General features: G+C 64.9%; 205 protein-coding genes and 1 tRNA gene (2 of these 206 only partly in view). 86 read left to right on the top strand and 120 right to left on the bottom strand.

Going from position 1 to position 227,179, the window contains the following annotated elements; genetic code table 11:
• A protein-coding gene (locus tag QPK31_RS06885) for an ABC transporter ATP-binding protein (protein WP_290422197.1) crosses the window boundary here: on the top strand, nt 1-477 show its 3' end. Its footprint begins 1,290 nt before the window's first position; 477 of the gene's 1,767 nt are visible here — the last part of the coding sequence; its start codon lies beyond the left edge, outside the window; it ends in the stop codon at nt 475-477.
• Between the two features lie 221 nt (nt 478-698).
• Here QPK31_RS06885 and QPK31_RS06880 read toward each other — a convergent pair whose 3' ends face one another.
• A complete protein-coding gene (locus QPK31_RS06880; RefSeq protein WP_290422196.1) occupies nt 699-2,657 on the bottom strand; it encodes an AAA family ATPase in 1,959 nt (652 codons plus the stop codon).
• Between the two features lie 574 nt (nt 2,658-3,231).
• Here QPK31_RS06880 and QPK31_RS06875 point away from each other — a divergent pair.
• Nucleotides 3,232-3,501: a PEP-CTERM sorting domain-containing protein gene (locus tag QPK31_RS06875; RefSeq protein ID WP_290422195.1), complete on the top strand. Its 270-nt coding sequence runs from the start codon at nt 3,232-3,234 to the stop codon at nt 3,499-3,501.
• Between the two features lie 16 nt (nt 3,502-3,517).
• Here the strand turns inward: QPK31_RS06875 and QPK31_RS06870 are convergent, their stop codons facing one another.
• From QPK31_RS06870 to QPK31_RS06860, 3 genes are all read right to left on the bottom strand, one after another.
• Nucleotides 3,518-4,087, bottom strand: coding sequence for a DUF1697 domain-containing protein (locus tag QPK31_RS06870; protein ID WP_290422194.1), 570 nt, complete (start codon nt 4,085-4,087; stop codon nt 3,518-3,520).
• A gap of 53 nt (nt 4,088-4,140) precedes the next feature.
• Nucleotides 4,141-4,749, bottom strand: a complete 609-nt coding sequence (gene gstA / locus QPK31_RS06865) for a glutathione transferase GstA (protein WP_290422193.1) — start codon at nt 4,747-4,749, stop codon at nt 4,141-4,143.
• A 331-nt stretch (nt 4,750-5,080) separates the two neighbouring features.
• Nucleotides 5,081-5,476 carry a hypothetical protein gene (locus QPK31_RS06860; protein WP_290422192.1) on the bottom strand — a complete coding sequence of 132 codons (396 nt, stop codon included), beginning with the start codon at nt 5,474-5,476 and terminating at the stop codon, nt 5,081-5,083.
• A 626-nt stretch (nt 5,477-6,102) separates the two neighbouring features.
• On the opposite strand from QPK31_RS06860, the gene miaB reads away from it, so the two are divergent.
• Genes miaB through ybeY form a run of 3 tightly spaced genes read left to right on the top strand, consistent with a single transcriptional unit; the run spans nt 6,103 to nt 8,985 of the window.
• Entirely contained in the window at nt 6,103-7,464 is a 1,362-nt protein-coding gene (miaB, locus tag QPK31_RS06855; RefSeq protein WP_290422191.1) for a tRNA (N6-isopentenyl adenosine(37)-C2)-methylthiotransferase MiaB, read from the top strand.
• Nucleotides 7,461-8,534: a PhoH family protein gene (locus QPK31_RS06850; protein WP_290422190.1), complete on the top strand. Its 1,074-nt coding sequence runs from the start codon at nt 7,461-7,463 to the stop codon at nt 8,532-8,534. The genes miaB and QPK31_RS06850 overlap by 4 nt, the downstream gene beginning before the upstream one ends.
• Nucleotides 8,515-8,985: an rRNA maturation RNase YbeY gene (gene ybeY / locus QPK31_RS06845; RefSeq protein WP_290422189.1), complete on the top strand. Its 471-nt coding sequence runs from the start codon at nt 8,515-8,517 to the stop codon at nt 8,983-8,985. The genes QPK31_RS06850 and ybeY overlap by 20 nt, the downstream gene beginning before the upstream one ends.
• A gap of 255 nt (nt 8,986-9,240) precedes the next feature.
• Here the strand turns inward: ybeY and QPK31_RS06840 are convergent, their stop codons facing one another.
• On the bottom strand, nt 9,241-11,484 hold the full coding sequence (locus tag QPK31_RS06840) for a xanthine dehydrogenase family protein molybdopterin-binding subunit (protein WP_290422188.1): 2,244 nt from the start codon (nt 11,482-11,484) through the stop codon (nt 9,241-9,243).
• A 9-nt stretch (nt 11,485-11,493) separates the two neighbouring features.
• Nucleotides 11,494-11,946, bottom strand: a complete 453-nt coding sequence (locus tag QPK31_RS06835) for a (2Fe-2S)-binding protein (protein WP_290422187.1) — start codon at nt 11,944-11,946, stop codon at nt 11,494-11,496.
• Nucleotides 11,947-12,097: 151 nt separating this feature from the next.
• Between QPK31_RS06835 and QPK31_RS06830 the strand changes: the two genes are divergently transcribed.
• The 7 genes from QPK31_RS06830 to QPK31_RS06800 all read left to right on the top strand — a co-directional run bounded on the left by QPK31_RS06830 (nt 12,098) and on the right by QPK31_RS06800 (nt 19,995).
• A complete protein-coding gene (locus QPK31_RS06830) occupies nt 12,098-12,982 on the top strand; it encodes an HlyC/CorC family transporter (protein WP_290422186.1) in 885 nt (294 codons plus the stop codon).
• Nucleotides 12,982-14,556 (top strand): apolipoprotein N-acyltransferase, encoded by a 1,575-nt coding sequence (lnt, locus tag QPK31_RS06825; RefSeq protein ID WP_290422185.1) that lies wholly within the window; start codon nt 12,982-12,984, stop codon nt 14,554-14,556. Before QPK31_RS06830 ends, lnt begins: the two co-directional genes overlap by 1 nt.
• Nucleotides 14,557-14,659: 103 nt before the next feature.
• Nucleotides 14,660-15,574 (top strand): glycine--tRNA ligase subunit alpha, encoded by a 915-nt coding sequence (gene glyQ / locus QPK31_RS06820; protein ID WP_290422184.1) that lies wholly within the window; start codon nt 14,660-14,662, stop codon nt 15,572-15,574.
• A 25-nt stretch (nt 15,575-15,599) separates the two neighbouring features.
• Nucleotides 15,600-17,696: a glycine--tRNA ligase subunit beta gene (gene glyS / locus QPK31_RS06815; RefSeq protein ID WP_290422183.1), complete on the top strand. Its 2,097-nt coding sequence runs from the start codon at nt 15,600-15,602 to the stop codon at nt 17,694-17,696.
• Between the two features lie 12 nt (nt 17,697-17,708).
• Nucleotides 17,709-18,266 (top strand): D-glycero-beta-D-manno-heptose 1,7-bisphosphate 7-phosphatase, encoded by a 558-nt coding sequence (gmhB, locus tag QPK31_RS06810; RefSeq protein ID WP_290422182.1) that lies wholly within the window; start codon nt 17,709-17,711, stop codon nt 18,264-18,266.
• Nucleotides 18,267-18,334: 68 nt separating this feature from the next.
• Entirely contained in the window at nt 18,335-19,027 is a 693-nt protein-coding gene (locus QPK31_RS06805; RefSeq protein ID WP_290422285.1) for a 1-acyl-sn-glycerol-3-phosphate acyltransferase, read from the top strand.
• A 44-nt stretch (nt 19,028-19,071) separates the two neighbouring features.
• Entirely contained in the window at nt 19,072-19,995 is a 924-nt protein-coding gene (locus QPK31_RS06800) for a M48 family metallopeptidase (protein ID WP_290422181.1), read from the top strand.
• 180 nt (nt 19,996-20,175) lie between these two features.
• On the opposite strand, the gene QPK31_RS06795 is transcribed toward QPK31_RS06800, so the two are convergent.
• The 7 genes from QPK31_RS06795 to rfbC all read right to left on the bottom strand — a co-directional run bounded on the left by QPK31_RS06795 (nt 20,176) and on the right by rfbC (nt 26,938).
• Nucleotides 20,176-20,679, bottom strand: coding sequence for a YcxB family protein (locus QPK31_RS06795; RefSeq protein ID WP_290422180.1), 504 nt, complete (start codon nt 20,677-20,679; stop codon nt 20,176-20,178).
• 100 nt (nt 20,680-20,779) lie between these two features.
• Nucleotides 20,780-22,048, bottom strand: coding sequence for a lipid IV(A) 3-deoxy-D-manno-octulosonic acid transferase (gene waaA, locus QPK31_RS06790; protein ID WP_290422179.1), 1,269 nt, complete (start codon nt 22,046-22,048; stop codon nt 20,780-20,782).
• Nucleotides 22,045-23,025 carry a lipopolysaccharide heptosyltransferase I gene (gene waaC / locus QPK31_RS06785; protein ID WP_290422178.1) on the bottom strand — a complete coding sequence of 327 codons (981 nt, stop codon included), beginning with the start codon at nt 23,023-23,025 and terminating at the stop codon, nt 22,045-22,047. The genes waaA and waaC overlap by 4 nt, the downstream gene beginning before the upstream one ends.
• 11 nt (nt 23,026-23,036) lie before the next feature.
• A complete protein-coding gene (locus QPK31_RS06780; RefSeq protein ID WP_290422177.1) occupies nt 23,037-24,422 on the bottom strand; it encodes a phosphomannomutase/phosphoglucomutase in 1,386 nt (461 codons plus the stop codon).
• Between the two features lie 198 nt (nt 24,423-24,620).
• Nucleotides 24,621-24,932 carry an H-NS family nucleoid-associated regulatory protein gene (locus tag QPK31_RS06775; protein ID WP_229437292.1) on the bottom strand — a complete coding sequence of 104 codons (312 nt, stop codon included), beginning with the start codon at nt 24,930-24,932 and terminating at the stop codon, nt 24,621-24,623.
• A gap of 76 nt (nt 24,933-25,008) precedes the next feature.
• Nucleotides 25,009-26,106 (bottom strand): glycosyltransferase family 4 protein, encoded by a 1,098-nt coding sequence (locus QPK31_RS06770; protein ID WP_290422176.1) that lies wholly within the window; start codon nt 26,104-26,106, stop codon nt 25,009-25,011.
• Between the two features lie 280 nt (nt 26,107-26,386).
• Nucleotides 26,387-26,938, bottom strand: a complete 552-nt coding sequence (rfbC, locus tag QPK31_RS06765) for a dTDP-4-dehydrorhamnose 3,5-epimerase (RefSeq protein WP_290422175.1) — start codon at nt 26,936-26,938, stop codon at nt 26,387-26,389.
• A 185-nt stretch (nt 26,939-27,123) separates the two neighbouring features.
• Here rfbC and QPK31_RS06760 point away from each other — a divergent pair, with 185 nt between their 5' ends.
• Nucleotides 27,124-27,966, top strand: coding sequence for a symmetrical bis(5'-nucleosyl)-tetraphosphatase (locus tag QPK31_RS06760; protein WP_290422174.1), 843 nt, complete (start codon nt 27,124-27,126; stop codon nt 27,964-27,966).
• A 100-nt stretch (nt 27,967-28,066) separates the two neighbouring features.
• On the opposite strand, the gene QPK31_RS06755 is transcribed toward QPK31_RS06760, so the two are convergent.
• Genes QPK31_RS06755 through QPK31_RS06730 form a run of 6 tightly spaced genes read right to left on the bottom strand, consistent with a single transcriptional unit; the run spans nt 28,067 to nt 32,681 of the window.
• Nucleotides 28,067-28,810, bottom strand: a complete 744-nt coding sequence (locus QPK31_RS06755; RefSeq protein WP_374045789.1) for a lysophospholipid acyltransferase family protein — start codon at nt 28,808-28,810, stop codon at nt 28,067-28,069.
• A 55-nt stretch (nt 28,811-28,865) separates the two neighbouring features.
• On the bottom strand, nt 28,866-30,146 hold the full coding sequence (locus tag QPK31_RS06750) for a dihydroorotase (protein ID WP_290422172.1): 1,281 nt from the start codon (nt 30,144-30,146) through the stop codon (nt 28,866-28,868).
• A gap of 11 nt (nt 30,147-30,157) precedes the next feature.
• Nucleotides 30,158-31,135: an aspartate carbamoyltransferase catalytic subunit gene (locus QPK31_RS06745; RefSeq protein WP_290422171.1), complete on the bottom strand. Its 978-nt coding sequence runs from the start codon at nt 31,133-31,135 to the stop codon at nt 30,158-30,160.
• Nucleotides 31,119-31,646, bottom strand: a complete 528-nt coding sequence (gene pyrR, locus QPK31_RS06740; protein WP_290422170.1) for a bifunctional pyr operon transcriptional regulator/uracil phosphoribosyltransferase PyrR — start codon at nt 31,644-31,646, stop codon at nt 31,119-31,121. Before pyrR ends, QPK31_RS06745 begins: the two co-directional genes overlap by 17 nt.
• On the bottom strand, nt 31,633-32,025 hold the full coding sequence (gene ruvX / locus QPK31_RS06735; protein ID WP_290422169.1) for a Holliday junction resolvase RuvX: 393 nt from the start codon (nt 32,023-32,025) through the stop codon (nt 31,633-31,635). The genes pyrR and ruvX overlap by 14 nt, the downstream gene beginning before the upstream one ends.
• 2 nt (nt 32,026-32,027) lie before the next feature.
• Nucleotides 32,028-32,681, bottom strand: coding sequence for a YqgE/AlgH family protein (locus QPK31_RS06730; RefSeq protein WP_374045785.1), 654 nt, complete (start codon nt 32,679-32,681; stop codon nt 32,028-32,030).
• A 210-nt stretch (nt 32,682-32,891) separates the two neighbouring features.
• On the opposite strand from QPK31_RS06730, the gene QPK31_RS06725 reads away from it, so the two are divergent.
• Nucleotides 32,892-34,355: a deoxyribodipyrimidine photo-lyase gene (locus QPK31_RS06725; RefSeq protein ID WP_290422168.1), complete on the top strand. Its 1,464-nt coding sequence runs from the start codon at nt 32,892-32,894 to the stop codon at nt 34,353-34,355.
• Between the two features lie 126 nt (nt 34,356-34,481).
• On the opposite strand, the gene QPK31_RS06720 is transcribed toward QPK31_RS06725, so the two are convergent.
• From QPK31_RS06720 to QPK31_RS06695, 6 genes are all read right to left on the bottom strand, one after another.
• Nucleotides 34,482-40,157 carry a hybrid sensor histidine kinase/response regulator gene (locus tag QPK31_RS06720; protein WP_290422167.1) on the bottom strand — a complete coding sequence of 1,892 codons (5,676 nt, stop codon included), beginning with the start codon at nt 40,155-40,157 and terminating at the stop codon, nt 34,482-34,484.
• A 25-nt stretch (nt 40,158-40,182) separates the two neighbouring features.
• On the bottom strand, nt 40,183-42,495 hold the full coding sequence (locus QPK31_RS06715; RefSeq protein WP_374045784.1) for a methyl-accepting chemotaxis protein: 2,313 nt from the start codon (nt 42,493-42,495) through the stop codon (nt 40,183-40,185).
• A 57-nt stretch (nt 42,496-42,552) separates the two neighbouring features.
• Nucleotides 42,553-43,125 carry a chemotaxis protein CheW gene (locus tag QPK31_RS06710; protein ID WP_290422165.1) on the bottom strand — a complete coding sequence of 191 codons (573 nt, stop codon included), beginning with the start codon at nt 43,123-43,125 and terminating at the stop codon, nt 42,553-42,555.
• On the bottom strand, nt 43,125-43,493 hold the full coding sequence (locus tag QPK31_RS06705; RefSeq protein ID WP_290422164.1) for a response regulator: 369 nt from the start codon (nt 43,491-43,493) through the stop codon (nt 43,125-43,127). The genes QPK31_RS06710 and QPK31_RS06705 overlap by 1 nt, the downstream gene beginning before the upstream one ends.
• A gap of 22 nt (nt 43,494-43,515) precedes the next feature.
• Nucleotides 43,516-43,911, bottom strand: coding sequence for a PleD family two-component system response regulator (locus tag QPK31_RS06700; protein ID WP_290422163.1), 396 nt, complete (start codon nt 43,909-43,911; stop codon nt 43,516-43,518).
• A 324-nt stretch (nt 43,912-44,235) separates the two neighbouring features.
• Complete coding sequence (locus QPK31_RS06695; protein ID WP_091876441.1) at nt 44,236-44,388, bottom strand: rubredoxin; 153 nt, start codon at nt 44,386-44,388, stop codon at nt 44,236-44,238.
• A gap of 95 nt (nt 44,389-44,483) precedes the next feature.
• On the opposite strand from QPK31_RS06695, the gene QPK31_RS06690 reads away from it, so the two are divergent.
• Together QPK31_RS06690 and hemL are read left to right on the top strand one after the other, a co-directional pair.
• Complete coding sequence (locus QPK31_RS06690) at nt 44,484-45,308, top strand: hydroxymethylpyrimidine/phosphomethylpyrimidine kinase (protein WP_374045783.1); 825 nt, start codon at nt 44,484-44,486, stop codon at nt 45,306-45,308.
• An 18-nt stretch (nt 45,309-45,326) separates the two neighbouring features.
• Nucleotides 45,327-46,628, top strand: coding sequence for a glutamate-1-semialdehyde 2,1-aminomutase (gene hemL, locus QPK31_RS06685; protein ID WP_290422161.1), 1,302 nt, complete (start codon nt 45,327-45,329; stop codon nt 46,626-46,628).
• Between the two features lie 274 nt (nt 46,629-46,902).
• Here the strand turns inward: hemL and QPK31_RS06680 are convergent, their stop codons facing one another.
• Together QPK31_RS06680 and QPK31_RS06675 are read right to left on the bottom strand one after the other, a co-directional pair.
• Nucleotides 46,903-48,186, bottom strand: a complete 1,284-nt coding sequence (locus tag QPK31_RS06680; protein WP_290422160.1) for a PepSY domain-containing protein — start codon at nt 48,184-48,186, stop codon at nt 46,903-46,905.
• Nucleotides 48,187-48,215: 29 nt separating this feature from the next.
• A complete protein-coding gene (locus tag QPK31_RS06675; protein WP_290422159.1) occupies nt 48,216-50,429 on the bottom strand; it encodes a TonB-dependent siderophore receptor in 2,214 nt (737 codons plus the stop codon).
• 331 nt (nt 50,430-50,760) lie between these two features.
• Here QPK31_RS06675 and QPK31_RS06670 point away from each other — a divergent pair, with 331 nt between their 5' ends.
• Both QPK31_RS06670 and QPK31_RS06665 read left to right on the top strand, forming a co-directional pair.
• Nucleotides 50,761-51,531 (top strand): hypothetical protein, encoded by a 771-nt coding sequence (locus QPK31_RS06670; RefSeq protein ID WP_290422158.1) that lies wholly within the window; start codon nt 50,761-50,763, stop codon nt 51,529-51,531.
• Nucleotides 51,500-51,994, top strand: coding sequence for a hypothetical protein (locus QPK31_RS06665; RefSeq protein ID WP_290422157.1), 495 nt, complete (start codon nt 51,500-51,502; stop codon nt 51,992-51,994). Before QPK31_RS06670 ends, QPK31_RS06665 begins: the two co-directional genes overlap by 32 nt.
• Nucleotides 51,995-52,040: 46 nt before the next feature.
• Here QPK31_RS06665 and QPK31_RS06660 read toward each other — a convergent pair whose 3' ends face one another.
• Nucleotides 52,041-54,467 carry a TonB-dependent receptor domain-containing protein gene (locus QPK31_RS06660; RefSeq protein WP_290422156.1) on the bottom strand — a complete coding sequence of 809 codons (2,427 nt, stop codon included), beginning with the start codon at nt 54,465-54,467 and terminating at the stop codon, nt 52,041-52,043.
• Between the two features lie 474 nt (nt 54,468-54,941).
• Between QPK31_RS06660 and QPK31_RS06655 the strand changes: the two genes are divergently transcribed.
• A complete protein-coding gene (locus QPK31_RS06655; RefSeq protein WP_290422155.1) occupies nt 54,942-55,613 on the top strand; it encodes a trans-aconitate 2-methyltransferase in 672 nt (223 codons plus the stop codon).
• A 7-nt stretch (nt 55,614-55,620) separates the two neighbouring features.
• On the opposite strand, the gene QPK31_RS06650 is transcribed toward QPK31_RS06655, so the two are convergent.
• The 11 genes from QPK31_RS06650 to mpl form a co-directional block, all read right to left on the bottom strand.
• Nucleotides 55,621-56,913: a sorbosone dehydrogenase family protein gene (locus QPK31_RS06650; protein WP_290422154.1), complete on the bottom strand. Its 1,293-nt coding sequence runs from the start codon at nt 56,911-56,913 to the stop codon at nt 55,621-55,623.
• On the bottom strand, nt 56,910-57,335 hold the full coding sequence (locus QPK31_RS06645) for a DUF2231 domain-containing protein (protein ID WP_290422153.1): 426 nt from the start codon (nt 57,333-57,335) through the stop codon (nt 56,910-56,912). Before QPK31_RS06645 ends, QPK31_RS06650 begins: the two co-directional genes overlap by 4 nt.
• A gap of 127 nt (nt 57,336-57,462) precedes the next feature.
• Complete coding sequence (gene corA, locus QPK31_RS06640; RefSeq protein WP_290422152.1) at nt 57,463-58,437, bottom strand: magnesium/cobalt transporter CorA; 975 nt, start codon at nt 58,435-58,437, stop codon at nt 57,463-57,465.
• Nucleotides 58,438-58,559: 122 nt separating this feature from the next.
• Nucleotides 58,560-59,267, bottom strand: coding sequence for a monofunctional biosynthetic peptidoglycan transglycosylase (mtgA, locus tag QPK31_RS06635; protein ID WP_290422151.1), 708 nt, complete (start codon nt 59,265-59,267; stop codon nt 58,560-58,562).
• A 20-nt stretch (nt 59,268-59,287) separates the two neighbouring features.
• The gene (gene aroE / locus QPK31_RS06630; protein WP_290422150.1) at nt 59,288-60,112 is read right to left on the bottom strand and encodes a shikimate dehydrogenase; all 825 of its coding nucleotides are present in this window, start codon (nt 60,110-60,112) and stop codon (nt 59,288-59,290) included.
• Complete coding sequence (locus tag QPK31_RS06625) at nt 60,109-60,960, bottom strand: TonB family protein (RefSeq protein WP_290422283.1); 852 nt, start codon at nt 60,958-60,960, stop codon at nt 60,109-60,111. Before QPK31_RS06625 ends, aroE begins: the two co-directional genes overlap by 4 nt.
• A 378-nt stretch (nt 60,961-61,338) precedes the next feature.
• A complete protein-coding gene (locus tag QPK31_RS06620) occupies nt 61,339-61,608 on the bottom strand; it encodes a hypothetical protein (RefSeq protein WP_290422149.1) in 270 nt (89 codons plus the stop codon).
• A gap of 25 nt (nt 61,609-61,633) precedes the next feature.
• A complete protein-coding gene (locus QPK31_RS06615; RefSeq protein WP_290422148.1) occupies nt 61,634-63,685 on the bottom strand; it encodes a ribonuclease catalytic domain-containing protein in 2,052 nt (683 codons plus the stop codon).
• Nucleotides 63,682-64,266 (bottom strand): chorismate lyase, encoded by a 585-nt coding sequence (locus QPK31_RS06610; protein WP_290422147.1) that lies wholly within the window; start codon nt 64,264-64,266, stop codon nt 63,682-63,684. Before QPK31_RS06610 ends, QPK31_RS06615 begins: the two co-directional genes overlap by 4 nt.
• Entirely contained in the window at nt 64,266-64,862 is a 597-nt protein-coding gene (locus QPK31_RS06605) for a YqiA/YcfP family alpha/beta fold hydrolase (protein ID WP_290422146.1), read from the bottom strand. The genes QPK31_RS06610 and QPK31_RS06605 overlap by 1 nt, the downstream gene beginning before the upstream one ends.
• Nucleotides 64,859-66,229: a UDP-N-acetylmuramate:L-alanyl-gamma-D-glutamyl-meso-diaminopimelate ligase gene (gene mpl, locus QPK31_RS06600; protein ID WP_290422145.1), complete on the bottom strand. Its 1,371-nt coding sequence runs from the start codon at nt 66,227-66,229 to the stop codon at nt 64,859-64,861. The genes QPK31_RS06605 and mpl overlap by 4 nt, the downstream gene beginning before the upstream one ends.
• Before the next feature lie 76 nt (nt 66,230-66,305).
• Between mpl and QPK31_RS06595 the strand changes: the two genes are divergently transcribed.
• The 8 genes from QPK31_RS06595 to QPK31_RS06560 all read left to right on the top strand — a co-directional run bounded on the left by QPK31_RS06595 (nt 66,306) and on the right by QPK31_RS06560 (nt 73,562).
• Nucleotides 66,306-66,938 carry a hypothetical protein gene (locus QPK31_RS06595; protein WP_290422282.1) on the top strand — a complete coding sequence of 211 codons (633 nt, stop codon included), beginning with the start codon at nt 66,306-66,308 and terminating at the stop codon, nt 66,936-66,938.
• Nucleotides 66,935-67,495: a TlpA disulfide reductase family protein gene (locus tag QPK31_RS06590; RefSeq protein WP_290422144.1), complete on the top strand. Its 561-nt coding sequence runs from the start codon at nt 66,935-66,937 to the stop codon at nt 67,493-67,495. The genes QPK31_RS06595 and QPK31_RS06590 overlap by 4 nt, the downstream gene beginning before the upstream one ends.
• Before the next feature lie 154 nt (nt 67,496-67,649).
• Entirely contained in the window at nt 67,650-68,081 is a 432-nt protein-coding gene (gene aroQ, locus QPK31_RS06585; protein WP_290422143.1) for a type II 3-dehydroquinate dehydratase, read from the top strand.
• Nucleotides 68,082-68,178: 97 nt separating this feature from the next.
• Nucleotides 68,179-68,646 carry an acetyl-CoA carboxylase biotin carboxyl carrier protein gene (gene accB, locus QPK31_RS06580; RefSeq protein WP_290422142.1) on the top strand — a complete coding sequence of 156 codons (468 nt, stop codon included), beginning with the start codon at nt 68,179-68,181 and terminating at the stop codon, nt 68,644-68,646.
• A 90-nt stretch (nt 68,647-68,736) separates the two neighbouring features.
• Nucleotides 68,737-70,125, top strand: a complete 1,389-nt coding sequence (gene accC / locus QPK31_RS06575) for an acetyl-CoA carboxylase biotin carboxylase subunit (protein ID WP_290422141.1) — start codon at nt 68,737-68,739, stop codon at nt 70,123-70,125.
• The gene (prmA, locus tag QPK31_RS06570; protein WP_290422140.1) at nt 70,122-71,075 is read left to right on the top strand and encodes a 50S ribosomal protein L11 methyltransferase; all 954 of its coding nucleotides are present in this window, start codon (nt 70,122-70,124) and stop codon (nt 71,073-71,075) included. Before accC ends, prmA begins: the two co-directional genes overlap by 4 nt.
• A gap of 12 nt (nt 71,076-71,087) precedes the next feature.
• Nucleotides 71,088-72,614 (top strand): zinc-ribbon and DUF3426 domain-containing protein, encoded by a 1,527-nt coding sequence (locus tag QPK31_RS06565; RefSeq protein ID WP_290422139.1) that lies wholly within the window; start codon nt 71,088-71,090, stop codon nt 72,612-72,614.
• A 6-nt stretch (nt 72,615-72,620) separates the two neighbouring features.
• Nucleotides 72,621-73,562 carry a carbohydrate kinase family protein gene (locus tag QPK31_RS06560; protein WP_290422138.1) on the top strand — a complete coding sequence of 314 codons (942 nt, stop codon included), beginning with the start codon at nt 72,621-72,623 and terminating at the stop codon, nt 73,560-73,562.
• Between the two features lie 241 nt (nt 73,563-73,803).
• On the opposite strand, the gene QPK31_RS06555 is transcribed toward QPK31_RS06560, so the two are convergent.
• Both QPK31_RS06555 and QPK31_RS06550 read right to left on the bottom strand, forming a co-directional pair.
• Complete coding sequence (locus tag QPK31_RS06555) at nt 73,804-74,340, bottom strand: YggT family protein (protein ID WP_290422137.1); 537 nt, start codon at nt 74,338-74,340, stop codon at nt 73,804-73,806.
• 83 nt (nt 74,341-74,423) lie between these two features.
• The gene (locus QPK31_RS06550; protein WP_290422136.1) at nt 74,424-75,023 is read right to left on the bottom strand and encodes a histone; all 600 of its coding nucleotides are present in this window, start codon (nt 75,021-75,023) and stop codon (nt 74,424-74,426) included.
• Between QPK31_RS06550 and QPK31_RS06545 the strand changes: the two genes are divergently transcribed.
• Complete coding sequence (locus tag QPK31_RS06545) at nt 75,004-76,194, top strand: hypothetical protein (protein ID WP_290422135.1); 1,191 nt, start codon at nt 75,004-75,006, stop codon at nt 76,192-76,194. The genes QPK31_RS06550 and QPK31_RS06545 overlap by 20 nt on opposite strands.
• Nucleotides 76,195-76,702: 508 nt before the next feature.
• On the opposite strand, the gene QPK31_RS06540 is transcribed toward QPK31_RS06545, so the two are convergent.
• From QPK31_RS06540 to QPK31_RS06495, 10 genes are all read right to left on the bottom strand, one after another.
• On the bottom strand, nt 76,703-77,806 hold the full coding sequence (locus tag QPK31_RS06540; RefSeq protein WP_290422134.1) for a ribonucleotide-diphosphate reductase subunit beta: 1,104 nt from the start codon (nt 77,804-77,806) through the stop codon (nt 76,703-76,705).
• Nucleotides 77,807-77,899: 93 nt separating this feature from the next.
• Nucleotides 77,900-80,818: a ribonucleoside-diphosphate reductase subunit alpha gene (locus QPK31_RS06535; RefSeq protein ID WP_290422133.1), complete on the bottom strand. Its 2,919-nt coding sequence runs from the start codon at nt 80,816-80,818 to the stop codon at nt 77,900-77,902.
• Between the two features lie 736 nt (nt 80,819-81,554).
• Complete coding sequence (locus QPK31_RS06530) at nt 81,555-81,719, bottom strand: hypothetical protein (RefSeq protein ID WP_290422132.1); 165 nt, start codon at nt 81,717-81,719, stop codon at nt 81,555-81,557.
• Between the two features lies 1 nt (nt 81,720).
• Nucleotides 81,721-83,178 carry a sigma-54 dependent transcriptional regulator gene (locus QPK31_RS06525; protein ID WP_290422131.1) on the bottom strand — a complete coding sequence of 486 codons (1,458 nt, stop codon included), beginning with the start codon at nt 83,176-83,178 and terminating at the stop codon, nt 81,721-81,723.
• Nucleotides 83,179-83,188: 10 nt separating this feature from the next.
• Nucleotides 83,189-84,913: a PAS domain-containing sensor histidine kinase gene (locus tag QPK31_RS06520; RefSeq protein ID WP_290422130.1), complete on the bottom strand. Its 1,725-nt coding sequence runs from the start codon at nt 84,911-84,913 to the stop codon at nt 83,189-83,191.
• Nucleotides 84,914-84,917: 4 nt separating this feature from the next.
• On the bottom strand, nt 84,918-85,193 hold the full coding sequence (locus tag QPK31_RS06515; protein ID WP_290422129.1) for a PP0621 family protein: 276 nt from the start codon (nt 85,191-85,193) through the stop codon (nt 84,918-84,920).
• The gene (locus QPK31_RS06510) at nt 85,190-85,999 is read right to left on the bottom strand and encodes an inner membrane protein YpjD (RefSeq protein WP_290422128.1); all 810 of its coding nucleotides are present in this window, start codon (nt 85,997-85,999) and stop codon (nt 85,190-85,192) included. Before QPK31_RS06510 ends, QPK31_RS06515 begins: the two co-directional genes overlap by 4 nt.
• 320 nt (nt 86,000-86,319) lie before the next feature.
• Complete coding sequence (locus tag QPK31_RS06505) at nt 86,320-87,114, bottom strand: ABC transporter ATP-binding protein (RefSeq protein WP_290422127.1); 795 nt, start codon at nt 87,112-87,114, stop codon at nt 86,320-86,322.
• On the bottom strand, nt 87,115-87,942 hold the full coding sequence (locus QPK31_RS06500) for an ABC transporter permease (RefSeq protein ID WP_290422126.1): 828 nt from the start codon (nt 87,940-87,942) through the stop codon (nt 87,115-87,117).
• Nucleotides 87,943-87,981: 39 nt separating this feature from the next.
• Complete coding sequence (locus QPK31_RS06495; RefSeq protein WP_290422125.1) at nt 87,982-88,953, bottom strand: ABC transporter substrate-binding protein; 972 nt, start codon at nt 88,951-88,953, stop codon at nt 87,982-87,984.
• 265 nt (nt 88,954-89,218) lie between these two features.
• Between QPK31_RS06495 and ffh the strand changes: the two genes are divergently transcribed.
• Both ffh and QPK31_RS06485 read left to right on the top strand, forming a co-directional pair.
• Nucleotides 89,219-90,586, top strand: a complete 1,368-nt coding sequence (gene ffh, locus QPK31_RS06490; RefSeq protein WP_290422124.1) for a signal recognition particle protein — start codon at nt 89,219-89,221, stop codon at nt 90,584-90,586.
• A 241-nt stretch (nt 90,587-90,827) separates the two neighbouring features.
• Nucleotides 90,828-91,223, top strand: coding sequence for an SWIB/MDM2 domain-containing protein (locus QPK31_RS06485; protein WP_290422123.1), 396 nt, complete (start codon nt 90,828-90,830; stop codon nt 91,221-91,223).
• A 383-nt stretch (nt 91,224-91,606) separates the two neighbouring features.
• Here QPK31_RS06485 and QPK31_RS06480 read toward each other — a convergent pair whose 3' ends face one another.
• The 4 genes from QPK31_RS06480 to QPK31_RS06465 form a co-directional block, all read right to left on the bottom strand.
• Complete coding sequence (locus QPK31_RS06480) at nt 91,607-93,004, bottom strand: alkaline phosphatase (RefSeq protein ID WP_290422122.1); 1,398 nt, start codon at nt 93,002-93,004, stop codon at nt 91,607-91,609.
• Between the two features lie 5 nt (nt 93,005-93,009).
• Nucleotides 93,010-94,467, bottom strand: coding sequence for an alkaline phosphatase (locus QPK31_RS06475; RefSeq protein WP_290422121.1), 1,458 nt, complete (start codon nt 94,465-94,467; stop codon nt 93,010-93,012).
• A 356-nt stretch (nt 94,468-94,823) separates the two neighbouring features.
• Nucleotides 94,824-95,462 carry a lytic transglycosylase domain-containing protein gene (locus QPK31_RS06470; RefSeq protein ID WP_290422281.1) on the bottom strand — a complete coding sequence of 213 codons (639 nt, stop codon included), beginning with the start codon at nt 95,460-95,462 and terminating at the stop codon, nt 94,824-94,826.
• A gap of 5 nt (nt 95,463-95,467) precedes the next feature.
• Nucleotides 95,468-97,198 (bottom strand): proline--tRNA ligase, encoded by a 1,731-nt coding sequence (locus tag QPK31_RS06465; protein ID WP_290422120.1) that lies wholly within the window; start codon nt 97,196-97,198, stop codon nt 95,468-95,470.
• Between the two features lie 204 nt (nt 97,199-97,402).
• Between QPK31_RS06465 and QPK31_RS06460 the strand changes: the two genes are divergently transcribed.
• The 3 genes from QPK31_RS06460 (at nt 97,403) to QPK31_RS06450 (ending at nt 100,200) form a co-directional block, all read left to right on the top strand.
• On the top strand, nt 97,403-98,044 hold the full coding sequence (locus QPK31_RS06460) for an RNA pyrophosphohydrolase (protein WP_290422119.1): 642 nt from the start codon (nt 97,403-97,405) through the stop codon (nt 98,042-98,044).
• Nucleotides 98,045-98,179: 135 nt separating this feature from the next.
• On the top strand, nt 98,180-99,694 hold the full coding sequence (locus QPK31_RS06455; protein WP_290422118.1) for an aspartyl protease family protein: 1,515 nt from the start codon (nt 98,180-98,182) through the stop codon (nt 99,692-99,694).
• A 77-nt stretch (nt 99,695-99,771) separates the two neighbouring features.
• Nucleotides 99,772-100,200 carry a DUF1841 family protein gene (locus tag QPK31_RS06450; RefSeq protein ID WP_290422117.1) on the top strand — a complete coding sequence of 143 codons (429 nt, stop codon included), beginning with the start codon at nt 99,772-99,774 and terminating at the stop codon, nt 100,198-100,200.
• Nucleotides 100,201-100,268: 68 nt separating this feature from the next.
• Here the strand turns inward: QPK31_RS06450 and QPK31_RS06445 are convergent, their stop codons facing one another.
• The 3 genes from QPK31_RS06445 to QPK31_RS06435 all read right to left on the bottom strand — a co-directional run bounded on the left by QPK31_RS06445 (nt 100,269) and on the right by QPK31_RS06435 (nt 102,856).
• Nucleotides 100,269-101,774, bottom strand: a complete 1,506-nt coding sequence (locus QPK31_RS06445) for a SulP family inorganic anion transporter (RefSeq protein ID WP_290422116.1) — start codon at nt 101,772-101,774, stop codon at nt 100,269-100,271.
• Between the two features lie 393 nt (nt 101,775-102,167).
• Nucleotides 102,168-102,509, bottom strand: coding sequence for a cytochrome c (locus QPK31_RS06440; RefSeq protein WP_290422115.1), 342 nt, complete (start codon nt 102,507-102,509; stop codon nt 102,168-102,170).
• A gap of 11 nt (nt 102,510-102,520) precedes the next feature.
• On the bottom strand, nt 102,521-102,856 hold the full coding sequence (locus QPK31_RS06435) for a cytochrome c (RefSeq protein WP_290422114.1): 336 nt from the start codon (nt 102,854-102,856) through the stop codon (nt 102,521-102,523).
• Between the two features lie 219 nt (nt 102,857-103,075).
• On the opposite strand from QPK31_RS06435, the gene QPK31_RS06430 reads away from it, so the two are divergent.
• From QPK31_RS06430 to QPK31_RS06420, 3 genes are read left to right on the top strand one after another with little or no spacing between them, the layout of a single operon-like run.
• Nucleotides 103,076-103,930: a MoxR family ATPase gene (locus QPK31_RS06430; protein ID WP_290422113.1), complete on the top strand. Its 855-nt coding sequence runs from the start codon at nt 103,076-103,078 to the stop codon at nt 103,928-103,930.
• Complete coding sequence (locus QPK31_RS06425) at nt 103,927-104,523, top strand: GNAT family N-acetyltransferase (RefSeq protein ID WP_290422112.1); 597 nt, start codon at nt 103,927-103,929, stop codon at nt 104,521-104,523. The genes QPK31_RS06430 and QPK31_RS06425 overlap by 4 nt, the downstream gene beginning before the upstream one ends.
• The gene (locus tag QPK31_RS06420) at nt 104,517-105,689 is read left to right on the top strand and encodes a VWA domain-containing protein (protein ID WP_290422111.1); all 1,173 of its coding nucleotides are present in this window, start codon (nt 104,517-104,519) and stop codon (nt 105,687-105,689) included. Before QPK31_RS06425 ends, QPK31_RS06420 begins: the two co-directional genes overlap by 7 nt.
• Nucleotides 105,690-105,907: 218 nt before the next feature.
• On the opposite strand, the gene QPK31_RS06415 is transcribed toward QPK31_RS06420, so the two are convergent.
• Nucleotides 105,908-106,498 (bottom strand): CPBP family intramembrane glutamic endopeptidase, encoded by a 591-nt coding sequence (locus QPK31_RS06415; RefSeq protein WP_290422110.1) that lies wholly within the window; start codon nt 106,496-106,498, stop codon nt 105,908-105,910.
• A 282-nt stretch (nt 106,499-106,780) separates the two neighbouring features.
• Here QPK31_RS06415 and QPK31_RS06410 point away from each other — a divergent pair, with 282 nt between their 5' ends.
• Entirely contained in the window at nt 106,781-107,983 is a 1,203-nt protein-coding gene (locus tag QPK31_RS06410) for a cation:proton antiporter (protein ID WP_290422109.1), read from the top strand.
• Nucleotides 107,973-109,109 carry a YbdK family carboxylate-amine ligase gene (locus QPK31_RS06405; RefSeq protein ID WP_290422108.1) on the top strand — a complete coding sequence of 379 codons (1,137 nt, stop codon included), beginning with the start codon at nt 107,973-107,975 and terminating at the stop codon, nt 109,107-109,109. The genes QPK31_RS06410 and QPK31_RS06405 overlap by 11 nt, the downstream gene beginning before the upstream one ends.
• A gap of 179 nt (nt 109,110-109,288) precedes the next feature.
• On the opposite strand, the gene QPK31_RS06400 is transcribed toward QPK31_RS06405, so the two are convergent.
• The 3 genes from QPK31_RS06400 to QPK31_RS06390 form a co-directional block, all read right to left on the bottom strand.
• Nucleotides 109,289-109,624, bottom strand: coding sequence for a hypothetical protein (locus tag QPK31_RS06400; protein WP_290422107.1), 336 nt, complete (start codon nt 109,622-109,624; stop codon nt 109,289-109,291).
• A 262-nt stretch (nt 109,625-109,886) separates the two neighbouring features.
• The gene (locus tag QPK31_RS06395; RefSeq protein ID WP_290422106.1) at nt 109,887-110,873 is read right to left on the bottom strand and encodes a gamma-glutamyl-gamma-aminobutyrate hydrolase family protein; all 987 of its coding nucleotides are present in this window, start codon (nt 110,871-110,873) and stop codon (nt 109,887-109,889) included.
• A gap of 71 nt (nt 110,874-110,944) precedes the next feature.
• On the bottom strand, nt 110,945-111,763 hold the full coding sequence (locus QPK31_RS06390) for a two-component system response regulator (RefSeq protein ID WP_290422105.1): 819 nt from the start codon (nt 111,761-111,763) through the stop codon (nt 110,945-110,947).
• Nucleotides 111,764-112,078: 315 nt separating this feature from the next.
• Here QPK31_RS06390 and QPK31_RS06385 point away from each other — a divergent pair, with 315 nt between their 5' ends.
• Genes QPK31_RS06385 through parC form a run of 4 tightly spaced genes read left to right on the top strand, consistent with a single transcriptional unit; the run spans nt 112,079 to nt 119,992 of the window.
• Nucleotides 112,079-114,076, top strand: coding sequence for a DNA topoisomerase IV subunit B (locus tag QPK31_RS06385; RefSeq protein WP_290422104.1), 1,998 nt, complete (start codon nt 112,079-112,081; stop codon nt 114,074-114,076).
• Nucleotides 114,077-114,078: 2 nt separating this feature from the next.
• Entirely contained in the window at nt 114,079-115,788 is a 1,710-nt protein-coding gene (locus QPK31_RS06380) for a molecular chaperone HscC (protein ID WP_290422103.1), read from the top strand.
• Nucleotides 115,785-117,659, top strand: coding sequence for a hypothetical protein (locus QPK31_RS06375; protein WP_290422102.1), 1,875 nt, complete (start codon nt 115,785-115,787; stop codon nt 117,657-117,659). Before QPK31_RS06380 ends, QPK31_RS06375 begins: the two co-directional genes overlap by 4 nt.
• Before the next feature lie 5 nt (nt 117,660-117,664).
• The gene (gene parC, locus QPK31_RS06370; RefSeq protein WP_290422101.1) at nt 117,665-119,992 is read left to right on the top strand and encodes a DNA topoisomerase IV subunit A; all 2,328 of its coding nucleotides are present in this window, start codon (nt 117,665-117,667) and stop codon (nt 119,990-119,992) included.
• 294 nt (nt 119,993-120,286) lie between these two features.
• On the opposite strand, the gene QPK31_RS06365 is transcribed toward parC, so the two are convergent.
• From QPK31_RS06365 to QPK31_RS06325, 9 genes are all read right to left on the bottom strand, one after another.
• Nucleotides 120,287-120,775, bottom strand: a complete 489-nt coding sequence (locus QPK31_RS06365; protein WP_290422100.1) for a hypothetical protein — start codon at nt 120,773-120,775, stop codon at nt 120,287-120,289.
• A 143-nt stretch (nt 120,776-120,918) separates the two neighbouring features.
• Nucleotides 120,919-122,334, bottom strand: a complete 1,416-nt coding sequence (locus QPK31_RS06360) for a M64 family metallopeptidase (protein WP_290422099.1) — start codon at nt 122,332-122,334, stop codon at nt 120,919-120,921.
• 85 nt (nt 122,335-122,419) lie between these two features.
• Nucleotides 122,420-122,680, bottom strand: coding sequence for a PAAR domain-containing protein (locus tag QPK31_RS06355; protein WP_290422098.1), 261 nt, complete (start codon nt 122,678-122,680; stop codon nt 122,420-122,422).
• A gap of 12 nt (nt 122,681-122,692) precedes the next feature.
• Entirely contained in the window at nt 122,693-124,474 is a 1,782-nt protein-coding gene (locus tag QPK31_RS06350) for a DUF2875 family protein (protein WP_290422097.1), read from the bottom strand.
• Nucleotides 124,471-126,783 carry a DUF3274 domain-containing protein gene (locus QPK31_RS06345; protein ID WP_290422096.1) on the bottom strand — a complete coding sequence of 771 codons (2,313 nt, stop codon included), beginning with the start codon at nt 126,781-126,783 and terminating at the stop codon, nt 124,471-124,473. The genes QPK31_RS06350 and QPK31_RS06345 overlap by 4 nt, the downstream gene beginning before the upstream one ends.
• Nucleotides 126,784-126,794: 11 nt before the next feature.
• On the bottom strand, nt 126,795-129,536 hold the full coding sequence (locus QPK31_RS06340; RefSeq protein ID WP_290422095.1) for a type VI secretion system Vgr family protein: 2,742 nt from the start codon (nt 129,534-129,536) through the stop codon (nt 126,795-126,797).
• A 214-nt stretch (nt 129,537-129,750) separates the two neighbouring features.
• Entirely contained in the window at nt 129,751-130,962 is a 1,212-nt protein-coding gene (locus QPK31_RS06335; protein ID WP_290422094.1) for a cyanophycinase, read from the bottom strand.
• Nucleotides 130,963-131,031: 69 nt separating this feature from the next.
• The gene (locus QPK31_RS06330) at nt 131,032-131,469 is read right to left on the bottom strand and encodes a GNAT family N-acetyltransferase (protein WP_290422093.1); all 438 of its coding nucleotides are present in this window, start codon (nt 131,467-131,469) and stop codon (nt 131,032-131,034) included.
• Between the two features lie 73 nt (nt 131,470-131,542).
• Nucleotides 131,543-132,136, bottom strand: coding sequence for a hypothetical protein (locus tag QPK31_RS06325; protein WP_290422092.1), 594 nt, complete (start codon nt 132,134-132,136; stop codon nt 131,543-131,545).
• 131 nt (nt 132,137-132,267) lie between these two features.
• Here QPK31_RS06325 and argH point away from each other — a divergent pair, with 131 nt between their 5' ends.
• The 4 genes from argH to QPK31_RS06305 all read left to right on the top strand — a co-directional run bounded on the left by argH (nt 132,268) and on the right by QPK31_RS06305 (nt 135,843).
• The gene (gene argH / locus QPK31_RS06320; RefSeq protein ID WP_290422091.1) at nt 132,268-133,665 is read left to right on the top strand and encodes an argininosuccinate lyase; all 1,398 of its coding nucleotides are present in this window, start codon (nt 132,268-132,270) and stop codon (nt 133,663-133,665) included.
• Nucleotides 133,666-134,055: 390 nt separating this feature from the next.
• Entirely contained in the window at nt 134,056-134,859 is an 804-nt protein-coding gene (locus tag QPK31_RS06315; RefSeq protein ID WP_290422090.1) for a lipid II flippase Amj family protein, read from the top strand.
• Between the two features lie 74 nt (nt 134,860-134,933).
• Nucleotides 134,934-135,161 (top strand): hypothetical protein, encoded by a 228-nt coding sequence (locus tag QPK31_RS06310; RefSeq protein ID WP_229437377.1) that lies wholly within the window; start codon nt 134,934-134,936, stop codon nt 135,159-135,161.
• A 10-nt stretch (nt 135,162-135,171) separates the two neighbouring features.
• Nucleotides 135,172-135,843, top strand: coding sequence for an HAD-IA family hydrolase (locus QPK31_RS06305; RefSeq protein WP_290422089.1), 672 nt, complete (start codon nt 135,172-135,174; stop codon nt 135,841-135,843).
• Here QPK31_RS06305 and QPK31_RS06300 read toward each other — a convergent pair whose 3' ends face one another.
• From QPK31_RS06300 to QPK31_RS06280, 5 genes are all read right to left on the bottom strand, one after another.
• Nucleotides 135,844-136,398: a TMEM175 family protein gene (locus QPK31_RS06300; RefSeq protein ID WP_290422280.1), complete on the bottom strand. Its 555-nt coding sequence runs from the start codon at nt 136,396-136,398 to the stop codon at nt 135,844-135,846.
• A 32-nt stretch (nt 136,399-136,430) separates the two neighbouring features.
• Entirely contained in the window at nt 136,431-137,123 is a 693-nt protein-coding gene (locus tag QPK31_RS06295; RefSeq protein WP_290422088.1) for a YoaK family protein, read from the bottom strand.
• Between the two features lie 2 nt (nt 137,124-137,125).
• On the bottom strand, nt 137,126-139,009 hold the full coding sequence (locus QPK31_RS06290) for an amidohydrolase (RefSeq protein ID WP_290422087.1): 1,884 nt from the start codon (nt 139,007-139,009) through the stop codon (nt 137,126-137,128).
• Between the two features lie 80 nt (nt 139,010-139,089).
• Nucleotides 139,090-139,779 (bottom strand): hydrolase, encoded by a 690-nt coding sequence (locus QPK31_RS06285; RefSeq protein WP_290422086.1) that lies wholly within the window; start codon nt 139,777-139,779, stop codon nt 139,090-139,092.
• Nucleotides 139,780-139,837: 58 nt separating this feature from the next.
• Nucleotides 139,838-140,101 (bottom strand): XapX domain-containing protein, encoded by a 264-nt coding sequence (locus QPK31_RS06280; protein WP_290422085.1) that lies wholly within the window; start codon nt 140,099-140,101, stop codon nt 139,838-139,840.
• A gap of 202 nt (nt 140,102-140,303) precedes the next feature.
• Here QPK31_RS06280 and QPK31_RS06275 point away from each other — a divergent pair, with 202 nt between their 5' ends.
• The 3 genes from QPK31_RS06275 (at nt 140,304) to QPK31_RS06265 (ending at nt 142,922) form a co-directional block, all read left to right on the top strand.
• A complete protein-coding gene (locus QPK31_RS06275; protein ID WP_290422084.1) occupies nt 140,304-141,065 on the top strand; it encodes an alpha/beta fold hydrolase in 762 nt (253 codons plus the stop codon).
• Between the two features lie 172 nt (nt 141,066-141,237).
• Nucleotides 141,238-142,191: a hypothetical protein gene (locus tag QPK31_RS06270; protein WP_290422083.1), complete on the top strand. Its 954-nt coding sequence runs from the start codon at nt 141,238-141,240 to the stop codon at nt 142,189-142,191.
• A gap of 29 nt (nt 142,192-142,220) precedes the next feature.
• A complete protein-coding gene (locus QPK31_RS06265; protein WP_290422082.1) occupies nt 142,221-142,922 on the top strand; it encodes an EAL domain-containing protein in 702 nt (233 codons plus the stop codon).
• A 6-nt stretch (nt 142,923-142,928) separates the two neighbouring features.
• On the opposite strand, the gene QPK31_RS06260 is transcribed toward QPK31_RS06265, so the two are convergent.
• The 13 genes from QPK31_RS06260 to paaA all read right to left on the bottom strand — a co-directional run bounded on the left by QPK31_RS06260 (nt 142,929) and on the right by paaA (nt 155,464).
• On the bottom strand, nt 142,929-143,474 hold the full coding sequence (locus QPK31_RS06260) for a cupin domain-containing protein (protein ID WP_290422081.1): 546 nt from the start codon (nt 143,472-143,474) through the stop codon (nt 142,929-142,931).
• A 53-nt stretch (nt 143,475-143,527) separates the two neighbouring features.
• Nucleotides 143,528-145,579 (bottom strand): phenylacetic acid degradation bifunctional protein PaaZ, encoded by a 2,052-nt coding sequence (paaZ, locus tag QPK31_RS06255; protein WP_290422080.1) that lies wholly within the window; start codon nt 145,577-145,579, stop codon nt 143,528-143,530.
• A 92-nt stretch (nt 145,580-145,671) separates the two neighbouring features.
• Nucleotides 145,672-146,271, bottom strand: coding sequence for a phenylacetic acid degradation protein PaaY (locus tag QPK31_RS06250; protein WP_290422079.1), 600 nt, complete (start codon nt 146,269-146,271; stop codon nt 145,672-145,674).
• A 5-nt stretch (nt 146,272-146,276) separates the two neighbouring features.
• The gene (pcaF, locus tag QPK31_RS06245; protein ID WP_290422078.1) at nt 146,277-147,482 is read right to left on the bottom strand and encodes a 3-oxoadipyl-CoA thiolase; all 1,206 of its coding nucleotides are present in this window, start codon (nt 147,480-147,482) and stop codon (nt 146,277-146,279) included.
• A 19-nt stretch (nt 147,483-147,501) separates the two neighbouring features.
• The gene (paaK, locus tag QPK31_RS06240) at nt 147,502-148,818 is read right to left on the bottom strand and encodes a phenylacetate--CoA ligase PaaK (protein WP_290422077.1); all 1,317 of its coding nucleotides are present in this window, start codon (nt 148,816-148,818) and stop codon (nt 147,502-147,504) included.
• Between the two features lie 33 nt (nt 148,819-148,851).
• A complete protein-coding gene (paaI, locus tag QPK31_RS06235; protein ID WP_290422076.1) occupies nt 148,852-149,298 on the bottom strand; it encodes a hydroxyphenylacetyl-CoA thioesterase PaaI in 447 nt (148 codons plus the stop codon).
• The gene (paaH, locus tag QPK31_RS06230) at nt 149,291-150,853 is read right to left on the bottom strand and encodes a 3-hydroxyacyl-CoA dehydrogenase PaaH (RefSeq protein WP_290422075.1); all 1,563 of its coding nucleotides are present in this window, start codon (nt 150,851-150,853) and stop codon (nt 149,291-149,293) included. Before paaH ends, paaI begins: the two co-directional genes overlap by 8 nt.
• Nucleotides 150,853-151,644, bottom strand: coding sequence for a 2-(1,2-epoxy-1,2-dihydrophenyl)acetyl-CoA isomerase PaaG (gene paaG / locus QPK31_RS06225; protein WP_290422074.1), 792 nt, complete (start codon nt 151,642-151,644; stop codon nt 150,853-150,855). Before paaG ends, paaH begins: the two co-directional genes overlap by 1 nt.
• A gap of 23 nt (nt 151,645-151,667) precedes the next feature.
• Nucleotides 151,668-152,744, bottom strand: a complete 1,077-nt coding sequence (gene paaE / locus QPK31_RS06220) for a 1,2-phenylacetyl-CoA epoxidase subunit PaaE (protein ID WP_290422073.1) — start codon at nt 152,742-152,744, stop codon at nt 151,668-151,670.
• A 4-nt stretch (nt 152,745-152,748) separates the two neighbouring features.
• A complete protein-coding gene (paaD, locus tag QPK31_RS06215) occupies nt 152,749-153,267 on the bottom strand; it encodes a 1,2-phenylacetyl-CoA epoxidase subunit PaaD (RefSeq protein ID WP_290422072.1) in 519 nt (172 codons plus the stop codon).
• Entirely contained in the window at nt 153,268-154,020 is a 753-nt protein-coding gene (paaC, locus tag QPK31_RS06210; RefSeq protein ID WP_290422071.1) for a 1,2-phenylacetyl-CoA epoxidase subunit PaaC, read from the bottom strand.
• A gap of 8 nt (nt 154,021-154,028) precedes the next feature.
• Nucleotides 154,029-154,313, bottom strand: a complete 285-nt coding sequence (gene paaB / locus QPK31_RS06205) for a 1,2-phenylacetyl-CoA epoxidase subunit PaaB (protein WP_020651929.1) — start codon at nt 154,311-154,313, stop codon at nt 154,029-154,031.
• Between the two features lie 161 nt (nt 154,314-154,474).
• Nucleotides 154,475-155,464 (bottom strand): 1,2-phenylacetyl-CoA epoxidase subunit PaaA, encoded by a 990-nt coding sequence (paaA, locus tag QPK31_RS06200; protein WP_290422070.1) that lies wholly within the window; start codon nt 155,462-155,464, stop codon nt 154,475-154,477.
• A 54-nt stretch (nt 155,465-155,518) separates the two neighbouring features.
• Here paaA and paaX point away from each other — a divergent pair, with 54 nt between their 5' ends.
• The 5 genes from paaX to QPK31_RS06175 all read left to right on the top strand — a co-directional run bounded on the left by paaX (nt 155,519) and on the right by QPK31_RS06175 (nt 161,619).
• The gene (paaX, locus tag QPK31_RS06195; RefSeq protein ID WP_308633692.1) at nt 155,519-156,499 is read left to right on the top strand and encodes a phenylacetic acid degradation operon negative regulatory protein PaaX; all 981 of its coding nucleotides are present in this window, start codon (nt 155,519-155,521) and stop codon (nt 156,497-156,499) included.
• Nucleotides 156,500-156,805: 306 nt separating this feature from the next.
• Nucleotides 156,806-157,939: a M14-type cytosolic carboxypeptidase gene (locus QPK31_RS06190; RefSeq protein ID WP_290422069.1), complete on the top strand. Its 1,134-nt coding sequence runs from the start codon at nt 156,806-156,808 to the stop codon at nt 157,937-157,939.
• A 52-nt stretch (nt 157,940-157,991) separates the two neighbouring features.
• A complete protein-coding gene (locus QPK31_RS06185) occupies nt 157,992-158,225 on the top strand; it encodes a hypothetical protein (RefSeq protein WP_290422068.1) in 234 nt (77 codons plus the stop codon).
• A 180-nt stretch (nt 158,226-158,405) separates the two neighbouring features.
• The gene (locus tag QPK31_RS06180; RefSeq protein ID WP_290422067.1) at nt 158,406-159,926 is read left to right on the top strand and encodes an ATPase domain-containing protein; all 1,521 of its coding nucleotides are present in this window, start codon (nt 158,406-158,408) and stop codon (nt 159,924-159,926) included.
• Entirely contained in the window at nt 159,907-161,619 is a 1,713-nt protein-coding gene (locus tag QPK31_RS06175) for a response regulator (RefSeq protein ID WP_290422066.1), read from the top strand. Before QPK31_RS06180 ends, QPK31_RS06175 begins: the two co-directional genes overlap by 20 nt.
• 282 nt (nt 161,620-161,901) lie before the next feature.
• Here the strand turns inward: QPK31_RS06175 and QPK31_RS06170 are convergent, their stop codons facing one another.
• Nucleotides 161,902-162,141: a hypothetical protein gene (locus QPK31_RS06170; RefSeq protein WP_290422065.1), complete on the bottom strand. Its 240-nt coding sequence runs from the start codon at nt 162,139-162,141 to the stop codon at nt 161,902-161,904.
• A 10-nt stretch (nt 162,142-162,151) separates the two neighbouring features.
• Nucleotides 162,152-163,504: a metalloprotease PmbA gene (gene pmbA / locus QPK31_RS06165; protein WP_290422064.1), complete on the bottom strand. Its 1,353-nt coding sequence runs from the start codon at nt 163,502-163,504 to the stop codon at nt 162,152-162,154.
• A gap of 93 nt (nt 163,505-163,597) precedes the next feature.
• Here pmbA and yjgA point away from each other — a divergent pair, with 93 nt between their 5' ends.
• The 4 genes from yjgA to QPK31_RS06145 are packed head-to-tail and all read left to right on the top strand — an operon-like array spanning nt 163,598 to nt 165,753.
• Entirely contained in the window at nt 163,598-164,200 is a 603-nt protein-coding gene (gene yjgA / locus QPK31_RS06160) for a ribosome biogenesis factor YjgA (RefSeq protein WP_290422063.1), read from the top strand.
• Nucleotides 164,175-164,807: a molybdopterin adenylyltransferase gene (gene mog / locus QPK31_RS06155; protein WP_290422062.1), complete on the top strand. Its 633-nt coding sequence runs from the start codon at nt 164,175-164,177 to the stop codon at nt 164,805-164,807. The genes yjgA and mog overlap by 26 nt, the downstream gene beginning before the upstream one ends.
• A 28-nt stretch (nt 164,808-164,835) precedes the next feature.
• A complete protein-coding gene (locus QPK31_RS06150; protein WP_229437405.1) occupies nt 164,836-165,504 on the top strand; it encodes an alpha/beta hydrolase in 669 nt (222 codons plus the stop codon).
• 51 nt (nt 165,505-165,555) lie between these two features.
• Complete coding sequence (locus tag QPK31_RS06145; RefSeq protein ID WP_290422061.1) at nt 165,556-165,753, top strand: hypothetical protein; 198 nt, start codon at nt 165,556-165,558, stop codon at nt 165,751-165,753.
• Nucleotides 165,754-165,843: 90 nt separating this feature from the next.
• Here QPK31_RS06145 and QPK31_RS06140 read toward each other — a convergent pair whose 3' ends face one another.
• On the bottom strand, nt 165,844-166,398 hold the full coding sequence (locus QPK31_RS06140) for a carboxymuconolactone decarboxylase family protein (RefSeq protein ID WP_290422060.1): 555 nt from the start codon (nt 166,396-166,398) through the stop codon (nt 165,844-165,846).
• 120 nt (nt 166,399-166,518) lie between these two features.
• On the opposite strand from QPK31_RS06140, the gene QPK31_RS06135 reads away from it, so the two are divergent.
• Complete coding sequence (locus QPK31_RS06135) at nt 166,519-167,844, top strand: aspartate aminotransferase family protein (protein WP_290422059.1); 1,326 nt, start codon at nt 166,519-166,521, stop codon at nt 167,842-167,844.
• 194 nt (nt 167,845-168,038) lie between these two features.
• Here the strand turns inward: QPK31_RS06135 and QPK31_RS06130 are convergent, their stop codons facing one another.
• The 3 genes from QPK31_RS06130 to QPK31_RS06120 all read right to left on the bottom strand — a co-directional run bounded on the left by QPK31_RS06130 (nt 168,039) and on the right by QPK31_RS06120 (nt 169,897).
• Complete coding sequence (locus tag QPK31_RS06130) at nt 168,039-168,887, bottom strand: fumarylacetoacetate hydrolase family protein (RefSeq protein WP_290422058.1); 849 nt, start codon at nt 168,885-168,887, stop codon at nt 168,039-168,041.
• Between the two features lie 66 nt (nt 168,888-168,953).
• A complete protein-coding gene (locus QPK31_RS06125; protein WP_290422057.1) occupies nt 168,954-169,319 on the bottom strand; it encodes a cytochrome c family protein in 366 nt (121 codons plus the stop codon).
• Nucleotides 169,316-169,897, bottom strand: a complete 582-nt coding sequence (locus tag QPK31_RS06120) for a cytochrome c (protein WP_290422056.1) — start codon at nt 169,895-169,897, stop codon at nt 169,316-169,318. The genes QPK31_RS06125 and QPK31_RS06120 overlap by 4 nt, the downstream gene beginning before the upstream one ends.
• A 154-nt stretch (nt 169,898-170,051) precedes the next feature.
• Between QPK31_RS06120 and QPK31_RS06115 the strand changes: the two genes are divergently transcribed.
• Genes QPK31_RS06115 through QPK31_RS06100 form a run of 4 tightly spaced genes read left to right on the top strand, consistent with a single transcriptional unit; the run spans nt 170,052 to nt 174,215 of the window.
• Nucleotides 170,052-170,396, top strand: a complete 345-nt coding sequence (locus QPK31_RS06115) for a c-type cytochrome (protein WP_308633691.1) — start codon at nt 170,052-170,054, stop codon at nt 170,394-170,396.
• Nucleotides 170,397-170,404: 8 nt separating this feature from the next.
• Nucleotides 170,405-171,373, top strand: coding sequence for a cytochrome c oxidase subunit II (coxB, locus tag QPK31_RS06110; protein ID WP_290422054.1), 969 nt, complete (start codon nt 170,405-170,407; stop codon nt 171,371-171,373).
• Nucleotides 171,370-173,880 (top strand): cytochrome c oxidase subunit I, encoded by a 2,511-nt coding sequence (gene ctaD, locus QPK31_RS06105; protein ID WP_290422053.1) that lies wholly within the window; start codon nt 171,370-171,372, stop codon nt 173,878-173,880. Before coxB ends, ctaD begins: the two co-directional genes overlap by 4 nt.
• Nucleotides 173,881-173,882: 2 nt before the next feature.
• Nucleotides 173,883-174,215: a hypothetical protein gene (locus QPK31_RS06100; protein ID WP_290422052.1), complete on the top strand. Its 333-nt coding sequence runs from the start codon at nt 173,883-173,885 to the stop codon at nt 174,213-174,215.
• 241 nt (nt 174,216-174,456) lie between these two features.
• On the opposite strand, the gene QPK31_RS06095 is transcribed toward QPK31_RS06100, so the two are convergent.
• The 3 genes from QPK31_RS06095 to QPK31_RS06085 all read right to left on the bottom strand — a co-directional run bounded on the left by QPK31_RS06095 (nt 174,457) and on the right by QPK31_RS06085 (nt 178,569).
• Nucleotides 174,457-175,776, bottom strand: coding sequence for a sorbosone dehydrogenase family protein (locus tag QPK31_RS06095; RefSeq protein WP_290422051.1), 1,320 nt, complete (start codon nt 175,774-175,776; stop codon nt 174,457-174,459).
• 76 nt (nt 175,777-175,852) lie between these two features.
• Nucleotides 175,853-177,130 carry a nitrate/nitrite transporter gene (locus tag QPK31_RS06090; RefSeq protein WP_290422050.1) on the bottom strand — a complete coding sequence of 426 codons (1,278 nt, stop codon included), beginning with the start codon at nt 177,128-177,130 and terminating at the stop codon, nt 175,853-175,855.
• A gap of 11 nt (nt 177,131-177,141) precedes the next feature.
• Complete coding sequence (locus QPK31_RS06085) at nt 177,142-178,569, bottom strand: lysine 2,3-aminomutase (RefSeq protein ID WP_290422049.1); 1,428 nt, start codon at nt 178,567-178,569, stop codon at nt 177,142-177,144.
• 297 nt (nt 178,570-178,866) lie between these two features.
• Here QPK31_RS06085 and QPK31_RS06080 point away from each other — a divergent pair, with 297 nt between their 5' ends.
• Together QPK31_RS06080 and QPK31_RS06075 are read left to right on the top strand one after the other, a co-directional pair.
• A complete protein-coding gene (locus QPK31_RS06080; RefSeq protein WP_290422048.1) occupies nt 178,867-179,322 on the top strand; it encodes a cache domain-containing protein in 456 nt (151 codons plus the stop codon).
• Nucleotides 179,323-179,379: 57 nt separating this feature from the next.
• Nucleotides 179,380-181,125 carry a methyl-accepting chemotaxis protein gene (locus QPK31_RS06075; RefSeq protein WP_290422047.1) on the top strand — a complete coding sequence of 582 codons (1,746 nt, stop codon included), beginning with the start codon at nt 179,380-179,382 and terminating at the stop codon, nt 181,123-181,125.
• Here the strand turns inward: QPK31_RS06075 and QPK31_RS06070 are convergent.
• Nucleotides 181,106-181,699, bottom strand: a complete 594-nt coding sequence (locus QPK31_RS06070) for a DNA-3-methyladenine glycosylase (protein WP_290422046.1) — start codon at nt 181,697-181,699, stop codon at nt 181,106-181,108. The two genes, QPK31_RS06075 and QPK31_RS06070, sit on opposite strands and share 20 nt — an antisense overlap.
• A gap of 131 nt (nt 181,700-181,830) precedes the next feature.
• On the opposite strand from QPK31_RS06070, the gene QPK31_RS06065 reads away from it, so the two are divergent.
• Both QPK31_RS06065 and QPK31_RS06060 read left to right on the top strand, forming a co-directional pair.
• Nucleotides 181,831-182,724 carry an HDOD domain-containing protein gene (locus QPK31_RS06065; RefSeq protein ID WP_374045782.1) on the top strand — a complete coding sequence of 298 codons (894 nt, stop codon included), beginning with the start codon at nt 181,831-181,833 and terminating at the stop codon, nt 182,722-182,724.
• Nucleotides 182,725-182,950: 226 nt separating this feature from the next.
• Entirely contained in the window at nt 182,951-184,138 is a 1,188-nt protein-coding gene (locus QPK31_RS06060) for a tetratricopeptide repeat protein (RefSeq protein ID WP_290422045.1), read from the top strand.
• Nucleotides 184,139-184,142: 4 nt separating this feature from the next.
• Here the strand turns inward: QPK31_RS06060 and infA are convergent, their stop codons facing one another.
• On the bottom strand, nt 184,143-184,412 hold the full coding sequence (gene infA, locus QPK31_RS06055) for a translation initiation factor IF-1 (protein ID WP_290422044.1): 270 nt from the start codon (nt 184,410-184,412) through the stop codon (nt 184,143-184,145).
• A 527-nt stretch (nt 184,413-184,939) separates the two neighbouring features.
• Between infA and QPK31_RS06050 the strand changes: the two genes are divergently transcribed.
• Entirely contained in the window at nt 184,940-185,266 is a 327-nt protein-coding gene (locus QPK31_RS06050) for a helix-turn-helix transcriptional regulator (protein WP_290422043.1), read from the top strand.
• An 18-nt stretch (nt 185,267-185,284) separates the two neighbouring features.
• On the top strand, nt 185,285-186,505 hold the full coding sequence (locus QPK31_RS06045) for an acyl-CoA desaturase (protein ID WP_290422042.1): 1,221 nt from the start codon (nt 185,285-185,287) through the stop codon (nt 186,503-186,505).
• A gap of 59 nt (nt 186,506-186,564) precedes the next feature.
• On the opposite strand, the gene QPK31_RS06040 is transcribed toward QPK31_RS06045, so the two are convergent.
• From QPK31_RS06040 to QPK31_RS06015, 6 genes are all read right to left on the bottom strand, one after another.
• A complete protein-coding gene (locus QPK31_RS06040; protein WP_313176659.1) occupies nt 186,565-187,113 on the bottom strand; it encodes a DNA-deoxyinosine glycosylase in 549 nt (182 codons plus the stop codon).
• 119 nt (nt 187,114-187,232) lie between these two features.
• Complete coding sequence (locus tag QPK31_RS06035; RefSeq protein WP_290422040.1) at nt 187,233-188,711, bottom strand: efflux transporter outer membrane subunit; 1,479 nt, start codon at nt 188,709-188,711, stop codon at nt 187,233-187,235.
• Nucleotides 188,708-191,893, bottom strand: coding sequence for an efflux RND transporter permease subunit (locus QPK31_RS06030; RefSeq protein WP_290422039.1), 3,186 nt, complete (start codon nt 191,891-191,893; stop codon nt 188,708-188,710). Before QPK31_RS06030 ends, QPK31_RS06035 begins: the two co-directional genes overlap by 4 nt.
• A 4-nt stretch (nt 191,894-191,897) precedes the next feature.
• Complete coding sequence (locus QPK31_RS06025; protein WP_290422038.1) at nt 191,898-193,082, bottom strand: efflux RND transporter periplasmic adaptor subunit; 1,185 nt, start codon at nt 193,080-193,082, stop codon at nt 191,898-191,900.
• Between the two features lie 180 nt (nt 193,083-193,262).
• Entirely contained in the window at nt 193,263-194,123 is an 861-nt protein-coding gene (locus tag QPK31_RS06020; protein ID WP_290422037.1) for an alpha/beta hydrolase, read from the bottom strand.
• Nucleotides 194,120-194,344, bottom strand: a complete 225-nt coding sequence (locus QPK31_RS06015) for a hypothetical protein (protein ID WP_290422036.1) — start codon at nt 194,342-194,344, stop codon at nt 194,120-194,122. The genes QPK31_RS06020 and QPK31_RS06015 overlap by 4 nt, the downstream gene beginning before the upstream one ends.
• Before the next feature lie 151 nt (nt 194,345-194,495).
• Here QPK31_RS06015 and QPK31_RS06010 point away from each other — a divergent pair, with 151 nt between their 5' ends.
• The 6 genes from QPK31_RS06010 to QPK31_RS05985 all read left to right on the top strand — a co-directional run bounded on the left by QPK31_RS06010 (nt 194,496) and on the right by QPK31_RS05985 (nt 198,652).
• Nucleotides 194,496-195,443, top strand: a complete 948-nt coding sequence (locus QPK31_RS06010) for a LysR family transcriptional regulator (RefSeq protein ID WP_290422035.1) — start codon at nt 194,496-194,498, stop codon at nt 195,441-195,443.
• 72 nt (nt 195,444-195,515) lie between these two features.
• Nucleotides 195,516-195,959: a DUF962 domain-containing protein gene (locus QPK31_RS06005; RefSeq protein WP_290422034.1), complete on the top strand. Its 444-nt coding sequence runs from the start codon at nt 195,516-195,518 to the stop codon at nt 195,957-195,959.
• Between the two features lie 77 nt (nt 195,960-196,036).
• Nucleotides 196,037-196,492: a glycine zipper 2TM domain-containing protein gene (locus QPK31_RS06000; protein WP_290422033.1), complete on the top strand. Its 456-nt coding sequence runs from the start codon at nt 196,037-196,039 to the stop codon at nt 196,490-196,492.
• Between the two features lie 250 nt (nt 196,493-196,742).
• Nucleotides 196,743-197,681: a DMT family transporter gene (locus QPK31_RS05995; protein ID WP_290422032.1), complete on the top strand. Its 939-nt coding sequence runs from the start codon at nt 196,743-196,745 to the stop codon at nt 197,679-197,681.
• Entirely contained in the window at nt 197,678-198,175 is a 498-nt protein-coding gene (locus QPK31_RS05990) for a GNAT family N-acetyltransferase (protein WP_290422031.1), read from the top strand. Before QPK31_RS05995 ends, QPK31_RS05990 begins: the two co-directional genes overlap by 4 nt.
• A gap of 297 nt (nt 198,176-198,472) precedes the next feature.
• Nucleotides 198,473-198,652 (top strand): hypothetical protein, encoded by a 180-nt coding sequence (locus tag QPK31_RS05985; RefSeq protein WP_290422030.1) that lies wholly within the window; start codon nt 198,473-198,475, stop codon nt 198,650-198,652.
• A gap of 231 nt (nt 198,653-198,883) precedes the next feature.
• On the opposite strand, the gene hutI is transcribed toward QPK31_RS05985, so the two are convergent.
• From hutI to QPK31_RS05950, 7 genes are all read right to left on the bottom strand, one after another.
• Nucleotides 198,884-200,128: an imidazolonepropionase gene (gene hutI / locus QPK31_RS05980; RefSeq protein ID WP_290422029.1), complete on the bottom strand. Its 1,245-nt coding sequence runs from the start codon at nt 200,126-200,128 to the stop codon at nt 198,884-198,886.
• Nucleotides 200,121-200,717 (bottom strand): HutD family protein, encoded by a 597-nt coding sequence (locus QPK31_RS05975; RefSeq protein ID WP_229437444.1) that lies wholly within the window; start codon nt 200,715-200,717, stop codon nt 200,121-200,123. Before QPK31_RS05975 ends, hutI begins: the two co-directional genes overlap by 8 nt.
• Nucleotides 200,714-202,081, bottom strand: a complete 1,368-nt coding sequence (locus QPK31_RS05970) for a formimidoylglutamate deiminase (protein WP_290422028.1) — start codon at nt 202,079-202,081, stop codon at nt 200,714-200,716. The genes QPK31_RS05975 and QPK31_RS05970 overlap by 4 nt, the downstream gene beginning before the upstream one ends.
• Complete coding sequence (hutG, locus tag QPK31_RS05965) at nt 202,078-202,878, bottom strand: N-formylglutamate deformylase (RefSeq protein ID WP_290422027.1); 801 nt, start codon at nt 202,876-202,878, stop codon at nt 202,078-202,080. Before hutG ends, QPK31_RS05970 begins: the two co-directional genes overlap by 4 nt.
• A 22-nt stretch (nt 202,879-202,900) precedes the next feature.
• Nucleotides 202,901-204,460, bottom strand: coding sequence for a histidine ammonia-lyase (gene hutH / locus QPK31_RS05960; protein ID WP_290422026.1), 1,560 nt, complete (start codon nt 204,458-204,460; stop codon nt 202,901-202,903).
• Nucleotides 204,461-204,472: 12 nt separating this feature from the next.
• Nucleotides 204,473-206,185: a urocanate hydratase gene (hutU, locus tag QPK31_RS05955; RefSeq protein ID WP_290422025.1), complete on the bottom strand. Its 1,713-nt coding sequence runs from the start codon at nt 206,183-206,185 to the stop codon at nt 204,473-204,475.
• A gap of 345 nt (nt 206,186-206,530) precedes the next feature.
• Nucleotides 206,531-208,195, bottom strand: a complete 1,665-nt coding sequence (locus QPK31_RS05950) for an amidohydrolase (RefSeq protein ID WP_290422024.1) — start codon at nt 208,193-208,195, stop codon at nt 206,531-206,533.
• 139 nt (nt 208,196-208,334) lie between these two features.
• Between QPK31_RS05950 and bla the strand changes: the two genes are divergently transcribed.
• Nucleotides 208,335-209,195 carry a subclass B3 metallo-beta-lactamase gene (gene bla / locus QPK31_RS05945; protein WP_290422023.1) on the top strand — a complete coding sequence of 287 codons (861 nt, stop codon included), beginning with the start codon at nt 208,335-208,337 and terminating at the stop codon, nt 209,193-209,195.
• Nucleotides 209,196-209,205: 10 nt separating this feature from the next.
• On the opposite strand, the gene ada is transcribed toward bla, so the two are convergent.
• Complete coding sequence (gene ada, locus QPK31_RS05940; RefSeq protein WP_290422022.1) at nt 209,206-210,279, bottom strand: bifunctional DNA-binding transcriptional regulator/O6-methylguanine-DNA methyltransferase Ada; 1,074 nt, start codon at nt 210,277-210,279, stop codon at nt 209,206-209,208.
• A gap of 134 nt (nt 210,280-210,413) precedes the next feature.
• Between ada and hutC the strand changes: the two genes are divergently transcribed.
• The 6 genes from hutC to QPK31_RS05910 all read left to right on the top strand — a co-directional run bounded on the left by hutC (nt 210,414) and on the right by QPK31_RS05910 (nt 216,218).
• Nucleotides 210,414-211,133 (top strand): histidine utilization repressor, encoded by a 720-nt coding sequence (gene hutC, locus QPK31_RS05935; RefSeq protein WP_290422021.1) that lies wholly within the window; start codon nt 210,414-210,416, stop codon nt 211,131-211,133.
• A gap of 117 nt (nt 211,134-211,250) precedes the next feature.
• Nucleotides 211,251-211,649 (top strand): response regulator, encoded by a 399-nt coding sequence (locus QPK31_RS05930; protein ID WP_290422020.1) that lies wholly within the window; start codon nt 211,251-211,253, stop codon nt 211,647-211,649.
• Nucleotides 211,650-211,854: 205 nt separating this feature from the next.
• Nucleotides 211,855-212,181, top strand: coding sequence for a thioredoxin TrxA (trxA, locus tag QPK31_RS05925; protein WP_290422019.1), 327 nt, complete (start codon nt 211,855-211,857; stop codon nt 212,179-212,181).
• A gap of 159 nt (nt 212,182-212,340) precedes the next feature.
• Nucleotides 212,341-213,603: a transcription termination factor Rho gene (gene rho / locus QPK31_RS05920; RefSeq protein ID WP_229437455.1), complete on the top strand. Its 1,263-nt coding sequence runs from the start codon at nt 212,341-212,343 to the stop codon at nt 213,601-213,603.
• 409 nt (nt 213,604-214,012) lie between these two features.
• Entirely contained in the window at nt 214,013-214,282 is a 270-nt protein-coding gene (locus QPK31_RS05915; protein WP_290422018.1) for a type B 50S ribosomal protein L31, read from the top strand.
• A 142-nt stretch (nt 214,283-214,424) separates the two neighbouring features.
• Nucleotides 214,425-216,218 (top strand): glycosyltransferase family 39 protein, encoded by a 1,794-nt coding sequence (locus QPK31_RS05910; protein WP_290422017.1) that lies wholly within the window; start codon nt 214,425-214,427, stop codon nt 216,216-216,218.
• Nucleotides 216,219-216,272: 54 nt separating this feature from the next.
• Here QPK31_RS05910 and QPK31_RS05905 read toward each other — a convergent pair whose 3' ends face one another.
• On the bottom strand, nt 216,273-216,857 hold the full coding sequence (locus QPK31_RS05905) for an FxDxF family PEP-CTERM protein (RefSeq protein ID WP_290422016.1): 585 nt from the start codon (nt 216,855-216,857) through the stop codon (nt 216,273-216,275).
• 200 nt (nt 216,858-217,057) lie between these two features.
• Here QPK31_RS05905 and QPK31_RS05900 point away from each other — a divergent pair, with 200 nt between their 5' ends.
• On the top strand, nt 217,058-217,519 hold the full coding sequence (locus tag QPK31_RS05900; RefSeq protein ID WP_290422015.1) for a hypothetical protein: 462 nt from the start codon (nt 217,058-217,060) through the stop codon (nt 217,517-217,519).
• Between the two features lie 78 nt (nt 217,520-217,597).
• Nucleotides 217,598-217,682 (top strand) — tRNA-Leu (locus QPK31_RS05895).
• A 122-nt stretch (nt 217,683-217,804) separates the two neighbouring features.
• Here the strand turns inward: QPK31_RS05895 and QPK31_RS05890 are convergent.
• Nucleotides 217,805-218,587 carry an ABC transporter substrate-binding protein gene (locus QPK31_RS05890; RefSeq protein ID WP_290422014.1) on the bottom strand — a complete coding sequence of 261 codons (783 nt, stop codon included), beginning with the start codon at nt 218,585-218,587 and terminating at the stop codon, nt 217,805-217,807.
• A 252-nt stretch (nt 218,588-218,839) separates the two neighbouring features.
• Between QPK31_RS05890 and QPK31_RS05885 the strand changes: the two genes are divergently transcribed.
• Nucleotides 218,840-222,202 (top strand): MHYT domain-containing protein, encoded by a 3,363-nt coding sequence (locus QPK31_RS05885; RefSeq protein ID WP_290422013.1) that lies wholly within the window; start codon nt 218,840-218,842, stop codon nt 222,200-222,202.
• Nucleotides 222,199-223,215, top strand: a complete 1,017-nt coding sequence (locus QPK31_RS05880) for a two-component system response regulator (RefSeq protein ID WP_290422012.1) — start codon at nt 222,199-222,201, stop codon at nt 223,213-223,215. Before QPK31_RS05885 ends, QPK31_RS05880 begins: the two co-directional genes overlap by 4 nt.
• 162 nt (nt 223,216-223,377) lie before the next feature.
• On the opposite strand, the gene QPK31_RS05875 is transcribed toward QPK31_RS05880, so the two are convergent.
• The 4 genes from QPK31_RS05875 to QPK31_RS05860 all read right to left on the bottom strand — a co-directional run.
• The gene (locus QPK31_RS05875; RefSeq protein WP_290422011.1) at nt 223,378-224,544 is read right to left on the bottom strand and encodes a glycosyltransferase family 4 protein; all 1,167 of its coding nucleotides are present in this window, start codon (nt 224,542-224,544) and stop codon (nt 223,378-223,380) included.
• Between the two features lie 105 nt (nt 224,545-224,649).
• A complete protein-coding gene (locus QPK31_RS05870; protein ID WP_290422010.1) occupies nt 224,650-225,588 on the bottom strand; it encodes a GDP-mannose 4,6-dehydratase in 939 nt (312 codons plus the stop codon).
• A 1-nt stretch (nt 225,589) separates the two neighbouring features.
• The gene (gmd, locus tag QPK31_RS05865; protein ID WP_290422009.1) at nt 225,590-226,636 is read right to left on the bottom strand and encodes a GDP-mannose 4,6-dehydratase; all 1,047 of its coding nucleotides are present in this window, start codon (nt 226,634-226,636) and stop codon (nt 225,590-225,592) included.
• A 299-nt stretch (nt 226,637-226,935) separates the two neighbouring features.
• Nucleotides 226,936-227,179, bottom strand: the final stretch of a protein-coding gene (locus QPK31_RS05860) for an NADP-dependent malic enzyme (protein WP_290422008.1). 2,069 nt of this gene lie beyond the right edge of the window; 244 of the gene's 2,313 nt are visible here — the last part of the coding sequence; its start codon lies beyond the right edge, outside the window; the stop codon is at nt 226,936-226,938.

Here is a 227,179-nt window from a genome sequence, read left to right as displayed (position 1 = left end):
CGCTTCGCCGTGCCGGAACGCGAGGTGACGCAGGAAGAAGTCGAGGCCTGCGCCCGGCGCGCCCAGGCCCACGATTTCATCCTGGCGTTTCCCGATGGGTACGAGACGGTGGTTGGCGAACGCGGGGTGCAACTCTCGGGCGGGCAGAAGCAGCGCATCGCGATCGCCCGCGCCATGCTGCGCGACCCGGCCATCCTGATCCTCGACGAAGCCACCAGCGCCCTGGATGCGGCCAGCGAAACCCTGGTGCAAGCCGGGCTGGACAACCTGATGCGCGGGCGCACCACCATCGTCATCGCGCATCGCCTGTCGACCATCGTGCATGCCGACCGCATCGTGGTGCTGGCCGGCGGCCGGATCTGCCAGCAGGGCAGCCATGCCGAGCTGCTGCGGCAGGCGGACGGGGCGTATGCGGAGCTGATGCGGCATCAGCTGGCGCAGTATGGGCGGCTGGATGCGCCGCTGGAGGCGGCCTAGCGCCGCGATGTTGCAACGTGCTGGGCGGGTTTTACGGACCGGCGCGGGCATCGCGAGCGACACGTCACCGTACGTGTCCGCCGGAAGCGTGCGTAACCGCGTGGGCACGTCATTGATGCCGCCAGCATCAATGACCCCACCCTACGAAACCCAGTTGCGGCGGCAAACAAAAAGCCCGCTGGCGCTTTGCGCACAGCGGGCTTTTTTTCAGGTCGCCGGCTTTATGCGGCAACCATCTCGCCGGTTTCGGCGCACAGCTTCAGGTTGGCGTGCTTCGGTGCGAACTGCAGCAATTCCTTGCGCTCTTCCAGCAGCGCGAACACGGCGTCCTTCGACAGCACGTACTGGTCGAGCAGCGTGTCCTTGATCGACTCGATCATGGCGCGGTAGTCGCGCATCGCGCCCAGGGTGTAGCTGTACAGCTCATCGGCCTTTTCTTCCATCTGGCGCAGGGTGTGCTCGCCGCTGGCGTCGTTCTGCAGCTGGCTGTAGTCGATCTTCGAGCGCGAGTACATCGACAGTCGGTTGACCATCAGGTTCAGCATCTTGGTCACTTTCTCGATGTCGTTCTGGGCGCCGACCGAGATGCCGCGGGCGCCGTAGAACAGCTCTTCCGCCGCCATGCCGCCGTACAGGCCGATCACGTCGCGCTCGAGTTCTTCCAGGGTGCGCAGCGACATGTCGTCGCCCGACTGCAGCACGTAACCCAGGGCGCCGATCTTCGACACGGCTTCGGTCGAGATCTTCAGCAGGTGCGACTTTTCCTTCACTTCGGCCAGCGACAGGCCGGCGCGCAGGTGCGGGTCGATCTGCATGAAGAAGTGGCCCAGTTCGTGCAGGGCGATGCGCTCGCGCTGCTTGTGCTTCTCGGCAGTGGTGGCGCGATCGGTCAGGCCGATGGTGGCGCGCTCGTAGGCACGGAACAGCAAATCGGTGTTGATGATCGTCTTTTCCTGGATCGACAGCATCGATGCACGCTCGACCACGGTTTCCAGCAGCGCCGGGCTCAGGTTCTGGGTGATTTCCGCCACTTGGTCGAGGTCGAGGTCGTCGTAGTCGACCAGGCCTTCCTTCTTACGTGCCAGGAAGCTCTTCAGCAGTTCGCGCCGTTCCATCTTGTTCGGCAGGCGGAAGTTGATCTTCACCGAGAAGCGGCGCAGCATCGCTTCGTCCATCTCGGTCGAGGCATCGTCGAAGTTCGAGGCGATGATCCAGATCACGTTCTGGCCTTTGTCGCTCTTCACGCCGTCCAGCAGGCCGAGCAGGGTATTCGCGGTGTCGTCTTCCCATTTCTTTTCGCTGCGGCCGCGCGGCATGAACAGGCTCTGGCCTTCGTCGAGGAAGATGATGCACTTGCCCTTGGCGCAAGCCTTGCGGTACAGGGCGTTCAGGGCTTTCGAGCCGCCGCCGACGTAGCCCGATTCCAGCGCCGAACCCGAAGCCGAGATCAGCGGCATGCCGAGGCGCTTGGCCAGGTAGCCGACCAGCTTGGTCTTGCCGGTACCGGCAGGACCGGTCAGCATCACGTTGAACGGCTTGTCGATGTTGTGCGAGGCATACTCGTCGCGGTTGCGGATCATGTCTTCCAGGTGCAGCACTTCCTGCTTGATGTCGTCCATGCCGATCAGGTCATCCATGCTGCCCTTCAGCTTGTCCGGGGTGATCATGGTCGAGCTGGCGCCCATGCCCGGAATGCCGAATTTCAGGCAATACACGATCAGGAGCAGCAGCACGATCTCGAAAGCGTGGCGCTTCAGGAAGTCGACGGCGTGGGCGCCGGCCGAACCTTCTTCGTCCAGCACGGCCTTGTGCGTAGCCAGGTAGTCGTCCTTGGCGATCGAATAAGGGATGGCGTTCTTCAGCAGGACTTCGCGCTCCAGGCTCAGGTGCGAGGTGCTCGGCACCTTGACCACGTGCAGTTCCGGCGAACCCTTGAACTTGAATACGTAGCGCGGCGACTCCGACAGCGGCTTGGCCACCATCAGGTAATCGAGCTTGTCCTTCTGCGTGGCCAGGCGGGTGATTTCGGAAATGTCCTGCGAGTGGACGACCGGGCTAGGGTCTTGCGGCTTGTCCGCCGACCAGATCGCCACGCCGGCAATCGCACCCAGCACGACGGCGGTGGCGATACGGACGTAGACGTTCTTGAAAGCGATCTGGAGTCGGGCAAAGTTGGGCATGTTCGGTACTCTACGAATGTATGGTGCGCGTGATGCAACAGTGCGTGGTGCGGGGGCGGCCTTCCGGGGTGCGCTTGTCGGAATGGCGGCGGCCGATTCAGGGGCCGCATGGAGTCGAACAGATAAGCATTCGACATCTTTTTGATGCCGGTAGGCAACAGGGATAGGGAGACTATACCCGTAAAGAAAAGCGAGATGTATACGGGAAGCTTAAATTTTTTTGATCGCACGCATAGCTGGAAAGGCTGACAAGCGAAATCGTTATGAGCCTGTCAAAAGTATCGATAAAGCGTCTATCCATAGCGGCAAGAGCTTGACACGACGCTAACGGTTCATGCGCAAAGTCTTGATGTCTTGATACTGCCCGATTCCGGGCGTGTCGCATTTCTTTAACATGGCAAGGAGCCGCTTCCTGCGGCGGCGGCCTTGTTCGCCGCCATGCGCGCGCGAATCGAACACAAAATGACCAGCGTTTTTTGTTATGCTTTTCGCGTAGCCGGTGGCGTATGCGAGATCGCCTCCGTTTCGTGTGAGGCGTTTGTACCCAGCACTATCTGCAAGGAAGGGAACAATCGTGAACAGATTCTTATTTGCCCTGGCGCTGGGTCTGGTGGTCGGTGGCGCGGCCCAGGCTGCCGTCGTCGATCTGTCGCCGCCGCAGGCCGGCGCTGCACCGCTTCCGCGCGTGTCCCACCTGGCCCCCACACCCCGTCTCGATGTCCTTGCCCCACCGGCGCAGATGTCGGAGCTGCCGGAACCGGAAGTGTTTGCGATGATGCTGGTCGGCCTGGTGCTGCTCGGCTACCGGGCACGCCGGCGCGACAGCAGCGAAAAGTTCAAATAGTGCGCAGCGCGCAGTCTCAGGTTTTCTTGCCCGGCGCGGGCGCCGCTTCTGCACACAGCGCGTATAGCTTGCACAGGGTGTTCCAGTTGCGCGAGGTCGTGGTATCACCCAGCTGCTTGCCGAGCGCTGCAGCCGCAGGACTGTCGAGCACGCCGTCCGGACACCAGACATAGGCGGCGCGCTGGCCGACGGCCAATGCGCCCTCGCCCCAGTCGCGTTCGCACAGCGGCAGGATCGCCTCGCGCGCAGCCGCGTCCGGCAGCAGGAAGACCAGCAGGCGCGCATGGTCGGTAGACAGCGACAACAAGGTATTTTCCGCCAGCACGGCAGCCAGGTCGTCCCCGGCCAGCACCATCACGCGCGCGGCCACGCCGAGTTTCAGCACCATGGCTTCCTCGATGGCGCTGGCAGTGAGCAGCGGGTCGATGTCGCCGGCGCCGAACACGATGTTCCCGCTGTTCAGCAGGCTGCGCACATCGGTATGGCCGAGGTCGGCCACCAGGGTGCGCAGGTCGGCCATGGCGACGCGCTTGGCGCGTCCGACGTTAATGCCGCGTAACAGGGCGATGTAGCGTTTGCTCGTCATGCGGCCATGGTACCGCCCCGTAGGCTGGGCGGCATCATTTTTCTTTCAACAACTTATTTCAGCAGACCTTCGTCGCGCAGCGCCTGCTGCACGGCCGGGCGGGCGCCGATGCGCGCGCGGAAGGCTTGCAGCTGCGGCCAGTCGGCCAGGCTGAACTTGACGACGTCGGCCCAGCCCAGCACAGTGAACAGGTAGGCGTCGGCCACGCTGAACTGGTCGCCGGCCAGGAAGTCACGGCTGTCGAGGTGGCGCGCGATGTGCGAGAAACGCAGCGCCAGCATCTTGCGGGCGTTGGCGCGCATGTCGTCGCTGGCATCCGGCTTGAACAGCGGGCTGTAGTTCTTGTGCAGTTCGGTGGAAATGTAGTTCAGCCAGCCCAGGGCTTCGTAGCGCTCGACCTTGCCGACAGCCGGCAGCAGGTTGGCCTGCGGCGCCAGGTCGGCCAGGTACTGGACGATGGCCGGCCCTTCGGTCAGCACCGCGCCGTTGTCGAGTTCGAGCGCCGGCACGTATCCGTTCGGATTGATGCTGCGGAAGTCCGCGCCGCTGGCCGTGAGTTTCTTGCCGAGGTCGACGCGCTCGGCGCTGAAGGCCAGGCCGGCTTCGAGCAGGACGATGTGCGGGGACAGCGAGCAGGCGCCGGGGCTGAAATACAGTTTCATGAATGGTCCTTTGTCTGGGTGGTCGAGCACGGCGGGTCGGCCGGCAGCCATGGCAAACGGCACACACCGTGCCAGGGCAGCGCGAGAATACCGCAATCGGCACCGGCCTGCTTGGGGCCGCTCAATCCGCTGGGCAGGTGCGGCGGACGCGCAAAAAAACACCGGCCTGCCCTGGTGGGCGCCGGAAAAGAAATCAGGAAACGATGGGAAGAAACACGCGTCCCGGACAGGACGTGGGAGAAAGCCGGCAGCGTGCGCGGCGCCTTAGCGCGCCGGGCAGCTGCCGCGCATCACCGATGGCACGGCAAATAAATCTGCCATGCCGCCGGTATTAGTGCGCATAATTACCGGTCGACGACGAAGTTTCGTTGCCTTGCGATTGCTGCTGCTGTTGCTGCTGTTGCTGCTGGGCTGCCGCGGCGGCCTGTGCTGCCTTCTCTTCTGGTTTCGGGCGGCCTTGTGCGTCCGACAGGCGGTATTTGGTGCGGCGGTCGCCCATCAGGTCGCGCAGGTCGCGGATGCTCATGCCGGTGACTTCGTGCATGCGGATCAGCAGCGAGGCGCCGACCGGCAGACGGTGGTGGCGGATCTTGCTGATGACCGGCGGGGCCACTTCCAGCATGCGCGACAGCGCAGCGTCGTTTTTCAGTTGCATCTTGCCCAGCAGGATATCGAGCAGATGGTTGGGGTTGTAGCTTTCCTGTGAAGACAAAGCATGATGTGCCATGATTTTTACCTCGTGAGTGTGGTTTAAAATAGTTCTTTACGAACTTTGTTAAGACTGTGCTGCTATCAACATAAGTTCCCAAACACGCTCTTGCGCCAACATTCAAAACAAGTCTGAAGAACAAGTCTGAAGCTTCGCTTAAGAAACATGCCCTTGCGCATGCGCTCTGCTTAACACTCCCCCTTACGCACTTGTCTTTCAAACAAATTATCAGACTCGCACAGTATTTGAACATCCGTCCTGAGCACATGAGTCATTGTTGGAAATCAAGCTATCGTGTGGAAAGCTTGTCACATAGGCATTTCAACACATGGGGATAATTTGTGGCGCACGCAAGAGATTTCTTCCGTTAATTTGTGTGAAAGAATTTAAGCCGAACGTATTGATTTACAACAGGAAATATCTTGAGCAAAGCCTGACTCTGCCTTGCACGCCGCCTTTTGATTCCTTAGCGCAATTTAACAATCTGAATAGATTGGCAATGCGGCTGAGCAAAGCAATAAGTAATTCTTGGTGGCATTAACTCTATCCTCCCACACGCCGGCTTTCGGCTCTAAACAGGGATTTACGGTAAACTCGCTTGACGCTTTGTCAAAGCGCGAGCATTTCTTTTAACGAAGCATTCCATGCAGAAAAAAGTATTTATCAAGACCTTCGGTTGCCAGATGAACGAGTACGACTCGGACAAAATGGCCGACGTGCTCGGCGCGTCCGATGGTCTGGTGCGCACCGACAAACCGGACGACGCCGACGTCATCCTGTTCAATACCTGCTCGGTGCGCGAAAAAGCGCAGGAAAAAGTATTCTCCGACCTGGGCCGCCTGCGCGAACTGAAGCGCCAGCGCCCCGACCTGATCATCGGTGTCGGCGGTTGCGTGGCTTCCCAGGAAGGGCAAGCCATCGTCAAGCGCGCGCCCCATGTCGACATGGTGTTCGGCCCGCAAACCCTGCACCGCCTGCCGCAGATGATCCGCGAGCGCCGCAGCACGGGCACGGCCCAGGTCGACATCAGCTTCCCGGAAATCGAAAAGTTCGACCACCTGCCCCCGGCCAAGGTCGAAGGCCCGGTCGCCTATGTGTCGATCATGGAAGGCTGCAGCAAATATTGCAGCTATTGCGTCGTACCTTACACGCGCGGCGAAGAAGTCTCGCGCCGCTTCGAGGACGTGCTGACCGAAGTGGCCGGCCTGGCGGCCCAGGGCGTGAAAGAAATCATGCTGCTCGGCCAGAACGTGAATGCCTACCGCGGCGCCATGGAGGGTGGCGACACCGCAGACTTTGCCCTGCTGCTCGAATACATTGCCGACATTCCCGGCATCGAGCGCCTGCGCTTCGTCACCAGCCATCCGAAGGAATTCACCCAGCGCCTGATCGACGCTTTTGCCAAGATCCCGCAGCTGGTGAACCATTTGTATCTGCCGGTGCAGCACGGTTCCGACCGCATCCTGCAAGCCATGAAGCGCGGCTATACCGGCCTGGAATACAAATCGATCATCCGCCGCATCCGCGCGGTGCGTCCGGACATCACGATCTCATCCGACTTCATCGTCGGCTTCCCCGGCGAAACCGATGCCGATTTCGAGGCCATGATGAAGCTGGTGCAGGACGTCGGCTTCGACAACAGCTTCAGCTTCATCTTCAGCAAACGTCCCGGCACCCCGGCCGCCAACCTGGAAGACGATACCCCGCACGAGGTCAAGCTGGCGCGCCTGCAGCGCCTGCAAGCCCAGATCGACGCGAATACCCGCAAGCTCAGCGCGGCCATGGTCGGCAGCGTCCAGCGCATCCTGGTCGAAGGGCCATCGAAGCGCGACCCGAGCGAACTGCAAGGCCGCGCCGAAAACAACCGCGTCATTTATTTCGCCCCGGGTGCATCGGGCGACGCCCTGATCGGCCAACTGGTCGACGTCCGCGTCACCGAGACCCTGGATTATTCCCTGCGCGGCGAACTCGTCGCCAATCTCGATACGATTGCCAAAGCCAGTTGAAAACCACTCCTACCCAGCCTTCGTACTTCATTCCCGAGCCGCTCGATAACACGCGGCTTGCCCACCTGTGCGGTCCGCTCGACGAAAACCTGCGCCAGATCGGCGCGGCGCTCGACGTGACCATCTTCCGCCGCGGCGAGAAATTCATCGTCACCGGCGCGAATGCCGAGCGCGCGGTCGAACTCCTCGAACGCTTCTATGCGGTGGCCAACAAGGTCGTGCCGATCGAGGAAGTGCAGCTGGCTCTGGTGGAACAGCGCGCCGGCCTGCGTCCGACGATCGAGGGCGCCAAGCCCGCCGAGGCCCCTGCCGCAGCCGAAGCCGCGCCGGATGAAGAAAATGCAGAACTGGTCAGCCCGACCCTGAAGACGCGCCGCAGCGATTTGCGCGGCCGCACGCCGCACCAGATCCAGTACCTGCGCGCCGTGCTCGAGCACGACATCAGCTTCGGCATCGGCCCGGCCGGCACCGGCAAGACTTATCTTGCCGTCGCCTGCGCGGTCGATGCGCTGGAACGCGATGCGGTGAAACGCATCATCCTGACGCGTCCGGCCGTCGAAGCCGGCGAACGCCTCGGCTTTTTGCCGGGCGACATGAGCCAGAAGGTCGATCCTTACCTGCGCCCGCTGTACGACGCCTTGTATGACCTGCTCGGCTTCGACCGCACGCAGAAGCTGTTCGAAAAGCAGGTGATCGAGATCGCGCCGCTGGCCTACATGCGCGGCCGCACCCTGAACCACGCCTTCGTGATCCTGGACGAAGCCCAGAACACGACGGTGGAGCAGATGAAGATGTTCCTCACGCGTATCGGCTTCGGCAGCAAGGCCGTGGTGACCGGCGACGTGACCCAGGTCGACCTGCACAAGACCCAGCGCTCGGGCCTGGTCGACGCCATGCACGTGCTGCGCGACGTGCGCGGCATCGCCTTCTCCCAATTCTCCAGCGCCGACGTGGTGCGCCACCCGCTGGTGGGCCGCATCGTCGATGCTTACGACAAAGCCAGCGAAGTCCAGGAACTGGGCGCGCTTCCAAAGACCACGACTGCCCGCAATGCAAGAAAAAAACCATAATCTCGAACTCGACGTCCAGTACCCGGACGCACGCCTGGAAACCACGATCACCCCGGAGATGGTGGAACGCTGGGTGCGCGCCGCCCTGCTCGGGCCGGCCGAACTGGCGATCCGCTTCGTCGACGCCGCCGAAGGACAAACCCTGAACCGCGACTACCGCGGCAAGGACTACGCCACCAACGTGCTGACCTTTGCCTACAACGAAGGCGAGGAACTGGCCGAGGACGATCCGGTGCAGGCCGACATCGTGCTGTGCACCGACGTGCTGCAGCGCGAATCGGACGAGCAGAAGAAAACGCTGGAAGAGCACGCGGCGCACCTGGTGGTGCACGGCGTGCTGCATGCCCAGGGCTACGACCATGAGCATGACGAAGAAGCGGAAGAGATGGAACAGTTCGAGCGCGATGTGATGGAAGCGCTGGGTTATCCGGATCCGTACGCAGAGAAATAAGCGCCAAAATCGGCGTTGGTTCGTAGGGTGGACACCCGTGTCCACGCGGTACCCCAGCCGCCTGTCGAAATGCAAGCGCGGAAGCGCCACAAGTGTTGCGCTTCGCGATTCGTAGGGTGGGTTCCCGAACCCACCGAGATTCATCAGTCGCGATCCATCGTGATGTCCATCACAAGGCAAGCGATGAGACCGCGTGGACACAGGTGTCCACCCTACAACGGCAGTGCACGACATGCATGCACCGCCGTTCCCACATTACGCCTTTAACTGCTCCCCCACCGGCAACTTCCGAATCCGCTTCCCGGTCGCCGCAAACACCGCATTCGTCAACGCCGGCGCAATCCCCGCCGTCCCCGGCTCGCCGATCCCGCCCGGCTCATCCCGGCTATTCACGATGTGCACCTCGACGGTCGGCGCCTCATGGATGCGCATCATGCGGTAATCGCCAAAATTGGTCTGCTGCACCCGCCCTTTGTCCAGCGTGATCTCGTTCCACAGCGCCGCCGAGGCCCCGAACACGATCCCGCCCTCCATCTGCGCAATGATCCCGTCCGGATTGATCGCCTGCCCGCAATCGACCGCGCACACGACCCGGTGCACGCGCACGTCGCCGTCCGGCCCGACCGACACTTCCGCCACCTGCGCCATGTAGCTGCCGAAGGCAAACTGGGTCGATACACCGCGCCCCACCTTGCGCCCGGCAATCGGCTTCAAGGGCTTGCCCCAGCCCGCCTTCTCGGCCGCCAGGTTCAGCACACCCAGCGTACGCGGCGATTTTTCCAGCAAGGCGCGGCGGAAGGCCACCGGATCCTGCTTCGCCGCCTGCGCCAATTCATCGATGAAACTCTCGACCACGAACACATTGTGCGTCGGTCCCACGCCGCGCCAGAAGGCCGTCGGCACGCCCGGCGGTTCATGCCGCACATATTCCACACGCATCGCCGGAATCGCATACTGCAAATCGGCCGCGCCCTCGACCGCATCCGGGTCGACGCCGTTCTTCACCGCCAGCGGGGCGAAGCGCGCCATGATCGAGGAACCGGTCACACGGTGGAACCAGGCCGCCGGCCGGCCCTTGTTGTCCAGGCGCGCCGCCAGGCGGTCCACGTAATACGGACGGTACATGTCGTGCTGGATATCCTCCTCGCGGGTCCAGATGAACTTCACCGGCCCCTTGGCCAGCTTGGCGAACGACACCGCCTGGATCACGTAATCGACTTCCAGCCGGCGCCCGAAGCCGCCGCCAATATAGTAGTTATGCACCTTCACCTTCTCGACCGGCAGCCCGGACACCTTGGCCGCCGCGCCTTGGGCCAGGGCTGGCACCTGGGTACCGACCCAGAGGTCGCAGCCGTCGGCGCGCAAGTCGACCGTGCAATTGATTGGCTCCATGGTCGCGTGCGCCAGGAAAGGCAGCTCATACACCGCTTCGATCTTGCGTCCGCCGCCTTCGTCGTTCAGCACCTTCAGCGCATTGCCTTCGTCGCGCGCCACCGCGCCTTCGCCCTGCGACACCTTCAGCATGTCGGCGACGATGCCGCGCGAGGCCACGCCGGCGTTGGCGCCATCCTCGAAGCGCGGCGCGGCAGCCGCCAGGCCCTGTTTCGCAGCCCAGAAGTGGTCCGCCACCACGGCCACCGCCCCTTCCAGGCGCAATACCTGGCGCACGCCCTTCACGGCCAGCGCCTTTTGCTCGTCCACCGCCACCAGCTTGCCGCCGGTGACCGGCGAGGCGGCGACGGCGGCAATGCCCATGTTCGGCAGGCGCGCATCGATGCCGAACTGGGCCGTGCCATTCACCTTGGCCGGCGAATCCAGGCGCCGCATCGCCTTGCCGATCAGGACGAATTGCTCGGGGTCCTTCAGCTTGACGTTCTTCGGCAGCTCCATCGTCGAGGCCGCATCAACCAGTTCGCCGAAGTGGGCCGAGCGGCCCGAGGCCTGGTGGCGCACCGTGCCGGCCACTACCTGCAAGTCGGCCGTGTCGACATCCCATTGCTTGGCCGCCGCCTGCACCAGCACGCCGCGCACCATGGCGCCGGCTTCGCGCAGCGGCCGCCAGGCGCCGCGCACCGAGGTCGAGCCGCCGGTCACCTGGCCACCGAGCAGCGGATCGGCATACAGTTCGTTGTTGGCCGGCGCCTGCTCGAGCTTCACTTTCGAGAGGTCGGCGCCGAGTTCCTCGGCCAGCAGCATCGGCATCGAAGTAAAGGTGCCCTGCCCCATTTCCACCTTGTGGATGACGAGGGTCACGATGCCGTCGCGGTCGATGCGGATAAAGGCGTCGCGCGCCAGTCCGGCCGGGGTGTCGGAGTGCTCCGTGGACGCTTGGCCGACGGCCTTTTCCGGTGGCGCTTCCTTGCGGTTGTCGTCCTTGCTGCAGCCGAACAGCGAGAAGCCGAACAGCAGGCCGCCGCCGGCGGTGGCGCCGAGCTGCATGAAACGGCGGCGCGAGCTGGGAATAGCAACCGCGCGTTGTTCTTTTTTGACTTGGCTCATGTGCGCTCCTTATTTGGCGGCCGCGATCTTGATCGCGTGGCGGATGCGTCCATAGGTGCCGCAGCGGCAGATATTCCCGCTCATGGCATTGTCGATGTCGCTGTCGCTCGGCTTCGGCGTGGCTTTCAGCAAGGCGGTAGCCGACATGATCTGGCCCGACTGACAGTAGCCGCACTGCACCACGTCGATCTGGCGCCAGGCGTCCTGCACCTTGGCGCCCACCGGGTCGTTGCCGACCGCCTCGATGGTGACGATCTGCTTGCCGGCCGCGGCGGACACGGGCGTGATGCAGGAGCGGATCGCCTGGCCGTCGAGGTGGACGGTGCAGGCGCCGCACAGGGCGACGCCGCAGCCGAACTTGGTGCCGGTCAGGCCGGCGACGTCGCGCAGCGCCCACAGCAGGGGCATGTCGTCGGGCACGTCGAGGGTGGTGGTGTTGCCGTTGATGGTGAGGGCGGGCATGGGCGCTCCAATATATTTTGAGCAATAACTATATTCCATGTCCGTCCACCTTGCTGGACATCCTCATGGAAGCGCACGCCTGCGCAAAAATCAGGCAAGGCCGCTTTTGGTGTATGCTTATGCCCATCGCAACAACGGCTTCACGCCAACTATGCCCGAGTATCCCAGTGACGTCCGATCGGACGCCAAACCCCACCGGTCGCTCTTCGAACGACTGACCGCACTCATCTCCCCTGAGCCAGAAAATCGCACCGAGCTGCTCGAAGTGCTGCACGAAGCACACGAGCGCAACCTGATCGACGCCGACGCCCTGTCGATGATCGAAGGCGTGTTCCAGGTCTCGGACCTGTCGGCGCGCGACATCATGGTGCCGCGTTCCCAAATGGACGTGATCGACATCACCGACCCGATCGAGGAATGGCTGCCGATCGTGCTGGAAACCCAGCACTCGCGCTTCCCCGCCATCGAAGGCGAGCGCGACAAGGTGGTTGGCATCCTGCTGGCCAAGGATTTGCTGCGCTACTACACCGAGAAGACCTTCGACGTGCGCGCCATGCTGCGCCCGGCGATCTTCATCCCGGAATCGAAACGCCTGAATGTGCTGCTGCGCGACTTCCGCGCGAACCACAACCACATGGCCATCGTCGTCGACGAATACAGCGGCGTGGCCGGCCTGATCACCATCGAGGACGTGCTGGAACAGATCGTCGGCGACATCGAGGACGAATACGACTTCGACGAGGAAGAAGACAATGTCCTGTCGATCAAGGAGGGCCAGCAAGGCCCGCGCTGGCGCGTCAAGGCGCTGACCGAGATCGCGCAGTTCAACGAAGAAATCGGCGCCGATTTGCCGGAAGACGAAGCCGACACCATCGGCGGTTTTGTCGCCAGCCATCTCGGCCGCATGCCGCACAAGGGTGAGGAATTCACCCTGGGCAACCTGCAATTCGAAGTGCTGCGCGCCGACGCCCGCCAGATCCACGTGCTGCTGGTCGAAAAACTGCCGCCGTCCCTGCACAACAGCGACGACGACTGATGCTGCTGCGTCGCCGTACCACACCAGCCGCACCGGCCGATTCCGCTGCACGCGGGTCGCGCCCATCCGCCGTCTCGCTGGTCATTGCCGCCCTCGCCGGCGGCGCTTCCCTGCTTTCCTTCGAACCCTTCGGCTGGTGGCCGATCCAGTTCGTCCTGCTGGGCTGGCTGTTCTACCAGGTCGGCCTGGGCAGCTCGGTCAAGCGCGCCACCCTGCTCGGCTGGGCCTTCGGCTTCGGCTGGTCGGTCGGCGCCATGTTCTGGCTGTACACCTTCATGACGCGCTTTGCCCATTTGCCGGGCATCCTCGGCGTGATCGGCGTGGTCCTGCTCGGCCTCTACATGGGCCTGTTCGGCGCGTTTGCCACGGGCGTATCCGCCTGGCTGCGCCAGCGCTGGTCGCTGCCGATCGCCGCCTTCGTGCTGCTGGTGCTGCCGGTGGCCTGGGGCGTGTCGGAATGGATGCGCGGCTGGGTATTCACCGGCTTTCCCTGGTCGGTGTCCGGCTATGCCCACGATACGTCGCCGCTGGCAGGCTACGCGCCGCTGATTGGCGTCTACGGCATCGGCGTGCTGGTGGCCCTGGGTGCCGGCTGCCTGGTGATGCTGACCCAGCGCGCCCGCGTGCCGGCGATTGCCCTGCTCGCCGTGCTGCTGGGCGCCGGCGCCGGTTTGCGCACGGTCGAGTGGACCGAGGCAAGGGGCAAGCCGATCACGGTGCGCCTGTTGCAAGGGAATATCCCGCAAGACCAGAAGTTCGACTACGCCTTCCTCACCAGCATCCTGCAGCGCTACCACGGCATGATCACGGCCGCGCCGGCCGACCTGATCGCTACGCCGGAAACCGCCGTGCCCGTGTTCCGCCACCAGCTCGATCCGAGCTACCTGACGAGCCTGCAAAGCTTTGCCAGCGCCAACGGCAGCACCCTGGCGGTCGGCATGCCGCTGCTCGATGGTCCGCAGCAGTACGCCAACAGCGTGGTCACCATCGCGCCCCAGCCCCAGGCCTATCGCTACGACAAGGCCCATCTCGTACCCTTCGGCGAATTCATTCCGCCGGGCTTCCGCTGGTTCACCGACATGCTGAATTTGCCGCTGAACGACGCCACCCGCGGCAAGGCGCTGCAGGCGCCGTTCGCGGTGAAGGACCAGCTGGTGCTGCCGAACATTTGTTATGAAGACGTGTTCGGCGAAGAAATCGCGTATCAGCTGCGCGCGGCGCCGCGTCCGGCCACGATGTTGCTGAACATGTCGAACCTGTCCTGGTACGGCCAGTCGACGGCCATCCCCCAGCACCTGCAGATCTCGCGCATGCGAACGCTGGAGACCGGCCGCCCGATGCTGCGCGCGACCAACGACGGCGCCACCGCCGTCATCGACCACCGCGGCCGGGTGACCCATGTGCTGCCCTTCTATACCGAAGGCACGCTGGCCGCCACCGTGCAGGGCACGACCGGCATGACGCCGTTCATCCGCTTCGGCAACCTCGGCTTCCTGGTGCTGGGCGCGTTCGCCCTGCTTGGGGCCTGGTTCGCCGGCCGCCGCTACCGACAGAAAAAGGCCAATCCCGTATAGATGAGTTGAATCCGGCCCCAGAAGGCCGCTAAAACCCGCTAGAATTGGTCATTTGGCAAACTTACCGTGACCGCGGCTTCCACGCCTGCGGCGCCCCCTCGAGATGCTCACATTCCAACAAATCATCCTGACCTTGCAAACCTACTGGGACAAGCAAGGCTGCGCCCTGCTCCAGCCGTATGACATGGAAGTCGGCGCCGGCACCTTCCACACCGGCACCTTCCTGCGTGCGATCGGCCCCGAGCCATGGCGCGCCGCCTACGTGCAGCCCTCGCGCCGCCCGAAAGACGGCCGCTACGGCGAAAACCCGAACCGCCTGCAGCACTACTACCAGTACCAGGTGGTCCTGAAGCCGGCGCCGGAAAACATCCTCGATCTCTACCTCGGCTCGCTCGAAGCCCTGGGCCTGGACCTGAAAAAGAACGACGTGCGCTTCGTCGAGGACGACTGGGAAAGCCCGACCCTGGGCGCCTGGGGCTTGGGCTGGGAAGTCTGGCTGAACGGCATGGAAGTCACCCAGTTCACCTACTTCCAGCAAGTCGGCGGCCTCGATTGCAAGCCGGTGCTGGGCGAGATCACCTACGGCATCGAGCGCCTGGCGATGTACCTGCAGGGCGTGGAAAACGTCTACGACCTGGTCTGGACCGAGTGGGAAGAGAATGGCGTCAAGAAATCGCTGTCGTACGGCGACGTCTTCCACCAGAACGAAGTCGAGCAGTCGACCTATAACTTCGAGCACGCGAACACCGAGCTGCTGTTCCAGGCCTTCGCGAATCACGAATCCGAAGCCAAGCGCCTGATCGAACTGGAACTGACCCTGCCGGCCTACGAGCAGATCATGAAGGCCTCGCACAGCTTCAACATGCTGGACGCGCGCGGCGCCATCTCGGTGACCGAACGCGCCGCCTACATCGGCCGCGTGCGCACCCTGTCGCGCCTGGTGGCCCAGGCCTACTACGATTCGCGCGAGAAGCTCGGCTTCCCGATGGCTCCCGGTGCAGCCAAGGCTGCTGCCTGATCGTCGACCAGATAAGAACATGAATATGAACCAGACTCTCCTCGTCGAAATCCAGACCGAAGAACTGCCGCCGAAGGCCCTCGTCAAACTCGGCGCCGCCTTTGCCAATGGCATCGCGAACGGCCTGAAGGCGCGCGACTTCCTCGAAGCCGACAGCACCGTTACCGCCCACGCCACCCCGCGCCGCCTGGCCGTCAGCATCACCAATGTGCGTGACACCTCGCCCGACAAATCGATCCGCGAAAAGGTGCTGCCGGTATCCGTCGCCCTGGACAAGGAAGGCAATCCAAGCGCGCCGCTGGCCAAGAAGCTGGCCGCCCTCGGCTTCCCCGACCTGCAAATCAGCGACCTCGAACGCGCCCAGGACGGCAAGGCCGAATCCTTCTTCTACACCTACACCGCAGCCGGCAGCGCCCTGGCTGGCGCCCTGCAGGACGTGCTGCAGGAAACCGTCGCCAAGCTGCCGATCCCGAAGGTCATGAGCTACCAGCGCCCGGATGGCGCCACCGTGCAGTTCGTGCGCCCTGTGCACCTGCTGCTGGCCCTGCATGGCGATCAAGTCCTGCCCCTGAACCTGCTCGGCCTCGAAGCCGGCCGCGTGACCATGGGCCACCGCTTCCTGTCGCACGGCGGCCAGATCACGGTGCCGCACGCCGACCAGTATGCAGCCGTGCTGGAAAGCGAAGGCAAGGTCCTGTCAAGTGCCGAAGCGCGCAAGGAAAGCATCCGCACCCAGCTGCTGGAAAAGGCCGGCGCCGACCAGGTCCTGATGCCGGAATCGCTGCTGGACGAAGTGGCGGCCCTGGTCGAATGGCCGGTCGTTTATGAGTGCAGGTTCGAGGACGAATTCCTGGCCGTGCCGCAGGAATGCCTGATCCTGACCATGCAGACCAACCAGAAATACTTCGCCCTGACCGATGCGAATGGCAAGCTGCGCTCGCGCTTCCTGATCGTGTCGAACATCGCGACCGATGACCCGTCGGCCATCGTCGGCGGCAACGAACGCGTGGTGCGCCCGCGCCTGTCGGACGCCAAGTTCTTCTTCGAGCAGGACAAGAAAAAGACCCTGGAATCGCGCCTGCCGCTGCTGGCCAACGTGGTCTACCACAACAAGCTGGGCACCCAGGCCGAGCGTACGCAGCGCGTCACGCGCCTGGCCGGCGCGATTGCCAAGCGCCTCGGCTACGACGTGCAGCTGGCCGAACGCGGCGCCCAGTTGGCAAAAGCCGACCTGCTGACCGACATGGTCGGCGAGTTCCCCGAGCTGCAAGGCATCATGGGCACCTACTACGCGCGCCACGACGGGGAGCACGAGGAAGTCGCCCTGGCTGCCTCCGAACACTACCAGCCGCGCTTTGCCGGCGATGCCCTGCCGACCACCAACACGGGCCTGGCAGTGGCCCTGGCCGACAAGCTGGAAACCCTGGTCGGCATCTGGGCCATCGGCCTGCAGCCGACCGGCGAAAAGGACCCGTTCGCATTGCGCCGCCACGCCCTGGGCGTGATGCGCATGCTGGTGGAAAAACGCCTGCCGCTGTCGCTGTCGGAATTGCTGGCTGACGCTGCCGCCGTATTCGAAGGCCAGGCTGCATTCAAGGACCCGACCGCGGAGGTGAAAGCCTTCATGCTCGACCGCCTGCGCGGCATGCTGCGCGAGCGCGGCTTCACGCCGAACGAAGTCGAGGCCGTGCTGGCCCAGAACCCGGACCGCGTCGACGACGTGGTGCAGCGCCTGGAAGCGGTGCAGGCCTTTGCCGCCCTGCCGGAGTCCGCCTCGCTGGCCGCCGCCAACAAGCGCATCACCAACATCCTCAAGAAGAACGAGGAAGCGATGCCGCAGGACGCCGCCATCAAGCGCGAGCTGCTGGTGGAACCGGCCGAAAGCGCGCTGGCAGCCAAGATGGGGAGCCTGGAATCGAGCGTGGACAGCGCCTTTGCCGCAAGCGATTTTGCGGGCGCCCTGAAGACCCTGGCCCAGATGCGCGACGAGGTCGACGCCTTCTTCAACGACGTGATGGTGATGGCCGAGGACCTGGCGCTGCGCAACAACCGCCTGGCCCTGCTGGCCGAGCTGCACGGCATGATGAACCGCGTGGCCGACATCTCGAAGCTGGCCGCTTAAGACAATCGCACCATGAAGCTGATCATCCTCGACCGCGACGGGGTCATCAACCACGATTCGCCGGACTTCATCAAGAGTCCGGCCGAATGGGTGCCGATTCCCGGCTCGCTCGAGGCGATCGCGCGCCTGAACCAGGCCGGCTACCGCGTCATCATCGCCTCGAACCAGTCCGGTATCGCGCGCGAATTGTTCGACATGCCGACCCTGAACGCGATCCACCAGAAGATGCACAACGCCGCCCAGCTGGTCGGCGCCGACATCGACGCGGTGTTCTTCTGCCCGCACGCGGCCATCGACAACTGCGACTGCAGGAAGCCGAAGGCCGGCATGTTCGAGGAGATCAGCAAGCGCTTCAAGGTCAGCCTGAAAGGCGTGCCGACCGTCGGCGACTCGCTGCGCGACCTGCAGGCCGGCTTCATCAGCGGCTGCGTTCCCTATCTCGTTTTGACCGGCAAGGGCGAAAAGACCCACCAGACCGGCGGCCTGCCACCCGGCACCCAGGTCTTCCCCGACCTGGCCGCGATGGTCACTGCCTTCCTGAAATCAGCGTCCACCACCAGTTCTACCTGACTCCGAAAGAGAGCACGTTCTTGCGTACCGTCGTCCCGTTCCTGCGTTCCCTGCTGTTTACCATCGTGATGGTGCTCGCCACCGTGATCTGGGCCTGCGTCTGCTTCCTGGCCGCGCCGCTGCCCTACAACAAGCGCTTCTGGGTCACCTCGCGCTGGAACGTCTTCATCATCTGGTGCGCGAAAGTCATTTGCGGCATCCGCTACGAATTCAAGGGCTACGAAAACCTGCCTGACGCGCCGGCCGTGGTCCTCTCGAAGCACCAGTCGGCCTGGGAAACCATCGCCCTGCTGCCGAACCTCACGCGCCCGCTGGTCTTCGTCTTCAAGAAGGAGATCCTGTACATCCCCTTCTTCGGCTGGGCCATGGCCTTGCTGCGCATGATCCCGATCGACCGCAAAGAAGGCAAGAACGCCTTCGCCCACGTGGTCCGCCACGGCAAGCGCCGCCTGGCCGACGGCCAGTGGATCATCATGTTCCCCGAAGGGACGCGCATCCCTGTTGGAAAAAAGGGAAAGTACAAGAGCGGCGGCACCCGCCTGGCCATCGAAACCGGTGCCGTTGTCGTGCCGATCGCGCATAATTCAGGTGAGTGCTGGCCGAAGAATTCGTTCATCAAGCGTCCCGGTTTGGTGACCGTCTCGATCGGCAAGCCGATATCGCCGCTGAACCACACTCCCGACAGCCTGATGCAAGAGGTCGAAAATTGGATAGAATCAGAAATGCGCGTCATTTCGCCCCACGTCTACACCGGTGGCTGAACGAAGTCGGGAACCTGATCACCGCCTCTTCTTCGCAGCAAAGCATGAACACACCCAAGCCGGACGGGTCCCAGCTGGACCTGTTCGCACGCGACCCGCGCCTCGACCCATGGCGGGCGCCGGCGCCGCCTGCAGCCAGGCCGGCGCCGCCTCCGCCTCCCCAGCCCCTGTTCAAGGCGCCGCCCGCGCCACCCCGCATCACGCTTCCCTCCCCGCCGCGCACGCCCGACGATCCGCCACTGAAGCGCATCGTGCTCGGCCAGTACGCGGTCGACTATGAACTGAAACGCTCGTCGCGCCGCTCGATCGGCTTCATGATCGACGACGACGGCCTGCACGTGACCGCGCCGCGGCGCGCCACGCAACCATCGATCGAGGAAGCGATCCGCGCCAAGCAGCGCTGGATCCTGACCAAGCTGCACGAACGCGGCGAACGGCGTGCACGCCACGCCCAGCGCGAACCTTTGCGCTGGGAAGACGGTGCGCGTTTGCCTTACCTGGGCGGCGAGATCGTGCTGCGCCTGGAACCGGCGGCGCGCAGCCACTGCGTGTTCGATGCTGAAACGCGCGAGCTGCGCATTGGCGTCACGGCGGGGCTGACGGAGTGGCAGCTGAAGGAGCGTGTGAAACTGTGGTTCCATGCGGAGGCCAAGCGCCTGTTCACCGAAAGGCTGGATTTCTATGCGCCGCAGCTGGATGTGCACTACCGCTCGATGACCTTGTCGTCGGCCGGTACGCGCTGGGGCTCGTGCACGGTGGCGGGGAATATCCGCCTCAGCTGGCGCCTGATCCACTATCCGCTGGCGCTGATCGACTACGTGGTGGTGCACGAACTGGCGCACCTGCGCGAGATGAACCACAGTCCGGCGTTCTGGGCGGTGGTGGGGTCGGCCTATGCGGATTACGACGGCGCGCGGCTGGAGCTGCGGCGGCGCTCGCACGAGATGCCGGTGTTGTTTGCGGAGTGATGCGGGGGCGTCCGCGCCGCGTTTCGAATAATCGGATGGTGTACCGCGTGGGGTCATTGAAGCCGGGGGCTTCAATGACGAGTCCACCTTACCAAACCGATTTTCGTAGGGTGGACACCTGTGTCCACGCTGTAAGGTACTCATGCGGACCACAACGCCGTTGATGCCTCCGGCCTACGCCTACCTCAACGCATTCTCCCGCCGCGCATCCGCCAGCAACTGCATCCCGCGCTGCTGCGTCTCGTTCAGGCAGCGGAACGGAATCGGCAGCGTCCCGCGTTTCAGGACCATCATGAACCCGCGCGAATAGGTGCGCACGGCCGTCACGTCGGCCCAGTCGATCAGGGTCACGCCACCGCTGGTACGCACGATGCCGTGGCGGTCGATGGTGAATTCATAGGTGCGCTTGCCGCGCCCGAGCAGTACGAAATGCATGGCGGCGCTGGCGGTGCTCTTGATGCGCAGGAAGAGGCTGGCTGGCCAGCGGATACGGCGGCGGCGGATCAGGAAGCCGCCGTGCTGCCACATGAAGCCGATGTACTCGCGCAGCGTGTAGCGGACGAAGAAATGCAGGTCGCATAAGGCCGCCGCAGCGGGGTTGGATGGCGCCGACGCGTTGGCAACAGCACCGGTGGCCGCGCTGTAGAAACCTTCGTCGCTCCCATCGGCAGCTTGATGGGCCATGATCGCCATCGGTTGTCCATTGCGTGCCGGTCCCGGGTGATTTGACGACAACATGCGCATCCCCTTTTCTACCGAACTCAAAAAGCAATGGTATCAAAAGCTAGGGAATAATCCGTTGCAAGAGTTCAACAGTGCGCAGGGTCGCGCCGCGGTGGCGGCCGGCCCAGGCCGCCGCCTGGGCGCCCATCGCCGCACGTGCAGCGTCATCCGCCAGCAGCCGCGCCGCCTGCGCCACCAGCGCATCGGCGTCGCCCACGCGCACGGCCCCGCCCGCTGCAACCGCCTCGATCGTCGCATCCAGGAAGTTGAAGGTGTGCTCGCCCACCAGCACCGGCTTGCCCACCGCGCAGGCTTCGATCAGGTTCTGTCCGCCCAGGGGCAGCAGGCTGCCGCCGATAAAGGCGCAATCGCAGGCGGCGTAATAGGCGAACATCTCGCCCATCGAATCGCCAAGCAGCACGTCGGCATCGACCGCGCCGTCATCCATACGCGAGCGCCGTTGCAGCGACAGGCCGCGCGCCGCCACCAGCTGCGCCACCTCGTCGAAGCGCTGCGGATGGCGCGGCACGATCGCCAGCAGCGCATTCGCCGGCTTGCTTGCCAGGCGCCCCCAGGCATCGAGGATCAAGGCTTCTTCGCCATCGCGCGTGCTGGCGCACAGGAATACGAGCCGTTCGCCAATGCGTGCGCGCAGCCAGGCGCCCTTTTCCAGGGCCGCCTCGGGCGGCACCACGTCGAACTTGATGCTGCCGGTGACGGCCACCTGCGGCGCGCCGAGCGAGCGGATGCGGTTCGCATCGTCCTCGGTCTGCGCGGCGACGGTGGTGATCGCGCGCGCCGCATCCACCATGATGCCGCCGAAGCGCTGGCCGCGGCGCAGCGAGCGTTTCGACAGGCGCGCATTCACCAGCGCCACCGGAACGTGTTCAGCCGCGCAGCCGGCGATCAGGTTCGGCCAGACCTCGGTCTCCATCAGGATGCACACTTGCGGCCGGAAGTGGCGCAGGAAGCGCCGCACCAGCAGGCCGGTGTCGTAGGGCAGGAAGGATTGCACGACGCGCTCGCCATGCTTGCCGAATAGCGCGGCGCCGGTGGCGCGGCCGGTCGGCGTCATGTGGGTCAGCAGGATGCGGCAATCGGGCCAGCGCGCCAGCAGCGCCTCGACCAGGGGTTCGGCGGCGCGCGTTTCGCCGACCGAGACGGCGTGCACCATGAAGGTCCGGCGCGGCGCCAGTACCGGCCCGTAGAAGCCCAGGCGCTCGCCGACGTGCCGGCGGTAGCCCGGCTCCTTGCGCCCGCGCCACCACAGGCGTCCCAGCACCAGCGGCAGCGCCAGCCACCAGAGCAGCGAATACAGGGAACGGTTCATATCGTTTGCAGCAGCGCGCGGGCGGCCGCGATCACCTCATCGGCGGACGGCGGCGCGCCCATCTCGCCTAGGTTGACGATGCGCGGCGACCAGTTACCCTCGGTCTTCCACTTCGGCGAATCGGCATAGATCTCCACCGTCGGCCGGTAGAAAGCGGCGGCGATGTGGGTCAGGCCGGTATCGACGCCAACTGCCAGCGCGGCCTGCTGGGCCAGGGTGACGGCATCCATCATCGACAGTTTCGGCAACACGCGTGCATGCGGGATGCCGGCGGCCAGCGCCTCGGCTTCCCCCTTTTCCTTCTCCGAACCCCAGGGCAGCAGCACCGGCATCGGCGCCAATGCATGGCCCAGCGCGATCCAGTTCTGCGGCGCCCACTTCTTGGCGTCGCGTGCGGTCCCGTGGAAGAACACGGCATAGCTTTCGGCCGGCAGCCAGTCCGGCCGGTTTGAAACTTGCGGCGCCGGCAAGCCGAAATCGGGCGGCGTGTCGACCGCATAGCCGAGCGCGGCGCCCGCCACCAGGCGCCCGCGCGCCACCGCGTGCGTACGCGGGTCGAGCGGGATGCTCTCGGTGTGGAAGAAGCGCGAGATGCCTTCGTAGCCCGAGCCTTCGCTGCCGTTGGCCAGGCCGACCTTGCGCCCGCCCGGCTTGACGCGTGCGGCGCCCATGATCACACCGGTCTTCAGCAGGCCCTGGGTATCGAACACGACGTCGTATTCTTCTTCGCGCAGGGTGCGCCAGAAGGCCTTCATCTCGGCGCGGGTCTTGGGTTTGCCGAGGCCCTTGCGCCAGCGCCGCAGCGCGAACGGGATGATCTTCCGGACGTGCGGATTCAGGCGCACCAGGCTGACATAGCCCTCTTCGACCACCCAGTCGATCGTCGCGTGCGGATGGTGGCGCAGGATATCGGCCACCATCGGCAGGTTATGCAGGGCGTCGCCCAGCGACGACACCCGCACCAGCAGGATCTTCATTCAGGCTCGCTTCAGAACGGCAGTTTGGCATCCGGCTTCGCGGCCAGGATCACGCTGCGGAATTCGTCCTGGATGCGCGCCAGGGCTTCCGGGCTTTCGCCTTCGAAGCGCAGCACCACCACCGGCGTGGTGTTCGAGGAACGCGCCAGGCCGAAGCCGTCGGCATACTCGACGCGCAGGCCGTCGATGTCGTTGATCTTTTCCGACGTCGGGAAGGTCGCGTCGCTGCGCAGCTTGTCGATCAGCGCGAAGTTCTCGCCCTCTTCCAGGTGCAGGTGCAGCTCCGGCGTGCTGATCGCGGTCGGCAGCGCATTCAGCACGCTCGACGGGTCGGCGTGGCGCGTCAGCAGTTCCAGCATGCGCGCGCCCGAGTACAGGCCGTCGTCGAAGCCATACCAGCGGTCCTTGAAGAAGATGTGGCCGCTCATTTCGCCGCCCAGCGGGGAACCGGTTTCCTTCAGCTTGGCCTTCACCAGCGAGTGGCCGGTCTTGTACATCAGGGCGCGGCCGCCGTGCTGCTCGATCCACGGGCCAAGATGGCGCGTGCACTTCACGTCGTACAGGATTTCGGCGCCCGGATTGCGCTCCAGGACATCGGCCGCGAACAGCATCATCTGGCGGTCCGGATAAATGATGTGGCCATCCTTGGTGACGATGCCCAGGCGGTCGCCGTCGCCGTCGAAGGCGAGGCCGATCTCGGCATCGGTGGTCTGCAGGGCGCGGATCAGGTCCTGCAGGTTTTCCGGGTGCGCCGGGTCCGGGTGGTGATTCGGGAAGTGGCCGTCGACTTCGCAGAACAGCTCGATGACGTCGCAGCCCATGCCGCGGTACAGGTCCCCGGCGAAGGCGCCGGCCACGCCGTTGCCGCAGTCGACCGCGATCTTGATCGGACGCGCCACTTTCACGTCGCCGACGATGCGCTCGAGGTAGGCGGCGCGGATGTCGTGGGTGCTGTAGCCGCCCTGCTGCTCCGCGTCCTTGCCGTCGTGGGCCACGATGCTGTCGTACAGCCCGGTGATGGCATCGCCGTAGATCGCTTCGCCGGCCAGCACCATCTTGAAACCGTTGTAGTCGGGCGGGTTGTGGCTGCCGGTGACCATGATGCCCGAACGCGTGCCTTCGAGGACGTTGGTGGCGAAGTAGACCATCGGCGTGGCGACCATGCCCAGGTCGACGACGTCGACGCCGGCGGCCTGCAGGCCTTCGGCCAGGGCCGCGGCCAGGGCAGGGCCGGACAGGCGGCCGTCGCGGCCGATCACGACCTTGCGCTCGCCCTTGGCCAGTGCCGCCTTGCCGAAGGCCTGGCCGATGGAACGCGCCACGCCGGCGTCGAGCGTGCTGTCGATCACGCCGCGGATGTCGTATGCCTTGAAAATCGTCTTCGAGAGAGCAACCATGTTCTACCTTGAGAAAGCAGTGTCAGCGGGCGCACGCGATTCGCAGGCGCGAATGGGCGCAGCATTGCCACATGTTAGAGGGATGACAAAACAGGGAGTATTGTAGCGGCAAGCGCGGCCAAGGGGAAAACCCCAGGCCGCGTGGGTGGTGCATCACCGGCGAGCGCCGGTGAATGAGGAAACCTCAGAGACTGGCAATCAGACGCGCAGTTTGTCGAGCGACTTGCCGCCTTCAACCCATTCCTTGACCCATTTCGGTTGGCGGCCGCGGCCGGTCCATTGCTGCGACTGGTTATCCGGGTGGCGGTAACGCACGGCGACCGAACCGGTTTTCGCACCGCGGGCATTGGTGGCGATCAGATCTTTCAGCGGTACGCCCACGCTTTGGGCAATTGCCAGGATTTGTTCGCGCGCCTTCTGCACTTCCTGCACTTCGCGCTTTTTCATTTCCTGTTTGATTTGCTCCTGCAGATTGCGCAAATCACCTACCGACATATTTGACAGATCCATCATCGTTCCTCGAGAGTTGAGTTAATCCAATTCCGGTGAATTCTCACCAAATGTCGCAATATACTACATTGGCAATTTATTGCCAGTCCTTCTTGCGCCAAATCAGCCACCGCGGGGACCTGAATCGAACAATACGCGCATACAGCCACAGGTAACTGATAACGAACAATAAACAGAAAACTATCAATACGCTTGTATTCTGCCAGAATAATGTCGCCGGGATGACTGCCATGAGCGAAAAAAGCCACAAATAGGGCGAGGTCCGCGCATTGCGCTTGAGCAGTGCGCGCGCTTCTTTTCTGCCCACCGTCCACCGCACTACCCGCCTGAAAATCAGGCTGTGCAGATGTATTCCATCCGGCACCGCCGGCGATTTTCCCCGTACAAACATTCGTCGATAAGCGGAAAAGACGGTTTCGAAAGCCGGATAAATCAGCAGCAAAGCCGCATACCAGGTCGATACCTCGGGATTGCGCATCACCAGCAGCAAAGCCAGTTCACCCAGCATGAATCCGATGAAGTAGGCGCCGCCATCGCCGAGGAATATCAGCCCTACCGGATAATTCCAGACCAGGAAGCCGGCGGTGGCGCCGGCCACCGTCAATGCCGCGATCAGCACGAAGACATCGCCCACCTGCAGGGCGACATAGGCCAGCGACAGCAGCATGCAGATGGTGACCATGCTGGCCAGGCCATTAAAGCCGTCGATGATATTCACGGCATTCGCAATACCGGCCACGGCCAGTACCGTAAGCGGCAGCACGACCCAGGCCGAGAGCATGAACACGCCGAATGGCAGGTCGAGACGGTCGATCTTGGCGTCGAGGAGCAGATAGCCGAGCAAGGCGCCGGCCATGGTCAGCAGGAGGCGGCGCGAGGCGCGCACGGTGCCGGTGTAATCCTCGACGATCCCGCCGATAAACGCGACAAAGGCGCTGAACAACAGCGCCGCCATCCACTGCAGCAGGATTGGTTCGCGCCAGATCGAAATGACGGCGCTGACCAGCACCGCGAAATAAATCGGCAAGCCGCCGATACGCGCCACCAGGTGGGTATGGGCGCGTTGCACACCCTGGAAATCGCTGTCGAGTGCAGGCTCGTGCAATTTCGCCTGCTTAATTACAAGCAGGGTCAGCAGGGTCGAACAAACGAAGCTTACCAGGAATGAGAACATGGTTATCCTGCGGTTCCGACTCGGCAGGCAGCGGCCTGCAACGCGCGAAAAGACCCAGCCGACCAGCAATACAAAACACGATGTGATGCATTGAGGCTCTTGTAAAGACTGTCATTCAATTGTAACCGGAGAAGCGTTCTCAACTCCAAACACATCAGTTTATCGCGCGGCATGTGCGCACGATTGAGCAAAATCGGATAGGGCGGGATTGATGCCGGAATTGGCAACAGAAATGACGTATAGAAACAGCCGGCGTCACCAGGCATTTTGCCAGGCGCGCTCAGGGAAAATCGCAGGGTTCGGCGTCTTGCAGCAAATGGCCGGCGCGGTCCTTTTCCGATATGACCGGTGCACCGGTAAGGGGCCAGTCGATTCCCAGGGCCGGATCATTCCACAGCAGGATACGCTCGTGTGCCGGCGACCAGTAGGACGTGATCTTGTAGGCGCATTCGGCGCCCTCGCCCAGGGCCAGGAAACCGTGGGCAAAGCCCGGCGGTATCCATAATTGGCGGCGGTTGCTGTCGCTCAGCACCACGGACAGCGATTTTCCGAAAGTCGGCGACGCACGCCGCATGTCGACCACCACATCGAATACCGTGCCTTTTACCGCGCGCACCAGCTTGCCCTGCGGCTGGCCAACTTGGTAATGCAGGCCGCGCACGGTATTCGCCACCGATACCGACTGGTTATCCTGGACAAAATCCGGACACAAGCCGGTGGCCTGCCCGAATGCGCGCGCGTTATAGGATTCGAAGAAAGCGCCGCGCGCGTCCGCGTGCACGGTCGGCTCGATCAGCAGCACTTCGGGAAAGATCGTCGGCAGCACTTTCATCGGGAATACACGCTCGTCAGGTTGGTGTTCAGGTTATCGCCACAGGCCGCCATTCTGCTGGCCCGCGGACGCCGCCGCAAGCCGCGCCGAACCGGCATGCGCGAAAATCATTTAGTATGCCAGCACGGCGGGCGCCTGCGGCAGCGCGTCCATGCCGGCATCATCGACCAGAAAAAGAACAGACAATGAAAACTTATGTCATAGGCGACCTGCAGGGTTGCGCCCACGAGGCCCAGGCCCTGCTCGACAAGATCGCCGACGATGCCGCCGGCGAGGCGCGCATCCTGTTTGTCGGCGACCTGATCAACCGCGGCCCGGAATCGCTGATGGCGCTGCGGCGCATGAAGGCGCTGTCCGAGGCCAGCGAAGGCCGGGTCGAGGCCCTGCTCGGCAACCACGACCTGCACCTGCTGGCGGTGGCCGTCGGCGCCCAGAAGGCCAGCAAGTCCGACACCCTGGACGAGATCCTGGCCGCCCCCGACCGCGATGACCTGATCGCCTGGCTGCGCCAACGCCCGCTGGCGATGTTCGTCGACGCCCACCTGATGGTGCATGCCGGCGTGGCGCCGCAATGGGACGCGGCCCAGACCATGGCCCTGGCCGGCGAGGTCGAGGCGATGCTGCGCAGCGAGCGCTGGATCGATTTCCTGGCCCAGATGTACGGCAACCAGCCGGACTGCTGGGACGACGACCTGGAAGGCATCCCGCGCCTGCGCTGCATCGTCAACGCCCTCACCCGCATGCGTCTCTGCCTGCCGGATGGGACCATGGATTTCGCGCACAAGGAAAGCGAGAGCGGGCCGGAAGGCTCGGGGCTGGTGCCGTGGTTCGATCTGCCGGGACGGCGCACGAACGAGGTGACGGTGGTGTTCGGCCACTGGTCGGCGCTGGGGCTGGTGCTCAGGCCGAACCTGGTTGGCCTGGACAGCGGCTGCGTGTGGGGCGGAAAGCTGACCGCGGTGTGCCTGGATGACCGGACCTTGTTGCAGGTGGATTGTCCGGAGTATCGGCCGCATGGCAAGGCGTAGGGTGGGCGCCCCTGTGCCCACGCGTGAACTATGAACATTGTTGGCCTGCTTTTCGCGCCAACACCATGCAAACGTCACGCGTGGGCACGGGGCGCCCACCCTACGGCGTCACGTGTGAGCCAAGCGCCGACGCCACCGCATCATGCGCCGCCTGCGCCAGCTCGCGCCGGTGCGCCCCCACCGCATCGATCGGCGCCAGCGGCTGCAGGCGCGCCCGGATAGTCCCACCGCGCAAAATCGTGAGGATGCTGTCGACAAAGGTGATCTCGCCCACATAATCCACGTTCGGATGCCAGGCCCCCGCCTCGTCGAGGTAGCTCAGCGCACAAGGCTGCACCGCCACGCCCGCATCGATCGCCGCCTCGAACAAATTCGCGTGGAAAGGCAATACCTGCCCCTGGTGCGCCACCGTCCCCTCCGGGAAGAACGCCACCCGTTCGCCCAGCGCCAGCACGCTGACGATGCCCTTGAAGATGTGGCGCAGCTCGCGCCGGTTGCCGCGTGCGATGAACACCGTGCCGGCGGCGGCCACCAGCCAGCCCAGCACCGGCCAGGCGCGGATCTCGGCCTTGGCGACGAAACGGCAGGGGTACAGCGAATTGATGACAAAGATGTCGAGCCAGGAGATGTGGTTCGACACGAACAGCGCATGCTCCAGCACCGGGCTCCCCGGCGCCTGCTCGACGCGCACGCCGCAGATCCCCAGCAGCCGGCGCGACCAGCGCCGCGTGATGCCGTCGCGCAGGCCGCGCCGCGCCCAGGGGAAGACGAAGGCGCAGGCGGCCAGCCCCACCAGCAGGTGCAGGAACACGCGCACAAGGCGCCAGGCTAGCCGCAGACGGATCATGGATGACGAAAGAGAGACGCGGCGCCGGGAGGCGGCACCGCGTGCGTAGCGCTCAGCGCTGATACGCGATGCGCCCGCCGACCACCGTGGCCTGCACCTGCCCGGTCACCTCGAAGCCGAGGAAAGGCGTGTGCTTGCCCTGGCTGGCGAGCGCCGCGCCGTCGACCGTCCAGCGCTTGGCGGGATCGAACACGACCACGTCCGCCGCCGCACCCGGCGCCAGGTGGCCCGCGGCCAGGCCGGCGGTACGCGCCGCCTGCGAGGTGATCTTGGCCAGGGCGCGCAGCAGTGCTTCTTCGCCATGCAGCTCCTCGGCCCATTTCAGGGTCAGCGACAGCAGCAGTTCCAGGCCGGTGGCGCCGGGCGAGGCCTCGGCGAACGGCAGCAGCTTCTCGTCGTCGTCGACCGGGGTGTGGTCCGAGCAGATCGCGTCGACCGTGCCGTCGACCAGGGCGGCGCGGATGGCGTCGCGGTCGCGCTGGGTGCGCAGCGGCGGCGTCAGGCGCGCGTTGGAGTCGAAGAAGCCGATGTCGGCGTCGGTCATGTGCAGGTGGTGCACGCCGACGTCGCAGGTGACCGGCAGGCCTTCGGCCTTGGCGGCGCGCACCAGCTCGATGCCGGCGGCCGACGAGATGCGGCACAGGTGGACCCGTGCGCCGGTCGAGCGCACCAGCTCGAAGATGGTGTGCAGGGCGATGGTCTCGGCCATCACCGGCACGCCGGACAGGCCCAGGCGCGACGCCAGCGGGCCGCTGTGGGCCACGCCGCCGCGGCCGATGTGGGCATCCTGAGGACGCAGCCAGACCGTGTAGCCGAAGGTTTTCGCATACTGCAGCGCGCGCAGCAGCACGTTGGTATCGAGGATCGGCACCTCGGCCTGGGCGAAGCCGATGCAGCCGGCTTCGGTCAGTTCCGCCATTTCGGTCAGCGCCTGGCCCTTCAGGCCCACCGTCAGCGCGCCGAGCGGGTGCACGTTGGCCTGGTCCAGGTTGCGCGCACGGTGCTTGAGCATCTCCACCAGGCCCGGCTCGTCGAGCACCGGGTCGGTGTCGGGCGGGCAGACCAGCGAGGTCACGCCGCCCTGGATCGCCGCCTGCATTTCGGACTCCAGCGTGGCCTTGTATTCGTAGCCGGGCTCGCGCAGGCGCGCCGACAGATCGACCAGGCCGGGCGCGACCACCATGCCGCTGGCGTCGATGCTGGCATCGGCCGTGAAGCCGTCCGGGGCCTCGCCCACCGCCGCCACCTTGCCGTCGACGATGAACAGGTCGGCGATGCGGTCGACGCCGTTTGCCGGGTCGATCAGGCGCCCGTTCTGGATATGAAGTTTCATGCGTGCGAAGTTCAAGCCCTGCCTCCCGCCAAAATACTCATCACTGCCATGCGCACCGCGATGCCGAAGGTCACCTGCGGCAGGATCACGGCCTGCTTGCCGTCGGCCACCGCCGAATCGATTTCCACGCCGCGGTTCATCGGACCCGGATGCATCACGATGGCGTCGGGTTTCGCCAGCGCCAGGCGCTCCGGCGTCAGGCCGTAGCTCTTGAAGTATTCCTGGGCCGAGGGCAGCAGCGCGCCCGACATGCGTTCGTTCTGCAGGCGCAGCGTGATGATCACGTCGACGTCCTTCAGGCCTTCCTCGATGTTGTTAAACACGCGCACACCCATGTGTTCCAGGCCGCCCGGCAGCAGGGTTTGCGGGCCGATGGCGCGCACTTCCGGCACGCCGAGCGTGGTCAGCGCGTGGATGTCCGAACGCGCCACGCGGCTGTGCAGGATGTCGCCGACGATCGCCACGCGCAGCTTGGTGAAGTCCTGCTTGTAGTGGCGGATCGTGTACATGTCGAGCAGGCCCTGGGTCGGGTGCGCATGGCGTCCGTCGCCGGCGTTCACGACGTGGATGTCCTTCTGGCCGGTGCGGTTCAGGTGCTCGGCGATCAGGTAGGGCGCGCCCGATTGCGCGTGGCGCACCACGAACATATCGGCGTGCATGGCCGCCAGGTTGTCGATGGTATCGAGCAGCGATTCGCCCTTGCTGGTCGATGAAGCCTGGATGTTCAGGTTGATGACGTCGGCCGACAGGCGCTTGGAGGCGATCTCGAAGGTGGTGCGGGTACGGGTGCTGTTTTCAAAAAACAGGTTGAACACGCTTTTCCCGCGCATCAGCGGCACCTTTTTGACTTCGCGGTCGGAGATGCCGACGAAGCTCTGGGCGGTGTCGAGGATGTGGTGGATGATGGCCTTCGGCAGACCCTCGATGGTCAGCAGGTGTTGCAGCTCGCCGTTCTTGTTGAGTTGCGGATGATTATGCAGTTTCGGCATTGTCGTCTTCGATGGTCAGCGAGAGTTGGCCGGCCGCGTCGCGCGCCAGCGACAGCGATTGGCCCTGTTCGAGGGTGGTGCGTACGCCGACGAAGTCGGGCGCCACCGGCAGTTCGCGTCCGCCGCGGTCGGCCAGGGCCGCCAGCCGGATGCATTGCGGACGGCCGTAGTCGAACAGCACGTTGATCGCGGCGCGCGTGGTGCGGCCGGTGAACAGCACGTCGTCGACCAGCACGATGGTGGCGCCGTCGACGTTGAAGCCGATGTGGGTCGGCTTCACGTCCGGGTGCAGGCCCTTTTTCGCGTAATCGTCGCGGTAGAACGAGACGTCGATGAAGCCCAGGCGGTTCTTCAGATCGAGGTCGCCGGCCAGACGCTCGGCCAGCCAGGCGCCGCCCGAATGGATGCCGACGATGGCGGCATCCGGCACGCCGGCAAGACCCGTGCGTACCTGTTCGAGCAAGGTGCGGTACAGCGCCTCGGCATCGAAGTCGTGTTTAGTTGTTGGCATGATCGTCAAAGTACTGTTGCAAAATGATGGCGGCCGCTTTCGCGTCGATGCGTTCGCCACGTTTGGCGGGAATGACGACGGAAGAGTAGCGTTCGTCGACCAGCTCGACGGGCAGGTTGAAGCGGCCATTGAGCTGGTTGGCGAAGCGGCGCGCGCGCAGGGTCATGTCGTGCTCGGCGCCGTCGGGATGGCGTGGCTCGCCGACGACCAGGCGCGCCGGGCGCCATTCGTCGATCAGGGCGCCGATCAGCTTGAAGCGGGTGGCGTTGTCGACGGCATCGACAATGGAAAGCGGCTGGGCTTGCCCGGTCAGGGTGTTGCCCATCGCAATGCCGATGCGTTTGACGCCGAAGTCGAATCCGAAAACGATATCAGGCATTGTCACGCATGGCCGGCCTCGGTGGCGAGCATCATCGGGTCGATGCCCAGCAGTTTGATGGCGGCGTTGTAGCGCTCCTCGATCGGCAGGTCGAACAGCACGTGGGCGTCGGCGCCCACCGTGAGCCAGCCGTTACGCGACAGTTCTTCTTCCAGCTGCCCCGGGCTCCAGCCGGCATAGCCGATCGAGACCAGCATGCGCTCAGGGCCGGTGCCGCCGGCAACCGCTTCGAGCACGTCGATCGAGGTGGTGAAGGCGACTTCCTCGGTCACGTTCAGCGAGGACGAATAGCGTCCGCCCGGACTGTGCAGCACGAAGCCGCGGTCGTCCTGGACCGGGCCGCCGAACATGATCGGCTCGTCCACCACGCCCGAACGCAGGCCGTCGGCCACCTTCAGGTCGATGCGGTCGAACAGCACGTCCATGGTCATGTCGGTCGGCTTGTTGATGACCACGCCGAGCACGCCTTTTTCGTTGTGCTCGCAGATATACACCACCGCGCCGCCGAAGATCGGGTCTTCCATGGATGGCATGGCGATGAGGAAATGATTGGCTAAATTTAACCCCGATGCGGCCGGACCGATGTTTCCCAGGGTTTCGCTCCCCTGCGACAGGCCGGCCATGGGCAGAGTGGTGACGACTTTACTCTTCTTCATATGCTGACTCTCTCTTGGCTCACGCGCTGATTGTCCACTAGTATCCAGACTACAACATTAGGTTTTTCATTAGTTTACACTGAAACGCCGGGCAGCCACCCGGCAGCGTGGTTTGCACGCAGCGGCGGCAGGAGCGTGCGCGGCGTAATGCGAGGATACAAGCCAGTAAAATAGCGCGTCGCCCCCTAGGCCGCGTTGACTGAACACACAATGATTCCAATAAGCAAGTCCCTCGTCTGGTTCCGCCGCGACCTGCGCGCTTTCGACCATGCCGCACTGCACCATGCCCTGCGCGCCTCCGGCGCCGTGTATTGCGTATTCGTCTTCGATACCGAGATCCTGGCCAGCCTGCCGCGCGACGATCGCCGCGTGCGCTTCATCCACGCCAGCCTGGTCGAGCTGGGCGCCGAACTGCGCCGCCTTGGCGGTGGACTGATCGTGCGTCATGGCCCGGCGCGTGAGATCGTTCCCGCACTGGCGGCCGAACTCGGGGCGCAAGCGGTGTATGCGAATGCCGACTACGAACCGGGCGCCATCGAACGCGATGCCGCCGTCGCCGAGGCGCTGACCGCGGACGGGCGCCAACTGCTGGGTTTCAAGGACCAGGTGGTGTTCGAGAAGAGCGAGGTGCTGACCCAGGCAGGCAAGGTGTATGGCGTGTTCACGCCTTATAAAAATGCCTGGCTCAAGCGGCTGGCGGCCGAGCCGGAAGCGGTGGCGCCATGGCTGATCGAACCGCACGCGGCGTCCTTCGCGCCAGCGCCTCCGGGTTCGTCGATGCCGAGCCTGGCCGATCTCGGCTTCGACGATGGCCCCTTGCCCGCGCCGGCCGGCATGGCGGGCGCCACCGAACTGTTCGAGGGCTTCCTGCCGCGCCTGGCCGACTACGGCACGGCGCGCGACTTCCCGGCGCAGAGCGGCACCTCGCAGCTGTCGATCCACCTGCGCTTCGGCACCACCTCGGTACGCCACCTGGTGCGCACGCTGCAGCAGATGATGGCCATGGGCGCCGGCGGCACGGGCGCGCCGGTGTGGCTGTCGGAACTGGTCTGGCGCGACTTCTACGCGATGATCCTGTCGCACCATCCGCACCTGGCCGAGCGTTCGTTTAAGCCGGCGTTCGATGCGGTCGAATGGGAAGCGGGGCCGCAGGCCGATGCCTTGTTCGCGGCCTGGTGCGAGGGGCGTACCGGCTACCCGCTGGTCGATGCGGCGATGGCGCAGCTGAACGAAACAGGCTTCATGCACAACCGGCTGCGCATGGTGACGGCCAGCTTCCTGGTCAAGGACCTGGGGATCGACTGGCGCTGGGGCGAACGCTACTTTGCGCTGAAGCTCAACGATTACGACATGGCGTCGAACGTCGGCGGCTGGCAGTGGGCTGCCTCCACCGGCTGCGATGCGCAGCCCTGGTTCAGGATCTTCAATCCGGTGCGGCAGTCGGAGAAGTTCGATGCGCGCGGGGAGTTCATCCGGCGTTATCTGCCGCAGCTGGGCAAGCTCGATGCGCGCGATGTGCATGCGCCGTGGCTGGTGCCTGCCGACGAACTGGCGGCATGTGGCGTGGTGCTCGGGAAGGGTTATCCGGAGCGGGTCGTCAAGCACGATGAGGCGCGGGAGAAGACCCTCGCAAGATTCGCAGTGGTCAAGGCTGGCGCTTCGCCTGACGATTGAGCAGCCGTTGTAACGCGTGGGCACGGGGCGCCCACCCTACAAAAGCATCGGCCAGAGGTGGTGGCATACGTAGGGTGGGCGCCCCGTGCCCACGCGGTGACAACACATGCATGTCGAACCGCCGCATCAATCCGCCGGCGGCATCTCCCCACCCAACAAGCCCGCGATCGCCCCCAGCAGCACCGGCTCCTGGAACGGCTTCCCGAAATAGGCATTCACCCCCAGCCCCATCGCGTAGTTGCGGTGCTTGTCCGCCGTGCGCGAGGTGATCATGATGACCGGGATCGCCTGGGTCGACGCGTCGCTGCGCACGTGGCGCACCAGGTCGAAGCCATCCATGCGCGGCATCTCGATATCGACCAGCATCAGGTCGGGCCGCACTTCCGGCAGCTGTTCGAGCGCGTCGACGCCGTCCTTGGCCAGCGCGACACGGTAGCCTTCGCGCTCCAGGAAGCGCTGGGTCACGCGGCGCACGGTCAGCGAATCGTCGACCACCATCACGGTCGGCTTGTGCACCGCCGGCACCGGGTGCAGCGGCACGTCGATCATCGGCGCCGCCGTGCCGGCATTCCTGCCCAGCGCCAGCGGGTTCAGGATCAGGACGATGTCGCCCGAGCCCAGCACCGTGGCGCCGGCGATGCCCGGCACGCGCGCCAGTTGCGGGCCGAGGTTCTTGATGACCACCTCGCGGTTGCCCAGCACCTCGTCGACCTGCAGCGCGATGCGCTCGCCGCCGCTGTGCAGCAGCATCACCGGACGCGAACGCAGGCCCGGCTCGAAGGTCTCGGCCTCGCCCAGCAGCGCTGGCAGGTAGTGGAAAGGCAGCACCTGGCCCTGCACTTCCAGCACGCCGGCGGCGGCAGCCGCGGCCAGGTCGGGTTCGCGCACCGGCTGCACCTGCTCGACCAGGGTCGAGGGCAGCGCATAGGTCTTGCCGGCGCTGGCCACCAGCACCACCTGGGTGACGGCCAGGGTCAGCGGCAGGTGGATGGTGAAGCGCGTGCCCTCCCCCGCACTTGATGCGATCACCACGCGCCCGCCGAGCGCCTGGGCTTCCGAACGCACCACGTCCATGCCGACGCCGCGCCCGGCCAGTTCGGTCAGGGTGTCGGCGGTCGAGAAGCCCGGCGCGAAGATCAGTTCGGCCGCGTCCTTGTCGCCGATCTCGGCCTCCGGCTCGACCAGGCCCACCGCGCGCGCCTTGGCGCGGATGCGTTCCAGGTCGAGGCCGGCGCCGTCGTCGGAGAACTGCAGCACGACTTCGTTGCCCTGCTGGCTGACCTGCACCAGCACTTCGCCGGTCTCGTTCTTGCCGGCCTGCGTGCGCGCGGCGCGCGGCTCGATGCCGTGCACGATGGCGTTGCGCAGCAGGTGCTCGAAAGGCGCGGCCATCTGTTCCAGCACGCTGCGGTCGATTTCCACGCCGCCGCCGCGGATGTCCAGGTTGACGCGCTTGTCGGTTTCCTTGGCGGTCTGGCGCGCCACGCGGAACAGGCGCTCCGACAGGCTGGCAAACGGCACCATGCGCACCCGCATCAGGTCGCGCTGCAAATCGCGCGTCATGCGCGACTGCGCCGCCAGTTCCTCGTTGGCGCCGTCGACGCTGCGCGCCAGCGATTCCTGGAAGGAGGCGACGTCGTTCACGCTCTCGGCCATCATGCGCGTGAGTTCCTGCAGGCGCGTGAAACGGTCGAACTCGAGCGGGTCGAATTCGCGCTCGCCGGCGATCGACATGCGCGAGGCGATCTGCGATTCGGCCTGCATCTCGACTTCGCGCAGCTGGCGCCGCAGGCGGCCCAGGTTGTCGGAGAAGTCGTTCAGCGCGGTCTTCAGCACGCCCATCTGGTTTTCCAGGCGCGAACGCGTGATCGAGACTTCGCCGGCCTGGGTCACCAGGCGGTCGAGGATATCGGCGCGCACGCGCACCAGCGGGGTCCGCGCTTCGGTCTGGACCTCGGCGACAGGTGCGGCCGGCAGCCGGGCCGGCGCGGGCACGCCGGCCTGGGTCTGCTCCACGTCGTTGTCGACGTCGGCGCCCGCGGCTTCCGGCGCCGCCGCCGGCTTGACCAGCTGCTCGAACAGCACCAGCGCCTGGTCATAGCTGGCCATCAGTTCGTCAAAGGCGCTTGGGGCCGTGGTCCCGGCGTGGACCATGTTCTCGACCTGGGTTTCCAGTTCGTGGGTGTGCTGGCCGATGCGCATCGCGCCGGCCATGCGCGCGCTGCCCTTCACCGTGTGCAGGGTGCGCAGCAGGCCTTGCGCCGGCGCGGTGTCCTGCGGGTCCTGCTGCCACTGGCGCAGGCCGTTGCCGATCTGCGGCAGCAAATCGGCCGCTTCTTCCAGGAACACCGGCAGCAGGTCGGAGTCGAGTTCGTCGTGCAGGGCCGGTTCGGCCGCCAGCGCCGGGGCGGCGAGCGATTCGTCCAGCGTTACCGGCAGCGCGACGGCTTCGAGTTCGGGCACGGCCAGGCTCTCGGCCAGGCTCGCTTCTTCCCCGGCTGCGGCAGGCGCCAGGTCTTGCGCTTCCTCTTCTTCCGGCGCGGCGAGGTCGAGGCTGATCGGCAGTTCGATCGGTTCCGGTTCGGCCAGCTCGATGCTGTCGGCGAAATCGGCTTCGGCCGCGGCCAGCGTTTCGGTATCGGTGACGGTCTCGGGAGCCGGTTCGGCCATCTCTTCGGCCGGCGCGGCCGGCTGCAGGACCGGGGCATCGAACAGGTCGTCGATGTCGAGGCCGAACAGCGCGTCGATGTCGTCGTCGGCACTTACCTGCGCAGCTGGCGCCGGGGCCGGTTCGGTCGGCTCTTGCACCGGCGGCGGGTCGGCCATCAGGCTGTCGTAGGTCTGCGCGAACAGGGTGTCCAGGCGCGCCGCCAGGTCCTGCGGCACGTCGCCGTACAGGTCTTCGGCCTGCTGCGCGCTGATTTGTTCACTGAGCTGTTCGCGCAGGGCGTCCAGCTGCGCCAGCAGTTCCGGCTGCGACGGCGCCAGCTCGCCTTGCGCGAACGCCTGCAGCATCTGGCGCACGCGCGCCAGCACCGCGTCCAGCACGTCGTGCTGCTGCGGCGCCAGCTGCGGCGCCGGCTCGCCCAGGTGTTCGAGCGTGGTTTCCAGGGCCTGGGCCAGGTCGCGCAGCGCCTCGAAACCGACCGTGGCCGAGGTGCCAGCCAGGGTGTGCACCGCCTTCAGGGCGTCCGGCGTGACGTCGCGCCCCGGTTCGTGGCGCCACTCGCCGAAGTCGCGCTCCAGCGTGCGCAGCAGCTCGTCGGTTTCGGCGACGTAGATGTTGTACAGGGCCAGCGGGATTTCCAGCGCGCCGACGCGGCGCACGCTGTCGTCCTGCGCCGGCGCCGGACGGGTGGCGGTCGGCAGGGCGAAGACATTCGTGGGGGCCGGCGCGGCCTCGGTTTCGGCGGGTTCGGCGGCTTCGGGGGCGCGCGGCTCGGTTGCGGCTTCCACCGGCTCCGGCTCGCCCGCTTGCGGCGCTTCCCCGGCGGCCAGGTCCTGCGGCGCTTCCTGCCCGGTGCCGGGTGCCGGCGCCTGTTCCGGCACGAAGGCGCCACCGGCCTGCACGCGTTCGGCGGCGGCGATCAGCGTCGCGCCATTGCGTGCCGACTGTCCGGCCTGGGCCAGTTCCGCCACCCAGGGCAGCAGTTGCGCGTGCGCGTGCGCGGCCAGCGCCAGCAGGTCGGGCGTGGCGGCGCGGCTGTCGGCCAGCCAGACATTCATCACCCGTTCGAGCGCGGCCGCGGCGGCGGCGAAGTCGTCCAGGCCGACCATGCGCGCGCTGCCCTTGAGTGTATGGAAGGCGCGGCGCACGATGGTCAGCGCGTCCTGGGCCGCCGGATTGGCGTGCAGCTGGGGCAGCGTGGCGGCGACCACGTCCAGCACCTCGCCGGCTTCGGTCACGAAAATCTCGAGCAGCTCGGCGTCGATGGCGTCCGGCTGCGCAGCCGCTTGCGGCGGCGCCGGCGCAGGGTCGGCGGCAAACTCGGCTGCAGGTTCGGCCGCAAACGCGGGCGCAGCGGCAGACTCCGCATCCTGGGCGCCGGCCTGTCCCGCAAGCTGTCCGGCCGCATGCTCCTGGGCCTGCTCGATGCTCAGTTCGCGCAGCAGCCCGGCTTCCTCGTCGAAGGCGAAGCGGACCTTGGCGCTCTCGCTGTTCTGGGCCAGCATGTCGGTAAAGAAGCCGAGCGCGCCGATATTCCGGGCGATGTTGTGCAGCGGCGCGGCCTGGGCGGCAACGTCGCCGTCGCCCTGCCCCAGCGCGCGCACCGCGTCGCGCACGTGCACGGCGGCGCGCGCGGCTTCGTCCTGGTCGAGGATGCGCAGCGCGCCTTCGATTTGATGGAGCAAGGGCGCGGCCGCGTCGAGCGCGCCGCGTTTGAGCTGCGGCTGGTCGTAGTATTCGTCGAGCAGCTTCTCGACCTGGCGCAGGCCGCCCTTGATCTCGCCGGCCAGCACGGCCACGGTCTGGCCCTGCTGGATGCGGCCGGCCAGCTCGTTCTGCCATTGCGGCGCGTCCGGCGGCGTTTCACCGGCGGCCAGGGCCAGCAGGCGCTGGCCCACCACTTCGGCGTGCTGGTCGAAGTCCTCGGGCAGCTGGCGCACCTGGTCCAGGCCGTGTTCGACGAACAGCATGGCCGCCGCCATCTCCAGCCCGAACTGGTCGCTGCGGCCGGAGGCGATCGAGTCGCTGGCGGCCTGGCCGAGCTCGCGCAGCAGCTGGGCCAGCGCCGGCGCGCCGAGTTTGTCGCTGGCGCCGGCCAGGGTGGCCAGGGCCGCGTTGAAGTCCGCTTCGCGGGTATCGTCGGCGTGCACCGCCAGCTGGTCCCAGTCGGACTTCGAGCGGGCCAATGCTTCCTTGGCTTCCTTCAGCGCGGCCGGGTCGACCTTGCCGTAGCGGCGCTCGGCATAGTTGGCCGGCACCGCGCCTTCGAGGCGGAAGGCGCGGCGCAATTCGGCTGCCTCGCCTTCGGCCTGCGCTGCGGCGGCGACGAAGAACAGCGCATCGCGCAGCATCGCGTCCGGCAGGCCGGCCTGGCCTTGCGACAGGCGGCGCAACTGCAGGTTGACCTGGCCGAACAGCTGTTTCACATACAAATCGGCGGGCAAGGCGCCCGCGGCGACCAGGTCGGCAAAGCCGTGCAGCGCGGTCCAGAAGGTGCGCGCACGGGCGTCGCCGCTTTGCGCCAGCGGCGCGATCGCGTCGGCCAGGGCCTGGGCATGCTGGCGCTGGGCCTGGGGATCGGTGCTCTTCAGGTAAGGCAGCAGCGACTTTTCGAAACGTGCGCGGCAGCCGGCGTAGTCGGGCGCGCCGGCATCGGGCGGCGCCGGCAGGTCGAGCGTGAGCGCCGTATCCACCACCAGCAAGTCGGACGGGTGGATGCGCTCGGCGCCGAGCAGTTCCTGCAGCGCGCGGTAATACGGGAACAGGCGCGCCGGCTGCGGCGCCGCGCCCGCGACCAGCTCTTCCAGGTATTCGCCGATCGCGCCATAGGCGTCGCGCACGGCTTTCGCGTTGTCAGGCGTGCAGGCCAGCGAGCGGTCCTTGAAGCCGTCGAGCGCGCGCTCGGCGGCGGCGGTGACCAACCCCACCCCTTCCACGTCCACCATCTGCAGCGCGCCGTGGGCCTGGTGCAGATGGGTCTTCGCATGCAGCAGCAGGGTCGGCTGGGCTTCGAACGAACGCGCGGCGGCGTCGTTCAGCGCGCTGCCCGAGCGCTCCAGCGCATCGCGGATTTCGCCGATCACCCACGACAACGGTCCGGTATCGAAGGTGTTCGCTGGCAGGGATGAAGTCATGGTCGTTGGCTGCTTGTTGTCTGCATTATTGGGCGACGCGGAAGCGCGACACCGAGTTTTTCAGTTCCTGCGCCAGCGCGGCCAGTTGGCGAATCGATTGCGCGGTCTGGCGCGTGCCGGCCTGGGTGTGCTCGGTCACCGACAGGATGTGCTGCATATTGTGCGCCACGCCGTTCGCGGACGTCGCCTGCAAGCCGGTGGCGAACGAGATACCCTGGATCAGTTCGGCCAGGCGGTTCGAGACGCGCGAGATATCGGCCAGCGCGGCGCCGGCCGCATCCGACAGGCGCGCGCCTTCGACCACGCCCTGGGTCGATTTTTCCATTGCCGCGGCGGCGTCGTGGGTATCGGTCTGAATCGTCCGCACCAGGGCGCCGATCTGCTTGGCCGCTTCGCCCGAGCGTTCGGCCAGGCGCTGCACCTCTTCCGCCACCACCGAGAAGCCGCGCCCCGCTTCGCCGGCCGACGCCGCCTGGATCGCCGCGTTCAGCGCCAGCACGTTGGTCTGCTCGGTAATGTCGGAAATCAGTTCGGTGATCTCGCCGATCTCCTGCGAGGATTCGCCCAGGCGCTTGATGCGCTTCGAGGTCTCCTGGATCTGCTCGCGGATCTCGTGCATGCCGAGGATGGCATTCTGCACCGCGGCCGAACCCTGCTCCGCCGCCGCCACCGACTGGCGCGCCACGTCGGCCGATTCGTTGGCCGACTTCGACACGTCGGTAATCTCGTTGGCCATGCGCAGGACGGTGGACGAAGCGTCCTCGATCTCGCGCGACTGCGCTTCGGTCGCGCCCAGCAGTTCGGTGGAGATGTCCTGGGCGTCGTTCGAGGCCTGGGTCACCTGCTCGGCGGTGCCGGTCACGCGCTGCACCAGGCCGCGCAATTCCTCGACCGTGAAATTGACCGAGTCGGCGATCGCGCCGGTGATGTCTTCCGAGACGGTGGCGTGCACGGTCAGGTCGCCGTTCGCCACGTCCTGCAGTTCGTTCATCAGGCGCAGGATCGCGGCCTGGTTCTGGTCGTTGGTGGCCTTGGCTTCTTCTTCCTTGGCCTGGGCCAGCTGGCGGCTGGCCTCGGCTTCGCGGCGGCGGCTCTCGGCGCCGCGGGTGCGGTTGCGCGAGTCCTGCAGCATGACGCGGCTGATCGAGAAGGCCGTCACCAGGGTGAAGACCGACGCCACCACCAGCAGCCAGAACCACGGGTTCGACGAGGACTGCTGTTCGCGGTAACCGGTCTGCAGCGCGGCGACCTGCTTCTTCATTTCCTCGTTGTCGCGGTGGATGGTGCGGGCGGCGGCGCGCGCCTTCGAGTAGGCCACCGGGTTGTCGAGGAAGGGCGCGAAGTCCTTGCGGAAGGCGTCGAAGCGCACCTGGATCTGGCGCAGCTTGTCGCGCAGGTCGTCGTTGCGCTGGGCGGCGGCGCCGCTCAGCAGGGTTTGCAGCGCATGCTCGAAGGCGGCGCTGTCGGCGCCGATGCGCACTGCCGCGTCGTCGCGCGGCACGCCAATGGCGAAGAAGCTGTTGGCGCCGCGCGCCAGGCGCTGGGTCAGCATCATCATGCGGCCGATCGCAGCGAGTTCGCGGGCACTCGCGCCGCGCTCGACGTTCTGGGCCATCAGGTCTTCGGTCAGCACCAGCATCTCGGTGGCCAGCGCGTCGAGCTGGCGCACGCTCTTGTCGAAGCCGATCAGCGCGCCCTTCATCTGCAGGATGTTGGCCGAACCGAGCTCGGACGCGGTCCAGGTAGCGCGCGCACGGCCCAGCAGCGCGCCCTGGCGGCCGCTGGCGGCGGGGATGGTCACGTTGCCGATGCTGCCGCCGGCGGTGAGCAGGCGCAGGTCGCGGTTGATCTCGGTGCGGCTGTCGGCCAGCTGGGCAAACGAATCGACGTTACCGGCCAGCGCATTCGGCGCGGCCTTGCCGACGCGCTGCGAGTGCAGCTGGATTTCACTGGCCACCTGGATCTGGGCGGCGACGCGGGCGTTGACGTTGGCGTTCTGCCACATCGCCAGGATGGTCAGCAGGATGCCGCCGCCGAACGCGACCAGCAGGATGCGCAGCTGGCGCGGCAGCGACAGATGGCCGATCAGGGGCAGGCTCAGGTTGCTTTCTTCTTCGTCGTCGGTGCTCGATGCGCCAGGGCGGATCAGCTGGCCGAGGCGCAGCATGGCCGCGTTGGCCGAGCCGGGCGCCTCGGCGGCGGCGGCGCCGCCCGCTGCGGACGGGATGCCTGCCAGCGCCAGCGCGGCGCCGTCCGGACCGCTGCCAAACTCGGTATCCGGCGACGACAACACGGTCTCGTCTCCGTTCTTATCCTTCGACAGAAAATTCAACGACATGATTCCCATTGCGGCTCCCTGGTCCAGCGGGTTGATTGTTGTTGTAGTGCGGTGTAATTAGAGTCCGACGTGGAGGAAGCGCTCTTCCTGCGCGAGGGCGGCCAGCGACAGCGGCGTCCAGGCCTGGCCGTCGGCGTCGACCAGGCGCAGCGCGCCGGCATCGGTGTCGGGCGTCATCGCTTCGGCGCGGCGCAGGCCGTGCACCTGGGTCACCAGCAGCGCGCACTTCAGGCCGAGGCGCGGCGCCAGCGACAGGAAGCGCGCGTCCGGGCCGGCGGCGCTGTTCTTCGGATCGAGGTAGCGCGCCAGGTCGACCACGCCGAGCAGGCTGCCGCGGATATTCGCCAGGCCCAGGTACCAGGGCTGGGTGCGCGGCACGCGCGCCAGCGCCACCGGCGGCACGATCTCGCCGGCCTCGGCCAGTTCCAGCAGGTAGCGCTGGCCGCCGATGGACACGCCCAGCTGGTGCACGGCCTGGGTGCTGCCGTCCTGGGCGGCCTGCACGCGCGCCAGCAACTGCGCCTGGTAGTCGCGCAGGCGGGTGCGGCGCAGGGCGTGCGGCGACGGGGCGGACAAGGCGGCAGCCGGGTCGGCGGGTGCGAGGTCCGGGCCGGTGACGGCGGCGTTCATCAGGCGCCGAGGGCGGCGATGCGCGCCAGCAGCTGTTGCGGGTCGACCGGCTTGACGAAGTAATCCTGGGCGCCCTGGCGCATGCCCCAGATGCGGTCGGTTTCCTGGTTCTTGCTGCTGCAGATGATGACGGGCACGCTGGACAGTTCCGGATCGCGGGCGATCGAGCGCGTCACCTGGAAGCCGTTGGCGCCGGGCATGACCACGTCCATCAGGATCAGCTCGGGACGGTCGGCGCGCATCTTCAGCAGCGCGTCTTCGCCGTTCTCGGCGGTGGAAACGGAAAAGCCGTTCTTTACCAGGATATCGGTCAGGTAATAGCGTTCGGTCGGGGAATCGTCGACGATCAGGATCTTGTGTATGGCCACGGTGGGCTCCGTACTCGGTTAATCAGGCCGCTGGGGCCGTGTGCTCGCGGACGGCCGCGAGCAGGGTGTCTTTGGAAAAAGGCTTGGTGAGGTAGGCGCTCGACCCGACCATCGCGCCGCGCGCCCGGTCGAACAGGCCATCCTTCGAGGACAGCATGACCACCGGCGTGGCGTGAAAGCGCGCGCTTTTCTTGATCAGGGCGCAGGTCTGGTAGCCGTCCAGGCGCGGCATGAGGATGTCGCAGAACACCAGCGCCGGATGATGGTCGTTGATCTTGGCCAGCGCATCGAAGCCGTCCTCGGCCAGCACCACCTGGTACCCGGCCTGGGTGAGGAAGATTTCGGCGGAACGGCGGATCGTGTTGCTATCGTCGATCACCATGATGGTGGGGCTGTTTGTGTGCTGCGATGTCGTCATGTTCGTTTCACTTCAGCATGGAACGCAACGATAGCATAGGGCTGTAGGCTTGTGCGCAAAGTGTTGCACAGAGTCAACTACGGGCAAATCGCGGAGGGAAAAGCTTGTTGGAAGGGCTAGAAAATCCGTTATCGGTGCGGGTGGTTTTGATAACTGAATTAGCAGAAATGCCAGTAAAACCGGTTTGTTTTGTTACGGGCGTATCGGAATCCCAAGAAACCGTAGCGAGCGGAAGAAGTGTTGGTCGAGAAGCGCAGCTGTACTTGAGTACAGCGAGCATCGCAGGCCAACAATTCGACGCGCAGTAGGTTTATCGAGATTCCATCAGATCGCGGTCATCTCGAAGTCGTCCTTGCGGGCGCCGCATTCCGGGCAAGTCCAGTTCATCGGCACGTCGGCCCAGCGGGTGCCGGGTGCGATGCCATCTTCCGGCGCGCCCGCTTCTTCGTCGTAGACCCAGCCGCAAATCAGGCACATCCAGGTCTGGTACGCGGTCGCCGTCGTTTCGTTACTCACGGTGTCGTTCCTTCTATCTAGTAAAATGGGGAATCAGGTATCTTAATCTACCCGCCGTGCAAAACCAATCGTCTCCGCTGATTCTCACATTTGGCGTGCTGGACCCCGTCGGCGCCCTCGGTGTACAAGCCGACCTCGCTACCTTCGCGGCCTTCGGCTGCCACGCCCTCTCCGTTCCCACCGCCTTGCTGGTGGCCGACAGCGCGCGCGTCGAGGAGCTCCATGAACTCGACACCGGCTGGATGGCCGACCAGGCGCGCGTGGTGCTCGAGGACATGCCGGTCGCGGCCGTCAAGATCGGCGCCATCGCCAGCATCGAGCAGGCCGCGGCGATTGCCGAAATCGTCTCCGACTACGCCGACGTGCCGCTGATCGTCGATCCCTTCCTGTCCTCGCTGCCCGACGCCGGCATGTCCGACGAAGACACGGTGGCGGCGATCCGCCAGATCCTGGCGCCCCAGGCCACCGTGCTGATGCTGTCGCAGGCGGAACTCGGCCGCATGGCCGAATCCTGGCGCGAGCCGGGGGCCGACAGCACGCTGGAAGCCGACGTCGCCGAACTCACCGGACGCGGTTGCCAGTACGTGCTGGTCACCTGCACCCAGGGCAGCGGCCACAACCGCGCGAACACCCTGTTCGACCGCGACGGCATGGTGACCACGATCGACTGGCAGCACCTGGCCGGGCCTTTTGTTGGCGCCGGCACCACGCTGTCGGGCGCGCTGGCCGCGCTGATGGCGCAAGGCCTGGATGCGCCCGAGGCCCTGGCCGCCGCCCAGGAATTTACCTATGGCGCCCTGCGCCATGCCCGCCGCTTCGGCATGGGCAAGCTCGTTCCCAACCGCTTCCACCGCACCCAGTTTGCGCTGGGCCGGCAATAACAAGACAAGGTTTACAAGATGACTATTGAACAAACCAGCACCTCCCGCAACGACATCCTGTTCGAACGCGCCCAGCAAAGCACGCCGGGCGGCGTGAACTCGCCGGTGCGCGCCTTCCGCTCGGTCGGCGGCACCCCGCGCTTCATCACCCGCGCCGAAGGCCCGTATTTCTGGGACGCCGACGGCAAGCGCTACATCGACTACATCGGCTCCTGGGGCCCGGCCATCGTCGGCCACGCGCACCCGCAAGTGATCAAGGCGGTGCAGGATGCGGCCGCCAACGGCCTCTCGTTCGGCGCGCCGACCGAAGGCGAGATCGAGATCGCCGAGGAAATCATCAAACTGGTGCCGTCGATCGAGCAGGTGCGCCTGGTCTCCTCCGGCACCGAAGCGACCATGAGCGCGCTGCGCCTGGCCCGTGGCGCCACCGGGCGCGACAAGATCGTCAAGTTCGAAGGCTGCTACCACGGCCACGCCGACTCGCTGCTGGTAAAAGCCGGTTCGGGCCTGCTCACCTTCGGCAACCCGACCTCGGCCGGTGTGCCGGAAGACTTCGTCAAGCACACCCTGGTCCTCGACTACAACAACGTCACCCAGCTGGAAGAGGCATTCGCCTCGATGGGCGAGACGATTGCCTGCGTGATCGTCGAGCCGGTGGCCGGCAACATGAACCTGATCCGCGCCACGCCGGAATTCCTGACCCGCATGCGCGAGCTGTGCACCGAGCACGGCGCGGTGCTGATCTTCGACGAAGTGATGTGCGGCTTCCGCGTCGGCCTGGGCGGCGCCCAGGAGATGTATGGGATCACGCCGGACCTGACCGCGCTGGGCAAGGTCATCGGCGGCGGCCTGCCGGTGGCGGCCTTCGGCGGCAAGGCGGAACTGATGCAGAAGATGGCGCCGATCGGGCCGGTCTACCAGGCCGGCACGCTGTCGGGCAACCCGGTGGCGGTGGCGGCCGGCATGACCACGCTGAAGCTGATCCAGGAGCCGGGCTTCTACGAGCAGCTGACGGCGACCGGCGAGAAGCTGGTGGCCGGCTTGACGGCGGCGGCGAAGGAGGCGGGGATCGCTTTCTGCGGCGATTCGGTGGGCGGCATGTTCGGCATGTACTTCAGCGAGACCATCCCGGCGTCGTATGGCCAGATGATGGCCGGCGACAAGGCGCGCTTCAATGCCTTCTTCCACGGCATGCTGGACGAAGGCGTGTACTTCGCGCCGGCCATGTTCGAGGCGGGGTTTGTGTCGGCGGCGCATGATGATGCGGTGATTGCCGAGACGGTGGAGGCGGCGAAGCGGGTGTTCGCGAAGCTGGCGTAATCTGTCAGTCCGGCGCTCGCAGGGCCAGCGGCGCATCGCCAAGTCGATGCGCCGAACCGTACGGTGGGCACGCTGTGCCCACGCGGATGTGCGCGTCATGTTGGCGCGCTTAGCACCACACCACACGCCACCCGAAAGTATCTGGATGATCCGCGATAACGTGTCGGGTTTGATGTTTTAACCGCCGCGTTCAATAGCCAACATGACGCACGCGTCCGCGTGGGCACGGGGTGCCCACCTTACGGTTTAACGCCACGAATATCAAACGGACGGCTTACGCCCGCGCCATCACCTCTTTGCGCTGCGCCACCACCACCCTGCGCGACGCCCGCTTGCGCCACCAGATGATCACCCCGGTCACGCTCAGCATGGCCACCACCACGCCCATGAAGGAAATCAGGATCCGCCCCGGCAGCCCCAGGATGCGGCCCGAGTGCAGCGGGAACTGGGCCTGGACAAAAATGTCCGCCGCCGTGCCCTTCCACGGCTGGCGCTCGCCCAGCAGCGCCCCGTTCACGCCGTCGTAGTACAGCAGGGCCGGACCGACGCCGCCGGTGCCATGGTCGCCGCCCGGCTGGAAGAAGCTGACCATGTAGATGCCGAACTCCTGCGAGTAATAGATGCCGCCGACCGAGTCGGTCCAGCCGCGCCGCACGCCCTCGGCGTTCGCCACCTGCACCGCCTCGGCCATCGGCACCTTCGGCTCGATCAGGTGCTGCTTGTCGGCCATCGGGCGGGTGTCGAACGGGGTCGGCGTCACTTGCGACACCTTGCTCATCACCGGATAGAAAATCTCCTGGTAGAGGTTCAGCGAGAACGCGGTGAACGCGAGGATGAACAGCAGCACCCAGGTCCACAAACTGAAAGCGCGGTGCAGGTCGAAGTTCAGTTTCGACGAGCCACCCTTCCAGCGTACCTTCCAGGCCGGCTGCCAGCGCTGCCACCAGGTTTTACCGGCCGGTTCCAGCTTCCCGTTCAGTGCAGCCACTGCCACCGCGGCCTGGCGCCGGCGCACCGGCAAGGTAAGATAAAAGCCGACAAAACTGTCCACCATCCAGACGATGGCGATCGCGCCCATCAGCCAGATGCCCCAGCGGTCGATGCCCCACATTTCCGGAATGTGCAGCGTGTAGTGCAGGCGGTACAGGAAGGAGACGAAGGTCTCCTTCGTGATCGGCCACACCGCGCCCCACTCGCGCTTGCCCAGCTCGGCGCCGGTCACCGGGTCGAGGAAGACCTGGTTGAAGCCGGGTTGCGTCAGTTCGCCGGTCCTGGTGTCGTAGCGCGGCGACACGCCCAGCGCCAGCGACTCGCCCGCCTCCGGCTGCAGCGGAATGTAGGAGACGCGGATGTCCGGATAGCGCGCCTCGACCTGCTGCGCCAGCGCCAGTGCATCCTGCGACTTGCCCGGCGTGTGCGCCTCCATCAGGTGCGGATTGAGCAGGTCGTCGAGCTCGTGGTCCCAGGAGATCACGGCGCCGGTGACGCCGCTCACGAACAGGAAGGCGGCCGTGAGCAGGCCGAAGTAACGGTGGACCAGGGTCCAGAATGCGCGCATCTCGGCCTCCTCTTTGTCTTGTCGATGCGTTAGAAGCGGTAGCGCAGCGTCAGCGTGGCGCTGCGCGGCGCGCGGTAGTTGATGCCGCCGTAGGCCGCGAACATGCCGAAGTGGGTCTTGTCGGTCACGTTATCGAGGTTCAGCTGGGCCGACAGCTGCGAGGTGAATTCGTAGCGCGCCATCAGGTTGACCAGCGCGAAGCTCTTCTGCTCGATGATGCCGTCGGTACTAGCCGGCGCGTTCGGGTCGAGGGTCCAGGTGCGGCCTTCCCAGTTCACGCCGCCGCCGACCGTCAGCTTGTCCCACTCGCCGGGCAGGCGGTAAGTGGTGAACACGCGCAGCAGGCGGCGCGGGTAGATGCTGTTGAAATCGGCGCCGTCGGCGTCCTTGGCGCGGAACTGGGTATAGCCGGCGGTGGCGTTCCAGCCCTGGGCCAGGCGGCCGGTCAGGTCGAACTCGAAGCCGCGGCTCTTGGCGCCGGCGGCGGCGCGGTAATAGACTTCCGGGACGTTCGGGCCGGCGCCGTCGCGGTCGATCAGGCCCGCTTCCTGGGCCAGGCCATCCTGCTTGATCTGGAACACGGCCAGGGAGGCGTTCAGGCGCTTGTCGAAGAACTCGCCCTTGATGCCGGCCTCGATGTTCTTGCCGACGATCGGGTCGAGCAGGTTGCCGGCCAGGTCACGGTTGTTTTGCGGCTGGAAGATGTCGGTGTAGCTGGCGTAGGCCGAGAGCTGCCGGTTGATGTCGAACACCAGACCGGCGTAGGGCGTGACCTCGTGGTCGTGCTTGATCGAATACGCCGCCGTCCACAGGCCGACGCCGTTCTTTTCGTAGTCGGTGACGCGCGCGCCGACGATCAGCTTGAGCGGATCGGCCAGGTTCAGGCGGGTGACGCCGTACAGCGCTTCCTGCTTCGTTGCGCTCTTCTCGTAGAAGGTCAGCTCGCCCCAGCTCGGGGTCGGGTAGGCGGACGGATTCCAGTTGTTGAAGTCGGTGACGGTCGAACTCGCGCCGCCGAAATCGGCCGCGCGGTTGTCCGAGTTGAAGGTCTGCTTCATGCGCATGTAGCCGAACGAGACTTCATGCTTGCGCCCCAGCGCATCGAACTCGCCGAAGACGTGCAGGCCGACGTCGTTCTGCTCCGTACGGGTGTGGTAGGAGCCCGAGAAATCGCTCATGCCGGCACCGCTGACACGGTCGGGCATGCCCGACAGGTAGAGCAGGTAGGAGTCGCCGCGGCGCTCGCCGTGGTTGTAGTTGGCGCGCACCTTCCAGCCGTTGCCGAAGCTGTGGGTCAGGTCGACGAAGCCGTTGTCGTAGGTCGAGGGCAAGGCGGTCCAGTCGGCGGCCGTGGTCTTCGAGCGGTCCCAGTTGGTGCGGGTGCCGTCGGTGTACCAGTAAGGCAGGCTGCCCCACATCGGGCCCTTGGCGTGCAGGTCCTGGTGGCTGTAGCCGGCCTGCAGCAGGGTGGTCGGCGTCAGGTCGGCCGCGATGGTCGCGTACAGGGTGTGGTTGCGGTTGCTCAGGGCGTCGATCCAGCTGTCGCCATCCGTGTATTCGCCGACGAAGCGCGCGCGCACGCTGCCGCTGGTGTTCAGCGGGGTCGAGACGTCGCCCAGCACGCGCTTGGCGTTCCAGCGGCCGACGCTGCCTTCGAGCCAGCCCTTCACTTCCTTGCTGTCGGCATGCTTGCGCACCAGGTTGATCGCGGCCGACGGGTTGCCGGCGCCGGTCATCAGGCCGGTGGCGCCGCGCACCACTTCCACGCGCTCGTAGGTCGCCAGGCTGCTCGAGACTTCGCCGGCGCTCCAGGCCTGGTCGTAGGTGGTGGCGATGCCGTCGATCTGCAGGTTGTCGATGTCGAAGCCGCGCGAGGTGAAGCCGGCGCGGTTGGTTTCGTACTGGTTGACCGAGACGCCGGTGACGTTGTCGACGATGTCGGACACCGTGGTCATTTGCTGGTCTTCGATGCGCTGCAGGTTGACCACGGTGATCGACTGCGGGGTCTCGCGCGGCGACAGCGACAGCGGCGTCGGGCCGGCGATGACGTCCGAGCCGTAGGAACCGGTGACCGGGGCCTTCTGGGCGCGGATCTGCACCTGCTGCATTGGTTGGTCGGCGACAGTTGGTTCATCGGCAATGTCGTCGGCCTCGGCATGCGCAAGCAGCGGCATGGCCATGGCAACCGCCAGGGCAATGCGGTTCAGGTTATAGCGCCCACGTGCGTGCACATGCATTTCCATCAGAGACCTCAAGTTAGTAGCAGAAGAAAAGAACGACAGGCTGGTGTCGCACGCGCGTCATCGTTCGAAACGCAGTGCAACATGCATCGTAATGAGAATGTAAATGATAACGATTCTCATTGCAAAGTCAATAAGGAAGGACGTAAAAATATGAAATACGGGTTATTTGACGTGGGTAACCAAGGATGTACGCGGCATTTATGCCACCTCAAACATCGTGCACGCGCGCCTGGCGGCGCCGGATGCGCGCTGTGTCATCATGGTTCCACTTCGGCGGGAGGCGAGCATGGTGCGACTTCGACGATCCTTACCCGGCAGCGCACGCTCGCGCGTGTCCCGTTCGCACCTGCAGCCCCCTTCCCTGCCGCGCAGCGAAGGCGCGCCCTTTGCCGTCAGCGTGGCGCTGCTGCGCATTGCCGATCCGACCAATTCGGAAAGCTATTACGCCGGCATCGTCGACGGCCTGAACGACAGCGCGCGCCGCTACCGGGTCGACACGCCGCTGCGCATCGCCCACTTCCTGGCCCAGATCGGGCACGAAAGCAGCTTCCGCGCGACCGAGGAAAACGGCCGCTATTCGGCCGTGCGCATGCGCCAGGTATTCGGCTGCAAGGGCGGACAAACCCAGTACGACCGCACGCTCAACGAATGCCGTCTCGGCGCCGACGGCCAGCCGGCGCGCCTGCGCCCCAAGCTGTGGAGCGCGTCGGATTTTTATGCCGGCAATGCCGAGCACCTGCTCAGCTACGTGTACGCCGACCGCCTCGGCAACGGCAGCGAAGCCTCGGGCGACGGCTTCCGCTACCGCGGGCGCGGCCTGATCCAGTTGACCGGCAAGGACAATTACGCCGCCTTCACCGCTGCCCACAATGCGCGCGATGCGAGCGACCCACGCGACTTCCTGCGCGAACCCGATCTGCTCCTGAGCGAACTCAAATACGCCATCGAATCGGCCTTTCACTACTGGGATGCGCGTACAGTCAATGCGCTGGCCGATGCCGACGACCTGGAAGAAGTCACCCGCGCCGTCAACGGCGGCCTGAATGGACTGAGCGACCGGGGAGCGCGCCTTGCGAACATCAAGAAAGCATTGGGGATTTGAATGGTGCGCGGCGGCGCTGGGCTGCTGCCTCGCCGTGCCGGCCTGGGGGCAGGCGCCGGCCGCGTCGCTGTGCCTGGCCGGCGAGGCCGTGGTGTTCGCCTGCAGCGTGGAAGGCAAGCTGGTGTCGCTGTGCCGCGCGGCGCACGCCGGCGGCGGCCTGCAGTACCGCTTCGGCTTGCCGGCGGCGCTGGAACTGGAATATCCGGCGCCGGGCCAGCGCGCGCAGGCGGCGTTCAAGGTCAGCAGCCTGCCCGCCATTGGCGGCGGCATCACCTCGGTCGCCTTTGGACGCAGCGGCTATACCTATACCCTGTACAGCCGCGTCGGCCGCGCGGACGACGGCGCCACGCCGGTCTTCGAGGACGGTCTGACGGTGGAGCGGCGCGGCAAGACGCTCAGGCATGTGCACTGCGAGGATGGCGGCGCAGGCTTTCAAGAAGCGCTCACGTCGCCCGTGAAATAAAATTTCAAATGATGTGCAATGATGAAATTTTATTTCATCGCCTGCATTACATTCCCGGCCCGCCCGGGCCGCCGCCGAAACCACCCGGCGGCATGCCGCCCGGCGGCGGACGCCAGCCCTCGCCCGGCGGCCCATCCTGGCGCCGGTTCGCCTGCACGCCGCCGAAGCGGTAGGACAGGCCGACGAACACCACCGGCCCGTCAAAGCGGCGCACCGAATATTCCTTCAGCGTGGCCGAATCGGTGACGGTTTCCTGTTTCTGCGAGCTGAAGATATCGCGCGCATTCACCACCAGCGTCAGGCTCTGGCTCAGGTTGCGGCGGTAGCTGAGGTCGGCGGTGGCGCTCGGTTCGCGGTAGCCATAGCCGGTCAGGGTCTTGCCCTGGGCATTGAACATCAACTGCACCTGGTCGAGCGGGGTCAGCTGGTAGTTCAGGCGCCCGCGCACGTTCACCGAGGTCGCGCTGCGCTTGCTCTCCACGCCGAGCAGGTCGATCTGCTGCTGTTCGGCCACGAACACGTTGCCGCTGGTATTGATCGAGAGTTTCGGCGTGACCTTGCCGCTGAGCGTGAACTCGAGGCCGCCGGAACGGTTGCTGCCGCCGTTTTCCAGCGTCGTCAGGATCACGGTGTCGCTCACCGCCAGCTGACGGCTGCGGATGGTGTCGCGCTCGTTGCGGTAATAGGCGCGCACGTTGGCATCGAGCACGCCAGCCTTGGTTTCGTAGCCGACCTCGAAGGAATCGGTCTGCACCGGCTTCAGCAGGGGATTGCCGCTCGACTCGTTCAGTTCGTCACGGTAGACCACGAAAGGATTCAGCTCGTTCGCGCCCGGACGGCGGATGCGGTGCGCGTACGAGAAGCGCAGATTCGTCTTCTCGGCCAATTTATACGTGGCAAACGCGCTCGGCATCCAGTTCAGGTAGCTGTTGCCGGTTTCTATACGGCTGGTCACCTGCTTCAGGTCCATGTCGGTATGCTCGGCGCGCAGGCCCAGCTGGGCGCCCCAGCGCTCGTTCACCTTCCACTGGTAGGAGCCGTACAGCGCGGTATTGCGCTCGTCGATCTCGAAGGCGTTGGTGCGGCGGTCGTTGACGCTTTGCGCGCCGGAGGCCAGGTCGAAATCGTAGTAGCGGGTGTCGAACTCGCTCTTGTTGTCGGCGATCTTGTAGCCGACTTTCACAATGGCGCCACTCTCCAGCGGCAACTCGTAGTCGCCCGTGTAGTCGATGATGCGGGTCGCGTTATCCACGTCCTGCAGGTTGCGGCTGTCGGCCGCACGCGGCGGCGTCACCGTGTAGGTATTCGCGTAGTCGGTGTCGCTGTCGTTGTCGCTGGTCGACACGCGCAGGTCCATCTTGAACAGCTCGCCCAGCTTCTCGCCCTTGTGGTCCCAGCGCAGGCTGCCCATGTTGTTGCTGCTGTCGCCGCTGCGGCGCGTGGTGCGCGCATAGTCGCTGGTCGTGTTGCCGTTTTCGTCGAACACGCTGTAGTGGTCCAGGCCCTGCTGGTCGTTGTTGCGCTTCATGAGGCCGATGCCGGCTTCCAGCGTGTCGTCCTGGCTCAGGTTGTAGGTCACCTGGCCGCGCAGGCCGACGCTCTCGTTCAGGCCATTGCTGGTGGACTGCTGGGTGCTGCGCTGGCTGGCGCCGGTGACCGGGTCGATGCGCTCGCGCTCGCTTTCATAGGTCGAATCGCGGCCATCCTTGCGCACGTTGACGCCGCCCTGGAAGCCCCACAGGCCGGAATTGTAGGCGCCGTTCAGCGCCGCGTTGTAGCGCCCTTCCGTGCCCGCATTGACATTCGCCGCGCCGAAGCCGCCCGGACGGCGGTTGCGCTTCATGACCAGGTTCAGGATCGGTCCGCCGCCGCCTTCGTTGCCAAATTCCGCGCCCGGGTTGTTGATCACCTCGACCGAGTCGATGTCCTCGGCCGGCATGGCCTGCAGCGCCGAACCGCGGTTCTCGCCCTGCAGCATGGCCGAGGGCTTGCCGTCGACCAGGATCTGCACATTGGTGCTGCCGCGCAGCGACACGGTGCCATCGGCATCGACCGCCACCGATGGCACGTTGCCGAGCGCATCAGCGGCGCTGCCATTCGAGGCATTCACGTCGGATTTCACGTCGTAGACCTGGCGGTCGATGCGGTTGTTCTGGCGTTCGCCGACCACGTTGACGGACTGGATCTGCTGGGGGGCGGCCTCGCTCCCCTCGGTTGCCGGGGCAGCCGGGGCAGACACCGCAGCGCTGGCGGCGGGAGCCGATTGCGGCGCCGCGCGCGTGGCCGCCGCAGCCGGGACTGCCGTCGTGGACGGGACTGGCGTGGCGCGGTCAGCCTGCGCCAGCGCCGGACGCATGGCGCCCAGCTCGCACACTGCCAGGGCAACCGCGAGATACAGGGCCTGCTTGCGCGGCGACGTACCGCCAGCGCCAGAGGGGAAACGACCTTGCGTGGAACGATTTCGTTGGACCATCGGTGAATGCTTTATTGACGTTGAAGTGGCGCCGCATCCAGCGCGCGTCATCGATACCGACTCATCGGTATTGAGGCGAGCTCGACAGGCTGAAAGCCTCCATTGTAAAACCTCGGTCCGGCATTGCACCGTCATGACGGGTAAAGAAGCGTAAATGGGTGTAACAGAACCGTTCGGTCCTTCCCTGTGATGCCCCTTTTTTTTCCAGCGCGCTTCCCGATAACGCCCGATAACGCCCGAATCCGTGCGATTGCACGCGATAGGGCGCCGAAACTTCACGCTCACGGCACGATGCTTCACGATTTCAACGCGAAAGAGGACGAACGGTCCACGAAACTGAACGATATGCCGCTTCCGATATCGATTATATGCACTAACCAGGCGCTGCCGGATAGCGGGAAAATCGCGCATGCTTCTTGCGGTTTCGCCCGGCGGTGAACGCAAGCATAATAGTCGCTTCCACATGGAGGCCAGATGCCTGCTCAGCTTGACACCACGATCATCGAATCCTGGCACCGGAATAGCGCCCCCTGGATCGCCGCGATCCGGAATGGCGAAATCGAAAGCCGCACCCTGGTCACGAATGCGGCCATCGTCGAGACGGTACGCGCTTATGCGCCCGCCAGCGCCGTCGATCTCGGCTGCGGCGAAGGCTGGCTGATACGTGCGCTGCCGGAAGTGCAGATGATGGGTGTGGATGCGATCCCCACCCTGGTCGAACAGGCGCAAGCGGCCGGCGGCGGCACATTCCGCTGCCTGTCCTACGAACAGATCGCGGACGGCGCATTGCAGTTGTCCGCCGACCTGGCGGTCTGCAATTTCTCGCTGATCGGAAAAGAAGCGGTCGAAGGCCTGCTGCGCGCGGCGCCTTCTTACCTGCGTTGCGGCGGCCACCTGGTCGTGCAAACCGTGCACCCGGTATTGGCCTGCGGCGACGCGGCCTATGTCGACGGCTGGCGCGAAGGCAGCTGGGCCGGATTCAACAGCGGCTTCCAGGACGCGCCGCCCTGGTATTTCCGCACCCTGTCGAGCTGGATCGCACTGTTCGAAAACAATGGCTTGCGGCTGCGCGAACTGCGCGAGCCATTGCATCCGCATACCGGCAAGCCGGCCTCCCTGATCCTGGTCGGCCAGCTACCGGACTAAACCGCGCTTAGCGGTTGCGGGTCACGCGCCACACGGTGTTGGCCAGGTCGTCGGCCACGATCAGCGCCCCGCGCGGATCGACAGTCACGCCGACCGGACGGCCGCGCGTCTTGCCTTCTTCGGTGCGGAAGCCGGTGACGAAGTCGATCGGCTGGCCGGAAGGACGCCCGTTGGCAAACGGCACGAAGATCACCTTGTAGCCGACCGGCGCATCGCGGTTCCAGCTGCCATGCTCGCCAACAAAGGCGCCGTTCGCAAACTTGTCGCCCATCGCCGCCTGCGAGAACGACAGCCCCAGCGCGGCCACGTGCGAACCCAGGCTGTAGTCCGGCTTGATGGCGGCGGCCACCTTTTTCGGATCGCCCGGCATCACGCGCGGGTCGACGTTCTGGCCCCAGTAGCTGTACGGCCAGCCATAGAAGCCGCCTTCGCGCACCGAGGTCAGGTAGTCGGGCACCAGGTCCGGCCCCAGCTCGTCGCGCTCGTTCACGACGGAAAACAATTGCCCGGTTTCCGGATGCATCGCCAGCGCCGTCGGATTGCGGATACCGGTGGCGTACGGCTTGTGGGCGCCGGTAGCGGCGTCGATCTGCCAGACCTCGGCCCGGTTCAGTTCGGCTTCCATGCCGCGCTCGGTGATGTTGCTGTTCGAGCCGATGCCGACGTACAGGAAGCGCCCGTCCGCGCTGACGGCCAGCGACTTGGTCCAGTGGTGGTTGATCTGCGACGGCAGCTTGGCCACGCTGGCCGGCGCGCCGGCGGCTTTCGTCTGGCCTTCCTGGTAGTCGAAGCTGACCAGCTCGTCCTGGTTGGCCACGTACAGCTTGTTGTTGGCGAACGCCAGGCCGTAAGGCGCGTTCAGGTTCTCGGCAAAGACCGTCTTCAGCTCGTATTTGCCGTCGCCGTCGGCGTCGCGCAGCAAGGTCAGGCGGTTGCCGCTTTTCACCTTGGTATTGCCCTTGGCCTTGATGTAGCCGGCAATCACGTCCTTCGGCTTGAGCTTGGCCGCGCTGCCGCCACGGCCTTCGGCCACGATGATGTCGCCGTTCGGCAGCACCAGGGTCTGGCGCGGGATCTGCAGGTCGGTGGCAATTGCCGTGACGCTATAGCCTTCGGGTACAGTCGGTTTCTGGTCGCCCCAGGGCGTCGGCTCGGCGATCTTCATGCTCGGCAGCAAACCGCGTTGCTGTTCCGGCAGCTTGGGATCGGGTCCGCGCGCCTGGGTGTCGGCGCCCTTCTCTCCGCATGCGCCCAGCAGCAGCGCGATGCTCATGAATGCCAGTGCGTTCGAGCGCTTCATTGCACACCTCCCACGCGTGGCGCCAGGCCGACCCAGGCCGCCAGGCAAGACAGCAGGAAGACGATCACCGACAGCACCAGGCCGGCAGGCATGACCGCCCAGGCATCCTTGGCGTGCTGGAAGCAATTCACCAAGCCCAGGACAAAGGTGGCCAGCAGCAACAGGAAGTACAGGGTTTGCCCGCCCTTCTGCCTGGCGCGAACCAGGTTGATCAGCGCAGCCAGCAGCGCCAGGCCGCAGAACAGCTCGGCGCCGGCCAGCAGCCAGGAAGCGAAATTGCTCCACTGGATTTGATACGAAGAATGGTAGGCGAGATCGCTCAGCAATGCGCCCAGGAACAGGGGAACGGTCCCCGCGAGCAGGATGGTATGAAGCCGGCCGGGCGCACTGCGGTAGCCCGGGCTGATCGTGGCAGACGACATCGGATTGTCCTTGATGGTGATTTTGACAATTCAATGATATGCGCTGCACAAAACGCCTGGCGCATGGTTGAGCCATGACGGCTCGACCATGCGCCGAGGACGGTGTCAGGCGAGGTTCAGGCGAAGTTCAGGCCAATTTCAGCCAGCCGCGGCGGCGGAAGTACCACAGCGGCGCAATCGCACTCGCCACCATCAGGCCCAGCGCGAACGGATAACCATAGGTCCAGTCCAGCTCCGGGAACCACTTATGGAAGTTCATGCCGTAGATACTGGCGATCAGGGTCGGCGGCAGGAAAGCCACCGAGGCCACCGAGAAGATCTTGATGATCTTGTTCTGGTTAATGTTAATGAAGCCGACGGTGGCATCCATCAGGAAGTTCACCTTGTCGAACAAAAAGGAGGTGTGGCCATCCAGCGATTCGATGTCGCGCAAGATCTGGCGTGCATCGTCGAATTGCTCGGCATTCAGCAATCGTCCGCGCATCAGGAAACTCACCGCGCGGCGCGTGTCCATCATGTTGCGGCGAATCCGGCCATTCAAGTCTTCCTCGTGCGCGATGGCATTCAGCGCGGCGGCCGCGTCCTGGTCGGTGAATTCCTTTTGCAGCACGCGCTGGCTGACTTCTTCCAGGCTTTCGTAGATGCCTTCCAGCGCATCGGCCGAGTACTCGGCGTCGGTCGCATACAAGTCGAGCAGCACGTCCATGTAATCGCCGATCGAACCCGGGCGCGAACGCGCGCGCATGCGCACCAGGCGGAATACCGGCAAATCGTCGGAGTGCATCGAGAACAGCATCTTGCCCGACAGGATAAAGGCGACGGTGACCACGCGCGAGGGGCCGTCTTCTTCTTCGAGCAGGAAATCGGTGCGCAGGTGCAGGTCGCCGTTTTCGGCTTCGTAATAGCGGGCCGAGGCCTCGATGTCCGAGACTTCGTCTTCGCCCGGCAGCGAGACGCCGTAGATGGCCTTGACCCAGGCGCGCTCGTCGTCGTCGGGATCGGTGAGATCGACCCAGACAGGCGTGGCATTCTCCAGGTCCGCGCGCGACGCGATCGGGACCTGGTTCAGACGGCCATTTTGTAGGACAAATACGTTGATCATGCGCGCTTTCTCGGCCGGAATCAAAACTGACGCAAGTGTACTCGTTCACCCCGTGCGCGGCCACCCCGAAACAACGGTTTTGCCCCGTCTTCGGCGTTTTTTCGACGAATTAAATTCTAGATTCAGGGCAACTCTGCCGCACCCATCCGGCGCTGGATCAGGCTGGTCCTTTTGACCAGGTAATTGGTGCTGCGGTGCCGATCGTAATAACGGGGATTCGGCAGCATCACGGCCAGGCGCGCGGCCTGGGCCGGGGCCAGATTCGCCGCCGGGGTGCGGAAGTAATAGCGCGCCGCCGCTTCCGCACCGAACACGCCGCGGCCGAATTCGACCACGTTCAAATACACTTCCAGAATGCGGCGCTTGCTCATGACGGACTCCAGCATGAAGGCGATGATCATTTCCTGGCCCTTGCGCAGATAGCTGCGCGAACCGGACAGGAACAGGTTTTTCGCCAATTGCTGGGTAATCGTGGAGCCGCCGCCCACCACCTTGTGCTTGCGGTTATTCCGGTTATAGGCCCGCTCCAGCGCATCGAAATCCACGCCCGGGTGATCGGCGAAATTCGCGTCTTCCGAAGCAACGACCGCGCGCTTCAGGTTATTCGAAATGCGGTCGTAGGGCACCCATTGGTGCTTCAGCTCGGCATTCGGATTCTTTTCGCGCAGTTCGGATAACTGCTGGCGCATGAAACTGGTCGAGCTGGGATTGAACCAGACGAACCAGCACACTTGCACGAAGAAATACAACTGCAGCAGGATGAAGGCCAGGATCGGGCCGAGGAAAATCCATTTGATCCAGCGGCGTTTCGTCGACGCGCCGAATGCCATGCCTTTTTTCGCCATCGTTTTTATTTTGTTCTCAGTGTGGTCAACAATTCGCGGGTATCCGGGCGCACGCCGCGCCAGACCAGGAAGGCTTCAGCAGCCTGCTCGACCAGCATGCCGAAGCCGTCGCGCGTGGCGGCGCCCTGCCCGGCGGCAAACACCATGAACGGCGTCGGTGCGTCGCCGTACATCATGTCCAGCGCCAGGGTGGTCTCCGTAAAGGCGGAGCTTGGTACCGGCGGCAGTTCCTGCGTCAGGCTGGCCGAGGTGGCGTTCACCACGATATCGAAGCTGCCTGCGATGTCCTCGAAGTTGCAGGCCGTGACCCGGGTCACCTGGTCCTGGAAATCGGCCACCAGGGTGTCGGCGGTCTTGCGGGTGCGGTTGGCCACCACGATCGCGCTCGGCCCCTGTTGCAGGAAAGGCAGCATCACGCCGCGCGCCGCGCCGCCTGCGCCCAGCAGCAGGATGCGCTTGCCGGCCAGCGCCACGCCGGCGTTCTGCACGATGTCGGCCACCAGGCCGGGGCCGTCGGTGTTGTCGCCGACAATTTCTCCGTCGACGAAGCGCAGGGTATTCACGGCGCCGGCGGCGCGCGCCCGTTCTTCGAGGCGCGTAGCGATGGCGGCCGCTTCCAGCTTGAAGGGCACGGTGACGTTCGCCCCCTTGTAGCCCTTGGCGATCAGGTCGCGCACCACGTCGGCAAAGCCGTCGAGCGGCGCCAGGCGGCGGCCGTAGTCGATGTGCTGGCCGGTCTGGCGCGCAAAGGCGGCGTGGATGTCCGGCGATTTGCTGTGTGCGACGGGATTGCCGATCACGCAGTAGTGGTCTGGGTGGGTGTCTGTCATGACTGCTCCTGCAGTTCGGCCTTCATTTTTTCCTCGCGCGTGAAGGTAAAGCGGGTGATCACGATCCACAAGTCATCCTTGCCGACCGAACGCATGTTTTGCGGGAAGCTGCCGAAGGGCGCGGCGCGCCGCACGATCTCGAGCGCCGCCTTGTCCAGCGCCGGGTTGCCGGAACTGCGCTCGACGCGCGGACCGCCCTCTTTCTGGTACAGGGTGCCGTCCTGGTAGACGGGGATCGACACCACCAGTTCGCCATACAGCTTGCGGCCGTTTTGCTGGGGGAAATTCAGGGTGCCGGTTTCTTCCACGCGCTTTTGCAGCGCCTTGTAGTACAGCGCATAGCCGACCTGGCGCGTGCTCGGCGAGATATGGGTGCGTTTCGGACGGCGGTTCTGGTCGTCGATGGTTTGCGTGATCTCGGCCGTCATGCGCGCGATCTGGCGCGTGGTGTCGATTTCGTCCTGGCCGGTGCGGGTGGGGTCGGGCTTGTCCTTGTCGCGCACCGGAGGGGCGTTGAAATCCGAATTCTTGACGCGCGTGAGCACGTTTTGCTGCAACTGCTCGAGTTCGGCGATGCGGCGCTGCAGGGCCTTGATGCTGTCGCCGTTGTCGATGCGGCGCAGGTCGGGCAGCGGCGACTTGGCGCGGCCGTTGTCGGCGCTGCCGCCGCCTTCCAGGTTGGCCTGGGCCAGGGCATCGGCCTTGGCCGGGGCAGTCGCGTGCTTGGCGTTGACGAGGATGACTTCCAGGCCGGGGTCGGCCGGCTGCATGCGGAACACCTCGGGCGCGGCAAAACGGATCGCCAGCAAGAGCGCATGCGCGGCCACCGAGGCGGCCAGGGCAATCATCAAGGGACGGTTTTCTAGGGAGTACTTCACGCGTGCGCGCCGGACGGCTGTTGAATCTGGGAATCCAAGCATTCTACAGCGGCCCGGGGCCGTGCGGGCGGTTGGTGGCCGCGGGGCAACAGTTAGACCGGCTCGAGGCGCAAACCGTACGGTGGGCACGCCGTGCCCACGCGGTTACGGGTGCCTCCTGTTGGCTACGGGCTGCGGCTATCCAACACGTGGCCTGGGCAGCATCGTGGTGCTGAAGCGGGTTTCCTGATGATCGAATGATCTCTTCGCGCGGTCTCGATTCGCTCGGAGCCGCAGCGTGATGACATGGCGCGTGGTAGCGGCCTCATCACAGCGTGGGCACGAGTGCCCACCCTACGGACCCCGCTCTCACGGTTTTTTCGTACACACCTGCTTCAGCGCGGCGCCGTCTTTCTCGGCGAAATACTCGACGCACTGTTCGCCATCGCGGTAAATCGTGCGCATGCCGAACGAGGAGGCGTAATCGGCCTCATTGAAACTCACCGAGCCATCGTGATCGAAATCGATGGCTTCGTAGGTCAAGGGCGAGCGGTACACCATCCAGGCAAACACGGCCCAGTAGGCCAGCACGATCACGGCCGTGACGATCACGATGGTGCGTATCGACCTGCTGCTCATGGTTGGATGGCGTCCCCTTGCAGGATTATTGTGCGCCGGCCGCCGGCGTGGCGTCGTCGGTGCTGACGGCGGCTACCGCGCCTTCGGCTTCGACGACTTCTTCCACGGCAGCTTCCCCGGTATCGGCCACGTCGCCCTCTTCCTCATCGAAGGCCAGCTCTTCGCTCGGGGCGGCCTGGGCCACTTCGAGCAGGCGTGCTTCCAGCGACAAATCGACCTCGTCCCAGCGCACGATGTCGAGTTTCACCTGCGCGCCGCGCGCCACCGGCGGCATGCCCGGCAGGCGGATCACCAGCGGCACATCGTTCAGGCGCAGCACGTCCTCTTTCAATACCACCGCCTCGGTCTGCTTGACCTGCTCCTGGCCCAGCCAGCGCAGGCACCAGTAGCGTTCCATGGTCTGCTGGAAATCGTTGTAGGCCGAATAGGCCGCATCGAAGGCCGAGACGATCGAGAACAGGGTCGCGTCACGCGGCTTGAACGGGGCCACCAGCGGCGCGGTCACACCGTGCTCGGCGCAGGCGATGATCTGCCACTGGTTGACCAGGTCGGTATAGCGGCGTAGCGGCGAGGTGCTCCAGGCATATTGATCGACACCCAGGCCCTGATGCGGCGCAGCGTGCGTGACCATGCGTACCTGCATCTTGGCGGCCCAGCCGGCGCCGCTGCCGGCGCCCTGCGAACGGTAGATGCCCGGCACGCCCGAGTCGTGCAGCAGCTTGCCCCAGGTGCTGTTCGCGAAAATCATCAGCTCGGCCACGATCTTGTCGAGCGGCGCGCCGCGCTTGCGGCGCACGATCGAGACCACGTCGTCTTCGACATAGAAATTGAAGTCGACGCGGTTCGCCTGCTCCGGCTTCAGGCCGAAGGCTTCGCGCTTGGCCATGCGGCCCGCTTCCAGTTTCAGCGCCCACTTCCACAGCAGCGCCAGCTCCGCCTTGTGCGGATACTCGCCGGCGCCGCTTTCCAGCGTTTCTTCGTTGACCAGCGCATCCAGGTCATTGTGGCGCAGGTTGTTCTTGATCGGCACCAGTTCGGCGCGGGTAACGGTCGAGACCGTCGACCAGTCCGCCGGGTCCAGGGTCGCGTACAGCGACAGCGCCGGGCAGGTCGTGCCCTCGGCCAGGGTGAAGGCATTCACCACCTCGTCCGGCAGCATGGTGATCTTGTCGCCCGGCATATACACGGTGGACATGCGGCTACGCGCGATCTTGTCGATCTCGTCGTCCGGCTTGATCGCCAGGCCAGGCGCGGCGATGTGGATGCCGACGCGCACCTTGCCGTCTTCCAGGTGCTCGACCGAGAAGGCATCGTCGATCTCGGTGGTGGTCACGTCGTCGATCGAGAAGGCGGCGACGTTCGCCGTCGGCAGGTTCGCCGGCGCGCTCGGCACCGGCACGGCCGGGAAACCTGCGCCGCGCGGGAAGTTTTCGAACAGGAAGCGGCCCATGTGCAGCTCTTTCGGCGAAGCGATGCCGCCGGCCTTGAGCATCAGGCGCGGGGCCGAAGTCTGCAGTTCGCTGGCGGCCGTTTCCATGGCCTTGTATTCGATGGTATTGCGGTCCGGCTTGAACAGCAGCTGGTGCACCATGGTCTGCATCGCGGCCGGCAGCGTGCCCGCCTTCAATTCCTCGACATAGCCGGCCTGGATGATGGCCTGCTGCTTTTTCTTTTCGATGCCGGCCTGGGCCGCGCGCAGCGATTGCTCGGGCGCCGCCTTGTAGCGGCCGCGGCCCTTTTTATAGAAGTAGATCGGGGCATTGTGCAGGGCCAGCACCAGGCCGGCGGCCTCGGCGGGCAGCGGCGCATGGCCGAAGTACTCGGCGCCGAGCTCGGCAAAGCCGAACTCTTCCTGGCCAGCCACTTCCCACAGGAATTCCAGATCGACGTCGGCGGCGATGCCCTTGGCGGCCTCGAGCAGCGACGCGGGGTCGGGTTTCTCGAACTGGAGCAGCACGTCCTTGGCTTTCACCTTCGACCGTTTGCCGCTCGACAGTTCTACCTGGTATGCCTCACCTGCCTGGGACAGCACCGAGCCGACCTTGAAATCGCCCGATTCTTCAAAAAATACATTCATGTTTCGTTTCGCGTTATAGGTGTTGCGCCCAGATCGAGTACCGCCGGCAAGAATACCTCGGTGACCATCAGCAGGCCTTGATGGCGGCGATAGACACAACGCCGCGCATAAAATTCGTTTCCTGCCACTTCGTTACCGAGCGCGGACTGCATGCGCCGGACCAGCGGGTGGCTCCTGCGCAGACGCGCAAATTCCAGTGGCCCGCGTATTACCCGCGGGTCGTAAAACAGGGTCGTGCCGAGCGAGCGTTCGCCCAGCGCCGAAAACAGCGGCCAGTCGGTGGCGCTGGCCGACATCGGCACCACCGTGTGGCCGAACACCGCCGGCGCGCCATCGCAGCACAGCAGCACTTCGCGTTCCCACACCCGTTCGCGGCGCGGCAGGCCGATCGGGCCCGCCTCTTCCAGCGAACACAGCGCCGCGTGCTGGTGCAGGCGCTTCACGCGGAAGCTGTCGCTGCTGCTCACCAGACGCGCGGTCAGCGAACCCTTCGTCGTTAGCCAGTCGCGCATGTCGTCAGCGGCGCGCACGGCGCCCACATGGCGATGCCATTTCGCCTGGCGCAGCGAATTACCGCGCACTAGTTCCGGCCTGCCTGCGACCAGTCGACATGCGGCTGGCAGAAGGCCAATACCTCGTCCACATACTGCGGGAATTCCGAAATCGCATGGTCGCTACCCTCGATCACGTGCTGGCGCGCGCCGGCGTAGTGCGCCACCATGTCGCGGTAATCCAGCACTTCGTCGCCGGTGGCCGCGATCAGGAAATAACGCTCCGGACGGGTAATCTGCGCCACCTTCAGTTCGGCCAATTCATCGATATACTCGCGCCGGAATTCGAACGGCTCATCCGAATGCCAGTTCGTGGTCACGCCGACGTGGTGCTCCAGGTTCTTCAGCGGATCGACCGACGGGTTCAGCAGCACGGCAGGCACGCCCAGGCGCTCGGCCAGCCAGGTGGCATAGAAGCCGCCCAGCGAGGAGCCGACAATCGCCAGGTCGTCCGGCGCATGACGCTCGGCCAGCAGCAGGGCCAGTTCCATCGCCGCTTTCGGCGAGGCCGGCAGCTGCGGGCAGATCAGGTCGCCAGCGCGGCCGGCGGCCGTCATGCGTTCCTGCACCACGCGCGCCTTGAACGAGCGCGGCGAGGAGCGGAAGCCGTGCAAATAGAGAATCATTTGGCCAGGGCCTCGAGCAGCTTCTGGTGCACGCCGCCAAAGCCGCCATTGCTCATCACCAGGATATGGTCGCCCGGCTGGGCGGCCTGGATGATGGCCTGCACCATGTAGTCGATCTGGTCGAAGCTGTGGGCAATCGTGCCCAGCGGCTTCAGGGCGTCGGCCAGCGACCAGCCCAGCGCCTGCTGGCTGCCGAAGCCGAAGACCAGGTCGGCATCCTTCAGGCTGCCCGGCAATGCGTCCTTCATGGCGCCCAGTTTCATCGTGTTCGAGCGCGGTTCCAGCACGGCCAGGATGCGGCCATTGGTGCCGATGCGCTGGCGCAGGCCGCCGACGGTGGTAGCGATCGCGGTCGGGTGGTGCGCGAAATCATCGTACACAGTGACATTGTTCACCACGCCGCGCACTTCCATGCGGCGCTTGACGCTCTGGAAGCGCGACAGCGAATCCACGGCTTGCGCCACCGGCACGCCGACGTGGCGGGCGGCGGCAATCGCGGCCAGCGCGTTCGAGCGGTTGTGCTTGCCGGTCAATTCCCAGTGGACGGTGCCCTGGTTCTCGCCCTTGAACAGCACGTCGAAGCTGGCGCCGCCCGGGTGCTCGACCATGGCCCAGTCCACGCCGTCCGAGCCGCCGAAGGTTTCCTTGTCGCTCCAGCAGCCGCGCTTGATCACGCGCGCCAGCGAGGCTTCGTCGCCGTTCACGACCAGGCGGCCCACACCGGGCACGGTGCGCACCAGGTGGTGGAACTGGGTTTCGATGGCGCCGATGTCCGGGAAGATGTCGGCATGGTCGAACTCCAGGTTGTTCAGGACGGCGGTTTTCGCGTGGTAGTGCACGAACTTGGAACGCTTGTCGAAGAAGGCGGTGTCGTATTCGTCGGCCTCGATCACGAAGAAGTCCGAGTCGGCTTCGCCCGACAGGCGCGCCGAAATGCCGAAGTTCATCGGCACGCCACCGATCAGGAAGCCCGGCGAGTAGCCCGCGTCTTCCAGGATCCAGGCCAGCATCGACGAGGTCGTGGTCTTGCCGTGGGTGCCGGCCACGGCCAGTACCCATTTATGACGCAAAATATGTTCGCCAATCCACTGCGGGCCAGACATATATGGCAGGCCGCGGTTCAAAATTTCCTCGATCAGCGGATTCCCGCGCGTCATCACATTGCCGACCACGTACAGATCCGGCTCCAGCGACACCTGCTCCGGTCCGTAACCCTGGATCAGTTCGATACCCTGGGCTTCGAGCTGGGTGCTCATCGGTGGATAGACGTTGGCGTCGCAACCGGTAACGCGGTGGCCGGCCTCCTTGGCCAGCACCGCCAGGCCACCCATGAAGGTGCCGCAAATGCCGAGGATATGAATGTGCATGGTCGTGGGTATGAAAGCGAATACAGGATTCTAACCGACGCGATGCCATTTTTCGTTCAAGAGTATGATCGTCCTCATGATGCCAAGCCAGAACAATGACCTATTCCAGCTACGCCTGGAGATCGCTGCCACCGCCGCACGCATGATCGCCCAGGACGGCGCCGATTACGCCACCGCCCGCCGCAAGGCCGCACGCCAGGTGCTGGGCGTGGACCAGCCCGCGCCGAACCTGATGCCCGATAACCTGCAGATCGAGGACGAGGTGCGCAAGTACCAGTCTTTATTTGGCGGCGCCGCCCATGCCGAACGCCTGCTGCATTTGCGCCAGACGGCCTTGCAGGTGATGGATGCGCTGGCCGCGTTCAATCCGTATCTCACCGGCGCGGTGCTGAACGGCACTGCCGGCGAGCACGACGACATCCATTTGCAGTTGTTCGCCGACAGCGCCAAGGAAGTCGAGATCTTCCTGCTGGGCCGCAACGTCAACATCGATATCTCGGAAACGCCCCACTTCAAGGGCGCACGCCACGATCCGGTTGAAACGGTGAGCTTCCTGTGGCATAAGGAGGCGGTGCATGCTGAGCTCTACGATTTTCACGATCTGCGAGGCGCACTCAAGCCGCGTGCCGATGGCCGCCTGCAGCGTGTCGACGCGGCCGGCCTGCGCGCCTTGATGACGACCGACGAATCTCTGGAACAGGACGAATGAATAACAAGAAGGTGGCAGCACTCGCGGCCGTGGCCGTGGTCTTCGGCGCGCTCGGCGCTTTTCTCGGCTATAAAACCCAGCCGCAACCGGCAGCGCCAGTGACAACCGCCATCGCCCCGACCGGCGGCGCGGCCCACACCGCCTCCACTAATCTATATGCGCAGTCGCTGAACGACCTGAACGGCCAGCCGCAATCCCTGGAGAAATGGAAGGGCAAGCCGGTGCTGGTGAACTTCTGGGCTACCTGGTGCGGACCCTGCGTGCAGGAAATGCCGGAGCTGTCGGCGCTGGCGAACGAAGAAAACGGCAAACGGTATAACGTGATCGGCATCGGCATCGATTCGCCCTCGGCCATGAGCGAGTTCGCCGCCAAGCACAAGATCCAGTATCCGCTGTACGTGGGCGGCATGGGCGGCACGGAACTCTCGCGCGGCTTCGGCAATACGAATGGCGGCCTGCCCTTCACCGTCCTCATCGGCGCCGACGGACAGGTCAAGAAGACTTACCTGGGCAAGCTCAAGTTCGACGAGCTGAAGGCGGACCTGGCGGCACTGTAAGGCAGGCTGCGGGACGGTACGGCAGGGCTCGCGAACGGTCGTTCTTTTCCGAACGCCGCCCAAGTCACCCTTATCCGCATAGAATTTTATTGCTTGCCAATACCCCTTGTTGACGGCAAAATGCGTCACTTTCGAGCATAGACTCTACAAAAACATGGCGAAAAAGCTACTGCTGCTTAACGGTCCCAACCTGAATCTGTTAGGGACCCGCGAGCCTGCGGTGTACGGCGCGGCAACGCTGGCCGACATCGAAAGCGCTGCAACGGCCCAGGCCAAGGCAGCGGGCGGATCGCTTTCCTGCTTTCAAAGCAACCACGAAGGTGCGCTGATCGACCGCATCCACGCTGCCCGTACCGAGGGCATGGACGCGATCGTCATCAATCCTGGCGGGCTCACCCATACGAGTGTGGCATTGCGCGATGCGCTGTCCGCCGTGGCGATCCCGTTTATTGAGGTACATATCTCAAACATTTACCAGCGTGAAGAATTCCGTCACCACTCGTACCTGTCGGCGATCGCCCGCGGAACGATCAGCGGTCTGGGCGTGGACGGATATCGGTTTGCCATCGACTTTGCGCTTAAATAGCGTTAATCTACGCCAACTTCATGCATCATGCGCGGATGCGCCCTCTTTTTGGCGCTTCGCTTACTCTTAAAACACAAATAATTCCAAGGGGTTCTACATGGATCTTCGTAAACTCAAGACTTTGATCGACCTCGTCGCCGAATCGGACATCGCTGAACTCGAAGTGACCGAAGGCGAAAGCAAGGTCCGCATCGTCAAGTCGTCCGCAATGCCCCAAGGCCAGATGGTCATGATGCCGCCAGCGGGCGTGCAGCAGTTCTCGGCGCCGGCTGCCCCTGCCGCAGCGCCTGCCCCGGCTGCCCCGGCAGCACCGGCCGTTGCCGCGGAAACCGGCCACGTGGTCAAGTCGCCGATGGTCGGCACCTTCTACCGTTCGTCGGCGCCAGGCGCACCGGCTTTCGTCGAAGTGGGCGCCAACATCAAGGAAGGCGATACCCTCTGCATCATCGAAGCAATGAAGCTCCTGAACGAAATCGACGCCGACGTGTCGGGCGTGGTGACCAAGATCCTGGTGGAAAATGGCCAGCCGGTCGAATTCGGCCAGCCGCTGTTCGTGATCGGCTAAGCAGCTCGCCGGCCGTGACTTCCCCGCGGCCACTTGATCCGAACCCAGCCGGCGCCCGACGCCGGCTTCTCTCCTACACCGAAGCTAACCATGTTTGAAAAAATCCTCATCGCCAACCGTGGTGAAATCGCGCTGCGTATCCAGCGCGCTTGCCGCGAAATGGGCATCAAGACGGTGGTCGTTCACTCCGAGGCGGACAAGGACGCCAAGTACGTGAAGCTGGCCGACGAGTCCGTCTGCATCGGTCCGGCGCAATCGTCGCTGAGCTACCTGAACATGCCGGCCATCATCAGCGCTGCCGAAGTGACCGACGCCGAAGCGATCCACCCGGGCTACGGCTTCCTGTCGGAAAACGCCGACTTCGCCGAGCGCGTGGAGAAATCGGGCTTCGTCTTCATCGGCCCGCGTTCCGATTCGATCCGCCTGATGGGCGACAAGGTCTCGGCCAAGCAGGCCATGATCCGCGCCGGCGTGCCTTGCGTGCCAGGCTCGGACGGCGCCCTGTCGGATGACCCGAAAGAAATCATCCAGACCGCGCGCAAGATCGGCTACCCGGTCATCATCAAGGCGGCCGGCGGCGGCGGCGGGCGCGGCATGCGCGTCGTCCACACCGAAGCGGCCCTGCTGAACGCGGTCCAGATGACCAAGACCGAAGCCGGCACCGCCTTCGGCAATCCGGAAGTGTATATGGAGAAGTATCTGGAAAACCCACGTCACGTGGAAATCCAGATCCTGGCCGACGAACACAAGAACGCCGTCTGGCTGGGCGAGCGCGACTGCTCGATGCAGCGCCGCCACCAGAAGGTGATCGAGGAAGCACCGGCGCCGGGCATCCCGCGTAAACTCATCGAAAAGATCGGCGACCGCTGCGCCGAAGCCTGCCGCAAGATCGGCTACCGTGGCGCCGGCACCTTCGAATTTCTGTACGAGAACGGCGAGTTCTACTTCATCGAGATGAACACCCGCGTCCAGGTCGAACACCCGGTCACCGAAATGATCACCGGCATCGACATCGTGCAGGAACAGATCCGCATCGCCTGCGGCGAAAAACTGCGTTTCCGCCAGCGCGACATCATGCTGGCCGGCCACGCGATCGAGTGCCGCATCAATGCCGAAGACCCCTTTAAATTTACGCCGTCGCCCGGCCGCATCACCGGCTGGCACCCGCCGGGCGGTCCTGGCATCCGTGTCGATTCGCACTCGTACGCCGGTTACTATGTGCCACCTCATTACGACTCGATGATCGGCAAGGTAATTTCCTACGGTGCTACCCGGGAGCAAGCCATCCGCCGCATGCAGATCGCGCTCTCCGAAATGGTGGTCGAGGGTATCCTCACCAACATCCAGCTGCACCGCGAACTGATGGTCGATGCGCGCTTCATCGAAGGCGGCACCAACATCCATTACCTGGAGCAGAAGCTGGCAAACCGCCCCGACACCAAGGTTGTCGTGGCCCCGGAAAACAAGGCTGACGCATGAGCTGGACTGAAGTCGTCATCGAAATCGCACGCGACCACGCCGAGGCCCTGTCCGACGCGCTGATGGAAGCGGGCGCCTTGTCGGTGTCCGTCGAAGACGCCGACGAGGGTACGGAGCAGGAAAAGCCGCTGTTCGGCGAACCGGGCATGGAACCGACCGAAGCGGCCTGGGACCACAGCCGCGTGGTCGCCCTGACCGACATCGATGCGGATCAAGCCGCCATCGTCGCCGAAGCCGCCGCCGCGATCAAGCTGGCCACCGTGCCGGCCTTCACCACGCGCGACGTGGCGGACGCCGACTGGGTGCGCCTGACCCAATCGCAGTTCGAGCCTATCCACATCGGCAAGAACATCTGGGTCGTGCCGAGCTGGCACGAGGCGCCGAACCCGGACGCCCTGATCCTGGAACTCGATCCGGGCCTGGCCTTCGGCACCGGCAGCCATCCGACCACCCGCCTGTGCATGGAGTGGCTGGAAGCGCACCCGGCGCCGGGCAAGTCGGTGCTGGACTACGGCTGCGGCTCGGGCATCCTGGCGATGGTCGCCAAGAAGCTGGACGCGGGCGACGTTGCCGGCGTCGACATCGATCCGCAAGCGATCGAATCGGCCCGCGCCAACGCCGAGCGCAATGGTTGCGAAATCGACTTCTACGTGCCGGATGCATTCGCTGCCTCGCCGAACGAGCGCCATGCGAGCGGCAAGTTCGACATCGTGGTCGCCAACATCCTGTCGAGCCCATTGAAGCTGATGGCGCCGATGCTGTCCGGCCGCGTGGCGCCGGGCGGTTCGCTGATCCTGTCGGGCGTGCTGGCGCGCCAGGCCGAGGAAGTGGCCGCCGCCTACGCACCTTTCATCAAGCTGGGCGTCTGGGCCGAGCAGGACGGCTGGGTTGCCTTGCACGGCACGCTCGGCCAGGAGTCGGCTCCGCCCGCGCGTTCCGCCTCTGCCTAAGGAGAGCCAGGCATGGCGCTCGCCACACAATGCCCCCATTGCGGCACGATGTTCCGGGTCGCCTCGGACCAGCTCAAGCTACGTGGGGGCATCGTGCGCTGCGGCGCCTGCCAGGAAATCTTCGACGGCAGCGCGTCGCTGGTCGATCTCGATGCCTTGCCGGTGCGTGCGCCGGCGCAGGCTGCCGCACCTGCCGCACCTGCCGCACCTGAAGCGCCTGCGCTGACGGAAACGCCTGCGGTCGTCGACGTTCCCGCAGTGCCTGAAATAATCGAAATAACTGAAGCAACCGAGGCGCCTGAAGCGCCGGCTGACGTTGCTGCCACGCCCGATCTCCCGGTCGACGCTGATACACCTGCGGCTGTTGCACCGGAACCTGCACCTGCACCTGCACCTGCACCTGCACCTGAGCCTGAGCCTGAGCCTGAGCCTGAACCGGTCGAGGGGCCTGCGGCTGCTGCCACGCCGGTAGGGGAGGCCGAGGCTGCGCCGAACTTCGACGACCAGCCGGTCTACACGCTCGACTTCGACCATACCTTCGACCCCTTCGGCATCCTGCCCAAGGTTGCCTCGCCGGACGAGGAGCCGCTGCCCGACGCCATGCCTGGAGAAGCCGAGCCCCAGGTGAATACAGCCGGCGACACCGCCCAGGAGCTCACCCCGCCCGCGTTTGCCCCGGCCACCGAGATCGCCTACCCGCCATCCGGCCGCATCGAACCCAGCTTCGACCTGCCCGTGGACGAGGAAATCGTCGCCACCGCCCTGCCCGATCACGATCATGAGCAAGAACAAGAGCGCGAACCGGCAGCGAAGGCCGTGCATGCAGCGGACGCGCCGGCCATCCTGCCGATGCGCGAAGCGGCCGGCGCCATCATCCACGCCACCACACCGGCGCCTAGCGCCCCGCCGGTGGCCCGCACGCCTTCGGCAAAACGCGCCGACAAGGCCGCGGCACGGCGCTCGCGCCTGACCCCGACCAGGATCGACGCGCCGCCGAAGATCCGCGTGCCCGAGAGCGACGAACCCGAGTTCGTGAAACGCAGCCGCCAGCAGGAACAAAGCGGCCGCACGCGCAAGATCGCCATGCTGGCCGGCTCGATCGTGCTCTTGCTGATCCTGCTCGCCCAGGGCGCCTTTACCTTCCGCAGCGCCCTGGCCGCCCGCTTCCCGGGCGCGAAACCGGCGCTGGTGTCGGGCTGCGCGCTGTTCGGCTGCCGCGTCGATCTGCCGGCGCAGGTCGACAACCTCGTCATCGACACCGGCGAACTGACCACCCTCGGCGGCGGCGCCTATGCGTTCACCACCCAGCTGCGCAACCAGGGCGCCGTGCCGCAAGCCTGGCCCAGCCTCGAGCTGTCGCTGACCGACGCCAACGACAAACCGCTGGTGCGCCGCGTCTTCGCACCGCGCGACTATCTCGTGGCAACCACGCCAACCGCGAACGGCCTGGCGCCGCGCGTCGAACAAGCGATCACGCTCCACTTCCGCGTGGACGACCTTCAACCTTCCGGCTACCACATCGCCGTCTTTTATCCCTGAGCGAACATGACCCACCCTACCCTGATCTGCGGATCGCTGGCATTCGACAAGATCATGCAGTACCACGGCCGCTTCGGCGACACGCTGCTGGCCGACCAGCTGCACCGCGTGAACGTGTCGTTCCTGGTGCCGACCCTGCGCACCGAATACGGCGGCTGCTCGGCGAACATCGCCTACAACCTGAACATGCTGGGCGGCGATCCGCTGATCATGGCCACCATCGGCCAGGACGGCGCCGACTACCTCGAGCGCCTGCGTAACTTCGGCATCAAGACGCGCGCCATCAAGACCATCGGCGACGCCTACACGGCCCAGTGCTTCGTCACGGCCGATCAGGACAACAACCAGATCAACGCCTTCCACCCGGGCGCCATGCAGTTCTCGCACGAGAACAACGTGGCCGACTGCGGCCCGCTGCGCGTGGCGATCATCGCCCCGGACGGCCGTGACGGCATGCTCAAGCACGCGCGCGACTGCGCCGCCCAGGGCATCCCCTTCATGTTCGACCCGGGCCAGCAGCTGCCGATGTTCAGCGGCGAAGAGCTGCTCACCTTCATCGACCAGGCCACCTACCTGGCGGCCAACGACTACGAATTCGAGATGATCGTCGACCGCACCGGCCTGACGCTGGAACAGATCGCATCGCGCCTGGACGCCCTGGTCATCACCCGCGGCGAAAAGGGTTCGGAAATCTACGCCGGCGGCGAGCGCTACGACATCCCGGTGGTCCCGGCCGCCAGCATCGTCGACCCGACCGGCTGCGGCGACGCCTACCGTGCCGGCCTCCTGTACGGCATCGCGCAAGGCTACGACTGGAAAACCACCGGCCGCCTCGCCAGCCTGCTCGGCTCCATCAAGATCGGCCACCAGGGCGGCCAAAACCACAGCTTCACCCCGACCGAGATCGCCGACAAATTCGAAGCCGCCTTCGGCTACCGCTTCAAGTAATCTAGCACGGGCCGCATTACGCGGCCCGTGCTACGGCCTGCGGCTCGGCTCGGCCTCTGGCTTATGATATGGCCTGCGGCTCAACCCGTACGGTGGGCACTCCGTGCCCACGCGGTTACGTGCCCCAACGATAACCACGTCCGCCGAGGTATCGCTCGCACCACGAAGCCAGGCCACGAACACCTCACGCAAAAAAATGGGCAGCTCCACGCTGCCCATTTTCACATCCAGACAAGTCCCTTCAATACGCTCCGCCCGGCAAAAGCATCCTGATCACATACAACGCAATCTGCAGCAGCAGCACCGCCACCAGCACCGACAAATCCAGCCCGCCAATCGGCGGCACCACGCGCCGGATCGGCCGCAGCAGCGGATCGTTCAGCGCATGCACGAACGGCGCCAGCGGCGCATGCGGATTCACCCAGCTGAAGATCGCCTCGATGATCAGGAGCGCGATGAATCCGTAGATGATCCATTTCAGGAAGCGCACCAGCGCCAGCAGGAACACCTGCTCGGCCGTGGCGCCGATGATGAACAGCACCGATGTCGCCAGCAGCACCACGATAAAGGCGCCGATCAGGCTTGCCCAATCGTAGCCGCCCGCCCCCGGCACCACACGGCGCAGCGGTTTGACCAGCCAGTCGCTCAGCGTGAACGTGAACTGCGCCACGGATGCAGGTGGACGGACCCGGATGGCCTGCATCCAGAACCGCAGGAGCAGGACCGCGCCCAGCACGGTGGCAGCGGTGTCGACGATCAACTGAAGAATGGGCAGCACATGGACTCCTTAAAATAAAAAAAATACCGCTGTGCGAACATATCACACAGCGGTATTTTGCCCCAAGCGGGCGTGGGCTGTCGTTACGGACGGCTGCTGGTCGGGAACGGCCATGCCGCTGCCGGCGCCAGCGTGGTCTTCGCGGCAGGAGCCGGTGCGGCCGGCTTGTTCTCGCCGCTCGCTTCTTTCGAAGCCTGCTTGGCGGCTGGCTGCGCTTCCGACTTGGTATCGGCTGCCTTGGCGGCCGGCTTCTTGGCCGCTGGCTTCTTGGCCGCTGGCTTGGCTTCGGCTTTCGCTTCAGGCTTGGCGTCGGCCTTCACTTCCGGCGTCGCTTCGGCCTTGGCTTCCGGCTTGGCTTCGGCCTTGGCTGCTGGAGCGGCCTTGGCTTCGGTCTTCGCTTCCGGCTTGGTATCGGCGTTCTTGGTGCCGACCGCGCGCTTGACTGCCGGGTTGGCGGCCAGGGTGGCTTCCGACTTTGCCGGGGCGGCAGGCGAGTCTTCGGCTTTCACCGACGACTTGGCTGCCGGCTTGGTTGCTGCGGCTTTGGCCGGTGCTTTGGCTGGTGCTTTGGCGGCGGTCTTGGTTGCGGCGGCTTTCACCGGAGCGGCTTTCGCTGCGGTCTTGGTCGCTGCGGCCTTCACCGGAGCGGATTTCGCTGCGGTCTTGGTCGCTGCAGCCTTCACCGGAGCGGCTTTCGATGCGGTCTTGGTTGCGGCGGCTTTGGCGGACGTCTTGGCAGACGTCCCCTTGGCTGCGGTTTTGGTCGCTGCGGCCTTTGCCGGAGCTTTAGCTGCGGTCTTGGTTGCGGCGGCTTTGGCCGGAGCCTTGGTTGCGGTCTTGGTCGCTGCTGCCTTGGCCGGAGCTTTGGCTGCGGTCTTGGTTGCGGCTGCCTTGGCTGGTGCTTTGGCTGCGGTCTTGGTCGCTGCGGCTTTCACTGGAGCCTTGGTTGCGGTCTTGGCCGACGACTTGGCCGCGGTTTTGGTCGCTGCCTTGGCTGGAGCTTTAGCTGCGGTCTTGGTCGCTGCCTTGGCGGGCGTCTTCGCAGACGCCCCCTTGGTTGCGGTCTTGGCCGACGACTTGGCTGCGGTTTTGGTCACTGCCTTGGCTGGAGCTTTAGCTGCGGTCTTGGCCGACGACTTGGTTGGAGCCTTGGTTGCAGTCTTGGCCGACGACTTGGCTGCGGTCTTGGTCGCTGCCTTGGCTGGAGCTTTGGCTGCAGTCTTGTTTGCTGCCTTGGCTGGAGCTTTGGTCGCGGTCTTGGCCGACGACTTGGCTGCGGTCTTGGTTGCTGCTGCCTTGGCCGGCGCTTTAGCTGCGGTCTTGGTTGCTGCTGCCTTGGCCGGAGCTTTGGTCGCGGTCTTGGCAGCGCTCTTTGCAGGAGCGGCGGTCTTCTTCGCTGCTACTGGCTTGGCTGCCGACTTGGTCGCGGTCTTGGTTGCAGCAGTCTTGGTTGCAGCGGTTTTCTTCGCTGCTGGTTTCGCTGCCGGCTTGGCTGCAGCTTTTGCCGCTGGCTTCGCAGCTGGTTTCGCTGCGGCTTTCTTTGCAGCCGGTTTCGCCGCAGCTTTTGCCGCAGGCTTGGCGGCCGGCTTCGCAGCCGGTTTAGCCGCAGCCTTCGCTGCTGGTTTTGCAGCAGCGGCTTTCTTTGCTGCTGGTTTCTCTGCTGCGGCTGCTTTTGCGGCCGGTTTGGCGGCAGTCTTGCCTGCCGGTTTTACTGCTGGTTTCTTAGCGGCTGTTGCCATTTTTGTTCTCCTTCTCTGCGATGAGAAAATACGCTACAAGGTTGAAATCCGTCCGACCGCCTACTGCATCGGGCGAATTATTCATCGGCACAAACCGGTCGGTTACTGCCAATGAATACGGCACCAGCTGAACTGCTGCAACTCCTCACAATTGCAGCGCTTCAGCCAACGACGTTGAAACACCCACACTTCCAGCACCTTCACATCGCTACCCTCACGGGCGCGAAAAGAAAAAGCCGCCATGCCTGATGTCGATCAGGCAGTGCGGCTTGTTCTTTTCGCTAAGCTTAAGTGCATACTGAACGTATCAGCGTCCCAATATTCGATCGGTTTTGTTTGCCAGTGAGCATGCAAAAAAATCCATGTTCACGTTTTGACAAATTCAATCACGTAAAGTACACGAAAACCTTGTCAGTGCGCAACCCGCGCACGTACATTTCACTCTATTGGACAGCGCCGCAACGCATTGCGCTTCAAACGGCGCCTTATTTCATCGGCAAATCTCGCAAAACAGTTTTCGCCCGACCCGCGCACGATTGAATTGCGCAAACGCAGAGAACATAAAAAAAACCCGGCGATTTCTCGCCGGGCTTCGTGGGCTTTGCGTCAAATACGACAGACTATCAATCCCAGTTCAGCGCACCGCCGGTCTGGTACTCGGTCACGCGCGTCTCGAAGAAGTTACGCTCTTTCTTCAGGTCGATCATCTCGCTCATCCACGGGAACGGATTCTCTTCGTTCGGGAACAGCGCATCGAGGCCGATCTGCACGGCGCGGCGGTTCGCGATGAAGCGCAGGTAGCCCTTGAACATTGGGGCGTTCAGGCCCAGCACGCCGCGCGGCATGGTGTCTTCGGCGTAGCGGTATTCGAGTTCGACGGCTTGCAGGAACAGGGCTTTCAGCTCGTCGCGGAAGGCCGGGGTCCACAGTTGCGGGTTTTCCATCTTGATCGTGTTGATCAGGTCGATGCCGAAGTTCACGTGCATCGATTCGTCGCGCAGGATGTACTGGTACTGCTCGGCGGCGCCGGTCATCTTGTTCTGGCGGCCCAGCGCCAGGATCTGGGTGAAGCCGACGTAGAAGAACAGGCCTTCCATCAGGCAGGCGAAGACGATGATCGACTTCAGCAGTTGCTGGTCGGCTTCCAGGGTGCCGGTCTTGAACTCCGGGTCGGTCAGCACGTTGATGAACGGGATCAGGAACTGGTCCTTGTCGTGGATCGACGCGATCTCGTTATAGGCATTGAAGATCTCCTGCTCGTCCAGGCCGAGCGACTCGACGATGTACTGGTAGGCGTGGGTGTGGATCGCCTCTTCGAAGGCCTGGCGCAGCAGGTACTGGCGGCATTCCGGCGCCGTGATGTGGCGGTAGGTGCCCAGCACGATGTTATTGGCGGCCAGCGAGTCGGCGGTGGTGAAGAAGCCCAGGTTGCGCTTGACCAGGCGGCGCTCGTCTTCCGACAGGCCGTTCGGGTTCTTCCACAGCTCGATGTCGCGCTGCATGTTCACTTCCTGCGGCATCCAGTGGTTCGCGCAGCCGGCCAGGTACTTGTCCCATGCCCACTTGTACTTGAACGGCACCAGCTGGTTGACGTCGGTCTGGCCGTTGATGATGCGCTTGTCGTCGGCGTTCACGCGCTTGGCGACTTCGGCGGCAGGTGCGCCTTCGGTATTGCCGGCGAGCGGTGCGCGTGGCGCGCTGGTTGGTTCATCGTCCCATGACAGCATGATTGTTTCCTTTGAATTCTTGACGTGGCAGCGCCCGGCATGGAGCCGGGCGTGCGCTTACTGATTGATTACTGATTAACGCTTATTGACCATTTACTGGCAAGCTTCGCATTCGTCGAAGCCGGCGTCGCCCGGACGCAGGTAGCAAGCCGCGCCGTCCACCACTTCCGGTGCAGTCGCCGCCGGGGCAGCAGCAGGAGCCGCCGCTGGCGCAGCGTGACCGGTCAGGCCGCCCGACACAGGCACCGCGTTCAGCGCGCCGGTACGGGTGGTCGACTTCTCCATGTGCGTTGCCGCGATGGTGCGCAGGTAGTAGGTGGTCTTCAGGCCGCGCAGCCAGGCCAGCTTGTAGGTCTCGTCCAGCTTCTTGCCCGATGCGCCGGCCATGTAGATGTTCAGCGACTGGGCCTGGTCGATCCACTTCTGGCGACGCGATGCCTGCTCGACCAGCCACTTCGGCTCGACTTCGAAGGCGGTAGCGTAGATGTCGCGCAGGTCTTGCGGCACGCGGTCGATCTTGGACAGCGAACCGTCGAAGTACTTCAGGTCGGCGATCATGACTTCGTCCCACAGGTCGCGTGCCTTCAGGTCGCGCACCAGGTACGAATTGATCTCGGTGAATTCGCCCGACAGGTTCGACTTCACGTACAGGTTCTGGAAGGTCGGCTCGATGCAGGCCGACACGCCGATGATGTTCGAAATGGTCGCGGTCGGAGCGATCGCCACGCAGTTCGAGTTACGCATGCCGAACTCCTTGATGCGGTTACGCACCACGGTCCAGTCCATCGATTCGCTGGTGTCCTGCTCCAGGTAGCCGCCGCGTTCTTCCGCCAGCAGCTTGATCGAGTCCTGCGGCAGGATGCCGCGGTCCCACAGCGAACCGGCGTAGGTGTCGTAGCGGCCGCGCTCTTCTGCCAGCTCGGTCGAGGCCAGGTAGGCGTAGTAGCAGACGGCTTCCATCGACTTGTCGGCGAATTCAACAGCCTTGTCCGAGGCGAACGGCACGCGCATCATGTGCAGGCAATCCTGGTGACCCATGATGCCCATGCCGACCGGGCGGTGGCGCAGGTTCGAGTTGCGCGCCTTTTCCACGGCGTAGTAGTTGATGTCGATGACGTTGTCGAGCATGCGCATCGCGGTGCGGATGGTCTTCTGCAGCTTGACGTGGTCGAGGCCATCGCCCTTCATGTGCTGCGGCAGGTTCACCGAGCCCAGGTTGCAGACGGCGATCTCGTCGGCGCTGGTGTTCAGGGTGATCTCGGTGCACAGGTTCGACGAGTGCACGACGCCGATGTGCTGCTGCGGCGAACGGATGTTGCACGGATCCTTGAAGGTGATCCATGGGTGGCCGGTTTCGAACAGCATCGACAGCATCTTGCGCCACAGGTCGAGGGCAGCGACTTTCTTGTACACGGTCATTTCGCCGCGTGCCGCCTTGGCTTCGTAGGCGGTGTACGCATCTTCGAAGGCCTTGCCGACCAGGTCGTGCAGGTCAGGGGTTTCGCTCGGCGAGAACAGGCTCCAGTCGCCCTTTTCCATCACGCGCTTCATGAACAGGTCGGGAATCCAGTTCGCGGTGTTCATGTCGTGGGTGCGGCGGCGGTCGTCGCCGGTGTTCTTGCGCAGGTCGAGGAATTCCTCGATGTCCATGTGCCAGGTTTCCAGGTAGGCGCAGACCGCGCCCTTGCGCTTGCCGCCCTGGTTGACCGCCACGGCGGTGTCGTTCACCACTTTCAGGAACGGCACCACGCCTTGCGACTTGCCGTTGGTGCCCTTGATGCGCGAACCGAGCGCACGCACCGGGGTCCAGTCGTTGCCCAGGCCGCCGGCGAACTTCGACAGCAGTGCATTCTCTTTGATGGCGTCGTAGATGCCTTCCAGGTCGTCGCCGACGGTGGTCAGGTAGCACGACGACAGCTGCGAGCGGCGGGTGCCCGAGTTGAACAGGGTCGGGGTCGAGCTCATGAAGTCAAAGCTCGACAGCAGGTTGTAGAACTCGATGGCGCGCTCTTCGCGGTCGGCTTCGCGCAGGGCCAGGCCCATGGCGACGCGCATGTAGAAGGCCTGCGGCATCTCGATGCGGGTTTCGCGCACGTGCAGGAAGTAGCGGTCGTACAGGGTCTGCAGGCCGATGTAGCCGAATTGCAGGTCGCGGTCGGCGACCAGGGCCTTGGCCAGGCGCTCGAGGTCGTAGGTGCCGAGCTGTTCATCCAGCAGTTCGTTCTGGATGCCCTTGGCGATGTACTGCGGGAAGTAGGTGATGTATTCGGCGGCGGCCTTGGCTTGCGCCACTTCCTTGCCGAAGACTTCCTTGCGGATCGTGTGCAGCAGGATGCGGGCGGTGACCTGGCTGTAGGCCGGGTCGGTTTCCATCAGCGCGCGGGCGGCCAGGATGGCCGACTTGTGCAGTTCCTCGACCGGCACGCCGTCGTACAGGTTGCGCAGGGTCTCGGCGACGATGGCGTCGGCGTCGACATGCTTTTCCAGGCCGGCGCAGGCGGCGTTGACCAGGGCGTGGACATCGTTGATGTCGAGCGGACGGCGCTCGCCGCCGTCGACCACGTGGATCTGCGGCGCCTGGATGGCGCTGGCGCCAGCGGCTTCCTTGGCGGCGCGGCGCTCTTCCATCTGCTTGGCGCGGTACAGCACGTAGGCACGTGCGACGTCATGCTCGCCCGAGCGCATCAGCGACAGCTCGACCTGGTCCTGCACGTCTTCGATGTGGAAGGTGCCGCCGTTCGGCTGGCGGCGCATCAGCGCGGCGACCACGTTGTTGGTCAGCTCTTCCACCAGGTCGCGGATCCGGGCCGAGGCGGCGCCCTGGCCGCCGGCGACCGCCAGGAAGGCCTTGGTCATCGCGACCGAGATCTTGTTCGGCTCGAAAGGCACGACGGCGCCGTTGCGGCGGATGATGCGGTAGTCGCCGTGGGCGGCGATATCAGTCGCCTTGGCGCCGGTTGCCGCTCCTGGAGCCGCTTGCGGTTTGATTGAGATGTCTTGAGAAGTGTGCATTGAGCCTCCAGGATGGGCAGTCGGGCTGCCGCCGGTTGTTCCGTGCCGAATGCCCGCGCGTGCGAGCAATCGACGTATATAAAAAAAGCGAAAAAGGGTTCCCTGCCGGCTGGGCAATGCCAAGCCGGGCAATATTATTGCCTACAGTTATTTAATGCGTGTTAAAGATGCGAAAAACAGGTGTAAGTCGAAGAGCGATACTGCCGGGTTGTACTGCGGTCAAGTTCTTGGGAAGCTGGCTGCCTGGCCCGGCTACCTCGTCCTACTCTTGACCTCGCTACCACTATATCTAGTGTGGTGCTTTGATATGGGACTAATTGTAGTACCTGCTCGCGCGGCCGTGCAAGTGAATAAATTCTCAATTTCTCGCGTTTTTTGGGTGCGCGCCTCTTGACAATCGGGTCTGAGGCAAAAGATCGGCTGTTTCGGGTTAGCGAGCACTAACACGCTGCTTAAGTCTTGTACAGCTGCAATAAAGATTGCTCAACAACGGTGCAGACTGCACCATTTTGCACTGGCGAAAAGACAACACAATTTGATAACGGCGGACTGCGGGGTAGGCCAGGCCGCGAGAAATGGTAGGGTGGGCGCCCCGTGCCCACGCGTGAACTTCGATCATTGTTAACGTGATTTGGCGAGCCGGAAGAGAAGCCAACACCGCACACGCTTTACGCGTGGGCACGGGGCGCCTAGCGCGGCCCGGCCCACCCTACCCGGTAACCGCCGCCGGTGTACGCTACACCGGCGTCCCCGGCGTATAGGGCTGAATGCACTCACCCAGCCCATTGTCCCAGCGCCCACCCGCATCCAGGCAGCTGTCGACCTTGACCTCGTGCCGCATCCACATCAGCGCGGCGATCAGGGCGATCGCCAGGGCGACATAGCGTAGAAGTTTGGGCATATCAGTTCTCCGGTGCCTGGATATCGAGTTTCTGCATCTGGTAGCGCAGCTGGCGCACGCTGATCCCGAGCAGGCTGGCGGTCTTGGTACGGTTGAATTGGGTTTGCTGGAGTGCGCGCTGGATGATATCGCGTTCCACGCCCTCCAGGTAGGCCGGCAGGTTGCTCGGCAAACTATCCGGGCCGAGCGGCGCCGGCGCGCCGGCTTGCGGCAGCGGCGCCGCGGCCGGCACGGGCGGCGGCTCGTAGCTCGGGGGCACGGCCAGCGCCGGCGCAGGTGCTTCATGGGATCGCGTCCCTTCGCTCGGCCGCGCCGCCTTCAGCGACAAGTCCCCGACCTGGATCACGCCGTCGTTGGCAAACGCCAGCGCCCGCTCCAGCACGTTCTCGAGTTCGCGTACGTTGCCGGGGAAGGAATAGGCGCGCAAGACGTCGAGCACGCCCGGCCCCAGCGAAGCGCCGCCCGGGCCGGCCAGGCGCGCCAGGATCGCGTTGGTCAGCACCGGCAAGTCGTCGAGCCGCTCGCGCAGCGCCGGCAGCGACAGCTCGATCACGTTCAGCCGGTAGAACAAGTCTTGGCGGAAGCTGCCGGTCTCGACGCAGCGCGCCAGGTCCTTGTGGGTGGCGCTGATGATGCGCACGTCGACCGGTTCCTCGGCGGTGGCGCCGATCTTGCGCACGCGCCGTTCCTGGATCGCGCGCAGCAGTTTCACCTGCATCGCCAGCGGCAAGTCCGCCACCTCGTCCAGCATCAGGGTGCCGCCGTTGGCCGCCTGGAAGAAGCCGTCGCGCTCCTCGCCGGCGCCGGTGAAGGCGCCCTTGCGGTAGCCGAAGAACTCGGCTTCCATCAGGTTTTCCGGAATCGCGCCGCAGTTCACGGCGACGAAAGGTTTCGCGGCGCGCGAACTCTGGGCGTGGATCTCGCGCGCGGCCAGCTCCTTGCCGGCGCCGGACTCGCCGGTGATGGCGATCGGCGCCATCGAGCGCGCCAGGCGCCCGATCTGGGCGCGCAAGGCCTGCATCGCCTGCGACTGGCCGATCAGGCGCGACGGTGTACCAGCGCCGCCCTCCCCGGTCGCCGGACTGCCTGGCGCCTCCGACAGTTTCAAGGCCGAGCGCACCATCACGCGCAGCTCGTCCAGCACCACCGGTTTGGAGACATAGTCGAAGGCGCCGGCCTTCAGCGCCACCACCGCGTTCTCGGCGCTGCCGAAGGCGGTGATCACGGCGATCGGCGTCTTCGAGGTGCTGGAGACCTCGCGCACCAGTTCCAGCCCCAGCCCGTCGGGCAGGCGCATGTCGGTCAGGACCAGGTTGTAGGCGTTGTCGTCCACCAGGCGGCGCGCTTCGCGCAGGGTGGCGGCGCAATCGACGTCCAGGCCCATCTTGAGCAGGGTGATCTCGAGCAGGTCGCGCAGGTCGGCTTCGTCGTCGACCACCAGGATGCGGGGGGAACTCATGGACAAATCCTCATGCTGCGCCCGCGCCGGAAGCCGCCGGCTGGGCGAAGGTCATCACAAAGCGGCCGCTGGCCTTGCGCGCGCCGGGCGCGGCCGGGTCGAAGCGGTATTCGTAATCGAGCTTGGCGCCGTTGTTCAGGCACAGCTCGCGCGCCAGGTACAGGCCCAGGCCGGTGCCCTTGCTCGACGTAGTATAGAAGGGCTCGAACAGGTGGGCGCGCACGTCCGGCGTGATGCCGGGGCCGTCGTCCTGCACATGCAGTTCGAGCGTGCCGAAGGCGTCGAGCTCGGGCCAGATGCGGATGCTGGCCGGCGCCCGGCTGGCGTAGCGGATCGCATTGCCGAGCAGGTTCACCAGCACTTCGCGCAGGTGCAGGGCGTCGAAGCGCACCTCGATGGCGCCGGCGCCGCCCAGCCAGACCATCTCTTCGGGCAGGTCCTGGGTTTCGATGAACTCGGCCTTCAGCTCGGCCAGGAAAGCGGCCAGCACCAGCGGCTCGGCGTAGGGCTGGGCCTTGCGCGAGAGCTGCAGGATGTCCTCGACCATGCGGTTCACGCGCGCCACGTTGTCGCCGATGATCTTCAATAAACGCACCTCGGCCTTGCCGTGCAGGTCCTCGGCCAGCAGCGCGGTGGCGTGGCCGATGGCCGACAAGGGGTTGCGTACCTCGTGCGCGATGCTGGCGGTGAGGCGCCCCATCGAGGCCAGCTTCAGCTGCTGCGCCTGGTTTTCGATGGCGCTCACGTCCTGCATGAAGACCACGCTGCGCCCCGGCTTGCCGCCGGCCGCTTCCACCCGGGCAAAACGCAATTTGAGGTGCGCCGGCTGGTCGCGCCGCGCGCTGCCGTTGGCGTCCGGCGCGCCCGGTTCCTGGAAAGGCTTGAGGATGACCCAGGCTTCGTCGGGTCCGGCCTCGCCCTGTACCGGCTCGACCGCGGCCAGCGCCGGCATGGTGCCGCCGACCCAGCGCGCAAAGGCGCCGGCCACCGGTTCCAGCCCGTGCACCGCGTCCAGGCGCAGGCCGCCGGGCGCGTCCACCCCCAGCATGCGCCGCGCCGCCGGATTCGCGGTGTGGATGACGCCGTCGGCGCCCAGCACCAGCACGCCGTCGTTGACGTCGGCGATCACGATTTCGTTGATCGACTGCTGCACTTCCAGGTCGACGCCGCGCTGGGCCGCCAGTTCTTCCTGGCCGATCAGGCGCGCCGCCAGCCGGTTCACCAGCAGGACCACGGCGAAGAAGGCGATGCCGTACATCCCGGCCTGCATCAGCGGCGGCTCACCGTCGCGCGTGAACAGCTGCCACGATGCCTGCAGCAGGACGATGATCGAGGCGACCGAGGCCGAGAACAGCGCCAGCACCAGCGGCGCCAGGATCGCGGCGCCGGCCAGCGGGAACAGGTAGAGGATGCCGAGGCCGCTGCGCACGCCGCCGGCGGCCTGGTACAGCAGCGAGATGGCGAACAGGTCGACCGCGATCTGGAGCGCCAGCTGCAGCGGGAAGCGGCGCTTCCAGACCGTGGTGACGAGGCCGAACAGCAGCGCCGCGCCGAGGTAGAAGAAGCAGGTGCGCGCGTAGGCCGGGTCGGTGGCGGCGCGGCCGTCGCGCACGTCGAAGGCCATGTACAGCAGCAGCACGATGCCGATGACGATGCGCGTGACGTTCAGCGCCTGCAGCGAGCGCCAGAAGGTCGTACGCGACTGCGTGGACAGCGCCGGCCAGCGGATCTTCAAGGGCTTACCGCGGCGGCAGGCGCACGTGGGCCGGGCTGCAGTAGTCCAGGCCGTCGGCGCGCACCGCCTCGGAGGCCGGGAAATGCAGGCCGCAGTGGGCGCAGCTGGTCATGTTTTCGATGGACGCCGGCTCGGCCTGGCGTCCCTGCTGCTGATACTGCTGCTGGCGCCACCCCTCCTGCTGCTGCAGCTGGCTCTTGCGGATGGCGGCGCGCAGCTTGGCGCGCACCGCGAAGCCGATCACGACGATCAGGATGATCCAGAACAGGAGTCGGCTCATGCGATCCCCCGGTGCAGGACGACTTCAAGCACGAAGCGGCTGCCGACATAGGCCAGCGCCAGCGTGGCAAAGCCGGCCAGGGTGAAGCGCAGCGCCGTCTTGCCGCGCCAGCCGCGCCAGTGGCGTCCGGCCAGCAGGGCCGCGAACAAAATCCAGGACAGCATCGCGAACACGTTCTTGTGGTCCCAGCGCATCGCCTGCCCGAACAGCTGCTCGGAAAACACCACGCCCGACAGCACGGTGAGGCTGAGCAGGACGAAGCCGATGCCGATCAGGCGGAACAGCAGCTTTTCCATGGTCAGCAGGGCCGGCAGCTGGTCGAGCGTGCCGCCGAACCAGCCGCTGCTGGTGGGCGCGGTGCGCGCGTGCAGGCGGGTTTCCTGCAGCGCCATCAGCACCGCGTGGAAGGCGGCGATGGTCAGCGTGCTATAGGCCAGCACGGCCACGGCCACGTGCCAGCCGAAGGCGCTGGAGCGGTTCTCGATGGCCATGATCGCGCCCGGGAACAGCACCGGCAGCAGGGCCGCGCCGAAGGCGCAGGGCATCACCAGGCGCCGCAGGCCGTCGAGGGCGAAGTTGCGGTTTTCAAACCAGTAGGCGGCCACCGAGACCCACAGGGCGGACGACAGCATGATGGCAAAGCCGATGCGCAGCGAGCCGGGCGCAAACGCGGCGCCCCACAGCGCGCCGCCATGGATCAGCCACGCCAGCGCGGTGACGCCGGAGATGACAGCGCCCCGCCGCGACGGCAGCAGGGCGCAGGCCGCGTACAGAAAGGCCGCGGCAAAAAAGAGGGTGTTCTGCATACCGGCAGTCTACACCATCGGCAAATAGCGGTGGCGGGGCTGGTCTGCCTTTCGGGGATGCTGCTGCTGAACCAAGCCCTTATCTTTTTGGCCGCGGAAGCCAACCGTACGGTGGGCACTCCGTGCCCACGCGGAACGGCGAACATTGTTGGCATTGTTCCCGTCGAACCTTCCGCGCTAACGCGGCGCGTCCGAGAGCATCTCGTTAGCGCCCCCATCCATCGCACGCGTTCCGGAGCGAATCATCTCGGCCGCAGGTGCAAGGGTAGGCACGCACCCGCGTGGGCACAGCGTGCCCACCGTACGGATCGATTCCCCGGTCAATCGACGGCCGCCATCCTCAGTTCGTCGCTATGATGCCGCTGCTGCTCCTCCATCACCAATTGCCCCAGCTCGCGCTTGAGCGCATTGAACTCCGGCGCCGCCGGATCGCGCATCCTCGGCAAATCGACCAGGATGTCGCGCTTTACCGTCCCCGGCCGGTAAGTCATCACCACAATCCGGTCGGCCAGGTAAATCGCCTCCTCGATACTGTGGGTAACGAACAGGATCGTCTTCTTCAGCTCCGCCCAGATACGCAGCAGCTCGTCCTGCAAATTGCGCCGCGTGAGCGCATCCAGTGCGCCAAACGGCTCGTCCATCAGCATGATCGGCGAATCCAGGGCCAGCACGCGCGCGATCGCCACCCGCTGGCGCATCCCGCCCGACAAGTCCTTCGGATAGCGGGCGCGGAAGTCGGTCAGCGACAGCATGCGCAGCAGTTCGTCCACCGTGCGCCGGATCTCGGGCTTGGGAGTGCCCTTGATATCCAGCCCGAAGCCGACGTTCTGCTCGACCGTCATCCATGGAAACAGCGCGTACTCCTGGAACACCATGCCGCGGTCCGGCCCCGGCGCCGCTACCGGCTGCCCGTCGACCAGGATCGTGCCGGCGGTCGGCGGAGAGAAGCCGGCCACCGCATTCAGCAGGGTCGACTTGCCGCAGCCGGAAGGCCCGAGCAGGCAGGTGAACTGCCCGCGCGGGATGGCCAGATTGATGTCCTGCAGCGCCACCACCTGGCGCTCGTCGCTGGCGAACACCTTGTTCACCCCGCTCACTCGGATATGCGCGTCCATTCAGTGCTCCAGGCCGCGGTGCCAGCGCAGCAGATAATTGTTCAGGCGGTTCATGCCGATGTCGATGGCCAGGCCCAGCATGCCGATGGTGATCATCCCGGCGATGATCTTGTCGGACCAGAAGTACTCGCGCGCTTCCAGGATGCGGTAACCGAGGCCGTTGTTCACGGCGATCATCTCGGACACGATGACGACGATGAAGGCGGTGCCGATACCGATGCGCACGCCCGACAGGATGTAGGGCACGGCCGCCGGCAGGATCACGCGCAGGAACATGGTGACGCCGCCGGCGCCCAGGTTGCGCGCCGCGCGCAGGTAGATGCCGTCCACGTGGCGCACGCCGGCGATGGTATTCATCAGCACCGGGAAAAAGGCGCCCAGCGCGATCAGGAACACGGCCGGCGGATTGCCCAGCCCGAACCAGAGGATCGCCAGCGGGATGTAGGCGATCGGCGGGATCGGGCGCAGGATCTGCACCAGCGGATTCATCCAGGCATACACCGTGCTGCTCGCCCCCATGGCCAGGCCGAGCGGCAGGGCCAGCCCGCCGCCGATCAGGAAGCCGACCACCACCCGGTACAGGCTCGTCAAGGTATCGACGATCAGCTCCCCGGAAAACGCCCAGTGCCACCAGCCGCCCTCGGTATAGCTTTCGTAGGGCGTCAGCGGCAGCAGGTAGGCCACCCAGCGCTCCCACACCGCCAGCGGCGAGGGCAGCACCTGGGGATTGACCCAGCCCATGCTCGCCACCCACTGCCAGATGCCGATCGCCAGCACCGGCACCACCATGCCGACGCCGATCTCGCGCCAATTACGCTGTTTCTTCATGCTGCCCTCCGCATGCCGTCCGGGGTTGGCTGAACGTGCTTACTTGATATTCAGGCTTTTCTTGGCCGCGTCCAGCAGGTCGGTCTTGACCCACTCGCTTGCCACCGGCGGCTTGGCCATGCGCCCGACGCCGGTCTTGACCATGGTGTCGGTGGTGATCTGGATGTGTTCCGGCGTGATGTCGTACGAGTACTCGGAGTTGCCGATCGCATCGTTGAAGTCGTCGGTCGTGATCTGGTTCTTGAACACGACTTCGCGTACATACTTCTCGGCGACGGCCTTGTTGTCGATGAAGGTCTTGGTCGCCTGCACGAAGCAGCGCATGAACTTTTCCGCCACCGGACGCCGCTCCTTGTAGAACTTCTCGGTCATCACCATGGTGCGGATCGGTTCGCCGATCGGCGTGTCGTAAGGCTTCAGCACTTCGGCGCCGAAGCCCTTGTTGATCGCCTGCGAGGACTGCGGCTCGGACTGCATCATGGCGTCGATCTGCTTGCCGAGCAGGGCCTGGTTCAGGTCCGCATACGGCAGGAACACCAGCTGCACGTCCTTGCCCGGCGCCGGGTCGGCCTTCATGTTGTGCTTGGCCAGTTCCGCCATCAGCAGCACTTCCTGGATGCCGCCGCGCGTCACGCCGACGCGCTTGCCCTTAAGTTGCGGCACGCTGGTGATTTTCAAATCGGGCCTCGCCACCAGACGCGCGCCGCCCTTGGCGAAGCCGGCCACCACGAAGATCGGGGCGCCGCCGGCGCGACCGGAAATCGCCGCTTCGGATGCCGTGGTGCCGACATCGAGTTCACCGGCGATGATCGCCTGCATGACGTCCAGGCCTTTCGGGAAGATCTTCTCTTCGACCTTGATGCCGCACTTGGGCGCGATTTCCTTGATGTACGAGACGGCGCCGTAGTGCGCGAACTTGAGATTCCCGAGGCGCACAGTTTCCTGGGCCTGGGCGCCGGCGGCTGCCAGCAGGGTCATTGCGATCAGGGTCTTGCCGAACACTTTAGTCATGCCATGTCTCCGTTATGCGCTTCGTCAAAATCGGTAGGGGCTGCCGCGGTGGTGCCTTGATGCTGCCGTGCAGTTGTGATGCCGGCGGGAAAAGGCTATATGGGAATGCAAGATGTGTCAAACGTGGCAATGCGCAGTTGTGACATCCGTCATCACATGCACTCAAAAAAGGCGTAATCCGCGCGATGTAGACGGGCAAGCCCTTCTTGCGCAAGGTAAAATGGCCGCTTTCCCGAATACCGTCCTATATATAGTCAGGTAGAACATGCTAGATAACCTTACCCAACGCCTAGCCAAGGTCGTCAAGACGATGCGTGGCGAGGCGCGTCTGACCGAGGCGAACACCGCCGAGATGCTGCGCGAAGTGCGCCTGGCGCTGCTCGAGGCCGACGTGGCGCTGCCGGCGGTGCGCGAATTCATCGCCAAAGTGAAGGAAAAAGCGCTGGGCGAAGAAGTCATCGCTTCCCTCAGCCCGGGCCAGGCCCTGGTCGGCGTGGTGCAGCGCGAGCTGGCCGCCCTGATGGGCGCCGACCTCGGTCCCGAGGCCACCCAGCTGTCGTTCGCGCAGCAGCCGCCGGCGATCATCCTGATGGCCGGCCTGCAGGGTGTCGGTAAAACGACCACCACCGGTAAACTCGCCAAGTACCTGAAGGAACAGAAAAAGAAAAAGGTCCTGACCGTTTCTGCCGACGTCTACCGCCCTGCCGCTATCGCGCAGCTGGAGTCCGTCACGAAGCAGGTCGGCGCCGACTTCTTCCCGTCCACCTCCACCGACAAGCCGGTCGACATCGCCCTGGCGGCGCTGGATTGGGCGAAAAAGCACTACCACGACGTCCTGATCATCGACACCGCCGGCCGCCTGGGTATCGACGAAGCGATGATGCAGGAAATCGCCGCCGTCCACGGCGCCGTGAAGCCGATCGAGACCCTGTTCGTGGTCGACGCCATGCTGGGCCAGGATGCGATCAACACGGCCAAGGCCTTCAACGACGCCCTGCCCCTGACCGGTATCGTGCTGACCAAGCTCGATGGCGATTCGCGCGGCGGTGCGGCGCTGTCGGTGCGTCACGTGACCGGCAAGCCGATCAAGTTTGCCGGCGTGTCGGAAAAGCTGGACGGCCTGGAAGCCTTCGACCCGACCCGCATGGCCAGCCGCGTGCTGGGCATGGGCGACATCCTGGCGCTGGTGGAAGAAGCGCGCAAGGGCGTCGACGAAAAGGCCGCGGCCGACATGGCCAACAAGATCAAGGCGGGCGGCCGCTTCGACATGAACGACTTCAAGGCCCAGCTGACCCAGATGAAGAAGATGGGCGGCATGTCGGGTCTGCTCGATAAACTGCCGGCGCAGTTCCAGCAGGCCGCGGCTGGCGCCAACATGGACCAGGCCGAGAAGCAGGTGCGGCGCATGGTCGGCATCATCGACTCGATGACGCCGCAGGAGCGCGCCAAGCCGGAACTGATCAAGGCGAACCGCAAGCGCCGCATCGCCGCCGGCGCCGGCGTGCAGGTGCAGGAAGTGAACCGCATGCTGACGCAGTACGACCAGATGCAGACCATGATGAAGAAGCTCAAGGGCGGCGGCCTGATGAAGATGATGCGCGGGATGAAGGGCATGATGCCCGGCATGCGCTAAGCCTTCCAGCCCTTTTGTACCCATGAAACGCCGCGCCTGGCCTGTGCCCCGCGCGGCGTTTTTACGTCGAATTTCGCGTGGATTTTCACTCTGCGGTCACGCTTGACGCGCAAACCCCTATTTTTGGGCCGCATAGAGTGAAAAAATGAAGAAAAAGACTTGCAGGAACACTAAAACGCCACCAATATAAGCCGTGCGATATTGCGCAACTTTTACATATGCTCGTTTAGGAGGCTCGAAGATGGCAACAGCCAAGAAATCCCCAGCAGCGCCCGCAAAGAAGCCAGCCGCCAAGCCGGCAGCTAAGCCTGCGGCGAAGAAGGCCGCCGCTCCGGCAAAGGAAGCAGCACCAAAGGCCGCGGCAGCGAAGAAACCGGCTGCAGCACGCAAGCCGAACGCCGCTTTCATGAAAGAGCTGACGCCGTCGGCCGAGCTGGCTGCAGTGGTCGGCAACAAGCCGCTGCCACGCACGGAAGTGACCAAGAAAGTCTGGGAATACATCAAGAAAGCGGACCTGCAAGCTGCAGACAACCGCCAGATGATCAATGCCGACGACAAGCTGAAAGCCGTCTTCGGTGGCAAGGAACAAGTCTCGATGTTCGAGATGACCAAGCTGATCTCGAATCACCTGAAATAATAAACGCCGGCTGCCCCACAAGCCTGAACGTTGAAAAGCCCCGGTCGTGTGATCGGGGCTTTTTGTTTTGGAGATTGATTTGTCGCGGTGGCGAATTGCCGGCGCCGTTTCCCGTACGGTGGGCACTCCGTGCCCACGCGGAAGTATGAGCCGAGGCGACGGCATGTCGACCGCAACGCATGAAATGTGGCAGCGCATCCAAATGATCATCGCGGACGCTATCGGGCTTTTGCAAACGTTGCGGCTATTCCGCGCACAGGCGCACCACCGGGCAAGCGGAGCCGCCGCGTTAACATGCCGCCGTCATGCACGCATCCGCGTGGGCACGTCATTGATGCCCCCGGCATCAATGACCCCACCGTACGGTCCTAGCCAACATTTTTCTAGAACCCGAACGCCGCCTTCATCAAGTCGAACACGCGGGTATTCTCGATCGTGCCCTTGAACGGCGCCGATCCCGCCCCCGCCGCATACAGCTTCACATCCCCGCCACCGTGCGATTCGCTCGACCAGCGAATCCCCGTCTCCTGGTGATACTCCTCGGCCAGCGCCTGCGCGCTGCTCACGTCCGCACGCACCTCGGGCCGGTTCGGCCCATTCCCGAACACCAGCGTGGTAAACGTCTTGCCGTCGGCATCCTTCGTCGGTTCGCCGTTCGCGTAACCACGCACGATGTCGAGCACCGGGTTGCCGCGCTTCGGGTAGCCATTTAAAACCATCGTGTGGTCATGGTCTGCCGTGACCACGATCAGCGTGTTCTCCAGCCCCGGATCGAGCGCACGCATGCGGTCCACCGCGGTCTGGATCGCCTCGTCGAAGGCCACGGTTTCCGTCATCGCATTGCGCGCATTCGTGTCGTGCAGCGCGTGGTCGATCTTGCCGCCTTCGACCATCAGGAAGAAGCCCTTCGGATTCTTCGACAGCAGCTCGATGGACTTGGCCGTCATCTCGGCCAGCGTCGGCTGCTCCGGGCGGCGCTTCGACGCATAGTCGAGATGGCTGTCGGCATAGATGCCGACGAACTTGCGGTTCGGGAGGGCCGACTGCATGTCGGCGCGGGTGTTCGCGACAAAATAACCGCGTGCCGCGAATTCCGCCATCAGGTCGCGCCCGTCGCCACGGCCCTTCGGATTGCGCGCCTTGTCGAACGGCGTGAAGTGGATGCGCCCGCCTCCCATCAGCACGTCGACGCCATCCTTCAGGCGTTCGTTGTACCCAGGCCCGCCCGGCACCACCTGCTGGGCGATGGTGTAGCCCATGTCGCGGTCGCACACGTGCGAGAAGGTCGAGGCAGGCGTCGCGTGGGTCAGCTCGGTGGTAGTCACCGCGCCGACCGCCTTGCCATTGGCCTTGGCCAGTTCCAGGATCGTCATCGGCGACGTGCCGTTGCTGGCGCCGCAGCGGTCGATGCTGGCGTTGCCGTTGGCGTCCTTGGCCGGGGCGACAGGCTTGGCGTCCTTCATCGAGATCACATCGTTGTTGATCTTCACGCCGGTCATGTAGGCGCCCATCGACGGCGCGCTGTCGGTGACCTGGGCATCGGCGGAATAGGTCTTGATGCGCGCGGTGCGGTCCAGGCGTTCAAAGTTCAGCAAGCCGTCCTCGCCCGCCTTGAAGATGCGCGCGGCGGTGATCGTGGTCGGACCCATGCCGTCGCCGAGGAAGAAGATGATGTTTTTGGCCTGTGGCTTGGCAGGCGTCTGTGCCTGGGCCGGCAACGTGCAGAACGCTGCCAGCAGCAGCGCGGCGAGTCGGGTGGTGGTCGTGGTCTGCTTTTTCATGGCGCTCACAGGTCCCCCGCCGTCTTGATCAGGTTGAAGACGCGGGTGTTGTCGATGGTCCCGCGGAACAGTTCCGCATTCGCGCCGATGGCGCCCAGGTAGACGTCGGCGCCGCCGTGGGTTTCGGCCCCAAGGCGGGTGCGCACCACGGCTTCCTGGTGGTAGTCGTCGGAGGCCGCGATCTCGTCGGTGAGCCTGACGTCCTTGCGGCTGCCCTGGATGCGGTGTTCGCCGGTGCCGAAGCCCAGGATGGTGAAGGGCGCGCCGTCCTTGTCGAGGCGGATGTTATTGTCCGGCAGGCTGCGCACCAGGCCCAGCACGCCGGGGTTGGTCGGCGTGGTCTTGCCGGTGCGCGGCGAGTAGCCGTTGATCAGCAGGGTGTGGTCGTGGTCGGCGGTGGCCACGATCAGGGTATTTTTCAGGCCCGGGTCGATGGCGTTCATCTTGTCGATGGCGGTCTTCAGAGCCGCGTTGTAGCTGACGGTTTCCTGCAGCGCGCGCTTGGCCAGGGTGGCGTGCAGCGCGTGGTCGATCAGGCCGCCCTCCACCATCAGGAAGAATCCGTTCGGGTTGCGCGACAGGATGTCGATGGCTTTTGACGTCATGTCGGCCAGGGCCGGCTGCCTGGCGGCGTCGCGCGCGGCTTCGTAGGTGAAGTGGTTCTGGGCAAACAGGCCGATGGCAGGCTGCGCGTTCGGCGCCAGGGCCTGCAGTTGTGCGGTATCGGCGGCGTAGCGCCAGCCCTTGGCTTGCAGCTCCGCGACCAGGTTGCGGCCATCGGCGCGCTTGCCGCCCTGCGCCACCGGGGCAAAGAACTGGGCGCCGCCGCCGAAGACCAGATCCAGGCCATTGCTGCCCAGCGCGGCGTTGTAGCCGGCGCCGCCCGGCACCAGTGCGGCGGCAATGTCGGATTCGATCTTGCGGTGGCAGGCATGGGCGTAGGTGGCGGCCGGCGTGGCGTCAGTGACGCTGGTGGTGGTGACCACGCCGGCAGCCATGCCGCGCGCCTTGGCCAGTTCGGCCAGGGTCGGCACAGCGCGGCCGTTTGCGGTCTGGCCATCCTGGCAGCGGCTGACCTGCTTGTTGCCGTTCGCATCTGCAGCTGGGGAGATCGAACGCGTGTTCGAGGACATCGAGATCACGCCGTTGTTCTGCTTCACGCCGGTCATGTAGGCCGACATCGAGGCGGCGCTGTCGGTGACCTGGGCGTCGTTCGAGAATGTTTTCACGAAGGCGGATTCGGGCAGCGTGTCGATGGTCAGCTCGCCGTCTTCGCCCACTGCATAGATGCGCGCGGCGGTGAGGGTGTTGATGCCCATGCCGTCGCCGAGGAAGAAGATGATGCTTTTCGCGCGGGTGTCGACGCTTGACGGGGTGTGCGTGGCGATGGTGGGCGACGAAACGGTGGACGCGCAGCCGGCCAGCAGCAACAGGCTTGCGCCGGCGAGAGTGGTCAATCGCATGGTGGATCCTGGGGTGGAAAGCGGGCAGTCTACACCGGTAACTGTTTATATGGTGTGATTGATATGTAGCGGAAATCCAGGCCTGCGGCTTGAACCGTACGGTGGGCACTCTGTGCCCAGGCGGTTACGTGCGCATGCTGTTGGCCCGCTGCGGCGAATCGTCGCTCGCTGACGCTTGATGAAATCGCGGACGATTGAAAACCGGGGTGGAGCGTGCGACTGGCGGAGACGTTTGCGGGCGGGATATCGCGGCCAATGGTGAAAGGACGCGCACGTAACCGCGTGGGCACTTTGTGTTTGAGGCCCCCAGCCTCAAACACCCCACCGTACGGGCGCGGTCTCGACAAAAAATGACGTTACCGCGCTGCCACTGCCGTCGGCGTAAACTCCCACTTCTTCCACGCCGACAGCACCGCATTCGGATACTGCGGCTTGCCCCGGCTGCCGTTGTAGCGGCCGAGCGCGAGGTAGAGATTGCCGCGCTCCATGTCGATGTACATGCGCAAGATCGAGCAGCCGTAGCGCAAATTGGTCTGCATGTGGAACAGCTTGCGCCGGTCGCTGTCGCCGATCACCTTGGTCCAGAACGGCATCACCTGCATGTAGCCGCGCGCACCGGCGATCGACACCGCGTACTTGCGGTAGGCCGACTCGACCTGGATCAGCCCCAGCACCAGCCCCGGATCGAGCCCGGCGCGGGTTGCCTCGTACCAGGCCGCCTCCAGGAATTCGGTGCGCGAGAACTCGTCCGGGATGCGTTTTTTCAGCCGCCCCGACATCTCGTTGAACCACTGCTGGTAGCGCAGCCGGCCCGCCTCGTCGCGGAACACCGGCTTCGGCGGACGCGCATCGTTGATGGCGTTCGACAGCGCCAGGCGCACGGAATCGGCGAGCGCCTCTTCCTTCTGATTGCCCGCGTGTGCGCTCGTGGAGGCAAGCGCCACCACGAGCAGCGCGCTACCGAATAAAGCGCGCGCCCCGCCCTGTCCCGCCATCCGCATCACTGCGCGAATTTGGCCTTGATGAAGCCGACCATCTCTTCGACAGGCACTGCGGTGGCTTCGGTATCGCGGCGGCCCTGGTATTCGAGCTTGCCTTCCTTCAGGCCGCGCTCGCCGATCACCACGCGGTGCGGCACGCCGATCAGTTCCCAGTCCGCGAACATCGCGCCCGGACGCAGGCCGCGGTCGTCGACGATCACATCCACGCCGGCGTCGAGCAGTTCGGTGTACAGCTTCTCGGTCTGTTCCTTGACCATCTCGCTGCGGTCCAGGCCCATCGGGCACAGCACGATCTGGAACGGCGCCAGCGCGTCCGGCCAGACGATGCCCTTGTCGTCGAAGTTCTGCTCGATGGCCGCGCCCAAAATGCGGGTCACGCCGATGCCGTAGCAGCCCATCTGCAGCGGCGCCGGCTTGCCGTTCTCGTCGAGGTAGGTCGCTTCCATGGCTTGCGAGTAGGCGGTGCCGAGCTGGAACACGTGGCCGACTTCGATGCCGCGCTCGATGGCGAGAATGCCCTTGCCGTCCGGCGAAGCGTCGCCTTCGACCACGTTGCGCAGGTCGGCAACGACTGGTTCCGGCAGGTCGCGGCCCCAGTTCACGCCGCTCAGGTGGGCATCGGCTTCGTTCGCGCCGCAGACGAAGTCGGCCATGTTGGCCACCGTGCGGTCGGCAACGATGGTGACAGGCTGCTTCGGTGCGACAGGACCGAGGTAGCCCGGCACGGTGCCGTAGACTTCCGCGATTTCGGCTTCGCTCGAGAAGCGGTAGGCGCCCAGGCCAGGAACCTTGTTGACCTTCACTTCGTTCAGCTCGTGGTCGCCGCGCAGCAGCAGCATGAAGTACTGCTTGCTGACCTTGCCGTCTTCTTCGTTTTCGACGGTCAGCGCAATCGTCTTGACCGTTTGCGACAGCGGCAGGCCCAGCTGCTCGGCCACCATCTCGCACTTGGTCTTGCCTGGGGTCGGCACCTTGGTCATGGCTTGCGTGGCCGCGCCGCGCTCGCCGATGGCCAGGGCTTCGGCCGCTTCCATGTTGGCCGCGTAATCCGAGGTCGGGCAGTAGACCAGCGCGTCTTCGCCGGTCGAGGCGATCACGTGGAATTCGTGCGAGCCGGTGCCGCCGATGGCGCCGTTGTCGGCCGCCACCGCGCGGAATTTCAGGCCGAAGCGGTTAAAGATGCGCACGTAGGCATCGAACATGATGGCGTAGGACTTCTGCATGCCTTCGACATCGCGGTCGAACGAGTACGCATCCTTCATCGTGAATTCGCGGCCGCGCATCAGGCCGAAGCGTGGGCGGCGTTCGTCGCGGAACTTGGTCTGGATGTGGTAGAAGTTCAACGGCAGCTGGCGGTAGGACTTGATCTCGCTGCGGACGACGTCGGTGACAACTTCTTCCGAGGTCGGCTGGATGGCGTAGTCGCGGCCGTGGCGGTCCTTGACGCGCATCAGTTCCGGACCCATCTTGTCCCAGCGGCCGGTTTCCTGCCACAGTTCGGCCGGCTGCACGACCGGCATCAGGAGTTCGAGCGCGCCCGCCTTGTTCATCTCTTCGCGAATGATGGCTTCGACCTTGCGAATGACGCGCAAGCCGGTCGGCATGTAGGTGTAGATGCCCGAGCCCAGACGCTTGATCATCCCCGCCCGCATCATCAACTGGTGGCTGACGATCTCGGCGTCGGATGGCGCTTCTTTAAGAGTTGAAATAAAAAATCGTGAGGCACGCATATCGATGAATTCTTTTTAAAAAGAGAGGGTTATAATCGACCTAATTTTAAAGGATTAGCTGGCTGATGCGTCCAAACTTTGTACAAATGGGTCCGGAACACGCAGCCGCCGCCGTTTTCGTGATCGAAAGGCATGGCTGACGCAGGGATTTGTAGGTAAAAACGCAAGGGAGCTGAGGCCGGCAGAAAGTTTCGAGGTGCACTTATGCTCGATCGTGAAGGGTTCCGCCCCAACGTCGGCATCATCCTGCTCAACGCCAATAACGAGGTGTGGTGGGGCAAGCGGGTGCGCGAGCACTCATGGCAGTTTCCGCAGGGAGGTATCAAATACGGCGAGACGCCGGAACAGGCGATGTACCGCGAGCTCGAGGAAGAAATCGGTTTGCGCCAGGAGCACGTCAAGATCGTGGGCCGCACCCGCGACTGGCTGCGCTACGAGGTGCCGGATCACTTCATCAAGCGCGAGATCCGCGGCCATTACCGCGGCCAGAAGCAGATCTGGTTCCTGTTGCGCATGGTTGCGCGCGACAACGACGTGAATCTGCGCCTGACCGACCATCCGGAGTTCGACGCCTGGCGCTGGCACGACTACTGGGTGCCGCTGGACGTGGTCATCGAGTTCAAGCGCGATGTCTACCAGCGTGCCTTGCAGGAGCTGTCGCGCTTCATCAGCTGGCCGGCCAATGGCGGGCACGGCGAGCGCCGCCACAGCGCGCGCTACCTGCGCCAGCCGCGCGGCCAGGGCGGCGCGCCGGGCAACGCGGGCAACGCTGGCGCCAAGACGACGCCGAGGCCGCCACGCGATGCCGCGGCCGAGCCGCAGTTGGTGCTGACGCCGGAAAAATAGTTGCGTCTGTAACTCAGCAGTTGTGAGGCCAGGGCTCCAAAAAGGCAAGATACCGTGCAAACGGTGTCCTGCCTTTTTCTGTTTTTATCCGGCTACCATTGCAAAAGTAGAAACTTTCCTCGTAGAATTATCGGCATGAAGCCGACCCTTGCCTCCACCCTGGCCGTGCTGCTCGCGCTTGCCACGCCCTTCGTGCATGCCGACGATGCACCCCGCTGTCGTTACGCCATGATCGGCAAGCTGCCGCTGCGCTATACCGGTCCCAACCTGTCCATCACGACCGAGGGTGTGATCAACGGCACGCCTGCCGTGATGTTGATCGATACCGCCTCGAACAGCACCGTGCTGACCCGCACCGGCACCGAACGACGCGGCATGAAGCTGAGCAATACGGGCAGGGTAACCCAGGGTATCGGGGGTTATTCGTCGCTCTACCAGACGCGTGTCGACGAATTCCGCTTCGGCCCGGTACGCAGCCCCAAGGGCTACCTGAACGTCGTCACCGATTTCGGCATGGCGCCCTCGTACGATGCGACGATCGGCGCGTCCTTCCTGTTGCAGACCGACCTGGAGATCGCGATGGCGTCCAGGGAGATTCGTTTTTTCCAGCCGCAGGACTGCGGCGACGCGTTTCTTGCCTACTGGGATGCCGACGCCCAGGCCGTTCCTTTTGAATCCTACTCCGGCGGCAGCAGCAATCCGCGCTTCACCGTATTCCTGAACGGGGAAAAGATGGTGGCGGAGATCAACACGGGAGCCCAGGTATCGGTGGTGTTCCTGGAAGCGGCCAAGCGCATCGGCGTGTTGCCCGATACACCCGGCGTGGTGCGCGCGGCCGGCGCTGTCGGCGTGGGCGAGCGCACGGCGTCGCGCTGGCATGCGGTATTCAAGACCTTCCAGATCGGCGAGGAAACGATCAGGAACGCCGGCCTGAACATCACCGATGGCAAAGCCTATGTGGATGTGATCCTCGGCGCCGATTTCCTGCGCGCGCACCGCGTCCTGTTTGCCATGAGCCAGCGCAAGCTGTATTTTTCCTACGCCGGCGGCCAGCCCTTCGACCGCCCCGACCGGCTCGAACCCTGGATCGAAGCCGAGGCGAACGCCGGCAATGCCGACGCCCAGATGGCGCTGGCGGGCTACCATGCGCGCGGTGCCGGCGTGCCGCGCGATCCGGCCACGGCGAACGCCTGGGTTGAAAAAGCGGCGGCCAACGGCAACCCCCAGGCCCTGCTGCGCACCGGCCGTGCGCTGACCCGAAGCGGCCAGCCTGCCGAAGGGGCGCTGCGCCTGCGCGCCGCACTCGACAAGCTGCCTTCCGACCGGTACGCCGCCTTGTGGCTGTACCTGGCGCGCATTGCCAACGGCCAGGCCGAACTCGGCCGCACCGAACTGGCGGGTGCATTTGCCCGCGGCGGGGCCGATGCCTGGCCGGCGCCGATCGCCGATTTTTATCTTGGCAAGCTGAGCGCCGCGGACCTGCTGAAGCAGGGCAGCGCAGACGGCGGCGCGGGCAAGGCACGCGCTTGTGGCGCCAGGGCGGCCATTGCCGGGCTGTACGAGGCGCGCGGCGAGCGCGAACAGGCGCAAGCGGCACGCGCGCTGGAGGCGGCCGAATGCGGCAAGGGCGCGGAGAACGTCGAAAGCTGAGGCAACGGCGGCCGGCAGCGCAGTGCGCGTCATCGCGTTAGAATAGCGCCCTTCCCTACCGCCTTTCAGATCCCGCCATGTTCACCCCGTCCTCGCACGACGTGCGCCGTTTTTTCTGTGAAGCCTTCCGCAAGCAACGCGCTGGCGAAGTGCTGACCCCGATGGACGCCATCGCCGCCGACTGGATCGTCCAGCATCCCGAATACCACGAGGCCATGATGGACGCCGAGGCTGCCGTCGCGCGTGACTACTCGGTCGAGGGCGGCCAGGCGAATCCCTTCCTGCACCTGTCGATGCACCTGTCGATTGCCGAGCAGGTATCGATCGACCAGCCACGCGGCATCAAGGCCGCGCACGACCTGCTGGTACGCAAGATCGGCGAGCACGACGCCCACCACGAGATCATGGAGTGCCTGGGCGAGATGATCTGGAAGTCGCAGCGCAACGGCGTGCCGCCGGATACCGAGGCTTATATCGAGTGCGTGCGCAGCCGCGCAATGCGCTAGACCCGACGATCAGCCCAGCTTGTCGTAATAGGTAGGGTGGGCACTCGTGCCCACCGTCGACCCGACGATCACCCCAGCTTGTCGTCCGCCACCCGGTAGCGCGGGTCTTCCAGCACATTCACCTCGATCATGTCTCTGGCCTTGCCCAGCAGCTCGCGGCAGTCCGGGCTGAGGTGGCGCAGGTGCAGGCGCTTGCCCAGCGCGCGGTACTTCTCGGCCAGTGCATCGATGGCCTGGATCGCCGAATGGTCGACCACGCGCGCATTGCGGAACTCGACCACCACGTCCTGCGGATCTTCCTTCGGTGCGAACAGCTCGTTGAAGTTGGCCACCGAGGCAAAGAACAGCGTGCCTTGCAACTCATACACCTTCCAGCCTTGCGCATCCTGCGCCGTCTTCACCGCGATCTGCTTCGCGTGCTGCCAGGCGAACACCAGCGCCGACACGATCACGCCCACCAGCACGGCAATGGCCAGGTCGAACACCAGGGTAATCGCCGCGACCAGCACCACCACCAGCGTATCGGTGCGCGGCACCTTGCCGACCATGCGGAAAGTGCCCCATTCGAAGGTCTTTTCGCAGACCACGAACATCACGCCGATCAGCGCCGCCAGCGGAATCTGTTCGATCCAGCTTGAACCGAACAGGATAAACGACAGCAGGAACAGCGAGGCGGCAATGCCCGACAGGCGGCCATAGGCGCCGTTGTTCACGTTGATCATGCTCTGGCCGATCATGGCGCAGCCGCCCATGCCGCCGAAGAAAGCGGTAACCACGTTCGCCGCGCCCTGCGCCATGCATTCGCGGTTCGGCTGGCCGCGCGTCTCGGTGATCTCGTCGACCAGGGTGAGCGTCAGCAGCGACTCGATCAGACCGACGCCGGCCAGCACCAGCGAGTACGGGAAGACGATCCGGAAGGTCTCCCAATTGAGGGGCACCTCGGGAATCGCAAAGGTGGGCAGGCCGCCGGCAATCGAACCCAGTTCGCCGACGGTCTTCGACTCGATGCCGAGCAGCGCGGCGCCGATGGTCACCACCAGGATGCCGACCAGCGTCGCCGGCACCGCTTTCGTGATGCGCGGCGTGATGTAGATGACGGCCATGGTCGCGGCCACCAGGCCGAGCATGGTGAACAGCTGGGCGCCCGCCATCCATTCGCCGTTAATTTTGAAATGCCCGAACTGGGCGATGAAGATCACCAGCGCCAGGCCGTTCACGAAGCCGAGCATGACCGGGTACGGCACCATGCGGATGAACTTGCCCAGGCGTGCGGCGGCAAACAGCATCTGCAGGATGCCCATCAGGACGATGGCCGCGAACAGGTACTGCACGCCGTGCTCGACCACCAGCGCGACCATGACCACGGCCAGCGCGCCGGCCGCACCCGAGATCATGCCGGGCCGGCCGCCAAAGGCCGAGGTGATGAAGGAGACCAGCACCGCGGCATACAGGCCGGTGAGCGGCGACACGTGGGCGACCAGCGCAAAGGCGATCGCCTCGGGGACCAGCGCCAGGGCCACGGTGAGGCCGCTGAGCAGGTTGGTTTTCAGGTAGGCAGGGGAAACGGACTGCAAGATGACACTCCAACAAAAGGCGCAAAGACGCGGCGCAAAGACGCGGAAAAACGAAATCCCCCGGAGCGGCGTTAGGACCGCTTCGGGGGATTGGATATAGCCGTTATTATAGTCGGAGTTGATGAACGTTTCCTGCCGCAGATGTCATCAACATTGCCAGCGAGGACAGTACGGTGGGCACTCCGTGCCCACGCGGAAGGGTGCGCGGTGTTGACAGAGGCCTGTGCCGCGCCAACAGCAAAGCCGCGCCAGAATCAAATGATCAGCTGCTCACTTGTCGAAGCCGCGGCCAGGCACATGTTTCGATGCAAAGGTCGCCATCACCATGCCGGCATTCGCGTGGGCACGGAGTGCCCACCGTACGGTTCCGGCCGCGTCAGGGAAACACGCCGCTTATTTGCTCACCACCAGCTGTGACGGCAAACTCGACAAATACGCCCCGATATCCGCCATATCCTGGTTGGTCAGCGGCTTCGCAAACCCCGCCATGATCGGATTGTTGCGCCCATTCGCCTTGTCGCCGCCACGTTTATAAGCCATCAGCGCATGCGTGATGTAGTCGGCGTGCTGCCCGGCCAGCTTCGGATAGCTCGGGTCGGACGGTTTGTTGAAGTCGGCGCCATGGCAGGAAGCGCAGGCATATTTCTTGGTCAGCTCTTCGCCGCGCTTGACGTCGGCAGCTTGCGCGCCCAGGGAAACGGCGCCGAGCACCAGCGCGATGATCAGTTTGTTCATGGCGGCGCTCCTCATTTGCGGTTCTGGGCGGTCTGCTGCGCGTAGTAGGCGGCGACGTCGGCGATGTCCTGGTCGGACAGGCTGGCGGCGATGCCGCGCATCGACGGGTGCTTGCGGTCGCCCTTCTTGTAGGCGTGCAGGGCGGCTTCGATGTACTTGGCCGATTGACCACCGATCATCGGCACCTGATAAACCTCGGGGAAAGCGGATTTGTAGCCGGGAATGCCATGGCAGCCGATACACATCTCGATCTTGGCCGGCGCGGCCTTCGGGTTGCCGACGACGTCCGCGGCAGCCGCGGCGCCGGCGCACGCGCCCAGAACGAGTACAGCGAAAAGTTTTTTCATGGTGGGAATCGCAAAAAAATTTGATCGAATACCGCTACCGCACGAAACAGGATGAAGCCGAAGTGTTGGCAAATCTGCCAACAAGCATCCGATTCTAGCCCAACAAAAGATTGCAGTCTACCAACGTCGCGCACCCGGACAGCCGCGCCCGCATCACGCCCGGACCCGCCCTCGGCTTCTGGCATATACTCAGGATTTCCTCTTTCATCACACACGCCCATGCAAGCCCAAGCCCGCTTCGAAGGATCCGACAACTACGTCGCCACCGACGACCTGAAACTGGCCGTGAACGCCGCCCTCACGCTGGCGCGCCCGCTCCTGATCAAGGGCGAACCGGGCACCGGCAAGACCATGCTGGCCGAGGAAGTGGCGGCTGCGCTGAACATGCCGCTGCTGCAGTGGCACGTGAAGTCCACCACCAAGGCCCAGCAGGGCCTGTACGAGTACGACGCCGTCTCGCGCCTGCGCGATTCCCAATTAGGCGACGAGCGCGTGCGCGACATCCACAACTACATCGTCAAGGGCGTGCTGTGGCAAGCCTTTACGGCGCCGGAACCGGTGGTGCTGCTGATCGACGAGATCGACAAGGCCGACATCGAATTCCCGAACGACCTGCTGCGCGAACTCGACCGCATGGAGTTCTACGTCTACGAGACGCGCGAAATGGTGGTGGCCAAGCACCGTCCGCTGGTGATCATCACCTCGAACAACGAGAAGGAACTGCCGGACGCTTTCCTGCGCCGCTGCTTCTTCCACTACATCAAATTCCCGGACCGCGAGACGATGGCCGACATCGTCAAGGTCCACTTCCCGCGCCTGAAGCAGGACCTGCTGGCCGCCGCCCTGCAAAGTTTTTATGAGGTGCGCGACGTCGCCGGGATCAAGAAGAAGCCGTCGACCTCGGAATTCCTGGACTGGCTCAAGCTCCTGATGGCCGAGGACATCCCGGCCGAAGCCCTGCGCAGCAAGGATGCGAAAACGGTCGTGCCGCCACTGCACGGCGCCCTGCTGAAGAACGAGCAGGACGTGCATCTGTTCGAACGCCTGGTCTACATGTCGAGGACAAATCGATGATCCGGGTCGAGCCGATCACGCTGGACTTCAACGGCGTGCGGCTGGAGCCGCTGCATCTCGACCACGTCGACGGGCTGCGCGCCGCCGCGGCCGACGGCCAGCTGTGGAACATCCGCGTCACCTCGGTGCCGGAACCGCACCGTACCCAGGCCTATGTGCACGCCGCGCTCGAGACGCCGAACCGCCTGGCATTCGCGGTGGTCGACGCCGAGTCGAACCGCGTGCTCGGCTCGACCAGCTACCACGACATCGTGCCCGAACTCGAGCGCGTGGAAATCGGCTACACCTGGTATGCGCAAAGCGTGCAGCGCTCGCATGTGAACACCAGCTGCAAGTTGCTGCTGCTGTCGCACGCCTTCGACACCCTCGGCTGCGCGGTGGTCGGCCTGCGCACCGATAACTTCAACTTCGCCTCGCAGGCGGCCATCGAACGCCTCGGCGCTCGGAAGGATGGCGTGATTCGCCACCACGGCCTGCGCCGCGACGGCACCGTGCGCGACACTGTCATGTACAGCATCGTGCGCGGCGAGTGGCCCGAGATCAAGGCACAACTGCACTACCGGCTCGAACGCCACGGACACGCACCATGCTGATCGACTTCTTTTTCGCGCTGCGCAACGCCAAGGTCCAGGTCTCGATCAAGGAATTCCTGACCCTGCTCGAAGCCCTGGAAAAAAGCGTCATCGCGCCCTCGCTCGACGACTTCTATTACCTGGCGCGCCTGACGCTGGTAAAGGACGAAGCCCACTTCGACAAGTTCGACCGTGCTTTCGGCATGTACTTCAAGGGCATCGAGGCCGTGTTCGACACCAGCAAGGGCGAGATCCCGCTCGACTGGCTGATCAAGCGCATGGAGCGCGAACTCACGCCCGAGCAGAAGGCGGCGCTGGAAAAATTCGGCTACGACAAGCTGATGGACCGCCTGAACGAACTGCTGAAGGAACAGAAGGAGCGCCACGAAGGCGGCAACAAATGGATCGGCACCGGCGGCACCTCGCCGTTCGGACATGGCGGCACCAATCCGGAAGGCATCCGCATCGGCGGCCAGGGCCGCAACCGCACGGCGGTCAAGGTCTGGGACCAGCGCAGCTACAAGGACTACGACGACGAGCGCGAACTCGGCACACGCAACATCAAGGTCGCGCTGCGCCGCCTGCGCCGCTTCGCCCGCCACGGCGCGCCCGACGAACTGGCCCTGGACGACACCATCCGCGCCACCGCCAACAACGCCGGCTACCTCGACATCAAGATGCAGGCCGAACGCAAGAACCGCATCAAGGTGGTGATGCTGCTGGACGTCGGCGGCACCATGGACGACCACATCGAGCGCACCGAGGAACTGTTCTCGGCGGCGAAGACCGAGTTCAAGAACATGGAGTTCTACTACTTCCACAACTGCGTGTACGACTACCTGTGGAAGAGCAATCGGCGCCGCCATGCGGAACGCTTCCCGACCTGGGACGTGCTGCGCAAGTACCCGGCAGATACGCGGGTCATCTTTGTCGGGGATGCGACCATGAGCCCCTACGAGGTGCTGGCGCCGGGCGGGTCGGTCGAGTACAACAACGAAGAAGCCGGGGCGGAGTGGCTGGCGCGCTTCTGCAAGGCGTTTCCGAAGTTCGCCTGGCTGAATCCCGAGCCGGAGAATCTGTGGCAGTACCGGCAGTCGATCGCCATCATCCGGCAGCTCATGAACAACCGCATGTTCCCGGTGACGCTGGAAGGGCTGGAGCGGGCGATGCGCTTGCTCAGCAAATAAGGGCACGCGGCGGCAACCGTACGGTGGGCACTCCGTGCCCACGCGGAAGCATGCGCCGTGGTAGCGTTGTTGAATCGGAAAAGCCGCGGGCCCTCGGCAGCGTTAACGATGTACCGCGAACGCCTCAACGAGCCACCGGCATAACCGCCGCGTTCACGAGCCAACGATACGCCGGCATCCGCGTGGGCACAGCGTGCCCACCGTACGGTCGAGTGCGCCTATCCTCGCGCGCGCAGCGCATTGCGCACCACGTACAGCCCCACCACATCGATCGCCACGTGCACCAGCACCGCCGCCAGCAAGCCCACGTACTGGTAGATGAAGCTCAGCGCCACGCTGAGCCCGAACATCCCCGCCGCCTGCACCAGCGTCGCCTTGTCCAGCTTGCGGAACTGGTACACCGGCGTATGCGTCAGCAGGAAAATCACCGACGTGATCCACACGCCCAGCAATGGCTGCAACGCCGCGCGGAACAGCAGCTCTTCACCCACCGCCGCCGCCAGGCTGATCCACACCGGATTGAATCCCGACAAATCCAGCCGCGCATAGGCCGCAATCGTCTTGCGCGTCGATTCGGATGAGGCCGTCAGCCGGAAACTCACATACGACCCCACCGCCGCCAGCGCCGACAGGCCCAGCCCGAACAGCAATTGATTGCCGACACCCATCGGCCCCGTGAACACTGACAGCGGCTCGTCTTGTGCCACGACAATGATGACGGCGGCGATGAGGAGGAACACCAGACAGGTGAGCAGCTGGGCGGTCAGGCGAATCGGTGGACGGGCTTGCGGCGGAGTGGGAGCTTGCACGGACATGGAGAGAACGCCAACGCGGTTGACGGATGAGGAATCGGAGGCGGCCAGCCAGGAATGAAACTGCCGCCATTCTAGCCAGCGGCGTGCCCGATGACAACGCGCCAGCAATCGCCCTGCACTTTGTTAGTGCGAGCACGGACGGCCTGGCCGCAAAACACGATATTTGCTCCAGGTCTGCGCCAACGCCGGTAGCGCCAATCGTGCGCCCTGCACCGGCCTGTAGTATGCAACCGAGCTGTATTTACCCATCTACTCGCTTCAACTTCTGGAGATTGCATGACTGAGCTGTTGCCGATCCTGAATGCCCTCGCGTGGCCAGTTGCGATTGCCATTGCCTGGATTGCCGGGGAATTTGGCCAGCGCTACACCAACCTCCCGCGCATCAGCTTTTATGGCCTGGTCGGCTTCGCCCTCGGCGCGCCGCAATTGGGCGTGCTGCCCGTGCCCGACGCCGGCGCCATCCCCATGCTGGCCGACGTCGCCTTCGGCCTGATCCTGTTCGAACTCGGTTACCGCATCAATTTGCGTTGGTTGCGCAACAACCCGTGGATCGGCCTCAGCGGCCTGGTCGAATCGGGCGCCACTTTCGTCGCCGTCTACTTCATCGCGGTCGCCTTCGGCACGCCGGAGCTCACCTCGCTGATGCTGGCCTCGCTGGCCATGGCCACCTCGCCCGCCACAGTAGTGCGCGTGATCAACGAGCAGCGCAGTTCGGGCCAGGTGACCGAGCGCGTGCTGCACCTGTCGGCGCAGAACTGCGTGCTGGCGGTGTTCGCCTTCAATGCCGTGATCGGCTTCTGGATCTTCCGCACCTTCGAAGACCTGGGTGACGCGCTCTGGAACAGCCTGGTGCTGCTGGCGGTCTCGGCCCTCACCGGCGCGGTGTTCGGGCTGGTGGTGCCGGCCCTGCTGCGCGCGATCGGCAATCCGCGCCACGATGCCACCGTCGCCTTTGCCATCGCCGTGATCCTGCTGGTGGCGATCTCCTACGCCGGCGGGCTGTCGCCAGTGGTGGCCTCGCTCGCCTTCGGCCTGGTGGCGCGCCACCGCCGCGTGGCCTTCAGCCAGGCCCAGCGCAATTTCGGTGCATTGGGCGAACTGCTGACCATCCTGCTGTTCGTGTTCGCGGCATCGACCCTGGACTGGGAAAAGGTCGCGGCCGGCATCTGGCTGGCGGTTGCCGTCGTGATCGCGCGCCTGCTCACCAAGACCGGCGGCGTGATGGCCTTTGCCCACCTCTCCGGCGTGTCCTGGCGCAAGGGTTTCCTGGCCGGGGTGGCGCTGGCGCCCTTGTCGGTGTTCGTCATCCTGCTGCTGGAACACGCGCGCCTGGCCGGCGTGGTGGTAGTCGAGGAACTGCGTTCGGTGGCGGCGGTAACCATGCTGCTCGAAATATTCGGTCCCATCATCATCCAGCGCGCCCTGATGTGGGCGCGTGAGACGCCAGACATCCGACCGGAGAACCGCCATGCCGCTTGAAGCCTTTGCCGAATCCCAGCCGCTTACCTTCGGGGTCGAGCTCGAACTGCAGCTGGTCAGCTTGTCCGATTTCGACCTGACCGCCGCCAGCCCCGATTTGCTGCACCTGCTGTCGCGCAAACCCTTCCCCGGGAATGTGACGCCGGAGATCACCGAGAGCATGATCGAGATTAATTCGAGCGTGCATTCGGACTACAGCAAGTTGCTGGCCGAACTGGTGGACATCCGCGACACGCTGGTGACCGCCGGCGATACGCTGAACATCGGCATTGCCGGCGGTGGCACCCACCCCTTCCAGCATTGGTCCGAGCAAAAGATTTTCTCCAAGCCGCGCTTCGAGCAACTGTCCTCGCTGTACGGCTACCTGGCCAAGCAGTTCACGGTGTTCGGCCAGCACGTGCACATCGGCTGCGGGAATGGCGACAACGCCATGTACCTGCTGCATGCGCTGAACCGCTACATTCCGCACTTCATTGCGCTGTCGGCCTCGTCGCCCTTCGTGCAGGGGCATGACAGCCTGTTCGATTCGGCGCGGCTGAACTCGGTGTTTGCCTTCCCGATGAGCGGACGGGCGCCGTTCACGCTCAGCTGGAGCGATTTCGAGCACGCGTATTACGCCAAGATGGAGCGCACCGGCATCATCAAGAGCATGAAGGATTTTTACTGGGATTTGAGGCCGAAGCCGGAGTACGGCACCATCGAACTGCGCGTGTGCGATACGCCGCTGACGGTGCAGCGCGCGGCGGCGCTGGCGGCCTACCTGCAGGCGCTGTGCAGCTACCTCCTCCAGCGCGTGGAAGAGCCGCCGGTCGAGGACGATTACCTGGTCTATAACTACAACCGCTTCCAGGCCTGCCGCTTCGGGCTGGACGGGTCGATCACGCATCCGAAGACCTACGAAACGGTGTCGCTGCGCGAGGATATCCTGACGACGCTGCGCAAGATGGAGCCGCATGCCGACGCCCTCGGCAGCCTGGACGGCTTGCGCCATCTGGCGAACGCGGCGGCTGGCGGGAGCGATGCGTCACTCTTGCGCCAGCAGTATGAGCGCGAAGGCAGTGTCGAGGCGATCGTGCATTCGGCGATCAATACCTTCCGGGGCGAGCGGCGCTTCTGGCGGCGGTAGGGTGGACGGCTCGTGATTCAGTCCACTGGACTGAATCACTCCACGCGTTGATCGGTAACAGCCAGATCATCCGGAACGATCACGAAGCCGCCAACGACCGACGCGTGGGCGGCGCACACGGAACGGATGACCGATCGTCCAAGGTGGAGCCGACCACCCTACCGCCACAGCCGGCGTCGTCAGGCCGCGCTCGGCCCCAGGCGGCTGCCGCGCATGATGCGTTCGATGAAGGTCGGCTTGGCCACCGGACGCGGCATACCGTCGTCGACCAGGCCGGCCCATTTTTCGCACAGCTGCTCGCAGGTGGCGCGCAGCACCGGGTCGAGCTCGGGCAGGCGCGACAGCGCGCATAGGTGGCGCTCGATCACCGAGGCCAGGCGCACGCAGGGACGGTCGTTTTCGTCGCGCGCGGTGTAGTGCGACATCAGGTGCAGCAGCGACGCGATCATCACCGCGTCGCGGTGGCGCATGTCTGGCGCCGGCAGGATGGACGGCTCGTTTGCTTGGTCTTTCATGACAGCCCCTTGTTCGGATGGACGGACAGCATCGGATTCAATGAATGAGAATCATTCTCATTCAATGGTAATGGAGGGGCGGATGAGAGGCAAGCGATTTCGCAAGCGTGTGCGGGGGAGTTTGATGTGCTTCGGAATGGGCGTGGTGGATACAGGCGCGTGGCGCAAATGGTGAGACGGTGGGTACAAGTACCCACCCTACCAGGTTGTAGGGTGGGTTCTCGAACCCACCATTTCATCGCCTGATCATCTGCGAAGCAATTTACAACCTGGTCTCCCGCGCCGCCCTCAAAAACTCATCCAGCACCGGCGTGCAATCCAACAAATCCGTCCCGCCGGCCCGGTGAAATTCCGGATGCCACTGCAAGCCCATCACGAAATCCGCCTTGTCGTACCGAATCGCCTCGACGATCCCGTCCGGATACGACACCGCCTCGATGCGCACGTCGCGCCCGAGCTCCTTCACCGCCTGGTGGTGGATCGAATTCACCACGGGCCGCGTCGCCTTCGGGAACATCTTGCGCAGCGACGAACCCGGCGGGAATTCGATCGCATGCCGGTGCGCGTCGTAGTCGGTGTGCACGTGGGCCAGCGCCTCGGGCACATTCGTCGCCACATCCTGGTACAGCGAACCGCCGAACGCCACGTTGATCAGCTGGCAACCGCGGCATACGCCCAGCACCGGTTTGCCGGCCTCGACGAATTCGTGCAGCAACTCCAACTCGTACAGATCGCGCGCGCGGTCGCCGCCCCACTCGGGCCGGGTCGGGGTTTCGGAATAGGTTTGCGGCGACACGTCCGCCCCGCCCTGCAGCACCAGGCCGTCGAGGTGGCGCGCGTAGTGGCGCAGCGTGATGTTGCTGGGATGGAGCAGCCCGTTGGTATTCACCGTCGGGATCATGAACACCAGCACGTCGCGCGACATCACCCACTGGGCGATCGACTCTTCCAGGTATTGCAGGTTCTTGCTGCGCAGGCCGGTCGAGCCCGGTTCGGGGTGGAAGATGCGGGCCGAGACGCCGATGCGCAGGGTGCGGCGCATGAAGTCGCGGCTGAAGCGGTCGCGCAGGGCGCGCCAGCGCGAGGACAATACCCGGCCGGCCAGTGCAAACGGCGTGTCGCCGGGACGCTGGTAGCGCGGCGGGCCATCGGCCGAGCGGCGGTCGGGAACGCGTACGGGGGCGTCGGGGCGGGTTTCGAGAGGCGGTCCTGGCGCCTCGTCCGTGCCTTGTTGATGATCGTCTGCCATGTCTTCAATATAGCCCCGTCATGGCCGCGCACGATTTGAAGTTGTAACAAAATCACACTGCCGAGCAGGACTCATGCAGGCATCGAAGCCAGGCGCTGCAGCATCGCCACCAGGCTGCGGTCGGCCACCGGCTGGTCGAGCAGGCCGCGCACGCCGGCCGAATGCGCCCGCGCCGTGTCGTAGCAAAACGCCCGCCCTACCAGGAACACCACCGCCGTGTGCCCCGCCCCTTCCTGGGCCTTGATCGCCGCGCACAGTGCATACGGGTCGATGCCCGGGGTCGAGGTGTTGATCATGGCCAGCAGCACCGGCGTTTCGTCGCACAGGCGCACGGCTGCCGAGGCGCTGTCGGTCCAGGCGATCGGCAGGCGCTGCTCGCCGACCAGGCGCGCCAGGTGGTCGCGGAAGGCGCCGCCCTGGTCGACGATCAGCACCTTGCCGTTGCGCGGCGGCTGGCGCAGCGCAACGGCATCGGTATCCTGGCCTTCGCCGATGCCGCGCTGGCGCCGCCGCCGTTCCGGCAAGGGCGGTTCGCCGCAGGCACACAGGCGCTCCAGCGTGCGGCGGCGTTCCGCCACCAACTGGGCCAGCGTCGCGTGCAGGGACGCCGCTTCGAGCGGACGCTCGACCCGGGTCCAGGCATTGCCGCGCTCGCAGCCACCCACCTGCAGCGCCAGCGGCGGACTGCGCATGCTCGACAGGCGCAGCATCGCACAGGCGTTCTCGCCATCGGCCAGGTAGACATCGGGCTCCTGCAAACTGTCCTCGTGCAGGCAGGCGTACAGCGGGCCGCAAGCAGGCGCATCCGCCAACAGCGAAGCGATGCCGTCGGCGGCATCGGGCGTGAAGCCGAGCAGACGGACGGCCGTGGGGGTTTTCCTGGCATGCATGATCGAATCATCCGGCGCGCCATGCGGGTGCAACGCGCCTGTTGTGCGCCAAACCGCGGCGCTGGCCGCTTGTGTGGCCGAGTAGGTGAGTCCTTCTCCCCGGTTCTTGCTATCTATACTGTATGCCTGTACAGTATTGGTCTTGGCCAGCGCTTTCTGTTCGACGATTTCTCGGAGCCGCATTAAGCTTGCGAACTTGCGTATCAATCTAGTCACGTTCCTGTTCGTTGACAAGCACATTCCAACGATGCCATTCCTATTTTTTCCTTCCGACAAGATAGAATGCGCAGGCATTTCAAAAAAACACTCATCAGCATGGCAACCAAGAAACCCGCACCCGATTACAGCGAATCATCCATCCGCGTCCTGAAGGGACTCGAACCCGTGAAGCAGCGTCCGGGCATGTACACCCGGACCGAGAACCCGCTGCACATCATCCAGGAGGTGATCGACAACGCCTCGGACGAGGCACTGGGCGGCTATTGCAACAACATCGGCGTCACCCTGAACGTCGACGGCTCGGTCACGGTCGAAGACGACGGCCGCGGCATCCCGGTCGGCATCCACCCGGAAGAAGGCGTCTCCACGGTCGAGATCGTCTTCACGCGCCTGCACGCCGGCGGCAAGTTCGACAAGGGTTCGGGCGGCGCCTATGCCTTCTCGGGCGGCCTGCACGGTGTCGGCGTCTCGGTCACCAACGCCCTCTCGACCCGCCTGGAGATCAACGTCTGGCGCAAGACCGACGATGGTAACGGCATCCACCGACTGGTCTTCGAGAACGGCGACGTGGTCGAGCCCCTGAGCTCCGCGCCGTTCGAGCGCGGCGGCAAGAAGAACGGCACCCGCGTCACCGCCTGGCCCGACCCGAAATACTTCGATTCGCCGAACATCCCGATGGCCGAACTGGTGCGCCTGCTGCGCTCGAAGGCCGTGCTGCTGCCGGGCGTCACCGTCACCCTGACGAATGCGAAAACCGGCGACGTGCAAACCTGGCGCTACGACGAAGGCCTGCGCGGCTACCTGACCGAGGCGCTGGCGCAAGGCTCGAGCGGCCAGACCCTGATCCCGCTGTTCGAGGGTGCGCAGTACGCGCCGGCCGGCGACGAAAGCTTTGCCGAAGGCGAAGGCGCGGCCTGGGTCGTGGCCTGGAACGAAGAAGGCAGCGTGGTGCGCGAGTCCTACGTCAACCTGATCCCGACCCCAAGCGGCGGCTCGCACGAGTCCGGCCTGCGCGACGGCCTGTTCGGCGCCGTGAAGGGCTTCGTGGAACTGCACGGCCTGCTGCCGAAAGGCGTGAAACTGCTGCCGGAAGACGTGTTCGCCCGCGTCTCCTTCGTGCTGTCGGCAAAGGTGCTGGACCCGCAATTCCAGGGCCAGACCAAGGAACGTCTGAACTCGCGCGACGCGGTGAAGCTGGTCTCCACCTTCACCAAGCCGCCGCTCGAACTGTGGCTGAACCAGCACGTCGAATACGGCAAGAAGCTCGCCGACCTGGTCATCAAGCAGGCCCAGTCGCGCATGCGCTCGCTGCAAAAGGTCGAGAAGAAGAAGTCCTCGGGCGTGGCCGTGTTGCCGGGCAAGCTGACCGATTGCGAATCGACCGACCTGACCCGCAACGAACTGTTCCTGGTCGAGGGCGACTCGGCCGGCGGTTCCGCAAAAATGGGCCGCGACAAGGAATACCAGGCGATTTTGCCATTGCGCGGCAAGGTGCTGAACACCTGGGAAACCGACCGCGACCGCCTGTTCGCCAACAACGAGATCCACGACATCTCGGTGGCGATCGGCGTCGACCCGCACGCCCACGGCGATTCGCCGGACCTCTCCGGTCTGCGCTACGGCAAGATCTGCATCCTGTCGGATGCGGACGTCGACGGCTCGCACATCCAGGTCCTGCTGCTGACGCTGTTCTTCAAGCACTTCCCTGCCCTGTTCCGCCACGGCCACATCTGCGTGGCGCGTCCACCGCTGTACCGCGTCGACGTGCCGGCACGCGGCAAGAAGCCGCTGCAAAAGCTGTACGCGCTGGACGATGGCGAACTGCTGGCCATCGAAGACAAGCTGAAGAAGGAAGGCCTGAAGGAAGGCAGCTGGAGTATTTCGCGCTTCAAGGGCCTGGGCGAGATGAACGCCGAGCAGCTGTGGGAAACCACGATGAACCCGGACACCCGCCGCCTGCTGCCGGTGTCGCTGGGCGACTTCGACCACGGCGAATCGAGCGCGCGTTTCAACATGTTGATGGGCAAAGGGGAGGCCGCCGCACGGCGCGCCTGGATCGAAGAACACGGTAACGAAACCGAAGCGGACATCTGATCATGATCATTGGTATTGATTTGGGCACCACAAACAGCTTGGTAGCAGCCTGGCGTGACGGGCGCGCGCAGATCATTCCCAATGCGCTCGGCGAGTACCTGACGCCGTCCTGCGTCGGCATCGACGACGACGGCACGGTCCTGGTGGGCGCGGCGGCACGTTCGCGCCTCCAGACCCATCCCGACATGACCACCTCGCTGTTCAAACGCTACATGGGCAGCGAGCGCGTAACAGGGCTCGGCAAGCAGCAATTCCGTCCGGAAGAGCTGTCCTCGCTGGTGCTGCGCGCCCTGAAGGAAGACGCCGAGGCCTGGCTCGGCCAACCGGTCGAAGAAGCCATCATCACGGTGCCGGCCTACTTCAGCGACGCCCAGCGCAAGGCCACGCGCGCGGCAGGCCAGCTGGCCGGCCTGCGCGTCGAACGCCTGCTGAACGAACCGACCGCCGCCGCCCTGGCCTACGGCATCCAGGACAGCCAGCAGGAAACCAAGTTCCTGGTCTTCGACCTGGGCGGCGGCACCTTCGACGTTTCCATCCTCGACCTGTTCGAGGGCGTGATGGAAGTGCGCGCCTCGGCCGGCGACAATTTTTTGGGCGGCGAAGACTTCGTCGAAGTGCTGGTCAAGACTTTCTACGAACGCAGCAGCCTGCGCAACGCGCTCGGCGGCCACGTGCTGACCCGCGCGCAAACCCAGCGCCTGCGCGACGAAGCCGAACGTGCCAAGCGCGCGCTGTCGGAGTCCGCCAGCACCGAGATGCGCTTCCAGCACGAGGGCCGCGAATTCACCTGGCGCCTCGACGAAGACACCCTCGCCCAGCTGTGCGAGCCGCTGCTGCAGCGCCTGCGCAAGCCGGTCGACCGCGCCCTGCGCGACTCCACCATCAAGGCGAGCGAACTCGACGCCGTGGTGCTGGCCGGCGGCGCCACCCGCATGCCGATCGTGCGCAAGCTCGTGTCGCGCATGTTCGGCCGCTTCCCGTCGGTGCACCTCGACCCGGACCACGCCATCGCCCTCGGTGCGGCGGTGCAGGCCGGCCTCAAGATGCGCGACGCCGCCCTTGAGGAAGTAGTGATGACCGACGTCGCGCCCTACTCGCTCGGCATCAACATCTCGCGCCAGATCGGGCCGAACAATTACGAATCGGGCCACTACCTGCCCATCATCGAGCGCAATTCGACGGTGCCGGTGTCGCGCGTGCAGAACATCACCACCGTGCGCGACGGCCAGCGCGAGCTGCGCGTGCTGGTCTACCAGGGCGAGGCGCGCCTGGTGAAGGACAACGTGTATCTCGGCGCGATCGACTTCCCGATCCCGCCAAAAAAAGCCGGCGAGATCAACGCCGACGTGCGTTTTACCTATGACATCAGCGGCGTGCTGGAAGCCGAGATCACGGTCTACCCGACCCAGGACAAGCACAAGCTGGTGATCACCGAGAACGCCGGCGTGATGACGCCCGAACAGGTCGAGCAGCGCCTGGCTGAACTGGCCGAACTGAAGATCCATCCGCGCGACCAGATCGAGAACCGCACCGTGGTGGCCGAGGCCGACCGCCTGTACCAGGAACTGCTGGGCGACGCCCGCGAGTACCTGGCCCAGCACATCGCCGCCTTCCAGTCCGTGCTCGACCAGCAGGACCAGCAGGCCGCGCGCCGTGCCCGCGAAACCCTGCAAAAGGTGCTGGCCGACCTCGACCGCGGCGGCCTGGAATGAGTGCCTGGGCCGTCCTCGGCATCGACCCCACGCCGGACGTGCGTGCGATCAAGCGCGCCTATGGCCGCAAGCTGAAAGTCACGCGGCCGGAAGACGACGCCGAAGGCTTCCAGCACCTGAACGACGCCTACCAGGCGGCGCTGCAGATGGCGCCTTACCTGGATGGCGCCGACGAGCAGGCCGCGCCGGAAGTGCTGGTCGCACAGGCGCCGATGGAAGTGCCTGCGCAGTTCCACGAACCGGCGCCGGTCTGCATGCCGGTGCAGGCGCCCGTTCATTCAGCCGCGCCCGAGGACACCCTTGAAGACCAGGAGCCCGCCTGGGAACGCCCGGTCGCCGCCTTCCGCGAGGAAGCCTGGGAACACCCGGTGCCCGCCCTGCGCGTGGTGGCCGACGAGCGCGCCCAGCGCCTGGCCCTGGAACAGGAACGGCGCCGGCAGCGCGAAGAAGCCCGCGCCGCCGCCGAGGCCGCGAGCGCGGCCGCCTTCGAGATCGCCAGCCTGCTGTGGGGGCAGTTCGTCCAGAAATCCGCCGTCTCGCCCAAGTACCAGCTGAAGCTGATCATGGAAGGCGAGGACATGATGCTGCTCGAAGTGCGCGAGCATTTCGAGCTGTTCGCCATCCAGTACTGCGCCGGCGCGGCCTGCGAGGACGAGCTGCGCGAAGCCATCTTCGCCGTCTTCGGCTGGCTGGAAGACGACGCCTTCGTGCGCCGCCGCCTGCCGGACGCCACCGGCGAAGCCATGGCGCGTCTGCGCGCCGGGCGCGACTACAACGCGCTGCTGCAGCGCGCGAGCACCGAACCCGTGATCGCAGCACTGCTCGCGGACAGCGCCGGGCGCCGCTTCGGCCGCACCATCATCGGCAACTTCACGCGCCAGATGCGCGCGCAGATCGCGCTGATCCGCGAATACCACCGCGAACTGCTGTACTTCAAGCTGAACCCCGAGGTGGTCGCAGAATGGGAAAGACGCGTCGCGGGGCGCCGTTATTTCCTGGAGACCGCGCTGATCAGCGCGGGCGTGGGCGTCGCGCCCTTCATGCTCGCCAGTTTCTCCGACCGCAAGATGGTGCTGGGCTTCGACAGCCACTTCCTGCTGCTGTTCCTGCCGCTGGCACTCATTGCCGGCCTGGCCTGGGCCCTTGTCGACCCGCTGGCGCGCCTGCGCGATACGCCATGGCGCGACCGGCTGCTGTTCGACCTGCGCTTCCGCCCTGCCGTGCAGCTGGGCTGGATTCCCGTCTTCGCGCTGCTGTCGGCGCTGTTGTTCATCCCGGATCCGGCGCCGGCCTTTGCCTGGCTGCTGGGCACGGCGATGGTCGCCTGTACGCTGGTGGCCTGCTTCGCCAACTCGGTCCTGTTCGACAAGGCGCACTACATCGTCGGCGCCATCTGCGCGGTCATGGTCGGCCACTCGATGGCCGACAAGGGCTACCCCGGCTACGGCTACGTCACCTGCGCGGCCGGGGCCTATTGCGCCCTGCAACTGCTCTACCGTGGCGGCGCCGATTTGTGGAACCGCATGCCGGACAAGGCCCATCTGCTGCTGCCGCTGCGCTGCGTGTGGCTGGCCGGGGCCATCGCCCTGGTGGCGGGCGCCGATGTCTCGCCGCTGCCGCTGCAGCTGCACGCCGCCGTGGTCTGGCTGTGGGCGCTGGGCGGCATGCTGCTGTCGAATCCGACCATCAATCCCTTCGCCGCGGTGGCGGGCGGGCTGGTCCTGGTCTTCGTGATCATGACGTTGCGGCCGGAGATGTCCATGCTGCGCAGCTCGCCGCTGTCGATGCTCATTTCGCCGCTCTTCGGTGTCGCGATGTTCATGTTCGTGAACATGATCCGCACTAAAAAGAATCAACATCCATTTTCGTAAGTACCATGTCTACTCAAGCAAATCTGTTCGAACAAGCCAGCGAAGCGCTCGACGACGTCGAATCGCTGACCCTGTCCACCTTCGCCGAGCGCGCCTACCTCGACTACGCCGTCTCGGTGGTCAAGGGCCGCGCCCTGCCCGACGTCTCCGACGGCCAGAAGCCGGTCCAGCGCCGCATCCTGTACGCGATGAACGAACTGGGCCTGGGCGCCACCGCCAAGCCGCGCAAATGCGCCGCCGTGGTCGGCGACGTGCTCGGTAAACTCCACCCGCACGGCGACCAGTCGGTGTACGACGCGCTGGTGCGCATGGCCCAGGACTTCTCGCTGCGCTACCCGCTGATCGACGGCCAGGGCAACTTCGGCTCGCGCGACGGCGACGGCGCCGCGGCGATGCGCTACACCGAAGCCCGCCTGACCCCGATCTCGCGCCTGCTGTTAGATGAAATCGACATGGGCACCGTCGACTTCCAGCCGAACTACGACGGCACCACGAACGAGCCGCGCGCCCTGCCGGCGCGCCTGCCGATGGTGCTGCTGAATGGCGCCTCCGGCATCGCGGTGGGCCTGGCCACCGAGATCCCGTCGCACAACCTGCGCGAAGTGGCCGATGCGGCCGTCGCCATGATCCGCAACCCGAAGATCTCGAACGCCGAACTGATGACCATCATCCCGGGCCCGGACTTCCCGGGCGGCGGCCAGATCATCACCCCGGCTTCGCAGATCGCCGACATGTACGCCACCGGCCGCGGCTCGATGAAGGTGCGCGCGCGCTGGAAGATCGAAGAACTCGCCCGTGGCCAGTGGCAGGCGGTCGTCACCGAACTGCCGCCGGGCACCTCGGCCGCCAAGGTGCAGCAGGAGATCGAGGAGCTGACCAACCCGAAGGTCAAGCTGGGCAAGAAGACGCTGACGCCGGAACAGATCGCGCTGAAGCAAACCATCCTGAACTCGCTCGACACCATGCGCGACGAATCCGGCCGCGAAGCGCCGGTGCGCCTGGTGTTCGAGCCGAAGTCGAAGAACCAGGACCAGAACGAATTCATGCTGCTGCTGCTGGCGCACACCTCGCTGGAAACCTCGAGCCCGATCAACCTGGTGATGATCGGCGGCGATGGCCGTCCGCGCCAGAAGGGCCTGAACGACATCCTGCAGGAGTGGATCGACTTCCGCTTCGTCACCGTGCGCCGCCGGACCGAGTTCAGGCTGGGCAAGGTCAACGACCGCATCCACATCCTGGAAGGCCGCGAGATCGTCCTGCTGAACATCGACGAGGTGATCGCCATCATCCGCAACTCGGACGATCCGAAGGCGGCCCTGATCGAGCGCTTCAAGCTGTCGGAACGCCAGGCCGAGGACATCCTGGAAATCCGCCTGCGCCAGTTGGCGCGTTTGGAGGCGATCAAGATCGAGCAGGAGCTGGCCCAGCTGCGCGGCGAGAAGGAGAAGCTGGAAGACATCCTGGCCAACCCGTCGACCATGAAGCGCACCATCATCCGCGAGATCGAAGCCGACGCCAAGCAGTTCGGCGATGCGCGCCGTACCGTGATCGAAGAAGCGCAGCGCGCCGTGGCCGAGCAGAAGGTCATCGACGAGCCGGTAACGGTGATCATTTCCGAAAAGGGCTGGGTACGCGCGCGTACCGGCATCGGGCATGACCACGCCCAGTTCACCTTCAAGCCGGGCGACTCGCTGGGCAGCGCCTTCGAGTGCCGCACCGTCGACACCCTGCTGGGCATCGGCGACAACGGCAAGGTGTATTCGGTGCCGGTGGCGGCCCTGCCTGGGGCGCGTGGGGACGGCGTGCCGATCACCACGCTGGTCGATCTGTCGGGCGGCGTGCGCATCCTGCATTACTTCGCGGGTTCCGGTGAGACGCGCTTGCTGATCTCGACCTCGAACGGTTTCGGTTTCATCACCAAGGCCGGCGACATGATCAGCCGCCTGAAGGGCGGCAAGTCCTTCATCACGCTCGACGACAAGGCCGTGCCGCTGGCGCCGCGCGTGATTTCGGATACCGCCGGCGCGGTGGCCTGTTTGTCGGAGAAAGGCCGCGTGCTGGTGTTCGGCATCGACGAGATGAAGGTGCTGACCAATGGCGGGCGTGGCGTGATCCTGATGGAGCTGGAGCCGAAGGAAACGCTGCTCGCCGTGCAGCCGATCAGCCAGAAAGGCGTGAACGTGATCGGCACCTGGGCCGGTTCGAAGCCGCGCGTGGTGGAGCTGTACGCGTCGGGGCTGGAGCCGCACTTCGGCAAGCGTGCGAAGAAGGGCAAGCCGCTGTCGGCGAAGCTGAAGGCGACGGATCTGGCGATGCGGGCGACGGGCGAGTAATCGTTTGACCGCAGCGTGAATGGACAAAGCCGGCGAAAGCCGGCTTTGTTGTTTGTGGCTTATGTCTGCCGTAGCTGTGTGAATTGTGCGATGTCGGAACTGTTATACCGCGTGGGCACGGGGCGCCCACCCTACGTATGCGCGCACCCGGGTCGATGCCAACGTAGGGTGGGCGCCCCGTGCCCACGCGTTCGAACCCATCCGAATTCGCGAATCGCGTGAACATCGATAACCCACCGACACAATAAAAAATGCCGGCATCACGCCGGCATTCTTCATACGCTCAACGCGCGATTAGTGCTTAGCAGCAGCCTTGTGCACGTCGGCGGCGGCTTCAGCGCGGACCTGTTCGGTCTTGGCAGCAGCGGTCGCACGATCGGCGGCGGCATCAACCTGCTTCTTCAGTGACTTTTCGTCGGCCTTGATCATGGTCTTCTCGGCCTTCAGGTTCGCTTCCGAGACCTTTTCCTCGGCCTTGGCAACCGCCTTGGCGCGGTCTTCCGGGTCAGCCTTGGTGACTTTCTCGGCTGCGTCGGCGTGGGCCTTCACGGCCTTGGCGTGGGCCTTGGCTTTCTTTTCCTGGGCGTCGGCGACGGCCTTGGTGGCTTTTTCGTCGGCCTTGGCAGCAGCCTTGGCTTCTTTCGCTTCGGCCTTGGCGACGTCGGCTTCAGCCTTGGCTTCGGCTTTCACGACGGCTTCGGTGTTGGCCGAGTTGACGGTGGTCTGGGCGTAAGCGGAGGTAGCGAAAACGCCGGCGATCAGGGTTGCGAGCAGCTTGTTCATGGTATGTCCTTTCGGTTTTATGGTGGGGTGCAGGTCTGTGCCTGCGTTTGTATTTTTGTTAAGCACAGGTCCAGAATATGCCTCCCACACCGGAAGTTCTGTTCGCCACCACACACATTACTGCTGAGTTGAAACAAGGTGTTTCAGCGCCGCGCCGGCCCCGCATACAGGTCGATGATGTCGACGATCCCGTCCCGGCAAACCGGACAGAACGCCTCGCTGCGGTCGAACATGATGCACTGCATCGCCGGCCGGTAATACCCGGTCGCTTCATAGTTCGCCCCCTCGAATGCCCCTATGGCGTGACGATGCGGCTGCTTCTCGAACAGCGTTTTCGTGCGCGCCAGGTCTTCGCGGAACAGCGCGTCCATTTCGCTTTCCGGACGGTTGTTTTCACGCAGCGCCGCGCGCTTTTTCTGGTAGGCGCGCGAGGCATCTTCGTATTCTTTTTTCGGCCAGGGCGTGGGCAAAGGCGTGCCGGCTGTTACATGTTGTTTCCATTTGAGCTTGGCCGGATCGCGCAAGGCGGTCACGTTCGGCTCCCATGGTTCAGGGCGCGCATCGCTCGGCTGGTAAGCCACCGGCGAGGTGTAGTACTCGTCGGCGAGGCCGGCGAAATGGTGGCCGAACTCGTGCACGAACAAATATTTGGCCCAGGCGTTGCCCGCCGCTGCCGTGCTGAACTGGCCGAAGATACCGCCACCGCCGTAGGTTTCGTTGTTCACCAGGATTTCGATGAATTCATAGGGCGCGTGCTGGGCGATGTCGCGCAATGCCCGGTTGTCGAGCGTGAGCACATAGCGCTCGCTGCCGAAGATGTCGTAGCGCGTGCCGAGTGGCGAAGCATGGTGCACGCCGGTCGACGGCCGCGATATGCCCGATTCCGTGGTCGGCACCGCCAGCGCCCACACGTTGAAGTCGCTTGCGCGTTCCTTGAACGGCGACACCGTGAACAGGTGCTGCGACAGGCGGCGCGCGTCGGCCTCGAACTTCTTCATGTCGGCTGCGGTGTAGCCGTCGCCGAGGATCAGCAAATCGACCTTTTGCGGCGACGGACCGCTGACGCGGATCGGGATCGGCTTGGCTGGCGCTGGTGGCTGCTGTTTCACCACGTCCGGCGCCTTCGGATCGACTTCCACGCTCCAGGCCACCGAGAAGGCATTGCGTTCGTCGCGCTTCAGGATGCGCACGCGCACCGGCTTGTCGAACTGAGGAAAGCGCACCGACTCGCTGAAGCTGCGGCTGAGCTTATTTGCCTCCTCAGTCGTGCGCCACTCGCCGAACACGGTCGAGAAACCGCGCGAATACAGCAGGTCGCCGGTCTTCGCATCGACCACCTCGACGCGGTTCTGGCCGCGGTTGGTCTCGTCGAAGTTTTTCGCCATGTCGCCCGGCCAGGGCAGCGGCTCGATCAGCACGCGCTCGATGGAGTAGCTGTCGCTTAACGCGTTGCCGCTGTGGGTGTAGTCGAGGCGGACGGTGGCGGGCTGGGCGGAAGGGGCAGCAAAGGCGGCGGCGCTGGAGGCGAGCGCCAGGGCGGCGGCAAGGAAGCGGAGCATGCGATTTCCTGTGAGGTGGGAAAGGCATGCATTGTAATCCTGTACATGACGAGCGAAGCCTTCCGCTCGCCATGCAATATGCAGACTAATTGAGCGTCATGTGCGGATTGCCAGGCAACAGGGTCGCTCCGCAGCTGGTCTTGTGGCCCTCGTACGCTACTGGCACGCCGTTGACTGTATGGCGGGCGGCTCCCTCCACGATCGTGCCTGGGCCATGGATTGGGCAAGTCGTCTTGTCGCCGACACAGGCGACCGCAATGCCGCCTATCGTAAAGTGCGTGGCAGCGACACTCATGACCTTCCCGCCATGGCTGGTGAGATCGTTCAAGCGGATAATTTTTGGCATGCGTGCTCCCTGTTACTGATAAGCGCCAGGATCAACGGCCGGGGTGCCGCGGTGCGCAAAGACGTCGCCTCCATTCGGATGTTTCTGGTTTTTACGCTGCTCGTCGGAAGGCGGGCTGATGAGGATGATCGAGGCCTCGTCCGGGCTGCGCATGTTGATTGCCGCGCTAACACCCCCGTCGCGGTAGCTGCCCATGACACCAATACCCATCTGCACGAACAGGGTTGCCGCGCCGGTATTGCCAAGGCGCTTGTCGGTATCGATGAACTGGCTCGACTTGGCGCTATCGATCTCGGGACCACCTGCTGCCGCTTGTGCGTCCAGTACGCCGTGCAGGGCAATCAGCTGATCGGTATTGTTGTTCGTCGCGACAATCACGCGAGCAGGAGAGGTGGCACGCTGGGCTTCGGGCAGAGTCTGCAGTGCGGCTTGCCAGCCTGCTTGTAGCAATTTCTGGCGGTCGGCACGACGGGTGATCGGTTTGCCCTGTTCGTCGGTGAAGCGCACGAAAGTTGGACGATGGATGTAGCCGAGGGTGGGCAGGCGGTCGAACGTTTTCAACTGCTCGCGGTTCCAGGGGATCGGGAACCAGGGAGTGGGTTTCCATTCCTTTGGCGGATAGTGAGCGAAGGGATTGAGCTTGCCCAGTACCCCGGGAACGCCAGTGCCACGCACGTCGGGGCGCTGGACAAAGGCGGCAGTGGCTTCGAGCCACTCGCTGATGACAGGTTGGCGCTCGCCGACTGCGTGTAGCTCTTGACGCGTCATGTCTGCGCCGACCTGCGTTGGTGTCTGCAACGCATTTTTTCGTTGCCAACTTGGAACTGCAGTCATCAGGTTGCCGTACATCCAGCGAAATTCCTTTTGCAGGAATTCGTTGTCTGGATCGTCCCAGACAAATGGCCGCACCGGATCGACCCGCTCGCGGCGGGCGAGCACGAACAGCGCCGACGCATCGGGCATTTCCGGGATGTAGTGCCCGTCTCTCAGCAATGGGGGCGTGCCGGGAAGACGGTTGTCATCGCGGGTTCCCATACTGTCTTCGGAATTCAGAACAACATAGGGCACATCCGGATTGGCATCGAAAAAGGCAAAGACGTCTTCGATGATGCGGTCAGGCTGTTCCTCGAAACGGCGCGGGCCTACGACAAACAAGTGCCATGCCATGCCGGAAACGATCGCCCCTCCGGCAAGTCCAGGCAAGGGCCTCTCTGGCCTGTCGCTCCACTCCGGATCGAGGTTAGGGGGCGCTGCATTGAACACCGGTACCCCATAATACATTGGCGTAAACTGCGCCCCATTTTCAAGCGAATCGCCGCCACGCCCTCCGCCCGTACCATTTTTATCGCGTGCGGTCCAATCGTATTTTTTCGGATCCTGCTCGCGGATCGTTGCAGCATGATTTCCGGTTTGCAATGCCGCCCATAGCTTCCCTTGCCGGTATTTATCCAAGGTGACGCCCAGCCCGATCACTTCAAGTACATACTCACGTTTTTGCTGCTCGGTTTGCGCTACCTGCGTGTGATGAGAAACCGGGTCCTGCTGTTTCTCTGCGTTGTTCTTCGACGCTTTAACCCAATGCGCTCCAAACAGTGTTGTGACGAGAATTGTCGGACCAATAACCCACCACAATATGCGATTGCCCATTGTCTGCTCCTGTATGGTTAAGCTTTCTGGTTCAATGACTGTCATCACAAATGCCGCCCACACCGGAATGAGAATGACAAGGGCGAGAAAAGCGCCGATGGCATATTTCGCCGGACGCATCCATGTTGTATTGGCTTGGTTGTTCATCTCGTTCCTTTCGCTCCGCTGTTTGCTTTGACGGGCGCCGGTGGCGACACGACGACTCGGTCTCCTGACATCGTTTCGCATACGACGAGGTTCGGCAAACCTACGTGCAGCGCTGGAACGCAGGCGGGCAGCTCACCTTTGCTGTAGTACACGGCATTCCCCTCGATGAGTTCCTTCCGCTCCGCACGCTCAACGGACCAATATGCTCTGTAATCTTTGGAAAATTTTTCCCATTGCAGAATGGATGGCCGTTTTGCAGTCGAATTTGTCTGCAACCGCCAATCCGCCACTGCACACAAATACGCATAGAAATTAGGATCGCTTGACGCCAGCCCGCCACCAATGGAAAGGTCATACGCAGTCACATTGCGATGGTTTTTCGCACTGCCGAAAATAGAGCCGTGGAAGGATTTTGGACTGACCTCGTGCTGCCAGCGCTTGCGTGCCTCGTCCGGACTTTCCTGGATCAGCGCAAAGACTTTCCCGTTCGGATAGCGCAGCGCTTTCAAGACCTTGCGCTGCCCTTCCGGAGGCAACTGGTCGAGCTTGTTGTCCTTGTTGTGCCGCGCCTCGATCTGCAAACACTCGACTTTCGACAGTGCCTGCACCATTTTTGGTCGCTGCCCAGTCTGTGATGGATCGGCGCATTCCACTTTCTCGACATTCAGTCCCTTGCCACTGGTGATGGCAATCGCCGCGTCGATCGGATCGACTTCTTCGACCGGCCCCTGATCCTCCCGGGCCACACGCGCCTGGATCGAATCGGCCGGAATGTTCTGCGGATCGATCTGTCCAGTGCCGCGCAAGTCTGCCAGTGCCGGTATCCGCAAGGCCTCGCCATTGATGCTGCGCAGCCCCTCGCGTTTATCGGACTCGGAAAGCATGAAGTCCAGCATGCCCGGCTGTCTGGGCCAGGTGATTTCCTTGTGGTTCTCGCGCAGGAATCGATTTGCATCGGCCACATGCGCATGATCGTCTTCGCCCTTGAGGCGCAAGGCAAAATCATGTGGCGGTTGACCGACCAGTACCGGACCAACAGCCTTCTTCGCAGGGTCGAGACGCTGTTTGCTGGTGAATACGCGCTGATGGAAGCCACGCCCTAATTCGGTGAGAGGCTTGCGGCTTTGCTTTTCAGTGCGGTAGCCCGCCGAGGATGCCGTACCCAACATTGCCCGCGTATCACCTCGCGGCATGGAAGAAAGGGTAGTCCCATCCATGAAGTCGGGCACGCCTTGCCAACCAATGCCTTTCATATTGTCCAACGCTACCGTCATGTCTTCGGGGCAGAAGTAGAGGTAGACCTTGCCGCGATTATCCCGATCAGCCCCTGCGCTCCATTTTGTCCCGACCATGCCATGGAATTGTCCGTGGTCCGATAGTGCCGTCAGTGCTGGCATCGTATGCTTCTTGGCAGTGACGCCCTGCACGATATTGACCAGCGTAGTCAGCCGTGCATCGAAGGTCTGGCGTGACTTCAAGACCCCGTAACGACCTTCCATTGCAGCATCCGTCCCGCTTTTGAATGTTTCTGACGTGTCGACCAGAATCCCCGCGTCTTCTTCAAGGCTGTATGGCGGATGAGTCAGGATCAGCGTATCGGCCGGCCGTTTTCCGTCCTGAAGCAAGAATGCCTGTGCCAGCAGGCTGATCAGGCAGCCTTGGCTGTGTGCCACAATGTTGACGGTTTCGTTCGCGTCGTAGTCGCGGATCATCGCAACCAGGGCCGCAAGTCGCTTCGCAGCCAGGACCATATACATCCTTCCTGGCGCGCTCAACACTGGCCGTACCGGGTCGCCGCCTACATCCGCTGGCGAACATATTCCCCGGTTCCACATATCAGGCAACGTGCTTGTCGCGTTGGCGAACGGGCCGCCGCCTTTCGATAAATCCTTGTCCAGCCGATTACCGAAACGGTCGATGCGCTGCCCATTTTTTGTACCAGCTTGGTTGAACAGCTCGCGGTATCCCCAATAGAAAGGAATGACCGGACTGTGCGTCGTGTTTTCGGTCGTGCGCTTGAAAAAAACAGCATCCGGATCGGCTTCAAGCACGTTCTTGTCTTTGGCAGTCGGCATCCGGTAGTTTCCAGGCACGAACCGTCCCGGCTTGCCATGCAGGCGCATATCGAGCCCAGCGCACAATCCTTCTTCGACCGCACCGAAACCGGTGCCGACATCGTTCACGCCATGAATGACGATGACGTTGCACGGCAAGTCCGGCTTGACGTCCACCTTCTTGTCGGAATTGCGTTCGCATTGCAGGACACTCGCGTCCTGCCCAATGCAATAGGGTTCCCGCGGATACAGCATGGAGCGCCTCCTTATTGTTCGTCGGTGAGAATCCGGATCTTCGCGATATGCATCGCGTCGCGCTCGAGCAGCTCTGTCTTGCCCGCGGCATCGCTAATACCCTTGAGCGTGCTGCCATCACTCATCTCTATCTCGAAACGTCGGTTCGCGGCAGGCGCAGCGTCCTTGTCATGGGCACCATACTTGAGAACAAATTTCTGGTCAGGGCTACCGCTTTCGAAAGTCGGCAGTTCGGCGGCCATCGTTGCCGGCCCGTCGAGGGGAAAATTCGCTGCCTGCTGTTTGATGTCGCCCTTGGTGCCAAGGACAATGCCCCCACCGACCTTGATGAACGAACCGTCTTCGGCAATGAGATGGATCTCCTTTGCCATCAGCACTACCTTGCCGTCGGTGGCAGTGACCTTGACGTTTTTGGCGGAATTGACTTCTGTATCGTCGTGCTGGCTCTGCAGCAAGAACTTGCCATGATGGGCAATCGCCTTGATACCGTTGTGGTGCGAAAACAGGGATACGCCTTGTCCCGCATTCAGGCTGAAGCGCTGACCCGCAGTCAGTTGGATGTGTTGCTGCGCCACGATGTCGGCATTGGACCCTGCGTAACTGACCAGCTCCTTCGACGTGGCGAAGCTGATCCCATCGGGCGCACTGACAGCGATCATGGCGCTGCCAGTTGCCATTCCTTCAGGCGCGGTATTACTGCCGTGTTCCCACTGGCCCAACTGCGACTTGAGTTCGACCAGCGGCGCAGTATCGAGCGGCAGCGCCTGGTGCTCCACCGCGTAGCGCCCCAAGCTCTGGCATTGCTCCAGACATTGTTCCATTAACGACAGGAATTCGGCCCGGGCCAGTTGATTGTCCACAGCGTTCAAGCGCTTCCATGCCGTCAGCAGCATGCCCTTGGCGGCGCGCACGGCCACATGTTCGTCACTACGCAGCTCCGCACCTTCTCCACGCGGCGCGCCCTCGCCATCGCGGCGCGGATGGCGCAATTCCCCTAGGTTGAGTTGACTATGGCCGTGTTCGCTCGCCAGCTGGGCACTGATCTGCCCCGGCGTGTCGTCCATGCGCAATTGGTTGTACCGCTGGCCTTTTATTTCCCGGCTCTTGATTCCCGACAAAAAGCGGTTACCCGGCAGGCTACCGGAATGGCTGAAGTCCGGTGGCGGTGTTCTGCCGCCGTGGACGCGGCCAGTGATGACCGGCTTGTCCGGGTCTCCGTGCAGGAAAGACACCAGGCATTCGTCCCCGGCGCGTGGAAGCGAGATTGCACCGGTATGATCTCCGGCCCAGGAGCTGGCTACACGCAGCCAGGCCGAATCGGTATCGCTATCCGATGCCCCCGCGCCTTGGGCGTGTGCGTGGTCGCTGGCGCGGCAAGCTGGGAAACGTACCTTCACCCGGCCACGCTGATCGCAGTGGACCTCTTCCTCGCCAGGGGTAACGACGATGACACTCTGCACTTGCGCGACCGGTACATCCGTACGCGGGTCGAATGCCGGCACGATGGGTATGCCGCGTCGCACACAACTGAACCGGTTTGCATAGCGGGCTCCGCGTTCGGCACTCGCGCGTACGAGCCCGGCGTCAAGCTGACGCCATTTATTCAACGCGAAGAGACGTGCGATCCTGTCGCTCAGGTCTTTCGGCAGATTGTTTTCCGCATCAATGCACAGGCCGGTAATGACGAACTGTCGATCTTCAGCACGATGCGTATCGATTTCCGCATGGCCCTCAATAGCAATCCACTGACCGATGCCTAAGTCACGTACACCACTCTCGGCTTCAAAATGTTTGGCCTCGTATTCGCGCTGCTGCATGCGTAAGGTTGCCAACGTACGGAAGTCCGCATTGCTGTCACCTGCATGCGGTGCCTCAACTAGGTATTCGTCGACCTTCGAAGCAAACCTGTTTCCAACGTTTCCCTGGTCATGTTGAGCTGGAATCGAGGCCTCGGATGTCGAAGACTGTTTGTAGTCCCAGGAATGGCGAGTGACCTGCCCGGCTATCAGCAAGCGCGACGCATGCCAGGCCGTGACGCCATCTCGGTTTTCAGTTCCATCGTCGCGGTGATAGCGCACCGTCCCGGCCGTTCCCTGTGCGAGGGCATATGGGTCGTCGAACAGCACAAGCCGATGACCTCGAACGGCGTCGTGACGGGTTGACTCGCCGGGTTCGAAAAACCATGCCAGGCCGCGCCGCCTCCATAAGCGGCGTAGAAATGCAGCATCGGATTCGTTATATTGCATCGTGAATTCGCGCGCAGGATACGATGCAGCCGTCAACAATTTGAAATCGAAAGCACGTGCGAGGACCGGATTGTCATGCAGCCATTCACGCAGCAAGGTACGCGTAATGTCGATCTCGCTGGATTGCCGGAACACGCGGGTATTGATGCGCGCCTCCATCAGCGAGAGCGCATCGCGAACGACAAGCTGATAAGTCGCGAGTGCGCCGTCGCTTTCGCCTTCGGCAGCCTGCGCCACGATCCCGCATACCGAATGCAGCTCGCCCCGATCAGTTACGAATTGCAGTTCTACCGCCATGGCGATGAAGGTTTTCAGCGGTAAGCCAGCACGGCCGGCCACGCAGAGAAGACGGTATTCGATCCCGCCACACATATCCGCCTGGCCTTTCACATGTTTGACCAATAAGCGCTCTGTCAGCGTTCCTTGCTCGCCTGACAAACGCAAACGAATAGGACGATTGGCGTCGGTCAGCTCCTGATACAACAGGTGAATCTGCTGTGAATGCATAAAGAGGTTCCATTGGCAGGATTGGAAATGCGCCATCGATACGCCGATGACAGCTACCCACGCGCATGCCCGTCAGCGCAGCGAGCGACGACGGATCAATCACGTTAACCAGTGGAATGTTGAAGGAGTGCGGAGGGAAATTATTGACCTGAATCAAGCCCTCAGAATTGCCAGACTCGTTTTTCGCCCCTGTCCGCAGGTTGCGGCGTGGAAGCTATTTGTACTGATACAACGGCCGCTTCACGATGATCGGCCGGATATCCAGCCGCACGTTATAGATCGAGTAGGCCTCGGTCGCCGACGACATATAGCCCACGCTGTCCCCTGTGCGCGAGAACTTGAACTCGAAGCCGAGATCCGGCTGCACCGAATTGGCGCTGTCGAGGGTGAGGCCGATGGCTTCCGGCTGGTCGCTGTCGATCAGCTTGCCCATCAAATCGACCACGGTGCTGTTGCCGAGGATGTCGGCCGAGAACAGCGGCTCGCGGTAATACGGTCGGGCCGGATCGAGCCGCCCGTCGGCCTTGTCCGGCGCCGGCGTGAACGAATGGCTGGCGATGTTGAAACGGTCGCCATTGTCGAGGTAGCTCAGGCGCACGTTGCTGACGTTGAAGGCGCCCTCCTGCGCATTTGCCGCCGACAAATCGACCACCAGCGCGCCCTTGTAACCGATCACCTCGACGTCGCGTTGCGGCCCCACCACCATCGCCGTGTTCTCGTCGATGCCCAGGCCCAGCTTGTAGCCTTTTTGCAGCATGGCCGGCAGCATGCGCGCAAAGCGGCCGCGCACCAGCAGGTGCTGGTCGACGAACACGTCGTCGCCGATGAAGCCGAGTCCGGGCGTGATTTCCTGGCCGTCGGTAAGACCGAGTTTCAAGGTGGCGAGCACCGGCTTCGGGTGGCCGAACATGGAGCTGCTCATGATGGCGGCGCCGGCGCTGGTGCCGGCGATCACGCCGCCGCGCCGGTACATGCTCCACAGGGCGTCGAGCACCAGGCTGTTGGCGCCGTCGGGGCGGCGCAGGGCGGCGGTGATGCGGGCCTGGTCGCCGCCGGCGAAGTAGGCGCCGCCGGCGGTGCTGACCGCCTTGGCGAGTTCGGGATTGTCGGCGGCGGCCTGGTAGTCGGTGCCGGTCAGGCGCACGGCGACCGGGACGAAGAAGGCGTTGGCGCCGTAGCGGTTCAGGCGCTCGACCAGGAAGGCGCCGGATTTTTCGGGATTCGCGGAAGCCGAGGCGAACACGGCAATGCGTGCGCCCTTGCCACCAGCGAGTTCGACGATGCGTTCCCAGACGGCGGCATTATCCGGACGCAGCGCCCCGCCGATGATGACCAGCGATCCCTTCGGCGGCGCTTCGGCGGCGCGCACAGGATGCCCGGCCAGCAAGGCCAGCAACAGGGCGACAGGAACAGCGAACCGGACCATGATGCGCTCCTTTTCGGACAGTCAAAGCGTAAGCCTGATTCGAGAAAGACGTCGCCATGTTGCGTTCTCTCAGGAGACGTAAATATTGGGAAAATAGCGCTCCATCAATGTCTCCGGCTTGCTCGGCGCAGTAAAACCGAAGCGCTCGTACAGGCAGTGGGCATCGCCCGTGGCGAGGGTGAAACGGCGCAGGCGCTGCAGGCTGGGATGGCGCAGCACGGCGGCCACCAGCTGCTTGCCGTAGCCGTGGCCGCGGTATTCCGGCAACACGAACACGTCGACCAGGTTGGCGAAAGTGGCGAAGTCGGTGATCACGCGGGCAAAGGCGACTTGCCGGCCATCCAGGTAGCCGCCGAAACACAGCGAATTCTCGATGGCGCGTTCGACGACCGGCCGCGGAATCCCCACCGCCCAGCTCGACTGCTCGCTGAGGAAGCGGTAGATCATCGGGATGTCGAGCTGCGACTGGTCGGTACTGACCTGGAAACTGGAATCGTTGGTAGTCATCCTGAAACCATCTGCGAAAAAACCAATTCTAGCGCCATTTGCCGAAACGATAAGTTTCGATTGCGTCCGGATGTCAGCGCGCGTCTTCGTCGTTCGGCAGATAGCGTTCCGGCAAGCTCAGGTGCGCATCTTCCGCGCGCCAGATCAGGTTGGCGATCCACCAGCGCTTGCCATCGTGTACCAGCTGGATGCTGTTGATGCCGCGCAGGAAGGGCTTGGTGTCGTGCGGCGCCCTCAGCAGTTCATAGGTGCTGAACACGTGCACCAGCTGGCCGAAGGTTTCGGTGCGGCGCGCGATTTCGCGCTCATAGAAACCGTTGGCGCTGAAGGTGCTCATGTTGCGGCTGATGTAGTCCTCGACCGTCATCGGGCGCAGCGCAAACGCGCCGTGATTCTGCGGGACGATCATCGACAGCTTGGCGTCCGGCACGAACAGCGCGCGCATGCGGTTCCAGTTGCGCGGTGCGCCGGCCGGGCCGGAAATGACTTCGTACAGGGCGGCAACGGTGGAGTCGACCGAGGCGCCGTCGGCTTCCTTGACGGTTGCCGGCTGGGCCGGCGCGGTATGCACCTGTGCCTGTGCCGGCGCGGCCTGCTGCGGCTGGGCCTGGGCAGCGCCGCCGGCAATCAGGGCCGCCAGGGCCAGAGGGAACCATCCTTGCTTCATCTTTTTCTCCGTTGCGTCAATCCTGAACAAGCGCATGATGGGCGATTTTTGCGTACTTGTCATCCGGCCCCTGCCCCGCCGGCAGGTCGGCCGGGCGGTTTATAATCGGATAAATCAACCGGAAATTCCCCATGACTTCACAATTCTCCAAGAAAGCCGAGGCCTGGTCGGCGCGCTTCTCCGAACCCGTCTCCGATCTCGTCAAGCGCTACACCGCGTCCGTGTTCTTCGACAAGCGCCTGGCCCTGTTCGACATCCAGGGTTCGCTCGCCCACGCCGAGATGCTGGCCGCGCAAGGCATCATCAGCAACGAAGACCGCGCCGAAATCGAGCGCGGCATGGCGCAGATCCGCGGCGAGATCGAGGCCGGCAGCTTCGAGTGGCTGCTCGACCTGGAGGATGTGCACCTGAACATCGAGAAGCGCCTGACCGAACTGGTCGGCGACGCCGGCAAGCGCCTGCACACCGGCCGCTCGCGCAACGACCAGGTGGCGACCGACATCCGCCTGTACGTGCGCGCCGCCATCGACGACGTGCTGGCCCTGCTGAACGGCCTGCGCACCGCGCTGACCGATCTCGGGGAGCGCCACTTCGACACCATCATGCCGGGCTTTACGCACTTGCAGGTGGCGCAGCCGATCACCTTTGGCCACCACATGCTGGCCTATGTGGAGATGTTCGGCCGCGATGCCGAGCGCATGCAGGATGCGCGCCGCCGCGTGAACCGCCTGCCGCTGGGCGCCGCCGCGCTGGCCGGCACCACCTTCCCGATCGACCGCCTGCGCGTGGCCAAGACCCTGGGCTTCGAGGACGTTTGCCACAACTCGCTGGACGCCGTCTCGGACCGCGACTTCGCGATCGAGTTCACCGCAGCGGCGTCCCTGATCATGATGCACGTCTCGCGCATGTCGGAAGAGCTGGTCATGTGGATGAGCCCGCGCATCGGCTTCATCGACATCGCCGACCGCTTCTGCACCGGCTCGTCGATCATGCCGCAAAAGAAAAACCCGGACGTGCCGGAACTGGCGCGTGGCAAGACCGGCCGCGTGTACGGGCACCTGGCCTCGCTGCTGACCCTGATGAAAGGCCAGCCGCTGGCCTACAACAAGGACAACCAGGAAGACAAGGAACCGCTGTTCGACACGGTCGACACCGTGCTCGATACGCTGCGCATCTTCACCGACATGGCCGGCGGCATCACCGTGAAAGCCGAGAACATGCGCGCCGCGGCGCTGCAGGGCTATGCCACGGCGACCGACCTGGCCGACTACCTGGTCAAGAAGGGCCTGCCGTTCCGCGATGCGCACGAAGCCGTGGCGCATGCGGTGCGTGCCTGCGATGTGGCCGACGTCGACTTGTCGGAGATGTCGCTGGAAACGCTGCAGGGCTTCTCGCCGCTGATTGGCGAGGATGTGTTCGCGGTGCTGACGCTGGAAGGTTCGGTTGCCGCACGCGACCACGTGGGTGGGACGGCGCCGAATCAGGTAAAGAAGGCGATCGAACGCGTGCGCGGGCAGTTGAAGGACTGATCACAGATTACGGCCCGGCGGCGTATTCCGTGGGTCGATGATGGGCCGGCGACGGTTCCCGTACGGTGGGCACGCCGTGCCCACGCGGGTACGTGCGTCTCACCTGGACTCGTGCCCGGAAATATCGCTCGCATGGTCTCACCGTGCCGCGATTAAAAACATCGAATCGGACTGCGACTGGCGGATACGTCGCGAGCGACACCTCAATGCCGCCGTCCGATTCATACGCACGTAACCGCGTGGGCACTTCGTGCCCACCGTACGAACGCGACGGCGCCGTAGTCGTTGTGGAATGATCCTTGTGCCCACGCGATCGACGCGCGAAATCTCCAGTTGCCGCACACACCATTCAATGTCAGCATGCATGCTTGATAACAACATCAAACACGCATGGACACCCAGCTCTGGCTGATCTGCTTCCTCACCTTTGTCATTCACCTGATCGGCACCCTGGCCTATTCGGTGCGCATCGCCGGCGTGCGCACGCGCCGTATCGCGGTCTCGTTCGCGCTGTTCAGCATCCTGGTGCTGGTCTCGCGCACTTCGAATTCCTTCCTCGGGCCCTTCCTCGCCAAGCGCGTCGAATCGAACCTGGCCGGCACCATGAGCACCCACCTGCTGTCGGACTTCCGCTGGCTGCTGGTCTCCGCCTCGCTGGCGACGATTGCCGGCGCCCTCTTGATTCCGACCTTCCAGCGCGTGTTCTGCCGCGCCGTCGAGCACTTCCAGGTGCACCGCTCGGTGCCGAAGCTGATCCTGCATGGCTTCTTCAAGGGCGGCCTGTCCTACATCCGGCACTCGGCCACGCTGCCGTCCACGCCGCAGGTGAGCAAGCCGACGAAAACCGGCGCCGTGTCGTGGTCGATTTTGCTGTTGAACGTCGGCGCCGCCGCCCTCTGGACCGTGGGTGTGTTCGCCGCCCTGTACGCCGGTGCGCTCGACCCGGCGGTGCGCGTGACGTCCAGCACCCTGTCCTCGATCATCAACGGCGGCGCCACCATCATGATGGCGGTGTTCATCGACCCGCATTTGTCCGGCATGACCGACGACGTGGTGGAAGGCAAGCTCGATGAAGCGCAGTTCCGCCAAGGCATCGTGTGGCTGGTGGGCAGCCGCCTGGCCGGCACCTTGCTGGCGCAAGCGCTGCTGGTGCCGTCGGCCATGGTCATCGTCTACGTGGCGCGCATTATTTGAAGGATTGCAAGGCAGCGCACGCTTTCCCGGCATCTGGCTAGAATCACTTTCAAGCCATATCGCAAGGGAATCACATGCATCGCTATAAAAACATCAGCGGCGAATCCGGCGTCGTTGCCTACGACATCGGCCGGCGCTCGATCACCGTGGAATTTCGCAGCGGCGAGCGCTATCTCTACACCGACGACAGCGCCGGCGCCGACAACATCACGGAAATGCAGCGCCTGGCCACGCTCGGCAGCGGCCTGTCGACCTACATCAGCCAGATCGTGCGCGAGCGCTATGCGCAAAAATTGAATTGAATTGGTATCCATGAAACTCGACACCCTGCCCGACCGCAGCTATGCCGTTTTCCTGTTCGACATGGACGGCACCCTGCTCACCTCGATCCGCTCCGCCGAACGCGTCTGGACCGCCTGGGCCACGCGCCACAAGCTCGACGTCGACACCTTCCTGCCGACCCTGCACGGCAAGCGCACCCACGACACGATCTGCCAATTGAAGCTCCCCGGCGTCGACCCGATTGCCGAAGCCGCCTGGATCACCGCCGCCGAAATCGAGGACGTGGCCGACATCGAGGCCATCGACGGCGCCGCCGATTTTATCGCCAGCCTGCCGCCCGAGCGCTGGGGCATCGTCACCTCGGCGCCGCGCAAGCTGGCCGAAGCGCGCCTCGCGGCGGCCGGCCTGCCTTCGCACCGATTGCTGGTGGCGGCCGAAGATGTCGAGCACGGCAAGCCGGCGCCCGATCCCTTCCTGCTCGGTGCGCGCAAGCTCGGCGTCACCCCGGCCGAGTGCCTGGTATTCGAAGACACGCAAACCGGCCTGCGCTCGGCGGCGGCCGCCGGCATGGACGCCATCGTCGTCACCCTCACCCACGCGCACCCAATGGAAACCGACGTGCCGGCCATCCTCGACTACGCCGACCTGCAGGCCCAACTCGGTGCCGACGGCGGGCTGCGCGTGCTGCGCAAGGCCGCCTGATCAGCCATCCTGCTGCGGCGCCTGCGGCATCAGCCAGAATGCCGCCAGGATCACGTGGATCACGGCGCCGAGCGGCGCGTACCACAGCGACAGCAGGATCGCCGCCGCGTACAGCCCGATCGAGATACGGTTCTTGCGGCTGCCCCAGGCCATGGCGTGGCTGCCTGCGCTGACATCCACGCGCCAGGCCAGCAGCATGAACGAGATAGAGCACAGCAGCAGCACCGCGCCATACAGCGCCACCGGCACGGGCGCCATCGGGTTCTCGCCGGCCCAGGCGGTGACATAAGGGATCAGCGACATCCAGAACAGCAGGTGCAGGTTCGCCCACAGCGCCGCGCCATCCACCTTCGCCACGCGGTCGAACAGCGCGTGGTGGTTCACCCAGTAGATGCCGACGTAGACAAAGCTGAGCGCATAGCGCAGCCAGCCCGGCAGCATCCCTGCGAGGTCGGCCACTTCGGTGCCGTGCGGCGGCTTCAGTTCCAGCACCATGATCGTGATGATGATGGCGATGACGCCGTCGCTGAAGGCCTCGAGCCGGCCCTTGCTCATGGTGCGGCGCGACGTGCTTGTGACGACGGTGCTCATGGCGCCACCAACTGCGCGGCCGGTTCCGGGCGCCACACGTGGAAGGCCAGGATCGCCACCGGCAGCGCCAGCGCCACGAAGCCCAGCGCCAGGTAAGCAAACGCCGCGGCCGCACAGCCCAGGGCGAATGCCAGCACCGGCCAGAAGAACTTGGCGCAGCGCGCGGCGGTGGCGGCATCCGCCGCGCCGCGCAGGCGGTCGACGGTATCGATCACCAGCTGGGTCACGTTCCCCGTCATCATCGAGGTCGGCGCCAGGTGGCTCAGCAGCAGCTTGCTGGCCGCGCTGTGCGCGCCCATCGCCGCCGTGCCCAGCAGCCCGGCCGCCATCGCCAGCGCGCCGACAGTTTTACCCACCGGCTCGGCCAGCATGCCGCAGACCATGAAGCCGAGCAGCAGCACCAGCTGCAGCAAATAGACCGGCCGCGTGGCGGCGGTGCCGCGCCGTTCGCAGCGCGCCACCAGCAAGCGGCAGGCCGCAACGCCGAGGATAAAGGCCGGGAAGGCGAGCAGTTTCAGCAGCGACGGCGTTTGCGTGGGGTCGGCCAGCGACACCGCGATCAACACGAAGTTGCCGGTCACGTGGGCCGTGAACAGGCCGAACAGGGCGATGAAGCCGAAGGTGTCGACGTAGCCGGCCAGGAAGCCCATGCTGGCGCCCTGCAGGCGCTGAAATTGTGGGGTCGTCATGATCAGAACGCGAAGCAGCTGCAACCGAAGGCGCCCCAAAAGCCACCGAAGTCCGACACCGGCACATTCGATTTGCGGGCACGATCGTGCGAATGGGCGTGCACGCCGCAGGGGCCGTTGCACTGGTGGGCCATGGCCGTCACCGGCTGCTGCGTTTGCGGCGCGGCGCGGCGCCAGTGCCCCGGCACCTTCTGCACCGGCGACCATTCCGGCAGCACCGGAATCGGCGCCGGCCCGTGGCCGGTGAACTCGGCCGCGCCATACACCACCTTGCCGCCGACGATAGTCAGCACCGATTCGATGGCCTTGATGTCTTCTTCCGGCACGCTGAAGAAACCGTTCGACAACACGGCGAGGTCGGCCAGCATGCCCTCCTGGATGCGGCCCTTGCGGCCCTGCTCATTGGAGAACCAGGCGCTGCCCGCGGTCCAGAGTTCGAGGGCCGTCTCGCGCGGCAGGTGACCGTTGTCGCCGTACAGGGCCAGGCCGCCGACGGTACGCCCGGTGACCAGCCAGTACAGCGCCGTCCACGGGTTGTAGCTGGCCACGCGGGTGGCGTCGGTGCCGGCGCCGACCGGCACGCCGCTCTCCAGCATCTGCTTGATCGGCGGCGTGGCGCGCGCAGCTTCCTTGCCGTAGCGGTCGACGAAGTACTCGCCCTGGAAGGCCATGCGATGCTGGATCGCGATGCCGCCGCCCAGCGCTTTTACCCTGTCTATACTGCGTTCGCTGATCGTCTCGCAATGGTCGAACATCCAGTGCAGGCCGTCGAAGGGAATCTCGCGGTTCACCTTCTCGAACACGTCGAGCATGCGCGTGATCGATTCTTCATACGTGGCGTGCAGGCGGAAGGGCCAGCGGCTTGCCACCAGGTGGCGCACCACCTTTTCCAGTTCGTCTTCCATGCCGGCCGCCAATTCGGGGCGCGGCTCCAGGAAGTCCTCGAAGTCGGCCGCCGAAAACACCAGCATCTCGCCGGCACCGTTGTGGCGGTAGTAGTCGCTGCCCTGCCCCGGCGTGACCATCTTCGTCCAGCGCTGGAAGTCTTCCAGCTCGCCGCCCTTGTTCTGGGTGAACAGGTTGTAGGCGATGCGGATGGTCAGCTGTTCTTCACGATCCAGCTGCTCGACCACCGCGTAATCGTTGGGGAAGTTCTGGAAACCGCCGCCGGCGTCGATGGCGCTGGTGATGCCGAGGCGGTTCAGTTCGCGCATGAACTGGCGCGTGGAATTCACCTGCAAGTCGAACGGCAGCGTCGGGCCCTTGGCCAGGGTGGCGTACAGGATCATCGCGTTCGGACGGGCGATCAGCATGCCGGTGGGGTTGCCTGCGGCGTCGCGCTGGATCTCGCCGCCCGGCGGGTTCGGCGTGTCCTTGGTGTAGCCGACGGCGCGCAAGGCGGCGCGGTTCAGCAGCGCGCGGTCGTACAGGTGCAGGATGAAGACCGGCGTGTCGGGTGCGGCGGCGTTGATCTCTTCCAGGGTCGGCAGGCGGCGCTCGGCAAACTGGAACTCGCTCCAGCCGCCGACCACGCGCACCCACTGCGGATGCGGGGTGAGGTCGGCCTGGTCTTTCAGCATGCGCAGGGCGTCGGCCAGCGACGGCACGCCTTCCCAGCGCAATTCGAGGTTGTAGTTCAGGCCTCCGCGGATCAGGTGCAGGTGCGAATCGTTCAGGCCCGGGACCACGGTGCGGCCGTTCAGGTCGATCACCTGGCTGCCCGCTTCGCGATAACGCATCACGTGCTCGACATCGCCGACGGCGAGGAAGCGGCCGTCCTGCATCGCGACGGCGCTGGCCTGCGGCTGCTCGCGGTCGAGGGTGGCGAACTTGCCGTTGATGAGGATGAGCGGCGCGCTGGCGCCACGGTTGGACTGTGCTTGCATGTGCTGCTCCTGTCGCCGGGCGCTGGCCGGCACGATGGTGGTTGGGTAAAGGCCCACCTTTTGGGCGGACCTGCTGCGGCTTAGTGGGTAGCCGGCACCGGGGCCAGCACTTCGTTCTGTCCCTGGTTGCGGGCCGCGGCCTTGTGCACCATCGTGTAGGCGTAGTCGACACCCATGCCGTAGGCGCCGGAGTGCTCGCGCACGATGTCCATCACGGCGTTGTAGGTGTCGCGGTGAGCCCAGTCGCGCTGCCATTCGAGCAGCACCTGCTGCCAGGTGACCGGCACCACGCCGGCCTGCACCATGCGCTGCATCGCGAAGTCGTGGGCTTCTTTCGTGGTGCCGCCGGAGGCATCGGCCACCATGTAGATTTCGTAGTCGCCTTCGAGCATGGCGCACAGGGCGAAGGTGGTGTTGCAGACTTCGGTCCACAGGCCGGCCACAATGACCTTCTTGCGGCCGTTGGCCTTCAGCGCATCGCGCACCTTCTGGTCGTCCCAGGAATTCATCGAGGTGCGTTCCAGGATCGGCTGGCCGGGGAAGACGTCCAGGATTTCCGGGTAGGTCTTGCCGGAGAAGGAATCGGTTTCCACGGTGGTGATGACCGTCGGGATGCCGAAGGCTTTCGCCGCCTTGGCCAGGCCGACCACGTTGTTCTTCAGGGTCTGGCGGTCGATCGACTGCACGCCGAAGGCCATCTGCGGCTGGTGGTCGATGATGATCAGCTGCGAGTTTTCCGGGGTCAGGACTTCGAGTTTGGCGTTGTTCATGGTGTGCTCCTTTGGTATTGTCGTTGCCGGGCTTTGCCGCGGCGGGTTTGGAAAATTGTCAGCCTTGACGGGTGTCGTCGGCTTCGGTGCTGGCGTTGGCTGCAACGCCGGTAATCTTGGTCTGGCATTCGCTGGCGAACCAGGCGCGGGTGAGCGGAATACCGTCGATCACACGCTTGGCCACCGGCACGATCTGCTCGCCGGCCAGCATGCCCAGCAAGCCGATCAGGGCGATGGCGGGCGGCGCCGGGGAGCGCACGTTGATCACACCGTAGAGCACGCCAGCCAGGATGCCGGCGCCGAAAGAGATCAGGTAGACCATGGTTCGCTCCTCGTCTTTTGCGTTGATTGAAACCGGATCGTTCGGTAATTTCGTCGAATGACACGGCTGCCGGTGCTGACCTTTACTGCTCTGTATCGCTCGTTGTTTGCTGCGATGAAGTCATTATGCGTGGCGATAATGGAAACGAAAAACGGGAAATTTGTGCTTCTATAATCGAAATTTTCGAATACCTGTTTTGCTGATGTTGCAGCTACCGAAGCTGACCGAAAAAACCTTTGACCTTGTTGATGAGATGAAGATTCCTGCCACGTCCTACCCTTTGGTTTTGCTGCCCGGTTTCATGCTGGACGAGACGCTTTGGGATGAGGTCGTTCCGCTGCTGCAGTGGGAGGCGCCGGTTCACCGCTTGCCGCTGGGGCCGGGCACGACAACGGAAGAGATTGCGCGCAGCGTGGCTGCTGCAGCGCCGGAGCGCTTCGTGCTGGTGGGCTTTTCGCTGGGCGGGTATATCGCGCGCAAGGTAGCCGAGCTGTTTCCGGAGCGGGTAGTGGCGCTGGTGCTCGTCGCCAGTTCATTGGAATCGGATACCCCGGAACGGGCCAAGGCCAAGCAGGATGCGATCAGGGCGCTAGACCCGTCCACATTCCGTGGCTTGAGCACGGGGTCGATTGCGCAGTCGCTGCATCCGGATCGGCGTGGGGACCGGGAACTGGTGACGCGGATCAGGGAGATGGGCAGGCGCCTCGGTTATGAGGCAATGGTGGTGCAGTCGGGGTTACAGCGGGATGGGATTGCGGCGGCCAGCTTAAGGTGCCCGACGCTGGTGATTGGAGCCGGACAGGATTCGCTGCGCAGTATGCAGAAGACTAAAGAACTGGCTGAAGCAATTCCAGGGGCAATCCTTAAGATGATTGAACAGTCCGGACATATGCTCCCATTAGAACAGCCGAATTTATTGGCAATCACAAGTAAAATTTGGCTTTTCTCACAGAGTAATGCCTGAACTGACGTAACACCACAGTTTTTAGCGGCGGGCTTAACTCAGAAATTAAAAAACTTCAGGTCTGAAATACGGGCATTACAACGGCAAGCAATAGCACTCGATTGTCTTCCCATCTTCACATAGCCAAAACAATCTATAACATAATATGATCAATTTTTAGGAACATTAATCTATGAATGCCGTAAAAAAAATACACGACGTAGAAAAAGTTCGCGAAGATTTTGAAAAGCTTATTGAGAATTTATCTAAAGTGCTCAAAGAGGAGAGGCCGCGAACAAACATCTTAAGCACGAAGCTATGGCAAATAAAAAAAGAATTGTCAAATTTCGATAATTTAGACAGGCATGCCTTAGCAAAACTTGTAGAAATTGTAGTGAAATACAACACAATAAACAATCTCTTTTCAAGCAACATAGATTACAACAAAAAAGACCTTATAAAAATAATAGAAGGAACTTCCAACTACATCGAAGATACAAACGACACTTATAACGATCACTTTTTTGAGCTATCGATGGGAATTAGATTTTCCCTTGCATTTCAAAACCAAAACGCAAAAATTAATCTTGCCAGCATCTGCGACATTATAATTGACGACAAGATTGCAGTCGAGTGCAAATACATCCACAGTCTTTCAAATATAATGAAAAATATTAAAAAGGCGCGAGAGCAAATTGATACTCGAATCAGCAACAACCAAGCTCAGATAGGATTTATTGCGCTAGATTTATCAAATGTATGTGCACGCGATAGAATTTCCGAGTTCGCCGACTATACTTTCAAAAAATTTATTGAGAATTACGAAATATTGGAGTCGAAAGGTCATTTGAAAGGCGATTTGGCGGATAGAATATTAAGAGATCGAAATTTTACAGCAATAGTTGCCAACTATGCCACGCTTGAACTTGAGACGGCACTCCATAGCGAACTCGGTTTTTCCTACAAGATGCCATTTCATACAAAAGCCATTATTTTTCAATCATTGAACTCGTTTGCCTTCGAGTACAAAGGAAAGATCAAGCCAATGACAACGAGAGGCACAACTTATTTTATTAATGAAAATCTTTTACAAGATGAAGCTTTAATGACAAAAAAATTTATTCACTCGTTAGCTGTTGGAGTTTAGTCGTTAAGATAAATGAATAATATCTGCAGTTGCACGTCAACGGGCGCGGCCTACCGGTTGACGGCGAACTGCTCATGCGCTGGCGCCGTGCCGATGGCAGCATGGAGCGGCCGGACATCTTCATTCCCGTGGCTGAATCGAGCGGCCTGATCGTGCCGATCGGCCACTGGGCCTTGCGCCAGGCATGCGCTGCCTGGCTGGCGCTCGACCGGGCCGGCCACGCCTTGCCCCTGTCGCTCAACGTCAGCCCCATCCAGTTCCGCCAGCCCGACTTCGTCGAGCAGGTGCAAAGGATTTTCGACGAGATGGGCGCGCCGCCGCAGCAGTTCATCTTCGAAGTGACGGAAGGCCTGCTGATTGAGGATATCGACCAGACGATCGCGCGCATGCACCAGCTGGCCAACCTGGGCATCCGCTTCTCGGTCGACGATTTCGGGACCGGCTATTCGAACCTGGGCTATTTGAAGAAAATGCCGCTGTACGAGCTGAAGATCGATAAGAGCTTCATGCGCGACACGCCGCAGGACCACAACAGCACGGCCATCGTCCAGTCCATCCTGGCGATGGCCGCCCACCTCGGACTGCGCGTGGTGGCCGAAGGTGTGGAGACCGCGGCACAGGCGTGCTACCTCGGGCAGCACGGAGCGCCTTACATGCAAGGTTTCCATTATCACCGGCCGATGCCGCTGGGCGACGTGATCGAGCGCCTGCATGCGGCCGAATGCGCCTGACAGCCTTTACTCGTGCCGGTATACGCGCGGCTCGAGCGTATGCTCTTCGACGGCCGGCGCATCAGCCACCGCCGCAGCTGGCGCCGCAGCATCGCGCTTGGGATACGGCGTGCCATCCCTGTGCGTATAGCTGTTGGATGCCCCGTCGTACACCAGGTCGATGTCCGGATAATTCGCCCGGTCGGCCGGGATGTTCGGCCCCACCGCCACGAACAGCGCATTGCCCCAGCTGCGGTTCACCAAATGGTGGCCGTTCGGTTTCCCCGCCGGGAAGGCGGCGCAGTCGCCCGCGCGCATCAGGGTCTCGCCTTCGTCGGTGATGAGGGTCAGTTCGCCCGACACCACCATCACGAATTCGTCTTCATGCGTATGCCAGTGGCGCTGCGACGAGGCCGCGCCCGGCTTGAGTTCGACCAGGTTGACGCCGAACTGGCTCAGGCCGCCGGCTTCGCCCAGCGCTTGCCGGCTGCGGCCGTTGACGATCTCGGCGAAGGGTTCGGGATAACCGGTGCCGGTCAGCACGGGGATACTGCTCAGGTCTAGCCGCGACATGCTTGCTCCTTATGGAATGAGTGGGCCGCGGCTGTGACCGGTAGGTGCGCGTGTCAGCCGCGTTTCTGCACCAGCGTCAGGATATCGTAACTTGCCACCAGTTCGTCGTTCTGGTTGGTGACTTGCACATCCCAGGCCACCACGCCCTGTCCGCGTCCCTGTTCGTCGGTGCGGTTGCGGTCGACCTTGCGCTTGCAGGTGAGGCGCGCGCGGATGGTGTCGCCGATCGCCACTGGCGCCACGAAGCGCAGGTTATCCAGGCCGTAGTTGGCCAGTACCGGCCCCGGCGCCGGCGACACGAACAGCCCGGCCGCCGCTGACAACACGAAGTAGCCGTGCGCGATGCGCTTGCCGAACTGCGTGTCCTTGGCGGCGATCTCGTCGAAGTGCATGTAGAAGTAGTCGCCCGAGATGCCGCCGAAGTTGACGATGTCCGCTTCGCTCACGGTGCGGCGGTGGGTCAGCAGCGAATGGCCGATCTCCAGGTCTTCGAACCAGCGGCGGAACGGGTGGATCTCCGATTCCTTCACCGCGCCGCCGCGCACGTACTCACCCGTCACGGCGGTCAGCATGGTCGGCGAGCCCTGCACCGCCGCGCGCTGCAGGAAGTGCTTCACGGCGCGGATGCCGCCCAACTCTTCGCCGCCGCCGGCGCGGCCCGGGCCGCCGTGCTTCAGCTGCGGCAGCGGCGAGCCGTGACCGGTGGAGTCCACCGCCGATTCGCGGTCGAGGATGTGCACGCGGCCGTGCGAGCTTGCTGCGATCGGCACGGCGTACGCGGCGATGGTCGGGTCCTTGGTCGCCAGCGTGGTCACCAGGCTGCCGCGGCCCAGCGCCGCCAGGTGCAGGGCTTCGTCGATGTCGCGGTAGGTCATCATGGTGGACACCGGGCCGAAGGCTTCGATGTCGTGCACGGCCGTGTTGATGGACGCGTTGCGGCACAGGAGCAGGGTCGGCGCGAAGAAAGCGCCGTTAGCGGCATTCTCGCCCACAGGGCTGAAGCCGTGGTGGGCGCCGAAGATGACTTCGTTGCCGCGCGCGAGCATCTCCACGCGTTCGCTGACGTCGCGGTGCTGGTCCATCGAGGCCAGCGCGCCCATGCGCACGCCTTCCATCTTCGGGTTGCCGACCACGGTCTTTTCGAGGCGCGCGCGCAGGCGCTCGCCCAGCGCATCCACGTGCTGCTCGGGCACGATAATGCGGCGGATCGCCGTGCACTTCTGGCCGGCCTTGCCGGTCATCTCGCGCGCGACTTCCTTCACGAAGAGGTCGAACTCGGGGTCGTCCGGGGTCACGTCCGGCGCCAGGATGGCGGCGTTCAGCGAGTCGGCTTCGGCCGTGAACGGGACCGATTCGCGGATCAGGTTATGGTTCGCCTTCAGCTTGGCGGCGGTGTCGGCCGAGCCGGTGAAGGTGACGGCGTCGAAGCCGGTCAGGCGGTCGAGCAAATCGCCGGTCGAGCCGATCACCAGCTGCAGCGCGCCTTGCGGCAGCAGGCCGGATTCGTGGATCATTTTCACGACCGCGTGGGTCAGGTAGCTGGTGGCGGTGGCGGGCTTGCCGATGCAGGGCATGGCGGCCAGGAAGCTCGGCGCGAATTTTTCGAGCAGGCCCCAGATCGGGAAGTTGAAGGCGTTGATGTGCACGGCCAGGCCGCCCTTCGGCACCAGGATGTGGGTACCGGCGAAGCCGCCGCGCTTGCCCAGGTTCAGGGCCGGGCCTTCGTGCAGGACGTTCGAGGATGGCAGTTCGCGCGAGCCCATGCTGGCGTAGGCGAACAAGGTGCCGATGCCGCCTTCGACGTCGACCCAGCTGTCGGGGCGGGTGGCGCCGGTCAGGTGGGAGATCTCGTAGAGCTCTTCCTTTCGCTCCATCAGATAGAGGGCGATGGCTTTCAGGCGCTGGGCGCGGGTCTGGAAGTCGAGCTTCATCAGGGCCGGGATGCCGGTCTTGCGGGCGTAGGTGACGGCCTCGTCGAAGTCGAGCTTTTCGGCGTGGGTGTGGTAGACCAGCTGGCCGTCGAGGGCGCTGTGCAGGGGGGTGGCGGCTTCGTGGCCGATCCAGCGGCCGGCGATCCAGCTTTGCAGGGTGGTTGGTTGGTGCATTTTTATGTCTCCTCTGTGCTGCATTCCGCGTGGGCACGGGGTGCCCACCCTACGGTCGCGGTTCCGGGGCGGAATGACGCCGCGAGCCGTGCTTATTCTTTGGGGGTGTGGCCGCCGTTGTTGGTGAAGTCGAAGACGGGGCGGTCTGGTTCGATTTCCGTGAATGCTTCGACTTCGCGCATGGTGTTGCGCGAGCGGTCGGTCAGCTGGTGGTACTGGCGGGTGCCGAAGCTTTTCCAGGCGATTTCCTCGGGCTTCAGTTCGCGCATCACGCGTGCGGGTGTACCCATCACCATGCTGCGCGGGGGGATCACCATTTTCGCTTTCACGAAGCTCATGGCGGCGACGATGGACTCTTCGCCGACCACAGCGCCATCCATCACCACAGCGTTCATGCCGACCATGGCGTTGCGGCCCACGCGGCAGCCGTGCAGCACGGCGCTGTGGCCGATGTGGCCGTCGACTTCGATCACGGTTTCGCCGTCCTCGAAGCCGTGCATCACGCAGCTGTCCTGCACGTTGGCGCCCTCTTCCAGGATCAGGCGGCCGAAGTCGCCGCGCAGCGAGGCCAGCGGGCCGATGTAGCAGCGCGGGCCGACGATCACGTCGCCGATCAGCACGGCCGTCGGGTGCACGTAGGCCGTGGGGTGGACCACCGGGCGGACGCCGTCGATTTCGTAGACCTTGACCATGTTCTTTATACCCGTTCGATGATGAGGGCGATGCCCTGGCCGACGCCGATGCACATCGTGCACAAGGCGTAACGGCCGCCGGTGCGCTGCAACTGGTAGACAGCGGCGGTGACCAGACGAGCGCCGGACGCGCCCAGCGGGTGACCGAGGGCGATGGCGCCACCGTTCGGATTCACGTGCTCGGCATCGTCGGCGAGTCCGAGGTCGCGCATCACGGCCAGGCCTTGGGAAGCAAAGGCTTCGTTCAGCTCGATCACGTCCATCTGCTCGATGGTCAACCCGGTCTGGGCCAGCACCTTCTTCGTGGCCGGCGACGGGCCGAAGCCCATGATGCGCGGCGCCAGGCCGGCGGTGGCCATGCCGATGATGCGTGCGCGTGGAGTCAGGCCGAAGCGCTCGGCGGCGCTGGCGGAGGCAATCAGCACGGCGCAGGCGCCGTCGTTCACACCCGAGGCGTTACCGGCGGTGACGGTGCCGTCCGGCGTGACCACACCTTTCAGCTTGGCCAGCGCTTCGATGGTGGTGTCCGGACGCGGATGCTCGTCGGTGTCGAACACGCGCGACTCGCCCTTCTTCGAATGCAAGGTCACGTGGACGATTTCGTCCTTGAACACGCCGGCCGCGTTCGCACGTGCCCAGCGCTGCTGGCTGCGGATGGCGAATGCGTCCTGGTCGGCGCGGTTGATGTTGAATTCCTTGGCCACGTTCTCGGCGGTTTCCGGCATCGAGTCGATGCCGTATTTCGCTTTCATCAGCGGATTGACGAAGCGCCAGCCGATGGTGGTGTCTTCGATCTTCGCCGCGCGCGAGAAAGCGCTGTCGGCCTTGCCCATCACGAAAGGCGCGCGCGTCATGCTCTCCGAGCCGCCGGCGATGATCAAATTCGCCTGGCCCGAGATGATGGCGCGGGCGCCGATGCCGATGGCGTCCAGGCTGGAGCCGCACAGGCGGTTGATGGTGTTGCCCGGCACCTCGACCGGCAGGCCGGCCAGCAAACCGGCCATGTGGCCGACGTTGCGGTTGTCTTCGCCGGCCTGGTTGGCGCAGCCCCAGTACAAGTCGTCGACCATCGCCCAGTCGACGTTCTTGTTGCGTTCGATGAGGGCGGCAATCGGCAGCGCAGCCAGGTCGTCGGCGCGCACCGAGGCGAGCGCGCCGCCGTAGCGGCCGAAGGGGGTGCGCACTGCGTCGCAGATGTAAGCATCGATCATGTCAGGTCTCCTGTATTTTTTAGGTATTCTTCGGGCGCTTGTCGACCACGCGGCGGGCCTTGCCGGTCAGCGTGCGTTCGATGCCCATCGGCGGCGTCAGGGTCACCTTGGTGCTCACGCCCACATAGGTCTTGATGCAGTGCTGCAGTTCCTTGCACAGCGCCTCGACGCTGTCGGCCGAATGATGGCCTTCGCGCAGTTCGCCGAAGACTTCCAGCGTATCCAGATGGCCGTCGCGCGCCACCACCAGCTGGTATTGCGGCGCCAGCGCCGGCATCTTCAGCACCAGCTCCTCGATCTGGCTCGGGAACACGTTCACGCCGCGGATGATCAGCATGTCGTCCGAGCGGCCGGTGATGCGCCCCATGCGGCGCATCGAACGCGAGGTCGGTGGCAACAGACGCGTGAGGTCGCGCGTGCGGTAGCGGATGATGGGCAGGGCTTCCTTGCTCAGCGAAGTGAACACCAGTTCGCCCTCTTCGCCGTCTGGCAGCACTTCGCCGGTGTCGGGGTCGATGATCTCGGGGTAGAAATGGTCTTCCCAGATCACCGGGCCGTCCTTGCTCTCGATGCATTCGCTGGCCACGCCCGGGCCCATCACTTCCGACAGGCCGTAGATGTCGACCGCGTCGATGCCGGCGGCCTCTTCGATCGTGGCGCGCATGGCATTGGTCCAGGGTTCGGCCCCGAAGATGCCGACCTTCAGCGAAGACTTGGCCGGGTCCAGGCCCTGGCGCTTGAATTCCTCGACGATGTTCAGCATGTAGCTCGGCGTGACCATGATGATCGAGGGCTGGAAGTCGCAGATCAGCTGCACCTGCTTTTCGGTCTGCCCGCCCGACATCGGCACCACGGTGCAGCCCAGGCGCTCGGCGCCGTAGTGGGCGCCCAGGCCGCCGGTGAACAGGCCGTAGCCATAGGCCACGTGGACCATGTCGCCACGGCGGCCGCCGGCGGCGCGGATCGAGCGCGCCACCACATCGGCCCAGGTGTCGATGTCCTTCTGCGTGTAGCCGACCACGGTCGGGCGGCCGGTGGTGCCGGACGAAGCGTGCACGCGCACCACCTGGTCGCGCGGCACGGCGAACATGCCGAAGGGGTAGTTGTCGCGCAGGGTCTTCTTGTCGGTGAACGGGAACTTGGCCAGGTCGGCGAGCGACTTCAGGTCGCCCGGGTGCACGCCGGCTTCATCGAAAGCCTTGCGGTAGTGCGGCACGTTGTCGTAGGCGTGCTGCAGCGACCATTTCAGGCGTTCGAGTTGCAGGGCCTGCAGTTCGTCGCGGCTGGCGCGTTCGATCGGCTCCAGGTCGCCAGGTTCAGGGATGCGTTGGACCATGATGTTGTCTCCTTCCGTTCTCGTGGTTCTGTTTCAAGCGGCGTTGACCACCGTGCCGCTCACGCGGTGCGACTTGCCGCGGAAGAGCGCGATCGTCTTCCCTTCGCCATTCGTCACGGTGACGTCGTAGACGCCGGTCTTGCCAGCCAGCGCCTGCTCCTGCGCTTCGGCGGTCAGCAGGTCGCCTTCGCGGCCCGGCGCCAGGTAGTCGATGGTGCAGCCGGCGCCGACCGTGTTGAAGTTGTGCGAATTGCAGGCGAAGGCAAAAGCGCTGTCGGCCAGCGTGAAGATGAAGCCGCCGTGGCAACTGGCGTGGCCGTTGAGCATGTCGGGGCGCACGCGCATGCTCATGCGCGCATAGCCGGGGCGGATCTCGTCGAGCGTCATGCCCAGGCCCTTGCTGGCCGGGTCGCGCTCGTACATGGTCTTGCCGGCCAGTTCGGCCAGGGCTTGTGCATCCTTGGTGACATCATCAAGCATGGAAACGGGCTCCGTTCGGGTTGGCCGCGAGCTTGCGGCGCAAGAGCGGCGAGACGCGGTAGCGGTCTTCGCCATAGGTGGCGGCGAGGTTCGCCAGCACGGTCACGATGTGATGGATGCCGACCGCGTCGGCCCAGGCCAGCGGGCCGCGCGGGTAGTTCACGCCCTTCTGCATGGCGATGTCCACCGCGCTGACGCTGCACACGCCCCCGTTGACGGCGTCGGCCGCTTCGTTGGCGAGCATGGCGACGGTGCGCATCACGGCCATGCCGGGCACGTCGTCCAACCGGCAGACCTCGAAGCCGGCGGCCTGGAACATGCCGACCGTCGAGTAATACGCCTCGTCGCTGCACTGGTCGGCGCGCGCCAGGGCGATGCGTTTGGCCGTGGCGTGGTCCAGCAGCAGGTCGTAGACCACCGTGTTGGCGTGGGTGTTGGCGGCGGCGCGCTCGGTGGCGCTGCGGCCGTCGCTCAGGAAGATGGCGGCGCCGTTGCAGTGGAAGGCCGGTGCTTCGTGCTTCTCTGCGCCGTGCAGCGGTTCGCGGTGGCCGACCGCGAAGCCGGCCTCGTTTAGGCGCCCTTCCATCGGGCTGAGGATGCTGTTGGTGACTTCGCGGCGCACGCTGATGCCGACCGTGCTCGGGCGCGGCTGGGGCGCTTCGATTTTTGCTTGTGGCTTCGCGGCGTCGTCGCCGTAGCGGTAGAAGCCGCGGCCCGATTTGCGGCCCAGGAAGCCGGCGTTCACCAGTTCCTGCTGCACCACCGATGGCGTGTAGCGCGGGTCGCCGAAGTAGGCGGCGTGCACGGATTGCGTGACCGAGAAGTTGACGTCGTGGCCGATCAGGTCCATCAGCTCGAAGGGGCCCATACGGAAACCGCCGCAGTCGCGCATTACCGCGTCCAGCGTGGCCGGATCGGCGGCGCCTTCCTGCAGCAGGCGCAGGGCTTCGGCGTAGTACGGGCGGGCGACGCGGTTGACGATGAAGCCGGGCGTGGACTTGGCGTGGACCGGGTCCTTGCCCCAGGCCTGGGCGGTGGCGTAGACGGTGGCGGCCACCTGTTTATCGGTGGCGAGGCCGCTGATCACTTCGACCAGCGCCATCAGCGGCACCGGGTTAAAGAAGTGCATGCCGACCAGGCGCTCGGGGTGGCGCAGCGGTGCGGCAATCGCCGTCACCGAGATCGAGGACGTATTCGTGGCGAGGATGCAGCGCTCGTTCACGATGCCTTCCAGCTCGGCGAACAGGGTGCGCTTGGCGTGCAGGTTTTCGACGATGGCTTCGATGACGATGGCGGCGTCGCTCACCTGGGCCAGCGCGTCGACGGTCTGCAGGCGCTCGCGCGCCAGGTCCGCCTCGGTCGCGCCCATGCGTCCCTTGTCGACCAGCTTGTCGAAGACCTTGCCGATGTCGGCGACGGCCTTGGCTGCGGCGCCCGGACGCGTATCGAACAGGCGCACCTGGTGGCCGGCTGCCGCAGCAATCTGCGCGATGCCGGAACCCATGGCGCCGCTGCCGATCACGGCAACGACGTGTTCCTTGGCCAGCGCCTCCATCACTCCCCCTTGAACTGGGTCGGACGCTTGGCAATGAAGGCGGCGACGCCTTCGCGGTAGTCGTGGCTGTAGCCCAGCTCGCGCATCATTTCGCCTTCGAGCTTCAGCTGTTCGGGCAGGGTGTTGGCGTAGCTGGCCTGCAGCGCTTTCTTGGTGAATGCCAGGCCCTTGGTCGGCGCGCTGGCGAAGTGGTCGGCCATGGCCAGTGCTTCGTCCATCAGCGCTTCGTCTGGCACGCAGCGCCAGATCAGGCCCCACTCTTCCGCCTTTTCGGCGGAGAGTTTTTCGCCCAGCATGGCCAGGCCCGTGGCGCGCGCGTGGCCGATCAGGCGCGGCAAATGCCAGGTGCCGCCGGTGTCCGGAATCAGGCCGAGTTTGCAGAAGGCTTCGATGAAGCTGGCCGATTTGGCGGCCAGGACGATGTCGCAGGCCAGGGCCAGGTTGGCGCCGGCGCCGGCGGCCACGCCGTTCACGGCGCAGATCACCGGCATCGGCAGCGAGCGCAGGGTCATGACCAGCGGCGCATAGAATTTTTCCACCGATTCGCCCAGGTCCACGCCCGGTGCGCCGGGAGCCACCGCACGGTCGGCCAGGTCTTGCCCGGCGCAGAAGCCGCGGCCGGCGCCGGTCAGCACCAGCACGCGCACCGATTTGTCGGCTTGCAGCTTGTCGAGGGCGTCGCGCACTTCGAGGTGCATCGCTTGGGTGAAGCTGTTCAGGCGATCGGGGCGGTTCAGCGTCAGGACCGCGACGCCGTTTTCCACCATGTACAGGATCGATTCGTAGCTCATGGGGTGTCTCCTCCAGTTATTTTTTATTCGTGCTGGTCGAAATCGACGATCAGCTTGTCGGTGATCGGGAAGGCCTGGCAGCTCAGGACGAAGCCGCGTGCGACTTCATAATCTTCGAGCGCGTAGTTCACGTCCATCTCGACATTGCCCTCGACGACCTTGCAGCGGCAGGTCGAGCAGACGCCGCCCTTGCACGAGTAGCGCATGTCGATGCCCGCGCGCAGGCCGGCGTCCAGGATCGATTCCTTGTCCTTGTCCATCGTGAAGCTGGCGGCGCTGCCGTCCATGATCACGGTGACTTCGGTCTGGTGGCGGGCGCCTTCCACCACAGGACGCGGCTTGTGCTCATGCTTCGGAATGCTGGCGGCGAACAGCTCGATGCGGATGCGTTCCTTAGCCAGGCCGGCTTCCTGCAGCGACTTCGAGACGCCGTGCATCATGTCTTCGGGGCCGCAGACGAATGCCACGTCGATGTCGCGGATGTCGATCCAGTGCTGGAGGAAGGCGCTGCACTTTTCGCCGGTGATGCGGCCGTTGAAGAGTTCGATGTCCTGCTGCTCGCGGCTCATCACGTACACGAGCTTCAGGCGGCCCATGTAGACGTCCTTCAGGTCGGTCAGCTCGTCGCGGAAGATCACCGACGACGAAGCGCGGTTGCCGTAGACGAGGGTGAAGCGGCTCTTCGGCTCCGTCAGCAGGGTGGTCTTGATGATCGACAGGATGGGCGTGATGCCGCTGCCGGCGGCAAAGGCCAGGTAGTGGCGTTCGCTGGTGGCGTCGAGCGGCACGTTGAAGTGGCCCATGGGCGGCATCACGTCGAGCGTGGCGCCTGGCTGCAGGCTTTCGTTGGCCCAGCTCGAGAACAGGCCGCCCGGGGTGCGCTTGATGGCCACGCGCAGGGTCTCGTCCTGCACGGCCGAGCAGATCGAATAGGAGCGGCGCACGTCTTCGCCGTCGATCATGGCGCGCAGGGTCAGGTGCTGGCCCTGCTGGTAGGCGAAGGTTTGTTTCAGTTCGGGCGGGACGGCAAAGGTGACGGCGATGGCGTCGCGCGTTTCGTGCTTCACCTTGGCGACGGTGAGTGGATAGAATTTGCTCATTGGCTTAATGGCACTTGAAGTAATCGAAGGGCTCGCGGCAATCGAGGCATTTATACAAAGCCTTGCAGGGCGTGGAGCCGAACTGGCTGGTCAGCTGGGTGTGGCTCGAGCCACAGTTGGGGCAGGCCACCTCGGGCTCCTTGAAGGCGCCGCGCTTGACGCCGCCGCGCAGGCCGCTGATGTCGATGGCTTGCTCGACTGGCGGCGCGATGCCGTAGCCCTTCAGGGCGGCCTTGCCGGTCTCGCTCATCCAGTCGGTGGTCCAGGCGGGCGAGAGTTGGGTGACGATGCGCAGTTTGTCGACACCGCGTGCATGCAGGGCGTCGTTCACCGCGTCGGCAATCACCTGCATCGCGGGGCAGCCCGAGTAGGTGGGCGTGATCGTGACCACGCATTCGTCGCCCTCGAAGGCGACGTCGCGCACGATGCCGAGATCGACCACCGAGATCACCGGGATCTCGGGATCGGGCACCTCGCCGAGCCAGGACCAGACCTGCTCAGTGGTGACGCGCGCGGTGTCCACTTACCACTCCGCTCCGGGATAGGCGCGCTGCAGGAACTGCATCTCGGCCAGGATGTAGCCGAGGCGTTCGCTGTGGCGGCCCTGCTTGCCGCCGCGCTGCATGTAGGCTTCGGGCGATGGCATGGTGAGCGTGGCTTCTTCGAAGATGTCGCTCACGTGTTCGAGGAAGGCGGCGCGCAGGCCTTCAACCGGCGGGGCGATACCCTGCTCCACCATGGCGTTGTCGATGTCGTCGTAGAGGAAGACTTCGCCGGTGTACATCCAGAGTTCTTCGGCGGCGGCCTGCATCTTGGCGTGGCTGACGTCGGTGCCGTCGCCCAGGCGCACGACCAGGTCGCCGCTGCGGCGCAGGTGATAGGTCACTTCCTTCAGCGACTTCTCGGCGATTTCGGCGATGCGCGGGTCGGTCGACTTCAGCAGACCCTGCATCAGGAAGTAGTGCCAGGTGTCGAAGAATAACTGGCGCATCATCGTTTCGGCGTAGCTGGCGTTCGGCTGCTCGACCAGCAGGACGTTGCGGTACTGGTGCGCGTCGCGGTGGAAGGCGAGCCTGTCGTCGTCGCGGCCTTGGCCTTCGAGTTCGCCGGCGTAGGTGAGCCACATGCGCGTTTGGCCGAGCAGGTCGAGGGCGACGTTGGTCAAGGCCATGTCTTCTTCCAGAGCCGGGCCTTTGCCGCACAGCTGGGAGAGCTGCTGCGAGAGGATCAGGGCGTTGTCGCCCTGGCGCAGCACATATTCGAACTTGGCGTCCATGGTGGCACTCACAGGTTCTTCACTTCTTCCGGCATCGGGAAGAAGGTGGGGTGGCGGTAGACCTTGCTGTTGGCGGGCTCGAACAGGGCTTCCTTGTCGGATGGGCTGCTGGCCACGATGTCGGCGGCGCGCACGACCCAGATCGAGACGCCTTCGTTGCGGCGCGTGTAGACGTCGCGCGCGTTGTTGATGGCCATTTCGGCGTCAGGGGCGTGCAGGCTGCCGACGTGCTTGTGGGCGAGGCCGTGCTGGCTGCGGATGAATACTTCCCACAGGGGCCATTCTTTGCTCATGATGTGTCTCCGATGATGCGAGTTTATTTGTTCTGAGTGCTGCCTGTTTCGCGAGCGATGCTTTGCCGCTCGTGGTGCAAGGAGGCGTGCGTACCGCGTGGGCACGGGGTGCCCACCGTACGGTTCGAGCCGCGGGCCCAGGTTCGGGCCGCGTCCAGTTTTTACGCGGCTGCCTTCTTGGCGGCTTTCTTGTCAGCGTGGGCGACCAGGGCGTCGCGGAACCATTCGCCGTCTTCCCAGGCCGTCACGCGGGTGCGCAGGCGCTCGCGGTTGCAGGGGCCGTTGCCCTTCAGGACGTTGTGGAATTCGCTCCAGTCGATCTCGCCGAATTCGTAGTGGCCCGTCTCTTCATTGAACTTCAGGTCGGGGTCGGGGATGGTCAGGCCCAGGTATTCGGCTTGCGGCACGGTCTGGTCGACCATGCGCTGGCGCAGTTCGTCGTTCGAGAACAGCTTGATGCGCCATTTGCTCGACTGCGCGCTGTTCACCGATTCGGCATCCGAAGGCCCGAACATCATCAGCGACGGCCACCACCAGCGGTTCAGGGCGTCCTGGGCCATGGCCTTCTGCTCGGGCGTACCCTTGGCGAGGCTCATCATGATGTCGTAGCCCTGGCGTGCATGGAAGGATTCTTCCTTGCAGACGCGGACCATGGCGCGGGCGTAGGGACCATACGAGCAGCGGCACAGCGGGATCTGGTTGATGATGGCCGAGCCGTCGACCAGCCAGCCGATGGCGCCCATGTCGGCCCAGCTCAGGGTCGGGTAATTGAAGATGCTCGAATACTTGGCCTTGCCCGAATGCAGGGCGGCCAGCAGTTCGTCGCGCGAGACGCCCAGGGTTTCGGCGGCGCTGTACAGGTACAAGCCGTGGCCGGCTTCGTCCTGGATCTTCGCCAGCAGCACCGACTTGCGTTTCAGCGTCGGGGCGCGCGTGACCCAGTTACCTTCCGGCAGCTGGCCGACGATCTCGGAGTGCGCGTGCTGGGAGATCTGGCGGATCAGGGTCTTGCGGTAGGCCTCGGGCATCCAGTCCTTGGCTTCGATCTTGATGCCTTCGTCGATACGGGCCTGGAACGCCTGTTCCTCGGCACTCATGTCTTGTTCTGTCTGGACCTTTTTGAGGCCCGTTTCTACCATCTGTGCGTACATGGTCTGTCTCCCATTGCAAACATCGTGAAGCCATAATACGATACAGAAAACGAGATGTACACCAAAATTTTGAATCATATTGAGAAGCAAGGTTTTTCCGATTCCATGAAGCAAATGACCAGTCCCGAGTGGATCGCCCACTTCCTCGCCATCGATCCGCCGCGCTCGAAATCCCTGGTCATGACGGTGATGGGCGACGCGATTGCGCCCCACGGCGGCGCGGCTTGGCTGGGCAGCTTGATCGAGCTGCTGGGGCCGCTCGGCGTGACCGACCGCCTGGTGCGCACCAGCGTGTTTCGCCTGGTGCAGGAGGGTTGGCTGACGGCCAGCCGTGAGGGACGGCGCAGCCGGTATGGGTTCGATCCGAAGTCCCTGCCGCGCTTCCAGCGCGCCGACCGCCGCATCTACGCCCCGCCCGGCCTGCACTGGGATGGGCGCTGGACTTTGCTGCTGGCGCCGAACGGCAGCATCGATGGCGATTTGAGGACGGCGGTACGCAAGGAATTGCAGTGGGAAGGTTTTGCCATGCTGGGGCCGGGCTTGTTGGCGCACCCGGCCGGGGATATCGAGGGGCTGGCCGATGCCTTGCAACGCACGGGTGCGGCCGGCAAGGTGTTTGCCTTGAGCGCGGGCGAGTTGCCGGATGTGGGGTCGCGGCCCTTGGCGGAACTTGTGGGCGAAGGCTGGAATCTGACCGCGGTGGCCCAGGGTTACCGGGACTTCATCGCGCAGTTTTCGCCGCTGCTGGCCTTGTTGAAGGATGGGGCCGAGGTGGCGCCGGAGGCGGCGTTTGCGATGCGCTCGCTGCTGATCCACGCTTACCGAAGGCTGCAATTGCACGATCCGCTGTTGCCGGTCGAGTTGTTGCCGGATCCGTGGCCGGGGTCGGATGCTTACGAAGTGGCGCGCGCGATTTATGTGCGCGTGGCGCAGCAGGCCGAGGTGCATATCGATGCGGTGTTGCGACGCGAGGATGAAGCGGCGCCAAGCGCAGATGAAGCGTTTTACCAGCGGTTTGGCGGGTTGCGGGGTTGATCGTCGTATCGAATGGTGGGTTCGAGAACCCACCCTACCGGTTTGGCTCAACGTGCCGGGTTTTGTAGGGTGGGTTCTTGAACCCACCAATGTCACCGCGTAATGATCCGGGGCATGCATCGCGGGTTCGCATCTGTACCATACCGCGTGGACACAAGTGTCCACCCTACGAACCCCTGCCTTTGTAGGGTGGACTCCCGAGTCCACGCTGTGTCATCGCATGATCATCGGCACCGCATGGTGGGTTCTCGAACCCACCGATAAGCGAGTATGATCTCGGCTTTACGCCATCAACCAGGACACACCATGTCTATCAAGATCAGCAGCCAGTTCGACGCTGGCGCCATCGAGGTCGTGAACGCCACGAGCGCGAACGCCATCGACCTGAACATCCGCAAGGATTCGCACGCCGACATCACGCAGTGGTTCTACTTCCGCCTGCAGGGCGCGCAAGGCGAGCCGTGCACGATCCGCCTGCTGAACGCCGGCCAGGCCGCCTATCCGGCCGGCTGGGAAGGCTACAACGCGATGGCCAGCTACGACCGCGTCAACTGGTTCCGCGTGCCGACCTCGTACGACGGCCAGGTGATGACCATCGAGCACACCCCGGGCATGGACAGCGTCTACTACGCCTACTTCGAACCGTATTCGTGGGAACGCCACCTGGAGCTGCTCGACCGCGCCCAGATGAGCGAAAACGTGCGCATGCTCGACCTGGGTTCGACCGTCGACGGCCGCGACCTGAACATGCTGGTCATCGGCGAACCAGCCGAAGGCAAGAAAAAAGTCTGGGTCATCGCGCGCCAGCACCCGGGCGAAACCATGGCCGAATGGTTCGTCGAAGGCATGCTCGACGCCCTGCTCGACCCGGCCCATCCGTTCGGCCGCCAGCTGCTGAAGGAAAGCGTGTTCTACGTGGTGCCGAACATGAATCCGGACGGTTCCGTCCGCGGCAACCTGCGCACCAACGCCGCCGGCGCCAACCTGAACCGCGAATGGCTGAACCCGACCATGGAGCGCAGCCCGGAAGTCTTCCTGGTCAAGCAGAAGATGATTGACACCGGCGTCGACCTCTGCCTCGACGTGCACGGCGACGAAGGCCTGCCCTACGTGTTCGTGGCCGGCAGCGAATCGCTGCCGAACTTCACGCCCGAGCAGGCCGCCGCGCAGAAGCGCTTCAGCGACGACTTCATGATCGCCAGCCCGGACTTCCAGGACGTGCACGGCTACGGCGAAACGCCCTATTCGGAAGAGACCCTGACCATGGGCTCGCCGCACATCACCCACGCCTTCGGCTGCCTGTCGCTGACCCTGGAACTGCCGTTCAAGGACAACGCCAACGACCCGGACCCGCAAGTGGGCTGGGATGGCGCGCGCAGTGCCCGCCTGGGCGCAGCCGTGCTGCAGCCGGTGCTGCAGGCGATCCGCGCATTCAAGTAATCCACCATGCCCCGCTCGCCGGGGCATTTTTTCACCTTCAGGAACAACGCACATGTCCGTATTCGCAGCACCCGTATTCGATGCCACCGTCGTGTATCAGGGCGAAGAACTGTTCAAGGGCCGCGGCGCTGCCCAGGGCTGGGCCGACAAGGTCGCTCGGGAACTCGAGACCGATGTCACGGTCGAGAAGGTTGGCACCGGTTGGGTCCTGCGCGCCAGCGTCGACGGCGCCGACGTCAGATGGGGCATCCATGGCCAGCGCCTGGCGCGCCGCGACGCGGCCTGACATGTTGGAAATCCGCACAAGACCTGCTTTGTGGACGTCAGGCAAGGTATGCGGACCGGGCAGCTGGTCGAAGCGTTTTATAATGGCACGATCGGTAATGCCGGTATCCGGCATCACCATCACTTTTGGTAGGCATCTGCCGCAGCGACGCGGCGCGCCTCCAGCTAAACAGGCCGTTCCATGACTACCGCAACTTCGGCGCAGAGCGCGCCGTCCCCCTCCTCCGAACGCATGTCGACCGGCATCCCCGGCCTCGACGACATCCTCGGCGGCGGCCTGACCCCGCAGCGGGTCTACCTGGTCGAGGGCACGCCTGGCACCGGCAAGACTACCCTCGGCCTGCAATTCCTGCTCGACGGCCTCAAGCGCGGTGAGAGCGGCCTGTACATCACCCTGTCGGAAACGGCGGACGAACTGAAAGCAGTGGCCGCCACCCACGGCTGGACCCTCGACGGCCTGGCGATCCACGAACTGGCCAGCGACGGCGACCTCGACCTCGATTCCCAGCAGTCGGTGTTCCACCCGTCGGAAGTCGAGCTGAACGAAACCACACGCAACGTGATGAACGAGGTAGACAGCCTGAAACCGGTGCGCGTGGTCTTCGACAGCATGTCGGAAATGCGCCTGCTGGCCCAGAACCCGCTGCGCTACCGGCGCCAGATCCTGGCCCTGAAGCAGTTCTTCGCCTCGCGCGCCTGCACCGTGCTGCTGCTCGACGATAAATCGAGTTCCACCTCGGACCAGCACCTGCACAGCATCGCCCACGGCGTGATCAGCCTGGAGCAGATCGCCAAGGAATTCGGCAAGGAGCGCCGCCGCGTGAACATCCTCAAGATGCGCGGCATCCGCTTCCGCGGCGGCTTCCACGACTACGCCCTCGATACCGGCGGCATCGTCATGTATCCGCGCCTGGTGGCGTCCGAGCACATGCGCGACTTCACGCCCGCCATCAGCCCGACCGGCGCCGACAGTTTCGACGCCCTGCTCGGCGGCGGCCTGGCGCGCGGCACGAATACCCTGATGGTGGGCCCGTCCGGCATCGGCAAGACCACGCTCTCGGTGCGCTGCCTGCTGGCGGCGCTCGAGCGCGGCGAAAAGGCCTCGTTCTACCTGTTCGACGAAGGCCTGGGCACTTTCTTTGCCCGCAACAAGTCGCTCGGCATGGACCTGCGCCCGTATGCCGACAGCGGCCAGCTGCGCATGACCCACATCGACCCGGCCGAGCTCTCGCCCGGCGAATTCGCCCAGATGCTGCGCGACGCGGTCGAGCAGCACGGCGTGCGCTTCATCGTCATCGACAGCCTGAACGCCTACCTGCAGGCGATGCCGGGCGAGCAGTACCTGACCCTGCAGATGCACGAGCTGCTGTCCTACCTGAACCAGCAGGGCGTGACCACGGTGCTGGTGCTGGGCCAGCATGGCCTGATCGGCGAAGTGCGCAGCGACGTCGACCTGAGCTACCTGTCCGACACCACCGTGCTGCTGCGCTTCTTCGAAGCCAACGGCCGCCTGCGCCGCGCCCTCACCGTCATCAAGAGCCGCACCGCGACCCACGCCCTGACCATCCATGAGCTGCAATTGAGCCACGAAGGCGTGCGCATCGGCGCGCCGCTCGAAGGCTTCGAGGGCGTGCTGACCGGCCTGCCGACCTATCGCGGCGTCACGCCGATGATGACCACGAATGCTGATGTCACTTCCTGACAAGGACGAAGAGCGGGTCCTTATCTTCGCGCCGCGCGGGCGCGACGCCGAAGTCATGTGGGCGGTGCTGGAAGCCGACGGCTTCGGCTGCGCCACCGTGCCCGGATTCGACGGCTTTGTCGAACGCATCGAGGCCGGCGCGGGGGCCGCCATCGTGGCCGAAGAAGCGCTGGCCGATGTCGACCTCGGACGCCTGCACGACTGGCTCGGGCGCCAGCCGCCCTGGTCCGACTTCCCCTTCGTGGTCTTGCTGGGCAAGGCCATCGGCCCGGCGCCGGAAGGCGCGCGCGCCCGCGTGGCGGAACTCGGCAACGTGATCCTGCTCGAACGGCCGCTGAACGTCCAGACCCTGCGCAGCGCGGTGGGTTCAGCCCTGCGCGCACGGCGCCGCCAGTACCAGGCGCGCTCGGTGCTGGCCGACCGCGAGCACACCGCCGCCAATCTGCGCCGCAGCCAGGGCGACCTGCTCGATTTGAACGAAACCCTGGAAGCGCGTATCGAGGAACGCACGCGCGCCCTGGCCCAGGCCAACGACCGCCTGACCAACGAGGTGATCGAGCGCGAGCGCGTGCAGCAGGCGCTGGTCCAGTTCCAGAAGATGGAAGCGATCGGCCGCCTTACCGGCGGCATCGCCCACGACTTCAACAACCTGCTCAACGTGGTCCAGGGCAGCATGGACCTGATCCTGCTGAAGTCGAAGGACGAGTTCACGCGCAACCGCGCCGAGGTGGCGCGCCGCGCCTGCCAGCGCGGCGGCAAGCTCACCGCCCAGCTGCTGGCGTTCTCGCGCAACCAGAGCCTGGACCTGCGCCCGCTCGCCCTGGGCGCCCTGTTCGAAGGCGTGCGCGAGCTGGTGGCGACTTCGCTCGGCTCCAGCGTGCGCCTGGAGTTCCTGCTCGACGATCCGGATGCGGCCGTGATGGCCGACACCAACCAGATGGAGATGGCGCTCCTGAACCTGGCCATCAATGCGCGCGACGCCATGCCCGGCGGCGGCCAGCTGCGCTTCCATGCCGGCGCGGCCGTGCCGCCCGAGGGCCTGCTACCGGCCGGCGACTACCTCCGCATCGCCGTGGCCGACAGCGGCGAAGGCATGCCGCCCGAGATCATGGCGCGCGTGTTCGAACCCTTCTTCACCACCAAGGGCGTCGGCAAGGGCACCGGCCTGGGGCTGAGCCAGGTGTACGGCATGGCCCAGCAATCGGGAGGCGCGGCGCGCATCCTCAGCGAACAGGGCGTGGGCACCACGGTGGAAATCTGGCTGCGCTCGGCCGGCAGCGCGGCCGACCTGCCGCCGCTGGTGCGCTCGTCGGTGGCGGCGGCACGCCAGCGCGGGGCGCGCATCCTGGTGGTGGAAGATGATGCCTACGTGCGCCAGTCGGTGGTGGAGTCGCTGGAGGTGCTGGGGCACACGGTGGCCCAGGCGGCCGATGGCGAAGCGGGGCTGCGCGAACTGCAACGTGCGCGGCCGGATCTGCTCATTACCGATTACCTGATGCCGGGGATGACCGGGGCCGAGCTGGTACAGCAGGCGCGCGGCATCTATCCGGAGCTGCCGATGATGATCGCCACCGGGTATGCCGACATGCGGGTGATCGAAGAAGTGGTGGGGGAAGACATGGTGCTGAACAAGCCGTTCCAGCTGGCGGAGCTGGCGGCGAGCGTGGAGCGGGCGCTGAGCAAGCGGAATTAGCTCGCCCGCGGCGATTTACTCTCGTTGACGCTTCCCGTACGGTGGGCACTCCGTGCCCACGCGGTACGTACGTATCTGGAGTCACGTACGGTAAGGTATCGCCCGCACGGCATGCGACGGACGAAAATCCAATGTGACGTTCGTTTCCTGGTTCGGCGTTAGCGGGCGATAAGTCCCGACCAACGCGAAAAGGATGCGCACGTAACAGCGTGGGCACGGGGTGCCTAGCGCGGCCCGGCCCACGCTACGGTCTGCCGCCCGTCCGCGCGTTAATCCACTAGATTACAGCTGCACACCCAGGTGCTTCTCCACCCACGCATGCGCATCTTCGATCGAATCGAAATGCACGGTCGCAATCACCGTCTTGTCATGCGCCAGGCAGCTGGCATACACGCGCTTCTCGTCGGCGGAGCTGAGCAGGTCGGATTGCGGCGCCAGCTCGACCGATGCCACCAGGTCGAGGTTCAGCAGCTGCGCCTTCTTCGGGTTGTTTTCCTTGTCGATACGGACGAATTTGCTCATCTAAGACTCCTCAGCTGCCCGCAATAACCATCTTTTCGATCAGGATCGACCCGGTCGACTTGTTCCCGCGCGCCAGCACGTCGTTGCCGACGCCGACGATCTGCTGGAACATCTCGCGCATGTTGCCGGCAATCGTGATCTCTTCCACCGGATACTGGATCACGCCATTCTCGACCCAGTAGCCCGAGGCGCCGCGCGAATAATCGCCGGTGACGTAGTTCACGCCCTGCCCCATCAACTCGGTGACCAGCAGGCCGGTGCCCATCTTGCGCAGCATGCCCTCGAAGGTATCGGCACGCTTGGTGTCATCCGACGTGATCGACAGGTTGTGCGAACCGCCGGCATTCCCCGTGGTTTGCATGCCGAGTTTACGCGCCGAGTACGACGACAGGAAGTAACCCTGCAAGACGCCGTTCTCGATCACCTTGCGCCGCACCGTGCGCACACCTTCTTCGTCGAAGGGCGAAGAGCCGACTTCGCCGATCAGGTGCGGGTCTTCGACGATCTGGATGTGGTCCGGGAAGACCTGCATGCCCAGGGTATCGAGCAGGAAGGTCGACTTGCGGTACAGCGAACCGCCCGACACCGCCTGCACGAAAGCGCCCAGCAGGCCGGCGGCCAGCGGCGCCTCGAACAGCACCGGGCAGGTGCGGGTGTCGAGCTTGCGCGCATTCAGGCGCGCCAGGGCGCGTTCGGCGGCGTAGCGGCCGACTGCCTCGGGATTGGCCAGTTTCTTCGGGTCGCGCGCCGAGGTGTACCAGTCGTCGCGCTGCATCTTGTTGCCCTTGCCGGCGATCGGCGCCACCGACATGGTGTGGCGCGAGAACGGGTAGCCGCCGATGAAGCCGCGCGAGTTGGCCGCCACGAAATGCGACTGCTGCACGTAGACGCTGGCGCCTTCGCTGTTGCTGATGCGCGGGTCGACCTCAAAAGCCGCGTTTTCGCAGCGCTGGGCCAGTTCCACGGCTTGCTCGGTGCTGATCTGCCACGGGTAGCACAGGCGCAAATCGCGCGGGTTCATTTCCAGCATGTCGGCGTCGGGCAGGCCGGCGGCATCATCCTCGGCGGTGAAGCGGGCGATGTCCCAGGCCGCCTGCACGGTGGCCTTCAGCGAGGCTTCCGAGAAATCGGAGGTGCTGGCGTTGCCGCGGCGCTGGCCGCTGTACACGGTGACGCCGATGCCCTTGTCGCGGTTTTGCTCGATGGTCTCGATCTTGCCACGGCGCACTGATACCGACAGTCCGCTACCCTCGCTGATTTCCACCGCGGCATCGGAGGCGCCCGATTCGCGGGCAAATGCCAGCACGTTGCGCGCCAGTTCCCGCAACTGGTCCTGGGTGTGGGTAAAAGCGGAGTCGTTCATGTGTGTTTTTCGTAGCGAGCCCTAAAACAGTTATCATAGCAGCCGTTTACTGTTTTCACTGATCGGCCCAGTGCCAATCAAATCATCCATATCATGCCTAATGCAAACCGCGGCGCCGTTGGCTTCCAGTCCAGCGAGTTCGAGCAAGAATACGAACGCCCTTCCAAGTCCGAACTGAAGCGCCAGATGGACGAGCTGCAAAAGCTCGGCGCCCAGCTCGTCGCCGAGCCGCGCGACCGCGTCAAGCGCGTGCCGATGCCCGACGAGGTGAAGGACGCGATCCTGATGTGCCAGACCATCACCAACCACGAAGGCCGCCGCCGCCAGCTGCAATACGTCGGCAAGATGATGCGCACCCTGTCGGAAGAAGAAGTGGCTGTCATCCAGCGCACCATCGACAGCTGGAAAGGCGCCTCGAAGGCGGAAACCGCCGCCCTGCACGCGCTGGAACGCCGCCGCGAAAAGCTGCTGACCGACGACAAGGCCCTGACCGACCTGCTGACCGAGCACCCGGAACTCGACGTGCAGCACCTGCGCACCCTGATCCGCAATGCGCGCAAGGAGCAGGCCGAATCCAAGCCGCCGAAAGCCTACCGCGAACTGTTCCAGATCCTGAAGGACCTGGCCAAGCAGGACAAGGAAGGCAAGAAGGCCGCCAGCGAGGACACCGATGACGACGAGCCTGCAGACGAGTAAGGAAGTGGAACTGGTGATCGGCCTGGTCTCGGTCTCCGACCGCGCCAGCGGCGGCGTGTACGAAGACAAGGGCATCCCGGCGCTGCAGGACTGGCTGGCCGCCGCCCTCACCACGCCCTACCGCATCGAGCCGCGCCTGATCCCGGACGAACGCGCGCAGATCGAAAAGACCCTGGTCGAGCTGGTCGACGTGACCGGCTGCCACCTGGTGCTGACCACCGGCGGTACCGGCCCGGCGCGGCGCGACGTCACGCCCGAGGCCACGCTGGCTGTCGGCACCAAGGAAATGCCGGGCTTCGGCGAGCAAATGCGCCAGGTGAGCCTGGCCTTTGTGCCGACCGCGATCCTGTCGCGCCAAGTGGCCGTGATCCGCGAAACCGAGGACCATGCGGCCCTGATCATGAACCTGCCGGGCCAGCCGAAAGCCATCAAGGAAACCCTGGAAGGCCTGAAGGATGCCGACGGCAAGGTGCTCGTGAACGGCATCTTCGCCGCCGTCCCGTATTGCATCGACCTGATCGGCGGTCCCTACATGGAAACCGATCCGGCCATCACGAAGGCCTGGCGGCCGAAGAACGCCCAGCGCCCTGCCCCCGCTTCCGCCTAACCCTGACTCTGCTTAACCTGAGACCCGCATGAGCGACCTGCTGCAAAACATCGAAATCGAAACCGCGCCGAACCCGACGGCCGCGATCATCTGGCTGCACGGCCTGGGCGCCGACGGCAACGACTTCGTGCCGCTGGTGCGCGAACTCGACCTGAAGGGCCTGCCCGGCATCCGCTTCGTCTTCCCGCATGCGAAGACGATCCCGGTGACGGTGAACGGCGGCTACGTCATGCGCGCCTGGTACGACATCACCGGCGCCGAACTCACGCGGCGCGAAGACGAAACCGGCCTGCGCGACTCGCAGCGCGATGTGGAAGCCCTGATCGCACGCGAAAAGGCGCGCGGCATTCCGGCCTCGAAGATCATCCTGGCCGGCTTCTCGCAAGGCTGCGCCATGACCCTGCAGACCGGCATGCGCCACCCGGAAAAGCTGGCCGGCATGCTGTGCCTGTCGGGCTACCTGCCGCTGGCCGACAAGGTGGCGCACGAGCGCAGCGAACAAAGCATCGATACCCCGGTGTTCATGGCGCACGGCCGCCAGGACCACGTGGTGCCCTTCATCCGCGCCGAGCAGTCGCGCGACGTGGTCAAGGGCCTTGGCTACCAGGTCGAGTGGCATGAATACGCGATGCAGCATTCGCTGTGTTTCGAGGAAGTCCAGGACATCTCGGCCTGGCTGAAAAAAGTACTGGCGTAAGGCCTTAACCATCGGGAGCCTTGGCTCCCGTTTTCATTTGGAGGCCTGGAAATGGCAAAGAAAGAAGAGCTGGACGAAGAAACGCTGGCCTTGATCAACTGGTGCATCGAGGTGGAAGGCTTCCTCGTGGCCGGCGGGGCAACGCAGAAGCAGGCGCAGGAGCATATCGAGGAGCAGGTCGAGTGGTTTACGGACTTGTTCTATGATGGTCTCTCACCCGAAGAAGCAGCGAAAGAAGCCTTGGCGTAGGGTGGGTACTCGTACCCACCATGCGGAGCGTGATCAACCGGTAACGCTTGGTGGGCTCGAGAGCCCACCCTACAACGTCAACACCTACCATCACTCCGGCAGCGCCGCCGCGCTCGACACCGGCACCTCGGTCTGCGCGGTGTTCATCACCATCGCCAGGAAGGTGTAGTAGCCGGTCAGGCCCATCAAATCCACCACGCCCTGCTCGCCGAACAGCGCCAGCGCCTCGCCATAGGTGTGGTCCGAGACCCCTTTGTTCTGGTGCAGTTCGAGGCAGAAGTCGTGCACCACCGATTCGTCGACCAGCATGCCTTCCGGCCGGCGCCGGTGCGCAATGGCGTTGATCACATTCGGCGGAATGCCCACCTGGGCCGCGATCGGCGCGTGGATCGCCCACTCCACCCGCTGGTTCCACTGGCGCGCCGTGACCAGGATCGCCAGTTCCGACAGGCGCACGCCGATGGCGCTGCGGTAGCGCAGGTATTCGCCCATGCGCTGGGCGTTTTCCAATAATTCGGGGCTGCGCAGCAGCGGTACGAAGGGGCCGTAGAGGGCACCGCGCGGCCCCTCGATCACGGCCTGGGCGGCGCGGCGCTGGGCTTCGGTCAGCTGATCGGGCGGAATCGGGCGCAGGCGGTCGCTCATGGCAGGCGTAGCAAAAATGTCTATTGAGAAAAATATTCGCACAGCTTCCCGTAAAGATCAAAGGAAACCGTTGGCACGGCGCTTATTGTCAAACGTCAATCTTTCCTCGAAGGGGTAGCCATGAGCCATATCATCCACCGCAGCCTGCGCCAGACGCCGCCGCTGGCCGTTAGCGCCAGCGGCGTGACCGTGCGCGACAGCAGCGGCAAGACATACATCGACGCCAGCGGCGGCGCGGCCGTGTCTTCGCTCGGCCACGGCCACCCGCACGTGATCGCGGCCATGCACCGCCAGATCGATGCCTGCGCCTACGCCCACACGGCCTTCTTCACCACCGAGGTGGCCGAGGAACTGGCGGCGAAACTGGTGTCGAAGGCGCCGGCCGGCATCGATTCGGTCTACCTGGTCTCGGGCGGGTCGGAGGCGATGGAGACGGCGCTGAAGCTGGCGCGCCAGTACTTCGTCGAAAGCGGCGAATCCGAGCGCAGCGTGTTCATCGCACGGCGCCAGAGCTACCACGGGAACACGCTCGGCGCGCTGGCGGTGGGCGGCAACGAATGGCGCCGCAAGCCTTTCGCGCCGCTGCTGATGGACGTGCCGCGCGTGGCGCCCTGCTACGAATACCGCGACCGCGGCGAGCGGCAAACGCTGGACGACTACACCGCCGGCCTGCTCGACGAACTCGAAACGGCGATCATGAAGGCCGGGCCGGACAAGGTGATCGCCTTTGTCGCCGAACCGGTGGTCGGCGCCACCGGCGGCGCGATTCCGCCGACGCCCGGCTACTTCCGCGGCGTGCGCGCCATCTGCGACCGCCACGGCATCCTGTTCATCGCCGACGAGGTGATGTGCGGGATGGGGCGCACCGGGACCATGTTCGCGATCGAGCAGGATGGGGTGGCGCCGGACATCATCGCGGTGGCCAAGGGACTCGGGGCGGGTTACCAGCCGATCGGCGCGGTGCTGGCGCAGGGCGCGATCGTCGAGCGGCTGCGGCGCGGCAGCGGCAGCTTTTTGCATGGGCACACGTATATCGGCCATCCGGTGGCGGCGGCGGCGGCGCTGGCGGTGCAGGAAGTGATCGAGCGCGACGGCTTGCTGCAGCAGGTGCAGCGGCGCGGGGCCACCCTCAAGCGCATGCTGGGCGACGTGTTCGGGCAGCATCCGCATGTGGGGGATATTCGCGGGCGCGGGTTGTTCGTGGGGATCGAGCTGGTCAGGGATCGGGTGTCGAAAGAGCCGTTCGCGCCGCAGCGGCGGCTGCATGCGGCGATCAAGAACGAGGCGATGGCGCGCGGGCTGATGGTGTATCCGATGGGTGGGACGGTCGATGGGCAGCGCGGGGATCACATCTTGCTGGCGCCGCCGTTCATTGTGAGCGCGTCGGATCTGTCGGAGATCGTGGCGCGGCTGGCGGAAGCCTTGGATGCGGCGCTGGTGGCGTGATCAGGCGATAACGTCTCCCGTACGGTGGGCACTCCGTGCCCACGCGGAACGACGCGCTAACGAGACGCTCTTATAAACGTTGGCCGATGATCATTTGATCCGCGTCGAAATGAGCAGCCGCGACGCATGCATCCGCGTGGGCACGGAGTGCCCACCGTACGGTCATGGCCGCAGGCCATCGCGCGCGCTATCCTTTATTTCGGAAACGCCACCACTTCCGCCTGCTGCTCACCCAGCCCCGCAATCCCCAGGCGCAGCGTATCGCCCTTCTTGAGGAAGCGCTGCGGCGTGCGTCCCATCCCCACGCCCGGCGGCGTGCCGGTGGTGATGATGTCGCCCGGCTCCAGCGTCATGAAACGCGAGATATAGCTCACCAGCTGGGCCACCGTGAACACCATGTTGGCGGTATTCCCGGTCTGCATGCGCTTGCCGTTCAATTCCAGGTAGAGGTCCAGGTCCTGCACGTCGAACACCTCGTCGCGCGTGACCAGGAAAGGCCCTACCGGCCCGAAGGTGTCGCAACCTTTACCTTTATCCCACTGCGAACCCATCTCGAACTGGTAGGCGCGCTCGGTGACGTCGTTCACCACGCAATAACCGGCCACGAACTTCAGCGCCTCTTCCTCGCTCACGTACTGCGCGCGCGTGCCGATGACGACGCCCAGCTCGACTTCCCAGTCGGTCTTCTTCGAGCCCTTCGGCAGCTGGATCGCATCGTCCGGGCCGTTCAGGCAGCTGGTGGCCTTGGTGAAGAACACCGGTTCCTTTGGCACCGCGGCGCCGGTTTCGGCCGCGTGGTCGGCGTAGTTCATGCCCACGCCGATGAACTTGCCGACGCGCGCGACCGGCACGCCCAGGCGCGGATTGCCGCGTACCAGCGGCAGGGTCTTCCAGTCGACCTTGGCCAGCTTGCGCAGCGCCTTGTCGTTCAATACGGCGGCGTCGATGTCCTCGATCACGCCGGACAGGTCGCGCAGGCGCCCTTCTTCGTCGAACAAACCCGGTTTTTCCTTGCCCGGACGGCCATAGCGCACCAATCTCATCGTCTTATCCTGTGTCGTGCGTCCGCGCCACCATGGCATCGGACCAAAGGGCGAATGATAACAGCCTTACTTTTTCAAGGTCAGCAGGTAGGCGCTCATGTCGAGGGCTTCGCGCTCGCTCACGCCCATGGCCGGCATCGCGGTGCCGGGGTCGATCGTTTGCGGCGCGCGGATCCAGCGCACCAGGTTGGCCTGGTTATTCGGCAGGTTGCCGCCGATGTACTGGCGGTCGCCCAGGTCGTCGAGCGTGCGGCCGACGTAGACCTCGGAGCCGGTCACGCCGGGGATGATGTGACAGGCGCGGCAGGCATGCTGGGCCAGCGCGACGCGGCCACGTTCGGGGTCGCCCTGCAGACCGGCCGGCGCGTCGTTCGGTTTGCCGCAGCCGGCCAGCAGCACCAGCGGCAGGGTCAGGAGAAGGAAGCGGCTCATGGCGCATCCTCCGCCATCGGCGCGGCGACCGGCGTGGCCGTGTTGGTCGGGGTATTCGTGACGGCGCCATAGTCGCGCGCCGACAGGGTCGGCAGCACGCCCATGAAGGTCACCACCGCCCAGGTATCGGCTTCGCTCATGTGGTATTCCCAGGCGGGCATGCCGCTCATCTTGATGCCCTTGCGTGTGATCCAGTACAGCTCGCGCTGGCCCCAGCGTTTGCCGGCGTCGATCAGGGGGCCGGGCACCGGCTGCATGCTTTGCCCGATCGGCGACTGGGCAAATCCAGGGCCGCCATGGCACTGGGCGCAATTGGCGGCATACAGGGCCGCGCCGCGCTTGATCTGCTGCGGGTCGCCAAGCTTCGGCACCTCGACGTCGCGCGCGTAATGGCGCACCGAGTAATGCATGCCGGTCTCCAGCACCGTGTACACCGGCTGCCAGTGCGAGCTGATGGCGGTGATGTCGTACCAGCCGGCGCGCAGCACGATCCCGCCGATGGCAGCGGCGGCGAGCCCGGTAACGGCAAGCGTGGCGGCGATGGTTTTCAGGATCAGGCGTTGGCGGTTGGAAGGCATCGATTCCGTTTCAAGAGGCGCACACAGTTGAAAATAAGATATTGCTATTCTTGTATTATAAAGAGACCCCGGTTTTTCGTTATTTCGAATTGTGCGCATGCTCCTTCTTTCTTCTTTCCCGATCTCCCGATGTTGGCCCAGGCTGCCCGGTGTGTTGCTGTGTACGCTCGCGCTGGCCGGCTGCGGCAAGGACGAGGCGGCCGCACCGGCAGTCGCCGGCGGCGATCCGAAACAGGGCCAGCAACTGATCGCGCAATACCAGTGCGCGGCCTGCCACCAGATACCGGAAGTGCCCGGCGCGCACGGCAATGCCGGCCCGCCCCTGGTGGCCTTCGGACACAAGAGCTACATCGCCGGCGGCATCCCGAACGTTCCCGAGAACCTGATCCGCTGGCTCGATAACCCGCAAGCCATGAAGCCCGGCACCCTGATGCCGGACGTGGGTGTCTCGCCCGAGGAAGCGCGCCACATGGCGGCCTACCTGTACACGCTGGAATGAGCACCGCCATGGCCATCGAATCGAGCGCGACCGCGCAATCGGTCCTGCATCCGGCCGGGCCGGACGCGTCCATCATCGCCGACTTCGCCTGGGTGCTGTTCATCGGCGGCGCCGTGATCTTTGCCGGCGTGATGGCCCTGATGGTGATCGCCGCGCGGCGCCGTCCGGAGCCGGTCAACCCGCGCCGCTGGATCGTCGGCGCCGGCTTTGCCTTCCCGGTGGTGGTGCTGAGCATCCTGCTGGTGTGGAGCACCTGGCGCAGCGCCGAGCTCACGCCGCAAACCTCGAAAGGCGCCTTCACGGTCGGCGTGACCGCCAAGATGTGGTGGTGGGAAGTGCGCTACCACGATCCGGCCAGCGGGCGCGAGATCACCAGCGCCAACGAGATCCGCATTCCCGTGGGGCGTCCGGTCTACCTGGGCCTCACGTCCAGCGACGTGATCCATAGCCTGTGGATTCCGGCCCTGAACGGCAAGATGGATACCGTCCCGGGACGCGTGACGGGGCTCACCATCCAGGCCGACAAGCCCGGCGTCTACCGCGCCCAGTGCGCCGAATATTGCGGCGAGCAGCATGCGCGCATGGCCCTGCACGTGGTGGCGATGGCGCCGGATGCATTCGACCGCTGGCTGGCGAACGAAGCCCGGCCCGCCGCCACGACCGCCGGTGCGCCGGACGAACAGCTGCTGGAACGCGGTCGCGCGGCCTTCCTCGCACAGCGCTGCCAGGCCTGCCACACGGTGCGCGGCGTCGGCGGTGAAAGCGGGAACGGCAATGTCCGACTCGGCCCCGACCTGACCCACGTCGGCAGCCGCCTGCACATCGCCGCCGGCACCCTGCGCAACCACCGCGGCGCGCTGGCCGGCTGGGTGGCCGATCCGCAGTCGATCAAGCCCGGCGCCCGCATGCCGGCCGCCGCCGACCTCGATGGCGAGACCCTGCACGCCCTCGCGGCCTACCTGGAACACCTGAAATGACCGACACCGCAGTACGCCTCCCCAGTTCCCTGCCGCGGCCGGCGGAGGAATTCCCTCGCCTGGAAAAGACCTGGGTCACGCCCAAGGGCTGGCGTTTCCTCACCACCGTCAACAACACGAATATCGGCCTGCTCTACATCGGCACCGCCCTGCTGTTCTTCCTGCTGGCCGGGGTGCTGGGCCTGTTGATGCGCGCCCAGCTGGCCGTGCCCGACAACGACCTGCTCTCGCCCTCGACCTACAACCAGGTCTTCACCATGCACGGCAGCGTGATGATGTTCCTGTTCGCGATTCCCATCGTGGAAGCGCTGGCCGTCTACCTGCTGCCGAACATGCTGGGCGCGCGCGACCTGCCCTTTCCGCGCCTGTCGGCCTATGCCTTCTGGGCGTATGCGATCGGCGGCCTGGCCTTCTTCTGCACCCTGTTCGCCGGCCTGGCGCCGGACGGCGGCTGGTTCATGTACCCGCCGCTTACTGGTAAACAGTATTCGCCGGGGCTGAATGCCGACTTCTGGCTGCTCGGGATCGGCTTCATCGAGATCTCCGCGATTGCCGGCGCCATCGAACTGATCGTCGGCATCCTGTTCACGCGCGCGCCGGGCATGACCCTGTCGCGCATGCCGGTGTATGCCTGGGCCATGCTGGTGGTCGGCATCATGATCGTGTTCGCCTTCCCGGCGGTGATCGCCGGCACCGCCCTGCTGGAACTCGAGCGCGCCTTCGAGTGGCCCTTCTTCGATGCCACGCGCGGCGGCGACCCGGTGCTGTGGCAGCATCTGTTCTGGTTCTTCGGCCACCCCGAGGTCTACATCATCTTCCTGCCGGCGGCCGGCATGGTCTCGACCATGATCCCGACGATTGCCGGCACCGCGCTGGTCGGGCGCCGCGCCATCATCGTGGCGCTGGTGGTGGTCTGCTTCTTCAGCTTCGCGCTGTGGGCCCACCACATGTTCACGGCGGGCCTGGGCATCATGACGATGAGTTTTGTTTCGGCAGCCAGCATGGCAGTGGCGATTCCCACCGCGATCCAGGTGTTCGCCTGGATCGCCACACTCTGGAAGGGCAAGGTGCGGATGAACGCGCCGGCCCTGTTCCTGGGCGGCTTCATGTTCATCTTCGTCCTCGGCGGGCTGACCGGCGTGATGGTGGCCCTGCTGCCCTTCGACTGGCAGGTGCACGACACCTATTTCATCGTCGCCCACTTCCACTACGTGCTGATCGGCGGGATGGTGTTCCCGGTGTTCGCCGGCCTGTATTACTGGGTCCCGCTGATCAAGGGCCAGTGTTTGTCCGAGCGCGTCGCGCGCTGGTCCTTCTGGCTGATGTTCGGCGGCTTTAACCTCGCCTTCTTCCCGATGCACATCACCGGTTTGCTGGGCATGCCGCGCCGCGTGTACACCTATCCGGCCGAGATGGAGTGGCAGGTGCTGAACATGGTGTCCACAATCGGCGCCTTTGTCTTCGCGGCGGGCGTGCTGGTGTTCGCGGCCGACCTGGTCCGCACCCAGCGCCGGCCCTCAAAACCACCCGGCAATCCGTGGAACGCGTCCACGCTGGAATGGCTGCCGTCGGAAGACTACGCCACGCGCAGCATCCCGCTCATCACCTCGGCCGATCCGCTGTGGGAGCAGCCGAATTTGTCCGAGCAGGTGGAAGCAGGCCAGCACTACCTGCCCGGTACCGTCACCGGCAAGCGCGAGACCATCGCCACCAGCCCGATCGGCGCCCGCCCAACCTACCTGATGATCCTGCCCGGCGACAGCTGGCTGCCCCTGGCCGCCGCCGCCGGCACCGCCGGCTTCTTCCTGCTGCTGACCGTGAAGCTGACCTGGCTGGCCTGGACCTGCGGCCTGGTGGCCATCGGCTGCACCATGGCGTGGCTGTGGGAATCCGACGGCAAGCCGCCGGTGAAGGAAGCGCACGTCTCGGACGACCTGGTGCTGCCGGTCGGCGCGCGCGGCAAGAACTCGCACTCGTGGTGGGCGACCATCATCATGCTGATCGTCGATGGCATCATCTTCGCTTCGCTGGTGTTCGCCTACATCCACATCTCGATGCGCCTGATCGTCTGCCCGCCGCCGACGGCCGGCTTGCCGGAGCCGGTGTGGCAGCTGCTGTCGAGCGGCTTGCTGCTTGCGGCGGCCGGCCTGGTCTTCGCGGCCACGCGCTCGGTGGGCAAGCGGCGCCTGCCCTGGCTGGCGCTGGCGGCCGTGCTGGCCGTGGTCGCCGCGTTTGCCTGCGATTTCCATGGCTACCAGCTGGCCGGCCTGGCGCCGCGCCGCCTGGCCTGGAGCGCGACCATCGCGGCGATGCTGACCTACCAGGGTTTGCACGTGGTGCTGGTGGTGCTGGTCGGCCTTTATCTCGCCGTGCGCGGCTGGTGCGGACGCATCGGCGAACAGCACCGGGCGACGCTGGATAACACGGCGCTGATCGTGTACTACACCGTGCTGCAGGGGATCGTGGCGGCGGTGGTGGTGCATGGCGTGCCCATGCTGATGGATTGACGATGCGCGAACGATTTTTCAGGAAGCTGATGCGCGGGACCTTGCCGCTGCTGGTGTGGGCGGCGCACTTCGCCGCCTGCTATGTGTTCGTGGCGGCGCAGTGCAGTCCGCTGGGGTACGAGCCGGGGTATCCGCAACGCTGGCCGCTGGTGGCGATGACGGCGCTGGCGCTGGCGGTGTGCGGGTGGCTGACGTGGAAGTGGCGCGCGACCTTGCAGCGGGCGGACGAGAAGACGGCGTTGCTGGATTGGGCGGCGGCGGGTTCGGCGCTGTTGTCGTTCGTGGGGATTATCTGGACGTCGGTGCCGCTGTGGTTGGTGGAGGGCTGCAAGTAAGCGGAGCCCATGGCCTCGACCGTACGGTGGGCACGCTGTGCCCACGCGAATGTACGCATGGTGTTGACTGTATTCCGGTCGATCAAGCCGTACCGTTGTAAGCGCTTCCAAATGATCATTCGTGACGCCGGCGATGGACAACACGCACGGCCGCAATACGGCCAACACCGCGCGAATTTCCGCGTGGGCACGGGGTGCCCACCATACGGGAAGCACAACGACTGCTCTTCGGTCGCGATACTTAACGCGACGCTGGACGAACTCTCCACACCACATTCCCCACATCGTCCGCCACCAGCAAGGCTCCCCGCTTGTCGATCGCCACACCCACCGGCCGCCCGTAGGCATCGCCCTCCGAGCTCACGAACCCGCTCAAAATCTCCACCGGCATCCCGTTCGGCTTCCCATTCGCGAACGGCACATACACCACCTTGTACCCCGACAGCGGCTTGCGGTTCCACGACCCATGCTGCCCAATGAAGGCGCCGCTGGCATACGCCGGCCCCAGCTGCGCCCCTTGCGCAAACGTCAGCCCCAGGGCCGCCACGTGCGCGCCCAGCGCGTAATCCGGCACGATGGCTTTCGCCACCATGTCCGGACGCGGCGGCTGCACGCGCGTGTCCACATGCTGGCCATAATAGCTGTACGGCCAGCCATAGAACCCACCTTCCTGCACCGAAGTCAGGTAATCCGGCACCAGGTCGCTGCCGATCTCGTCGCGCTCGTTCACCACGGTCCACAAGGCGCCGCTCTGCGGTTCCCAGGCCATCCCGTTCGGATTGCGCAGGCCGGACGCGAACAGCCGCGTGGCGCCGGTCTTGACGTCCACCTCCAAAATGGCCGCGCGGTTGACCTCGATCTCCAGGCCATTCTCGCCGACGTTGCTGTTCGAGCCGACCGTGGCGTACAGCTTGCCGCCGTCGCGGCTGGCGAGGATGTTCTTGGTCCAGTGATGATTCAGCCCGGCCGGCAGCGGCGCCAATGTCTGCGGTGCGTCCGTGATCTCGGTCGCACCCTGCCGGTACGGGAAGCGCACGATGGCGTCGGCATTCGCCACGTATAGCTGATCGCCCACCAGCGCCATGCCGAAGGGCGAATGCAGGTTCTTCAGGAAAACGCTGCGGGTCTCGGCCACGCCGTCGCCATCGAGGTCGCGCAGCAGCGTGATGCGGTCGGCACTCGGCACGCCTGCCCCTGCTTTCGCCATGACCTTGCCCATCACCCAGGCACGCACGCCCGACTGTTTGGTCTCGGACGTTTGCGGCTTGTTCGATTCCGCCACCAGCACGTCGCCGTTCGGCAGCACGTACAACCAGCGCGGATGGTCCAGGCCGCGCGCCAGGGCCTGCACTTCCAGCCCCTGCGCCGCCTGCGGCTTGCCGCCTTCCGGCCAGCCCTTTGCGGGTGCGATGTCGACGGTGGGGATCAGGCTGGACTTCGGCGCCGGCAGCTGCGGCGCGGGGCCGACGCCGGCGCCTGCCGCCAGGGTGGATTTGTCGCCGCAGCCGGCAAGGACCAGCAGCGCGGCGGTGGCAAGGATGCTGAGCGAAGGACGGCGCATGGAAGTCTCCTGGAGTCGGACGGAAGGGCGTAGCCGATTGTAGCAAGGTGGCCAACACCATTCCGTCCGATATCCATCAGGCCGGCCGATGCGCCTCCTCCACCGCCGGCGCCGGCACGGATGCCGCACGCCCGCGCCGCAGCCAGGCCAGCAGCCCGGGCAGCTGCAACAGCACCAGCACCCCGAACGCCACCCGGTAAGCCAGCGCCGGATAATGGCCGCCCGCATCCGGCGTCCACAAGCCCACCACCAGCCCGAAGCCCGCCTGCACCAGAAACGCCCCGACGAAGATCAACAGGTTCAGGCAGGTGGCGGCACGTCCGGTGAGTTCGCGCGGCATGCTCTGGGCGACGATCGCATATTCGATGCCGGTGATCGTGCCTACCAGCGTGAACAGCACCGACAGCAGCTGGAAGCTCGGCGCATACCCCACCACAAAGGCGGCCTGCACCAGCACGAACAATCCGATACCGATACCCGCCACCCCTATCGGCGTGACGCCGCGCTTGCCCGCCCACTCGGTGATCATGCCCACCGCGATCGCGCCGAAGATCACGGCGGCCATGCTCATGTAGAGCAGGTAGGCCACCGCGTCGTCCGGAAAGTGCGCCACGTCGCTCAGCCAGCGCCCGATCCACAGGCCCTGGATGCCGAAGAACACCGCATGCGGAATCAGCACCAGCGAGATCGTGCTGCGAAAGCTTGGTGTGCGATACACCTCGCGCAGCGATTGCAGCACCGGCACTTTCGTCCCCGCCGGTTTGCTGCTGCCTGGGGCCAGCAGCCAGATCGCCGCGCCGCTGACGGCAACCAGCGCCGCCAGCGCCAGGAACAGGCCGCGCCAGTCGGTGTATTCCAGCGCCAGGCGTACCGGCATGGTGGAGGACGCCGCACCGAGTCCGCCGACCGCGATCAGGTAGCCATGCACCGACGGCAGTTTATGCGGCGCGATCCAGGTCGACAGCGCCTTTACCGCCGACATGAAGCAGCCGCCCAGGCCGCAGCCGAGGATGGCGCGCGCCAGCACCAGTTGCCCGAAGCTGTGGCCGCGCGCGAACAGCAGCGCACCCAGGGCGGCGAACAGCATCAGCGCCAGTTGCACCTTGCGCGGACCGTAGCGGTCGAGCGCGATCCCGACCGGCAGCTGCACCAGGGCGAAGGCGAAGAAGAAGGCGCTGGTGAGCAAGCCCAGTTCGCCGGGCGTGAGCGCCAGGCTCTTGAGCAGATCCGGCGCCAGCACCGCGTTCACGTTGCGCAGCATCGAGGACAGGTAGTGCCCGAGTGCGAACGGCAGGAACACGGTGAAAAAAACCGCCACGCCGGACAGGCGTGGCGGGTTCTGGATGCCTCCCATGGCGGCGAAGCTTATGCCGCGCTGGGCTGGCTGTCGCTGGCGCGGCCATCGTGACTGCGCGCCTGCACGATCGGGATCACGCGCCCGTCAGCGCCTTGCGGCGCTGGTCGCCGGCCGAAATCGGCGTTGCCCATTTCGTCCTCGAAGAAGAATTTTTTTCGGCCAAAGGCGGGCTTCAGGTGATCGAGCCAGGTGGCATCCGGATCGTACCTGGCAAAGAAGGGCTTGCGCACCCACTCCGGATTACGCGCCTGCAGGAACTGCAGGGCGAACAGCTTTTCGCCGTTGATCGTCACCACGCCGTCGATCACGACCTTGCCCGGGAAGGCGCTCATCGACGGCCCGCGCACGGTGCGCGACAGGCCCGAGACCATCGAATACGCGGCCTGGAAGATTTCGTGGGCGCGCGCGAGGGGCAGCGCGAAGTAGTCGCTCGGGCCGGTGTCGCGTTCGACGAACATGTAGTACGGGATGGCGCCCAGGCGCACGCCGGTGGTCCAGAGCTCGGCCCAGCTCTTCGGGTCTTCGTTGATGTGGCGGATCAGCGGCCCCTGCATGCGCAGCGTGGCGCCGGTGCCGACGATGCGCTTCACGGCCTGCTGCGCGATGGGGTTGCGCAGCTCCACGGCGTGGTTGTAGTGGCCCATGATGGCCAGGTTCTTGCCGGCCTTGACCACGCGCTCGAACAGGCGCATCAGGTCGTCGGAATCCTTGTCCGACACATAGCGCTGCGGCCAGTAGGCCACCGACTTGGTGCCGATGCGGATGTTCTGGATGTGGGCCAGCTCCGGCGCCAGCAGCGGCTCCAGGAACTCGGCCAGCGAACGGGTATTCATGATCATCGGGTCGCCGCCGGTGATCAGCACGTCGGTGACGTCAGGATGTGTCGCCAGGTAGGACACCAGTTCCGTGCACTCGCGCGCGTCGAACTTCATCTCGTCCATGCCGACGAACTGCGGCCAGCGGAAACAGAAGGTGCAGTAGGCATGGCAGGTCTGGCCCGAGCTCGGGAAGAACAGAACCGTTTCCTTGTACTTGTGCTGCAGGCCCTTCAAAGGCGCATCGTTCACGCGCGGCACGTTGTGGGTCATCTGGCCGGCCGGGTGCGGGTTCATGCGCATGCGGATCTGGTGCACGAGTTTGGCGATGGCGTCGTTGTCCTTCTTGTACAGCACCAGGTCGCGCAGCTGTTCGTACTCGCGCGCCGGCAGCATGTCGCGGTGCGGGAAGGTCAGGCGGAAGATCGGGTCGTCGGGAATCCTGTCCCAGTCGATCAGCTGGTCGAGCACATATTCGTTCACGCGAAACGGCAGCACGTGCGAGACCACCTGGACCGCTTCCTGCAGGTCGGGGCTCATCCATTGCCACTGACGCGCAAGGGCGATGGTCTGGCGCGTATAGGGTTTGAATTTGGCTGGCGTCGAATCAAGGGTGCTCACGGCATGCTCCTGGAAAGGAAAGATGGGTGGAGGGCAGCCGCCAATTCTTGAAAGAAGAAGTTGACGGCAGAAAGCCATCTTAAAAATCCCCCATGCAATTTGAATTGCCTACGATCAACTCAGCTAGACAAGATTTCCCTAGAGAACATATTCCATGCGGCAAGACAAATGCCGCCGACGCGACACCGGGCGTCACCCTTTGCGCATTCGCAAATTGCCTATAGGAAGTGCCGCGTACATTCCTTAATGCACCTAAGAAAGTTTTACCTATCGCACCACTCTGAAAGGACATGCACCATGAAGCTGCTCGCCACTGCTACTGCCCTGTGCTTCGGACTTGTTTGCTCCGGCGCGCTGGCCAACGAACCGACCGAAAAAGACGCCATCGCCATGGCCGAACGCGGCGCCGCCCTGATGAAAGCCAAGGGCAAGGCCGAGATGATGAAAAAGATCAACGCCAAGGACCCGGACTTCGTCCAGGGCGAACTGTATGTCGACATGCGCGACATCAAGACCGGCATCGTGCTGGCCCACCCGTACAACCCGTCGATCGTCGGCAAGGACCTGACCGACGTGCCCGATGCGAACGGCAAGAAATACCGCCGCGAGATCATCGAGCTGGCCGCCGCCAAGGGCAAGGGCTGGGTCGACTACCAGTACAAGAACCCGACCTCCGGCAAGATCGAGCCGAAGACCACCTACATCCTGCGCGTCGACGACGTCGTGCTGGAAGCGGGCATCTATAAAAAATAAGCGATGGCGGTACCGGGCGGCTGCGGCCGCCCTTTTCTTTTGTTCGGGAGGTTGACCATGTTGAAGAAACTGCGGATCGGGCCGAAGCTGCTGCTGGCGCCGGGACTGGTGCTGGTGCTGCTGACGCTGCTCTCGGGCGCCGCCTACTATGGCATGGTGCGCCAGCATGCTTCGCTGGAAAACATGGTGCAGGTACGCGCGGCGCGCCTGCAGGATGCGGCCGACGTCGCCGGCGACGCCAAGTACGCGCACGCCAACATCTATCAATTGCTGGCCTGGGTCAGCGGCAGCTTTGCCAAGAACCGGCTCGACGCCCTGATCGCCGACATCCACAAGAAGCACACGAGCATCGGCACCCAGCTGGCGGCGCTGGCGAAAGTCGCCAATCCCGAGGAACGCAAGCTGATCGACGCCTCCAGCGCGGCGCTGGCCGCCTACCGCAAGGCGGTGCTGGAGACCATCGAGATGGCCCAGGTCGACCAGTCGATCGCCACCAACTCGATGCAAAAGGCGGAAAAGGAATTCGGCGTGCTGAACACCCAGCTCGCGCAACTGGCCGCGCTGGAAACCACGCTCAGCGAACGCGCCTACGCCGCCGCCGGCGCCGAGTTCAAGACCCTGGGCGTGACGATGGCGGTGCTGGTGGTGCTGTCGATCGCGCTGTCGCTGGTGGTGACCATGCTGGTGCGGCGCGCCATGCTGGCCGATATCCGCAAGATCTCCGATGTGGTGGCCGAACTGGCCGAAGGCCGCCTCTCGGCGGGCGTGGGCAGCGACGGGCGCGACGAGATCGCGGATACCTCGCGCGCACTCGACCACACCATCGCCAACCTGAACACGACCCTGCACTCGGTGCTGACTTCGGTGCGCTCGATCGACACCGCATCAAAAGAGATCGCCACCGGCAACCTGGATCTGTCGACCCGCACCGAGCTGCAGGCCGGCTCGCTCGAACAGACCGCCAGCGCGATGGAAACCCTGACCGTGGCCGTGAAAGACAACGCGAATAACGCGCGCCTGGCCACCGACCTGGCGGCCGAAGCGGCGCGCCTTGCAGCGGACGGCGGCCAGGCCGTCGACCGCGCGGTGACGACCATGGAATCGATCAAGGCCAGCTCGCGCAAGATCGTCGAGATCATCGGCGTCATCGACGGCATCTCCTTCCAGACGAATATCCTGGCCCTGAACGCGGCGGTGGAAGCGGCGCGCGCCGGCGAGCAGGGTCGCGGCTTTGCGGTGGTGGCCTCGGAGGTGCGCACCCTGGCCCAGCGCTCGGCCGCGGCGGCCAAGGAGATCAAGGCGCTGATCGCGGACTCGGTGGCGATCATCGACGGCGGCAGCGCCTCGGTGGGAGAAGCCGGCAGCAGCATGGGCCACATCGTGGCTTCGGTGCAGCAGGTGAACGACATCATCGGCCGCATCAGCATCGCCAGTACCGAGCAGGCCGACGGCATCGCCGAAGTCAACCGCGCCGTGGGCCAGATGGACGACATGACCCAGCAGAACGCGGCCCTGGTCGAAGAAGCGGCGGCGGCGGCGGAAAGCCTGCATGAGCAGACCGTGAACCTGGCGCGGGCGGTGTCGATCTTCAAGATCGACGGCATCGCGCCGCTGGCGGAAGTCAAGGCCGAGACGCTGGAACAGGGGGGCCCGCGGGAAGCGCAGCAGCAGGCCGGCTTCCACGACCCGCTCGACAGGCGTGCGCCCGGCAGCCCGATGCGGGCGGGTGCACTGCGCGCCCTGCTCGAAACGCGTCAGCCGGTGCGCGAAAAAACGTCCCGGCTCAGCGGAACGGACGGCTGACGAAGCGCGACCCGGCCAGCCCGAAGCGCCAGGGCACGTCCATCGCCTTCGAGATGCCGATGCGCGGGCCGGCGATTACCTCCAGCCCCGGCGGCGCGGCCTGCAGCTCGAAGGGCGGCGCCGCCAGCGACGTGCCGTTGAAGTCGCGCGTCACGTTCAGGGCCTGGCACAGCTTGCCCGGGCCCGAGCACAGCATCTGCACATCATCGGCATCGCGCCGCTCACGCATGATGTCCAGTCCAACCAAAGGCTCGATGGCGCGGATCAGCACCCCGGCGCCGTGCCCTTCTTCCATGCAGACGAAATTCAGGCACCAGTGGATGCCGTAGGAACGGTAGACATAGGCATGCGCCGGCGGGCCGAACATGGCGAAGTTGCGCGGCGTGGGGCCGGAATACGCGTGCGACGCCGGGTCTTCGCGGTCGTAGGCTTCGGTTTCGACGATGCGGCCGCCGACACCGTTCACCAGCACGGTCACGCCGATCAGCTGGCGCGCCACCAGCTCGGCCGGCGCCATGAAGTCGATCCCGGCAAGCTGCGAGATGGAAGATGAAACGGGTTGGATAGCGTCCATGCGCCGATTCTAGGCACGATCGCAACACCGCTCTGTTTGTTTTGCCACATTCAGCAGCCTGTTGCTGCAACGAAACCTAACCTCGGTTATAGTGACAATCTTGCGGTATTTCCCGAAAGCATCATCTTCTCATGAGCACAGTTGCAGCAAAAGCAATGCCGGTGCGCGCTGCCGCTGCGGCGCCTGCCCCCGCAGCGGCGGACCCGGTCGATGCGTTGATCAAGTCGATCCGCATCCCGCCCCGCCCCAGCCTGCTGGCCGACCTGCAGGCCGAACTCGCTTCCAGCGACCCGTCGCCGGAAGCCATCGGCCGCATCGTCGCGCGCGACGTCGGCATGGCCGGCGCCCTGCTGAAACTGGCCAATTCCTCGCTGTTCGGCGGCCGCCGCGCCAAGTCGATCGAGCAGGCCATCCTTTTCCTCGGCATCAACCAGGTCGCCGCCCTGATGACCGGGCTGCTGGCGCGCCAGGCCATCCCGACCAACAACCCGGCCCTGGCCAGCTTCTGGGACGTCTCGACCAAGCGCTCGTACGCGATGATGTTCCTGTCGCGCCGCCTGCGCATCGGCGCGCCCGACATCGCCCACACCTTCGGCCTGTTCTGCGACACCGGCGTGCCCCTGCTGATCGAACGCTTCCCCGGCTACGAGGCCACGCTGCAGGACGCCGGCCTTGAACCGGTGCGCGCGTTTACCGATATCGAACAGGAACGCCACAGCACCAGCCACGCGCAGGTCGGCTCGCTCCTGGCGCGCAACTGGGGCCTGTCCTCGGAGGTGGCCTGGGCCATCCTGCACCACCACGACTACCCGGTGCTGGAAGACGAGAGCACGGACGACGCGATCCGCTCGCTGGTGGCCCTGTCGCTGCTGGCCGACCGCGCGATCCGCCGCTACCAGGGCCATGCCGGTTCGGTCGAATGGGACAAGGGTGGCGAACGCGCCTGCGCCTATCTCTCGCTCGACGAAGACGAAACGGCGGAACTGCTCGACGAACTCGAAGAAGCGCTGCACGACGATCACTAGGAGCCTATCCCAGTAGGCCCGAGTCGCTGCTGGCGCGCCTGACAAGCGGGGGCGGCGTTGCTCGTCCTTGCATGGCTCGCCATGCGGCGTCCTCACGCCTTGCCCGCGCTTGCCATGCTAACGCCATCCGCTTCCCCGTGCCTACTGGGATAGGCTCTAGGCATTTTTGACAGCGTCCCGGTTCAGGCGGATACTCGATTCGTCCTGTCGGCACCGGAGGCGCGCGATGAAAAGCTGGTTTCTTTTGCTGCGGTATCTGCCGCTGCTGGCCTTGCTCTCCGGCTGCGCCAGCACGCCCTCCCGGCCCACGGCCGAGCTGGCGGCCCTGTTCGACGACAGCGCCTTTCCTGCCCCAACAAACCCGGTCGACGCATCGACCCTGTTCGCGCTGAGCGCCCCGATGCGCGCGCATCTCGACAGTTCCGCCTTCAAGACCAAGCTGCGCGACAAGGGCGCCGCGCGCGGCCTGGTCGCGGCCCTGTACAGCAAGAGCGACCTGCAGCTCGACTACGACGCCAGCGTCACCCGCACCGCGGCCCATACCTATGCCGCGCGTTCGGGCAACTGCCTGTCGCTGGTGATCATGACGGCGGCCTTTGCGCGGGCGCTCGGGATGGAAGTGCGCTTTGCCAGCGTCGCCTCCGAGGAGACCTGGAACCGCAGCGGCTCGCTCTACCTGGTCAGCTCGCACGTCAACATCGCGCTGGCGCCGCGCCCATCCGGCCCGTTCAGCGTCAGCACCGACGCCGAACCGCTGGTGATCGACTTCCTGGCTTCGAAAGAGGCGGCGCGCCTGCCCAGCACCGAGCTGGCCGAAGAGGACATCGTCGCCCTCTACATGAACAACCGCGCGGTCGAGGAACTGATGGCCGGCCGCGCGGCCGATGCCTACTGGTGGGCGCGCGCGGCGATCCTGAAGCGGCCCTCCTCGCTGGAGGCCTACAACACCCTGGCCGTGACGTATGCGCGCAGCAAGCGGCCGCTGATGGCCGAGCGGGTCTACCGCGCCGCGCTGGCGCGCTATCCGGACAGCCTGGTGGTGATGCAGAACCTGGCACAGGAACTGGACGGCAACGGCAAGCACGAGGAAGCGCAGGCGCTGCTGCGCCGCATCGAGCGCCTGTATCCGGCCCCGCCCTACCACTGGTTCGATCGGGGAATGGCCGCCTACAAGGCCGGCGACATGCGGGAAGCGAAAGCGCTGTTCGCGCGCGAAGTGGCGCGGGCGCCCTACAACGACGAGTTCCATTTCTGGCTCGGCGTGGCATACCTGGGTTTGGGAGAAGTGGAGACGGCTGCGAAGGAACTGGCGCTCGCGCGCGATACGAGTACGCGTATCGACGCGCGCGAGCGCTATGCGGCCAAGCTGGGCCACCTGCGCGCGAGCCTGGCCGGCCCGCCGCAGGGTCGCTGAAGGATCAGCGGCGGCGCTGGAAGCCGCCTGGACGCGGCGCCGGCGTGCCGCGCGTTTCGATGTGACGGAACACGATGCGCGCCTTGTTCAGGTCGTACGGCGACATCTCCAGCGTCACCTTGTCGCCCGCCAGGATGCGGATGTGGTTCTTCTTCATCCGGCCCGAGGTGTAGGCGATCAACTGGTGACCGTTCTCGAGGTCGACGCGGAAGCGCATTTCGGGCAGCACGTCGGTCACGAGACCTTGCATTTCGATGAGTTCTTCTTTTGCCATGATGGTTTTCCTTGATAGAGCTGCGAGCCGGCATACCACGCCGCCATGAACGATGCTGTCGGTGTTCAGTGCCCGCAGGGACTGGACCGGAAGTGAGGTGAATAAACCGCCGTCGCGGCGGGTCGGGATGCGGCGCATGCCAGACCGCGGCTGCGCAGGAAAGAAAAAGGAAAAAAAGCCCGCTTGCTGCGGGCTTCGTTCAATGTATCGCCGAAGATTGAATCGTGCGCCAGCCCGTGCTATCTGCAGGGTGCGGCGCTCCGGATACCCACGCTATCTGCGTGGTGCTCCATTGTGTAACTCGACCAACGTATCTCGATTGACAACCCCTTCCGGCATCATCGCCTGCGGCGTTACACGTCTCGCATGGCGGGCCTGTCGGGGGCGGCCTTCAAGGTCACCAGAACCTTGTCGACTGCATGCAGTGTAGCACGGATAGCGAAACCGCGCTGGCGCCCCCACAGGATTTACTTGACTCGGCAAGCGCCTGCAGGCACATTTCGATTAACAAATTAGTTAATTAAATAATGAACTCACATCTGGACAAGACCTTCGAAGCCCTGGCCTCGCTGCCGCGCCGCAAGATCATGGCCCTGCTCTCGCATGTCGAACTGACCACGTCCGAGCTGGCCGAAAAACTCGCGATCAGCGCACCGGCGACCTCGCGCCATTTATCGGTGCTGGAAAACGCCGGGCTGGTAACAAGCGAGCGGCGCGGGCAGTTCGTCTACTACGCGCTCAATTCCGAAAGCCTGGTGAATCACCTCACCGGTTTCATGTTCGAACTCTGCCCGACGGCCGCGCCGCTCAAGCGCGAATCGAAGGCACTGGCCAGGAAACGCAAACCCGCCTGAACCGACAAGGAGCCCGGCATGCAGCATGCGAATAACGGTAACGTGGTCAATGGCAGCATCGTCTGGTCTCCCCTGAAATCGCTCTGGTGGAGCGCCATGGCCGGCGTCGCGCTGGTCGGCGGCTGGCTGACCTTCAGCTGGGCCGCATTGGCCCTGTTCCTGGCCGCGACCGGCGCCGTGCTGCTGTTCGGGCACTCGCTCGGCAGCCATCGCAAACTCATCCACGACAGCTTCGCCTGTCCCAAATGGCTGGAATACCTGCTGGTGTACATGGGCGTGCAGGTCGGGTTGTCCGGGCCGCTGGGCCTGCTGGCCCAGCACGACCTGCGCGACCATGCCCAGCGCCAGCCCGACTGCCACCCTTACCTGCGTCATGGCAGCGCGTTCTGGAAGGATGGCTGGTGGCAGCTGCATTGCGAACTGCGCCTCGACCATCCGCCGCTGCTGGCCGTGCCGGCGCACATCGCCCAGGACCGCTTCTACCGCTTTTTGGATCGCACCTGGGTGCTGCAGCAGCTGCCGCCCGCCCTGCTGCTGTATGCCTTCGGCGGCTGGGCGTTCTTGGTCTGGGGCGTATGCGCGCGCATCGCGGCCGGCATGACCGGGCACTGGCTGATCGGTTACTTTGCCCACAACCATGGCGCCATGGCGCATACCGTCGAGGGTGCGGCCGTCCAGGGGCATAACGTGGCGCTGGCCTCGCTGCTGACGATGGGCGAGTCCTGGCACAACAACCATCACGCCTATCCCGGCTCGGCGAGGCTAGGGCTGTATCCGGGCGAGTGGGATCCGGGCTGGTGGGTGCTGGTGCTGCTCAAGCGCGTTGGGCTGGCATGGAACTTCCGGCTGCCCGCGGACTGCCCGCCACGCACCGAGCTGCGGGCGCATGCGGTGCTGCCGCTTGCTATGCCGCAAGCGCGGTCGTGGCGCGCCATTGTCGGCACCACCGCCACGGCCAGCCGGCAGTTGCTCGCGCAGCGCAGCCAGTTTGTGCTGGAAGGGCCTTTCGTCCTGCTGTCCGAGCACGCCGCTCGCTGCCTGGCCGGCGCCCGGGTCCAGCCGCAGCGGGTAGCGACGCGTCTCCGGCTCTCGCTCACGCATGGCGGCCAGACCGTGATCGGGCTGCCTGCCCTCGTGATCGCGGTCGGCACACGCAATGCCTTCATGGCCGCCGTAGCGCTGGTGCTGCTGCCGCTCGCGACCTTGTGCGAGGTGGCGCGCAGCCAGATCGAAGCCTGAAGGGCAAGGTTCAGCCAGGGACTTCGAGGAGGCGAGGCATCTCGATTCACCTGGCTTGATCAGAACAGGGACGATTGCGGGGCTGGTGCCGTTGCTGGTTCACGAGCTTCCACCAGCCCTCGCCATGTCTCCAACTTCTGCTCGAACGTCATCGCCATGTGCGCCGGCGAACTCGATGGCAGCACTACGGTGCGGTAGCCGGCCTGCTCGAACTGCGGAGCGAACTTGCCCGATGCCTGGCCGTTGAAGCCGACCGTTTCGAGTTGCGGGCACAGCTTGTGCAGGCGCTCGAAGTCGTTGGCTGCGGGCTTGCGGATGGCGGAATCCAGGCTGCCTTCGCGCTCGCAGGCGGCCAGCACATCCCACAGCCCGAAGCGGTGCGCCAGCAGGCGCGGCAAGCGCTCGTTGTAGGGCAGCGCATACAGGTCTTCGCCGACCAGCGCGCCCACCAGTTTCCAGAATTGATTCCGCGGATGGGCGTAGTACTGCTGGGCGGCGAGGGAGGCCGCGCCGGGGAAGCTGCCCAGTATCAGGATGCGGGTACCGGGCGCGATGACGGGGGCAAGACCCATCAGCAGCGGGCTGTCTTGGGAAGCGGTATTCGGCATGGCCCGATTGTAGCGCCCTGCCCGTTTCATGATGCGCACTGCATCGGCAATAAAAAAAGCGGCAGACCGCAAACGCGGGCCGCCGCAAGGGGCAAATCACCGATCGGTCAGTTGCGTGTTCAGTTACGCGCCAGGTTGTTCGCCGCCGCCGGCGCATCCCAGCCGCCGCCCAGCGCCCGGATCAAGGCCACCGTGGTCAAGGCCCGGTCGCCACGCAACTGCACCGCGCTACGCTCCACCGCCGCCAGGTTGCGCTGGGCATCCAGCAAGTCCAGGTAGCTGGACCGTCCGGCGTCGTACAGCTTGCGCGCCAGCTCGGCCGAGCGGCGCGCCGACACCAGCGCCTCGTCAACCTGCACGCCCTGCGCATCGAGCACGCGCAAGCCAGCCAGGTTGTCTTCGACCTCGGCAAAGGCATTCAACACGCTCTGGCGATAGCTGGCGACCGCCTCTTCCAGCACCGCTTCGCTACGCGTCACGTTCGCCTTGTTACGGCCACCGTCGATGAGCGGCAGCGACAGCATCGCGCCCAGCACCCAGGAACGGCTGCTCCACTTGAACACCTCGGCCACCGTGCCGCCCACGCCACCGCCGGCCGCATCGATAGTCAAAGCCGGGAACATGGTCGCGCGTGCCACGCCGATGCGTGCGTTCGCCGCTTCCATGCCGCGCTGGGCCGCCGCGATATCGGGACGGCGTTCCAGCAGCGTCGATGGCAGCCCGGCCGGAATCACCGGCATCTGCGCAGTCGAAGGCAGCGGCGCCGCACCGGCCGTGAAGTCGGCCGCCGGACGGCCCAGCAGCACGGCCAGTGCATGCTCGGTCGTGGCGCGCTGGCGTTGCAGTCCCACCGCTTCCAGGCGCGTGGTGGCCAGCTCGGTCTTCGCCCGCGTCAAATCGAATTCGCCGATGTCGCCCAGGTCGAAGCGGCGCTGGTTGACGCCCACGCTTTCCTCGCGCAGGCGCACGGTTTGCGCCAGCGTTTCCAGTTCGGCGTCCAGCGCACGCAGGCGGAAGTAGCCCTGCGCGACGTCGGCCTGCAGCGACAGCAGCACCGAACGGTAGCTCGCTTCCACCGCGCCGGCATCCTGGCGCGCCGCCTCGACGTTCGACGATACGCGGCCGAACAAATCGACCTCGTAGCTGGCCGACAGGCTGGCGTTGTAGGTGGTGCGCGGCGCCACCGCGCTGCCCTGCGGCAGGTTCGCTTCCAGTGCCGATGGCCGGCCGCGCTGGGCGGCGAAGCCGACGCCGACCTGCGGGATGCGGTCCGCTTCCGAGATACCGGCGATCGCGCGCGCCTGCTTTACGCGCGCGGCGGCCACGGCCAGGCTGGCATTGTTGCGCGCCGCCTCATCCATCAGGGCGGTGAGCGTGGCGTCCTGGAAGGCCAGCCACCACTCGCCGCGTGCCTGCTGCTCTGCCGGACGCGCCACTTGCCAGCGGCTGCCGTCGGCGGCGGTTTGTACTGCCGACGGAGCCTCCTTGAACGCTACCGGGACAGCGACTTCAGGCTGGCGGAAGGCCGGGGCCGCACAGGCGCTCAGCAACAGGGCCGCCATCAGCGGTGCAATACCGCGTGCAATCATCGCCTTCATTGTGCGACTCCTTCTTTAACGTGCGCGACTGGTGCACGCACCACCGCAGGCTTTTCGAAACGTTTGGCCAGCGTGCGCAGCAGGACGTAGAACACCGGCGTCAGGAACAGGCCGAAGAAGGTCACGCCCAGCATGCCGGCGAACACCGCCACGCCCATTGCATGGCGCATCTCGGCGCCGGCGCCGCTGGAGAACACCAGAGGCACCACGCCCATGATGAAAGCGATCGAGGTCATCAGGATCGGACGCAGACGCAGGTGGCAAGCTTCCAGCGCGGCCTCGACGATGCTGCGGCCGTGGTGTTCCAGTTCGCGTGCAAACTCCACGATCAGGATCGCGTTTTTCGAGGCCAGCCCCACCAGCACGAACAGCGCGATCTGGGTGAAGATGTTGTTGTCGCCGCCGCTCAGCTTCACGCCCACCAGGGCGCACAGGATCGACATCGGCACGATCAGGATCACCGCCAGCGGCAGGGTCCAGCTTTCGTACTGCGCCGCCAGCACCAGGAACACCAGCAGCACGCACAGCGGGAAGACGTAGACCATGGTGTTCCCCGACAGGATGTCCTGGTAGGTCAGGTCGGTCCATTCATACGCGATTCCCTTCGGCAGCGTCTCCTTGGCGATCTGCTCGAAGATGGCTTGCGCCTGGCCCGAGGACACGCCTGCCGCCGGGCCGCCGTTCATGTCGGCCGACACATAGGCGTTGTAGCGCTGCACGCGGTCCGGGCCATAGCTGTCCTTCACCTGCATCAGCGAGGACAGCGGAATCATCTCGCCGCTGTTGCTGCGCACCTTCAGCTGCGCGATCTGCTCGGGCTGCGAACGGAACTGGGCGTCGGCCTGCACGCGCACCTGGTAGGTGCGGCCGAACTGGTTGAAGTCGTTCACGTACAGCGAACCCAGGTTCACCTGCAAGGTCTGGTAGATGGTCTGCAGCGGCACGCCGAGCTGCTTGGCCTTCACGCGGTCCACGTCCGCGAACAGCTGCGGCACGTTGATCTGGTAGCTCGAGAACACGCCCTGCAAACGCGGGTCGGCCCAGGCCTTGGCCTGCATCGCCTGCGTCGCCTTGTACAGGGCGTCGTAGCCGAGGTTGCCGCGGTCTTCCAGCATCATCTTGAAGCCGCCGGTGGTGCCCAGGCCGTTCACCGGAGGCGGCGGCAGCACCATGACGAAGGCGTCTTCCACCGCGCCCATGCGCTTGTTGATCTCGGCGGCGATGGCTTCGGCCGACTGCTCCTTGCCTTTGCGCTCATGGAATGGCTTCAGGGTCGTGAACACGATGCCCGAGTTCGGCGCATTCGTGAAACCGTTGATCGACAGGCCGGGGAAGGCCACCGACGACTCCACGCCCGGGATCTGGCCGGCAATCGACGACATCTTGCGGATCACGGCATCGGTGCGGTCGAGCGAGGCGGCGTCGGGCAGCTGGGCGAAGCCGATCAGATAGGCCTTGTCCTGCTGCGGCACGAAGCCCGGCGGCACCACCTTGAACATGAAGACGGCGGCGATGCCGAGGATCGCGTACACGCCCAGCGACAGCGTCTTGCGGCGCAGGACGGTCTTCACGCCGCCTTCGTAGCGGTGCGAGGCGCGGCCGAAGAAGCGGTTGAAGGCGGCGAAGAAGCGGCCGAAGACGGCGTCCATCATGCGCGTCAGGCGGTCCTTCGGTGCGTCATGGGCTTTCAGCAGCGCGGCCGACAGGGCCGGCGCCAGGGTCAGCGAGGCAAAGGCCGAGATCACGGTGGAAATCGCAATCGTCAGCGCGAACTGGCGGTAGAACTGGCCGGTCAGGCCCGAGACGAACGCGATCGGCACGAACACGGCGCACAGCACCAGGGCAATCGCGATGATCGGACCGCTCACCTCTTTCATGGCCTGGATCGTCGCATCATGCGGCGACAGGCCGTTGGTGATGTTGCGCTCGACGTTTTCCACCACCACGATGGCGTCGTCGACCACGATACCGATGGCCAGCACGAGACCGAACAAAGACAGCGTGTTGATCGAGAAGCCGAACATCAGCATCACGGCAAAGGTGCCGATCACCGACACCGGCACGGCCAGCAGCGGGATGATGGATGCGCGCCAGCTTTGCAGGAACACGATCACGACCAGCGCCACCAGCACCACGGCCTCCAGCAGGGTGTGGATCACGGAGTCGATCGACTCGCGCACGAATTGGGTCGGGTCGTACACAATGCTGTATTCGACGCCTTCCGGGAACTCTTTCGACAGCTCGGCCATGGTGGCGCGCACGTCGGTGGACAGCTGCAGCGCGTTGGCGTTCGGCGCTTCGAAGATCGGGATCGCCACCGCGGATTTATTATCCAGCAGCGCGCGCAGGGCGTAGGAGTTCGAACCCATTTCCAGGCGCGCCACGTCCTTCAGCAGCGTGGTCGCGCCGTCGGCATTCGTCTTGACGACGATGTTGCCGAATTCCTCGGTGTTTGAGAGGCGGCCCTGGGTGTTGACGGTCAACTGGAAGTCGGCGTCCTTGCTCGGCCCCTGGCCGATGACACCGGCCGCCACCTGCACGTTCTGCTCGCGGATCGCATCGACCACGTCGCCGGCGACCAGGCCGCGTGCGGCGACTTTTTGCGGGTCGAGCCAGACGCGCATCGCGTAATCGCCCGAACCGAACAGCTGGACTTCGCCCATGCCGTGGATGCGCGCCAGGCGGTCCTTGATGTTCAGGGTCGCGTAGTTGCGCAGGTAGAGGTCGTCGTAGCGGCCGTCCGGGGATTTGAGGTGCACCACCATCGTCAGGTTCGGCGAACTCTTCACGGTGGTGACGCCGATCTGGCGCACCTCTTCCGGCAGGCGCGGCAGCGCGCGCTGGACGCGGTTCTGCACCTGCGTTTCGGCCTGCTCGACGTCGGTGCCGATGGCAAAGGTCAGCGTCAGCATCAGCGCGCCGTCCGAGGTGTTTTGCGAGGACATATAAAGCATGTTCTCGACGCCGTTGATCTGCTCTTCCAGCGGCGCGGCCACGGTTTCGGCGATGACTTTCGGATTGGCGCCCGGGTACTGGGCGCGCACCACGACCGAGGGCGGCACCACGTCCGGGTACTCGGAGATCGGCAGCTTGAAGATCGACAGCAGGCCGCCGACGAAGACCAGCACCGACAGCACGATGGCGAAGATCGGCTTGTCGACAAAGAAGCGGGAGATATTCATGGTCTTAGTCCTTGGTATTGGCTGCCAGCGCCACTGGTGCCGCCGCATCCATCGCCACCATCTGCGCCGCGATCGGCGCGCCCGGGCGCACGCGCTGCAGGCCATTCACGACGATCTTCTCGCCGCCCTTCAGGCCGCTGCGCACCACGCGCAGGCCGTCGACGGTCGGGCCCAGGGTGACGGGACGGTATTCCGCCTTATTGTCGGCGCCGACCACGAACACGTACTTGCGGCTCTGGTCCGTACCCACGGCGCGGTCGCTGATCAGCACCGCCTTGTGGCTGTCGGCGGCGCCCAGCTGGATGCGCGCGAACAGGCCCGGCGCCAGCTTGCGCTCGGCGTTATCGAAAGTGGCGCGCATGCGCACGCTGCCGGTGCGGGCATCGAGTTGGTTGTCGACGAATTCGAGCTTGCCTTCGTGCGGGAAGCCGTCCTCGTTGGCCAGGCCGACGCGTACGCCCACCGCCGTCCCCTGCTGGGCCTTGGCGCCGACGCGCAGATAGGTTTCCTCGTCGCCGTCGAAGCTGGCGTAGATGCGGTCCATCGACACCACCGAGGTCAGCACCGCCGTGGCGTCGACCAGGTTGCCGAGGGTGATCTCGGCTTTCGACACGCGGCCGTCGATCGGCGACACGACCTTGGTGTAGGCCAGGTTCAGGCGCGCTGCCTCGGCCTGGGCTTGCGCGGCGTTGGCGTTGGCTTCGAGCTCCTTCTGGCCGGCGGCGGCTTCGTCGTATTCGCGGCGGGCGATGGCTTTGTCGGCCAAGAGGCTTTCGGCGCGCGCCAGTTCGCGGCGCGCCAGGTCGAGCTTGGCGCGGGCCGACGCGGCGGCTGCCTCCGCACGGGACGCCTCTGCCTGGTAGGGACGCGGGTCGACCACGAACAACACGTCGCCCTTTTTCACTTCGCTGCCCGGCTTGAAGTTGACGGCGGTGATGAAGCCGCTGACGCGCGAGCGGATCTCGACGCGCTCGATCGCTTCCAGGCGGCCCGAGAATTCCTGGGTTTCGGCGACCGGGCGTTCCAGTACCAGCGCGGCCGAGACCGGCGGCGCGGCGGGTGCTTGCACCTCTGCTGCCTTGCCCGTTGCGTCGCCGCAGCCGGAGAGTGTGGCGGCGACCAGGCCGGCAGTTGCCAGCGCCATCGTCATCGGCCGCAGGAGTGCGGCCCAATCATGTGTGCGTTTCATGTTTACCCCTTATTATTGTTGAGCAGTTTTAATGAATATGTGGGCAATACCCGCCCCGCCCGGCGCCGTTTTGGTGAGTGCGCAGGAAAAAATGGGCAAAGCGGGTCCCGCCACGCCAGGAAGGCGCGGTAGTCCGGTTCAGTGGTGGATTAAAGGATCGCTACGATCAGGTGGAGGAACTCATCCCGTGGCTGCCTCCCCGTCGAGGCCAGCGATGAAGCTGGCGATTTCCTTGAGGGCGCTGGCCTTGCAGGCGCAGTCGTTGCGCCCGCCCGGTTCGGTGAGCGGCGCCGGCAATAAGCGGCCGACAGTCGCCCGCACGCCAAAACTGGCCAGTTTGGCGCCATAGGCTTCGGCTTCGTCGCGCAAGGGATCGTCCTCGGCGGACAGGATCAGGGCCGGCGGCAGGTTCTTCAGCCGGCTCGATTGCAGGGGCGATGCGTACGGATGGGTACGGTCGGCGGCGTGCGGCAGGTAGCCGCGATAGCCGGCGGCGCAGTCGTCGATCAGCGCTTCCTGGTCTGGGCAGTTCGGCATTTCGCGCATCGAGCAGGTCGACAGGCCCGGGTCGAGCATCGGCATCAGGAGGATCTGGCCAGCCAGCTTCGGGGCGCCGCGGTCGCGCGACATCAGGGCGCAGACGGCGGCCAGGTTGGCGCCGGCCTCGATGCCGGCCACCAGCAGGCGCTTGCCGTTCCAGCCGAGCTTGGTCTTGTTCTTCTTCGCCCACAGCAGCACGGCGTGGGCATCCTCCACCGCCGCCGGGAAGGGACGCACGGTGGCCAGGGTGTAACTCGAGGCGAGGATTACCTGGGCGTGGCCGGAATCGGCCAGGTGGCGCAGGAAGAGGTCGGAGTCGTCCAGCTTGTCCTCGACGAAGCCGCCGGCGTGGAAAAAGACGATCAGGGTATCGCGCTTGGCGACCGGGCCGGCGGCATACAGGCGCGCCTTCAGCGGGCCTTGTTCGCCATGGACTTCCAGGTCGCGGACACGGACGTCGTCGGCATTGCCGGCCAGGCCGGGTGCGAAGGGCGCGTTCATGGGTTCACCTGCGTAGCCACGGCCAGCAATTGTGCATCCGCAGCACGCGGGGTAGGCACTGCGGGGCAGATGGTTTCGGCGACCGCGTTCGACAAGGCCTGGACACCGCGCGCCTCGGCGCCGGCCGCCTGGGCATACGCCCCGCTGCCAACCACGCCCGCCATCGCCAGCGTGGAGAGCGCCAATGCGATCGTTGCGACGATTCCGTCCTTGTGTGTCATGTCCTGCTCCGTTGAGATAAATGCACCTGTCAGTACGCACACTATAGACATCATCTACAATCTGATAAAGATGCCAATTTCGAATTGATTGTTCGGATTCGGCGAACAATAGCTGAAAAACCTGAGCAATTCCTGATCGAGAGAGCGTAAAGTGAACAAACTGCAAGCCATGGAAGTCTTCGTGCAGGTGGTCGACACCGGTAGTTTCACGCGCACCGCCGAGATGCTGAACATGCCCAAGGCCAGTGTCTCGACCCTGGTGCAGGCGCTGGAAGCCTCGCTGGCGGCCAAGCTGCTGCACCGCACCACGCGCCTCGTCACCGTTACCTCGGACGGCGCCGCCTACTACGAACGCTGCATCCGCATCCTGTCGGATGTGCGCGATGCCGAGGAATCGCTGTCGCGCACGCGCCTGAATCCCAGCGGGCGGCTGCGCGTGGATTCGCCGACCGGGCTGTCGAGCGAAATCCTGATCCCGGCGCTGCCGGATTTCTTCGAGCGCTACCCCGACATCATCCTGGAACTGGGCAGCACCGACCGCACGATCGACCTGATCGAAGAAGGCGTCGACTGCGCCGTGCGCGGCGGCGCCCTGCTCGACCCCAGCCTGATCGCGCGCCGGGTCGGCGTGATCACCTTTGTCACCGCGGCCTCCCCGGCCTACCTGGCGCGCCACGGCACCCCGACGCATCCAAATGAACTGCTGCAGCACCGCTGCATCAATTATTTCTCGGGCAAGAACGGCAAGATCTACGACTGGGATTTCACGCGCGATGGCGAGCGTATCGAACTGCCGCTGCCCGGCCGGATCGCACTGAACGACTCGAACACCTATGTGCACGCGGGGCTGGCAGGGCTGGGCGTGATCCAGATGACCGACTACCTGCTGCTGCGCCACGTGCAGGAAGGCCGCATGGTGCAGATCCTGCCCGACTGGAGCAGCGACCCGCTGCCGGTGCACGTGGTGTATCCGCAAAACCGCCATTTGTCGGCCAAGGTGCGCGTGTTCGTCGAGTGGGTCTCGGAGCTGTTTGCGAATCACCCGCAGATGCGCCTGGGTACGCGTCCGGGCTTTGCCGAGCAGGCCCAGGCGGCGTGATTTTTTTGCCGGCACGGGTGTAGAATCTGCTCATAAAAAATGCAAATTCGCAATCACATCCGGAGACTTCCCATGCGCGCTGCCCCGACCCGCGATATCCATACCCTGCTCGACATCTACAGCGAAAGCCACCGCAATCCGACCAACGAACTGATTCACTTCGTGTGCGTGCCGGTGATCGTCTTCTCTTTGCTCGGCATCCTGTGGGCGATCCATCCGCTGGTGGCGCTGCTCGCGGTGGCCGGGGCCATGTGGTACTACTTCCAGCTGTCGAAACCGTTTGCGCTGGGCATGCTGGCGATGGCGGCGCTGATGCTGGCCTTGCTGGGGGCGATGCCGCCGTACGCCGTGCTGCCGCTGTCGATCGCCGTGTTCGTGGTGGCCTGGATTGGCCAGTTCGTGGGGCACAAGATCGAGGGCAAGAAGCCGTCCTTCTTCGACGACCTGCGCTTCCTGCTGATCGGGCCGCTGTTCGTGCTGGGCTTCCTGTACCGTCGATTGAACCTGGCATATTGAACTCTGGCGCCAACGCGCGCCACGTGCTGCCGACGAGGAGTAGGATTTCTGGACAGAGAAACAAGCCGGAGATCATCATGAAAACCTACCTGCCCCTCGTTGCACTCCTCAGCGCCGGCCTGCTTGCCGGCTGCGCTTCCCCGCCGCAATCGGGCAGCGTGTATCGTTCTTATCAAGCCCAGTCCGAACAAGTCGTGCGCATGGGCGTCGTCGAATCGGTGCGCAATGTCACCATCGTCAACCCGGAATCGGGCGTCGGCACCATGGGCGGCGCGGCCCTGGGCGGCCTGGCCGGGTCGCAGATCGGCAGCGGCAACGGTTCGGCCGCGGTCGGCATCGTTGGCGCCATTGCCGGCGGCTTGATCGGGAACCGGGTCGAGGCGAATGCGAATAACCGTCCTGGTTTCGAAATCACGGTCAAGCTCGACAACGGCGAGCTGCGCGCGATTACCCAGTCGGCGGATGAATTGTTCCGTCCGGGCGAGCGTGTGCGGCTGCTGAGCAATGGCTACCAGACGCGTGTGACGCATTGATCGCTTCGCCCGCGCGGTAGGGTGGACGGGTTTCCCGTCCACGCGGCCAACTGAACAAGACATTGCGGCACGGCATGTTGTTGTCGAACGCGTGGACGGCAAAGCCGTCCACCCTACAGCCCCGTTACGTACGTGTCCGCAGCATAGAGAAAGTCCAGGTGTTGTACCGGTTCCGAAAACCTGCCTACTTCGGTCTCTTGTTGCCAATCTATAGACGACAGGCAATAGCGAAAGCACGTATACTTTCGCGATGCCCTCTTCCGTCCTCTTCGTCATCGCCTCCCTGATCTGGGGCTCGACCTTCTTCGCCATCACCTTGCAGCTAGGCGACGTACCGCCGGCCGTCTCCGTGGTCTACCGTTTCGCACTGGCCTCGGCCACGCTGTTCTTCATCTGCCTGATCCGCGGCCACAAGCTGCAGCTGCCCTGGCGTACCCAGAAGTGGATGATGCTGCAGGGCGCCGCCACCTTCGGCCTGTCCTACATCTGTACCTACCAGGCCGAGGAAGTCGTGGTGTCCGGGCTGGTGGCGGTACTGTTCGCGCTGATGGTGTTCTGGACGCCGCTGCTGGGCCGGGTCTTCCACGGCACGCCGATTTCGCCGCGTACCTGGGGTGCGGGCGCGGTTGCCACGGCTGGTGTGGCCCTGCTGTTCTGGCACTCGATCGGCCAGGCCTGGCGCGACTTGCAGACGGGCGGCAGCGGCCACTTCCTGCTGGGCGTGGTGCTGGCCCTGGCGGCGACGATTGCCAGCTCGGCCGGCAGCATCGTGGTGAGCAAGGTGCGCGAACAATCGACCAACGTCATGCTGACCACCGCCTGGTCGATGCTCTGGGGCACCCTTCTGGTGGTGTTCTACGTGCTGCTGACCGGCCAGCGCTTCGTGGCGCCGCCGACCCTGTCGTACACGCTGGGCCTGTTGTATCTCGCCCTGTTCGGCTCGGTGATCGCCTTCCTGGCCTATTTCACGCTGATCGCCCGCATCGGGCCGCAGAAGGCGGTGTACATCGGCGTGATCACGCCGGTGCTGTCGGTGCTGCTGTCGATCAAGCTCGAAGCCTACCGTCCCGGCCCCGTCGAATTCTTCGGCATGATCCTCTGCCTGGCCAGCGTGGCCTGGGCACTGCGTGCACCCGCAGCCAAACCAGTGCAAAATGATCTTTTGAACAACGCAATCGAAACCCCATGACTTCTGCCACACACTTTTCCATCCGCCCCGCCGAGCCGGCCGACATCACCCATATCCACTCGATGATCGTCGAGCTGGCCGTGTTCGAGAAGCTCGAGCACATGGTGGTCGCCACCGAGGAGCTGCTGCACGAAGGGCTGTTTGGTGACAAGCCGGCCTGCGAAGCCATCGTCGGCGAGGAAAACGGCGAAGTCGTGACCTTTGCCCTGTTCTTCCATAACTTCTCGACCTTCCTCACCAAGAAGGGCTTGTACCTGGAAGATCTGTACGTGCGTCAGTCGCATCGCGGCAAGGGCTACGGCACCCAGATGCTGGCGCACCTGGCCCAGCTGGCGGTGGAGCGCAACTGCGGCCGCTTCGAGTGGTCGGTGCTGGACTGGAACGAACCAGCGATCGGCTTCTACCAGACCATGGGCGCCGAGATCTTGCCGGAGTGGCGCATCTGCCGCGTGACCGGCGAAGCACTGGACCACCTGGCACGTCGCGGCCTCTGATCCTTCGGAGAAGAAAAGCCCACGGGACCTTGTAGCGCCGTGGGCGAACCCATTTTTTAGGATGGGGAGGGGAGATGGAAATCAACGGTTTCAATATATCCGCCTGAAGCCGCTGACCATGGTTGTTCTTACAATTGCTTACCTCTCTTACGGATTCTCTTGAACTCATAATTACCGAGCTGGGAATGGGCGATTTGAGAAGCCTCAAGCATTGTGGGGCTGTGGCACGATTGAGTTATCACAAACGCAATGGGTAGGCGAAGTCGACAATGTGCTCTTCCATGGAGGGAGAGCACCATGAAACTCAGTCTCAAACCGATCAAGTCGCGGATCTACAAGGCGTGGCTGCGTTCACGGCTGGATAATTACTCGCGTAGCCTGCATGCCATCGAGGTGCAGCGGGCGAACGATTTTCATGCCGAGCGGATGTTGCACCGGGCGGTGTCGTCGACGAAGGCGAAGTTGCAGTCGTTGTGAGTGTTCGAATGATCGAATGGTGTGCCGCGTGGGCACAGGGCGCCCACCCTACAATTACATCGGCCACCGGCCACAACATCGTAGGGTCGGCGCCGTTCCCACGCGGTGCGGAATGCGGTTTTGTAGGGTGGGCCGGGCCGCGCAAGGCTCTTGAGCCCACGCGGTGCGGAGTGTCCCACCACGGAACGCAAAAGCGGCTGCCAAGCATAAGAGCCGCCCTGCTCTATCCCATCAAAACCCTGCCGGCAAGCCCACATCCCGCTCGCGCATCACGCCGCCATTCACCACGGCCTGGCAAGGATTGAAGCCTATCCCATACGCCAGCTCCGACGGCCGCGCGATATCCCACAGCGCAAAGTCCGCACGCTTGCCCACCTCCAGCGTACCGATCCGGTCCTGCATGCCAAGCGCACGCGCCGCATGCACGGTGGCGCCCTGCAGCGCTTCGCGCGGCGTCAAACGCCACATCGTGCAAGCCATGTTCATCGCCAGCAAAATCGAACTCATCGGCGAGGTACCCGGATTGCAATCGGTCGCCACCGCCAGCGGCACACCGGCTGCACGCAACTCGGCGATTGGCGGCATGCGCGTCTCGCGCAGGTAATACCAGGCGCCCGGCAACAGCACGGCGACCGTACCGGCGGCGGCCATGGCGGCAATACCGGCTGGCGTCAGGTGCTCCAGGTGGTCCGCCGACAGCCCGCGATAACGCGCCACCAGCTCCGCCCCACGCTGCTCGGAAAGCTGTTCCGCATGCAGCTTGACCGGCAGGTTCAGGCGCCTGGCGGCATTGAACACGCGCTCGGTCTGGTCGTAGGTAAAGCCGATGTGCTCGCAGAAGGCATCCACGGCATCGACCAGCCCTTCCTTGGCCAGCAGCGGCAGCATGCGCTCGGCCACTTCGGCGATGTAGTCGTCGGCGCGGCCGGCAAATTCCGGCGGCAGCGCGTGCGCGCCCAGGAAGGTCGTCTTCACGCACACCGGCAGGATTTCGCCCAGGCGCCGTGCGGCGCGCAGCAGGTTCGCTTCGCCCATCATGTTCAGGCCATAGCCGGACTTGATTTCGAGCGTGGTCACGCCTTCGGCCAGCAGCTGCGAGACGCGCGGCGCGCTGACGCGGATCAGGTCCTCGACGCTGGCGGCGCGGGTGGCGCGCACGGTCGACATGATGCCGCCGCCATTGCGCGCGATGTCTTCGTAGCTGGCGCCCTCCAGGCGCGCTTCCCACTCGTCGGCGCGGTTGCCGGCGTGGACGATGTGGGTGTGGCAGTCGATCAGGCCGGGCGTCAGCCAGGCGCCGTCGCAGTCGTGGATGACCGCCGCGCGCGGGGCGTCGCGGCGTGCGCCGACCCAGGCGATGCGCCCGTGGTGCACGGCAATCGCGCCGTCCATGATTTCGCCAAAGCCACCGACCATGGTGGCCAGGTTCACGTTCGCAAATACCGCGTCGACCCGCGGATTGCTGCGTTCACTCATCTTCGTCCTCGTTGTAATAGAAAATATCGACGATGAAGATCGTCGCTTGCGTGGTTTCGAGCGACCACACGGTGCCGGGGTCGAACATCACCGCGTCATAGCGTACCAGCCCGATGCGTTCGGCGTCGCTGGCGATCTCCAGGCTCTCGCCCTCGGCCAGGAACAGCACCGTCAAATCGGCGCGCGCGACAAAGGTCGACTTGCCCGACAGGCGGCGCCGCCCGAACTGGTGGTAGCAGCAATCGCTGCGCGTCATGACGTTGAAATCGGTGGTCGGCCCGCGATTCAGCTTGGCCACCACCTGCGATTCGCCGTCGAACGCCAGCACCGGGCCGGACTCGCACAGGATCACGCGCTCGGAACCGTCGATGTCGAGCGTCATGCCATGGCCGTCGACCAGCGCCAGCGTGCGGTCCACGCCGGGGAAGCTGGAGAACGGACCGTCCTCGGCGATGGTCGCCAGGCTCACGCGCCACTCGAAGTTCTCGAGGTTGGCTTCGGGCGGGCCGACGGCGATGGTGGTCGTGCTGCCGCCGCCGTTTTTCCAGGGCACCGCCGACAGGCCGGCAAAGGGAATCAGGATGTTCATGCTCTTACCTCGCGCAACTGGTTGATCGCCTGCCGGTAGCGGCGCGCGATGGTGTCCTGGGCCATGTGGCGCCCGCCCTGCACAACCCAGCGCCCGCCGGCCAGCACGTCGCGCACCAGGTTGTCGTTGCCGCAAAAGACCAGGCGGCCCATCACGTCGGCTTCCAGCGCGCCTTCCAGGTTCGGATGCGCGCTGTCGAGCACCAGCAGGTCGGCGCGCCGCCCGGCCGCCAAGGCGCCGACAGCCCGCCCGGCCGCTTGTGCGCCACCGGCCAGCGCATCCTGCCACAAGTTGAGCGCAACGTCGCGCCGCGTTGCATTCGCGACCACGTTGCGGCGCTGGTGCAGCAGGCGCTGGCCATACTCGAGCCAGCGCAATTCCTCGACCGGGCTCTGCGACACGTGGCTGTCGCTGCCGATGCCCCAGCGTCCGCCCAGCGCCAGGTAATCCCCGAGCGGGAACAGGCCGTCGCCCAGGTTGGCCTCGGTGGTCGGGCAGATGCCGGCCACGGCGCCTGACGCGGCCAGCGCCTTGACTTCGTCCTCGTCCAGGTGGGTCGCATGCACCAGGCACCAGCGTTCGTCGATGCCGATGTTCTCCAGCAGGTATTCGACCGGGCGCCAGCCGGAAAACGCCAGGCTTTGCTCGACTTCGCCCTGCTGCTCGGCGATGTGGATGTGCAGCGGGCGCTCCTTCGGCAGCGCGGCCGCCAGTTCGCGGATCTGCTCGATGCCGGCCGCGCGCAGCGAATGCGGCGCCGCGCCCACTTCCAGCTGGCCGGAACGCAGCGGCCCCAGCGCCTCGACGATGCGCAGCACGGTGTCGACATCGGTGCGGAAGCGCCGTTGTTCCGGCTTCAAGGGCTGCTCGCCGAAGCCGCTGTGGCTGTACAGGACCGGCAGCAGGGTCAGGCCGATGCCGGACTGCTGGCCGGCCGCGGCGATGCGCTCGGCCATCTCGGCCGGGCGTGCATACATGTCCCCGTTTGGATCGCGCTGGATGTAGTGGAACTCGCACAGCGAGGTGTAACCGTGGCGCAGGCATTCCGAGAACAGCTGGGCGGCGATGGCCTCGGCCTGCTCGGGCGTGATGCTGGCGGCGAAGCGGTACATCAGTTCGCGCCAGGTCCAGAAGCTGTCGGGGCCATCGCCGGCGTGCTCGGTCAACCCGCCGAGCGCGCGCTGGAAGGCGTGCGAGTGCAGGTTGGCCATGCCCGGCACCACGTAGTCGGCGCGCGGCACGCCGATCGGCGCACGCGCATCGGCCTGCACGCGCGTGAGCGCACCGCGCGCATCCCATTCGATCAGCACGTCGCCGCGCCAGCCGTCCGGCAGCAGCGCGTGGCGCGCGAACAGGGCGTTCATTTTCCCGCCTCTTTCTGCACCCAGGCCAGGGCGGCCTCCATCATCTCCGCCAGCAAGGGCTGGACCTCGGCCGCCACCTCCGGACGGTACGCGAAAGGCGGCGCCTCGTTCATGTACAGGCACTGGCACATCTCGAGCTGGATCGCGTGTACGCCCTCGTGCGGCTGGCCATAGAAACGCGTGATGTGGCCGCCCTTGAAGCGGCCGTTGACGGCGATGCTGAAGCGGTCCTGGGCGCGGGCCACGCCGACCACGGCCTGTTCCAGCCCCGGATCGCAGGACTTGCCCTCGGCGGTGCCGAAGTTCAGGTCCGGCAGGCGGCCTTCGAAGAAGCGCGGCACCCTTGACGCGATGGAGTGCGCATCCCACAGCACCACCCTGCCGTGCAGCGCCAGCAGGCGCGCCAGTTCCGCGCGCAGCTGGTTATGGTAGGGACGCCAGTAGCGGTCGAGGCGGCGCTGGACCTCGGCGGCGTCTGGCAGCTTGCCCTCCTGGTACAGGCTTTCGCGGCCGAAGGTGTCGACCGGGCACAGGCCGGTGGTGTCCAGGCCCGGATACAGATTCGTGTTTTCCGGCGGCCGGTTCAGGTCGATGGCATAGCGCGACCAGCGCGCAGCCAGGGTCGAGATGCCGAGGCGGTCGGCGGCCTCGTACAGCTCGGCCAGGTGCCAGTCGGTGTCGGCCGTCGCCAGCGCGCAGGGCGCCATGGTGGCGGCGACTTCGTCGGGAATGTCGGTGCCCACGTGGGGCATCGACAGCAGCATCGGCGCAGTACCTGCCTTGAACCGGAAATCCATCACCTCTCCTCTAGCGGTTGAATTAGGGATGCAGAACTGCGAACAGCTCCTTGCATGATGCCGACAACGCGCCGTCGACCACCATGCGGCGCGCGGCCTCGATGTCGGGTGCGAAGAAGCGGTCGGCGTCGTACGGCGCCACCTGCGCGCGCAGCTGGGCATGCACGTGCTCCAGGTGCCTTGACGTGGCCAACGGGCGGTGGAACTCGATGCCCTGCCCGGCCGCCAGCAGCTCGATACCGACAATCACAGCCGTATTGTGCGCCATCTGGTCCAATCGGCGCGCCGCGAAGGTGGCCATGCTGACATGGTCTTCCTGGTTGGCCGAGGTCGGCAAGCTGTCGACACTGGCAGGATGGGCCAGCGACTTGTTTTCCGAGGCCAGGGCCGCGGCCGTTACGTGGGCGATCATGAAGCCCGAATTCAGGCCCGGCTCGCGCACCAGGAAGGCCGGCAGGCCGGACAGATTGGCGTCGATCAGCAGCGCGATGCGGCGCTCGGCCAGGGCGCCGACTTCGGCAATCGCCAGCGCCAGGGTGTCGGCGGCAAACGCCACCGGCTCGGCGTGGAAATTACCGCCCGAGACGATTGCTCCATCGTCGGGGAACAGCAAGGGATTGTCGGTGACCGCGTTCGCCTCGATCAGCAAGGTGCGGCCGGCGTTCGCCACCAGGTCCATCACCGCGCCCATGACTTGCGGCTGGCAGCGCAGGCTGTAGGGGTCCTGCACGCGCTCGTCGCCCACCAGGTGCGAGGCGCGGATGGCGCTGCCGGCCATCAGTTCGCGGTAGATGGCGGCGGCGGCGATCTGGCCCGGCTGGCCGCGCACCGCGTGGATGCGCGCGTCGAACGGCGCATCGCTGCCGCGCGCCGCATCCACCGACAGCGCGCCGGTGACCATCGCCGCTTCCACCAGGCGCTCGGCCATGAACAGGCCGTGCAGGGCCAGCGCGGTCGATACCTGGGTGCCGTTGATCAGGGCCAGGCCTTCTTTCGCGGCCAAAGTCACCGGTTCGATGCCGGCCGCGCGCAAGGCATCAAGCGCGTCGACGATCTCGCCTTTCACGCGCACCGGGCCAACGCCGAGGATGGCGAGGGTCATGTGCGCCAGCGGCGCCAGGTCGCCGGAAGCGCCGACCGAACCCTGCGACGGGATCGCCGGCATGATGCCCGCGTTGTAGAGCGCGATCAGGGTGTCGATGATCAACGGACGCACGCCCGAATAGCCGCGCGCCAGGCTGCCGATCTTGGTCAGCAGGATCAGGCGAACGATGTTGTCCGCAATGAGTTCGCCGGTGCCGACCGCGTGCGACAGGATCAGGTTGCGCTGCAGCTGCGCCAATTGCTCGTTCGGGATGTGGGCCTTGGCCAGGATGCCGAAGCCGGTATTGATGCCATAGGCCGGGTCGCCCTTGGCGACGATGTCGTCGACCAGCGCGGCGGAGGCAGCGATGGGCGCGGCAGCGTTCGCCGACAGGGCGATCGTGAAGTGCTCGGCCCAGACGGCGCGCAAATCGGCCAGCGTGAGGGCGCCGGGTTCCAGGGTCCAAGCTTGTTGCAGGTCTTGTGATGCGTGTTTCATGTCTTGATTACCTTACTTGATCATCGGGAGATTCAGGCCCTGGCGCTTGGCCGTCTCGATGGCGGATTCGTAGCCGGCATCGGCGTGGCGCATCACGCCCGAGCCGCTGTCGTTCACCAGCACGCGCGCCAGGCGCTTGGCGGCGTCGTCGGTGCCGTCGGCAACGATCACCACGCCCGAATGCTGCGAGTAGCCCATGCCCACGCCGCCGCCATGGTGCAGCGAGACCCAGGTGGCGCCGCCGGCCGTGTTCAGCATGGCGTTCAGCAGCGGCCAGTCGGAGACGGCGTCGGTGCCATCGCGCATGCTCTCGGTTTCGCGGTTCGGGCTGGCGACCGAGCCGGTGTCCAGGTGGTCGCGGCCGATGACGATCGGCGCCTTCAGTTCGCCCGTGCGCACCATCTCGTTGAATGCCAGGCCGGCCAGGTGGCGTTCGCCCAGGCCCAGCCAGCAGATACGCGCCGGCAGGCCCTGGAAAGCGATGCGCTCGCGCGCCATGTCGAGCCAGCGGTGCACCTGCGCATGGTGCGGGAACAATTCCTTGATCTTGGCGTCGGTTTTATAGATGTCTTCCGGGTCGCCGGACAGCGCCACCCAGCGGAAGGGACCGCGCCCTTCGCAGAACTGCGGGCGGATATAGGCCGGCACGAAGCCGGGGAAGTCGAAGGCGTTCTGCAGGCCATCGTCGAATGCCACCTGGCGGATGTTGTTGCCATAGTCGACCGCGTAGGCACCGAGTTCCTTGAAGTCGAGGATGGCCTGCACGTGCTTGGCGCAGGATGCGGCGGCGGCGGCTTTCAGGCGCGCGTGCTGCAATGGATCGCGCTGCGCCGCCTTCCACTCCTCGACCGTCCAGCCGCTCGGCAGGTAGCCGTTGATCAGGTCGTGGGCCGAGGTCTGGTCGGTGACCAGGTCCGGCACCAGGCCGCCCTCTTTCGCACGGCGTACCAGTTCCGGCAGCACCTCGGCGGCATTGCCGAGCAGGCCGATGGAGACGGCTTCGCGTTGTTCGGTGTGGTGCTTGATGAGGGCGATGGCCTCGTCGATGTCCTTCGCCTGCTTGTCGAGGTAGCGGGTGCGCAGGCGGAAGTCGATGCTGGTCTGCTGGCATTCGACGGTCAGCGAGACGGCGCCGGCGAAGGTGGCGGCCAGCGGTTGCGCGCCGCCCATGCCGCCCAGGCCGGCGGTGAGGATCCAGCGTCCGCCCCAGTCGCCATTGAAGTGCTGGCGGCCTGCTTCGGCAAAGGTTTCGTAGGTGCCCTGCACGATGCCCTGGGTGCCGATGTAGATCCAGCTGCCGGCCGTCATCTGGCCGTACATGAACAGGCCCTTGCGGTCGAGTTCGTTGAAATGCTCCCAGTTTGCCCACTTCGGCACCAGGTTCGAGTTGGCCAGCAGCACGCGCGGGGCGTTTTCGTGGGTCTGGAACACGCCGACCGGTTTGCCGGATTGAATGAGGAGGGTCTGGTCGTCTTCCAGCTCGCGCAGGGAGGCGAGGATCTGGTCGTAGCATTCCCAATTGCGCGCGGCGCGGCCGATGCCGCCATAGACCACCAGGCGCTGCGGGTCCTCGGCCACCTCGGCGTCGAGGTTGTTCTGCAGCATGCGGTAGGCGGCTTCGGTGAGCCAGCTCTTGCAGTGCAGCTCGGTGCCACGCGGGGCGCGGATGGTGCGCGTGGGGTCGAAGCGCGGATCGGTATCGGACGGGGGCGAGGCGTGGGTCATGGCAGCTCCTGGGTTGAGGATATGCTCAGAGTCTAGGTTGTCTATACAACAGCGTCAATCCATTTTGTCGCTCCTGCCTGCGACGGGACATCGGGCATGCCATGGTTCCGGCCCGGGGCGGCGACCGTAAGGTGGGCACTCCGTGCCCACGCGGTTACGTGCTCGTCCGTATTCCGCTGCCTGGAAACATCGCTCGCTAACGTTTGCGATAAACGTAACGCCAACAATTTGCTGTTTGAACCGCCAACAATATTCATCGTTCCGCGTGGGCACTTCGTGTTTGAGGCCCCCGGCCTCAAACACCCCACCGTACGGTTCACGCCGTCGAGTCCCGCCCGGCCGCGATTATTTCTGGTACACCTGCTTCCCTCCCACCCAGGTCTGCAGCACACCAGTCTTATAAATGTCGTAGGTCGGCATCTTGAACAAATCCTGGTCGACCACGATGAAGTCTGCCCACTTGCCCGGCTCCAGCGAGCCTAAGCTGTTTTCCGCGTGCCCCGCATAGGCTGCGTCAAGCGTGAAGCAGCGGAAGGCTTCCTTCAGCGACATCGCCTGGTTCGGATACCAGCCGGCAATCGGCTGGCCGGACGCATCCTGGCGCGTCACCGCGGCGTGGATGCCGAAGAAGGGATTCGGCGACTCCACCGGGAAGTCCGAGCCGCAGGCGATGCGCGAACCCTGGTGCAGGAAGCTGCGCCACGCATACGCGCCCTTGATACGCTCATGCCCGACACGCGTTTCCGCCATGTTCTTGTCCGAGGTGGCATGGGTCGGCTGCATCGACGGAATGATGCCGAGCGTCTTGAAGCGCACGATGTCGGCCTGGGTGACGACCTGGGCGTGCTCGATGCGGTGGCGCTGGGCCGCGCTCTTGGTGGCCGCCAGTTCCTTCTGGTAGATGTCGAGGATCTGGTGGTTGCCGGCGTCGCCGATGGCGTGCACGTTCACCTGGTAGCCGCGCGCCATCGCCTTTTTCATCATGGCGTCCATCTGCGCGGTTTTATGGAACAGCAAACCGTGCGAATGCGGCTCGTCGCTGTAGGGTTTGATCAGCGCCGCGCCGCGGCTGCCCAGGGCGCCGTCCGAATACAGCTTCACGGCACGCAGCGCGTACATGTCGTTGCCGTAGGTTTTCAGCGGGCCGTTCTTGGCCAACGCATCGAAGTCGCCTTCGGTGCCGCCGATCATCCCGTAGATGCGCGCGGTCAGTTTCCCCTGGTCGGCGTAGGCGCGGTACAGGCGGTCCTCCGCCACGCCCAGGCCGGCGTCGTGGGTACTGGTGACGCCGACTTTCGCCAGGGCGCCGAGCGCGCGGTCGAGCACGACGCGGCCTTCGGCTTCGGTCTGGGCCGGCAACACCTTGGTGACCAGTTCCTGCGCGGCGTCGACCAGCACGCCGGTGGCTTTACCGTTCGCATCGCGCACGATCTTGCCGCCGGCCGGGTCCGGCGTTTTATCGGTGATGCCGGCCGCCGCCAGCGCGCGGCTGTTGGCCCAGCCGGCGTGGCCGTCGACGCGCTCGAACCAGACCGGACGGTCGCTGACGACCGTGTCGGCATCGGCGGCGGTCGGGAAGCGGCCCAGCTTCCAGTTTTCCTGGTTCCAGCCGCGCCCGCGCAGCCAGCCCTGGCCGGCGTTCGCACGGCTATAGTCGGCGATGGCCTTCAGCGCGCCTTCCAGCGAGGTGGTTTGCGAGAGATCGAGCTGGGTCAGCATCTGGCCCAGGCCGAACACGTGGCCGTGGGCGTCGATCAGGCCCGGCAGCAGGGTCTTGCCGCCCATGTCGACGCGGCGTGCGCCCGGCGCCTTGGCGCTGACGTCGGCGGCGCTGCCGACGGCCAGGATCTTGCCCTGGGCATCAAAGGCGAGCGCCGTGAACTGCACCAGCTCACCCTCCTTGTTGAGCGTGTATCCGTTGGCGTTCTCGATCACCGTCTGCGCCTGTACCGACATGGCGGCGACCGCGGCAAATACGAACATGGAACACTGCTTCAGGGTGGGGCGCATGGACTCTCCGTTTTATTAAATAAATGCAAAACACGAGTGTAGCGAATCGCTGCCGCTTTGACACTGCCGTCAGACGCTCTGCGTGCATTTTTGGCTATCATGCGCGAAACCGACCTCAACCCTCCAGCACGGACTGCCCTTGAAACGACTTGCCCCCAGCTTTTTCCTGACCTTCGCTCTCCTCCACGGCGCCCAGGCCGCCGACTGGGACGCGCCCCAGGATCCTTTCCCCATCTACGGCGGCAGTTATTACGTCGGTCCCCAGGGCGTCGCGTCGGTGCTGATCACTTCAGCCAAAGGACATATCCTGATCGATGGCGGCACGCCGAAGTCGGCCGCCACCATCATCGAGCACATCCGCAGGCTCGGCTTCAAGCCGGAAGAAATCAAATATATCCTGGTCTCGCACGAACATGTCGACCATGCCGGCGGCCTGGCCCAGCTGCAGCGCGTGAGCGGCGCCACGGTACTTACCAGCCCTGCCGCGAAACCGGTGCTGGAAAGCGGCAAGCCGGACCGGGGCGACCCGCAGTTCGGCGCCCTGCCCGACATGGAGCCGGTGGAAAACGTGAAAGCCGTGCGCGACGGCGAAGTCGTGACCGTGGGGCCGCTGGCGGTGAAAGCCAACTACACTCCCGGCCATACCCAGGGCGGCATTACCTGGACCTGGACGGCGATCGAGCCGGTCGGCGCCATGAACATGGTGTACGCCGACAGCCTGAATGCCTTTGGCCTGAACGGCTTCCGCTACAGCGGCAACCCGCACTATCCAACCGCGAAAGCCGACATCGAACGCTCGATCGCGCGCGTGGCCGCCCTGCCCTGCGACATCTTGGTATCGGCCCACCCGGAAGCCAGCGGCCTGTTCGAGCGCCATGCGCGCCAGGCCAACGAAGGCAGTACCGCCTTCATCGACCGCGAGGCCTGCCGCCGCTATGCCGAGAGTGGCCGCCAGCGCCTGGAGAAGACGCTGGTGCAGGAGGCAGCGGCGAGAAAATAAGCAGCAACAACTAAGCGTCGTTCTTTTCCCTGTCAATCAACGTCCGCTTGCGTTCGATGCCCCAGCGGTAGCCCGACAAGCCGCCGTCATTGCGCACCACCCGGTGGCAGGGAATCGCCACCGCCACCGGATTCGCCGCGCAGGCGCCGGCCACCGCGCGCACCGCGTTCGGCGATCCGATGCGCTGCGCCAGCTCGGTATAACTCACCGTCACCCCGGCCGGGATCGCGCGCAGGGCATCCCATACGCGCTGCTGGAAAGCGGTGCCGCGCACGTCGAGCGGCAAGTCCAGGCCCAGGCGCGGCGCTTCCACGAAACCGACCACCAGCGCCACGGTACGCTCGAAACCGGCATCGGCGCCGACCAGCTGCGCTTTCGGAAACCGGTCCTGCAGGTCGTGCACCAGCGCTTCGGGCTCGTCGCCCATCAGGATCGCGCAGATGCCGCGGCCGGTGGACGCCACCAGGATCGCACCCAGCGAACAGGCGGCCACCGCGAAGCGGATCTCTTCGCCGGCGCCGCCGCTGCGAAAGCGCGCCGGCGCCATGCCCAGCATCGCATCGGCCCCGGCATAGAAGCGCGAGCTGGAATTGAAGCCGGCCGCGTACAAGGCGTCGGTCACCGGCGCGCCCTGCGTTAGGCCCTCGCGCACGCGCGCCGCGCGCACGGCGGCGGCATAGGCTTTCGGCGTCACGCCGGCCTGCGCCTTAAACACGCGGTGGAAGTGAAAGCGGCTCATGCCGGCCGCTGCCGCCAACGCATCCAGGCTCGGTTCTTCTTCGCTGGCTTCGATCAGGCGGCAGGCCGCGGCGACCAGCTGCGCCTGGCGTTCGGCCAGCGGCGGCAGGTTCGGCCGGCAGCGCAGGCAGGGGCGGAAGCCCGCGCTTTCGGCCGCTTCGCAGCTGGCGTGGAAGGTGACGTTCTGGCGCCGCGCCGGGCGTGCGCCGCAGGAGGGCCGGCAATACACGCCGGTCGTGCGCACCGAGTAATAGAAGGCGCCGTCGGCGGCGCGCTCGCGGCGCTGCACGGCGTCCCAGCGCGCTGCGTCGCTGGCATAAGGCTGGGGAAGATGTTCGCTTTTCATGGCGGCTCCTGGTTCGTATCCGGCCCTATCGTGGGGCCGGTGCGCCACGCGCGCACTCCAGCTCTTGCTTTCGAATTGCGATGCTAGAATCGCGGCTGACCGCAGCCATCATTATCGTCCTTCCGGAGAGCAGTTTGAACGAACAGAGCGCGCAAGCGAGTACCCCCATCTTCCAGCGTATCAAGGATTACCTGGTCGGCGAGATCGCGTCCGGCCGCTGGAAGGAAGGCGACCTCGTGCCCTCGGAGCAGGCGCTGGTGCGCCAGTTCGGGGTCTCGCGCATGACCGTCAACCGCGCCGTGCGCGAACTCACCGCCGAACAGGTGCTGACCCGGCGCCAGGGTTCGGGCACCTATGTGGCGCCGCAAAAATACCAGGCCACCCTGGTCGAGATCCGGAATATCGCCGACGAAGTGCGCGCGCGCGGCCACCGCCACCGCAGCAGCCTGCACCTGTTGGAAGCAGCGCCGGCAGGCGAGGCGCTGGCATTGCAGTTCGGCCTGGCGCCGGACAATCTCTTGTATCACTCGCTGATCGTGCACTTCGAGAACGAGGTGTCGATCCAGCTCGAAGACCGCTGGGTGAATCCGGCCTGCGCGCCCGATTACCTGGCCCAGGATTTCAATGCCATCACCCCCAATGAACACCTGATGGCGGTGGCGCCGCTGCAGGGCGCCACCTGGGCCATCGAATCGCTGGGCGCCCCGCGCGAGGTGGCCGAGCTGCTGGCCATCGAGGCCAAGGACCCCTGCCTGGTACTCAAGCGCAAGACGACGTCGGGCGGACAGGTGGCCTCCAGCGTGACCATGTGGCATCCGGGCCACCTGTACCAGTTCACCGGCAGCGTGGGCTAAGAACCCAAGCCGGGCTGTCACGCAACACCCGACAGTATTTTTTGGGCGGCATGCGCCACGCATGCCGCATCTCGCCCATAATTCCCTTCCAGTCAAAATTCTTTCAGAACCAAACGTATGAACGATGCCGCTGTTGCCAGTCCCGTCCAGCCGCCGCGCGTGCTGGTGCTCGACGACGACCGCTTCATGCTGGACGTGCTGACCGACATGCTGGAGCAGGTGGGCGTGCGCGAAGTGTTTGCCGAGGCCAGCACCCGGCGCGCCCTTGCCACCCTGGAAGAGCGCAGTCCGGACACCCTGATCTGCGACCTGGCCCTGCCCGACATGGATGGCATCGAGTTCCTGCAGGCTGCCGCGGCGCGCGGTTTCAATGGCCGTGTTATCTTACTTTCGGGTATGGATCAAGGGGTGCGCGACGCCGCCGGCGAGCTGGCGCGGGTGCTCGGCCTGCGCGTGGCGGGCACCTTCCGCAAGCCGATCGGACTGGACCAATTACGCTCGGCCGTGGCGAGTTAAGTTTTATACAAACGCCTGAACACTTTTCGGGAAAATGCGGTATTATTCGGCCTAAATCCCCCGCCTGACGTCCTCTTGACGCCCTTCCAATATTGAGTTTGCGCACATTGTCTCCACCATTGTGTTGCAACCCAGTTTTTAAAAAAATCGGAAGCCGGACGATCTTTTATAGTCTCCAGGCGTACATTGATCCTTTGAGGAAAACATGAGCGAAAACATTAAACACATCAGCGATGCTTCTTTCGAAACCGACGTGCTCAAGTCCGAGCGTCCGGTCCTGGTCGATTTCTGGGCCGAGTGGTGCGGTCCGTGCAAGATGATCGCCCCGATCCTCGAAGAAGTGGCAAAAGAATACGGCGACAAGATCACGATCGCGAAGATGGACGTCGACGCCAACCAGGCCGTGCCGGCCCAGTTCGGCATCCGTGGCATCCCGACCCTGATCCTGTTCAAGAACGGTGCTCCTGCAGCCCAGCAAGTTGGCGCCATCGCCAAAGGCAAGCTGAAGGATTTCATCGAAAGCAACATCTGATCAAACGTTCGCAGAACGTCTTGTAAAGAAAGCGGCGGCAGCGCGCCCGCACTGCCGCCATTGATCGGGTAGCCCGCCGTTTCCGGCCGCTTCCCCCTGACTAACCCACGCAGTCCCCTCCCCTACCTTTACTTTCCCGTCACGGGACACCCACATAACATGCACTTATCTGAACTGAAGGCAATGCACGTCTCCGCCCTTCTGGAGATGGCAATCAGCCTCGACATCGACAACGCAGCGCGCCTGCGCAAACAAGAACTGATGTTCGCCATCCTGAAGAAGCGCGCCAAGCAGGGCGAGCAGATCTTCGGCGACGGCGCACTCGAAGTCCTGCCCGACGGCTTCGGTTTCCTGCGTTCGCCCGATGCGAGCTACATGGCCTCGACCGACGACATCTACATCTCGCCGTCGCAGATCCGCCGCTTCAACCTGCATACGGGTGACTCGATCGAAGGCGAAGTGCGCACCCCGAAGGATGGCGAGCGCTACTTCGCACTGGTAAAGGTGGACAAGGTCAACGGCGAATCGCCGGAAGCCTCGAAACACCGCATCCTGTTCGAAAACCTGACGCCGCTGCACCCGAACGAGCCGCTGCGCCTCGAGCGCGACATGAACGGCGCCGAAAACATCACCGGCCGTATCGTCGACCTGATCTCGCCGATCGGCAAGGGCCAGCGCGGTCTGCTGGTGGCCTCGCCGAAGTCCGGCAAGTCGGTCATGCTGCAGCACATCGCCCACGCGATCACCGCGAACCACCCGGACGTTACCCTGATCGTCCTGCTGATCGACGAGCGTCCTGAAGAAGTGACGGAAATGCAGCGCTCGGTGCGCGGCGAAGTCGTCGCCTCGACCTTCGATGAACCGGCCACCCGCCACGTACAGGTTGCCGAGATGGTGCTGGAAAAGGCCAAGCGCCTGGTCGAGATGAAGAAGGACGTGGTCATCCTGCTGGACTCGATCACCCGCCTGGCGCGCGCCTACAACACCGTGATCCCGGCCTCGGGCAAGGTCCTGACCGGCGGTGTCGACGCCAACGCCCTGCAGCGTCCGAAGCGTTTCTTCGGCGCCGCCCGTAACGTGGAAGAAGGCGGCTCGCTGACCATCGTCGCGACCGCCCTGATCGAAACCGGCTCGCGCATGGACGACGTGATCTACGAGGAATTCAAGGGCACCGGCAACATGGAAGTCCACCTCGAGCGCCGCCTGGCCGAGAAGCGCGTCTATCCGGCCATCAACCTGAACAAGTCGGGCACCCGCCGCGAGGAACTGCTGATCAAGCCGGACCAGCTGCAAAAGATCTGGATCCTGCGCAAGTTGCTGTACTCGATGGACGAGATCGAGGCGATGGAGTTCATCCTCGACAAGATGCGTGCGACGAAGACCAATGTGGAATTCTTCGACATGATGCGCCGCGGCGGGTAATTCCGGCCAACAGCATCGTGAAAGGCGGCTTCGGCCGCCTTTTTTATTCATGCGTATCGATAACGTATCCGTTATGGCGAACGCAACCGTACGGTGGGCACCCCGTGCCCACGCGGAAATGTGCATCGTGGCTGCTCCCTCCGACGCGAATCATGTGATCAGCGGCCAACGCTCGCTCAAGCGTCACGTTGACTCCACGTTCCGCGTGGGCACGGAGTGCCCACCGTACGATCACCCGATCGGCCACACATCCGCCGCCGCAATTCCTGGAACGGTTGCCTCAACCGCCGGAGCGTTTTATAATCGTGGGTTCAGTACCTCAACCCCTGGCAAGTGATCGGCAATCGGGTCAAGAAGCAGAGCGACCGACGAAGTGCTGTTTGGCTACCAAACAAACCAAGGCAAAACCATGAAGACCGATACCCATCCAGATTACCGCGAAGTCCTGTTCCACGACGTGTCGTGCGACTTCAAGTTCATCACCCGTTCGACCATCGCTACCCGCGAAACCGCGACCTACGAAGGTAAAGAATACCCACTGATCAAGATCGAGGTGTCGGCTGAATCGCACCCGTTCTACACCGGCAAGCACAAGATCGTCGACACCGCTGGCCGCGTCGAGAAGTTCCGCCAGAAGTTCGGCTCGGTCGGTTCGAAGACCTCGGTCGCGAACGGCTAAGCAACACAGCAAGTCAATCTTCCGCGCGCCTCCAGCAGGCGCTGTGCGAGATACGAGAAGAAGCCGGTTTCCGGCTTCTTTTTTTTCGTCTTTCCAATCGCCGCTATACTAGCGCGACATTTATTTCGCATCAGACTTATCGATGAAACCAGTCCGCCTCCCCGCCGCCGCCACGCTGGCCCTGCCGCGCTGGGCGCTGTACGCGCTCGGCATGCTGTATATCCTGCCGGGACTGATCGGCCGCGACCCGTGGAAGGATGACGCCGGCAGCTTCGGCATCATGTGGACGATGGCACGCGGCGGCCTGCACGATTGGCTCTACCCGAACATCGCCGGCCTCGCCGTCAACGACGAAGGCCCGCTCGCCTTCTGGCTGGGCGCCATCTGCATCAAGCTGTTCGGCTGGCTGCTGGGCGACGTGCTGGCCGCACGCGTCTCGAATATCGGTATCTTTGTCCTCGGCACCATGTCGCTGTGGTACACCGCCTTCCACCTGGGACGGCGTCCGGAAGCCCAGCCGCTGCGCCTGGCCTTCGGCGGCCAGCCCGAACCCGACGACTATGGCCGCACCCTGGCCGACACCGCCGTGCTGGTCTACCTCGGCTCGCTTGGCCTCTTGCTGTACAGCCACGAAACCCTGGCCGTCACCCTGCAGGGCTCGCTGATCGCCTACTTCCTGTACCGCGCCGTGCGCTACGTCGAGAACGCCAGCGTGCGCAATGCCGCCCTGGTCGGCCTGGCGCTGGGCGCCCTGACCCTGACGCGCGGCCCGCTGTCGCCGATCGCGCTGGTGATCGCCCTCTTCCTCGGCGCCCGCTTCTTCCGCCTGCCCGCGCGCACGTCGCTGCGCCACATGGCCCTGGCCGCAGGCGTGGCCCTGCTGCTGACCCTGGTGTGGGTGCTGCCGGCGAGCATCGTCCAGCCCTACGGCCAGTCGCCGGTGCCGGCCTGGACGGCCTGGAACCTGAACGAGCTGAGCCTGCCGAACTGGACCTCGATCAGCGCCTTCTTCCGCGTCGGCGTGTGGTTCTTCTGGCCGGCCTGGCCGTTCGCCGGCTGGGCGATCTGGGCCTGGCGCCGCCAGCAGAACCTGCTGCACATCGTGCTGCCCCTGACTTTCCTCGGCGCCCTGACCCTGGTGATCCTGTGCGACCCGTCGCCGGAAAACGGCGACCTGCTCAAGCTGCTGCCGCCGCTGGCCCTGATGGCCGCCTTCGGCCTGCCGACCATGAAACGCGGCGCCATCAACGCCATCGACTGGTTCTCGGTGATGGTGCTGACCACCCTCGCCGCCCTGGTCTGGCTGTTCTGGATCGCCAAGCTGACCGGCTGGCCGGCCCAGCTCGCCCACAACGCCCTGAAACTGGTGCCGGGCTTCAAGCCGGAATTCGGCATCATCTCCTTCCTGGTGGCAGCCGGCGGCACGGTCGGCTGGATCGTGCTGGTGCGCTGGCGCGTGTCGCGCCAGCCATCCGTGCTGTGGCGCGCCGTGGTGCTGTCGTCCAGCGGCCTGATCCTGCTGTGGGTGTTGCTGATGACCCTGTTCCTGCCGGACCTGAACTACCGCAGGAGCTATGCCGGCGTGGCCCAGGCCATCGCTGCCAAGCTGCCGCCGAACGCCAACTGCATCGACACGAATGTGAGCGCCGCCCAGCGCGCCTCGTTCGCCTACTTCGGCCGCCTGCCGTTTGCCGGCATGGAAGGCGGACAATGCGACTACGTGCTGCTGCAGGACAGCGTCAGGACGCGCGCCAAGGCGGACGACAAAGCCGACAACAAGGCAGACAGCAAGGCGGACGACGATCGTGCCAACGGCAAGCCCGGCGACAAGCGCGCCCTGGCGCAGCGCCTGGACACGGGCCGTGCCACGCTGTTGTGGGAAGGCCGCCGCGCCTCGGACCGCGACGAGCGTTTCCGCCTCTATCGCCGCCGCTGAGCGCCCGGCGCCTGATCGATACCGCCCTCCGGCACCCGCCGCAGGGCGGTTTTTTCATGGCGCCCGCGCCGTGCGCCGCCGCGCCAGCGCCCCCGCCGCCAGGCCGGCCAGCAGCAACGCAAAGGCGGGCGCTTCCGGCACCGGCGACACCGCCAGGTCGGCGCCGAAACTGCCGCCGCCGCTGCCCAGCACCAGCCCGTCGACGCGCACCGCGTAAGCCCCGGTCGGCAAGTCGTAGGCCGCCAGCGACCAGGAATCCGGGGCGCCGTCGCCGAAGCCGGTACCGTCGATGCCGGCAATGGCCGGGCCGATCACGGCCAGCGTGGCGGGATCGTAGCGGTACAGGCTGAGGGCAAGGATGTCGAGGTCCTTGCCCAGCGGCGAATTCAGGAAGGAGGACGTCACCGAGGCCGCCGCATCGAAAGGCAGGCCGGCGACATCGAAGGTAAACAGCTCGGTGAAGGCGCGGCCGGACTCGGCGGCCGTGAAGCCGTCGCCGAAATGGGCGTTGAAGCCGCCGGCGCCGTCGCCGATGGCCACGACCGGCGTGCTGCGCTCGATCGTTTGCGCGGCGGCATCGGGACCGGCACAGGCGGCGTTCGCCAGCAGGCCGGCGAACAGCAGGGAAGTCTTGTTCATATGCACTCCATCGACAAAGGTCGTGACGCGGCGCGGCGGCACGCTCGCGCCGCCCCTCATGCTTTGAGCGGATGACAGGGCCGGACGTTTGCTTCGGACCGTCCCCCTCCTTGAGTCAGCTCAATCCGGGACCATATACGGGGCAGACAATGGCAGGCAGTGCCATCGTCATCCGACGTTCGCACCATGGAGGACACAACATGAAAAGCGTAATGTTTTCGGAAGTCGTGCCGGCGCAGCGCAACGCCGGCCTGCTGCGCACGCTGTCGCCGCTGACGGCATACGGCCTGACGGTGGCCATCGGCATGCCGCTGCTGGTGCTGGCGATGCACCTGTTCGACCCGACCGCCCCGCTCGCCTGGATCGTGCTGCCGGTGCTGGCCGGCCTGGCCTTGCCCCTGTGCATCAGCGCCCCCGGACGGCTCGACGTCAACACCCGCTTCGACGCCTGCCACATGGCCGATACGCTCGACGCCACCCTCGCCGCGCTCGGCTACGCCCGCAGCGACGCCGGCCCGGGCCTGCTGCGCTATGCCAAGGCCGCACGGCCGACCTGGCGCAACCGGGCGCAGAACGTGAATGTCCGGGTGCATGCGCATGCGCTGGAAGTGATCGGGCCGATTCCCGTCCTGCGCGCATTGCAAAAGGCGCTGGCCGGCTAGCCTCCGGTTCACGGCCTCTGTTGTAAACTGGTCAGCACCGGAATTGGTGTGCTAATATGCGGCCTCGTTGTGTGCCAGGCCTCTGTGGCGGAATTGGTAGACGCACTTGACTCAAAATCAAGCGCCGTAAGGCGTGCCGGTTCGATTCCGGCCGGAGGCACCAGCCGGAGCACAACACCGACATTCAGCAATACGACAAGACCGCGTTTCTTTTTGGAGAACGCGGTTTTTTCTTTTTCCGGCCTGGGTTTGCGAATGCCGATGCCACACTTGCCCGGGGGAGCATTACTTGCCTGCCTGAACAGCCCAGTTGTCGTAGGTGCGATCGATCCGCTTCAGCGTACCATCGCGCCCGAGCGCGGCAAACGCATCGTTCAGGCGCCCGATCACCGCATCCGGCACACCGGGGTTACAAGCCAGGAACACATCCTGGCGGCTGAATGTAAACACGGGCACGATCCTGCCCTTCCACCCGTTATGCTCAAGCACCATGCTGCCGCGCCGTAGCGATGCCGCCCACAAATCGATGCGTCCGAGCAGCAGCTTCTGCGGATTGATCAAATCGTGCGGGGCGGTATCGACCAGGAAGCCGCGGCTGCGCAGGTAATCGTCGCGCGCATCGCCCCGATACGTGCCTATCCGGTAGGGCCGTGCATCTTCCAACGAGGCCAGCGCGATGCGGCGGTCGGCGCGCGCCATCAGCACCCACTGCGCGCTGTCGCTCGGGCCGACCCACTTGAACAGGGCTTCGCGCTCGGGCGTACGGGTGGTGGAGTAGACGCAGGCATCCAGGCGTTCGCGGGCGGCGGCATAGGCGCGCTTCCAGGGCAGCGTCTCGATCGTGTAGGCCACGCCGGCGCGTGCCATGGCCGCGCGCACTTTATCGGTGGCGATCCCGACCACCCGGCCGCTGGCGTCGCGCATGCTCGATGGCGCCGCCTCCTCGGTGGCAATGTAGAGGGCGCCCGGGTGTTGCGGCGCCTGGGCGGCGCGTGCGGGCAAGGATGCGGACAAAAGCGCAGCCAGGGCCAGATACACGGCACCCAAGGTGATTCGCTGTACTTGCATGATGCCGCCCTCCTGGTACGTGGTCGATCATGGAAAAAGCCTGATGTTCCAGGTCATCCCATCCAGTCAGCATACCCGAAGGAAGTATGGCAACGCTAACTCTTGCACACTTGGTCGCAAGCACGCGACACATGCGATAACAGCCTTATAAGTTTTCCCAATAAACTCAAGACTTTCCATACGGAAAATGTCATACTCAATGGCATCCGCTCTGATTTCGTTTTTACTGATTTAGCCTTACCGAAAGACGCCATGCCGCTTTTCACGTTGCCCGATGACCCGTCGCTGCTCAGCTACGGCATCTACGATTCCAAGCTCGTGCTGTTGTCGCTGCTTGTGGCGATCTTTTCTTCGTGGATGGGCCTGCAGATCGCCGGCCAGGCGCGTCAGCGCAGCAGCCAGCGCACGGTCTTCCTGCTGACCGGCAGCCTGGCGCTGGGCGCCGGGGTCTGGGCCATGCACTTCATCGGCATGCTGGCCTTTAACCTGTGCACCCAGGTTGCCTACAACCCGATGACCACCATCCTGTCTAGCCTGCCGAGCATCTTCGCCTCCTACGTCGCCCTGAGCCTGATCGCGCGCGAACGCCTGGGCGGCTGCGGCCTGCTGGTCGGCGGCGTGCTGGTCGGCGCCGGCATCGGCGCCATGCACTATGCCGGCATGGAAGGCATGCAGATGGGCCTGGAGCTGCGCTACGACCCGTATATTTTCGTGCTGTCGATCGTGGTGGCTGTGGTGCTGGCCACGCTGGCGCTGTGGGTGCGTTTCGGCCTGCGCCGCTTTGCCCGCCTGGGCGAGAACCAGCGCCTGCTGGTGGCGGCCACCGTGATGGGCTGCGCCATCTCGGGCATGCACTACACCGGCATGGCCGCCGCACGCTTCGTCGGCCGCATCGATCCGAACGCCCCGGCCTCGTCCGACACCACCGCGCTAGCGCTCGGCATCTCCCTGATCACCGTGCTGTTCACGGTGCTGGTGCTGGCCGCCAACGGCCTGCTGCGCTACCGCCGCCTGTACGGCGAACTGTCGCGCAGCGAAGCCTGGATGCGCGCCCTGCTCACCACCACCATCGACGGAGTGATCACGATCGACCGCGCCGGCACCATCCTCGAATTCAATGCCTCGGCCGAGAAGATCTTCGGCTGGCGCCGCGACGAGATCGTGGGCGGCAACGTGCGCCTCCTGATGACCGAGGAGGAGCGCAACAACAGCGCCGGCCTGCTCGGCTACCTGGCCGACAGCGCCACGCCCGCTCCCAACAACGCCGAGGTCGAGGCCCTGCGCCGCGACGGCAGCCTGGTGCCGATCCGCTTCGCGGTCGGCCACGCGCCGCTCGAAGACCAGGAATTGTTCGTCTGCTTCGTCACCGACATCACCGAGCGGCGCGAGATGGTGCAGGCGCTGCGCGCCAGCGAGCAGCAGTTCCGCTCCCTGATCGGCACCATTCCCGGCATCTCCTACCGCAGCCGCATCGAAGGCACGCATCCGATGGTGTTCATCAGTGACGCCGTCGAGCGCGTGGCCGGCTACCCGGCGCGTGACTTCATCGGCGACCCGCCCGGCGCCGCGCCACGCCGCTGCTTCGGCGCCCTGATCCACGCTGCCGACCGCGTGCGCGTGTCGGAAGCCATCGAGACCGCCCTGCGCGAAGACCGCCCCTGGCTGGTCGAATACCGCCTGCTGCACGCCGACGGCAGCACCCGCTGGCTGTGGGAGAACGGCACCGCCGTGCGCGACGACGACGGCAAGCTGGCCTGGCTCGACGGCGTGATCCTCGACATCAGCGAGCGCCGCATGATGGAAGAAGCGCTGCGCGACGCCAAGGACAACGCCGAGCAGGCCGCCGCCGCGCGTGCGACGTTCGTGGCCAACATGAGCCACGAGATCCGCACCCCGATGAACGCCATCCTCGGTTTCACCGACGTGCTGCTCGACGGCGAACTGGCCCCGAACCAGCGGCGCCACCTCGACACCGTGCGCAACGCCGGCCGCTCGCTCTTGCGCCTGCTGAACGAGATCCTGGACACCGCCAAGCTGGAAAAAGGCGCGGTCGAACTCGAGATCAACGATTTCAATTTGCTGTCCCTGATCGACGAACTGTCGTCGACGCTGGCGGCGAACGCGCGCGCCAAGGGCCTGCACGTCGACATCCACTACGACCCGGCGCTGCCGACCAACCTGCGCGGCGATGAGCTGCGCATACGCCAGGTGCTGACCAACCTGCTCGACAACGCGATCAAGTTCACCGCCGCCGGCAGCGTGGTGCTGCGCGCCGAAGCCCAGGGCGACCAGCTGCATTTCAGCGTGAAGGACACCGGCATCGGCATCGCGCCCGAGCGCCTGGACGCGATCTTCGATCCCTTCACCCAGGCAGACGCCTCGATGACGCGCCGCTTCGGCGGCACCGGCCTGGGCACCACCATCAGCAAGCAGCTGGTCGAGCTGATGGGCGGGAAGATCTGGGCCGAGAGCACGGTCGGCGAAGGCACCACCTTCCACGTGCTGCTGCCGCTGATGGTAGCGCGCTTCGCGCCGCAGCAGGCGCGCGTGCGCACCGCCGCCGCCTTGCCGCGCCTGCGCGTGCTGGTGGCCGACGACGTGCCGCAGAACCTGGAACTGTTGCAGCTCTTGATGGCGCGCCGCGGCCACACCATGACCGGCGCCTCGGACGGCGCCCAGGTGGTGGAGCTGGCCGCGCGCCAGGACTTCGACCTGATCCTGATGGACTTCCAGATGCCGACCATCGACGGCCTGCGCGCCACGCGCCTGATCCGCGAACAGGCCGAAGCGGCCGGCCGCCCGCGCGTGCCTGTGATCGCCATGACCGCCAGCGTGCTGGCCGAGCACCGCCGCGCCAGCGCGGAAGTGGGCATGGACGGTTTCGCCTCCAAGCCGGTCGACTGGTTCACGCTCTCGCATGAAATCGCGCGCGTGCTCGGCATCGGCTCGAACGCGGCCCAGGATGCGCCGGCGGTCGGGCGCCAGGCCTGGAACCGCATGGGCGGCGTGCACCGCTGGGGCGGCAAGGAAGACGCCTACCTGGAAGCGCTGGCCCACTTCCACGCCCAGCACGCGCTGCTGCCGCAGTTCCTGCGCGGCTTTGCCGACGGCGCCGACTACCCGTCGCTGCGCATGCTGGCGCACAAGGTGCGCGGCGTGGCCGCGAACCTCGGCCTGGAACTGCTGAGCGATGCGCTGGCCGAACTGGAAACCCTGGCCGAAGGCGACAAGGGCCAGCAGCTGGCCACCCTGGCCCTGCTGCCGCAGGCGCTGGACGGGGTCGATGCCGCCCATGCGGAAGTACTGGCGCTGGTCCGCCACCAGCAGCCTGCCGCCGCACCTGCGGCAAATGCTGCCGGCGAGAGCGTCGACCTGGCGCGCGCGCGCCGCGCCGGCGGCCTGCTGCACGATGCCCTGGCCCGCGGCGCCCTCGACGACGCGGCCCTGGCCGGGCTGGCGGCGGCGCTGGCCGGCCACCCGGTGGCCGCGCGCGTGACGCAGGTCCAGGCCGCCCTGGCCGATTTCGACTTCGACCTCGCCCAGCAGCAGCTCGACGCCGTGCTGATCGCGCTCGAAACCCTAGACGATGTAACGCCACAGGAAACGATGCAATGAGCAACAACACCACCCGCCCGCTGATCCTGGCGGTCGACGACGAAGCCAGCAACCTGCAGCTGCTGCGCCAGATTTTGCAGGACCACTACCGCCTGCTGTTTGCCAAGGACGGCGCGCGCGCGCTGGAACTGGCGGCCAAGGAGCGCCCCGACCTGGTGCTGCTCGACGTGATGATGCCGGGGATGAGCGGCTACGAAGTCTGCGCCGCGCTGAAGGCCGATCCGATGACGGCGCCGATTCCGGTGGTGTTCGTCACCGCTCTCACCGACACCGCCGACGAACTCGAAGGCTTCGAGGCCGGCGCCGTCGACTACATCACCAAGCCGGTCAGCCCGCCGCTGGTGCGCGCGCGCGTGCGCACCCATTTGTCGCTGGTGCGCACCGAGGAACTGAAGGCCTCGCGCCTGGCGATCGTCCAGCGCCTGGGCCTGGCCGCCGAGTACAAGGACAACGAGACCGGCCTGCACGTGATCCGCATGAGCCACTTCGCGCGCATCCTGGGCCTGGCGGCCGGCATGACAGAAGAAGAAGCCGACGATTTGCTGCACGCCGCGCCGATGCACGACGTCGGCAAGATCGGCATCCCCGACCGCATCCTGCAAAAGGCCGGCCCGCTCGATCCGGACGAGTGGAAGATCATGCAGAGCCACGCCACCATCGGCGCCGAGATCATCGGCCAGCACGAAGGCGGCATGCTGAAGCTGGCGCACGACATCGCCATGACCCACCACGAGAAGTACGACGGCAGCGGCTATCCGAACAAGCTGGCGGGCGAGCAGATTCCGCTCACCGGCCGCATCGTCGCGATCGCCGACGTGTTCGACGCCCTGACCTCGGTGCGCCCCTACAAGCGGGCCTGGAGCGAGGAGGAGGCGGTGGAGTACCTGGTCGGGCAGAAGGGCAAGCACTTCGACCCGGCGCTGGTCGATTTGTTCGTGGCCCAGCTGCCGGCGATCCGTACCGTGCGGCTGCGCTGGGCGGAGAAGGTGGAGGCGGAGGCGCAGGCGGCCTGATTTGGTACCGCGTGTCGAAAACCTGCCGGGCGCTGCGCGGCGCTATTTCGATACATCCTGTGACGTACCGCGTGGGTTCGGGAGCCCACCCTACGAAACAAGAACGACAACAACGAAAGCAAAAGGGGCGCACTGCGCCCCTTTTGCTTTACCCCGCCCTGATTACTCCGGCGTCACCGGCGGCGCCACCGGCGTGGGCGCCTGCGGCGCGCCGGCCTGCCTGGCCAGCACCTCCCGGTACAGCGCGGTGTAGCCCGCCGCCATCTGCTCCGAAGTAAACACCTCTTCGAAGCGCTGGGCCGCGCGCCGGCCCATGGCGCGTGCCAGTCCGGGATCGTTCCACAGCCGGCCCATGGCCGCGCGCAGCGCCGCGGCGTCGCCGGGCGGCACCACCAGGCCGGTCTCGCCGTCGATGTTGATGTAGGTGGTGCCGGTGCCGATCTCGCAGGAGATCATCGGCTTGCCGACCATCGCCCCTTCCAGCAGCGACACGCCGAACGCCTCGGAACGCAGGTGCGAGGGGAAGGACATCGCATACGCCAGCGTCAGCAGCGCCACCTTGTCGTCCTCATCGATCGCGCCGGTGAACAGCACGTTCTTCAGGCCCAGGCGCGCGGCCTGGGCTTTCAGGGCCGCTTCCTCCGGCCCGGCGCCGACGATCACCACCGGGTACTCGGTGTCCGCCACCGCTTCCAGCAGCACGTGCAGGCCCTTGTAGTAGCGCAGCACCCCGACGAACAGGAAGAACTTCGGGCCGACCCGCTCGCGCCAGTATGCCAGCTTGGCCGGGTCGGGCTGCGGATAGCTGGTCTGGTCCAGGCCGAAGGGAATCACGCGCGTCTTGTCCGGGTACTGCGCCAGCACCGGCGACGAAGCCAGGTAGTTCGGCGAGCTGGCCACGATGGCGTTGACGCTGCGCAGGAAGCGGTGCTTCAGCGGCTGGTACAGGCGCAGCAGGCTTTTCTGGCGCACGATGTCGGAGTGGTAGGTCACGACCGTCGGCTTGCGCACGCGCGCCACGAAATGGGCCAGGTCCATGAAGGGCCAGGGGAAGTGGTAGTGCACCACGTCGGCCTCGCGCGCCAGGCGCGCCAGCGCGCCGAGCGAGGCCACTGAACAGGCGTTCGAGGCGATCTCGAAGTCGAGCGGCACCCGGTGCACGGTATGGCCTTCGAAGGCGATCGGCCGCAGGTTCTTCTCGCGCGACAGCGAGAGCACGGTGTTGGTCACGCCGAGGCGGCCGGTGCCGACGCACATCTGGCGGATCACCTGCTCGATGCCGCCGACGGTGTCGGGGTAATACGTTTTATAGAAATGGAGAACGCGCATGGACGTGGTGAAAAATGAACGCTTGGTGCGCGAATCGTTGACGGAAGGCGGCGCCGGCGAGCCCGATTGCGGTCGTGCCCGGTCCCACGCACGGCCTGTCCATATTCAGTCCCCGGCCATCCAGCGCAGCGTCTCGGACAGCGGCCGGGTGGGGATGGCGCCGGCGACGCTGGCCAATTTGGCGTTGTCGCCGGTCAGGGTCAGCACATCGTTGGCGCGCACGAAGGCCGGGTTGACCCGGACTTCGATGCGGTAGCCGGCGATCTCCGACATCATGTCGATCACGCCCGCCAGCGAATGGCTGCGCCCCGAGCAGATGTTGAAGGCCTCGCCCGCCGGCGCGGCCGCCAGCAGGCGGCGGTAGCTCCAGGCCACCATGCGCACGTCGGAAAAGTCGCGCGCGATGGCCAGGTTGCCGAGTTCGATGGCCGGGGCCTTGCGGCGGAAGTGCGACACGATCTTCGGCAGCAGGAAATTCTCGCCCTGCCCGCGACCGGTGTAGTTGAAGGGCCGCGCGATGACGATCGGCAGCCGGTCCATCCACAGGCGCGCCATGTATTCCATGGCCAGCTTGCTGACCGCGTAGTCGTTGGCCGGCGCCGGCGCCACCTGCTCGTCGATGAAGGACACGCTGGCGTTGCCGTAGATGTTGGCCGAGGAGGCCAGCAGTACCGCCGACGGCCTGTTGCGCAGCGCGGCCAGCGCTTCCAGCAGGTTGCGGGTGCCGGCCACGTTGACGCGGTAGATCTGCTCGGCGTCGCCATGGCCGACAAAGGCGATGCCGGCCAGGTGCACGACCACGTCGGGCTGGATTTCCTCGACCATCGCGGCCAGCGCCACGCGGTCGCACAGGTCGACCGGGAAGACGCCGGGCTCGGGCGCATCGCCGGGCGTGGACGTGCCGAACACGCGGTAGCCGGCGCTTTCCAGCTCGCGCGCCACGTAGGCCCCGGTGAAGCCGCGCAGCCCGGTGACCAGGGCGCGCCGGCCCTCGCCTTCGCGCTCCGCCGTGCCTGCCCCCTGCTGCGTGCTTGCGATGCTCATGTCAGAACGAGGCGCCCTGTTGGTTGCGGCGCATGTCGGCGTCGACCATCATCTGGCACAGCTCTTCCAGGGTGGTCTTCGGTTCCCAGCCCAGTTCGCGCTTCGCCTTTTCCGGGTTGCCGATCAGGAGATCGACTTCGGCAGGACGGTAGAACTTCGGCGACACGCGCACCAGGGTCTTGCCGCTCCTGGCGCAGCGCGCGATTTCGTTCTCGGCGCTGCCGCTCCATTCGAGGTTGATGTCGGCGCCCTTGAAAGCCATGGTGACGAAGTCGCGCACGGTCTCGGTGCGGTTGGTCGCCAGCACGTAGGTGTCGGGACGCTCGGCCTGCAGCATGCGCCACATGCCTTCGACGTATTCCTTGGCGAAGCCCCAGTCGCGCTTGGCGTCCATGTTGCCCAGTTCGAGGACGTCGAGCTTGTTCAGCACGATCTTGGCGACCGAATCGGTGATCTTGCGGGTGACGAACTCGCGGCCGCGCAGCGGCGACTCGTGGTTGAACAGGATGCCCGAGGCGCCGAAGATGTCGTAGCTCTCGCGGTAGTTGATCGTCATCCAGTGCGCGTACAGCTTGGCCACGCCGTAGGGGCTGCGCGGGTAGAACGGGGTGTCCTCGACCTGCGGGATGGCCTGCACCTTGCCGAACATCTCCGAGGTCGAGGCCTGGTAGAAGCGGATCTTCGGATTGACCAGACGGATCGCCTCGAGCAGGTTGACGGCGCCCAGGCCAGTGATCGAGGCGGTGGTCAACGGCTGGTCGAAGGAGACGCCGACGAAGCTCTGCGCAGCCAGGTTGTAGACCTCGTCCGGCTCGGCGCTCTGGAGCAGGCGCAGGCTCGAGGCCAGGTCGGTCAGGTCGTATTCGACCAGCGACAGGTTCGGGTGCGCGGCGATACCAAGCTCCTCGATGCGCCAGAAATTGGTCGAACTGGCACGGCGGAAGGTGCCGGTGACGTGGTAGCCCTTGTCGAGCAGCAGCTGCGCCAGGTAGGCGCCGTCCTGGCCGGTGATGCCGGTGACGACGGCGCGTTTTGTTGTTTTTTGCATGGTCTTGGAGTTCCGGATGAGTGCTCGGGTCGATCAGATACTTTTATGACAACCACTTATTGTAACAGAGCCATATTCCGTTACGGCCATACGGCAACAGGACAGCGGTCCCAGCCGTCAATCGACAGCATTATTGCGCGAAACACCACACGGAAAGGGGGCGCTTACGGATTGTTACTTGTTCAAGCCCAAAAAAAACAGGCGAGCACGCTCGCCTGTGATTGGTCTCAACTGCACGCAAACTTCTCGCAACTTGCGCGTACCGGAACTGAACTTTCCAGTTCCGGCAAAGTTCCGGCTTATCGGTTCGATACCGCGTCCACCACGCACAGCGCCGTCATGTTGACGATGCGGCGCACCGTGGCCGACGGCGTCAGGATGTGCACCGGCTTGGCGCAGCCGAGCAGCACCGGACCCACCGCGATGCCGTTGCCGGCGGCGGTCTTCAGCAGGTTGTAGGCGATGTTGGCCGAATCGATGTTCGGCATCACCACCAGGTTGGCGTCGCCCTTCAGCGTCGACTGCGGCATGATCTTCGCGCGC

The organism is Massilia sp. YIM B02769, from assembly GCF_030411995.1.
Taxonomy (GTDB): domain Bacteria; phylum Pseudomonadota; class Gammaproteobacteria; order Burkholderiales; family Burkholderiaceae_D; genus Telluria.
This window is presented reverse-complemented; position numbering and strand designations above follow the sequence as displayed.

What these genes read in the sequence shown, in the direction of transcription:
- QPK31_RS06880 (WP_290422196.1), bottom strand. Translation starts at nt 2,657, where the DNA reads ATGCCCAACTTTGCCCGACTCCAGATCGCTTTCAAGAACGTCTACGTC.
- QPK31_RS06870 (WP_290422194.1), bottom strand. Translation starts at nt 4,087, where the DNA reads ATGACGAGCAAACGCTACATCGCCCTGTTACGCGGCATTAACGTCGGA.
- gstA (WP_290422193.1), bottom strand. Translation starts at nt 4,749, where the DNA reads ATGAAACTGTATTTCAGCCCCGGCGCCTGCTCGCTGTCCCCGCACATC.
- QPK31_RS06860 (WP_290422192.1), bottom strand. Translation starts at nt 5,476, where the DNA reads ATGGCACATCATGCTTTGTCTTCACAGGAAAGCTACAACCCCAACCAT.
- miaB (WP_290422191.1), top strand. Translation starts at nt 6,103, where the DNA reads ATGCAGAAAAAAGTATTTATCAAGACCTTCGGTTGCCAGATGAACGAG.
- ybeY (WP_290422189.1), top strand. Translation starts at nt 8,515, where the DNA reads ATGCAAGAAAAAAACCATAATCTCGAACTCGACGTCCAGTACCCGGAC.
- QPK31_RS06840 (WP_290422188.1), bottom strand. Translation starts at nt 11,484, where the DNA reads ATGAGCCAAGTCAAAAAAGAACAACGCGCGGTTGCTATTCCCAGCTCG.
- QPK31_RS06835 (WP_290422187.1), bottom strand. Translation starts at nt 11,946, where the DNA reads ATGCCCGCCCTCACCATCAACGGCAACACCACCACCCTCGACGTGCCC.
- QPK31_RS06830 (WP_290422186.1), top strand. Translation starts at nt 12,098, where the DNA reads ATGCCCGAGTATCCCAGTGACGTCCGATCGGACGCCAAACCCCACCGG.
- lnt (WP_290422185.1), top strand. Translation starts at nt 12,982, where the DNA reads ATGCTGCTGCGTCGCCGTACCACACCAGCCGCACCGGCCGATTCCGCT.
- glyQ (WP_290422184.1), top strand. Translation starts at nt 14,660, where the DNA reads ATGCTCACATTCCAACAAATCATCCTGACCTTGCAAACCTACTGGGAC.
- glyS (WP_290422183.1), top strand. Translation starts at nt 15,600, where the DNA reads ATGAACCAGACTCTCCTCGTCGAAATCCAGACCGAAGAACTGCCGCCG.
- gmhB (WP_290422182.1), top strand. Translation starts at nt 17,709, where the DNA reads ATGAAGCTGATCATCCTCGACCGCGACGGGGTCATCAACCACGATTCG.
- QPK31_RS06805 (WP_290422285.1), top strand. Translation starts at nt 18,335, where the DNA reads ATGGTGCTCGCCACCGTGATCTGGGCCTGCGTCTGCTTCCTGGCCGCG.
- QPK31_RS06800 (WP_290422181.1), top strand. Translation starts at nt 19,072, where the DNA reads ATGAACACACCCAAGCCGGACGGGTCCCAGCTGGACCTGTTCGCACGC.
- QPK31_RS06795 (WP_290422180.1), bottom strand. Translation starts at nt 20,679, where the DNA reads ATGGCCCATCAAGCTGCCGATGGGAGCGACGAAGGTTTCTACAGCGCG.
- waaA (WP_290422179.1), bottom strand. Translation starts at nt 22,048, where the DNA reads ATGAACCGTTCCCTGTATTCGCTGCTCTGGTGGCTGGCGCTGCCGCTG.
- waaC (WP_290422178.1), bottom strand. Translation starts at nt 23,025, where the DNA reads ATGAAGATCCTGCTGGTGCGGGTGTCGTCGCTGGGCGACGCCCTGCAT.
- QPK31_RS06780 (WP_290422177.1), bottom strand. Translation starts at nt 24,422, where the DNA reads ATGGTTGCTCTCTCGAAGACGATTTTCAAGGCATACGACATCCGCGGC.
- QPK31_RS06775 (WP_229437292.1), bottom strand. Translation starts at nt 24,932, where the DNA reads ATGGATCTGTCAAATATGTCGGTAGGTGATTTGCGCAATCTGCAGGAG.
- QPK31_RS06770 (WP_290422176.1), bottom strand. Translation starts at nt 26,106, where the DNA reads ATGTTCTCATTCCTGGTAAGCTTCGTTTGTTCGACCCTGCTGACCCTG.
- rfbC (WP_290422175.1), bottom strand. Translation starts at nt 26,938, where the DNA reads ATGAAAGTGCTGCCGACGATCTTTCCCGAAGTGCTGCTGATCGAGCCG.
- QPK31_RS06760 (WP_290422174.1), top strand. Translation starts at nt 27,124, where the DNA reads ATGAAAACTTATGTCATAGGCGACCTGCAGGGTTGCGCCCACGAGGCC.
- QPK31_RS06750 (WP_290422172.1), bottom strand. Translation starts at nt 30,146, where the DNA reads ATGAAACTTCATATCCAGAACGGGCGCCTGATCGACCCGGCAAACGGC.
- QPK31_RS06745 (WP_290422171.1), bottom strand. Translation starts at nt 31,135, where the DNA reads ATGCCGAAACTGCATAATCATCCGCAACTCAACAAGAACGGCGAGCTG.
- pyrR (WP_290422170.1), bottom strand. Translation starts at nt 31,646, where the DNA reads ATGCCAACAACTAAACACGACTTCGATGCCGAGGCGCTGTACCGCACC.
- ruvX (WP_290422169.1), bottom strand. Translation starts at nt 32,025, where the DNA reads ATGCCTGATATCGTTTTCGGATTCGACTTCGGCGTCAAACGCATCGGC.
- QPK31_RS06730 (WP_374045785.1), bottom strand. Translation starts at nt 32,681, where the DNA reads ATGAAGAAGAGTAAAGTCGTCACCACTCTGCCCATGGCCGGCCTGTCG.
- QPK31_RS06725 (WP_290422168.1), top strand. Translation starts at nt 32,892, where the DNA reads ATGATTCCAATAAGCAAGTCCCTCGTCTGGTTCCGCCGCGACCTGCGC.
- QPK31_RS06720 (WP_290422167.1), bottom strand. Translation starts at nt 40,157, where the DNA reads ATGACTTCATCCCTGCCAGCGAACACCTTCGATACCGGACCGTTGTCG.
- QPK31_RS06715 (WP_374045784.1), bottom strand. Translation starts at nt 42,495, where the DNA reads ATGTCGTTGAATTTTCTGTCGAAGGATAAGAACGGAGACGAGACCGTG.
- QPK31_RS06710 (WP_290422165.1), bottom strand. Translation starts at nt 43,125, where the DNA reads ATGAACGCCGCCGTCACCGGCCCGGACCTCGCACCCGCCGACCCGGCT.
- QPK31_RS06700 (WP_290422163.1), bottom strand. Translation starts at nt 43,911, where the DNA reads ATGACGACATCGCAGCACACAAACAGCCCCACCATCATGGTGATCGAC.
- QPK31_RS06695 (WP_091876441.1), bottom strand. Translation starts at nt 44,388, where the DNA reads ATGTGCCTGATTTGCGGCTGGGTCTACGACGAAGAAGCGGGCGCGCCG.
- hemL (WP_290422161.1), top strand. Translation starts at nt 45,327, where the DNA reads ATGACTATTGAACAAACCAGCACCTCCCGCAACGACATCCTGTTCGAA.
- QPK31_RS06680 (WP_290422160.1), bottom strand. Translation starts at nt 48,186, where the DNA reads ATGCGCGCATTCTGGACCCTGGTCCACCGTTACTTCGGCCTGCTCACG.
- QPK31_RS06675 (WP_290422159.1), bottom strand. Translation starts at nt 50,429, where the DNA reads ATGGAAATGCATGTGCACGCACGTGGGCGCTATAACCTGAACCGCATT.
- QPK31_RS06660 (WP_290422156.1), bottom strand. Translation starts at nt 54,467, where the DNA reads ATGGTCCAACGAAATCGTTCCACGCAAGGTCGTTTCCCCTCTGGCGCT.
- QPK31_RS06655 (WP_290422155.1), top strand. Translation starts at nt 54,942, where the DNA reads ATGCCTGCTCAGCTTGACACCACGATCATCGAATCCTGGCACCGGAAT.
- QPK31_RS06650 (WP_290422154.1), bottom strand. Translation starts at nt 56,913, where the DNA reads ATGAAGCGCTCGAACGCACTGGCATTCATGAGCATCGCGCTGCTGCTG.
- QPK31_RS06645 (WP_290422153.1), bottom strand. Translation starts at nt 57,335, where the DNA reads ATGTCGTCTGCCACGATCAGCCCGGGCTACCGCAGTGCGCCCGGCCGG.
- corA (WP_290422152.1), bottom strand. Translation starts at nt 58,437, where the DNA reads ATGATCAACGTATTTGTCCTACAAAATGGCCGTCTGAACCAGGTCCCG.
- mtgA (WP_290422151.1), bottom strand. Translation starts at nt 59,267, where the DNA reads ATGGCATTCGGCGCGTCGACGAAACGCCGCTGGATCAAATGGATTTTC.
- aroE (WP_290422150.1), bottom strand. Translation starts at nt 60,112, where the DNA reads ATGACAGACACCCACCCAGACCACTACTGCGTGATCGGCAATCCCGTC.
- QPK31_RS06625 (WP_290422283.1), bottom strand. Translation starts at nt 60,960, where the DNA reads ATGATTGCCCTGGCCGCCTCGGTGGCCGCGCATGCGCTCTTGCTGGCG.
- QPK31_RS06620 (WP_290422149.1), bottom strand. Translation starts at nt 61,608, where the DNA reads ATGAGCAGCAGGTCGATACGCACCATCGTGATCGTCACGGCCGTGATC.
- QPK31_RS06615 (WP_290422148.1), bottom strand. Translation starts at nt 63,685, where the DNA reads ATGAATGTATTTTTTGAAGAATCGGGCGATTTCAAGGTCGGCTCGGTG.
- QPK31_RS06605 (WP_290422146.1), bottom strand. Translation starts at nt 64,862, where the DNA reads ATGATTCTCTATTTGCACGGCTTCCGCTCCTCGCCGCGCTCGTTCAAG.
- mpl (WP_290422145.1), bottom strand. Translation starts at nt 66,229, where the DNA reads ATGCACATTCATATCCTCGGCATTTGCGGCACCTTCATGGGTGGCCTG.
- QPK31_RS06595 (WP_290422282.1), top strand. Translation starts at nt 66,306, where the DNA reads ATGATGCCAAGCCAGAACAATGACCTATTCCAGCTACGCCTGGAGATC.
- QPK31_RS06590 (WP_290422144.1), top strand. Translation starts at nt 66,935, where the DNA reads ATGAATAACAAGAAGGTGGCAGCACTCGCGGCCGTGGCCGTGGTCTTC.
- aroQ (WP_290422143.1), top strand. Translation starts at nt 67,650, where the DNA reads ATGGCGAAAAAGCTACTGCTGCTTAACGGTCCCAACCTGAATCTGTTA.
- accB (WP_290422142.1), top strand. Translation starts at nt 68,179, where the DNA reads ATGGATCTTCGTAAACTCAAGACTTTGATCGACCTCGTCGCCGAATCG.
- accC (WP_290422141.1), top strand. Translation starts at nt 68,737, where the DNA reads ATGTTTGAAAAAATCCTCATCGCCAACCGTGGTGAAATCGCGCTGCGT.
- prmA (WP_290422140.1), top strand. Translation starts at nt 70,122, where the DNA reads ATGAGCTGGACTGAAGTCGTCATCGAAATCGCACGCGACCACGCCGAG.
- QPK31_RS06565 (WP_290422139.1), top strand. Translation starts at nt 71,088, where the DNA reads ATGGCGCTCGCCACACAATGCCCCCATTGCGGCACGATGTTCCGGGTC.
- QPK31_RS06560 (WP_290422138.1), top strand. Translation starts at nt 72,621, where the DNA reads ATGACCCACCCTACCCTGATCTGCGGATCGCTGGCATTCGACAAGATC.
- QPK31_RS06540 (WP_290422134.1), bottom strand. Translation starts at nt 77,806, where the DNA reads ATGCTGTCATGGGACGATGAACCAACCAGCGCGCCACGCGCACCGCTC.
- QPK31_RS06535 (WP_290422133.1), bottom strand. Translation starts at nt 80,818, where the DNA reads ATGCACACTTCTCAAGACATCTCAATCAAACCGCAAGCGGCTCCAGGA.
- QPK31_RS06530 (WP_290422132.1), bottom strand. Translation starts at nt 81,719, where the DNA reads ATGCCCAAACTTCTACGCTATGTCGCCCTGGCGATCGCCCTGATCGCC.
- QPK31_RS06525 (WP_290422131.1), bottom strand. Translation starts at nt 83,178, where the DNA reads ATGAGTTCCCCCCGCATCCTGGTGGTCGACGACGAAGCCGACCTGCGC.
- QPK31_RS06515 (WP_290422129.1), bottom strand. Translation starts at nt 85,193, where the DNA reads ATGAGCCGACTCCTGTTCTGGATCATCCTGATCGTCGTGATCGGCTTC.
- QPK31_RS06510 (WP_290422128.1), bottom strand. Translation starts at nt 85,999, where the DNA reads ATGCAGAACACCCTCTTTTTTGCCGCGGCCTTTCTGTACGCGGCCTGC.
- QPK31_RS06505 (WP_290422127.1), bottom strand. Translation starts at nt 87,114, where the DNA reads ATGGACGCGCATATCCGAGTGAGCGGGGTGAACAAGGTGTTCGCCAGC.
- QPK31_RS06500 (WP_290422126.1), bottom strand. Translation starts at nt 87,942, where the DNA reads ATGAAGAAACAGCGTAATTGGCGCGAGATCGGCGTCGGCATGGTGGTG.
- QPK31_RS06495 (WP_290422125.1), bottom strand. Translation starts at nt 88,953, where the DNA reads ATGACTAAAGTGTTCGGCAAGACCCTGATCGCAATGACCCTGCTGGCA.
- ffh (WP_290422124.1), top strand. Translation starts at nt 89,219, where the DNA reads ATGCTAGATAACCTTACCCAACGCCTAGCCAAGGTCGTCAAGACGATG.
- QPK31_RS06485 (WP_290422123.1), top strand. Translation starts at nt 90,828, where the DNA reads ATGGCAACAGCCAAGAAATCCCCAGCAGCGCCCGCAAAGAAGCCAGCC.
- QPK31_RS06480 (WP_290422122.1), bottom strand. Translation starts at nt 93,004, where the DNA reads ATGAAAAAGCAGACCACGACCACCACCCGACTCGCCGCGCTGCTGCTG.
- QPK31_RS06475 (WP_290422121.1), bottom strand. Translation starts at nt 94,467, where the DNA reads ATGCGATTGACCACTCTCGCCGGCGCAAGCCTGTTGCTGCTGGCCGGC.
- QPK31_RS06470 (WP_290422281.1), bottom strand. Translation starts at nt 95,462, where the DNA reads ATGGCGGGACAGGGCGGGGCGCGCGCTTTATTCGGTAGCGCGCTGCTC.
- QPK31_RS06465 (WP_290422120.1), bottom strand. Translation starts at nt 97,198, where the DNA reads ATGCGTGCCTCACGATTTTTTATTTCAACTCTTAAAGAAGCGCCATCC.
- QPK31_RS06460 (WP_290422119.1), top strand. Translation starts at nt 97,403, where the DNA reads ATGCTCGATCGTGAAGGGTTCCGCCCCAACGTCGGCATCATCCTGCTC.
- QPK31_RS06455 (WP_290422118.1), top strand. Translation starts at nt 98,180, where the DNA reads ATGAAGCCGACCCTTGCCTCCACCCTGGCCGTGCTGCTCGCGCTTGCC.
- QPK31_RS06450 (WP_290422117.1), top strand. Translation starts at nt 99,772, where the DNA reads ATGTTCACCCCGTCCTCGCACGACGTGCGCCGTTTTTTCTGTGAAGCC.
- QPK31_RS06440 (WP_290422115.1), bottom strand. Translation starts at nt 102,509, where the DNA reads ATGAACAAACTGATCATCGCGCTGGTGCTCGGCGCCGTTTCCCTGGGC.
- QPK31_RS06435 (WP_290422114.1), bottom strand. Translation starts at nt 102,856, where the DNA reads ATGAAAAAACTTTTCGCTGTACTCGTTCTGGGCGCGTGCGCCGGCGCC.
- QPK31_RS06430 (WP_290422113.1), top strand. Translation starts at nt 103,076, where the DNA reads ATGCAAGCCCAAGCCCGCTTCGAAGGATCCGACAACTACGTCGCCACC.
- QPK31_RS06425 (WP_290422112.1), top strand. Translation starts at nt 103,927, where the DNA reads ATGATCCGGGTCGAGCCGATCACGCTGGACTTCAACGGCGTGCGGCTG.
- QPK31_RS06420 (WP_290422111.1), top strand. Translation starts at nt 104,517, where the DNA reads ATGCTGATCGACTTCTTTTTCGCGCTGCGCAACGCCAAGGTCCAGGTC.
- QPK31_RS06410 (WP_290422109.1), top strand. Translation starts at nt 106,781, where the DNA reads ATGACTGAGCTGTTGCCGATCCTGAATGCCCTCGCGTGGCCAGTTGCG.
- QPK31_RS06405 (WP_290422108.1), top strand. Translation starts at nt 107,973, where the DNA reads ATGCCGCTTGAAGCCTTTGCCGAATCCCAGCCGCTTACCTTCGGGGTC.
- QPK31_RS06400 (WP_290422107.1), bottom strand. Translation starts at nt 109,624, where the DNA reads ATGAAAGACCAAGCAAACGAGCCGTCCATCCTGCCGGCGCCAGACATG.
- QPK31_RS06395 (WP_290422106.1), bottom strand. Translation starts at nt 110,873, where the DNA reads ATGGCAGACGATCATCAACAAGGCACGGACGAGGCGCCAGGACCGCCT.
- QPK31_RS06390 (WP_290422105.1), bottom strand. Translation starts at nt 111,763, where the DNA reads ATGCATGCCAGGAAAACCCCCACGGCCGTCCGTCTGCTCGGCTTCACG.
- QPK31_RS06385 (WP_290422104.1), top strand. Translation starts at nt 112,079, where the DNA reads ATGGCAACCAAGAAACCCGCACCCGATTACAGCGAATCATCCATCCGC.
- QPK31_RS06380 (WP_290422103.1), top strand. Translation starts at nt 114,079, where the DNA reads ATGATCATTGGTATTGATTTGGGCACCACAAACAGCTTGGTAGCAGCC.
- QPK31_RS06375 (WP_290422102.1), top strand. Translation starts at nt 115,785, where the DNA reads ATGAGTGCCTGGGCCGTCCTCGGCATCGACCCCACGCCGGACGTGCGT.
- parC (WP_290422101.1), top strand. Translation starts at nt 117,665, where the DNA reads ATGTCTACTCAAGCAAATCTGTTCGAACAAGCCAGCGAAGCGCTCGAC.
- QPK31_RS06365 (WP_290422100.1), bottom strand. Translation starts at nt 120,775, where the DNA reads ATGAACAAGCTGCTCGCAACCCTGATCGCCGGCGTTTTCGCTACCTCC.
- QPK31_RS06360 (WP_290422099.1), bottom strand. Translation starts at nt 122,334, where the DNA reads ATGCTCCGCTTCCTTGCCGCCGCCCTGGCGCTCGCCTCCAGCGCCGCC.
- QPK31_RS06355 (WP_290422098.1), bottom strand. Translation starts at nt 122,680, where the DNA reads ATGCCAAAAATTATCCGCTTGAACGATCTCACCAGCCATGGCGGGAAG.
- QPK31_RS06350 (WP_290422097.1), bottom strand. Translation starts at nt 124,474, where the DNA reads ATGAACAACCAAGCCAATACAACATGGATGCGTCCGGCGAAATATGCC.
- QPK31_RS06345 (WP_290422096.1), bottom strand. Translation starts at nt 126,783, where the DNA reads ATGCTGTATCCGCGGGAACCCTATTGCATTGGGCAGGACGCGAGTGTC.
- QPK31_RS06340 (WP_290422095.1), bottom strand. Translation starts at nt 129,536, where the DNA reads ATGCATTCACAGCAGATTCACCTGTTGTATCAGGAGCTGACCGACGCC.
- QPK31_RS06335 (WP_290422094.1), bottom strand. Translation starts at nt 130,962, where the DNA reads ATGGTCCGGTTCGCTGTTCCTGTCGCCCTGTTGCTGGCCTTGCTGGCC.
- QPK31_RS06330 (WP_290422093.1), bottom strand. Translation starts at nt 131,469, where the DNA reads ATGACTACCAACGATTCCAGTTTCCAGGTCAGTACCGACCAGTCGCAG.
- QPK31_RS06325 (WP_290422092.1), bottom strand. Translation starts at nt 132,136, where the DNA reads ATGAAGCAAGGATGGTTCCCTCTGGCCCTGGCGGCCCTGATTGCCGGC.
- argH (WP_290422091.1), top strand. Translation starts at nt 132,268, where the DNA reads ATGACTTCACAATTCTCCAAGAAAGCCGAGGCCTGGTCGGCGCGCTTC.
- QPK31_RS06315 (WP_290422090.1), top strand. Translation starts at nt 134,056, where the DNA reads ATGGACACCCAGCTCTGGCTGATCTGCTTCCTCACCTTTGTCATTCAC.
- QPK31_RS06310 (WP_229437377.1), top strand. Translation starts at nt 134,934, where the DNA reads ATGCATCGCTATAAAAACATCAGCGGCGAATCCGGCGTCGTTGCCTAC.
- QPK31_RS06305 (WP_290422089.1), top strand. Translation starts at nt 135,172, where the DNA reads ATGAAACTCGACACCCTGCCCGACCGCAGCTATGCCGTTTTCCTGTTC.
- QPK31_RS06300 (WP_290422280.1), bottom strand. Translation starts at nt 136,398, where the DNA reads ATGAGCAAGGGCCGGCTCGAGGCCTTCAGCGACGGCGTCATCGCCATC.
- QPK31_RS06295 (WP_290422088.1), bottom strand. Translation starts at nt 137,123, where the DNA reads ATGACGACCCCACAATTTCAGCGCCTGCAGGGCGCCAGCATGGGCTTC.
- QPK31_RS06290 (WP_290422087.1), bottom strand. Translation starts at nt 139,009, where the DNA reads ATGCAAGCACAGTCCAACCGTGGCGCCAGCGCGCCGCTCATCCTCATC.
- QPK31_RS06285 (WP_290422086.1), bottom strand. Translation starts at nt 139,779, where the DNA reads ATGAACAACGCCAAACTCGAAGTCCTGACCCCGGAAAACTCGCAGCTG.
- QPK31_RS06280 (WP_290422085.1), bottom strand. Translation starts at nt 140,101, where the DNA reads ATGGTCTACCTGATCTCTTTCGGCGCCGGCATCCTGGCTGGCGTGCTC.
- QPK31_RS06275 (WP_290422084.1), top strand. Translation starts at nt 140,304, where the DNA reads ATGTTGCAGCTACCGAAGCTGACCGAAAAAACCTTTGACCTTGTTGAT.
- QPK31_RS06270 (WP_290422083.1), top strand. Translation starts at nt 141,238, where the DNA reads ATGAATGCCGTAAAAAAAATACACGACGTAGAAAAAGTTCGCGAAGAT.
- QPK31_RS06260 (WP_290422081.1), bottom strand. Translation starts at nt 143,474, where the DNA reads ATGTCGCGGCTAGACCTGAGCAGTATCCCCGTGCTGACCGGCACCGGT.
- paaZ (WP_290422080.1), bottom strand. Translation starts at nt 145,579, where the DNA reads ATGCACCAACCAACCACCCTGCAAAGCTGGATCGCCGGCCGCTGGATC.
- QPK31_RS06250 (WP_290422079.1), bottom strand. Translation starts at nt 146,271, where the DNA reads ATGGTCAAGGTCTACGAAATCGACGGCGTCCGCCCGGTGGTCCACCCC.
- pcaF (WP_290422078.1), bottom strand. Translation starts at nt 147,482, where the DNA reads ATGATCGATGCTTACATCTGCGACGCAGTGCGCACCCCCTTCGGCCGC.
- paaK (WP_290422077.1), bottom strand. Translation starts at nt 148,818, where the DNA reads ATGGTCCAACGCATCCCTGAACCTGGCGACCTGGAGCCGATCGAACGC.
- paaI (WP_290422076.1), bottom strand. Translation starts at nt 149,298, where the DNA reads ATGCTTGATGATGTCACCAAGGATGCACAAGCCCTGGCCGAACTGGCC.
- paaH (WP_290422075.1), bottom strand. Translation starts at nt 150,853, where the DNA reads ATGGAGGCGCTGGCCAAGGAACACGTCGTTGCCGTGATCGGCAGCGGC.
- paaG (WP_290422074.1), bottom strand. Translation starts at nt 151,644, where the DNA reads ATGAGCTACGAATCGATCCTGTACATGGTGGAAAACGGCGTCGCGGTC.
- paaE (WP_290422073.1), bottom strand. Translation starts at nt 152,744, where the DNA reads ATGAGCAAATTCTATCCACTCACCGTCGCCAAGGTGAAGCACGAAACG.
- paaC (WP_290422071.1), bottom strand. Translation starts at nt 154,020, where the DNA reads ATGGACGCCAAGTTCGAATATGTGCTGCGCCAGGGCGACAACGCCCTG.
- paaB (WP_020651929.1), bottom strand. Translation starts at nt 154,313, where the DNA reads ATGAGCAAAGAATGGCCCCTGTGGGAAGTATTCATCCGCAGCCAGCAC.
- paaA (WP_290422070.1), bottom strand. Translation starts at nt 155,464, where the DNA reads ATGTACGCACAGATGGTAGAAACGGGCCTCAAAAAGGTCCAGACAGAA.
- paaX (WP_308633692.1), top strand. Translation starts at nt 155,519, where the DNA reads ATGTACACCAAAATTTTGAATCATATTGAGAAGCAAGGTTTTTCCGAT.
- QPK31_RS06190 (WP_290422069.1), top strand. Translation starts at nt 156,806, where the DNA reads ATGTCTATCAAGATCAGCAGCCAGTTCGACGCTGGCGCCATCGAGGTC.
- QPK31_RS06185 (WP_290422068.1), top strand. Translation starts at nt 157,992, where the DNA reads ATGTCCGTATTCGCAGCACCCGTATTCGATGCCACCGTCGTGTATCAG.
- QPK31_RS06180 (WP_290422067.1), top strand. Translation starts at nt 158,406, where the DNA reads ATGACTACCGCAACTTCGGCGCAGAGCGCGCCGTCCCCCTCCTCCGAA.
- QPK31_RS06175 (WP_290422066.1), top strand. Translation starts at nt 159,907, where the DNA reads ATGCTGATGTCACTTCCTGACAAGGACGAAGAGCGGGTCCTTATCTTC.
- QPK31_RS06170 (WP_290422065.1), bottom strand. Translation starts at nt 162,141, where the DNA reads ATGAGCAAATTCGTCCGTATCGACAAGGAAAACAACCCGAAGAAGGCG.
- pmbA (WP_290422064.1), bottom strand. Translation starts at nt 163,504, where the DNA reads ATGAACGACTCCGCTTTTACCCACACCCAGGACCAGTTGCGGGAACTG.
- yjgA (WP_290422063.1), top strand. Translation starts at nt 163,598, where the DNA reads ATGCCTAATGCAAACCGCGGCGCCGTTGGCTTCCAGTCCAGCGAGTTC.
- mog (WP_290422062.1), top strand. Translation starts at nt 164,175, where the DNA reads ATGACGACGAGCCTGCAGACGAGTAAGGAAGTGGAACTGGTGATCGGC.
- QPK31_RS06150 (WP_229437405.1), top strand. Translation starts at nt 164,836, where the DNA reads ATGAGCGACCTGCTGCAAAACATCGAAATCGAAACCGCGCCGAACCCG.
- QPK31_RS06145 (WP_290422061.1), top strand. Translation starts at nt 165,556, where the DNA reads ATGGCAAAGAAAGAAGAGCTGGACGAAGAAACGCTGGCCTTGATCAAC.
- QPK31_RS06140 (WP_290422060.1), bottom strand. Translation starts at nt 166,398, where the DNA reads ATGAGCGACCGCCTGCGCCCGATTCCGCCCGATCAGCTGACCGAAGCC.
- QPK31_RS06135 (WP_290422059.1), top strand. Translation starts at nt 166,519, where the DNA reads ATGAGCCATATCATCCACCGCAGCCTGCGCCAGACGCCGCCGCTGGCC.
- QPK31_RS06130 (WP_290422058.1), bottom strand. Translation starts at nt 168,887, where the DNA reads ATGAGATTGGTGCGCTATGGCCGTCCGGGCAAGGAAAAACCGGGTTTG.
- QPK31_RS06125 (WP_290422057.1), bottom strand. Translation starts at nt 169,319, where the DNA reads ATGAGCCGCTTCCTTCTCCTGACCCTGCCGCTGGTGCTGCTGGCCGGC.
- QPK31_RS06120 (WP_290422056.1), bottom strand. Translation starts at nt 169,897, where the DNA reads ATGCCTTCCAACCGCCAACGCCTGATCCTGAAAACCATCGCCGCCACG.
- coxB (WP_290422054.1), top strand. Translation starts at nt 170,405, where the DNA reads ATGGCCATCGAATCGAGCGCGACCGCGCAATCGGTCCTGCATCCGGCC.
- ctaD (WP_290422053.1), top strand. Translation starts at nt 171,370, where the DNA reads ATGACCGACACCGCAGTACGCCTCCCCAGTTCCCTGCCGCGGCCGGCG.
- QPK31_RS06100 (WP_290422052.1), top strand. Translation starts at nt 173,883, where the DNA reads ATGCGCGAACGATTTTTCAGGAAGCTGATGCGCGGGACCTTGCCGCTG.
- QPK31_RS06095 (WP_290422051.1), bottom strand. Translation starts at nt 175,776, where the DNA reads ATGCGCCGTCCTTCGCTCAGCATCCTTGCCACCGCCGCGCTGCTGGTC.
- QPK31_RS06090 (WP_290422050.1), bottom strand. Translation starts at nt 177,130, where the DNA reads ATGGGAGGCATCCAGAACCCGCCACGCCTGTCCGGCGTGGCGGTTTTT.
- QPK31_RS06080 (WP_290422048.1), top strand. Translation starts at nt 178,867, where the DNA reads ATGAAGCTGCTCGCCACTGCTACTGCCCTGTGCTTCGGACTTGTTTGC.
- QPK31_RS06075 (WP_290422047.1), top strand. Translation starts at nt 179,380, where the DNA reads ATGTTGAAGAAACTGCGGATCGGGCCGAAGCTGCTGCTGGCGCCGGGA.
- QPK31_RS06070 (WP_290422046.1), bottom strand. Translation starts at nt 181,699, where the DNA reads ATGGACGCTATCCAACCCGTTTCATCTTCCATCTCGCAGCTTGCCGGG.
- QPK31_RS06065 (WP_374045782.1), top strand. Translation starts at nt 181,831, where the DNA reads ATGAGCACAGTTGCAGCAAAAGCAATGCCGGTGCGCGCTGCCGCTGCG.
- QPK31_RS06060 (WP_290422045.1), top strand. Translation starts at nt 182,951, where the DNA reads ATGAAAAGCTGGTTTCTTTTGCTGCGGTATCTGCCGCTGCTGGCCTTG.
- infA (WP_290422044.1), bottom strand. Translation starts at nt 184,412, where the DNA reads ATGGCAAAAGAAGAACTCATCGAAATGCAAGGTCTCGTGACCGACGTG.
- QPK31_RS06050 (WP_290422043.1), top strand. Translation starts at nt 184,940, where the DNA reads ATGAACTCACATCTGGACAAGACCTTCGAAGCCCTGGCCTCGCTGCCG.
- QPK31_RS06045 (WP_290422042.1), top strand. Translation starts at nt 185,285, where the DNA reads ATGCAGCATGCGAATAACGGTAACGTGGTCAATGGCAGCATCGTCTGG.
- QPK31_RS06040 (WP_313176659.1), bottom strand. Translation starts at nt 187,113, where the DNA reads ATGCCGAATACCGCTTCCCAAGACAGCCCGCTGCTGATGGGTCTTGCC.
- QPK31_RS06035 (WP_290422040.1), bottom strand. Translation starts at nt 188,711, where the DNA reads ATGAAGGCGATGATTGCACGCGGTATTGCACCGCTGATGGCGGCCCTG.
- QPK31_RS06030 (WP_290422039.1), bottom strand. Translation starts at nt 191,893, where the DNA reads ATGAATATCTCCCGCTTCTTTGTCGACAAGCCGATCTTCGCCATCGTG.
- QPK31_RS06025 (WP_290422038.1), bottom strand. Translation starts at nt 193,082, where the DNA reads ATGAAACGCACACATGATTGGGCCGCACTCCTGCGGCCGATGACGATG.
- QPK31_RS06020 (WP_290422037.1), bottom strand. Translation starts at nt 194,123, where the DNA reads ATGAACGCGCCCTTCGCACCCGGCCTGGCCGGCAATGCCGACGACGTC.
- QPK31_RS06015 (WP_290422036.1), bottom strand. Translation starts at nt 194,344, where the DNA reads ATGACACACAAGGACGGAATCGTCGCAACGATCGCATTGGCGCTCTCC.
- QPK31_RS06005 (WP_290422034.1), top strand. Translation starts at nt 195,516, where the DNA reads ATGCGCGCTGCCCCGACCCGCGATATCCATACCCTGCTCGACATCTAC.
- QPK31_RS06000 (WP_290422033.1), top strand. Translation starts at nt 196,037, where the DNA reads ATGAAAACCTACCTGCCCCTCGTTGCACTCCTCAGCGCCGGCCTGCTT.
- QPK31_RS05995 (WP_290422032.1), top strand. Translation starts at nt 196,743, where the DNA reads ATGCCCTCTTCCGTCCTCTTCGTCATCGCCTCCCTGATCTGGGGCTCG.
- QPK31_RS05990 (WP_290422031.1), top strand. Translation starts at nt 197,678, where the DNA reads ATGACTTCTGCCACACACTTTTCCATCCGCCCCGCCGAGCCGGCCGAC.
- QPK31_RS05985 (WP_290422030.1), top strand. Translation starts at nt 198,473, where the DNA reads ATGAAACTCAGTCTCAAACCGATCAAGTCGCGGATCTACAAGGCGTGG.
- hutI (WP_290422029.1), bottom strand. Translation starts at nt 200,128, where the DNA reads ATGAGTGAACGCAGCAATCCGCGGGTCGACGCGGTATTTGCGAACGTG.
- QPK31_RS05975 (WP_229437444.1), bottom strand. Translation starts at nt 200,717, where the DNA reads ATGAACATCCTGATTCCCTTTGCCGGCCTGTCGGCGGTGCCCTGGAAA.
- QPK31_RS05970 (WP_290422028.1), bottom strand. Translation starts at nt 202,081, where the DNA reads ATGAACGCCCTGTTCGCGCGCCACGCGCTGCTGCCGGACGGCTGGCGC.
- hutG (WP_290422027.1), bottom strand. Translation starts at nt 202,878, where the DNA reads ATGGATTTCCGGTTCAAGGCAGGTACTGCGCCGATGCTGCTGTCGATG.
- hutH (WP_290422026.1), bottom strand. Translation starts at nt 204,460, where the DNA reads ATGAAACACGCATCACAAGACCTGCAACAAGCTTGGACCCTGGAACCC.
- hutU (WP_290422025.1), bottom strand. Translation starts at nt 206,185, where the DNA reads ATGACCCACGCCTCGCCCCCGTCCGATACCGATCCGCGCTTCGACCCC.
- QPK31_RS05950 (WP_290422024.1), bottom strand. Translation starts at nt 208,195, where the DNA reads ATGCGCCCCACCCTGAAGCAGTGTTCCATGTTCGTATTTGCCGCGGTC.
- ada (WP_290422022.1), bottom strand. Translation starts at nt 210,279, where the DNA reads ATGAAAAGCGAACATCTTCCCCAGCCTTATGCCAGCGACGCAGCGCGC.
- QPK31_RS05930 (WP_290422020.1), top strand. Translation starts at nt 211,251, where the DNA reads ATGAACGATGCCGCTGTTGCCAGTCCCGTCCAGCCGCCGCGCGTGCTG.
- trxA (WP_290422019.1), top strand. Translation starts at nt 211,855, where the DNA reads ATGAGCGAAAACATTAAACACATCAGCGATGCTTCTTTCGAAACCGAC.
- rho (WP_229437455.1), top strand. Translation starts at nt 212,341, where the DNA reads ATGCACTTATCTGAACTGAAGGCAATGCACGTCTCCGCCCTTCTGGAG.
- QPK31_RS05915 (WP_290422018.1), top strand. Translation starts at nt 214,013, where the DNA reads ATGAAGACCGATACCCATCCAGATTACCGCGAAGTCCTGTTCCACGAC.
- QPK31_RS05910 (WP_290422017.1), top strand. Translation starts at nt 214,425, where the DNA reads ATGAAACCAGTCCGCCTCCCCGCCGCCGCCACGCTGGCCCTGCCGCGC.
- QPK31_RS05905 (WP_290422016.1), bottom strand. Translation starts at nt 216,857, where the DNA reads ATGAACAAGACTTCCCTGCTGTTCGCCGGCCTGCTGGCGAACGCCGCC.
- QPK31_RS05900 (WP_290422015.1), top strand. Translation starts at nt 217,058, where the DNA reads ATGAAAAGCGTAATGTTTTCGGAAGTCGTGCCGGCGCAGCGCAACGCC.
- QPK31_RS05890 (WP_290422014.1), bottom strand. Translation starts at nt 218,587, where the DNA reads ATGCAAGTACAGCGAATCACCTTGGGTGCCGTGTATCTGGCCCTGGCT.
- QPK31_RS05885 (WP_290422013.1), top strand. Translation starts at nt 218,840, where the DNA reads ATGCCGCTTTTCACGTTGCCCGATGACCCGTCGCTGCTCAGCTACGGC.
- QPK31_RS05880 (WP_290422012.1), top strand. Translation starts at nt 222,199, where the DNA reads ATGAGCAACAACACCACCCGCCCGCTGATCCTGGCGGTCGACGACGAA.
- QPK31_RS05875 (WP_290422011.1), bottom strand. Translation starts at nt 224,544, where the DNA reads ATGCGCGTTCTCCATTTCTATAAAACGTATTACCCCGACACCGTCGGC.
- QPK31_RS05870 (WP_290422010.1), bottom strand. Translation starts at nt 225,588, where the DNA reads ATGAGCATCGCAAGCACGCAGCAGGGGGCAGGCACGGCGGAGCGCGAA.
- gmd (WP_290422009.1), bottom strand. Translation starts at nt 226,636, where the DNA reads ATGCAAAAAACAACAAAACGCGCCGTCGTCACCGGCATCACCGGCCAG.